The sequence below is a fragment of the Vibrio sinaloensis genome, assembly GCF_000808535.1.
In the GTDB taxonomy this organism is placed as follows: Bacteria; Pseudomonadota; Gammaproteobacteria; order Enterobacterales; family Vibrionaceae; genus Vibrio; species Vibrio sinaloensis_D.
This window is the reverse complement of the sequence record NZ_JWLV01000045.1, coordinates 1-230,686: the sequence shown is the minus strand read 5'-3', so window position 1 is coordinate 230,686 and position 230,686 is coordinate 1. Positions and strand designations below refer to the sequence as shown.

Here is a 230,686-nt window from a genome sequence, read left to right as displayed (position 1 = left end):
GAACCATTACGCGATCTTTTTCTACCGCCTCAATGAACACGCTCATGAAGTTCATTTTCGGAGAGCCAATAAAGCCAGCAACAAAACGGTTTTGCGGGTAGTGGTACAGTTCAAGAGGTTTACCCACCTGAGAAACAAAACCCGCGTCGAGAACCACGATCTTGTCAGCCATGGTCATCGCTTCCACTTGGTCGTGTGTTACGTAAATCATGGTGCAGCCCAGTTTACGCTGCAGTTTGGTGATTTCAGAGCGCATTTGAACACGTAGCGCGGCGTCTAGGTTAGAGAGAGGCTCATCCAGTAGGAAAACATTAGGCTGTGACACCAAGGTACGGCCGATCGCAACGCGTTGACGTTGACCACCAGAAAGGGCTTTAGGTTGACGCTCTAGTAGGTGGCTTAATTGCAGGATTTCAGCGGCATGCTCGACACGTTTGTCGATCTCTGTTTTGTCTGCCTTCGCAAGCTTTAGGCCAAACGACATGTTGTCGTAAAGGTTTAAGTGTGGATACAGTGCGTATGATTGGAATACCATGCCCACGCCGCGTTTTGACGGCTCAACATCGTTCATGTGTTGGTCGCCAATGTAAAGATCACCCGAAGTGATGTCTTCTAGACCAGCAATGCAGCGCAGTAGTGTTGATTTACCACAACCCGATGGGCCAACGAAGACAACAAACTCGCCTTCTTTGATCTCCAAATCAACATTCTTTGAAATTAGTACGTCACCGTAAGCTTTACATACATTTTTTAACGTGACACTCGCCATCTAGCTCGCCCTCGATCAATATTTTTATTTTGTACTGCTCATCATTATATGAATTATCGTGCGAGCAATAACAGTAGGAATTTGGTAAGGAATGGATTCTTTCAGTTAGTAAGAAAATTTGGGTGATGGATTTCTCTCATCACCCACCAAAGCCAATGTAGAGTTTGCTTCCCCCGTATAGCATAAGCATCTCCCCCGTTTTTGTGAAATCTTGCGATTACAACCCTACGAATGCTTACGTTATCACAGCAAACCCCTGCGGCGTTGCAAATCAGCGCGCTCTTGTAAAAGAACTGACTGTTAAGGGTTCTTACTATCCACTCTTGGATGTCTGTAGTCTGCGTCGATTCAGCACTGGGTACATCCTCCCGACTGAAATTTTTATGGGGGTAGTAGATAAGGAGGAGGGGTAGGAGGGGGAGAAAGGCGCAGTTAGATCAAGTTCAAATAATTTCTCGTCGTAACATTGAAATCGGTCACATAAAGAGTCGTTTTTGTGATTTTGCTCTCCAACCTCAAACGATGGGGATCACGAAAATAGTCCATAATACTGAGGGCGTAGGGAGTAGGAGGATGAGCTGTTAGTCAGTTTGGCTGAAAATATATGTCGAAATACGGTGAAGCCTCTCGGTTGACCCCTACAACACAAAAATTAAAAAGGATATGAACATGAAAAACGCCCTAAGCACAGTGGCACTAGGAACATTAGTTGCTCTTGGCTCATTTGGTGCAAACGCTGCTATCGAAGAAGGTCAATTAACCATTTGGATTAATGGCGATAAAGGTTACAACGGACTTGCTGAAGTAGGTAAACAGTTCGAAGAAGACACTGGCATTAAAGTGACCGTTGCTCACCCAGATGGTCTACAAGACAAGTTCCCTCAAACTGCAGCAACAGGCGACGGTCCTGATATTGTGTTCTGGGCGCACGACCGTTTTGGTGGTTACGCAGAATCTGGTCTTCTTGCTGAAATCAAACCATCAAAAGAGATCAAAGAAGGCATCGTTGATTTTGCATGGGATGCTGTGAAATATGATGGCAAGCTGATCGGCTACCCTGTAGCGGTAGAGTCATTGTCTCTAATTTACAACAAAGACCTAGTGCCAAACCCACCTAAGAGCTGGGAAGAAGTGGAAGCGTTAGACGCGAAACTTAAGAAAGAAGGCAAGTCTGCGATCATGTGGAACCTAAAAGAACCGTACTTCACATGGCCACTAATGGCTGCAGATGGCGGTTACGCGTTTAAATATGGCGCAGAGGGTTACAATGTTAAAGATGCGGGCATCGCGAAAGATGGCGTGAAAGACGCAATGAACTTCGTTAAAGGCTTGGTTGAGAAAGGCGTGATCTCTTCTGATATGGACTACTCTGTTTCTGAGTCAGCATTCAACCAAGGCACAACAGCGATGACCATTAACGGTCCTTGGGCGTGGGGCAACATCGAGAAATCTGGTATCAACTACGGTGTAACGACACTGCCTAAGTTCAACGGTCACTCTTCTAAACCGTTTGTTGGCGTATTGACTGCGGGTATCAGCACTGCTTCTCCAAACAAAGACCTAGCGGTTGAGTTTATCGAGAACTACCTACTGACTAACGACGGTCTGCGTAAAGTGAACGACGACAAACCACTAGGTGCGGTAGCGCTTAACTCTTTCCAACGTGAGCTAGATGCAGACAAGCGCATTGCCGCTACTATGGATAACGCGATGAACGGCGAAATCATGCCAAACATCCCTCAAATGAGTGCGTTCTGGGGCGCAGCGAAGAACGCTATCGTTAACGTTGTTGACGGTCGTCAAACTGTAGATGCAGCCCTTGCAGATGCAGAAAAGCAAATGACTAAATAATTTCAGTAATACCCTTTTGAGGAGAGGGTAACCTCTCCTCCTTTCTCAGTTTTATTATCGCTAGCAGGTTCTCTTATGCAGTCAGTTCAAGGTACAGATGCGATGACATCTACAACAACGAGCTTGCCATCAAGTAAAAACGTCTTTATTAAATGGGCAATTCTGGCTTCTGTCGGTATCGTTAATGGCTACGCCACTGTCTTAATGTATTCTCGTGGTGAGACAGCCTTCGCGCTGCTTACTCTCATTCTAACCGCACTGGCGTTGTATATCTTTGGTAGTAAAAAGACTTACGCGCACCGTTACATCTATCCAGGTATTGCAGGAATGATCCTGTTTATCCTGTTTCCTCTTGCGTACACGGTAAACCTCGCCTTCACCAACTACAGTGCCAAAAACCAGCTTTCCTTCGACCGAGCCCAATCCGTATTGCTTGATCGAACGTTCCAAAGTGGTGACAGCTATCCTTTCACCCTCTACAAGACAGACAACGGTCACCGAATCGCTGTAAAAAAAGGTGATCAACTGTTAGCGACTGACGAATTTAATATTGCAGCACCAAGTGCCGATATGGATTTGGCTCCAGTCGAGTCTGTGAGTGGTGAAAAAGAAAAGATCAAAACCATCATCAAGAACAAAACCAGCTTAGGCGAAGTCGATTTGCACCTGCCATCAGGTGAAGACATTCGTATGAGCGGTCTACGTAAGTTTGCGGCGGTTGTTCCTTTGTATACGCTGCAAGATGATGGCGAATCGCTATACAGTAATCGTACGGGTGAAACACTGCGTCCAAATATGGAAGTGGGTTTCTATCAACCTGTTGATGAAAACGGCCAGTTCACAGGCTCAACGGTATCTCCAGGTTTTGTCGTTGGTATCGGCGCGAAAAACTTTGAGCGTGTCTGGAAAGATGATGGCATTAAAGAACCATTTGTCAGCATCTTTATCTGGACGGTTGTGTTCTCTGCGCTGACGGTTGGTCTTACCGTTATCATTGGTTTGGTCCTAGCGAGCGTTGTTCAGTGGGAAGAAATCAAAGGCCGCGCGATTTATCGCGTACTACTTATCCTTCCATACGCGGTCCCTGCTTTCATCTCGATTCTGATTTTTAAAGGTCTCTTTAACCAAAGCTTTGGTGAGATCAACATGGTGTTAGAAGCGCTGTTTGGTTTAAGCCCGTCTTGGTTCTCTGACCCATTGATGGCGAAAGTGATGATTGTCTTTGTGAACACTTGGCTTGGTTTCCCTTATATGATGATTCTGTGTATGGGTCTGCTGAAAGCGATTCCTGATGATCTGTATGAGGCGTCAGCCATTGACGGTGCTAACTTTGTTGATAACTTCCGTCGTATTACCATGCCACTGATGATCAAGCCGCTTACGCCGCTACTGATTGCCAGCTTTGCATTTAACTTCAACAACTTCGTGTTAATCCAGTTATTGACTCAAGGTGGTCCGAACATGATCGGCACTTCAGAGCCTGCGGGCTACACAGACCTACTCGTTAGCTACACCTACCGCATCGCATTTGAAGGTGGCGGCGGTCAAGACTTCGGGCTAGCAAGTGCTATCGCGACACTTATCTTCCTATTGGTCGGTGGTCTCGCACTACTCAACCTACGTTTCACTAAGCTGTCTCAGGATTAAGGAGTACCGACAATGGCAATGGTACAAGGTAAATCTCTTAAATACCGTGTATGGGCAACACACGCTGCGCTTTGGATATTCCTGTCAGCGATTATTTTCCCACTGTTAATGATTGTGGCTATCTCATTCCGTGAAGGTAACTTCGCGACGGGTAGCCTAATTCCAGACAATCCATCGCTGGAACACTGGAAATTGGCGCTTGGCTTCTCTGTAACCAATGCAGATGGTTCTGTAACACCACCGCCATTCCCAGTTCTGTTATGGCTATGGAACTCAGTGAAAGTGGCGGGGATTACATCTATCCTGATTGTGGCACTGTCAACTACGTCTGCTTACGCGTTTGCTCGCATGCGTTTCAAAGGCAAAGATACGATCTTAAAGGCGATGATGATCTTCCAGATGTTCCCTGCGGTACTGGCTCTGGTAGCACTCTATGCGCTATTTGATAAGCTTGGACAGTACATTCCATTCCTTGGTTTGAACACGCATGGCGGTCTGATCTTCTCATACCTAGGTGGTATTGCTCTACACGTATGGACAATCAAAGGTTACTTTGAAACGATTGATAACTCGCTAGAAGAAGCAGCTGCTCTAGATGGCGCAACGCCTTGGCAAGCCTTTAGATTAGTGCTGCTACCACTTTCAGTGCCTATTCTTGCAGTGGTGTTTATTCTGTCTTTCATTGGGGTGGTTGGTGAAGTTCCAGTAGCATCTCTACTACTTTCTGATGTAAACTCATACACATTAGCGGTTGGTATGCAGCAGTATCTCTATCCTCAGAACTATCTGTGGGGTGATTTTGCAGCAGCAGCAGTATTGTCTGCACTACCAATTACCATCGTATTCTTACTTGCGCAGCGTTGGTTGGTCGGAGGATTAACCGCCGGCGGTGTGAAAGGTTAATAAGAACGATAAGGGCGACCGCGAGGTCGCCCATTTTGTATCTCGACTTAACAATTTTGGTTTGGCCGCCGATCAGTTAAGAAGAGTGCAATTCTGGCGTTACGCATAGCTGGCTGTTAGTGAGATTCCTTACTGTTTACTTCTAACAGTTTTTGTAACCAAAACCCGGTTTGTCCCGGGTTTTTTTATGCCTAATCGACAGTTGCAAGTATAAGAATTAAGACACGGAAAGATATGCAATTGGGGCTTGGATGCGACGCAGTGTTCAAATGAATATGCAACAAAGCACTTTGTTACATTGGTAAGTTGGGCTCAATAGTTGAAAATGAACTAAAATTCTCGGCTAGAAGGGGCACAACCCAGATAGCGCAGCAAAACGTAGACACTCTCTTGTGACAACGCCACTTTTCTAAACAGGTCGGCAAAGGTGTCATCCCCTCCGAAGCAGGTGCGAATGTAGTGATTGATCTCTTGCTCTGCATACCCTTCAACGTACATGGTGCGTACCCATTGATACTCAACCGCCTTTGGGTTTACTAATGTCGTCTCACTGAGTGTAATGTCAGTTAAGCTCACGAATGTTCCTTCCGACTTAAAGATAGTTAGCGGATTTAATCAAAGTTAGATGAAAGAAAAATGACAGTTTCATTGCCTTACAAACGGCTGACATAAAACAAGCCTATGAACCCAAAAAAGTGAAAAAATGAGAATTAGCCAAGCATGAATTACGTGACAGTGTGAGGTCGGGGGAAAATAGCGGAGACGTTGATAGTGAGCTAGGTGAAGAGCAAAAAGTGGCGCGCTTGGCCCCACTTTTGCTTTAGATGGTTATTTTAAATACTTAACATGCGCTTCCATCTCTTCACCGATCTGCTTACGCATGTTCATTAGGCGAATGGCGGAGTCTCTTAACTCAATGTCTTCTTCAGTGTGTGGAACCCACTCTGGTACATCGGTTGGTTTTCCATGTTCATCGACCGCTACCATGATCACGATGCAGTGTGTCGTGAGGCGGTTTTTCAATTCTTTAGGGTCACTGGCTTGCACATCAATCGCAATATGCATTGAGCTTCGTCCGGTATAAATGACCTTCGCGCTGACCTCGACCAAGTTGCCAACATGGATAGGTTGAACAAAGCGTATTCCCCCTGCATAGGCAGTAATGCAGTATTTGCCACTCCACGCTGCTGCATTGGCATAGGCAGCTAAATCGATCCATTTCATGACGGCGCCACCATGGACTTTGCCACCAAAGTTTACATCACCAGGTTCGGCTAAAAAACGTAGCGTAATATCTCGTTGACCGGTACTCATCTGTCAATCCTTCGTGCTTTCAGTGTTATTGTTATTGGCTGTCTTTCTTAAATAACAAAGCTGTTACTTACGTGCAACCTATATTCGAGTGTAGCTTGGATTTATTGAGATTTAGTGAGGGTATCGGTAGATAAACGAGTGTCGCGGTCTAAAACAAAGCCCAGCATCTTACTGGGCTTAAAAGCGCTAAGATTGGCGTTGGCCAGACATTACCTTGTCCATTATCGCCATACTCTGCTCGAAATAGGGGTTATAGGTGAGTCGAGCATGGGTTTTCCCGGGTTCAACGTATCCCCAAGCAGAAAACCAAATGTCTTCTCCTTGCGCGCATGAGTTTGACGTCTCTTCTGGTTGACCGTTACTGCAGATCAAGTTGCTCCCACCAACGCCATAATTTGGGTTTGTGGGTGAAAAGAGCAACCCCATGTGAGAGCCATTGGAGATGCGCTGTTCGGGTAGCCTCATACTGAACCGAGTCGAACGGGGCTCACTGAGATCGTGCTCGCCTTGCCACACAATATGGTTTGCTGCGTTTGGCATCTTTTCACTAAAGGTTGAGACCGCGTATTCGGTATCGATTACTTTGTCCCCCTCACTGAGTAACATGAAGACGGGGCGAGAGTAATTTGTAGCTTCCAGTTGTTCTCTGACGATGGCGGAAGTCTGGTAATAAATGGCCGCCGCGTTCATCGGCAGAGAGTTGTAACGTAGCGGATTATCCTCTGGGTCTTGGTCTGCCCACGTAATAAAGTGGCTAGCAAGTTCTGCAAATTTCACCACCCCTGAACCCGGTTCCAGAGCCGGAGAAAAGAGCAACAGCCCTTGGATAGATTCATCGGATAGCGCAGCAGAAGTTGCCAGGTTTGCCCCTGTGGAGTAACCACCTAGCCACAGTTGAGCCGTTTCTTGCTTGAGCAGTTCAATGTGATGATTGACGACTCCCTGCCAGTCTTGCAAGGTTGGAAGTTGTAAATCTCCCACTTTACTGGCGTGGCCAGGGAGGAGTATTGTTCGGACCAAGTACCCTTGCTCGGCAAGGTGTGTGGCGATATCGTGAAAAGAGTACGGAGAGTCACCCAGCCCGTGCACCAAAAGCACACCTTGACCGTTTGGTTGAGCGGGGCGATATTCGTGGGGCAATACACTTGCTAGCTCGGCTTGTTTGTCTTCGGTGATGAACAGGCGATGTTGCTCTAGCCAACTCTTTGTTTCGGCGACGTATTGGGCAAAGCTATCTTGGCTATAGTCTGGCAACGCAGCAGCCTTTTCATAGGCAGGGTCTTCGACTGGTGCACTGCAGCCGACAATCAATGCGGTCATTGTTGCGGCAAGGTAAAATGCGAAAGCAGACATCTTTCGCGTTGTGTATTCGGTTTGTTCTTGTTTACTTTGTGACTTCTTCATACTCGCCTTCAAGCACGCGTTCTTTGTCCTGTTTTACGTCTCTAAAATTAAAGTGGTTCGCTTTTAACGACTTCTCTAACTTTTTGCCCGTGATAAGCGCGGCAATCGTCAATGGGATGGCTAAGATTAGGCCAAACAGAATGGTAAATATGCCGATAAACAAGGCGAACATATTGGTGAGAATTCTATTCATATTGGATACCTCTTCTAATTCGATAACCAGAATAAGACGGCGTAAATGAATGAAACATGAACAAGGCGCAAAAAAGCCACCATCGTTAAACGAAGGTGGCAAATACGGGGGATTATTATACGTTATAGTGTTGTGGAGTTTTGCCCCGAGCAATGCGCGGGGCGATATCCATTTATAGGCAGATTATTTTGTTGGGAACGTTTTGTAACGAACGCCCATCATCTGCTCCATACAATGAACAACTTGGCAGCTGTAGCCAAATTCGTTGTCATACCAAATGTAAAGAACGCAGCGGTTGTCTTGAGCGATGGTCGCCGCACCGTCGACAACGCCTGCAAAGCGTGAACCTACAAGGTCAGTTGAAACGATCTCGGTAGACTCTGTGTAGTCGATTTGCGCTGATAGCTCAGACGTTAATGCCATTTCACGCAAGTAAGCGTTGAGCTCTTCTTTGTCGGTGCCTTTGTCTAGGTTTAGGTTAGCAATTGCCATAGACACGTTTGGCGTCGGGACGCGAATCGCGTTACCTGTCAGCTTACCTGCCAACTCTGGGAGTGCTTTTGCGACGGCTTTAGCAGCACCTGTCTCTGTAAGAACCATGTTCAGTGAAGCACTGCGTCCACGACGTTCGCCTGAGTGGAAGTTATCAATTAGGTTTTGGTCGTTGGTAAACGAGTGTACCGTTTCGATATGGCCTGAAAGCACGCCGTACTTGTCATTGACTGCTTTTAAGATTGGGGTAATCGCGTTTGTGGTGCAGCTCGCCGCAGAAACGATGGTATCTTCTGCTTGGATCACCTTGTCGTTCACACCAAATACAACGTTCTTGATGTCACCTTTACCTGGCGCGGTAAGAAGGACTTTCTCTGCACCGTTACAAGCTAGGTGCTGGCTTAAGCCTTCAGCATCACGCCATACACCCGTATTGTCTACAACAAGCGCATTTTTAATACCAAAAGTTGTGTAATCGACATCTTCTGGTTTGTTCGCGTAGATGAACTGAATGTAGTTGCCATTAGCGATGATCGCTTTGCGTTCTTCATCAACAACAATACTACCGTTGAACTGTCCGTGGACTGAGTCGCGGCGCAGTAAACTTGCACGTTTCTCTAGGTCACCTTTTTTACCACCACGTACTACAACAGCGCGCAATCTAAGTGGGTAACCTGGGCCACTTTTCTCTACCAACAGGCGAGTAAGAAGACGGCCAATACGACCAAAGCCATATAGCACAACATCACGAGGTTCTGAGACGGTTTTGCCGTCCATCGCACCCATCAAAGAGGTGTGTAAAAAGTCTTTCACACCATGAGCGTCGTCGCGGCCTTGCCAGAATTGGTGAGCCAGCTGCCCTACATCAATACGACATGGAGACAACTCCATTTCTGACAAGGCTTTGATTAGAGGAAGAGTCTGTTCTGGGGTGAGAGGCGTGCCGGTGTAACGGCGTGCGAGGCGGTGCGATTTAATAATATCAATGGTCGCTGCGTTGACGAGTGTTTTACCGAAAAGTAACACTTCTACGCCTTTTTGACGGTAAAGCTGACCAAGTAGGGGAGAAATTGATTCCGCAATCGTTTGGCTTGTTTGCCACTCTAAAAGATGTTTCTCTGGACTCATGTTTCGTTTGGACCTTTCACGTTTTGGGGGCTGACTCTACTTTGCTTGTAGGGGAGCGAGTAGAGATGGTTGCAGTGTTTGAATTTTGTAATTTTTATGCGGCAGGATTGTAATGCTTAACATCTTATTCTGCTAGCAAAATTAATGGCAGGCGATATTACTGTTTTTATGGGGTGTTTTGGTGAATTAACAGAAGATTTCTCAGTGGTTATGCTTATTGACAATTTCAAATCTTGATAGTTATTTCGTGAAGAAAAATACCAGTAGCACATAAATAGTGTAACGCTTAATCTTATGTTTATTTAATTCTGTGATCTTAAGTGTCTTATCAACGCTAAATGTAAACAAAACAGGCCAAATTGAGGGTTAGACTTTCGCGGTGCTGTGTCCTTGCATCAGTGGCTCGCGTCAAGGCTGGCAGAGATCACCTTTTCATATCCTAGATTTGCGATTGTATGGTTTGTCTACTCAGGTTAGTCAATAAGAGTGTGCTTGTTTTATTGGTTTATTACGCTGCGTATGCTCGCAATCGTATCGTCGACTCTAAGTTTTAAGCGTTTCGTTGCTTGTTTTCATTCAATACATTGAAAACTTAGCGCTATCTCGTCAGCAAATTCTCACAATAGTGTGAATACCATTGAATAACCTTCTACAATTGAATTTCTAGATTGCTCATTTGATTCAAGGATTGAAATCAAAATGCTTTTGACAAGAATGTCTATAAAAAGTCGACTGCTGATCCTGTGCTTACTTCCAACCATTGTGATTGTTTTACTCAGTGCTAATCAGGTTCATCAGATACAAGAGCGACTTGAAAGCTATCAGGTAATCAGTGAAAAAAATGCATCCATTAATCTCTTGATGGAGTATTCACATCATAGCTATGCAGCCTTGTCTAAGCAGTTGAGTGGCCAAGATGGGCAAACGTCGATTGCACTCGCACAGAGCTCTTTAGATCTGTTACTTGCCAAACAAAACAAGATGCTGTCGAATAAGGCGGAACGGGAGGTGTCGTCAAGCTATGTGGTGGAACTGCATCAGTTGATTACAGAGTTAAATCAAGCAAGTCCACAGCAAACCGTGGAACTTGGTCGCCTGATCTATGACATCTTATACGACCTCTATTCCAGCATTCTATTTACTGAAGGTGCTCATTTTAATAGTCGAGTACACCAGCTTGATATCATTCTCAGTGACCTCAGTTGGCTTCATTTCTGGATGGAGAGAGAGGCGTGGTTGGTTAAGGAAGTCGAAACAGAAGGCTGGCCTTACGCCGACTTTGCGCCTGAGTACTTTCGCATCAGCGAGCGCCAACAGTATTATTTAGATAAATTCATCAGCCTTGGCGCGGATACTCAACAGTTCCAAGGGCTGCTACAAAGCTTTACGAGCCCAGACTTTCAGCAAGGCGCGTTTGTCAAAGAGCAGCTCCTCTACAATCGCTTTTCGCAGCAAGAGGTTCAGCAGGCTGTTCTGATCGTAGAGAAACGAAACCAACTTCTTGAAAAGCAACTCATCACCTATTCTAGGCAACTTCAGCAAGAGCTCATTGATGAAATAGAGACTAATCAATACACCATGTGGGGGATCGCAAGCGCTGGATTAACGGTTTTCTTTCTCCTCTTTGCGTGGGGAGCCAGTACCTTATATCGGATCAATTCTAAACTCACCCGCATTTTAACGGTGATGAGCAATATGCGAGACAGCGGACATGTTGATCAAATACCCATCGATGGTATCGATGGTAATGATGAATTTACTCGTTTCGCCCATGAGTTGAATGACACCATTGCGCGGCAAAAAGCGTATCAAACCAAACTCGTTGAAGCCAAGGAACACGCAGAAGCGGCCAATCAGGCAAAAAGTGTGTTTTTGGCCAACATGTCCCATGAGATCCGAACTCCACTGAATGGCATTATCGGCATGACAGAAGTCCTTTCAGATAGCCAGTTAAACGGCAGTCAGAAAGAGATCCTTAATGATATTGATGCGTCGTCTCATGCCTTGTTGGTGTTGATCAACGACATTCTTGATCTTTCTAAAATTGAATCGGGTAATTTGGTGCTGTCACCACACACTGCAAATTTACGTGAGATCATTTTTGACACCATGAATATGGTTAACGCTCAGGCGCTCAAGCAGGAAGTCACGTTAGAAGTTGAGTTTGCTGATGATGTGCCTGTGTATGCGGAAATGGATGAATTTCGCGTCAAACAGATTCTGATGAATTTGTTGAGCAATGCGATCAAATTCAGTGCGAATGGTTCTGTTTTGGTTCGACACTCGGTTGATACGCAGCACCGCTTAAACATCGAGGTATTGGATACCGGTGTCGGCATTGCCGCAGATAAACTTAACGACATCTTCAAACCGTTCACGCAAGAAGATGGCACCATTACTCGTCGTTTTGGTGGCACGGGTCTTGGGCTGGCCATTTGTCGTCAATTGGTTGAATTGATGCGTGGTGAGCTGGTGGTTGAATCTCACGTTGGCGAGGGCAGTCGATTTACCGTTATTCTGCCGTTAGTGAAACCACAGCGATCGCCGGTTCCGGTTTGTTACGATCTTAAAGTCCTGTTTATTTCTAACCAAGCCACTCACCAGCAGCTTGCATATAAAGAATGTGTGCGCTTGTGTAGCAGTGTTACGCAGAGTGAAAATTGTCAGCAAGTGACGGATCTATCTGATGATTTTGACCTTGTGGTGTATTGTTTAGCGCGTCATTCAAAGTCCCGACAAGACTTAGCTAAGTTAAGAGCGCAGTTTACGTCTGCGGATATTATCGGCCTTCAGCATCATTTGTACATTGAGCCCGATCTCGAAGGGCTGCTTGTCGCGCAAGTGACACTACCGATTTTAGGTAAACGGTTTGAAAATGTACTGAGTCAATGTCAAAACGACTCTCGATTTCGCATCGCTCGGCAGGTCCCGCCGCCCATACCTGATACCGGGGATGTTAAGCGGGTACTGATTGTTGAAGACAACTTAATGAACCAGAAAATAGCCAGTTTTTTTCTTAGTAAGGTAGGGATTGAGTTTGCAATAGCCAGTAACGGTTTAGAGGCATTAAATCTCGTCAAAAGTGGCCAAGAGTATTGCGCGGTGTTAATGGACTGCATGATGCCGATTATGGATGGATTAACGGCCACGAAAGAAATTCGTAATTGGGAACGGGAAAATCAAAAAGCGCCGGTGCCAATTATCGCACTCACCGCCAGCGTATTGCCTGAGGAGATTCAGAGCTGCTTTGATGCGGGTATGGACGCTTATCTCCCTAAGCCCTATAAATCAAAGCAGCTTTTTGACATCTTTGAGAAACTAAGCGTCACCTTCTAGATCACTTAAAGGTAACCAGTTTACTTTAACCCCAGCTTGCAAAAACATCTCTTGGCTAACCTTGATTTTGTCGCCCCATCGAGAGAGGAAATCTGGGGTTTGCTCGGGGCAGTGGACCGCAGAGATGCCTGTTTGAATAATCTTAGCCGCACAGTTTGGACAAGGAAAATGGGTAACCCAAATCTCGCAGCCGTCCAAATCGCGCTTTGCAAATAGAATGGCGTTCTCTTCTGCATGGAGAGTCTTGAGGTATTTCATCTCTCTATCGTCTGTCATTGCACTGTCTGAAATGCCATGTGGATAGCCATTAAAGCCAACGGAAACAATACGATTTTGTTTAGTAATGACCGCGCCAACTTGTGTTGAGGGATCTTTACTCCAAGAGCCAACAAGTTCCGCCATTTGGTAAAAGCGTTGTGCCCATTTCGATATCATTAAGTTTGTCCTCTGGAGATGACCTCTTATCCAATCGAGGTTGAATAAGAAAAAGATTAATGTGATAGAGATCGGCTAATAATATCCTAATTTATTCCGCTTTAGTCCAGAAAATGCGTATTGATTCTCTCGACGGCGGGCGTTTGCAACGATATTAGACGATCTGGATCACACATAGCTAAGTGTGCTCAAACTTCAGAATATGACGTATTGCCCGCTTTCTTGTGCGAGATCTCTTACAAAGGCGTGAGCGTAAAGCGGAAGCTAGCCTGAGAAAATCTCTAAAACAATCCTTAAGTATCTGTTTTATATGTTTTTGTTTGGTTTTTGTTCAGTTTTGATAGGGGGATTTTCTCCAATATTTGATTGTTTAATTTGGTCGATTGCTTAATCTTAAGTTGTCAGCAGGGAGCAGACACGGAACAGGAAAGACCCAAGGATAGGTCATCTTCAGGACGAAGATTCGATTATTCAGGATGAATGGTCGGCAAGGAAAGCGAAGGACATTGGCTGGACGCTAGTAACTAGGATGGTTACACAAGGAAAGACAATGGACGCTTAACGGACTAAGGCAATGCTATCAGGATGATAGAACAGGGACACCGCTTAAGGATTAAGTGATGTGAGTTAACTAGGAAAGTTAACGGGCTGGATTGCCAAGGACACCGCTAGGATGGCGATGATAAGGAAAGTGCTGAAGGATTCAGCGTGCTATCAAGGAATAGATGCAGGGAGCACCTATTAGTAGCCGGATTGCTGCGAGTAAGATTAGACCCCACTAGGCGAAAGCTTAGTGGGGTTTTCTTTTTTCTGCTCTTCCCATCGAGATACCCCGCGTAACAATTCTTTGCCTACCATTGTTGAAGATAAAAAGTTGAAGATAAAAAAAAGCCAACCTCAATAAGTGAGATTGGCTGATATAAGTGTGAACAATTGAGTTCACTAACAACGTCAGTTGGCTAGGTGACCCTCGGCTTAAAAAGGGTCATGAATACTATTGCAGTATATGTGCCAACTTTTATAGCGCTTAATTGCGCTATTTTTAGCCAAAATAGGCGTTTTTTTCGTTTCCCTTTGCAATATGAAAATGCAAAATGCAAGTGACCATACATTTGCTAATGATATATTTAATAGCTATATGATTACAGCATGACCAAACTTGCGGTGCCTAAGAAGGCGAAAAAGCCCACAACATCCGTAACCGTCGTCAATACCACCGAGCCTGCGAGGGCAGGATCGAGTTTCAGCTTATCCAACGCAATAGGGATTAACACGCCAAATAGCGCTGCGGTAATGATATTGACGATTATCGCTAGTGCGATAGTGGCGCCGAGTATCGTCGATTGAAACCAAAGCCCAGCCATCGCACCAATAATTAGCGCCCACAGCAAGCCGTTTATCGAACCAATTCCAATCTCATTTTTAAGCAGCGCCCAGCGGTTACCCGGTGTAATTTGGTTTAATGCCATCGCACGAATCATCAGGGTCAGCGTTTGGCTACCCGCAATGCCTCCCATAGACGCGACAATCGGCATCAATACGGCTAACGCGACCACTTGGGCAATAACATCTTCAAAAAGTCCAATGGTCACAGAAGCCAAAATCGCGGTCATTAGGTTAATCCCCAACCACACGCCACGTTTTTGTGAGCTTTTCATCACTGGCGCAAACAGGTCATCGCCTTCGTCCATACCGGTACCCGCCATCAAGCGAGATTCGTAGATTTCTCTTTGGGTACTTAACGCAAACTGCCAATCAATTTCGCCAACCAGCATTTGAGTCTCATCCGTGACGGGCATGGCGGAAACCGACGAGTGCTCCAGCGCTTCAATGGTTTCTGCTAGCGAGAGTTTCGCATCCAGTGTAACCGCGTTTTCTATGGCGATGTTTTTAAGACGCTCGGTCGGCTCGGCGCGAAGTAGATCAATATAATTGACAACCCCACGGAACTGCTTACGTTTGTTGATTAAATAGATCTGTTGCGGCGCGTCGTAGCTGTATCGCTCCATCAAGATGTTGGCTTTCTCAACCGATATATTGAACGGTAGGGTGACGACTTTTCGCTCTGCCCATCGACCGAGTTCATCATCTTCGTACTCATTGGCTTGGTCGTAGAGCTCAAGCTCATCTTTTTCAATTAGAGATAAGGCTTCGTTGATGATCTCTTCTGGGAGAGAATCCGCCCACTCGATTAAGGAGAGGTTATCTAGCTTTGCAAGCGTTAGCTTTAGCTCGATTTCCGACAGCTCTTCAATGATCGAGTAGCGTACTTCCGCACGCGCTTCAGTAAGGACCTCAATATGCAGTTCTAAAGGCAGGCTTCGCCAAAGACGGACACGCTCGTCGATGGGAAAAGCTTCGAGAATGAGGGCGACTGCACCGGGTTCTAATCCGTCTTCGATAGAGTCATTTAAAATAGCAACTTGTTCACCGTCTTCCGCTTGAACAATTTGTTCGATCAGTACGGAGAGGTCTTGCAATTGGCTCACTGAGTACCTCGAATATCAATGTAATAGAAACTGATGATCAAGGTACTCTAAAGTGGAAGAAAAACAATCCCCTAACGTGGTTAAGTGCCTAGATAGGGCGTGACAAGTCGATGAATGTTGACTTTCGCGCCAATCCTTGCAGCAAGAAGGTACAAACCACCGATTTTTCGATGTAGGAACAGAGCATCTGCAGGTGGAGTGTGCCAGTAGTCTTGCTCCATACTCAACACCGAGCCAGCTTGCCGCAATCGCGTTGCTAAGTCACTGCGTTTAAAGTCGTACGCCTCGTCAACCAACATAGGTTCACACGCCATGTTGACCAAGTTGAGAATCGCACTGCGTTGCTCGGGCAAAATGCCTTGGCTGAAAAAGCCGATTTGTTCGAGTGCGCTGTTTAACCCTGTTTCATCTTGATTAAGGGCAGCACGAAACGCTTGCCGATAGCCGGAACTGAATCGCTCGCTATATTCACGTGTTGCGCCAAAATCCAGAAGCCCGATTTGCTCTGTTTCTCGCATGAAGAGATAGTTGGCAAAATTGGGATCGGTTTGAACCATTTTGAACTCGAACAGCTCTTTAAACAGAAGGTCGAGCAAGTTTGTCATGGCGCGGTCTCGCACTGCTTCAGGCTCGTTGACTAGAGTCTCAATGGGCTCGCCTTCAAGGTATTCCATTGCAAGGACAGATTCTGAGCTGATCTGCGAATATACTTTCGGCACGACAAAGTGGGGGGAGTCTTTCAATGCATCCCGATAGCGATGGGCAAACTCCGCCTCTCTGACATAGTTTGCTTCATCATGAAGTTGCCACTTTGCTTCTTCCAGCAATCCTTTGTAATCCACAGAGTCGGGGATCAGTCCAACCATTTTGAGCAGGGTTCCGGCGTTGTCTACATCGCTGTCGATGCTTTTGCGCACGCCAGGGTACTGAACTTTTATCGCAATGTTGTCGCCATCATCACTGTACGCTTGGTGGACCTGACCAATCGACGCACTCGCGATGGGCTTAAAATTGAAGGCGAGGAACTGAGATTTCCACTCTGCCCCTAGCGCGTCCGCGAGCGTTTGGCTCAGCTGCTTTGAAGGCATTGGGTCGGCGTCGGAACGCAATGTTGCCAAGATTTCGGCGAGTTCTGGCTCAAGAATATCACCCGCATCCATTGATAGCATTTGGCCCATTTTCATCGCAGCGCCGCGAAGATGCGCCAATTGTTGAGTTAGGCGGTGAATGTTTTTTGGCGTGAGCAGGAGATCGCGCACATTCGGTTTATTGCCTTGAGCGATTTGCTTGGTGCCTTCGGCAATCACGTTTCCGGTCACCCGTGTTGCCAATGAGGCAAATTTACTGAACCTAGAGATGCGATGAGTAGGAAGGCTGCGTTCCTTAGTCGACATGAACTTCTCCCGCTGAGTTAGTTGGTTAAATCTCCTTGTTTATACGGTAGAAAAACGCATTTGGACACAATAAGAATGAGAAACCGCTCATTTCTGAGCGGTTTTGGTGATCCTTAAATGGAATAGAAGAAGTACAGCTGCGATTTCATCCGGATGATGATTCCACGTATGGCATCAAGAAAAGCCATAAACCCAATGGGTTTTTCTCCACTTACCCATGCGAGCCCGACGGACCCGACGGGGATATCGTACCCCTCTGGTTCTTCGATTTTAAGCCTCACGAAATGGTGCTTGTTTTGGAGGTTTTGTCCGGTTGTTTTCCGCACCGATTGATCCAAACCTAGCAAGTTGCTTTGTGCTTCTCCTGTGCCTTCGACAATGCCTTCAACCTCTGCGGAAAAGATCTTTCCTGGGTAAACAGAAGAAGCAAATTCTGCGACTTGGCCTGGTTTCACGTTTCGAATCGCTTGATGGTTAACGCGCATCAGAACGTATTTTTCTTCGGTGTACATTTGCAGGCGAGGCATCATGGAAACGCGCTGCCCCTCACGTAGAATGAAGTTAGTCACAAACCCATCTGCTGGTGCGCGAACCAGAGTACTGTCGAGATCCCATTTCGCTTTCGCGAGTTGCTCTTGCGCTTTTTGCCAGTCGGCGTGTTTGGCTTTGACCGCGAGTGTCGCTTTGCTTATCGCCAGCTTCGCTTTATCCGTTTCCACTTGCTTGGTTTGCAGTTGAGATTCAATGGTTTCGATATTGAGCTTCGCTTTCGCAACTAAGGTTTCTTGTTTGTCGATGTCACTGGCGGTAATGGTGTTTTCGACGACGCGATTTTGCTCTTTGTAGCGTTTAAGCATCTTTTGTTGCAGTTCATAGTCGACTTTAGCCATTTCAAGCTGGCGCTCTGTGGTGGTTAAGTCTTGCTGCATTGAGGCGTAGGTCGCCTTGGCAATAGCTACATCTTCTTGAGCGACCTCTTTCGCCACGCTGGTGGCTTCTTCCGTTACCTTGGCTTGATTATAGGCGATTTGATACTGGGTATCATCAAGGCGGTAAATCGCTTGCCCTTTTTTAACTGATTGATTGGGTTTAATAAATATCTCTTCGACTTTTCCGGTAACGTTGGCAGAGTCAGGACGAAGCTGAATATGAGGTGATTGAACCACCGAACCACCGGATAAGTCCATCGGGGTGAAATTGATCAGTCCAACCCAGACAAACATTAGCCAAGACGCGCCCCCGAGGTAAGCGAACCCTTGAGTGAATTTGTTCCAAGGCATTCCCACTAGGCGAAGTAAGTAGATAAATAATGCCCAAACGGCCAAGCCTTCTAACATTATGCTTCCTCGTGTTGTGTTTCAGTTTTTGGGGCATGTCGCCACGTGTCGCGAAGGTTAACAATCGCTTTTTCCATATCGACAAAGGCAAGAATCACGGCGAGAACCCAAACCCAATGCCACAAGAAACCGATCCATGTGAGGGCGGTGATTAAGCCTATTTGATGGTGATCCTTACTGTGCGCTTTGTTGATGGGCAGTTCATGAAACTTCCAAAAGCCAACGATCGCGGCGCCAACGCTGGCGATAAGGACAAAAGCGGCAACAACATGAAGTGCAGTGTCTGCGCCTGTGCCGACAAAAGGAACGCTTAACAAACTCATTGAGGTCTCCAATCATTCTGAGAGCCGCCAGTGTGTTTGAGATTTGCCTACATCGATTTTTTGTGACAGATTAAATCACAACTTAGTGATTTATGATGTAATCAGTATGAATCAAGTTCGATTTATTCGTGCGCTTGGCATCAAGCAGCTCCACTTACTCGCGAAGCATCGCTATGGCATTAGGCAAGGTGGGCTTCATATTCCTGAAAGCGCGTTAGAGAACCCAATGACACTGCTCCCTTTGTCAGAGGTCAACCGTTGGTATGAAAAGCTCGAAGAGCAGAGTGAAAACAGCGATGTGATTTTGGAGTTAAGTCGAGAAATTGACCTCAGCAAACTTGGCGCTATCTCTCGTTGGTTTTTGTCCGGCTACGATCTTGCCTCAACCATTCGTCGCATCAACCACGGGCTTAGCTCACTTCAATCTGGTGCCTATCTGTCTGGGGCGCAAAGTGGTGCGATCTTAAAATGGATCTACCACAACCCATACATTGAGCCGCAGTGTAAGATTCACGACAGTATTCGAGTGGCGGTCTTTATGACGAAGATCTTACGTAGCTATCTTGGAGAGGACTTTACGCCAATGCGAGTCCTGGTGTCGGGAACGCGTAAAAACTGCGAAAAATATGAAGCATATTTTGGCTGTCCTGTGGAGTGGAGCCATTGTAAAACCGAGATGTGGTTTCACTCTGATTTACGCTTGGCGACACAACAGAAAAACTTGTTCCCTCAGCAACGTTTAGCGATGAACTTCTCTGATTTGGATGAGTTCCTGAATATGCCGGAACCGGACGATGAGGTGAAGGTGATCTATGAGGTCATTAATTACAGTCGTCATTACGGGCTGCCGACATTGGAACGAGTCTCGGGTTTACTGGGGCTTTCTACTCAGCAGTTTCAGCGTAAGCTGCATGGATTTGGAATGAACTTTACGACAGTGATGGGGTATGTGCTGAGTAATACCGCGGTGAAGTTGCTCAGCCGCGGTTTGTCGCCTGACGAAGTCGCGTCACATTTGGGCTATCAAAACAGCGCCAGTTTCAATCGCATGTTTAAAAAGCATCGCGGTTTGACGCCCAAACAATATGTGCAGCACTTTCAAGATCTTTTTTAGCCCGACGTGCCTTCTATGAACGGTGCCAGCGGTCTCCATAAGCCGCTCTGTAGTCGGGCTCTGGCAGGTCACCGAGCCCGTCTGCTGGCTCAAGCGGCCCGACGACGGTGCGATAGGGCAGGACGCCCGCCCAAACAGGTCGCTCCAAATCACTTTTGTCATCATTCACGCCTGAGCAACTTATTTTCACCGAGGCTTCCGTGAGAGGAATACGAAGCACCATGGTCGCCGCGAGTTCTTTATCGCTACTGAGTCGAACGTGATCGGTTCGACCAGGTGCGATGTGTTCGATAAAGTGGTTTAGCACCTGATCCTTTTCCTGCTTATCTTCAACGCGTTCGAAGGTGCCAAAAGCCACGGCTGAGCGATAGTGTGCGCTGTGGTGAAAAGCCGATCGAGCAAGCACCCATCCATCAAATAAGGTAAAAGTGAGACAACTGGGCTCTCCTTTGCTTAGATTACGCATCAGTCTGCTGTTGTTCGCCCCATGAACGTAGATGTGGCGGTCGACTCGCCATGCCAGCATGGGAATGATCACGGGACCGCTTTCCGTCGTAATGGCAATATGTGCGATCAACGACTCATCTATGATTGCGTCCAGTTGGTCTGGGTCAAAGACAGCTTTGTGCTGTCCTTTGTTGATTTCGGTTCTTTTCGTTGTCGATAGCATCGCAAAACTTCCTTTCTTATTGCTCCATAGGTGATAAGGTATCGTCGAAGTGGTACTTTGATTAGAGCCAGTTTTTTATAATGGATGGATCCAGTTTTGACGCCAATCGACAGTGGGGATTTAACCCTAAGTTGCAAAAATAGCTCATTGCAACAACAGCTTTTTCAAGCCATTCGCAGTAAAGTCGTTAGCCATTTGTGGCCGCTTGGAGGCAAGCTGCCATCAACGAGAAAGCTGGCACTCGAGCTCTCTATAAGCCGCAATACTGTGATCGCTGCCTATGAACAACTCGTCGCAGAAGGCTATCTTGAAAGCCGCCCAGGGTCAGGGTTCTTTGTTGCTGTAGAGCTTCCGGAACACTACTTAAATGTGAAGGATAGGAGTCCCAAATCGCCCGCACCTTCTGCGTGCAGAGAGCGGCCATTGTTGAATCAACCATTCTCCCCCGGTATTCCTGATTTGGCGCAGTTTCCAATCGAAAAGTGGCAGCGTTTCTTGCAGCGCCACTCGGGACGCTTGAGTTTGCTTGGTTGCCAAGACGTGCAAGGGAGTATGGCACTGCGCAGCGCGATTGCCGACTACTTAGCGACCAGTCGCAGCGTTTCGTGCTCGCCAAGCCAGATTGTGGTCACTTCGGGCGCTCAACAGGCGTTGTACATTGCAAGTCGAGTGATTTTGCAATCGGGCGATGCACTTTTAATGGAGCAGCCGGGTTATACGCAAATGAGTAAAATCCTCGACTTGAATCGAGTTCAGGTCGAGCCACTTTGCGTGCGTCAGCATCAAGGGTTTGACTTGCAGCAGGTCTTCTCTAGCCGTGCCAAAGCGCTCTATATCACTCCCAGTAATCAATACCCGATGGGAACGACGTTAAATACAGAGCAGCGTCTAGCGCTTATTCAATGGGCAGTGGCAAGCAAGAGCTGGATTATTGAAGACGACTACGACAGTGAGTTTCAGTTTGCTCATCGTCCCTATACAAGTTTGCAAGGTCTTGCCAGTGATGTGGGAGGCGCGAACCGTGTAATTTACATTGGTTCCTTTAGTAAAGTGATGTTCAATGGACTGAGGCTTGGCTATATGGTGGTCCCTGAATCGATGGTCGAGCAATGTCTAGTGGTCAAAGATGCAATGGGAGGGGATACGCCAACCCATACTCAAGAAGCGCTCGCAGATTTTATTCGTGAGGGTGATTTACTGCGCCACATTCGCAAGATGCGTCGTCTATATCAACATAAGCATGCGCTGACTTGTCAGTCGATTAACCGCCATTTTTCGCCACAGGTTGAGGTGATCAGCCAAGCGGCAGGGTTGCACGTGACGCTTAGCTGGTGCTGCTCTGTGGACGAAGCGGAGTTTGTCTCTCAGGCCGCGGAAAATGGGCTAGTCATTCGTGCGCTTAGTTACTACGAAGACAGCGCGGTTAAGCAGAGAAGAACCCGAGATTGGGGAGGTGTTGTGCTCGGGTTTGGTAACGTTGCATTGGACGACATAGAGTCAAATATCGCCAAGTTAGCGCGAATATTTGACTCACTAATGGCGCAGGCTTAGTTGGGCTCGATTTGGGTTTCTTTTTTGCCAGAATACTTTTGCCACGGTAACGAGAGAAGCCCGAATACGCACAAAGCGTAAAGCATGGACCAACCCAAACAAGCGAAGACCAGCACGCAAAGCATTAGCGAAACCGCAGCTAGCCAACGGCCAGCTCCAGTCAAAAGTTTGAACGCAGAGAGCATGGCCAGCAGATACACCAGAACGAAGATGCCATTAGCTAGCTTGAGGAAAAACTCCAAATCGAGTCCTGAGATTTCACCAATCACGCAGGAAATGAGCAGCACGACTGCAATCGCAATCGTCGCATTGGCTGGAACGCCACGAATGGAGAGTCTTGCCAGTGCACTATTTGGGCGATAATCCCTTGCTTGCGCCCAAACCATTCTCGACAAACTTTGTGTGTAGAGGTTGACGCTAGCGAAGCAGGCTGCGAATCCAAGTCCACTGATCAACAGTTTAAATTTCTCGCCAAACAGTTGCTCAGACAGCCAAGGAATCGAGGCGCTGTCAAAGCCCGCTGAACCATAGGCTTGGTATTTTAGAATCACGACCGAGCAAGCCCAGTACGTTGCGCCTGCGATAAAACACCCAATCAAGATCGCGATAGGGAAATCACGTTGTGGGTTTTTAAACTCTTCTCCCATATGCGCAAATGCTTCTATACCGACAAAGCACCAAAACATCACACCAAGCGCCGCGCCGATACTCCAGAGGGATTCTTGAGTAAGTTCTGGCATAACCATGTCTGATGTACCAATTGAACCTTGCCACCAAAAGCTCGCGATGAGAGCGAAAATACTCAGCGCGATGACCGTTTGTAACCTTCCAGAGGATTTGGTCCCCGCGAGGTTGACCGCGACAAGCAGACCGACGGTGATAATTTGTGCCACAAGAGAGCTATTGATTGGCTGTGGCAGAAGCTGTTGTAAAAAACCGGCTGCCAAGGCAATCGCAGCGGGAACGCCAACAGGAATGACGCTAACAAACAACCAAGCGACGCTTTTTTCTAACCGCTTATTGAACGCTTGTCTGACAAAGTAGGCTGTGCCGCCTGCATTTGGGTAACGTTTTCCAAGTTGGGCAAACGTTAGGGCGATTGGGCAAATGGCGACAAACAGAATCAACCAAGCCCAGAGAGAAAAGTGGCCAGCAATACCCGCGGCGATGGCAGGCACCATAAATAGACCTGTGCCGAGTAACGTGGTTGAGAGTTGGCCTATGCCAGAGATTAAGGTGATGTCCTTTCTGAGTTCGCTCATTGCATTGCTTCCTGTGCTAGTGGATTACAGCTTAATCAATTACTCACATGATGACAGCCATCAATTCGTCGTAGATAAAAGTCAATGTGACGGAAATTCCTGTTAGATAAGTCAAATTGAACACTTTCCCCTGTCGGGCGTTTGTGTCACATTACTTTTAATCAACAGGATAAGTTGGGTAATGAGCTGGAAGAATATGGACAAATTTGATCATCAAATCATAGAGATACTAAAACGCAACGCGAGATCCTCCGTCAGTGACATTGCTCGTCAGGTCAATCTGTCGCGTTCGGCTGTGACGGCACGCATTGCTAAGCTGGAGCAGGAAAAGGTTATTTTGGGCTATCACGCTCAACTTGCAGATAAACAAAGCGACGCTCCTAAAATTCAAGCCTATTTGGCGCTTAAGTTCGATATGTCCTCGACGACTCAGTACTGCGAGACTTACGCAGAAAAGATCTACCAGATTGACGGGGTGAAGTGGTGTCATGCGATCAGTGGCGAGACTGACATGATGCTCTTTGTGGAAGTGCCAACCATGCAGCGGTTGAATCAAGTCCGTGATGAACTGCAAACCATCCCTGAGTTACGACATTTAATGACCCATACCGTCTTAACGGAGTTTTTCAATACCCATGGCCATTGACCAGATCAACCTAAACCTGCTTCGCTCATTGCAAGTGCTGTTAGATGAGTGCCATGTGAGTCGCGCCGCCGAGAAGCTCAATCTAACTCAATCGGCAGTAAGCAGACAGCTGTCCCAACTGAGAGAGCTGTGCGGTGATTCCCTATTAGTTCGTGATGGCAATCAGTTGATCCCGACACCAAAGGCGATGGCTATGAGAGGAAAGCTGGCTCAGCTGCTGGGTGAGGTAGATCAATTGCTCAATGATAAACCGTTTGATCCTTTGCTGTGGCAACAAGAGTTTGTCATATCCTCGAGTGACTACGTGGCGCAGTATATTCTGCCCAATATTGTCGCCCTCGGTGCTGAGCATGCGCCGAAGGTGAATCTGGCGTATCGTCTATGGCAGCCTGACTATCTTTCCAAAATGAATGAGCAAGGCATACATTTAGCATCTACCATGTTGCCAGAGCCGCCCAAACATCTGAGCAGTGTTCAAATTGGCGAAGACAAATCCCTGTGCTTGATGCGAAAAAGCCACCCATTGGCGAGCATTGAATCGCTGAGCTGTGACCAGATAACGGCGTATTCACATCTCAAAGTGACGGGGGGAGGAGACAAAGACAGCCCTGCAGATATTGCCCTGAATGCATTAGGTTATCAGCGCAGAATTGCACTCAAAGTGCCGTTCTTTTCAGCTGCCATTAATGCCTTACTTGCCAGTGATTATTTGATGATTGTGCCTGAGCATATTGCGATTAATCTCTCACGTGAGTATCCACTTACTTACGCGACTCTCCCTTTTGATACTCAGGCACACCAATATTGGCTGATGTGGCACCCTAAATATGACCTCGATAGCGCGCATCAATGGATGAGAGAGCGGGTCCTCCATGTCATGCAAACATGCCCTTATTCGATAGGTATGATTTGAAATCATGATTGGTATGATTAATGACAATTTCAAATCATAACTTGTGTCATTTACCTTGATAAAAGGACACAACAATTAGGAAAAAAAGATGACTCTGACGGTTTGGCTTTCACTGTTTACTATTTGCCTATTAGGTGCGATGTCGCCTGGGCCAAGTCTGGCGCTCGTGGCGAAACACAGCTTGGCAGGAGGCCGTATGAATGGACTCGCGGCGGCATGGGCTCATGCGACAGGGATTGGTATCTATGCGTTTATTACCCTTATCGGCTTGGCTGTGGTGCTGCAGCAATCCCCACTATTGTTTAAGAGTATCAGTTACGCGGGCGCGGGCTACTTAGCCTACTTGGGATTCAATGCGCTGCGCTCGAAAGGTGGTGTTGCCGCTAAGCTGGAATCGGGTGAGCAAACTAGCCTTTGGCAGTCGGCGCGAGAAGGCTTTTTAATCTCACTGCTTAGCCCTAAGATTGCTCTTTTCTTTATCGCACTGTTTAGCCAGTTTGTTGCAGTTGGGGATGGCTATGCGGCCAAAACGGTGATCGTTGCAACGCCTTTGGTGGTCGATGGTTTGTGGTATACCTTGATTACTTTTTTACTATCCAGCCCGAAAATAATTGATAGAATTCGTTCCAAAGCACAGTTGATCGACAGATTGTCTGGCGCGGTACTCATATTGCTTGCTATCCGAGTCGTGCTTACAGTCTAGATAACAACCATGCCCACGTTAGAATGGGCAATCAGGGAGAAAATAATGATAAGACTTGCGGTCATTGGGACCAACTGGATCACAGACCAGTTTGTTGAAGCGGCATTGAAATCGGGGGAGTATCAACTTTCAGGGGTATATTCGCGTTCACTTGAAAGTGCAGAAAAATTTGCGGAAAAGTATGATAACCCTGCGCTGTTTGATGATCTTGATGCGCTAGCGACATCACCTTTGGTCGATGTCGTGTACATAGCGAGCCCCAATAGCCTACATGGCCCACAAGCGATTCAAATGATGGAAGCGGGTAAGCACGTTATCGTTGAAAAACCGATGGCCTCAAGTTTTGCACTCGCACAGCAGATGTTTGAGGTGGCAAAAGAACACAATGTGATTCTGTTTGAAGCCTTTATGTCTTGTCATATGCCTAACTTTAAGCGTTTAAAAGACGCCCTTTCGGGAATCGGCAAGATTCGCAAAGGTTTGATCACCTATTGTCAGTATTCGTCGCGTTATCAAAAATACCTCGCGGGCGAAAATCCCAATACGTTCAATCCAGCGTTTGCCAACGGTTCCATCATGGATATTGGTTTCTACTGTTTGAGTTCAGCAGTTGAGCTGTTTGGTGAGCCCTTGGCAGTGAATGCGCAAGCGCACCTTTTGGAGTCAGGAGTGGACGGCAGTGGCAGTGTCACTATGAGCTACGATGGCTTTGAAGTGGTCTTGCAACACTCGAAAATCAGCGATTCCTACTTACCGAGTGAAATACAAGGGGAAGAGGGGGTACTGTTGATTGATATGATCTCGACAGCGAAGAAGCTCACCAAATTCACTCGAGGCCGTGATTTAGGCGTGGATCTGAGCGTTAAGCAAGAGACCAACCCAATGTATTACGAAGCACAAGAGTTTGCTAGGCAGTTCAAGCAGAAATCAGCAGATGAAAAGTGCACGCAACGATCCTTGATTGTGGCAAAATTACTTGAGGAAATTCGCCGCCAAACCGGTGTGAAGTTCCCAACAGATACGATTAGCTCAACCAAATAAGAGAAAAACAGATGCAAGCTGAAGTGAAATGGATTGATGAGTTTAAGTTTTTAGGTCACTCCCAGTCGGGGCATTCCGTGGTAATGGATGGCAACGGCGGTGCGACCGCGCCAAGCCCGATGGAGATGGTACAGCATCCGAAATTTAACTGAATTTTAACATGTGGCTGTGAATATCGAGTAGGGAGCCACTTCATATAGTGGCTCAATCGAAGCATCAAGGTCCTTTATTTAGTTGCTTGTACCATACAAACGAGCGCCCATATCTTTTTTTCCAGTAGGTCGATCTTCTTTATTCGAAAATCCTAAACAATGGAATGTAACTTTGTTGCTAAGAGCTTGTAGCTTAGGGAGTGATTTAATATTGATGCATAGGCAGATAACATGAATCTGTTTGTTGTAGTTGTTTGGTAATCTTCTGACAATATCTTCGATTGTTGCACCTGTATCAATTACTGAGTCAATGATAACAACATCTTGATCCATAGAAACTAAGTCGATACTACTGCTTCCTTGATGGTATGTAGAATATTGTCCATCGAAGTTATGGACAAAACCATTTGCGATGAAGTTACCTGAGCGATCCATAGAAATGACTTGATAGTTATTTTTTTCGATATCGATCTTGGAATGAAAAGATTCTTCAATTAAACGTCCAATTTCAAGGTGTCGCTCCCTAAGAGCCGAAGGTTTAAGATCAAAATCGAATTGATCTTGATACTTGCTTCTTAACTCTTCATCCTGAGGTAAAAAGTAGTTATTCAAAAATATAACATCAGAGAATCGTTTGCTTGTAAATTCACCATTTTCATGAGTAGAGTTTAAAAAACCAAATTGAAGTTTGTTTTTAAGACAATAATCCTCAGCAGCCTGAAACTCGATTTCTGACAGTTCTTTAAGTTTGTTTCGGCTTTTCAAGTCTCGAAAACGAGTTTGAGCAAGATTGTCATTTGTAATGTTTTTATTGATTTGAACTGATGAGGCATTCAAAAATATCAATCCATCGCTAACAGAACGATTTTCATTAGCCATTGCACTGATTCTAATTCCTTGTTCAAGGTTATCTACATACATATGTCCATCGAAAAATGAGAATTTATTTATTTCTTTGTCATAATAAAGCTGATAATGAAACTTATTTATTATGACTTCCCGTTGCTCGATAGGAAGGTTGTTAATTTCTTTTAGAGATAGCCCCTCACTATCTAAAAATGCAAACAGTCGAGATGATGTTTGGGCAGCAACACCACCTTCAATACTGTCAGCAAGAAGCTTTGTTGCAGTGGTTTTACCTGAGCCTTCTAAGCCAACCACGAAGTAAAGTTTGTTATTCATTTATTATTATTCTCTTTTAAGTATTGAATAGACTTACCCGCTATTCTTTCTAAGTTCCCTGAGCTTTGAACAGCTACTTTTATGCTCGATTCTCTATTGACTGTGGCACATGAATAGCATGCCTCTTTCGGTTTTTTATCAGACAGGTAATTAATTACTTGTTCTAAGTTTGTTTTTTCATTGATAAGTAATCCTTGGTCATCCCAACCTTTTTTGGCGATTCGAGAGCAACTAAAAATGCGTCTACGCTCTAAACTGACATCAAACTTCCGGTAAAAGCATGTTTGCCAATGGTGTTCAGTTTCTTCTCTACTGTTATACACTTCGGAAAGAAGGTCATCCCAAGCATCTTTTCGTCTAAAATCGATGTTGCCTTTAAAATTATGTCCTTGAAGAAAATCAGTCCATGCAGATTCAAAAGTGTTTGTTTTGATATAGTCACTAATAACAATACTATCTAATATACAAAGTAACTCAGGTGGTAAACCTTTCGGGTATAGCCCATTTGTTACTAATTCAACTTCTTTTGATACATCTATATCTTTTATCTTCCTTACCGTGGTGTACAAATCTTTGAAAAGGGTTGCTTCACCGCCAGCAATTATGATTTTGTTGATTTTTACGCCACAGCGTTTTAAGTTTAATAAAGCATCTATATGTTCATCTATGCCCAATTTACTGTAAGGGGATAGTTGATTTGGGACGTTAAAGCCACAACCAATGCAGTTTAGATTACACTGTGAATTGACAGATATCTCTAACTCTCGAATGACACCCTCAGAGAATACATTAGCCAATTTTTTTGTTCTTGAAGAAGAGTTATTTGCCAAGCTATTTGTTTTTTTTTGTTGCTTCAAACTGGTTCCTTGTTTTGTTGAATATGTTTAATTGCATTGTGAAAAAACAGAGCGACTAAGTTATTTCGTGACCGCATCGGCTACATACTGTTAGTCTTCCTATCTTTCGTGGTTTTCCGATATTCATACACTTTCTACATATTAAGGCATCTCCCAACGATTTTTGAGAGGAGGGCGTATGAACGGGCTGTTTAGATCTGCGGGCTTTTTCTTTGTATTGCTTTGGCTTTGGGAAATGAGCGTAGGAGCGTGCTAACTTATCGAGACGCTTTCGTTCTTCTTGCTCTTGCCTTATCGCTTCATTCCTAAGACGTTCTTTTTCTTCTTTCTCTAACTTTAGCCTCAGCTTTTCGTCATTAATCTGTTCAATTACCTGCGATCTGAGCTGTTCGGTATCGATGAAGTATGTCTTCTTACTATCTTCATCGTATTTGAGCATTGAAAAGTCAACAATCTCAGAAACCCACTTGTATGAGATTGATAAATCTTCTGTCATATATGGTTGGCGGTAGTAGCATTTCAGAGCAAGTCGCTTATTGAGTTCAGATTCATGGTTTGCTTCTTGATTGAAAACAAATACATTTGCTTTGTTAGCATAGGCAATATCGAGAGTTGTGAATTTATCAGGGTCAAAATCAAGGAAAACCCAAGTTATATACGCCTCATTATTTTTGTAAAATTCTTCTCTACTAATAATAATATCAAGGAGAGTGGTTGATACTTGGAGCTCAAATACGATTTCTCGTTTGTCAGATAGCAATTGAGCTGAAATATCAGGTCTTCTCCAGCGTTTAGCAATCCCCACAGGATTCTTCTCCCTAAACGTTTTTTCAACATGTATTTCATCATTAAAGAGAGGATCTGACTTTAAAAATTCGGCTAACTTTTGTTTACCTTCTCTGTGCAGTCTGCCTTCTTTTTGACCGTTGTACTTCATTGCCTGAATCTCTTCCATCGTAAGATTCGTAGTTGTTTTGATGGGACAATCTTCGGAATCTTTTACATGAGCAAAGAAGGTTGTTCGCTGTGGCGTTGCTCGTAAAACTACAGGTTGAAAGCAAACATTGCATAGAGCGATAGGATTAGTTTTCCTATTTTTGGCAATTGCTGTCCTTAGTTCGAAAAACTCTTGTTCTTCGCAAGCATCTAAGAACTCATTTGCGTCAATTACCTTGTCTTCGTGTGCCATAAAAACCGAAGTCATATTTCTCATAACAGTTTCCCCAACCATTCCATCAAAATATATTGTGCATTTTATTGCTTCTGTACAAAAATACAGTTCAGAGGCGCGTGATCTATGTCAGGTTTTGCGTATAAGTGAATAAATTCAATCACCTACTATCAATATATGTCAGATATGTTTTACGCAAATACCCTTATACTAATATGCATCAAAGTTGTTAGAGGCGTAGTAAATGAAGGTAATTCTGGTTGATGCTGAAAATGTCGGGTTAAAAGGTGTTGAGAAGGTCAGTGCATCTATATCAGATAGAGTCTTTGTCTTCTCTAAATCTGAAAACATAGAGCAATACTGTGAAAAGTCTTTGTATCAACACATCTCTGATTACCCTTCAGGAGCAAATCAGGCTGATTTTTGTATCATTGCATACCTTATGAGGTTTTTAACTCTCTATGACATTAAAGCTCTCTCGAAGCTGGTATTTCAACTACGTAGCAACGACTCAAATCTAATTACTGCATTTCAATATCAATGCAGTAGGTTCAATGTTAAGTCAGAAATAGTAAGGACAAGAGATACATCAAAGGTCGTTGCGCTGCCTGTTGAGCAGGTTAAGTCTAAGGATGAAGCTGCCGAAGTGTTGCTGTATGATGCCTTGTCTAAGCCAAGAGCATTGGATGAAAAGCTTCAGGCAGAACTTGGTCTACCGAGGCAAGTTTTTACCAAGGCTGTTAATTCTCTTTCGTCAAGCAACAAGATTATTCGTTCTCCTGAAACAAAGAAGAAATGGGTTCAACGGTAGGCTTAATCAAATATGGTGGTAAACTAAGAACCATTAACGAAAGTAGCATAGATATAAAGAAGTCACTCGTTTGAGTGGCTTCTTTACGATTGGATAGGAAGTATGAATTATGAAAGCAGAAGTTAAGTGGATTGATGAGTTTAAGTTTTTAGGTCACTCCCAGTCGGGGCATTCCGTGGTAATGGATGGCAACGGCGGTGCGACCGCGCCAAGCCCGATGGAAATGGTATTGATGGCCGCTGGTGGTTGTAGCTCGGTAGACGTTGTCGATGGGCTCAAAGAAGCGGGTCAAGCTGTGACAGCATGTACTGCCAAGTTGACCACAGAGCGTCGTGAAACGGCACCACGTATTTTTACTAAGGTGAATATTCATTTTGAAGTGTCTGGAGAGAGCCTAGATGCAGAGGTTGTCGCGAAAGTCGCTGCCGATTCTCTGGAAAAGTATTGTTCAGTGTGTTTGATGCTTGGCCAAGGTGTGGAGATGACACACAGTTGGGAAATCATCTAGTTTCACGCTCACCTCATAACTAGCCGAGCAATTTGCTCGGCTTTTTTGACGAAGATAATCACTATGTTTCAAACCCATAAATTTACTATCGCCGGTATTGCGGCCATTCTGCTTTGGAGCAGTGTGATGGGCGTTGCCCGTGCGGTAACGGAAATGCTTGGTCCTGTTGGCGGAGCCGCGTCGATTTACACCGTTGCTGCCCTGTTTCTTGTCGCGGTGATGGGCGTGCCCAAATGGCGCCAATATTCTCTGCGTTACGTGCTGCTCGGCGGCGGGCTTTTTGTCGCTTATGAGATGTGTTTAGCTCTGGCTTTGGCAATGGCGAATGATCGCCAACAAGCCATTGAAATGTTGGTGATTAATTACTTATGGCCAGCGTTAACCGTGCTTTTAGCGGTGCTGGTGAGTGGCAAGAAAACCAATCTATTGGTGTATCCAAGTGTGGCACTGGCGTTTGTGGGCGTCGCATGGAGTATTTCTGGCGATCAAGGGCTCTCTTTAACCCAAATCAGTGCCAACATTGCCACTAACCCGACGACCTACGCGATGGCGTTTGTTGGCGCTTTCCTATGGGCAATCTACTGTAATTTGACCAAGCGAATTTCCAATGGGCAAAATGCTATCACGCTGTTTTTCATCATGACGGCGATTTCTCTCTGGATCAAATACGCCCTAAGCGCAGAAACCGGAATGAATGTGACGTTAGAGTCTGGCAGCTTACTTTTGGTAGCTGGCGTGTTTATGGGCAGTGGCTATGCGTTATGGAACTACGCCATCATTGGTGGGAACATGGTGCTACTGGCGACGTTGTCGTATTTTACCCCTGTCTTATCGACCATTATTTCGTCGATTATTTTAGGGATTGCACTGTCGTCTAGTTTTCTACAGGGCGTCGTGATGGTGACCTTGGGGTCGTTGATGTGCTGGTGGGTGACACGAGATAAACCGATCACCAAACAATCTCGATAGGCGTGCCAACAGTCACTAGGCTGAGTAACTCGTCCATTTCTTGATTAGTAATGGCGATACAGCCGTCTGTCCAGTCAAAGCTTTGCACATAATTGGCTGGACGACGCTCTCCGTTTTTCAAACCGTGTATCTTGATGTCTCCGCCTGGGTCGAGGTTGTGTACCCTTGCATACGTTCTATCCCGCAGGTTGGGGTAGCTAATATGGATCGACTTATAATATTGCGAGTCTTCGATAACAAAATCGAGATAGTAGCGACCTTCTGGGGTTTTTTGATCGCCTTCCTGTCTCTTATGTCCTTTTGGTGATTTCCCCAGAGCGACTCTATACTCCCGCACCACCTCTTTGCCTTCCATCAGGTACATTCTGCGTTTAGATTTATCCACTTTAACTAAGTCTACGCCTGCGATGGACACTGCTGAAAACAGAGTCAGTAACGTCATCAACAATAGTTTTTTCAATGGTCTCTCCAGAGGTGTTAGGGTTATGCGCCCTTGGTACTTTTATTTTATACCGATCCAAACTTAGGGATGATCCTCTTTCTTCGAGGTCTTATCGGATAAACAAATTACATATTGCTCACTAATGTAAGTTTTGGAAATAAGATCATAAAAAATGTAAGTCGTATCATATCTCGTAAACTTGCTTCATATGAAATGCGAGGCAGTTAACAATGGCCCTGAATAACATTTGATTGCACCTTGGTAACTGTTACTTTTTTAATCGAAAAAAGATAATAAAAAAGGTCCAGGCTAGGATTATGTTCCCACGAATGCTACTCAAAAACATCTTATCAGCTAGGAACCAACGGTTTCTCGCTAATTCGTTGTTCCAGTATATCGATGAACTCTTGGGTGTAGAGCACATCGGTGTGTTCAGCGAACCGAAAGGCGGCAACTCCGCTGAATTCCTTTACAAGAAAGGGGAACCCGCTGACTTAGAACTATACCCTAAAACCTTCTGGACTTGGGTATCGCAATTTGACACCTCTGATGGTCTTCTGCCTCTAAAAATGAACACGTGTCAATGGGCATACGAAGAGCACATGTCATCTGAGAGCTATGTGTTTATGCTCGACAATCATCCTGAAATGCGTACCTACCTTATTGCCGAGAATGTGGATCCTCAGCGTATCAGCCAGTCGAATGAGAGCAATCAACTGGAGGCGCTACAGATTATCGCCGCGCGCTGGCAATGTGTTCGCGCGGAAACCGAAGCCGCGAAAGAGTTCAAACAGCGAGACATCAAAGAAGCCAAATATTTAGATGTCATCAAACAGCGCGAACTGTTTATTGAGAATATGAAACTTGTCCAGCAAGTGGCGGTGGACATCTCTAACCCATCTAATCTTGATGAGTTGTATCGAATGGCGGTTGAGTCAGTGCGAGATAAACTAGGGTTCGACCGCGCTGTGTTTATGCTGCTCGACATTAAAAAGCGCTGCTTTAGTGGGACTTACGGTACCGACGAGTTCGGTAACACAGCCAGTGAGCACCATACCCAATATGATTTGCATCAGCTTGAAGAAACCTACATTAACGCCTTGTTTGAAGGGAAAGAAAACCTAGTGATTGTTGACGGTGCGCCATTGTACACCGCTGGCAACGTCATTGGTCAGGGCTGGAACGGTATGCTTATCCTCCGTGATGGCGAAGAGATCATTGGTTGGATTGCGCTCGACAACTATATTAATCGTAATCCTATTACCTCCTATCAACGCCAGATGCTTGAGTCATTTGGCTCACTCCTTTCCCAGATTTATATTCGTAAACGTCAAGAACAAAATGTGCGCATGTTACACGCCAGTATGGTTGAGTTGTCGCGCTGCATGACAGTGAGCGAAGTATGTAAATCTGCGGTCACCTTTGCTATTAACCGCTTGGGGATTGATCGTTTTGCGGTATTTTTGACCGACAAAGAGTGTACCCACATGCAAGGTACTTGGGGGACCGATATTCAGGGTAATGTGGTGGACGAATCCTACTACCGTTCAGATACTGTCGAGCGCTCAATCGTGAATGCGGCTAAAGTCAGCCCAAACGATGTGGTGTTTGAAGAGTCGGTTCCCATCTACCATGACTTCCATATTGTAGGTTTTGGTTGGACAGCGATGACGATGCTTGTCGACAATAACGGGGAGCCTATTGCGTTTATCGCAGCGGACAATCTGATTAAACGAACCCCTCTGACGCACCAACTGCGAGAGGTCATTCGCATGTTTGCGTCCAATCTGACGGAAGTTCTGTTGCGCACTCGGGCTCAAGAAGAAATCCACCAGATGAACGAGAATCTAGAGCAAGAAGTGAAAGCGCGTACTCGGGACCTACAGAAAGCGAATGAACAGCTTGAAATGATGGCAAAGATGGATCCGTTGACGCGATTGGGTAACCGTCGCATGCTCGAAACGACGTTAGAAGAGTTGTGTATGAGTTGCGAGGATGGGAGCCAACATTACGGTTTAATCTTGGTCGATATCGATCATTTTGGTTTGTACAACAATCATTACGGCCATATGCAAGGCGATATCGCGTTGATGCGAATTGGCAATATTTTGCAGCATCACACTCAGTCGGAAAACGAAGTGTTTTGCCGAATTGGTGGCGAGGAGTTTGCCTTGCTGGTGGTAAATCAATCCCCAGAACGTGTTGCCCATTTGGCGGAATGTATCCGAAAATGCATTGAGGATGAGCAAATTCCGCATCATCTCAATACGTGCAGCGAGTTTCTCACCGTCTCTGTGGGGTATGCGGTATTGGAGCTCAATCAAAGTGAGTTCAGCTTCGACCGCTTGTATGTCGAAGCGGATGACTCACTGTATCGGGCAAAAGAGCTAGGCAGAAATACGGTCAGTGGCAGCGTGAGCTTGATTGAAGTTGTTTGATGACTCAATCAGCTTAGTATTCCAATGAATACTTTCCTAAGATTCGATCGTAAGTACCAGACGTTATCACTCGCTCTAAAGCCGCATTGAACTGTTCAAGCAGCGCTTTTGAATTGGGATACGAAGGAGAGACCATAAGGTACGAATCCCAATCAGGGTTGCCTGACTGGCCAATGAGCTCTTGGAAGGTGATATCCAACGTATCAAACAGGTGTTCCTCGTTGGGATAAAGTTGCTCAATCAGGTACCAACCCAATACGGGGTCCATTTGAATAAAATCTGCTCTCTCTTTGTATAAACGTTGAATGTTGAATTCGTCACTGATGACGGATTCTATTTTAACGCCTGCTTCCTTAAATGCTTCTTCAGACGCTTCCCCTGCCAAGAGAGAAAGTCGATAAGGTTTGAAGTCAGACAAGGTTTTTATCTGTGGTTTTTCTGCTAGGTTACTCACTTTAAAAAAGAATTTTCCAGATGGGTTCTCTAGAAGTCGCTCAGAATATAAGAACGCCTCTTGCCGCTCGGGAGTGATTGCATAAGGGAAGGACGCAAAAGCGTCGCCACTTTTAAGCAACTTTTCTCCTCGTTCCCAAGGTACAAATTGGACTTGTGCTTCTATCCCCATTTCTTCAATGGTTGCGTTGACGATTTCCGTTATAAGACCGCCACCATATATCTTTTCCGATGTGTATGGAGGCCACTCGCCAGTTAAAAAGATGATCGACTGCTCTTTTGCTGCCGTTGAGAAAGAGGCCGCTTGGCAAATGAATAACACGAAAAGTAATCCAAGTTTACCCATGGTGACGCTCCTTCAAGTCGTGGTAGGCATAAGTCAAAAGTTTAGTGATGGCTTTAGTAGTATAGGTGCGATTGCAAAGAGGAGTAGAAAAAAGAAGGATTGAGTGGCGAGGATTACAGTAGGGGCGGATTAGTCACGAAGCGTGTGCTAATCCGCCTAACTGGGTTTAGAGTTTTGCCAATTTGTCAGTGTTATGCGTCGTCTTACTTCGAGACTTTTCCGCCTTTTTGATGAGTTGTACAAGTTGGCGACTGTCCCAAGTTACGCTGCTTGATGAGTATTGGCTTTGGTTCATTGCCTCAAGCTCTAAATCGATTTGGCGTTTTAAATCGTCATCTTTGATTTGAATTTCTGACCACCAAAGATTGAAGCGGTAACCGACCTGAACCAAGTCTTGAGCTTTAATCGCATCCATCAATGAGTCGAGGCTCGATTGCGCTTTTGGCGAGGTGCCTTGAGCTTGGCGCGGGGCTCGTTTCAGCTTCAATAACCATGCAATAGTCATCAGCCAAAGAGAGGCAAACAGCGCTGTCGCGTGAGGCCAATAGCCTCGGTCAACAATCGTTACTGTCTCTTGCGCCAATTGCGGTGTATTGAGTAAAACTGGTTCACCGGTATTGATTTGCTCTCCTGGACCAACATTTAGCGTGATACCTGGTATGTTTGCCGTTGCAGCGGCTTCTTTTTGGCTATCCCACCAGTTGAGTTGAATTGCGTTGAGATCAATGTTTCCTTGCTGCTGAGGGATCAACACCTGCTTGACTGTCATACGCGTGACGTCGTCACCCAAGGCGGAAAACTGCGGTTTTTCTTGATACAGACGCACAGAGCTTGGGTAGTTGACCTTGATGTCGGGGAAGCGCTCGCTAGAAAGCCCCTGAATATCAAGGGTAATCTCGCGGCTAATGGAGTCTCCTACTTTAGTGTCTAGAGTTGTGGAGGTGAGCTCGTTGCCTTCACTGTCCATCCAACGTTGGGTCATTGATAGTTTGGATGCAGGCAACCAGTGCCCTTGAAAGCTCTCTGGGATCGCGTGGACCTTGAGAGTGAAGGTTTTTGGCTCAGTGTTTGCTGACACTAGTTTGGTGGTGCCGCTACGACTGTCGCCAACAATCACGCTACCTGCAAAGCCAATCCCAGAGAGAACAAAGTCGCCGGGCTTATCCGCGGTGATACGGTAGCTTTGATCGAGAACCGTCACCTCAACACCGTCTAAAACGCTTTGGTACTGATTTGGTTCCCCGATTGCGTCCAACGTTAACCCTTCGCCTTTCGGAGGAAGCACGCTTGGGTTTTGCAGCCGTCTTGGATCCGCTTTAATGATCAATCGCGTTTTGAGCAGAGCGCTCTCACTTGGATAGAGAGTGTGTTTATTGAGGGTGTTCTGCAGTTCGACAAGATCGCTAGCCTTTGGCGCTTCACTGTCCATATTTACTTCAATGGCGATAGGATCAGATTGCGCACCTTCGACTGAAAATGACGGGATTTGGGTGATACCTAAGCGCTGAGCGGCGAGAGACACGTTCCACTCGCTCCTCGTTGTGCGGCTGCCGTTGATAATATTAAGTGAGGTGCCAAAACTAGGGCGACCGACATAAAAGTCTTGTTCTAATACGCTAAAGTCAATCTCATCTGAGTCGACTTTTTCGTCAACCACAATACGCAGTTGAAACACTTCGTTTTTAACCACTTTGTTTTTGCTGACCGTCACCCAAATGTTCGAGGCAGACGACGGAGCGCTCACCAACGCGAGTAAGGTGGCGAGTAAGCTGATAAAAATGCGTGTGTTGAGGTTCATCATTACCATTTCTTACCTGTTTGTTGTGGTGGTTGTTTTTGTTGTGCTTGTAGCAGCATTTGCGCTCGCAGCAAACGGCTGGGATCTCTAGCAGCTTCCACTTGCTGGAGTTTTCTCAACTCGGGATCAATCGGTTGTTGGTTATCTTGGCTGAGCTCGGCAGCAAGAGCGTCAGAGTCTGTTTGCGGCTCGTTGGTTGAGGGTTGAGCCTGCGATTGAGGGCTTTGCTCACTGTCCTCTTGTTGACCTTGTGGCTTATTTTCTTGTTGACCGCTTGGCTTGCTTTGTTGCATGCCATCTTGGCCATCTTGCGCTTGCTCACCTTGTTGAGGTTGGTTTTTTTCCCCTTGTGTCGATTGCTGTTGTGGCTCACCTGTGTCAGAGGCTTGCTCAGGATTCGACTGCTGCTCAGAAGGCGTTTGTTGACCTTCTTCCTGCTCTGAAGAGGAACGGTTTTGCTGAGCATTTTGATTGTTTTGTTCAGGTGACTGGCTAGAATCGCCTTGCTGTTGCTGTTGCTGTTGCTGTTGCTGTTGCTGTTGCTGTTGCTGTTGCTGTTGCTGTTGCTGTTGCTGTTGCTGTTGCAGGCGCTCTTTTACTCGCTCTAAATTGGTGCGTGCGTCTTGATTATCGGGCTCTTGTTTTAGAACCGATTCGTAGAGGTCAATCGCATCTTGATAGTTTCCAAGTTGAGCAAAGGCATTTGCTCGGTTGTACATTGCCTGTGGGCTAGAGAGTGGCGCGAGGGTTTCTGCTGCGCCTTGGTAGTCGCCCGACTCATATTGGGCAATGCCTTTCCAATTCGGATCCTCAAACAAGTCTGCGGCTTGTTGGTATTCTTTGTTTTCGAAATGCTGCATTGCTTGCTGATCTTTGGTTAACCATGGGCTCGCTTGGGCCGACGGTGAGTGAGCCAGTGGCAGAACTGCCAGAGCAACCGCAAAGAAGATTCCTCTTCGGAACATCATCAACGCTGGAATAATCAGCAGCGGAATCAACCAAAATCCTTGATTGATTCTCTCTTCAATCATTTGATCGCTTTTGGTTGCACTTGTTTCATCGACTTGGGATGTGGAGCGAGCAATTTGCAACACATCATTGTTGGTAACTTGCACGGGAACAAATTGACCACCCGTCTCGAAAGCCAGTGTTTGCATATTGGTAAAATTGGATTTCGCAACAACAGGTTGGCCGTTGTCTAGCGTCATTAGGCTGCCATTGTCCAGTTTGATTGGCGCGCCTGCACGAGACCCTATGCCCAGTATCGATAGGTGCCAGTTTGAGTTGCTCAGCAGGGATTCGATGGCGTTTCTCTCGGTATCATCAATATCGTCAGTAACCAATACGATATGACCAGTCGCGAGGCCAGTATTTTGCATCATCTCGATGGCGAGCTTTACGCCACTGGCGGCATTCGCACCAGGGTAGGGCATAAGTTCAGGTGATAAGTTAGGCACCAAGTTGGAGATGGTGTTGGCATCACTTGTCATTGGGCTGACCATATAGGCGTCGCCTGCATAAGCGACCAAACCCGTGCTCCCTTCTTGCCAGTGAGAGAGGAGATCGGTCACTTTGTAGCGTGCTTGAGTGAGTCGGTTGGGTTTAATGTCGGTGGCGTACATAGACATCGACATATCCATCACGACGACACGGGCACTGGTGTTGGCAAAGCTGGGACGCTCAAGGGCGTGAAAACTAGGGCCGGAGAGCGCAACTATTGCAACCACCCCACTCAATGCGATGAGCGCGAATCGGCGACGATTGAGCGTTGTGCTTTGAACTCCCATCGCTTTTGCTAGGTGGGGCGCGATTAAGGTTTGCGTTCGCGCTCTACTCTTTATCCAGAATATGAGGGCGAACCATGGTAGCAATGCGATTAACCACATCGGGTTAAGGAGAACGAAATTAGACATGATTTCTCCTCAATAAGATCAGAAAAACAAAGCCAAGCAAGGCAATGCTCAGCGGCAGTGGAAACCACTCTTTTTGTGGACGCCAAGTTTGTGTTGCCTGAGAAATTGGCTCCAAACTGTTGATGGTGTCGTAAATTGTCGCGAGCTCTTTGGCGTCACGGGCTCTGAAGTATTGCCCGCCAGTCACTTGCGCAATGTCCATCAGTGTTCTTTCGTCAAGGTCTTGGGCGGTGTTGACTTTGCGGGTCATAAAAAACTCTTTCACGACCATTTCTCCAGCGCCCACGCCGATGGTGTAGATCGTTGCGTTGTATTTTTTCGCGATCTTGGCGGCTTCTAGCGGATCCAGCACGCCTGACGTATTGCTACCATCGCTAAGCAACACCATTACGCGTTGGGGCGCATCGCTATCGACAAAGGTTTTGGTGGCAAGACCAATGCCCTCACCGATGGCCGTTTTTTCCCCAATTAAGCGCAATACCAACTGATTGACCTGCTCGGCGATGGTCTTTCTATCGAGAGTCAGAGGGGTTTGCAAATAGGCGTGATCGGCAAACAAGACCAATCCCAAGCGATCTCCCTCTCGTTTGCTTGCGAAGTCACTTACGACCTTTTTTACCGCGGTGAGGCGATCGACGTAGTCACCATCATCAAGCATATCTTCCTTGCTCATGGAGTAAGAAAGATCGAGGACCAACATCAAATCTCGATGCTTCGGTTGAGTAGTGACAGGCTCTCCATACCAGACGGGTCTTGCCATTGCTGCAAGCAGGGCAACCCAAACAATGGCGGCGATGATTTTTGCCAGCCCATTTTTCGGCGCGTTTCCTTGCCCGTGACTAGGAACGTACGGCAGATAAATGGGTGATTGATGTTTAGCCGCTGGCGCAAAGTAGTAAATGACCAGTGGCAAAGGCAGTAGCAATAAGCTCCACCACCAAACAAGATCAAAACTAGCCAACTATGTTCTCCTTCTTTTTGGTGGCAGTGCTTGCTCTACCCAATCTTTGCAATCTTGGAGCAGTTCATCGCCATTAGAGATCGGCTGCTTGCTGTACAGTGCCTGCTGCCATTGCATTTGATTGGGGGTAAAGCGCGGTGCCTTGAGTTGACTGTCTAAAAACTCATACCAAGTTGGTCCGGTTAACTGAGCGATCTCTTCACGAGGGTAGTAACAAAGAGCCGCTTGCCTAACGAGTTCAATCGCTTCTGACGGTTTAGTTCCTTGAGTTAACAGTCGCAAAGCCGTTTTCTTGGGCGCAAGGCGCTTTTTGTTCCAACGCAGCAGTAGCCACATAACGAGCAAGCATAAAAGGACTGCTGCAAAAACTGCCCACCATCCCCATGCGAGTGGAAACCAAGCTGGGGCCTCTGGTAAATGCAGAGGTTGGAGTGAGAGTGGTGAGGCTTGAGTATCTGTACTCATGATTGAAATCCATGTAGCTGGTGAATAAGCGCAGTGTCGCTAGAGAGCGTCGAAAAACTCATGCCCAAGCGATGGGCAAGGAGCTTGAGTTGCTGCTGCTGTTGATTGAAGGCAGACTCAATACCTTGGCGCGTTTTCTTTGATGAAAAGTCGAGCCAACGTGTTGTGTGTCTGTCTGATACTTGTTCTGTGCCACGAAAAGCCGTAATGCCTTGCTCAAGTGGATCACAGATTTGAATCAGACGAACCCGATTATGCTGACCCAAACGGCGAAGCAGGTTTTGATCTTCTTCACTGAGTCGAATGAAGTCGCTTAACAGGACAATCTCACTGCCTTTCGGACACATGCGCGCCAAGGCTTGAAGCCCTTTGGCCATGTTTTCATCAGCGCTGCTGGGGTCGGTAAGTTGAGCTTGATGATACGTCACTAGGGCTTGGGCAATCGCCAATGCCCCTTTGTTACGCGATGTCGGTTTTAGCTCAATAAGTTGGTTTCCCAAATCCAACAATGCGCCAACCCTGTCTTGCGCAGAGACACTCAGCCAAGCGATTAGGCTCGCCATGTGCGCCATCTGGACCGATTTAAGCATTAACTGAGAACCAAATAGCATACTTGCACTTAAATCAAGGTAGAGCACTATTGGCTTTTCTCGTTCTTCAGTAAACAGCTTGGTATGAGGTTTTCCGGTGCGAGCGGTTACTCGCCAATCAATCGCGCGGATGTCATCACCACTTTGGTATTGGCGAACCTCACTAAAATCCATGCCCCGACCCAGTTGTCGGCTTTGGTGTTGACCAAGCATCTGTGACCACAGACTTTTGGCGGGGGGCAACCATTGGACACATTGCTGCTTGTAGTAAAGCAACTCATCCAAGTTGAGGTTAACGCCATCACTGTAAGGCGCGAGTTCTGGTGTCATACTCACCTCTATGCGCTGCCGACTAACGATAAAATCTTGTTGATGACTTGATTCGGGTGTATCCCTTCCGCTTGTGCTTGGTAACTGAGTAGCAGACGGTGGCGCAAGACAGGGAATGCCATCGCTTGGACATCTTCAGGGGAGACGAAATCACGTCCGTTTAACCAAGCGTGAGCACGAGCGCAGCGGTCTAAGGCGATGGTCGCCCGCGGGCTGACACCCATTTCAAGCCATTGGTTCAATGTATCGTCATACTGCGACGGTTGGCGAGTCGCCATAACCAAGCGAATGATGTATTGCTCAATCGTGTCAGCCATATGAATATTCAGCACCTCTTGGCGCGCAGCAAAAATATCCTCTTGGCTCAATCTTGGCGGTTTAGCGCTACTGTCACCTTTCGCTTCGCCTCGATTTAGGCGCAATATAGCCAATTCACTTTCTGCGTCTGGGTAGTCGACATCAAGGTGAATCAAAAAGCGATCCAACTGAGCTTCTGGGAGTGGGTAGGTGCCTTCTTGCTCGATCGGGTTTTGAGTTGCCATCACCAAAAAGAGCGCTGGCAAGGTGTAGGTTTTGCGCCCAGCAGTGATCTGTTTTTCTGCCATCGCTTCGAGCATGGCTGCTTGTACTTTTGCAGGAGCACGGTTGATCTCATCAGCCAGAATGAGCGAATTGAAGATCGGACCCGCTTGAAAGGTGAACTCGCCAGTTTCAGGGCGATAAATATCCGTGCCTGTTAGGTCGGCGGGGAGGAGGTCTGGGGTAAACTGAATACGGTGAAAATCCCCTTCAATACAGTCGGCGAGTGATTTTACAGCGCGAGTTTTGGCTAAGCCAGGAGGCCCTTCAACTAAGATGTGGCCATCTGCCAACAGTGCGACCAACAATTGCTCGACCAATTCACTTTGACCAATAACTTGGCTGTTTAAGTACTCTCTTAGCTGTAAAAGTGCCTGTGATTGCATTCCATTTTCTCCTCATTTTTTCACTTAGTGATTTGCAACTTAGAAAAGTTCCGTCCCTTAAGGTGTTTTTACCTCACTTGGCGATAAAAGCATCAATAAGAACAAGCCATGTCGATAAAGCCTTATCGGTCAGCAGGTTAAGATATGGGGCTAAAATCTAGAGAAACAATATTTCATTAGTGAAATCACAAATCTCAAACTAGATAGCAAAGTTTTGCAGGAAAAATGTCCGGTTAACTACAAATTAGTAAAGGAATGTGTCAAAACGTCGATATACTTAGAAGATTGGACAGGCCTCACGTAGGGAGAGCATCGGCGAATGTCGTCAGTGTGAAGGCCAAACATTTACAACCATTGCTTTCAGAAGGCAGAGAACCAATGAAATTTAACTCCATTAGTATCAAGCAAAAGGTCGTTGCAGGGATTACCTTCGCTGTACTAGCGTCCACCATTATTGTTGGTGTTATGGCGCAACGACAAGCGCGAAGCGTTCTTGAACATCGTCTTATCGACATCGAACTCCCGTCAATGCTTGAGCAAATCAATGCACAGATTGACCGCGAAGTTATGCAGCTTTTGCTAGCGGCAGAACAAGTCGCGAACAACGAATTTATTAAGCAAGCGGTCAATACCACCTCCATTGATGCGCAAACCGAAGCCTTGTTGGTGAAAGAGCTCAATAACGTACGTAGTCAATATCAGTTGAATGATGCGTCTGTCGCGAACCGAAACACCGCATACTATTGGAATCAAAACGGCTTCTTACGCCAACTAAACCAACAACAAGATGGTTGGTTCTTTGGCTTTACGCAGTCAGGTAAACCAACGTCAGTCAGTATTTTCCAAGAGGCGAATGGCGATGTGAAAATGTTCGCCAACTTCCAGCTAACCAATGGGTTGACTATGTCCGGTTTGTCCAAATCGATGGACGATATGGTCTCTTTGCTAAACGGCTTTAAGATTGAGAAAACCGGTTATGTCTTTTTGACAGACGCGGAAGGTAAGGTGCAAATCCACCGTGACAGCAGCAAAGCAAAATCTTCTCTGTCTCAGCTGTTTGGTCGTGAATCGGCAGATCTATTAGGTAAATCAGGTTTTAACCTCATCGAGGCAGACTCAGATGGACAGCGCGTGTTCGTTGCTAGCACTTACATTCCTTCAATGAACTGGTTTGTCGTGGGTGTCGTACCTGTCGATGAAGTGTTCGCCGATCTAAACAGTGTTGCCAAGCAAATGATGGTAACCACGGTTGTGGTAGCTGGCTTGTTTATCTTTATGGGTATCTTCCTTGCCAACAGCATTGCGAGCCCAATTCGAGCGATTGCAGAACGTTTCAGTGACCTAGGAAAAGGCGACGGTGATTTATCTCAGCGTATCGAAGTGAAAGGCAGCGATGAAATTGGCCAGCTTTCGGAAGGTTTCAACGGCTTTATCGAGAAGATTCACGAATCGATGAAAGAAGTGGCATCGACCAGTGGTGCGCTTCAGTCGGCTGCGGATGGGGTTTCAAGCAAAGCCCACACTACGCACAACAACAGTCAGATGCAGCGCGATCAAACTATCCAAGTAGTGACAGCGATTAACCAAATGGGCGCAACGATCAGTGAGATTGCTTCGAATGCCGCGACCGCTGCTGAAACGGCTTCACAAGCATCAGACAACACTCAAGTGGGTCAAGATGTGGTCAACAAAGCCAAAGATGCCATCAGTCGACTTGCTTCCGACATTGAGAGTACCGGGCAAGTTGTAGAACAGCTAGCGTCTACCACGCAGGATATTGGCTCAATCTTAGACGTAATTCGTGACATTTCAGAGCAAACCAATCTGCTTGCACTTAACGCGGCTATCGAGGCTGCGCGTGCTGGTGAGCAAGGTCGAGGCTTTGCGGTGGTTGCGGATGAGGTTCGTAACCTTGCTAGCCGCACCGCAGACTCTACCGAAGAAATTCAGAAGATGATTAACCAGCTGCAAAGCGACGCAAAAGATGCGGTAACCGCGATGGAAGCAGGTAAAGCGGTAACGGGTGAGGGCGTTTCCTCTTCCGATGAAGCGGTGGAAGTATTGATCTCTATTTCTGAGCGTATTCATGATATTTCAGATCGAAACACGCAAGTGGCAACGGCGACCGAAGAGCAGTCAACGGTTGTTCATACCATCAACCAAAATATCGAAGAGATTAACGCAATCAACGAAGTGACCACGGGCACGGCAGAAGAACTGGCGGCAGCAAGTGCTGAGCTGAAAGATCTCTCGATGCGTCTTGATCGTATGGTTGGCAGTTTTAAACTGTAAACTGCACGCCAAGCTAGAAAAAATGGGGCTAAGTGGGTTACACTTAGCCCCATTATTTTTAGGTAAGTTTGAAATATAGGGTCGTTGAATCATGAGTGATTTCGAGAAAGAACTAGAGCAAATGTCTCAAGAAATGGGTGACCAGCCAGAAGTCGCGCTGCCAACAATTGACGAGCAAAAGGCGATTGCAGCAGAGCTAAAACAGCTTGAGGCAGAAGGCAAACTCACTCCAGAAGTACTTGAACAGTACTTTGGTAAGTTTTACGCGAAGAACGACAGACCTGTTCATTAATTCGTCGTGATTGCATTTCGAAAGCCGCCAATGGCGGCTTTTATTATTTGGACGACAGAAATGTTTATTGTTTATCGATTGATTAAGTTAGCCGTGATTTGTGCGGTATTTTTTACCCTATACGACCTTATCGCTTTCGGTGAAATTACTTGGGTAAGTCGGCTCATTGCCCAGTTTTAGGCTTGCGTACAAACTATCGACAAAAGTTTTGCTTCAAGACTAGAGATAACTCTTTGTAAAGACTAGGCTATCAGTATATCCCTCATCACAAAGAGACAGATAATGGAACAAAAGCTCTATTACTGGCTACATCGAGCCTACATGTTGGGTCTAAAAGTGGCAGCCAAAGTGCTTCCCATCTCCAAACCGACCCTTTTCTTGGGCAAAGAAGCGCTTAAACAGCTTTGCCACAGTGTCTCTATCATGGACATCAAAAAAGTGCTGATTGTGACAGACAAGGGGATCGTAAAACTCGGCTTAGCGAAAAAGCTCGCGTTTGAGTTTGAACGTGTCGGCGTGCACTGCGATATCTATGATGGTGTTGAGCCTGACCCGACATACAATCACGTGGAAGCCGGGCTGTCTCTGTATCGAAAGCATCGGTGCCAAGCTGTTGTGGCACTTGGTGGCGGCTCTCCCATCGATTGCGCGAAGGTGATTGCTGCTTGTGCAACCAACCATAAACCGATTCGACGTTTGGTCGGTTTGCTCAAGGTATGGAAGGCACCTGCTCCAATCTTTGTCATTCCTACAACGGCAGGCACAGGATCAGAAGTGACCGTTGCTGCCGTGGTGTCTAATCCTGATACTCACCAAAAAACACCCATCATGGACCCGAAACTTGTGCCAATTGCAGCAGCTCTGGACCCAAGTTTGATGCTCGCGTTACCAGCGCATATTACTGCGCAAACGGGCATGGATGCATTAACCCACGCTATTGAGTCTTATCTTTCAGGCAATGCCACTCAAGAAACCGATCGCTACGCGTTAGCGGCTATTACCTTGATTGATGAAAACCTCGAAAAAGCGGTCAAGTTTGGCCAAAACGCGACAGCTCGGCAGAACATGGCGCTGGCTTCTTACTATGCGGGTCTCGCGTTTACCAAAGCCAGTCTTGGGTATGTTCACGCGATTGCTCACACGCTCGGGGCGAAATACGGCATTCCTCATGGGTTAGCAAATGCGGTTGTACTGCCGCACGTACTCGCGTTTTCTCAGTGCGCGGCAAAAGAAAGAATGGCGAAGTTGGCCGATACGTTGGCGTTGACCGACAGCCATGTCTCAGACTCGTTAAAGGCGCAAGCGTTGGTTGAGTATGTTAAGCGTTTACAGAAGCAGCTTGATCTGCCGTCAAGTTTTGACCAAATCTTGCAAGAGCATGTTACGGAATTGGCGAAGCAATCTTTACATGAAGCGAGGTGGAATTACCCTGTGCCCAAGTATATGCAGCAAGAAGAGTGTGAGCAGTTGATTTTGGCGGTCGCCGTAAATAAATAAAAGCCCCAAGCATGGCTAAGGGGCTTTCAACTATTTACAAGATTGGTTTTCTATTTAACCACCCAACCGATGGTTTCGCCTGCGCGAATCGGCACAACGATGTCGCTGCCAAATGGCATAGATTCAGCCACTGGCCACTCTTGTTTGGTAAGCGTTACGGTATCTGTGTTGCGAGGCACGCCGTAGAAATCTGGGCCATTATGGCTAGCAAACGCTTCAAGATTCTCAAGTTTACCTTCCAACTCGAACACTTCTGCGTAAAGTTCTAACGCTGCATGCGCCGTGTAAGAACCCGCACAGCCACAAGCCGCTTCTTTCATGCCTTTCGCATGTGGCGCTGAATCAGTACCAAGGAAGAACTTTTTGCTGCCGCTCGTTGCGGCTTCAACTAGTGCTTTTTGGTGAGTATTGCGTTTTAGAATAGGGAGGCAGTAAAAGTGTGGCTTGATTCCGCCAACCAGCATGTGGTTGCGATTGAACAGCAGGTGATGAGCGGTGATCGTTGCTGCCACGTTGTCGTTCGCGTTTTTCACAAACGTTGCCGCATCTGCGGTCGTGATGTGCTCTAAAACAATTTTTAGATTTGGAAAATCATTGACGATCGGCGCTAAAACCGTATCAAGGAACTCTTTTTCACGGTCAAAGATGTCAACATCATGGTGAGTCACTTCGCCATGCACGAGCAGTAGCATGCCGACTTCTTGCATTGCCTCTAGCACGTGGTAGATATTTTTTGCGTTAGTCACACCAGAGTCGGAGTTGGTTGTTGCCCCCGCAGGGTAGAGCTTAGCCGCAACAACAGCGCCAGATTCTTTCGCTTTGCGTATTTCGTCTGGCGTTGTGTTATCCGTTAAGTAGAGCGCCATAAGAGGCTCAAACTGCGCACTTGGTTTTTCTGCCATGATACGTTCACGGTAAGCAAGCGCCATTTCAGTGTTGGTCACAGGTGGGATAGTGTTTGGCATGATTAGCGCGCGGCCATTGTAGCGGCTAATATCTCGCACGGTATCCTTTAGAACGTCGCCATCACGAAGATGAACATGCCAGTCGTCAGGACGTGTGATCGTAAGTGTTGTCATTATTGCTCCCACCATTAGTAAGTTGTCTGATTGGAGCCCAAGCCAGCGAAAACTGTGAAAGCAAACGCTTACGCTTAGGCGACAGGATGATAGAGCAATCAGCTTTGTATTTCATCCCTTTTTTTGCGGGCGCAAATAATCATTGGACTTTTACTCGATTATTTCATCGTAAGCCACAACGCGTGGATGCTGCCGGGCAGAAAGAAAAAGATCGTTAGCACGAGGTTGATAATGAAGTCTTTATTGAGTCCTTTGTCGAGAAATACCGCGAGTGGCGGCAAGAAGATACAAAGTAGAATCATGACCAGTTTGTTCATAGGAGTTTCCTTGTTGATAGAATAGATAACAACACTATAGAGTTTTTTAAATATTTGGTGTTTTTTGTTTAGAGAAAGCAATGCTGTCTCAAACTTAAGATAGATTGAAACGCAAACCTTATCTGTACAAAACAATGACGACAATCTAAGGGAATTATCTATTCCAAGACAGTCGAGTCGAGATGAGTATAATATAGCCAAATTATTACAAGCTCAGGATTAGCAATGTCAGCTTCAACTCTTTCTCAAATCAATGTTTTTCCGGTTAAATCTGTTGGTGGTATCTCACTCTCTTCTGCATGGGTGGAAAAGCAAGGTCTCGCCTTTGATCGCCGCTTTATGCTTGCCCTTTCTGATGGTTCTATGGTGACCGCGCGTAAATACCCTCAAATGGTGCTGGTTACCTCAACATTGACACCAGACGGGTTGATTTTTACCGCTGCAGGATACGAGCCGCTGCGCTTGCGTTATCAAGACTTTAAAATGCAAGAGGCGCCAGCTCAGGTCTGGAAAGACAATTTTATTGCTTACACAACGACGGATGACGCGGATGATTGGTTCAGTGAAGTGCTTGGCCAGCGTGTGGAGTTGCTGTTTACAGGTGAACAGTCGAACCGTGTCAGGGAAAAGCTCGGACATAACGTGAGCTTTGCGGATGGTTATCCGCTGTTGGTGATTAGCGAAGCGTCATTGGATGAGTTGAACCGACGCAGTTCAGAGACACATTCGATGGACCAATTTCGTACTAATTTGGTGGTCAGTGCCAGCGAACCTTTTGTTGAAGATAGCTGGAAGCGAATTCGCATTGGTGAAGTCGAGTTTGAAGCGGTAAAGCCTTGTGAGCGCTGCGTTTTGACGACGGTAGACGTTGAGAAAGGCGAGTTTCGTGCGTCCAAAGAGCCATTAAGTACCTTGTCACAGTTCAGAGCGAACGAACGGGGCGGCGTTTTCTTTGGTCAGAACTTAGTGGCGAAGAATGAAGGGATGATTCGCCAGGGCGATCAAGTCGAGGTTCTCGAGTATAAAGAGAAAGAGGTCTACGAAGACAATTCTCCGGCGCGCCACCTAATGACGTGTGTCGAGCGAGAAGACATCGCCCGAGATTTCACCACATTTTGGTTAGAGCCTCAGCATGGAGACATGCCGATTTATCAACCGGGTCAACATCTGCCGATTACGTTGGAGATTGACGGTGAGCAAATGGCGCGTCGCTATACGCTGTCATCTAGTCCATCAAGACCTGGTCGTTTGGCCATCTCTGTTAAGCGAGTTAACGGTGGTCGCGTGTCTAACTGGCTAGCCGACCACTTCCAAGTCGGCGATACATTGAGCTGCGAAGACCCTGATGGACGTTTTCATATTGGCAATAAGCAAGGTTTACCGATGTTGTTGCTGTCGGCTGGGAGTGGCGTCACACCGATGATGTCTATGCTTCGTTATCTTTCAGATCATGACCAAGTCAATGATGTCGTGTTCTACCATCAATGTCGCAGTGTGGAAGACATTCCGTATAAAGAAGAGCTGGATGAGTTAAAGCGCAAGCATCAAGGATTGACTGTGTTTATCTCGTTGACCCAAGCGCCGATAGACTGGTTTGGCTTGAAAGGAAGATTAAGCCTTTCTCACCTCAAGCAAATTAAAAATCCAGATCAGCGTCAGGTGTTTGTGTGTGGTCCTGATGGCTTCATGCAAAAAGCGAAGAACTTGCTGTTAAGACAGGGGCTGCCTGAGTCTTGTTATCACCAAGAAGCATTTGGCGTGGCGACTGTCGCCGTGAAAGAGCACAAGTCAGTCACGATTTCGTTAAATGGCAATGTGTTTACAGGGGACAACCAAAAAACGTTGCTTGAACAAGCGGAAGATGCTGGTTTACCCATCGCAAACAGTTGTCGTGCGGGTTTGTGCGGCGCTTGTAAGGTGACGGTAGAGTCAGGGAAAGTGCATCAACCTGATGTGCCAGCTATCACCGAGGAAGAGCGCAATATGGGGGTCGCGTTAGCTTGTTGCTGCGTCCCAGAAACGGACCTTGATATCGTTAACTAACGAAGGTTAGCGTCTCTTTTTTTGAGGCGCTTTTCGTTTTCATCTCGATAATCAGCGGATCGCACTCTTGTTGCGTCCGTTGTGTTTCGCATCATAAAGCGCTTGATCGGCGCGTCGGTACAACGCGAAAAAATCGCAGTCTTCGGGGGTGAGCTCAGTCACTCCGCATGAAATGGTAAACGGAGCAGTCATATGATTGAGCGGCGAGTTTTGAAAGTTCATCCGTAAGCGCTCAGCAATATCATGCGCACCTTGTGCAGATGTGTTACTTAATACAATCAAAAACTCTTCACCGCCAATTCGGCCACAGCAGTCAGTACTGCGCAAGTTACGACGAATAATATCAGCCAGCTCGACAATCACTTTATCGCCAAAATCGTGTCCGTGTGCGTCGTTTATTTTTTTGAAATGATCAATATCGATAACGATACAAGACAGCGGCGTATTTAACTCAGACGCTTGGTGGTAAGCGCTGGAAAAAAACTGCCACAGCTTACGCCGATTGCACAGTTTGGTAAGTTCATCGGTATTGGCGAGTTCGGCTAATTTCTCCCGCATGTTGACCAAATCGGTAATGTCAGTTGAGACGCCAATTAAGCCAATGACTTTCTTCGTGTTGATGCAAATAATGGGCTTTTTAATGGCTCGATAGATGCGAAGTTTGCCGTCGGGAATCGCTTTGGTGTGTTCTTCGCGAATGACCGTATTGGCTGTTTCGTACACGGTTCGGTCACTGGTTAGAATATCGTCGAGCAGCTCGGGATCGAAAAAGTCATGATCGGTTTTCCCTTTTAGCGCTTCGAGGTCAGTGTTGAATAACTCCAGAGTGAGTTGATTGGCGTATAGGTACTCTCCATGACGGTTCTTGACGAACACGTAAGAGCCTATTTCATTCAAGACCACTTCATGCAGTGTGAAGTGGTCATGGTTGTAGATGTCTTCAATGCGCTCCAGTTCTATCATAAAACCTCCCAACGTGAGTGAGGTCTAGCCCATTTTTACTGACGTTTGCGCAACTAACAATCTTATCTAATTATAAAGTACATTTTTAGCTCGCCCTTTAACCATATACTGAATTGTCAGTAACTACCTATATCTGGTTAACGTTTTGCAGCGTTTGTTGTGTCTTACGTTTGAGTTTTAACTGAGAAAGTAGTACGCCAGAGATCACCATCAACCCACCAAACAGGTGATAGTGTTGAATGGTTTCACCCAGTAACGTTGCTGCAAGGGTTATCGCCACGACCGGCATCAGGTTCATAAACATCGCGCTTGAATCTGCGCCTATGATGTCAATCGCTTTAACCCACATCCAAGGTGCAAGAACCGACGCCGCAACGCCCGCATACGCGATGAGTGGTAAAGATTCGGTGGCCGGCAGTAGTTGATCGCTGGTTAACCAGAGCGGGGTGAGCATCAACAATGCCAATACGCCTTGCATGTAAACCATAGTCCAATTCGAGATTGGCATTTTCCAGCGCTTAAGCAGGACACAGTAAGCGGCGTAGCATACTGCGGTGATCACCATCAGTCCGTCACCAAACGAAATAGAGTTATGCAAGAAGAAGGTGGCATCACCTTGACCTAACATCAGCGCTAACCCAGCGAGCGCCAAAACGCCCCCTATGATGCTTAAAGGTGAGATGGATTTACCCAATAATGGCACGCTTAGGAAAACGCTGAGTAAAGGGACTAGTGATGAAATCAGTGCCATGTTTGATGCGCTGGTGGTTAATCCGGCGTAGTACGCTAAGGTCTGGTTAAGTACCATGCCAAGCAATGCCAAAAACGCGATTTTTGCCAAGTAAGGCTTGATGACTCCCCACTGCTTGATCACTTTCGAGAGGCAAAAAGGGGTCAACAAGGCAATTGCCAGTAGCCAACGGTAAAAAGCCATTGAGCTTGGTTCAATGACCTCAGACGCCATCTTGTTAATGATTGCATTTCCGCCCCAAATGAAAACGGTAATGAGGGGTAACAGGTAAACCATGTGATTGCCATCGCGTTATTTTGATGGAAACTAGTGTGACAGGTCTATATGATTGCAAATATCTTTAAAAAGACATTAGGCGTTGTAGGAAGACAAGTTTGAGAAAGTCAGCGAAACATCTTCATCCGTCTTTATCAATCGATAAAGCACCATCCGATGTATTTATGAATTTTGAGGCGTTTTTGTCCAACACAGAAACCCGAATGCACAGCCATCCGTGGGGACAGGTGCAATTGATCAGTGGTGGCATTTTAGAGATGGAGGCGGAAGATACTCGATTTCTCGCGCCGCCTCATCTGGCGATTTGGGTACCCGCGGGGGTAAAACACACAAGTTATAACCGAAAACCCTTATCCTATTGTTCGTTGAACATCGATCATACCCTCACCACGAATTTTCCTGATTGTACAAGCTTGATCAAAGTGACGCCGATTGTGTCGGCGATTATTGACGATTTTCGTCAACGTGGGATCAATGTGGCGCAGACTGAGCAGGATAGGCGATTGGTTCAAGTGCTGCTTGATCAACTCGCTACTCGGGATACGCAGCATCACTTTCTTCCATCTACGGACAATAAGTATCTGGCGACGATATTGGCGGCGGTAGAAGAAAACCCCATCGACAACCGCAGCCTATCAGAGTGGGCCGAGCACGTTCACACCACGGAGCGTACGCTCGCGCGCCATTGCCAATCTGAACTCGGAATGAGCTTTACGGAGTGGCGGTTGCGTGTTCGTTATCTCTATTCGATGGATCTTTTGCGTAAAGGTCATTCGGTGAAAGAGGTGGCGCTCACCTTAGGCTATAACCAAGCGAGTCCGTTCATTGCCATGTTTAAAAAGTACTCTGGGCAGACACCAGAGCAGTACAAAAACAAACTGCTGTAATTGTTTGGTTAAAGCGCAGGCTAGGTACGTTCGTTAGAAACCAAAAAAGGCGCAATATTGTCTGCGCCTTTGTTGTAGTGAGTTGATCGCTAGAGCTGCTCTATTACAAAATCCAGTCCACCGACGATCGCAGCGACTTGCGCGCGGTTGCATTCGTCGTCGGTGACTTTGTCACTATCTGGATACACTTCGGTTGTGGTGCCAAAAGTGCAGGTCGTGACGCCTCCGCACAGACCAAGTTTCACCATCGGGTAATTGATCACGCCATGTTGCACAACCGGTGAACCGATGATCTCGCCTTGCTCATCGGCAGGTGCGATATGTGTGACCTTGCTCACCGATGCAATCACTGCAGCTTGGAACTCAGGTTGTGGATTTTCCGTATCGCCCACGGTGTAGAAGCCATCAGGAATCATGCCTTCGATGTATTCGATACCCTCTCTTGCGGCGAGCGCTGGTCGAAACTCACTCTCATCTGTATCCGTTGTTTCATGCAGGTCGATATGAACCAGCACATCGCCTTCAATTGTCGCAACAAGAGCCATTAGGTTTGCAGACTCTTCAGCAGGACTGTTTGCGTAGAAAGAACGGTTTGGATCGATGGCCAGTGGGTTCCAACGATTGATGGTCTCATATCCCCAAGGGCTAACACAGGGAGCGATGATGATGTTGAAATGCTGGCTATATTTCTCCATCTGTTCATCAGCAAACAGCAGAGCGCCATGTACGCCGCTGGTTTCGTAGCCGTGGACGCCGCCTGTGATCAAAACCGCCGGTTTCGCTGCGTCCCATTGTTTACTTTTGATGCACAAAAGAGGGTAGCGCTCAGGGTCATAAGAGAGCTCGCCATATTGCTCAACATTAAAGCGTTCAGCTAGCGCTTCAATTTTAGGCACGACTTCTTGCTGGTATTCGCGTTTGATGGTGGTTTGTTCACGCCAAGCGATTCGTTCCGCATCTCCCCATTTTTGTCCTGGGGTGCCGATAGGGTAGGTGTAAGAACTGCGCATTACCTTGCCTTTGAGTTTACTAAAATATCGCCACAGCATAGTGCGCAATGCGCAGTCTCGCAATCACTAGGCGGTAAGTATGGCCAGTTTTTCCCTGTCTTAGCGTCAATTTGATTTGTCCTTTCTAATTCTAGTGTTACATTTGCTTACATTGATTGATGGTCCTTATGAGAGTGGACTTATGGCAGGTGCAAGCCTTTTAACCTTGTTGGATGATATCGCAACCGTTCTTGATGACGTTGCATTAATGTCGAAAGTCGCGGCAAAGAAAACTGCCGGAGTACTCGGAGACGATCTCGCGCTAAACGCACAGCAAGTATCGGGCGTGACTGCAGAGCGTGAGATCCCCGTTGTTTGGAGTGTGGCGAAAGGATCATTTCGCAACAAGCTCGTGTTGGTTCCTGCGGCGCTATTGATTAGTGCTTTTGTCCCTTGGCTGATTATGCCGTTGCTATTGCTTGGCGGCTTGTTTCTGTGTTTTGAAGGTGCAGAGAAGATCATTGAGAAGCTGTTTCATAGTAAGCATCCCGATCAAGAGAGCGCTCAGCTGGACAATGAGTTATCCATTGAAGAGTATGAGAAGCGAAAGATCGCCGGTGCAATTCGAACCGATTTTATCCTTTCAGCGGAAATCATTGTGATTGCGTTAGGGACAGTGCAAGGTCAGTCCACACTTACCCAAGTGCTGGTGGTGAGCTTAATAGCGGTATTGATGACGATCGGTGTCTATGGTTTAGTTGCGGGTATCGTTAAGCTCGATGATCTTGGTTTTTACTTAGAGCGCCGAAGCCAAGGTAAAGGGGCGATGGCGAAAGTCGGACGAAGCTTGATTGCTTTTGCCCCTAAACTGATGAAGGTGCTGGCGGTCGTCGGTACAGCGGCCATGTTTCTTGTTGGTGGTGGGATTGTGGTCCACAACGTTCCGATGATTCACCACTGGATAGAGCCGATTATCATGGACATTCCCAATATATCTTTGGCAAAAGCGCTGTTTCCTAGCTTATTAAATGGCTTGATTGGCGTGGTCGCTGGCTTGGTCGTGGTCTCTGTTTGGTGGCTGATTGGGCGAGTTAAAAACCGATAAACTAAGGAGAGCCAATGCTCTCCTTGTTACTCTTGTGTGATTTGTCGTAACGCTGAAATCAAGAGTTCAGTTGTTTGCGCCCCTGAGATCAGATGCTTTTGATTAATGATAATCGCGGGCACGGCGTTGATTCCGGCTTCAAGCCATTGCTGCTCCGTGGTGGCGACACTCTCTGCCCAGCCTTCATCACGGATAACCTCTTCGGCCACACTTGGGTCTAGACCGACGCTTTGAGCGCATTGGATCAAGACATCTTCGTCTCCGATATCTTGATTGTCGGTGAAGTAGCAGTGGAAAAGTGCGAGTTGTAACTCCAACTGTTTCCCTTCGCTCGATGACCACATTAGCAACTGGTGTGCTTTGCGCGTGTTGTAGATGCGCATATCCGGAGTGAAATGGAATGGGAATCCGACTTCACTCCCAAGTTGGGTCAATGTTTGCCTAGCGGCGTCACTCGCTTCATCGTTGGTGCCATACTTTTCCTGTAAATGCTGTTTGAGATTTTGCCCCTCTACGCCCATTGCTGGGTTGAGTTCAAAAGGGTGCCAGTTAATATCGGCTTCCACTTTATCAGACAGTGTCATCAAGGCTTGCTCTAAACGTTTGTAGCCGATGATGCACCATGGGCAAACCACATCAGAGACGATATCAATACGAACTTTGTTCATTGTGCTTCCCTTACTTAACTTATCTATCAGTATAGCCTCGTCTTGGTGGCAATTTTATTGGAAAGGTCACTGTTTCGCTATCTCTACGCCTTATGGCTACTACGCAAAAAGTGCATCTTAGGGGGATAGGAAGGGTTATCCTGTTTGCTACTATGATGACAATGAAATGATTACGTTCAATAAAGAAGAACAACCAAAGGAACAGGTGATGTGTAACATTCACGCAACTGATGTCATTTTGCATGCGTTTGATTGGCCCTATGAACTGGTGACCAAGCGAGCGAAAGAAATTGCCCAAGCTGGGTATAAAACCGTATTGGTCTCGCCACCAGTGAAGTCACTAAAAACAAAGGCGGGAACTCAATGGTGGCAACGTTATCAACCGCAAGATTATCGCGTTATTGATAACCAGCTAGGGAATACCGACGACGTCAAGACAATGATTGCAGAGTTAAAGCAATACGACGTTCGCGTCTATGCCGATGTGGTGTTTAATCACATGGCCAATGAGTCGTCCGTGCGCACCGATTTACAATACCCAAGTGATAAAGAGTTAGCAGACTATCAAACAGCAGCAGATTACTTTGAACAACAGAAGCTGTTTGGCGATCTGACTGAGCCTTTATTTGACTATCCTGATTTTGTTGAAGCGTTCGGCATTAAGGATTGGGAAGATAAGTGGCAAGTCCAGAACGGTCGTATTACTGGAGGCCCGCAAGATCCAGGATTACCGACCTTACGAGTCTGCGACAACGTTGTGACCCAACAGCAAAACTACCTTTTAGCGCTCAAAAAGTTAGGGTTTAAAGGGTTTCGCATTGATGCGGCAAAGCACATGACTCTAGAGCACCTGCAACAAGTTTGGACCGAGGAGATTTGCCAAGACACGCATATTTTCGGCGAGATCATTACCAGTGGCGGCGCCACTAAGCCCGAGTACGAGCTATTCTTGGAGCCTTTTCTCGCTCATACCCGCTTCGGTGCTTACGATTTCCCATTGTTTCAGGTGACGTACGATGCGCTCGAAGCCGGCGGGAGTCTGAAAAGTTGGGTTGATCCATACTGTTTTGGGCAGGCGCTATCACAAAGACGAGCCATTACTTTTGCCATCACGCATGATATCCCCAATAACCAAGTTTTTGAAAACCTCGTGATGGACGAAGCGTTGGAGTGGCTAGCCTACAGCTATATTTTGGGGCGAGATGGTGGGGTGCCACTCATCTACACTGACCTAGATACCAGTGGCTACTTGGATAAACGCGGCAACCCGAGATGGTTAAACGCGTGGAAAGATCCGAAGATGGTCGCTGCGATCAGATTCCACAACTCTGTTCATGGTGAACCTATGAAGGTCATTGAAGCATCGGATGACGTTTTGGTCTTCTCTCGCGGGGAGAAGGGAGTTGTTATCATCAACAAATCGAAACGGGCGCAAACGGTAGAGTTGACCTCTGAGCGCAATTGGACAGATTTACTCTCCGGACGGGAGTACTCCTCCACGAAAGGACGTGTCGAAATGCGGGTTGCTGGCATAAGCAGCATAATGGCGATCAGCACTGAATAAATCAAAAAGGGCGTATAGATTGCGCCCTAACATAGGTTTGATTAGCTCGAGCCTAGACGGTGAACTTGTTCAGTATAGAGTCCTGCTCACGAATATTCTCCGTTTGGGCTTGCATCGCGATGTTAGCGTTTTCAGCCGCATCCGCCACTTGTGTAGAGAGATCTTTTATCTTCACAGTGTTGTTGTTGATTTCTTCTGCGACCAAACTTTGCTCCTCTGCCGCAGAGGCGATTTGGATATTCATATCGCTAATGCGTTGAATAGCATCGCGAATACTGTTGAGCGCGACATTGGCTTCTTGCGCACGTGCAACGGCATCGGTTGCAGTGGATTTACTCATGTTCATCGCGTTGGCAACTGAGCTTGCACCGGCTTGAAGTTGTTCAATCATATTGCGAATTTCAGTGGTCGACTCTTGAGTGCGCTGAGCCAAGGTTCGCACTTCATCGGCAACCACGGCAAAGCCGCGACCAGATTCGCCCGCTCGAGCTGCCTCAATCGCCGCGTTAAGGGCAAGCAAGTTGGTTTGATCGGCAATGTCATTGATCACTTTCAGAATGGTTTCAATGTTATCGGTCGCCGACTCTAACACCTTAACCTCTTCTACTGCCTCATCGATTTTCTGCGACAGGTTATTAATTGCGCCCGTCGTATCGCTGACAACTGAAGTCCCCAAGCTTGTCGCGTCGTCGGCTTCTTTTGCTGCTGCTGCGGCGCCTTGAGCATTGTTGGCGACTTCACCAGAGGTGGTGGCCATTTCGTGCATCGCGGTAGCAAGCTGTTCTAACTCATGAAGCTGATCTTGCATTGCAGCTGCTGACTCTTGCAGGCCCATTGATGTCATTTCCGAGCCACGCAAAATCTCAGAGCCGATGGCTTTCGACTGGGTGATGAGTTGTTGCAGGGTTCCTGTAAAATCATTAAAGCCAGACGCCAGCACTGAAAACTCTTTGTCTGTTTTAGTGTCTAGGCGCTTGGTCAAATCACCTTGCCCAGAGGCAACGTCTTGGATGGCGTCATTTAATGTATCTAGAGGTTTCATCAGAGCGCGAATCAGCAACAGTAGTAAAAACACACTGATGACAAGCGCGATAATCGAATAGATGATCGAGCTGTTTCGCAAGTCCACGAGGGATTGATACGCCACTTCTTCGTCAAGTATCACACCAATGTACCAGTCTTCACCGGGTACTTTAGAAAAGTCGAGGGTGAACTGCTTTCCATCCAACATGACTTGTTGGGGCTCTTCTTTAATTTGAGCGTCGCCGAGGAAATCTTTCATCGGAGCACCGTTTAGCTCCGTTTTAGGGTGGGCAATGGTCGTACCGTCTCCAGATACGATAAATACATAACCGGCGTTGAAAAGTTGGACTCGGTTAACCAACTCGGCAAGGGCGGCCAAGCTTACGTCATAGAAAATTGCACCAATGAACTGGCCGTTGTCACGAACAGGGGTTGCAATAGAGACCAGAATCTCTCCGGTAGCAGAATCGGCGTAAGGCGCGGTGATGATCAGTTTGCCGGAATTTTTGGCGTCAATGTACCAAGGGCGAACGCGTGGGTCCCACGTTGGTCCGGGGTTCCAAGAAGGGTCGTTATTGATGTTCGAACCATCTTTCTCAAAACCTAAACCAGCGAGCAAAAAGGTCTCTTTGACAACTGGCCTCGTTAACACCGCTTCGATGGATTTGGGCGATAAATCGACCTCAAGCATACTTGTTGCGTATGCGGCGATCGCCTTGCGGCTGTTGATTTCAGCTCCGGTCGTGTCCCTTACCCCATCAACGATTTCGTTGACACTGGAGGTGACTTGCGAGCGAATTTCACTTTTGACGGTGTAATATTGTTGGAGCGTGAGTAAAGTGACGGTGGCAAGCAAGAGAGCAGATGATGCTGCCACGATTTTATGGCTGAATTTCATTCGGACATCCCTATCTATAAAATTGAGCGGTTACTCATAGATCTATAGTTAGTAAATGATTATTCAGCCAGTAAATTGTTAAACTTTTCTACTAGTCACCTAGCGTGATGGATTCCAGTTGCGTGAATAGCGCTTCGTTTCCATCAAACATTTGATTGATGACTTGCGCTCGTTTGTTGCCCGACAAAAGCCTCTTTTTCGCTTCACGGATTTTCAATACCAACTGATGCTCATTTATTAGGTCAGACTCTGCGCAATCCCACGTCCATTGATTGACCTGTTGGGTCAATGGACTCTCTTGCAGAGTGGGTGCCAACTGTGCGATGTCGGCTTTCAGCACTGTGAGCAGATCGACATCGTTTTGGGTGTTTCGTGAGTCGTCCGATAAGCGATTGAATATCGCTTGAGCAAGTTCAGTTAGGGACACAAATCCACCTTGCTTAGGCAACGACACTTGGACTCGACTCGAGATTTCAATACATTGGACGTGAGTATTTGGGAAGTAGCTAACTGCACATAAAGTATCAAACGGCAACCAGAAGCTCTGGCCAGGTTCTACGGCATACTCTAACTTGCCTAACTTGACCAATACCAAACCTTCTTTGACCTGCAAAAGGGTGTGCTTTAACAGTTTTCGTCTTGCCGTGGAGTGGAGAAAGTCGTATCGCGAAGTCTGATGTGAGATGGCGTAGTGCATGGGAATACTCATTACAAATGGGGCGCTAAGAGTAACGTGTCTCGTCTCAAAATCCAATATCAAATCAAGTTAAGGTAAAAACGTGGTCTGACCTTTGCAAATCTGAGAGAAGTATAGCTGCTAAGATCGCCATCTATGCGTAGAATAGGCCAGCTTTTTGTTTGATGTAACTAGAAATGACTAAAACTAACGACCCATTTATTGATATCCGTCCTTACAATGATGACGAGATTCCAGCGGCGATTGATCGACTGGTAAACGACGAAGAATTTATTAGCGCTATTTTACAGCACCGTTTCTCTAACCACGCTGGCTGGTTTAAGGCACTGATGTCACCGTTGGTGAAAGTGTACTTAAGAATGAAATGGTCCAAGCTCAACTCCGTTGAAGCGATACAGTTTGAAGTAAAAAAATATCTTGAACAAACCCTTAGCACCACAACAAACGGGGTGACTTATAGCGGTTTGGAGAAGCTTGATAAGCAAGAATCCTATCTCTTTGTTTCCAATCACCGTGACATTGCGATGGATCCTGCCCTAGTTAACTATGGTTTGTACCAAAGCGAACACAAAACGGTCCGTATCGCGATTGGCGACAACTTACTGAAAAAACCGTGTGCAACAGAACTGATGCGTTTGAACAAGAGTTTTATCGTGAAACGCTCAGCGAAAGGCCCACGTGAAATGATGAAGGCGCTTGGGACATTATCTGCTTATATCAAGCACTCGTTGGATACGGGGCATTCGATCTGGATTGCGCAAAAAGAAGGACGCGCGAAAGATGGCAATGACTTTACCGATCCAGCGATTTTAAAGATGTTCCACGTTGAAGGTCGTAAACAGAAAGTTGAATTTTCTGAGTACATTAAATCGTTGAAGATTGTTCCGGTGTCTATTTCTTACGAAAATGATCCGTGTGACATCGCAAAAGCGTTAGAGCTATGGCAAAAAGCAGAGCACGGAAGCTACGAAAAAGGTGAGTTCGAAGACATCGAGAGCATCATTCAAGGCATCGTGGGAGAAAAGGGTCGTGTCCACGTTGCGTTTGGTGACGTTATCGACCAGACCTATGACACGCCAGAAGCGCTCGCAGAAGAAATTGATCGCCAAATTCATCTTCACTACAAGCTGTTTCCGATCAACCAACTGGCAGCAGGAAATGAGGACGTTGATCAAAGCGTCAAGCAGAGCCTGAAAGATAAGTTGGTCCAACTGCCAGAAGCTGCTCAGCCTTATTTGATTGCCAGCTACGCTAATCCGGTGAATAACCAAAATTAGTGATAAAAATGAATAAAGGGATGCCGTAGCGCATCCCTTTGTCGTTTAACCACTTCATTATGGAGCAACAGCACCACCAAGGTTGAGTTTGGTTGGCCATTTACTGATCCGGTTGCCACCTAAAAAGATGTTTCCCCGTACCGTCATTGTATTTGGGAACTCGGTAATTTTTGAGCCACCAATGTACAAATTACCCTCAACGACCAAGCCTTCCGGTAGCTTCGTCAATGGCGTGCGAATGACACTCAAATCGCCTTTTACTCTCAGTCTTGGTGGCAGAGAGGTGAGCGGCGTATCTGTTAGGTTGAGGTAACCCCCAAGTTGAATTCCGGGCGGCCAGCGTTTGATATTGGCGCCGAGTAAGTTGGCAAATCCTTTGATGTTCACCCCTTTCTCCAACCGACTCAGGGCGCTATTTGACGCATCAAGGCTGCCATGAATTTCCAATCCCTCAGGGAGCGTTTTAATACCGGTCTTCGCAATGTTTAAGTTTCCATCCACGACAAGACCTGGGGGGAGCTCATCATAAGGCTTATTTCGCAGATCAAGGTTGCCGTAGTTATCAAGATGATTGAGTATTCGAAACTGATCTAATGGAGCGGCGTAGCTAATGCCCGTCGTGAGGGTTAACAACATCGCCAGAGCTATTGTGCGCATACCTTGCCTTTACGAATCAAACTCTCTTAAGTATGGATTGACTCGTAACCTTGGGTCAATCTGAGAAGGCTGCAGACATAAAAAAACGGGCGTGATGCCCGTTTTATAGTCCACTTGGAAAGTTATCGTGCCAGTGAGCGAGTCTTCAATTCGAAGATCAGTTTTTCTGCGCTGACTTCAAATTTAAAACGTGCTGTTAGCTCGTTTGACTCTTCTTCGATAGGGGACACTTCATATTGCACTGCCGCGCAGACTTGTTGCGCCAGTTCAATGTATTTAGCCAGTTCACTCTCAAGCAGTGCTTTGCCTTGCGCATAGATTGTCACCTCAGCGACATCGTCGCCTTCTTTGATGATGAAACCCATTTCTCCAGCGCAACCGCAAGCTTCACAAACGTCTTGTTGTTCAGTGCTCATCTCAATATATCCTCTTACTTAAATTAGGGTCATTTTAGCGACTAATTATCGGTTTATCTATAAAAAGCAAAGGGTGTTGAATTTGTTTCAAGGCTGCGTTTTATGTTGTTTCCAGGTTACTAACTGGATGGAATTCGAACGGAGGAGCTACCGTCATGAGATCTAGATCACTAATTGGCGAAATTTAATGTCATTTACGCGTCAGAATGCCATTCAGTTAGTTGTCAGCTAAAGTAAATTATTAGACTATCGGCAATCAAATTATATCTAGAAAAGATGATGCCTTTTCATTTCATAAGTTCGTGGAATGCGTACTTGTGTTGGTTAGCTTACACCATAATTAGATTGCTTGTACGGTTTATCTGATGCAAGCGCAGTATAGGTAGGCGACAGAGAAGAGGTTTTTTTATGCATGACTCTTATTGAGTTAGACAGACGGATTTACAAAGAGAAGAGCCTGAACATGCCAAAGCGTAGTAAAGAAGATACTGAGATCACGATACAAAAGATCATGGACGCGGTTGTTGATCAACTGTTGCGTCTTGGTTATGACAAAATGTCTTACACCACTCTAAGCCAGCAGACTGGCGTTTCTAGAACGGGCATTAGCCACCACTTTCCAAAGAAAACGGACTTCACTGCCGCGTTAGACGGTCGCATTTTCAAGATGTTTGTTGAGCATGTTGATTTTGATAACGGTTTAGAAGCGTTTTCTTCAAGCTGGGTGAAAGCGCTAGACAATGAAGAGTTTCGCGCGATTTTGCGTTTGCTTTTCCACCATATCGTTACCTCTCAAAGCACTCACGAGTTTGCGACAAATGGGATTGAGCGTCTGTACAAAATGACTGAGACTCAGTTTGGTCAAGGCAGCGAGAAAGAGCTGGAATGGCTGATTGGTAAATCGCTGGTTCGTATGGTCTAGGTCGTACTATCGCTATGAAAAAGCCTTCACTTGAAGGCTTTTTTTGTATCTAGGCTAGAGCAAAGGTTTACTGCTTTACTGGCTCGTTCTAGTACGTGGTTTTGGGAATGGTTGCGCCCATTAGTCAATTTTCCTCTTCTCTCGCTGGATCAAATTGGCGCTGCAACTTGCTGAAATTCGATAGTTTTAAGCTACCCTTAAAATAGATAGCAGCGGCTAGGGCTAGTGAAGGTTTTTGGGTCAAAGTGGTCGGAGAGTAAACCGTTTGGCCAGCGTTTTTACGACCTTTAATAAAGTTAATAATTCAACAACTTCCCGTACCTGATGCGCTAACTATCTGTTAAACTGAATTTATTAATTGTACGAATGGCAGTAGGTGTACGAATGTCTTACCCAGTTTTAATATGTGATGACTCCGCCTTAGCAAGAAAACAGATGGCTCGTTCATTGCCCGCTTCGCTAAATGCCGATATCACCTTCGCTGTTCATGGTTTGGATGCACTTGAGCAGTTAGAACAACATCAATTTAAGCTGATGTTCCTCGATTTGACGATGCCAGAACTCGATGGCTTCGGTACCCTTGAAGAGATTGGTAAACGTGGCATTGATGTGCCAGTCGTTGTGGTCTCGGGCGATATTCAGCCGAAAGCCAAAGAGCGTGTAATGGGGCTTGGAGCAAAAGCCTTTATTCAAAAGCCGATCGATAAAGATGCGCTAAACGAAGTGCTTAGAAGCTTAGTTCAGCCTGCTGAGCGCCCTCAAGTCATCACGCCAGTCTCTATTGAGTTGCCGATTCTACGTCGCCGCGACATTTATATGGAAGTTGCCAACGTATCTATTGGTCGCGCTGCTGACGCTCTTGCTCGTCACTTTGATGTATTTGTTCACTTACCGCTTCCTAATGTAAACATCTTTGAAGTCAGTGAGCTTCACATGGCGCTGCGAGACTTAGCGGAAAACGATCAAGTGTCAGGAGTATGCCAAGGCTTTAGTGGTGAAGGTATCGCGGGGGAGGCGCTAGTCCTTTTAAGTGACTCCAGTGTCTCTGACCTTAAAAAGCTGATGAAAGTGCCAGCAGACAGCGAAGAGCTTGAAGAGCTTGAGCTGCTAATGGATGTCTCTAATATTCTCGTTGGTTCGTTTCTAAATGGCTTAGGACAACAGGCTGAGGTTCGTTTTTTCCAAAGCTCGCCAGTGTTGTTAGGGCAACATATTTCGATCGACTCTGTTATTCAGTCCACGACCGGTTCGTTTAAAAAGACAATGACATTTGAAGTCAGCTACAACATCGATGGAACGTCTATCCGCTGTGATCTTCTGTTTATGTTTGTCGATGAATCATTACCACTTCTCGATAACAAGCTGGCCTACCTCATGGAGGACTTTTAATGATATCTCTTCCTGCAGAATTCGAGCAATTCCACTGGATGGTGGACATGGTGCAAAATGTCGATTTGGGTCTGGTGGTGTTGGATCGCGATTACAAGGTTCAAGTTTGGAACGGGTTCATGACCCATCACAGCGGGATTCAAGCGCATGAAGCCATCGATAAGTCTATCTTTGAGCTGTTCCCTGAAATTCCGCAAGATTGGTTCAAGCTTAAAACCAAGCCAGTCTACGACTTAGGTTGCCGCAGTTTTATTACGTGGCAACAACGTCCGTACCTATTTAAATGTCGAAACGTACGACCTGTCACTCAACAAGCGGATTTCATGTACCAAAATATCACGCTGAACCCAATGCGAACCCCGACTGGTGAGGTGCGCTCTTTATTCCTATCAATACAAGACGCGACAGCAGAAGCACTCGTCTCCAAAAACAGCTAATTTGACCACAACGCCAAGGTTTTTCTTGGCGTTGTGGTTTATGCTCAATAGCGGTTCTCTTTTCATGGATGCTTGTTATGACACTTCCTCTTTATCTCTATACTGCAGAGCAGGTTAAACGTGGCGAAGTAGTCGCGGCTCAGCAAGCTGGAATCGAGTTATATCAATTGATGCTACGTGCGGGGGAAGCGACCTTTGCGCTGTTGCAAGAGCAGTATCCCAAGATTGCGCACATTACCGTAGTGTGCGGTGCTGGCAATAACGGCGGTGATGGCTTTGTGGTGGCGCGTTTGGCTAAGGAGGCGGGCCTTGATGTTGACCTCTTTCTCACAAGCGATGCGACCCGTTTATTGGGCGATGCCGCTCAAGCCTATCAGGCATGGCTAACTGCTGGTGGTAGGCTAACGTCTTTCGACGAGTTTGAGACGAGCCTTCAGAGCTGTGACGTGATTGTTGATGGTATTTTAGGAACGGGTCTAAAAGGAGACGTTCGGGCAAATTTGGCGTCTCTATTTCAAACCGTCAACCAAGCAAATAAACCAATCGTCGCGATTGATCTCCCTTCGGGACTATGTGCAGATACCGGGAGAATACTTGGGGCCGCCATCTGTGCGAATCACACCATTTCGTTTATTGGATTGAAGCAAGGGCTCGTCACGGGGGACGCTAGGTCGGTGACAGGTCAACTTCACTTTGCCGGCTTAGAAGTCGAAGAGCAATTTATCGAACTTTACTCTCCATCGGCGCAGCTGCTTGATTACCACAGCGTTGCCGAGCTGTTGCCACAGCGATCCCCGGTGGCCCATAAAGGAGATCACGGACGTGTCTCCTGTATTGGCGGTAACCTTGGCTATGCGGGCGCTATACGGCTTTGCGCTCAAGCCGTAGTGAGAAGCGGGGCAGGATTGACCAGTGCTTTGTGCCACTCAGGCTCGATTTTACCTCTCCAACTTGCGTGCCCAGAGGTGATGGCGCGAGATTGGGATGGGAGCAAGCGTATTCTCTTTGAGCGGCTAAAACGTCAAGATGTCGTTGCGATTGGCCCTGGTCTCGGCATGGACGATTGGGCCAAAACAGCAGTTCAATCCATCAATCAACTCCAGATAGCTAAGGTGGTTGATGCGGATGCCCTGAACCTTCTCGCACAAAGTCCAAACTGTGATGAAAATCGAGTGATCACGCCTCATCCTGGAGAAGCCGCAAGATTGCTAAATGCAAGTATCAACGATATCGAGAATGATCGTTACGCTGCGGTGAAAGCGCTCCATCAGAGGTACGGTGGTGTGGTTGTGCTAAAAGGCGCGGGTACGCTGATATTCGATGGTCAGACTGTTTTTGTTTGTGCCGCAGGCAATGCGGGTATGGCTTCTGGTGGTATGGGTGATGTATTAACGGGTGTCATAGCGGCGCTCATCGGACAAGGGCTATCTATCTCGCAAGCAGCTAGACTTGGGGTTCTCGTACATAGCCAAGCCGCAGATGATTTGGTTTCGACCCACGGCCAGATTGGTCTGACTGCAAGTGATCTAGTTCCTCAGATCCGGCGACTCCTCAATGGTATCCACAAGTTGTAGTACTGAATGACACATGATGCTTTTTTGTGACTTCGATTGTTATTTTATCTGATTCCGTTACAATGCTCGTTCGCTCCTGAGTTGTGCATCCGTATTTGCATATAAAAGGAGCCGATTCTGGTCTTTAATCGTTTGAATTTGATATTAAAGACATAATTTGAATTGCATGTGTTGCTTGGTGTGCAACACCACTGTAAAGGATATTTTAATGCCTATTATTACCCTTCCTGACGGCAGTCAGCGTCAATTTGACAACCCTGTTTCTACTCTTGAAGTTGCTCAATCTATCGGTCCAGGTCTTGCGAAAGCAACCATCGCAGGTCGTGTAGACGGCGAGCGTGTTGATGCATGTGATCTCATCGAAAAAGATGCAAGCCTTGAAATCATCACCGTAAAAGATGAAGTGGACGGTCTAGAAATCGTTCGTCACTCATGCGCTCACCTTCTTGGTCACGCAATTAAGCAGCTTTACCCTGAAGCGAAAATGGCGATCGGTCCAACCATCGACAACGGCTTCTACTACGATATCGACCTTGAGCAGTCTCTAACGCAAGAAGATCTTGAAAAGATTGAAAAGCGTATGAAAGAGCTTGCAAAGACCAAATACCAAGTTATCAAGAAAAAGGTTAGCTGGCAGGAAGCTCGCGATGCATTTGAAGCTCGCGGTGAAACGTACAAGATGGAAATCCTAGACGAAAACGTCTCTCGTGATGATCGTCCGGGTCTATACCATCATGAAGAATACTTAGATATGTGTCGTGGTCCACACGTACCGCATATGGGATTCTGTCAGCACTTCACGCTACTGAACGTAGCAGGTGCATACTGGCGTGGTAACAGCGACAACAAGATGCTGCAACGTATCTACGGTACGGCTTTCCATGATAAGAAAGCACTTAAAGCTCACCTTACTCGCCTTGAAGAAGCGGCGAAGCGTGACCACCGTAAAATTGGTAAGCAGCTAGACCTGTTCCACATGCAACAAGAAGCACCAGGTATGGTGTTCTGGCATCATAACGGTTGGTCTATCTTCCGCGATCTAGAAGTCTTTGTTCGTGAAAAACTGACGGAATACAACTACCAAGAAGTTAAAGGTCCTCTCATTATGGACCGCGTGCTTTGGGAACGCTCTGGTCACTGGGATAAATACGCAGATGCGATGTTTACAACTGCGTCTGAAAACCGTGATTACGCTCTGAAGCCAATGAACTGCCCTGGTCACGTTCAGATCTTTAACCAAGGTCTAAAATCGTACCGTGACTTACCGTTACGTATGGCTGAGTTCGGCTCATGTCACCGTAACGAACCATCAGGTGCACTACACGGCATCATGCGTGTACGTGGTTTTACTCAAGATGACGCTCATATTTTCTGTACAGAAAGTCAAATCCAAGAGGAAGTGACCGGTTGTATCAAGATGGTATACGATACGTACCAAACATTTGGTTTCGACAACATCGTAGTGAAACTATCGACTCGCCCTGAAAAGCGCGTTGGTTCTGATGAGATCTGGGATCAATCAGAAGAAGCGCTGAAGCACTCTCTTGAAGCGATGGATATTCCATACGAGATTCAAGAAGGTGAGGGTGCGTTCTACGGTCCTAAGATTGAGTTCACTCTCTATGACTGTCTCGATCGCGCATGGCAATGTGGTACGGTTCAGCTAGATTTCAACTTGCCTGGTCGCTTAGGCGCATCTTACGTTGATGAAAACAATGAACGCCAAGTTCCTGTTATGATTCACCGTGCGATTCTAGGTTCACTTGAGCGTTTCATCGGTATTCTTATCGAAGAATACTTTGGCTTCTTCCCTACGTGGTTGTCGCCAGAGCAGGCTGTTATCATGAATATCACTGATAAACAGGCTGATTACGCACAAGAAGTTGCTCAAAAACTACAAAAAGTTGGAATTAGAGCAAAAGCGGACTTGAGAAATGAGAAGATAGGCTTTAAAATCCGCGAACATACTTTGAAGCGTGTACCATATATGCTTGTTTGTGGTGACCAAGAAATGGAAGCCGGTGAAATCGCAGTACGTACACGTAAAGGTAAAGACCTCGGTAAGTTTAAAGTGGATGATTTTATTTCTTACATCCAAGACGAGATCTCTACCCGTAAGCTCAATCTGGAGGAATAAACTATTAAAGGCGGAAGACGCGGCCAAGTACCGGCCAAACAAAATGCTCATCGTTTAAACGGTGAAATTCGTGGCGTTCGTGAAGTTCGTTTAACTGGCGCTGATGGCGAATCAGTTGGTGTTGTTTCTATTCAAGAAGCAGTAGCCGCAGCTGAAGAAGCAGGTATGGATCTGGTAGAAATCAGTCCAAACGCTGAGCCACCAGTATGTCGTGTAATGGACTACGGTAAATTCCTCTTTGAGAAGAGCAAGTCTGCTAAAGAGCAGAAGAAAAAGCAAAAGCAGGTTCAGATTAAGGAAGTAAAATTCCGTCCTGGAACTGATATTGGAGACTATCAGGTAAAACTACGCAACCTGACGCGTTTCCTTGAAGAAGGCAACAAAGTGAAGGTAACAATTCGCTTCCGTGGCCGAGAAATGGCACACCAAGACATCGGTGTTGACGTTCTAAATCGTCTTAAGGAAGACACTGTTGAAATCGCAGTAGTGGAATCTTTCCCTAAGAAGATCGAAGGTCGTCAGATGATCATGGTTCTTGCCCCTAAAAAGAAGTAATTAACGGCTTTGCAAGTAATAAAACTCAGCTGCCGTAAGGTGGCTGAGTTTTATTCGCCCTAATTACTATTGTTTAATACAACTCAACAATGCGGAGTTATTCATCATGCCTAAGATGAAAACCAACAAAGGTGCTGCTAAGCGTTTCAAGAAAACTGCTGGTGGTATTAAGTTTAAGCACGCTACTAAACGTCACATCCTGACTAAGCGTACTACTAAGAACAAGCGTCAGCTTCGTCCAAATGCAATCCTTCCTAAGTGTGAAGTGGCTGCAGTTGCTCGTATGCTACCATACGCATAATTCTTTTTAGTTTATTAATCGTTTAGTTTAGGAGAAGCATAATGCCTCGCGTAAAACGTGGTGTACAAGCTCGTGCACGTCATAAGAAAGTTCTAAAACAAGCTAAAGGTTACTACGGTGCACGTTCACGTGTTTACCGCGTAGCTTTTCAAGCAGTTACTAAAGCTGGTCAATACGCTTACCGTGACCGTCGCAACAAGAAACGTCAATTCCGTCAACTATGGATTGCACGTATCAATGCGGCATCTCGTCAAAATGGTCTATCTTACAGCCGTTTCATCAACGGTCTTAAGAAAGCATCTATCGAGATCGACCGTAAGATCCTTGCTGACATCGCGGTATTCGACAAAGCTGCATTCGCAGTTCTAGTTGAAAAAGCGAAAGCTGCTCTTTAATTAGAGTCAGTTATTAGGATTAAGGAAAGGAGAGCTTAGGCTCTCCTTTTTTCTTATCTATTCAACTACAAATTTGAGAGCGGGCTTTTAACTCCTCCACCTCCTCGCTCTATCACGTGAGTGTATATCTGCGTCGTCTTTACATCACTATGACCGAGCTGCTCTTGAACCGTTCTAATATCTGCTCCTGACTCGAGCAAATGTGTCGCAAAACTATGCCTTAATGTGTGGCATGTCACTGCCTTAGCTATCCCAGCGTCCTTGGCGGAACGCTTGACCGCTCTTTGTAGAGATGTTTCATTTATATGGTGCCTCTTAAGCTCTCCAGTATTTGGTTCAACTGATAGCCGGTGGGAGGGAAATAAAAAGTGCCAGTTGAAATCTAACTCAGCTTCAGGGTATTTTCTTTGCAACGAAGGTCGTATGTGGACGCCAGCATAACCAGGCAAATTGATATCCTTTTTGTAGTATCTTAACGCGATGCCCTGCTGTTCTTTTAGTAGTGAAACAGCTTCACTTGCTAACGTCACAACACGATTTTTCCCTCCTTTTCCTTGCCACACGCGAAGCGCCTTATAGTCATAATCTATGTCTTGAACTCTCAAGCGGACACACTCCATAACACGTAAACCTGAGCCATAAAGCAGCATAATGTGTAACTTATACCTAGGATCTATATGCATCAGAAAACGGCGCATTTCTTCTTTGGTTAGCACAACAGGCAATTTTCTATCCAACTGTGATTTCTGAAATTTCATTTCCACTGAAAGGGGGGGTCGAAAATATTCCCTATAAAGAAAGCTAATTGAGTTGAGTGCCAGAGCTTGTGTTTTGGCAGCTACTTTGCAGTCAACCGCTAAATGAGTTAGAAAAGCTTCCACATGACTTTCATTCAATTTGGATGGATGAGCTTTGTCGTTAAATAAGATGAACTTTGTGATCCAGAGTAGATATGCTTGAATCGTTTTGGGAGCATAATGTCGAGCAATCATATGCTCTTTTACACTTAGTAAAAACTGGCTTTTCATTGGTAATTTTTTAGTCATTCAAGCTGTGTTTATATACAGTTGTCTTTGATTTGGCAGGAATCAATAATTAGTTGACACTTTGCCGTCTAATTGGGATCTCAGATACAATCTCTACTCCAACAAGCTGATTATTTTCATAGGCTTATGTGATAGTATTTTGTTCTATTAAATGAGTGGCGAATCGTAAGAGTGCTGGATTAGTTCGGCTTGTTGTTTGATAGAAAGCGTTATGCTTAATCACTAAAAATCAGTGGCTTATGTTTTTTCTTTGTTCCATCGGCTGGTTAGTTTTGAGTTTGTCGGCAAGTTGGCTTCAGTGGGCGCTGTTTTCCGGACACTTGTTCTTTGGCGCTGGAAATTCAGAGCGTTGCCTCAATCAGTTTTCAGGCAAGCGCGAGGTTAGGTCGGTTGGCTCAATCAGCAATTTGATCTCAGGTTTTTGAGTTTTAGCCGCCAAATTTCAAAGTCTGATTTTCAAGAATCATGAGTTATTTCAGCTTTTTAGGTTTTGCTTTTTGTTAGCTAATCCTAGTCGAGTTAATCTTGGTTTTGGTAAAAATGTGGGCGTTGAAGCTTAAGCATAACAAGGCGTTCAAGAGGGATTCATGCCGCATGGCATTTTTGGTATGCGGTGAGTTTTGGTGGTGAAAGTGGCCTGCGGGAAGTCGGTTTGTGCGGCATTCACCCCTTAACGCAGCGTTAGCAATCAGGGAGAAACTGGAGTTGAGTAGTTATCAATCTAATTTAGAAAGTCAGCTGAACATGCTCAATGAGACTTGGGATTCATTAATAAGTAACGGAGTCACCAACGAAACAGAGTTAGTTCTAGAATTTAGCTACTTATGTCCAAATAAAGCATCAGCCATTCAACTAAACGATGCTCTCGAAAACTATGAGTCACTGATCAGAAGTGAGGGGTTTATTAACCGCTCATGGTTTGTTGAAGGATACTCTCACCCGACAACGGTAACCAAAGACATCCTTGCTCAATGGTTAGACTTTATGGTTACAAAAGGTTGGGAGTTTCAATGTACCTTTGATGGTTTTGGGGCTTCGTTTAGTTAAATTGCTAACAAGGCGTTCAAGACGGATTCACAACGCTCGGCAATTTTGGTTTGCTTCGGCTTAAGTGTTTACGGCACAATGTTTTAGGCGTGGTGGTCTGCGTTGCTCACCACTTAACGCGGCGTTAGCCATTTTGAGTAAATTTGGAGTATCGATGGAAAATACTTGGGCTTCTGGAGCATTAGAATTGCTTCGTCATGCAGATTCTCATATTGAGCTAGGTTCAGCATTCGATTCGCGGATAGCTTTCATCAGTATTGATAACTCCGTTGAAACGTCTATACGAACGTTCTTGTCATTACCTGAAAAATTATCTGGCTTTAAGTTCCCTCGTAAGGAAAAAGATGAAGCAGGTAATAGTTTTCCTAAAATGGTCGAACTTCTGTTCAAATATGCTTCATCGAAGCTCATAGGCTTAGACGAGGGAGACATAGAGCATTACCACCGAATTAGGAATCAACTTTATCATGACGGTACAGGCTTATCTGTTGATAGTCGCTACTTAAAAGCGTATCGACAAATCGCAGCGGTACTACTGAATAATTTATTTGGTGTTGAAACCGAGAAAGTAAACAAAGCGGTAAGTATTGAAAACCTAATATTATTGTGGAACCAACTTGAATCAAATATCCATTCTAAGTTCAAAAAACACAATATATCTTCAGGTCACACGTTTAAATGGGAACAACTAGAGAAAACTGGTGAAATCAGTTGGGGGCAATTTGAACGGCTTACAAAACTGAGAATGATCCGAAATCATCAGGTGCATTCAACAACCGAAAACTTTAACTATGAGCAGTTAGAAACAGGCGTAGGTTTGGCTGAAGCACTACTCGTTGAGTTAAATGGCTAACAAACAATTTAAGAGTGATTCCTAACGCTTGGGATTTTTGGTTCTAGATTTGAGTTCAGTGTTTACGGTGGTATGGTTGAGTTCCGTGGTAGCGTTACTCACACCTTAATTGGGCGTTAGTGAGCTTCGATCGATTTGATATTAGAGATTTAAATGGAAACGTTAGAAAAGTGGGCTGAGCGTATATATTCCGAGAGCGATTTTGGTCGAGGGGTTGCCACATCAATTTCCGGTGCAATTGGCTTATCAACATACCTGTTCTTCAATGATTGGGTTATTGCATTGTTTAGCGTAATGATTGCTTTCCCGATCATACGAATAGCAGCTTCTAGTTCTTACAAATGGAATCAAGACCGAGCGAAGCAAAAGTCAATTGAGCGAGCGCTAGAGTGTACGTTTAACGGGCTCACTGAGCATGAAAAACTAGTGGTTGCCGCATTTGTTGAAGCAGGGGGAACAGCCCTTACGTTTTCGCAAATAAACCGGCTTGATCTCTCTAGTGCTGCCATCGAATCATTGGTTCAAAGAAAACTACTTTGGACCTCAGTTATGTCTGATGGTATGACAGAAAGTTTCGTATTAGATATGGCGCTGTTTGACAAAGCATTAAGTGCAATAAATGAGCCCGCTCACTAACAAACTGTTTAAGAGTGATTCGCAACGCGTGGCATTTTTACTATGCGTTGGTTGTAGTGTTTAAGGTGGTATGCGGCGGCTTTGGTATTGCGTTGCTCACACCTTAACAGGGCGTTATGTTTACTTGTAATTCAAAGGCTTAAAGTTCTTAGGCTCTAGTTCTTTGTCCCTCTGGCATTTTGTCCCTAGTAGACTCAGCAAATCAGCATTGTCGGTCTAAGTTATTGAATCTCTTAGGCCGTAAAACATGCCAATGTTCGCGGGTTGCTTCATTGTCAGGTCGTGGCGGTTGGTTTCTGGTGTAACCGGCTCAAAGTCGCTTCTAGGTTCTTAGCCAATTAGCATTTCGGTTTGGCAGTTGCCTCGGCAATTCGGCATTGTTTTGCGCTTTGGTTGGAAAGAAAGGGCGCTTGTTGGAGCTTTGTCGGGTTGCCTCATTGGGCAGGGAAGTGGAATTACATGTTTTAGGTTGGTCGCCTTTGTCGGTCAAGTTGGTTTCAGCCTTGTGGTTTGCTTCAGAAAACCAGCTAGAAATTTCAGTTCTTTCTCAAGTAAATCATGTATTTGTGGTAAAACATAACAAGCAATTCAAGCTGATTCGCAACGCTCGGCACTTTTAGTTTCAATCGGTTTGGTGATTACGGTGAAGTGCTTAGGTAATGTGGCAACGTTGCTCACAACTTAATTGGGCGTTAGGTATTTTAATAAAGTTTGAGGAAAGTTATTAAAGTGGCAATTGGTTCGGTTGATACAAAAATTTTATGGGGTAGAGCTGGTGGGCGTTGCTCAATGCCAGGTTGCAATGAAGACTTAACTTCTCTGGTTGAGTCTGGAAATTATGTTGTAGGAGAAATGGCGCATGTTATTGGGAGTAAACCTACTGCTGCTAGAGGAACACCAGAGGGCGGTGCTGATACATATGATAATTTAATTCTGTTATGTCCGACTCACCACACTCATATCGATAAAGCTCCTGAGGGTACTTATACGGTTGATATGCTTCATGAATGGAAGAGAAATCATGAAGCGGAAATTAGCAGCGCAGGTAAAGCTGCGAAGTTTGATAACTTCGCAAAACTACAAGTTGCAATAGCTCGATTACTCGCTAAGAATAAAGCGATATTTGATGCGGTAGGTCCTTTAAGTGACGTTGCTCAGTCAGATCCTAGTTCAAATGCATTTCTCGTATGGGAACTAAGAAGAATCGATAGAATCCTCCCCAATAATAGAGAGATATTAAATCTAATTGATGCGAACGAAGATCTCATCGAAGAAGTTACCATCATAAAAGCCGTAGAAAAATTTCGTGTGCATGTAGAGTCGTATGAAAAGCACGTTTATGAACGGCTAGATTCTTATCCACTTTTTCCAACTGAATTTGCAGAGGTGTTCTCATAATGTCAAACGGTTCTAATTCATGGGGTGTATCATACAGCCGAATTGCATGGCTAGAGTCTGCAATCCAATCTCATGGTAATGTTATTCGCTATTCTCGTCGTGATGACCTAATTATGGAATTCGACAGAAAAGACGGTAGTTCTATTACATTAATTTGCCTAGATGAGTATGCTCTTGGAGAGTCTTTAGTACACAGAGTTCTGCAAGAGTTTCCTGAGGTAAATTTCATATCGGTTGGTGGTAATTGGAATGGTTATACTCGAGAAGCAAAACAACTTTGCCTGTCGAAAAATATCGGACTTTTCAATTCAAGTGAATTAACAGGAGCTTTGTGGAAAAATGATTTTTGGCTGTATCACCAAAGAGATGATAAAGGAAATCCAATTTATCCATACAAAAAACAGCAACCTGCTTAGTGTATTTGGATTCGGTTCATTTTTTAGAGGTAATAATCCTAAAGATTGCGACTTGCTACTTGTTGTAAAAGATGACTCTCCAAATTTGGGTAAACTACATGCAGACTTATCAAAGGCGTTCTTTGCTTTAGGGAAAAAGCTTGAAATTGATTTTGATTTAACAGTCCTTACAGAGCGTGAACACAAAGCAGCTCCACTTAGGGAGCATGATAGGTTAGTGCCCATTGTTACCTATGAGCTAGTAAATACCTAACAATCTGTTTAAGAGTGATTCGCAACGCGTGGCATTTTCACTATGCGTTGCGTTTGGTGTTTAAGGTGGTCTGCGGCGGCTTAGGTATTGCGTTGCTCACACCTTAACAGGGCGTTAGGCATTTACTACAGCTTTAGCTAAAAGGAGGCAATATGGGCGACTGGGAACATTTACATGATATGTATAATGCAGGTTATAGTGCTGATCAAATAGCAGAAGCAGCAGCCTGCGGATATAACCCTTATGAGTTTGACCCTGATGAGTTTGGGTATTCTTCCGATGAGTGGGAAGTAGTAGATAGTAGTTTCAGTTCAGATATGCCTGAAATTAATCCTGAATTGGAGTCGATTTTCGAAGGGTTGGTTGATAGTGCTGAGGCTTTTTACAAGCTTACAAATCGTTATTTACAGATTTGGGGCGAGTTGGGTGAGTTATATGCTGAAATCGCGTATGGAATCAAGCGGCATAAACCACACACTAAAGGTTCTGACGGAAAACTAGGAAATGATTTCATCGAGATAAAAACTATTTCTCCAGAGAAGGGCAAAGATGAAGTTAGGGTTAAACGCGCAGGTAATTTCAACAAGCTTTTAATAGTAAAAATATCGGAAGACTTTACGTTTGAAGCGAAACTGATTGCTCGAAAGGACTTACCAAAAGGTGACGGCAAGCATGCGAGAGCTTCTTGGGATCGCAAGCAACAAAAATAAAAATGCCTAACAAGCAATTTAAGAGGGATTCACAACGCTTGGCACTTTTGCTTCTACTTCAGTTTTAGTGTTAATGGCACATGCCTTAGGTTTGGGTGGAGGCGTTGTTCACCCCTTAATTGGGCGTTATGTTTACTTGTATTTCAAAGGCTTAGATGTCTTAGGCTCTAGTTCTTTGTCCCTCTGGCAATTCGTCCCTAGTAGACTCAGCAAATCCGCATTATCGCCCCAAATTCTTGAATCTCTCAGCCTGTAAAACATGCCAATGTTCGTGGGTTGCTTCATTGTCAGGTCGTGGCGGTTGGCTTCTTGTTTAACTGGCTTAAAGTCGCTTTTGGATTCTTAGCCAATCAGCATTTCGGCTTGGCAGTTGCCTCGGCAATTTGCCATTGTCTTGCGCTTTGGTTGGAAAGAGAGGGTGCTTGTTGTTTGTTGGTCGGGTTGCCTCATTGGGCAGGGAAGTGGAATTACACGTTTTAGGTTGGTCGCCTTTGGCGGCCAAGTTGGGTTCAGCCTTGTGGTTTGCTTCAGAAAACCAGTTAGAAATATTAGTTCTTTCTCAAGTAAATCATGTGTTTGTGGTAAAACATAACAAGCAATTTAAGAGGGATTCACAACGCTTGGCATTTTTGCTTCTACTTCAAATTTAGTGTTTATGGCAAAATGCTTTAGGTTTGGGTGGAGGCGTTGTTCACCCCTTAATTGGGCGTTATGTTTATCCACGGAAAAGGAGGCTTGGTGAGAATTACATTAGTTAGACATGGGAGGCCTGTTGCGAGCTCAAACCCTAGAGTTACGGCTGTTGGTTTTGCAAAGTGGGTTCGAGCCTACAATCGATCGTTTGTTTGCCCAGACAGTCTTCCACCTCAAGAACTAAACGAAAAGCTCCATAACAGCTATACATTTTCTAGTGACCTGAATCGCTCCCTCCACTCGGCAGAAATATGTTTGGGGAAGGGAGCTGATTTAGTTTTAGGTGACTTGAGAGAAATGGATATTCCTAGACTAAAGCTACCGTTTTCGATGTCAGTTAATAGTTGGTTGGTTATTGCTAGGTTGTGTTGGTTTTTAGGTATATCGGGTAATAGTGAGTCTTATAAAGCCGGCCGCAAGCGTGCTATTACAGCAGTAGACCTAATTATAACCAAAGCCTGTGAACATGAAGACGTTGCTGTTTTTGGGCATGGTATTTCGAATAGACTTATTACTAAAGAGTTAAAGCGCCGAGGTTGGACTGTAGAATATGCGAGCAAAGGGTTTTGGGGACGCACGGAGCTCATAAACATAACAAAGCGTTCAAGGCGGATTCACAACGCTTAGCGATTTAAGTTTAAGTTAGCTTAAGTGTTTATGGCACAATGGTTTAAGTATGGTGGTTGGCGTTGCTCACCACTTAACGCGGCGTTAGCTCTAGGAGATGAAATTTGGACAGATACGAAGATATAAAAGAGTTACTCGACACTGTTGAGGGAAACATTTCCACCTTGCGTGCAAAATACGAAGAAGCAAGGAAATCAGAAAACGTTAAAGTAGTTCTTCGACCTTTGGTTAAATCAACATTAGAGCACCTTCGAAGTGCGTTGGAATACTCAGCCCAAGATATTTGGTCTCAATATAATACAAAGTCAAAAAAACTATACTTTCCTTATGGGCTTGAGGAGGCATTATTTCAGGCGAATGTTAAGAGAAATTTACCTAACTTAAAAACACAACTTCCACATGTTTATCAACTCCTTGAGTCTATTCAGCCCTTCAAAAGTGGTGATGACTGGCTTAAGCAATTGTGCGATCAGACTAACTTTAATAAACATAATCGCTTAACGGAACAAGTTCGGAAAAACTCAGAAGGCTCCACAACGAATGTAGGCAATTTAGTCTCAATGCGCGGAGGAGGCAGAGTAGTATTCGACAACTGTTCTTACAATGGTATGCCTCTTGGACAGGGCAAACCTGCTGTGATTTCTTCAGATATGAGCGTTGAAGAAATTGAGAAAAGCATTGCTATTCCAGTTAAAGTTAACCGAGAGTTTGACTGGGTTGAGTTCCACTTTGATGATTCTGCTCATGACACACTTGAGCTAATCGAAACATCGCATAGAAACATTTCTTTATATATCGAAGAATTACGTAAGTTAACGAGCTAACAAACTGTTTAAGAGTGATTCGCAACGCGTGGCATTTTTACCATGCGTTGATTTTAATGATTAAGGTGGTGTGCGGAGGCTTTTGTATTGCGTTGCTCACACCTTAACAGGGCGTTATACAACAAGATTACATTTGGAGGAATATATGATAAAAAAACTCAAGGTAGTATATATCGATCGAGATGTAAAAGATCATAAAAAAATCAAAGATAGGATGGAATTAAACGAAGATAAGGTCGTGCTTAGTTGCTTCGAGAATTATGATAACCACTTGGATGAAATAATATCCTTAAAGCCTGATATCATACTGGTTGATGCTTTTAGTTTAGAACATGACTCAAATAACTCTCAGGAAAAGTTAGATGAGTTGGAAATACTGTTGAAAGTATATGGGCAACTAAGACACTTAGTTATGCATGAAACTAAGCAATTTTGGAATTCTGACGGAATTGCAATAGCCAACTCTCTTCGGGGTGAGCTAGATAAAAAAGGCTGTAGTAGCATCCCTGTTGCTATTGCTAGTCGTTATGGACGCAGGTTGTTAGATGGTCCTGCCGTTACATCCCTAGCTCAGTCTGGAAACTATTGGGTGTGGAAGCGAAGGGACTTCCCTTTCGGTAGTGTTGATGCAAATGAGCTATTGAAACGCTGCAAGAGAATCCTGCTCAAGAAAATGAACAAGGACTTTCTTAAGTCTTGTTTCGAACTTTCTGATGCCGATGGTAATCAAAACCACATAATGCTTGAGAATGAAAGAACAAAAAAAGCATCTGATACAGAAATGAAATGCATTGATGAAGTTATAGCGATGCATAAAAAAAAGCAAAAGATAACCAAAAATAGCAATTTAAAAAATTGGTTGATTGCAATTCAATTCGTTATGATTCTTGCTCTTTTTTATATGCCAGCAAGCGAAATGGTTGATACGGTGTATAAATTCATTGATGACTATTTTAATAAAGAAACAATCGATAAGACTCTTTCTTTTATGGATAATACGATCATAACTTATGCTTTCTTTGGTGTCCTAATTGGTGGAGTTTACAAGTTGTATAACAAAGCGTTTAAGAGTGATTCGTAACGCGTAGCATTTTTAGTTTGCGTTGAGTGTAGTGTTTAAGGCGTAATGCGGACAGTTGGGCATTGCGTTACTCACACCTTAACGCGGCGTTAGGTGCTTGAAGGAAAAGGTAAGTATGGAAATTGCTTTTCAGCAGATAAACATTGATGATTTCGAATTGTGCGTAGCTGCGAGAAAAGATGCATACTTTTGTAGTTTTGGGCATTACGATGGTTTCGACGACTTCATCAGTGGTTATCGTGAACGAGTATTAGACCGGCTAGCAACATCAGGATGGTTCTATATCCATATATTTGTGGATGGTCAGTTTGCAGGGCAGTTAGAGTTTCGTAGCTTTTCACCCGAACCGGAGACTGGCTATGTTCATCTCATTTACTTAAAGCCGAATTTTCGTGGTTCAGGACTCGCTGCAAAATTGCACGATTATATTGTAAGCGCGTTGAGTACAGCGGGTTGTTTGCGTGCTGTACTTTCAGTAAGCCGAACTAACCATAGAGCTCTCACATTCTACAAGCGCCATGGTTGGGAGTTCGTGCGCAAGAATCCCAAGCACGATGAAACAGACTTTTACCAACTTTGGCTACGCACCTAACAAACTGTTCAAGAGGGATTCGCAACGCGTGGCATTTTCACTATGCGTTGGTTTTCGTGATTAAGGTGGTATGCGACTGCTTCGGTATTGCATTGCTCACCCCTTAACAGGGCGTTATACGCCTGAGTACATCACATTCATAAATTTGGATATATAAAATGACAAATAAAATAGTTCTGTTCCTTGGAAATGCTGATAGGGAGGGGGTTACAGCAAAGCTTAAAGCGGTTGGAGTTGAGTATAAAAGGAAAATGCTCGAGTCAAGCTTAAAGAACTGGGACACGATACTTGATGTTTTTAACGAATACGAAGTTACGTCTGTTATCGTGAAAATGACCAATTCAACATTCACTGTTTTAGGGAATGAATCATATTCAAGTAGAGTAGAAATGCTTTTGCAGAATATATCTTCTAAGCCTTGTTTGATTTTAGCACACGACTCATTGATAACAGGTAAGGTAGTTGATAAACATCGAACTTATAGTGAAAGTGTTTCTGGCTTGGAAGAGGACTACGATCAAGATTATGACTATTACTACTACGATATGTTTACACCTCCACCTAAGGAGGTAGTACGTACAGTCATAGACAAACTAGCAAACCATGGTTTATCTATAACTCCATATGAGAAAAACGTTGAATTAAGCGTACTCGCCTCGAGTTTTGTTGATCAGAACGAAAGTAATCTGATTTTCAGGATTTATGTTCCTTCGGAGCGAATGTGGGCTCATGAAGCAGAAAAACTTCTCCAGTTGTTCAGAGATTATCTACATAAAGTATCTGGTTTAAGCGTTAGACATGAACAGTACAAGACCAATCAAGGAGTTGTTTATGAGTTTCACGGTGAGGATTCTATAGACAATTTGGAGTTGGCGAGTAAATTTGATGAGTTTTCTTCTTTTATGGACTCATGTATATCTAACCCAGAAGGTGCAACCGCCCTCCTCGAGGCAAAGAGTATTAACAAAATAGAGGTGATGGACTTAATTGATCGCTATAGAAAAGAAGCACGACGGTTGCATGTGGATATAAAGCAAGAACGTGAGAAAAAGCTATTAACAATAAGGCACAGTTTAGAAAGTGAATTGGCAGAGCTTGTACAAACAAATCATGACTGGGCTGTGATTGATAGGCTTGTAGACAGCTGTATCCCTAGGTCTGTGGGGGTATCCTCTGCATTATCATTTGATAGATCTACTATTCCACAGCTCAACAATATGACGCTAAATATTAACCCTCAAATAATTGAAACGGTAAATGGTGTAGTAGCACAGAAAATTAATGGGAACCAACATCTTGGTACGGAAGCTCGTGAGCTACTTGAGTTAATAGAGTTGTATGGTGAGTCTAACAAATCAATATTGGCTTCAAGTGTTCATGAATTAGTTGATGATAGCGCAAGGTCTGAGGATAGAATCTTTGCAAAACATAGACTTAAAGGTTTCTTAATGTCTATTAGTGCTAAAGCTGGTGATGTTGCAACTGGTGTTTTACAGTCATTTATCGAAAATCAGATAGGATTATAGAAAAGGCGTATAACAATCTGTTTAAGAGTGATTCGCAACGCGTGGCATTTTCACTATGCGTTGCGTTTAGTGTTTAAGGCAGTTTGCGGCGGCTTTTGTATTGCGTTGCTCACACCTTAACAGGGCGTTAGCATTCAATGGAGAAATCGTGGAAAAGTTAATTGAGCATATTGCTAAAGAATGGAGCGTCGTTTCTCAGGCTCCTTTTTCATTTTTATTAATTGCAGCTATTATGTTTGGCTTGGCATATCTTGCTGCTAAGTGGCGTTTTACCGCCGTAATCGAACAGGTTAATTCATCGAATGATACTTTGCGCGAGCGTCTTCACCTAAAGTCTGAGCAAGCCGAGTCATATAAGGATCGTGCACTAAAATATGATGAAAAGGTCCAGTTTGTAGTGGATTCAGATGAGGTTGCACTAAAAGAAAGAACTATAGAAGTAGTTAAAAATCTACGAGAATTCATCGAGAGATACAAACGTGAAGATGAGCGAATGATGATGGGGCGAAGGTCTTTATCAAATGAAGAGTCCAATGAGGAGCGTCAGAAAGCTTGGGAGATCGAGACAAACAATATGATGCGTCTAAGCAACGAGCGTAACGCAGAGTATGACCGTAGATTCCGAGTGGATACCATTATGCTGCGTGATGAATTACGCTCTAGACTACCTAATTACAAACCAAAAGAATCTCACCTAGATCATATGTACGAACATCCAACCAACTATTTTGGTTTCAATGATGTCGCGTGTGATTTGGAGCATATGGCTAAACTATTAGTTACAGCAAAAGCTAGTTAAAACCTGTTTGGCATAAGTGGACTTTGTGAACAAGAATGCTAACAAACAATTTAAGAGTGATTCAGCACGCGTGGCATTTTTATTATGCGGTAGTTTAGGTGTTGAAGTGCAATGCGGAAGCTTCGTCGTTGCGTGCTTCACACCTTAATTGGGCGTTAGGCGACGAGCAGAAAAGTTCTTTGTTCTCATCTTCTTAGTTCTCTTTGAGCATTCGTTTTTCTAAGTCGGCAATTGAGCGTTGTCGGCTCAAATTCTTGAATATCTCCAACCGTAAAACATGCCAAAGTTCGTGGGTTGCCTCATTCATTTTTGGTGCTGGTTGGTAGCGAGTTTTACTGGCTCAAAGTGTGGCAAAGGCAAGTTAATCGAGGCTCTGGTTTTTGCTGTCATTTCGTAGCTTTAGGTTTATTAGGTTTAAAAGCTACTTTGTCGCTGAAAGGTCGCATTTCGAGGTTGTTAAAAGTGAGGCTGTAACATAGTGACTTTTGTGGTTCTTGAATCACAAAAAATCAGTGGGTGTTTGGTTGCTTATTTGGTTTCGGGTAATCTGCTTTCAAAACCACTTAAACATCGGTGGGAAACTTCGCCTAACAAGGCGTTTAAGGCGGATTCACAACGCTTGGCGACTTCAGTTCAAGTTGAATTTAGTGTTTAAGGTACAATGGTTTAGGTTCGGTGGTAGGCGTTGTTCACCACTTAACGCGGCGTTAGGCAAAGGGTAGAAAAGTTCTTTGTTCTAATTTTTTGTTTCATCTGGCAGTTCGCTTTTCTTAGTCGGCAATTCCGTATTGTCGGCTCAAATTCTTGAATCTCTTCAACCGTAAAACATGCCAAATTTCGCGGGTTGCCTCATTGGGTTTCAGTGTTGGTTGGAGGTGAATTTCACTGGCTTAAAGTGTGGGAAGGGAAAGGCTATTGAAGCTTTCGCTTTTGTTGTTAGTTCGCAGCTTTGAGTTTCACCGGTTCAAAAGCTACTTTGTCGCAAAAAGGCTATGTGTCGTGAAGGTTGAAAGTGAGGCTGTAACATAGTGACTTAAGTGGTTCTTGAATCACAAAAAGTTAGTGGGTAATTGGTTGCTTATCGTGTTTAAGGTATTCTGTTTTCAAACAAAGTTAGTGAGTACGCAGAAAATTTGCCTAACAAACAATTCAAGCTGATTCGCAACGCTCGGCGCTTTCGGTTTCAATTGGTTTTGTGATTACGGTGAAGTGTTTGGGTTATGTGGCAGCGTTGCTCACAACTTAATTGGGCGTTATGTTTACTTGTATTTCAAAGGCTTAAAGTTCTTAGGCTCTAGTTCTTTGTCCCTCAGGCAATTCGTCCCTAGTAGACTCAGCAAATCCGCATTGTCGGTCTAAGTTCTTGAATTTCTCAGCCCGTAAAACATGCCAATGTTCGCGGGTTGCTTCATTGTCAGGCCGTGGTGGTTGGTTTCTTGTTTAACTGGCTTAAAGTCGCTTTTGGATTCTTAGCCAATCAGCATTTCGGCTTGGTAGTTGCCTCGGCAATTTGCCATTATCTTTCGCTTTGGTTGGAAAGAAAGGGCGCTTGTTGGAGCTTTGTCGGGTTGCCTCATTGGGTAGGGAAGTGGAATTACACTTTTTAGGTTGGTCGCCTTTGTCGGTCAAGTTGGTTTCAGCCTTGTGGTTTGCTTCAGAAAACCAGTTAGAAATTGCAGTTCTTTCTCAAGTAAATCATGTGTTTGTGGTAAAACATAACAAACAATTCAACAGTGATTCGCAACGCTTGGTGCTCTCACTTCGGGTTGAGTTAAGTGTTTACGGCGCAGTGTTCAAGTTCAGTGTCTGCGCTGCTCACACGTTAATTGGGCGTTATGTACTTTTACGGAAAATCAGAAACTTATGGATGAAAATGCTGAAATTTGGCGTCAGTACTACGAAAAGGCACTATCTCGCCCACATTCAAAACGTACTGAATTTGCTGTCAGACTCAATGAATCAAACCTCAAAGTAGCCACTGACTGTGGTTGTGGAACCGGCAGTGATATCGAATACCTCGATCAACAGGGTTATCAAGTTCATGGCTTCGATATTAATCTTGATTCAGTCGCTATTTGTAGAGATAGGTTTGGGTCAAAGTCATTAGTTGATATTTCAGCGTCCTCGTTTGAGTCGTTCGACTATCCAAAATCTGGTGTAGTTATCGCAAACTCCAGTTTGTTCTTCGCTGACCCAAACCAATTTGCATCGACTTGGAGCAACATCAGATCTTCAATTGAAATCGGTGGGGTGTTTGCTGGTGACTTCATGGGTTTCAAAGACAGTTGGGCTAACAACTATCGTAGTCCTACAACATCGTTGTCGGAATCAGAAGTAAAGGCTCTGTTCTCGGGTTTTGAAATAGTCAGGTTCTTTGAACGTGATGAAACAGCGAAAACTTCGTTGGGTAGAATGAAGCATTGGCATACATATTCCGTGGTCGCAGTGAGACGTACATAACAAAGCGTTTAAGACAGATTCGCAACGCTCGGCATTTTTGGTTTGCTTTAATTTTAGTGTTTACGGCACAATAGTTTAGGCTCGGTGGTCTGCGTTGCTCACTACTTAACGCGGCGTTATGTTGCCCCGATAAATTTGAAAATCTAGAGTTCGAAAATGATAAGAAAGTACAATTCAAACGACTTAGATTCGGTTCTTGAAGTCTGGCTTGAAGCCTCTGTTAAAGCGCATGATTTCGTCCCAGCGGACTTCTGGGGATCTCAAGTTGAGAGCATGCGTAATATTTATATTCCTGCTTCAGAAGTTTTTGTTTATGAAATCGAGTCGAGAATAGTTGGTTTCTATGCACTTTATGAAAGTACTTTGGCTGCTATATTCGTGTTTCCTGAATTTCAGGGTAAAGGTATCGGTAAGCAATTATTAAGTCATGCCAAAGCTCAGAGAGCGATATTGAGCCTTTCGGTGTACAAAGAGAATCAGGCTAGTTACCAGTTCTATTTGTCTCAAGGTTTTGCTGTTGTCAGTGAGCAACTGGACGAGCATACGGGACAGCCAGAGTACACAATGAGTTCGGGCACATAACAAGGCGTTTAAGGCGGACTCACAACGCTTGGCGACCTCAGTTTAAGTTGAATTTAGTGTATAAGGTGTAATCGTTTAGGCGTGGTGGTTAGCGTTGTTCACCACTTAACGCGGCGTTAGGCGACGGGCAGAAAAGTTCTTTGTTCTCATCTTCTTAGTTTTCTTTGAGCACTCGCTTTTCTAAGTCGGCAGTTAAGCGTTATCGGCTCAAATTCTTGAATACCTCCAACCGTAATACAATCCAAAATTCGTGGGTTGCCTCATTCATTTTTGGTGCTGGTTGGTGGCGAGTTTTACTGGCTCAAAGTGTGGCAAAGGCAAATTAATCGAGGCTCTGGCTTTTGCTGTCATTTCGTAGCTTTAGGTTTATCAGGTTTAAATGCTACTTTGTCGCTGAAAGGTCGCATTTCGTGGTTGTTAAAAGTGAGGCTGTAACATAGTGACTTTTGTGGTTCTTGAATCACAAAAAATCAGTGGGTGTTTGGTTGCTTATTTGGTTTCGGGTAATCTGCTTTCAAAACAACTTAAACATTGGTGGGAAACTTCGCCTAACAAAGCGTTTAAGGCGGATTCACAACGCTTGGCGGTTTTAGTTTGAGTCAGCTTAAGTGTTTAGTGTGCAATGGTTTAGGTTTGGTGGTTGGCGTTGTTCACCACTTAACGCGGCGTTATGTGAATATGGAGAATTAAGTATGAATCGAGCTCAGAGAGCACAGCAGTTGTGGAGTCTTCTAGTTGTTTCAGCTACTAGTCGCCAAGTTTTAACATATGATCTAGTTGCAAAAGCAACAGGAGTTGTTCGTCCTAGCATCGGTGATTTTTTACGACCAATTCAGCAATATTGCACCGAAAATAAGCTTCCTCCACTGACTAGCTTAGTTGTAAGTGAGCTGACAGGTTTACCCGGTGAGGGTTTTATCGCAGCATCCGACGTTCCATTGACGCATGTTCGAGTTTTTCAATTTGATTGGCTAAATACAAGAGCGCCAACAGAGGAACAATTAGCTGACTCTTACACTAGAGCACCAGACGCGCGTTAATTCACATAACAAACTGTTCAAGAGGGATTCGCAACGCGTGGCATTTTCAATATGCGTTGGTTTAAGTGATTAAGGTGGTGTGCGGTGGCTTCGGTACTGCGTTGCTCACCCCTTAACAGGGCGTTAGGCTTACAGAGGAAACTATGAAAATATTGTATTCAGGCGGTCTACAGGTTCGCTCTCACGATGCACAAGAACGCTTGTTAAATGTTAATACCTTCTTAGAAGGTGAATTTGCTTTCCACAACTTGTATCGAGAAGTTAAAGCAAGCGATTTTCCTATTGCTCAGGATTGCTTTGGCGACCAATTCCTTATTCGAGATAATTTGGTAGTTAAGTTGAATGCTGAAACTGGTGAGGTTGATGAATTTGGTTGTACCTGGGAGCAATTTTTGGCTTGGGTAGACGAGGACCCAATTGAAAGATTGAATATTCCAAGCGATTTGGATCTAAAGGTTGGTCAGCTACTATTCGCTTATCCGCCTTTTTGTACTGTTGAAGGCAGCAATGCATCAATAAAAGCAATTGATGGTATTGAGCTAATCAGCTTTCACGCAGATTTTGCAAGGCAAATAAATGGTGAAAGTTAAGCCTAACAAGGCGTTTAAGGCAGATTCCCAACGCTTGGCATTGTTCATTCCATCGTTGGGTATTTTGTTTACGGTGGTATGTTTTAGTTTTGTGGTAGCGTTGCTCACTACTTAACGCGGCGTTATGTTTAGGAGTCATATGGACTGGAATCTTATCATTAGCACTACAAGTACATGTGTCATTATGTTCATTGTTTTGCAGCCAATTTATCATCACAAAAAAGCGCTTCAAGTGGTTGCAGGCTTACTATTTCTGTACTTCGGTTTAGGCGTCTGCAATTTCAATTATGGTTATACCCGTGGTGACATTACTTCTTTTGCTATGTTTTCAGCTGCGCAGTTGAGTTTTTTAGCTCAACTGCGCTATAGCCACCAAATCAAAGCTACACATGGCTTTTATCCACGATTGTACTATAGGCGCTTTCCCATAAAGGGAATCTACATAAAGCATCCAGATATCGACAGAGCTCATTCTGAACCAGATACAATAATGACAATTCTTGCCTTTCTAGGGTTCGTTTTAGGATTTTTAGTCGTACTGTTTATGGAAATAGCATCGAGGTCGTAAAAACATAACAAGCAATTTAAGAGGGATTCACAACGCTTGGCACTTTTGCTTCTACTTCAATTTTGGTGTTTATGGCACAATGTTTTAGGTTGGGTGGTTGCGTTGCTCACCCCTTAATTGGGCGTTAGCTGACTCTAAAGCCAGATATAATATTTCGCGTAATTTTAAGTTATATAAATGAAAGGGAGTTTTCAAAATGTCAAAGGCTACGATCGATAAAGAGTGTTTCGCTAAGCTTAAAGCGTTGGGCTTACCGATGACTGTAATCGTCAATGATAAACAGGGAAATAAATTAACAGAAGCTGAAATTAGAGACGATGGTTCGATTAAAGACTTACAGACCAGTAAGGTCTATTCGGCACCTAGTTTACTTCGTGATGAGCTGATTGGTTCAAACGAGTCAACTTATAAGTACCTAGTCTTGACACGAAATCTAAGTGATTTGGGTGTAAAACGTAATCGAGACAAGTAACCCCATCAGCTAACAAACTGTTCAAGAGGGATTCGCAACGCGTGGCATTTCTACTATGCGTTGGCTGTGGTGTTTAAGGTGGTATGCGACGGCTTTGGTATTGCGTTGCTCACCCCTTAACAGGGCGTTAGTTTGCTCCGAAAAACCTAGAATTCAGTATTAAAGGAGAGTGCATATGGAAGAGTCAGTTTTGGCATTTTTTCGAATGTTAGGTTCCTTGTTAAAGACAACTGTTCAGTTAATCATTATTGAGCGTATTGGTTACGGCGTAGGTTGGGTAGTATCGAAAGCGGTTACATTCGGGCGTTTCCCATCTTCAGAGGTAACGGAATCAGAACGTGGAAAAGTCAGCTATATTGGGCTTGCTAGTATTGCTTTAGTTCTTCTAGGAGTCGCTGTATTCAATGGTATGTAGCGCGAGTTTGGTTACGCAACTAACAATAAATTTAAGAGTGATTCACAACGCTTGGTGCTTTCACTTCAAGGCAGTTTAGTGTTTATGGCACAATGCTTTAGGTAGGGTGTTAGCGTTGTTCACACCTTAATTTGGCGTTATGTGCTTGGAGGTCGAATGATAAAAATTGGGCATACAGGAAAAATTGTTCAAGGCGATGATTTAGGTTGTGAAGTCCTAGTTATCGATGATTCTGAGAGTACAGGTGGCTATATCATTTCTGTATCTGAATCCTTTAGCCATAAGTCCAATAATTGCTACGATGACTGGGTGGAGGATTATCAGGCTTTAAACGGCTACTTTGAAGAGTCTGATTGGGAAGTTGATTGGTCTTGAATAAAACTACAAGCTCCAGTTAATTAAACTCTAGATTGCACACTTAGGTTTGAGGTCGTTGAAAGTACGCACATAACAAAGCGTTTAAGACGGATTCCCAACGCTTGGCATTCTCAGTTTGCTTTGAATTTAGTGTTTACTGCACAATAGTATAGTTGGGTAGCCTGCGTTGCTCACCACTTAACGCGGCGTTAAATTACTGAGGCAGTGATGAAGAAACTAATTTTTATATTGTTGGCAACCTTCCCATTGTTTGCATTATGTGGTGACTCCAAAAAGTACGAAGAGCTACTTAAAGGTTTCAAAGAGTTTCAAGTGTACTCAAATGTAGCTATTGGTGTTTGGGATTGCGTTTCCCTGTCTAACAAAGACGTTGTCTCAGTGTTAAGTTTACAGCCAGATCATGTGGTCTACTACAATGCACTAGATAAGTATTATTTCTCTCTGAAAGATAACAACGATGAAAAACGTGTAACGTTATTTGAAAGTGGTCTAAAGGCTATCAATCAAATAAAACACAGTACAATGACAGACGAATTGGAATTTGATTACTCTAGTCGTGTTGTTAGCTTTAAACCATTTGCTAGTACATATGGTAATTTTTCAAATTATCAGTGTACGAAAAGAAAGTAATTTAACAAACTGTTTAAGAGTGATTCGCAACGCGTGGCATTTTTACTATGCGTTGGTTTTAGTGTTTAAGGTGGTATGCGGTAGCTTCGGTATTGCGTTGCTCACACCTTAACAGGGCGTTAGGCGACGGGCAGAAAAGTTCTTTGTTCTCATCTTCTTATTCCTCTTTGGCCTTTCGCTTTTCTATGTCGGCAACTTAGCACTGTCGGCTTAAATTCTTGAATATCTCCAACCGTAAAACATGCCAACGTTCGTGGGTTGTCTCATTGGTTTTTGGTGCAGGTGGGTGGCGAGTTTCACTGGCTCAAAATGTGGCAAGGGCAAGTCAATTGAAGCTTTCGAATTTACTGTTAGTTTGCAGCTTTGGGTTTTTCGGGCTCAAAACCTACTTTGTTGCTAAAGGTCTGTATTTCGTGGTTGTTGGAGTCTTGGCTGAAACATAGTGACATTTGTGGTTCTTGAATCACAAAAATTCAGTAGGTGTTTGGTTGCTTATTTGGTTTCGGGTAACCTGCTTTCAAAAGAACTTAAACACTGGTGGGAAACTTCGCCTAACAAGGCGTTTAAGGCGGATTCACAACGCTTGGCGATTTCAGTTCAAGTTGAATTTAGTGTTTAAGGTACAATGGTTTAGGCTTGGTGGTTGGCGTTGTTCACCACTTAACGCGGCGTTATGTGCTCGGAGGAAATATGGAAATTCAGAAGGTTCTAAAAACGGATATAGACGCAGTAACAAGGCTTGTTTCAGAGGTCTCTGCCAAAGATGTGCTTCCATTGCTTAATGAACAAGGAAAGCAAGAATATAAGGATAGAGTATTACCAGATCTAGCGTCGACTCTTGATGATGAGAAGTTTTCATCAATTAAGGCGGTATCGGGTGGGGAAGTTCTAGGTTTTGCCGCTTTGCGTGGTGGAAATTATCTAACCCATTTGTTTGTTGCAAATTCACAGCAGGGGTCAGGTTTAGGTCGTACTTTATTGAATCATTTGCTTAATCAGACAGACGCTCGTGAAGTTAGCCTACGCTCATCAGTGAATGCGGTTGGCTTTTACAATCGTAATGGTTTCGTAGCAACAGGTGAAGAAGCAGAGTTCAACGGAATTCGGTTCGTGCCAATGTCTTTAGTGCGCACATAACAAGGCGTTTAAGGCGGATTCACAACGCTTTGCGGTTTTGCTTCAATTTAGCTTAAGTGTTTAAGGTACAATGGTTTAGGCTTGGTGGTTAGCGTTGCTCACCACTTAACGCGGCGTTAGCCCACAGGCGTCAGAACTAGCGAAGGATTATGATGAAAGGTCAAATAGTAGAATGGAACGATGCTAAAGGCTATGGGTTTATTTCGTCTGTTGATGGGAAGCTGAAGGTATTTGTTCATATTTCATCTATAACAAATCGAGGCTATCGCCCTAAAGTAAAAGATAGCGTTACTTTTGATGTCGCAGAAGATAAAAAGGGACGCTTCAATGCAGAAAATGTAGTAGTGCAAGGTGTAAACGGGTTCCCTTATACAGTGCTATTTGGTTTTAGCTTCTTGGTTGCGGCAACAGCATCGATAACAGTTTTTAACGGTGAAATACTCCTAATTCCTTTATATTTGTTTTTGAGCATATTTACATACTTTATGTTTGCTTGGGATAAGCAAGCGGCACAGGATGGTAGTTGGAGAACGTCAGAAAGTACATTGCATATGCTGTCTTTGGTCGGTGGTTGGCCGGGAGCATTATTAGCTCAGTTTCAATTACGACACAAATCAAGGAAGCAACCTTTTAAGTTCATCCTTTGGGTTACAATTTTTATCAACATTGGTGGTTTTGTCTGGTTGTTGAGTGAATCAGGGCGGCGTTTAATCCAGAGTGTTTTAGGGGCGTTTTAGTCAATAAACACTCGTGAATTAATGTGGGCTAACAAGGCGTTTAAGACGGATTCACAACGCTTGGCGATTTCAGTTCAAGTTAGCTTAAGTGTTTAAGGTAGAATGGTTTAGGTTTGGTGGTTGGCGTTGTTCACCACTTAACGCGGCGTTAGTTTGCAAGAGGAAAAACGCAGCTATATCGCAAGGTTTAGTAGTAAAAGCTCAAAGTTGAAATTGTCGTATCGGCGTTCAATTTCAGTGTTGATTAGCGTGGTGAAAATCCAAAATTGGCATCGTTTCAACGGTTGATTTGTTCTTTGGTGCGACGACTTTTGGGTTAATTGAGTCGTACTTTTTTTGCTGAAACTCTGCTCGTTAAGTTTGTTGGTACAAAAGCCGATTTACTCGCTGAAATGACGTTTTCTCTGGTGTGGTAAGTTCACGTGGTTTCAGTGGCTTTGTTGACAGTCCGCATTGTGAGATTGGTTTTCCAAAAGCGCTTTTTGGTGTTGTTAGCTCGTTTTCTGCGGCGTTGTTTGTTCCAAGTGGTTTCATTGACTAGCCGCTTTGAGACTACGCCTGACTTAAGTGCATCAAAGCACATAAAGTTTGTTGTTTGCAAAGTTTAAAATAACGTAAAATCAATCCATTGGGTTTAAAAACTAACAAACTGTTTAAGAGGGATTCGCAACGCTTGGCATTTTTACTATGCGTTAGTTTCAGTGGTTAAGGTGGTATGCGGAAGCTTTGGTATTGCGTTGCTCACCCCTTAACAGGGCGTTAGCACAAAATTTTGCGACGACAGTGGTGCAATTAGGTGAGTACGAATTTTGGCTTCAGGTTAATATAAAAGTCAGTTTTCTAGACGTTAAATGAACGGATGTTAAAAAAGTACCTACGTATTCTATTGATACTACTATTCTCGCCAATGTTTTTGCTTCTCGTGTATGTCGCTGTTGGAACGCCGATAAAGATCGGATTTGGTTGTTATGTTTCTCAGAACTGGAATGTGATTCCTGCAAAGATAATTAGCGCAGAAGTCGAATCTTTGAAATATGAAGATACGAATCGTCGCCGGAAAATTTCCTATGGTCCTAAGGTTTCATATGAATATAACTATGACGGTAAGATATATGTAAGTAATCGTTACTCATGGGTGAAATCATATGATAACGGTAAGCTACACGATGCAGCCAAAAGGCTCGTATATAGTAAGCAGAAAGGGAAAGAGATAAAAATATTCGTGAATCCAGCAAAGCCTAGTGAGTCTGTTGTAGAAAGAATGTGCGATAGTTACACTTCGAACGTGTATATATTTGGGGGTGTTTTTACACTTACCATCGTCAGTATGTTTATCGCTGCATTTGTGTTTTCAAGACGAAAAAAGGAATGAATAGTTAGGTGGTGAACTTTTGTGCTAACAAACTGTTTAAGAGTGATTCGCAACGCGTGGCATTTTCACTATGCGTTGCGTTTAGTGTTTAAGGTGGTATGCGGAAGCTTCGGCATTGCGTTGCTCACACCTTAACAGGGCGTTAGGCGACGGGCAGAAAAGTTCTTTGTTCTCATCTTCTTATATCTCTCTAGCTATTCGTCGTTTTAAGTCGGCAATTTGGTATTGTCGGCTCAAATCCTTGAACCTCTCCAGCCGTAAAACATGCCAAGGTTTGCGGGTTGCCTCATTGGTTTTCAGTGTAGGTTGGCGGTGAGTTTCACTGGCTTAAAGTGTGGACAGGGCAAGTCAATTGTAGCTTTCGTTTTTGTTATTAGCTCGTAGCTATTAGTTTATCAGGTTCAAAAGCTACTTAGTCGCTGCAAATTCGTATTTCGTGGTTGTTGGAATCTTGGCTGAAACATAGTGAGTTTTGTGATTCTTGAATCGCAAAAAGTACGTGTGCATTTTGTTGGCTATAGTGTTTCAGGTAATCTGCTTTCAAGCCACTTAAACACGGGTGAGAAACTTCGCCTAACAAGGCGTTTAAGGCGGATTCACAACGCTTGGCGATTTCAGTTCAAGTTGAATTTAGTGTTTAAGGTAAAATGGCTTAAGTTTAGTGGTTAGCGTTGTTCACCACTTAACGCGGCGTTAGGCGACGGGCAGGAAAGTTCTTTGCTCTCATCTTCTCAGTTCTCTTTGAGCATTCGTTTTTCTAAGTCGGCAACTTGGAATTGTCGGCTCAAATTCTTGAATCTCTCCAGCCGTAAAACATGCCAAAATTCGTGGGTTGCCTCATTGGTTTTCAGTGTTGTATGGCGGTGGGTTTAACTGGCTCAAAGTGTGGCAAGGGCAAGTTAATCGAGGTTTTCGTTCTCGCTTTAAGTTTGCAGCTTTGGGTTTCTCAGGTTCAAAAACTACGTAGTCGCTGCAAACTCGCATTTCGTGGCCGTTGGAATTTTGGCTGAAACATAGTGAGTTTTGTGGTTCTTGAATCACAAAAAATCAGTGGGTGTTTGGTTGCTTATTTTGTTTCGGGTAATCTGCTTTCAAAACAACTTAAACACTGGTGTGAAACTTCGCCTAACAAGGCGTTCAAGACGGATTCACAACGCTTAGCGATTTCAGTTCTAGTCAGGTTAAGTGTTTAAGGTACAATGGTTTAGGTTTGGTGGTTGGCGTTGTTCACCACTTAACGCGGCGTTATGTGTAATCATTGGAAACAGAGAAAAATGAAGCTTTCAAAGTCGTTAGAAGAATCTCTTAAAAAAGATGATCTGAGCAATTTAGCTGTAAATCTTGGTGAAGTTGGTATAGATGCAATTTTAGATAACGGAGTACTAAGAGACATACCGATTCTTTCTAGTCTTGTAGGTGGTATTAATGCGGTTAGTAGCGTGCGTGATGCTCTGTTTACGAAAAAGCTTATATCATTCCTTTCTGAGTTGTCTGATATTCCGGTAGAACAGCGCCGAAGTATGATCGATTCAATTGATAACTCGGATGACTACAAAGTAAAAGTTGGAGAGAAGCTTATCTATATCATAGAGAAAGCAGAAGACCACTATACGAGTAAAATCATAGCAATATTCTTCTCTGAGTTTCTTGTTGGAGAAATTACATACAATCAATTTTTAAAAATTAGTCGAATTATCGATAGTATGTTTATTGGTGATTTTTTAGAGTTTGCTAGTGAGTCGTCAGAACCGATTGATTTTAATTCTGAAAATACATTTATTAACACTGGCTTAGTCGATGTGTATTTTGAACCTGTGGTAGTTAAAGATAGCGATTGTTACGATGACTGTGAGAAATACGAAACGAGTGGAGGTGCGAGCCTGTACATCACTTCTATCGGTGAGATTGTAAGGTTAGTACTCAAGGGAAAAAATTACACATAACAAACTGTTTAAGAGTGATTCGCAACGCGTGGCATTTTTACTATGCGGTGGTTTTAGTGGTTAAGGTGGTATGCGGAAGCTTCGGTATTGCGTTGCTCACACCTTAACAGGGCGTTATGTTTACTTGTATTTCAAAGGTTTAAACGTCTTAGGCTCTAGTTCTTTGTCCCTTAAGCAATTCGTCCCTAGTAGACTCAGCAAATCCGCATTGTCGGTCTAAGTTCTTGAATCTCTCAGCCCGTAAAACATGCCAATGTTCGTGGGTTGCTTCATTGTCAGGTCGTGGCGGTTGGCTTGAGGTTTAACTGGCTCAAAGTCGCTTTTAGGTTCTTTGCCAATTAGCGTTTTAGCTTGGCAGTTGCCTCGGCAATTCAGCACTGTTTTGCGCTTTGGTTGGAAAGAAAGGGCGCTTGTTGCTTTTTAGTCGGGTTGCCTCATTGGGCAGGGAAGTGGAATTACTGGTTTTAGGTTAATCGCCTTTGGTGGCCAAGTTGGTTCTTGCCTTGTGGTTTAGCTCAGAAAACCAGTGAGAAATAGTAGTTCTTTCTCAATTAAGTCAGTAACTTGTGGTAAAACATAACAAGCAATTTAAGAGGGATTCACAACGCTCGGCATTTTGGCTTCTACTTCAAATTTAGTGTTTATGGCACAATGTTTTAGGTTAGGTGGAAGCGTTGTTCACCCCTTAATTGGGCGTTATGCATATAAGGTTAAAAATGGAATATTGCGTAAAAATAGAAAGAATTCCTTATGAAGAGCCATATCATCTGCAACTCTTATGGGACGTTTCAAATGGTATGCAGAGTACAAGGTTTGAACTATATAATAATGCCTCTGACCTACTGAAAATCGCGAAAGGTCTAGAGGTTTTCCCTAGTCATCCAAAAGACGTTTTTCTGTATGAAATAGGTTCGGAAAGGGAAGAGGATAACTTTGCGCATTATTTTCGTCTGAGGGCATTTATGGTGAGCCCACGAGGGCAATGTGCTCTTCAAATTAGGTTCTGCAATAATTCTCCTCTACCCTACAAACACATATCAGAGTTTTGTATACAACTGGAACCTAGAGATCTGAATCGGCTGGGCGGTTTGTTTAATGAGTTCTCTAAATTACAAAGTAATTTCCTTGCGTGGAATGCCAAGGGCGATTTTCTAGGTGATAAGTGGGAATATGCATAACAAAGCGTTTAAGACAGATTCCCAACGCTTGGCATTTTTAGTTCAAGGCAGTTTTGGTGTTTACAGTGCAATGGTTTAGGTTAGGTGGTAGCGTTGCTCACTACTTAACGCGGCGTTAAATTTCACTTGGCTATGGGAGTCACTAAATTGAAGACAAAAATATTTGAATCAAAAGATCAGCTTAAAAAGTGGGCAAAGAAAACTACTGGGGTAGTTTTAGCTTCAATTGCGCTTGTTAATTCAGTTCAAAGCATTGAATTTCAATTTCCTACTCCAAAAGCTTTGTCGCATGTAATGGAGCAAGCCTCATCTAATTTTCCTGAGGGGCAGTATGAAGTCAGTTACAGCAATTCAGACGAGCTTGATATTGACGACTTAGACTATTCAAAAATGGCTATGGTTATTGCTCTGGAAGCACAGTTAGCAAACCGCCCGATACGCATAGGTGGTTTACGACCATTAATTGAAAACTTAGCTGACTATACTTATTGCTGTACGATAAATAGAACGAATCCTGCGTATGTAACAGCTTCTATTTGGGTAATTGAACCTAGTGATCCTACAGAGTTAGAGTCTTTGGATAGTATCTTGGCTAAGTACTCAACGTTTTACGCGTTTAATGATGGGAGTGGTCATGTGACCCTAAATAATGGGCGTATGGGTAACGGAACTAGCCACATGTCTGAAATTTAACAAAGCGTTTAAGACGGATTCCCAACGCTCGGCATTTTCGGTTTGATTCGGCTTTCGTGTTTACGGCACAATGGTTTAGGTAAGGTGGTAGCGTTGCTCACCACTTAACGCGGCGTTATGAACTACAGGGTTAAGCAATGTATTCCATTGAGAAAGCATCTATAAATCACGTCGAAAGATTAGTAGAGATCCAAATATCTGCTTTTTCGAATGATCGCCAATTATGTGGTTCTGGTCCACCGGGTTACGATAGTACTGAGCATCAAAGAGCGTGCCTTGAAAACTACTTTTACTTTGTTATTAAAGATGCGGAAGAAGTAGTGGGTGGTTTTTACTATTCAGTCGACGAAGGGTGCTTGCAGCTTATTCGGCTATATGTTGAACCAAACTATCAGCATCAAGGGCTGGGTAAGATGGTTCTTGATTATCTAGTAAGACAGGTTTCATCTGGTGTCCATATTGAGTTAGAGACACCGACCTTTAACACCGATGCTCATAGGTTTTACGAAAGGAATGGCTTTCACAAGGTTAAAACTATTGACTATGTCTCAGGTAGTTCCATTTTGTATAGAATGCTGGTCTAATCAACCACGTTCATAACAAGGCGTTTAAGGCGGATTCACAACGCTTGGCGATTTCAGTTCAAGTCAGGTTAAGTGTTTAAGGTACAATGGTTTAGGTTTAGTGGTTAGCGTTGTTCACCACTTAACGCGGCGTTATGTGCTAAGGAAGGCGATGTTAAATAAACTGCGAAAAATGATTTTAGGTTGTACAGTTCTAACTCCATTTGAAGAGCAATCTATTAAATTGTGTATTGAGAATTTACCTGAAAACCTAAAGGGAATAGCTGCAGCGCAATTTAAAGAGTACAACCTTATTCAAAGGGAATATGACGGTCGCACTGTTAATTTCTATAAAGTGAAATGTTTGCGTAAAGTCGTCAATCCAAATCAATTGTTACCAATCAAAACTGATGATTGTGTATTAATTAAACTGGAATTGAAAACAATTTCAAATGAGAGAATTGGGGTAACTTTACATGCAACTGGGCATCGAATATTTAGTGTATCTTTTAGTAAAGATGTTTCTAATCTAGGTAAGATTGAAGGTATGCGGCTAGAAAAGCTCACTAAATCATGGCGTTCAGTCGTTTAGCACATAACAAACTGTTCAAGAGGGATTCGCAACGCGTGGCATTTTTACTATGCGTTGGTTTTAGTGTTTAAGATGGTATGCGGCGACTTCGGTATTGCGTTGCTCACCCCTTAACGGGGCGTTAGGCGACGGGCAGGAAAGTTCTTTGTTCTCATCTTCTTAGTTCTCTTTGAGCATTCGTTTTTCTAAGTCGGCAATTCAACATTGTCGACTCAAATTCTTTAATCTCTTCTGCCGTAAAACATGCCAAGGTTTGCGGGTTGCCTCATTGGTTTTCATAGTCGGTTGGTTGTGAGTTTTACTGGCTCAAAGTGTGGAAAGGGCAAGTTAATTGAGGCTTTTGTTCTCGCTTTAAACTTGTAGCTTTACGTTTCGTTTCCTCAAAAGCAACTTGATCGCTGAAAGTCTGCATTTCGTGGTTGTTGGAATCTTGTCTGAAACATAGTGACATTTGTGGTTCTTGAATCACAAAAAATCAGCGGGTGTTTGGTTGCTTATTTTGTTTCGGGTAACCTGTTTTCAAACCAACTTAAACACTGGTGGGAAACTTCGCCTAACAAGGCGTTTAAGGCGGATTCACAACGCTTGGCGATTTCAGTTCAAGTTGAATTTAGTGTTTAAGGTACAATGGTTTAAGTTTGGTGGTTAGCGTTGTTCACCACTTAACGCGGCGTTAGGCGACGGGCAGGAAAGTCCTTTGTTCTCATTTTCTTAGGTCTCTTTGAGCATTCGTTTTTCTAAGTCGGCAATTCAAGATTGTCTGTTCAAATTCTTGAATCTCTCTGGCCGTAAAACATGCCAAGGTTTGCGGGTTGCCTCATTGGTTTTCATAGCCGGTTGGTTGTGAGTTTCATTGGCTCAAAGTGTGGTAGGGGCAAGTTAATTGAGGCTTTTGTTCTCGCTTTAAGTTTGTAGCTTTACGTTTCGTTTCCTCAAAAGCAAATTGATCGCTGAAAGTCTGTATTTCGTGGTCGCTGGCATCTTAGCTGAAACATAGTGACATTTGTGGTTCTTGAATCACAAAAAGTCAGTGGGTGTTTGGTTGCTTATTTAGTTTCGGGTAACCTGCTTTCCAAATAACTTAAACACTGGTGGGAAACTTCGCCTAACAAGGCGTTTAAGGCGGATTCACAACGCTTGGCGCTCTCGGTTCAAGTTAGGTTAAGTGTTTAAGGTACAATGGTTTAGGTTTGGTGGTTGGCGTTGCTCACCACTTAACGCGGCGTTAGGCGACGGGCAGGAAAGTTCTTTGTTCTCATCTTCTTAGTTCTCTTTGAGCATTCGTTTTTCTAAGTCGGCAATTCAACATTGTCGGCTCAAAATCTTGAATCTCTCCAGCCGTAAAACATGTCAAAATTCGTGGGTTGCCTCATTGGTTTTCAGTGTTGGATGGCGGTGGGTTTAACTGGCTCAAAGTGTGGCAAGGGCAAGTTAATCGAGTTTTTCGTTCTCGCTTTAATTTTGCAGCTTTGGGTTTCTCAGGTTCAAAAACTACTTAGTCGCTGCAAACTCGCATTTCGTGGCCGTTGGAATTTTGGCTGAAACATAGTGAGTTTTGTGGTTCTTGAATCACAAAAAATCAGTGGGTGTTTGGTTGCTTATTTTGTTTCGGGTAATCTGCTTTCAAAACAACTTAAACACTGGTGTGAAACTTCGCCTAACAAGGCGTTCAAGACGGATTCACAACGCTTGGCGATTTCAGTTCAAGTTAGCTTAAGTGTTTAAGGTACAATGGTTTAGGTTTGGTGGTTGGCGTTGTTCACCACTTAACGCGGCGTTAGTTTGCAATCATTTTACGAAGGCGATTATTTTTGTTGATATTATTGTTGGTACAGTTTTGAATCAATTTCTTTAAGGTCTTTAATATGAACGAACGTTTTGAAGAGTTGTATGGCGATATTTACCGCTTAGAACAAATACGCAAGTTTGTTCAAACGCTCAATTACTCTCAAGAATCAGTTAAGCTTGCATCAACTTCAATCGAGCTTTTTGGGAAGTCGATCTCTAGAGGCTACTTTTATGAAGAAGGACTAACAGAGTCAGATATGAAGGAGGTTCGACCAACTTTAGATGAAATCAGTAAAGTCACTGCACTCATAGCAGAAGCCTTGAGCTACGCCGAGATAGATAAACAAAGTTTGGATGAGTTATTTGATAGGGCTGCAGACTTGGCTGAAAACTTAAAACCATATTTTTTTAGGAATACCCTTGTTCTTCAAGAGTTAGCGCAGAAAATGGGTATTAGACTATCGAGAGCCGAGCTAAAGTATAATGGGCACGCGGATAGAGAGATCGAATATTCCAAACAAGAAAATACTGATTCATTCTTGAGCAAGTTGGATCCAGATTTTAAGTTAGAAGTCCCTAGATTAGAGATCTGGTTTGAGCAAGTTGATAGTGAAGGCAACTGTGAAAATGAATCAGTTGTCGCTCATCTTGTTCTTAATGAGTTCACTGGTTATTGGCAGGCTTTTATAAATTACAATCGGCGCTTAAGTACAAAGTTCGTAGGAGACTTAAAATCCTTTAAAGACATGGCAAGTTTTTTTGGCAGAATGCGCCTTGAAATCGAGGATTGCGTTTTTCACGTTAAGCCTGAAGATATCTATAAGTAGCAAACTAACAATCTGTTTAAGAGTGATTCGCAACGCTTGGCATTTTTACCATGCGTTGATGCTAGTGATTAAGGTGATGTGCGGCAGCATCGGTGTTGCGTTGCTCACACCTTAACAGGGCGTTATACAAATAAAAGGAGTTAGTCAGATGCGTCTGTATGTACAAGATCGTCAGACAGGGAAGAAAACATATATTCAAAATACGGCTAAAACGCGCCAAGAGTTAGCTCAAAGCTTAGGTTCTAGCCGTTTAAAGGTTAATGATAAGGTTTACTCTGTCAATTCAGTTCTAGCTGAATCAGACAATAAAACAGCACCAGCAATGGCTTTAGGCGGTGTTATTGGAGTAATGGGTGGTGTGCCGGGAGTAGTGCTAGGTGGTTTAATCGGTGGCTTGCTCGGTAAAAGTAACGACGATGAAGACCAAAAAAAGGTAAACGAGTTTAATGGGAGTAAATATGCTTCCTAAATTTAACTATCGCCTAGTCTTTGTTCTCATTGTGCTTGTCGCGATAGCAGCTACTTATATTACTGATCAGAAGTATTACAATGAAGCTATCCGAAATGTACTTGAGTGGAAGCACCTTAATATAAGTATCTGGTTTGGCTCACTTATATGCTTTGTTTTACATTACCTTTCAGCCAAAGGGTCAAGTGCCGAGTATGCAGGGCTAATATATAAACAATTTGGTATTTTCGCTGACTCGGCTTTTGCTGCTATTACTTACGGGTTAGCAATGACTACCTCGGCATCCATCCTTAAAGGTGTTTATATCCAACAGTTTTTTGGTGATGTAATTTACTTCAACCACTTTGAGTCACTAGACATATATTCAATGCTAGTTGTGTGTTTGTTCTTACTAGGCTATTCACTATGGTCATGTACAAGAGCTGCCTGGGAAGCAATTGTGTTTAGTAGCGCAGAAAGAGCGGAAGCTGTATACGATTAACTATTTGTATAACAAAGCATTTAAGAGTGATTCGCAACGCTTGGCAGTTTCGCTTCGCTCAAGTGTAGCCAAGCGCCGCTCACACCTTAATGCGGCGTTAGGCAAAGGGCAGAAAAGTTCTTTGTTCTAATCTTCTAGCTCCCTCTGGCCACCTGCTTTTCTTGGTCGGCAATTCTGTATTGTCGGCTCAAATTCTTGAATCTCTCCAACCGTAAAACATGCCAAGATTCGTGGGTTGCCTCATTGGCTTTCAGTATCGGTTGGTGGTGAGTTTCACTGGCTTAAAGTGTGGAAAGGACAAGTTAATCGAAGCTTTCATTTTGCTGTCAGTTCGTAGCTTTAAGTTTCTCAGATTCAAAAGCTGCTTTGTCGTTGAAAGGTTGTGTTTCATGAACGTTGAAAGTGAGGCTGTAACATAGTGACTTCAGTGGTTCTTGAATCACAAAAAGCCCGTGGGTGATTGGTTGCTTATCGTGTTTAAGGTATCCTGTTTTCAAACCAAGTAAGTGAGTACACAGAAAATTTGCCTAACAAACAATTCAAGCTGATTCGCAACGCTCGGCGCTTTCGGTTTCAATTAGTTTGGTGATTACGGTGAAATGCTTAGGCAATGTGGCAGCGTTGCTCACAACTTAATTGGGCGTTAGAACTTATAAGGAATGTTTATGCTAGGGAAGCACCAAAAAGGGTACGAAGAGTTTTATCACTCAACTCATGAAAACGAGTATTTGGATACGAGAACTGAATTATTAGTTGGTTTGTCCGCAGCTATGGCGATGAATTGTTTACCATGCACTCGGTATTATTTGTTAGAAGCAAAAAAAGCCGGTATTTCAAAAGGTGAAATTTCAGATGTTACCGCAAAAGTTATGGCGGTAGCTGCAGGGCAAAAGAAACTCCAAATGCAAGAAGTCCTAAATAAATACAATATTGATCTCGATAGCTTTGAGTAACGTTCTAACAAGGCGTTTAAGGCGGATTCACAACGCGTGGCGATTTCAGTTTAAGTTGAGTTTAGTGTTTAAGGTACAATGGTTTAGGTTTGGTGGTTAGCGTTGTTCACCACTTAACGCGGCGTTATATTGTTTTTCAAGTTCAGGGATTAAAATGGGTGAGTTATTTAACACTCTAATGGTTTGTGCGGTGTTGGCTTCGTTGTTTCCGCTTATAAAATCCAGCAAGAGTTTTTATGATGAATGGAATGAAATGGAGAATGAGCATTGGCGCTCTAGAGGGGCTCCACCGTTCGTAGTGTTCCATTTTGGTATGTTCTTATTTGTCCCAATGCTTTTCGGCAAAGATCTGGATCAACTGAATAATAAGAGGTTGATAAAACTTAGGAATGATCTCAGGTACAGCTTTGCTATTTTTTCGCTACTGTTGCTCGCATCCCAGTTAAATCAATAAATTGGTTTTGGCAGCAGCAATATAACAAAGCGTTTAAGGCGGATTCACAACGCTTGGCGATTTTGGTTCATGTCAGCTTAAGTGTATACGGCACAATGATTTAGGTTTGGTGGTAGCGTTGTTCACCACTTAACGCGGCGTTAGGCGTACAAGGAACTTCCATGAATATTCGAACATTCAGAATGCTGGTTTTACTTTACATTGCCATATCGATTGGCGGTTCAATACTCAACCAAAAGTACCTTTTCTGGCTTATCCCAGATGAAATAATAGGCACATGGAATGCGTACAACACTTTTATCTTTGATCTTAGAGATTTGCCTTCCATGGTAAATATCGGCCAGATTCTTATAAATTTGTTACTCTCGATTTATGGTACATTCGGTCTTATCTTTTTTTGGAGATATTCACGAGAAGTGTTTTTTATATCAACTTTCCCTTTGTCTATAGTTATGATTTTTATGGCAACGTCTCATCTTACTCACGCTGGCGCTCTTGCGCTTGATTGCCTTGAATGGTCTTTGGCTGGAGCGATAATGTGTGCCAGTTATTTCACACCACTCAAAGAAAAGTTTTGAAAGCAAAAGCCGGTGACAAAGTATGCCTAACAAGGCGTTTAAGACGGATTCACAACGCTTGGCGATTTCAGTCCAAGTCAGTTTAAGTGTTTAAGGTACAATGGTTTAGGTTTGATGGTTGGCGTTGTTCACCACTTAACGCGGCGTTATGTATCCGAACAATATAAAAAATGGAGATAGTCAGTATGGAAAGATTCGCTTATTTTTCACCAGAGTTAATTTCTGGAGATGAGCTAAGAGCTGCATATACCTTCGCAGTAAAAATGGCTAAAGAAAAAGATGCACCACTAACAGTTTTGGTCAATAGCATAGGAACATGCAGCCAGTTTTTAGAGAAAATCTTTACCGAAGTGGAAAAGAATAAACTGAGGCGATACGAAACCATTACTAAAAACGGTGTAGACGTTCAGCTTAAGTCACCTGATGGTTTTAAGGATTATCAACCTTATGGGGTAATCCTTGCGTTACATTCTTCTCCAAAAGCCATCCAGAAAATTGAGTCTAATGACCAGACAATAGCAGTAATAGCGGTGGCTGAGATTAACCACTTAGCAGGGCATCTTACCAACTGGAAGACTGAAAAAGACGTTAAAGAACTTAAGCGACAAGATACATAACAAACTGTTTAAGAGTGATTCGCAACGCGTGGCATTTTCACTATGCGTTGTTTTCAGTGTTTAAGGTGTTCTGCGGAGGCTTGGGCATTGCGTTGCTCACACCTTAACAGGGCGTTATGTTTACCTGCATTTCAAGGGCTTAAAGGTCTTAGGCTCTAGTTCTTTGTCCCTTTGGCAATTCGTCCCTAGTAGACTCAGCAAATCCATATTGTCGGTCTAAGTTCTTGCACCTCTCAGCCCGTAAAACATGCCAATGTTCGTGGGGTGCTTCATTGTCAGGTCGTGGCGGTTGGTTTTTTTGTTTAGCTGACTTAAAGATGTCTATGGGCCCAGCGTCTAGGCAATTGATTCCAAAGTAAACCAAATGCTAACTTATTGATACAAAGAAGATACTCAATATCTGATGAAATATGGTTCAATCAGTATTGCAATAAGCCTTGGAAATGAGCCTTTGTCTCACTTCACCGAGTATTTCTCCCCCGAAATACTCGGTTTTTTCGTATCCTATATCTTTTGTTAGTGTCGCAATACTGACTTGATTAGAACAGGTTAATTTATTCACTTTCTTATTGCCCCTGTTTTGCGTCTTGATAGGATAAATCGAAGGTTGGTTAAGTTGATTCTGCTTTGTGGTTTGGCTCCGGAAATGAAGCTTAAATTACAGTTATTTATCCAAGTAAATCATGTAATTATGGTAAACATAACAAGCAATTTAAGAGGGATTCACAACGCTCGGCATTTTTGCTTCTACTTCAAATTTAGTGTTTATGGCACAATGCTTTAGGTTTGGGGAAGGCGTTGTTCACCCCTTAATTGGGCGTTAGGTTTTTCGAGGAAAAATATGAGTATTCAGGAAATATCAAAAGAAGAGTTTGATTCTCTCAATGTCGATAGTATGGGTTTTTTCCCTGAGAGAGCTTGGTTTCGTAGTTCTGAGATTGATCTTGCAGGTACAGTCATACGTGACCCATATGATAAAGACTGGTCATATGTTGTTTTAGCTAAAGATGAAGACCACATCTATAGATGTATAAAAGCTGATGTTAGTCTCCCAAATCAGGCTCATGCCGAGGATAAGATCCTTTCACTAATGAGTGAAATGGAAATAAAAGGTTCATTCGAAGAAAACTTTTACATTGAATCTAAAGAGATTATTACTGATGATGCAATTAATGTTGTAACGTCAATCGATGACCAAATCAAAATCTACCTCAAAAAGAACCCAGAAAAAATGTATGACTTAACTCCAAGAAAATTTGAAGAGTTAGTCGCCAGTATACTGAAAGATATGGGTTTCGACGTTGAGCTAACTAAAGCAACAAGAGATGGTGGGCGTGATATTATTGCTTATGTTCGTAATTCCGTAAGCAGTTACTTGACGCATATTGAGTGCAAAAAATATGCTCCAGACAATAAAGTTGGCGTTGGTATAATTCGTGAAGTTATGGGTGTTCATAACCTAAGGCAAGCAACAAAAAGCATTATTGTAACTACTGGCTTCTTCAGTCGAGATGCTATTAAAGAGGCTGAAATGGCAAAAAATCATCTTGATCTGAAAGACTTCAATGATCTCAAATCTTGGTTACAACGATACTGAAGGTAGACACAAACCTAACAAACTGTTTAAGAGGGACTTTAAATCTAGGTGTAAATATATGATTGTTAAGATATTTTCACTAACTAGATTCCGAGGGGGTAACAATTGGGGTGACAGCAGAATAAAGTGCGTAAATGTGATGCATGTCACGCAGCGCATCTATTTTATTCATTGTGACATACTGCTCGATTGTGTTTAGTTGAATATCAACTAACAACCTATTGATGTAAACTCCATTCCCATAAGTAAAAATAGTTACGGACGTCAAAATGGCAACTCTAATCAGTTGGCTTGGAAGAACAGATCTTGATCAAATGAAGCTGGATAAGCCTGCTTCAATTGCAACGATTGCTTTAAAAGGCAAAACCCTAGACAGCATAATTATCCTTGCCAGTACATGGGATGATGAATGGCACGACTATAAAGAGTGGTTGGAGAGAAAGCTCGCTTGCGTGGGGCGTTCTAAGATCTCAGTGACTATCCAACGTGTTCGATTGGCATCGCCGATAGATTATTCCGCTATAACTAAAGTGATGCAAAAACAGCTGAGTAAGATTTCTGCTGGCTCTGAACACATTTACATAAACCTCACGTCTGGAACGCCGGCAATGACAGTTGTTTCTGTCTTGCTCGGTAAGAGCATTGGGAAATGCCAGTTAATTCAAACATCACCCAAAGGTGAGTTAATTGAAGTGGATATACCTGTCGATTTCGCGACGGAATACACTAAATCCTCCACTAGTGCTATACAGTCACTGACATCAGATATCCCTCTACTAAGCTCGGCTTTTGAAGCTATAACAGCAAAATCGGAAATCATGCAGCTTCTAGTGAAAAAAGCTCACAGACTCGCATTATCTGATTTACCAGCACTTGTGCTTGGTGAAAGTGGATCAGGCAAAGAAGTCATGGCAACAGCCATCCACAACGCCAGCTCTCGCTCTGATAAACCATTCAGAGCCGTTAACTGCGGTGCATTACCAGAGAATTTGGTGGACTCAATTCTCTTTGGGCATGTCAAAGGGGCGTTTACTGGAGCGGATAAAGATCATTCAGGGTTATTTGAACAGGCAAATGGCGGCACCTTGTTCCTAGATGAAGTAGGCGAGCTGCCACTCAATGTCCAAGTTAAATTACTTAGAGCTTTGCAACAAAAAGAGATTACTCGAGTCGGTGACGTTAAATCCAAGGTTGTTGATGTGCGCATTATTGCGGCTACGCACCAAGATCTATTTCAGATGACATCGCAAGGAGCCTTTCGTGAAGATTTGTTCTACCGACTCGCCGTCGGAGTTATTGAAATGCCACCGCTTAGAGCGAGATCGGAAGACATTCCTGAACTCATATCAACACTAATGAGCGATATCAATCAACAGGCTGACAAACACCCGTTGTTCGAAAGTAAGAAAATTTCCACTGATGCAATAAAGTTTGCAAAATCTTATCCATGGCCCGGAAATATAAGGGAGCTTTGGAATACATTGAATCGAGCAGTTTTGTGGTCTGAGTCGAGCACGATATCTGCCGAAGACCTACGTTCGTCAGTGTTAAGTGCTGGAATCAATCAACATTCACGGGGTGAATTTTCAGTGCCAGGTGATATTCAGCAATACATTGATAACATTAAGAAAGATGCGGTCGAATCAGCTTTGGAGTATAGTCGTAACAATAAATCCAAAGCAGCTGAAGCACTAGGGCTCAAGAGTCACCAGACTCTAAGCGGCTGGATGAAAAAATTTGGTATTGAAGAATGATGAAGCAGGTTAGAACAGGATTGGCATAGCCATTGCTCATAGAGGTCAGGAGAATAAAAAGAGTGAAAACGTCAGTGAACTTTGAATATCTAAGAAAAGACTGGCCAGAGCTGGCTGAACTGGGCGCATTTGCTGAAGCTTATGCGGTGACTGATCCTCAAAGCTCGATGGTTAAGCTTCGTTGTTATGTCGAAAAAATCGTTGGTTATCTATACCGAGAACTACGTTTACCTGTATTGCCAAATGCGTCCGTTCACGACAAGCTGACCAGTGCCTCGTTTACTGCCATTATTCATAAAGATATTCTCGATAAATTTCATGCTGTGCGCAAAGGCGGTAACAAAGCCGCCCATGACGGATATGTCAATCAGCATGATGCGCTCTGGCTACTCAAAGAATCCTACCTTATTGGCTGCTGGCTTTTCATCGCCTATGGGGATGGCTCCCAAGAAGAATGCCCTCGCTATACTCAACCTGATAATGCTCCGTTAGAGGGGGAGTCTAAAGCGGATTTTAAGCGCAAAAACAAACAGCTACAGCAAAAGCTCGCCCAGAACAGTGAGCAGCTTACACAGGCGTTAAAAGAGCTTGAAGAGGCGAAAGAAGCCCAGTTGTTGGCCCAGCAGGCTGCCAGTATGCTCAAGTTGGAAGTTGATCAAACTAAAGCAGACAAGCTAAAACGCAACACCCTCGAGTTGAAGAACAGCTTTGACCTTAACGAAGCGGAAACTCGTAAACGTCTAATCGATTCTGAGCTAAGAAGTGAAGGCTGGGACGTGGCACTGGCAGAAGTCAGCACTGAACAAGTATCCAAAGAGTACGAAGTTGATGGTCAGCCAACTCAAACTGGCAAAGGTCGTTGTGACTACGTGCTTTGGGATGACAACGGCAAACCACTGGCGGTTATCGAAGCGAAGAAAACCAGAGTGGATGCGCGAGCAGGGCAAGAACAAGCCAAACTTTACGCTGATGCGTTAGAAAAACAAACAGGCCAACGACCAGTAATTTTCTACACCAATGGCTACGATATCTGGCTGTGGGATGACGCTCAGGGTTACGTACCACGTAAACTGTTCGGTTACTACTCTAAAGACAGCCTGCAATACCTTATCCAGCAGCGTGCTTTGAAAAAAGATCTCAACAACACACCGATTGATACCGACGTAGCAGGCCGACTCTATCAAATGGAGTCGATCACTCGTGTATGTGAACGATTTAGCGACAAGCATCGTAAAGCGCTGATTGTGCAAGCAACAGGTACGGGTAAAACGCGCGTTTCTATTGCATTGACCAAGCGTTTACTTGATGCAGGTTGGGCAAAGCGAGTGCTGTTTTTATGCGACCGTAAAGAGCTACGCAAGCAAGCGGCAAACGCATTTAATGAGTTCACTAAAGAGCCGTTATTCGTAAAAGGCAAAAGCAAAAAAGATCTCGCGAGTAAAGCGCGTATCGTGATCGCGACTTACCCCGGTATGATGCAAACCTTCGAAGAGTTCGATGTCGGTCACTTCGACCTTATTATTGCCGACGAATCACACCGTTCCATCTATAACAAGTATGGTGAGCTGTTTAAGTATTTTGATGCGCTGCAAGTGGGCTTGACCGCAACGCCTGTTGAGATGATCTCCCGCTCGACCAGCCAGTTGTTTGGTTGTGACTACAAAATGCCAACGGCCAACTATCCGCTAGAACAGGCAATTGAAGAGGGTAACCTTGTCCCTTTCAAAGTCGTTTCTCATACCACCAAATTCTTGCGTGATGGCATAAAAGGCAATGAGCTCACTGATGAGCAGATAGCTGAGCTTGAAGATCAAGGTATCGACCCGAATGAGCTCGATTTTGATTCAAAGCTAATCGATAAAGCGATCTTTAACAAAGACACTAACCGCCAGATCATCCGTAATCTGATGGAACGTGGTCTTAAAGATGTCGACAATCAATTGCCAGGTAAATCCATCATCTTTGCTCGCAGCATCAAACATGCAGAGCTTATCGCCGATCTGTTTGCTGAAATGTACCCCGATCTGGGGGGTAACTTCTGCCGAGTGATTCACTCGAAATATGAACGTGCCGATGAGCTGATCGACAGCTTCAAAAGTGCCGAAGGCAACAAAGACGAAATCACTATTGCGGTGTCTGTCGACATGCTCGATACCGGTATTGATGTGCCGGAATGTATCAACCTTGTGTTTGCTAAACCGATCAAATCGAAAGTGAAATTTTGGCAAATGGTAGGCCGTGGTACCCGTTTGTGTGAAAACTTGTTTGGCCCAGACGAACATAAAAAGCATTTCTTGATCTTCGATCACTGGAACAACTTTGAATACTTCAAAATGAACCCAGATGAAGATGAAGGTGCAAAAGGTAAGTCTCTTGCGCAAAAGGTGTTTGAAGCGCGGCTAAATTTGGCTGATGAAGCACTTAAACGTGCAGAGATGGATATTTTCGATGCAGTGATCCCACAGATTAAAGGCGATATCGACTCGCTTAACGACAAAACCATCGAAGTGCGAGAAAACTGGCAAATTAAAGCGCAGCTAAGTGATGAAAAAATCTTGCACCAAATGGCCCCTGACACCAAAGAACTACTGCGTTCTACGATGGCCCCGCTAATGCAATGGAAACCGATTACTGGTGAGAGCGAAGCGTTGCGCCTCGATCTCCAGTTCTTAGAGCTTGAGCTTACCAAACTCAAGCAACCCTCCAAGGTCGATATTGTTGCGATGCCGATTATGGACAAGGTCACCACACTTTCTATGCACCTTAACGAAGTGCGCAGTAAGGCCAGTACGATTAAGCAAGTGCAGCAACCGAACTTCTGGAATGATGCTGACCACCAAGAATTAGAAGCTTGCCGAAGCGAGCTTCGAACGGTAATCCATTTACGTGATAAAGGTGCGACTCCCCCACCGAAGCCAACACCCGTATTAGATGTTAAAGAGGATGCGGCAGAATATCGCACTGAAGAGGTGAAAACCGATATTGTGACGGTGGACTACCAGATCTATAAACAAGAGGTCGAAAAAACGCTGACACCATTGTTTGAATCTAATGAAGTGTTGCAGAAAATACGTGCCGGACAATCAGTAACAGAAGCCGATTTAGACACGCTCAACGCGCTTGTGCATACCCAAAACCCAAGTGTCGATCTTTCGATTTTGAAAGAGTTCTTTCCGGAATCAACCGCAGGACTTGACCAGATTTTACGTACCATCGTTGGCATGGATGCAAAGGCGATTGAAAATGAGTTTACGGCCTTTGTGCAGCAAGTACATACCCACCTTAACTCAAGACAACAACGCTTTATCGGCATGCTCAAAAATCACCTTTGTCGCTACGGTAGCGTTGATATTGAACAGTTGTACGACGCGCCATTCAATCAGATTGATGATGCTGGCTTAGATGGTGTATTCCCAATCCCTGCTCAAGCGGATGTGGTGGAACAGTTTGTTCGTCGCTTTAGTGTCCATTTGGGTGAGAAACAATCAAGTGTCGAGAAAGTGGTGAATTAATCCTTTGGAGATACCAACCTGCTCAGTACACTACTACCAATTACATTTGTCGCTGCTTTTTCAGGTAAATAGTGAAACTGCCAGCGTCAATTGCCATAAAAGAATATAGAGAATAGATAATGATTACATCAGGCGCATTGAAGAGCCAAATTGACAAACTATGGGAAGAATTTTGGACAGGTGGGATCACCAACCCGTTAACCGTAGTTGAGCAAATTACTTATTTGATGTACGCCCGCATGCTAGACATGAATGAGCGTAACGACGAAAAACGTAGCGCACGAACGGGCAAGCCATTTAATCGCCGTTTCCCTGAACACAAGCAACACATCCGTTGGGAAAACTTCCGTCATCTTGGCGCAGAAAAGTTATACCCACTGGTAAAAGACGAACTCTTTCCGTATTTCAAAGAACTCACGTCTGATGACACTCTGTTTGCGGAATTTATGAAAGATGCGCAGCTCATGATCCAAAAGCAATCGCTACTGGTGAAAGCGGTTGAGTTGGTGGGTGAACTGCCATTGGAAAACAAAGATGTAAAAGGTGATTTGTACGAGTACCTGCTGTCTAAACTCACCACGGCAGGCATCAATGGCCAGTTCCGTACGCCGCGCCATATTATTCGCGCCATGATTGAAATGCTCGATGTAGAAGAAACACACCGAGTGTGTGACCCTGCCTGTGGTACAGGCGGCTTCCTATCATCAACCTACGAATACCTGTTAGAGAAGTACTCCTCACCAGAGGGGACGGAGAAAGAGCAAGCCTTTGACTCTGAAGGTAAGCCTGTTTTAGATGTGTATGGAAAGCCAGTATTTAACTACCTTTACGCGGGTGACAAGTTAGAGAACCGCCACCACATCGATACCGACATGTTCCACGGCTTTGATTTTGACTCAACCATGCTTCGCGTGGCAGCAATGAACTTGGTGATGCACGGTGTAAAACAGCCAGATATTCACTACCAAGACACCTTAAGCCAAAGCTTCATTGAGCGTTATCCTGATGAAGCGAAAAACGGTTTTGATATCATCCTCGCCAACCCGCCGTTTAAGGGTAGCTTAGATGAAGAAGATGTCGATCCAGCAATTCTAAAAGTAGTCAAAACCAAAAAGACCGAACTACTGTTTGTGGCATTGATCCAACGTATGCTGAAAGTCGGCGGTCGCACGGCCACCATCGTCCCTGATGGCGTGTTATTTGGTAGCTCTAAAGCGCACCAAACTCTACGTAAACACCTAGTAGAAGATAACCAGTTGGAAGCGGTAATCTCACTACCAAGTGGTGTGTTTAAGCCCTATGCGGGCGTTTCAACTGCTATATTAATTTTCACCAAAGGTGGTAGCACCGATAACGTTTGGTTCTATGATGTGCAAGCCGATGGTAAATCGCTGGATGATAAGCGCACCCCAATCAAAGACAACGACTTGCCAGACTTGGTTAAGCAGTACAAAGCCTATCAAGCGGCAGTAGTTGAAGGCGGCTCTACTGAACAATGGGCAAACAAAACGCAAAAAGCCTTCTTGGTGGCAAAAGACGACATTAAGTCGAACAAATATGATCTGTCGATCAACCGCTATAAAGAAGTGGTGTACGAGCAAGAAAGCTACGAAGAACCAAAAGTGATTTTGGGTAAGCTCAAAGCACTAGAAAATGAGATTCTGGCTGACTTAAATGATCTGGAGTCGATGCTATGAGTTGGCCATTGGTAAAACTAGGAGAAATTGTTCAAAATTGTAATGCTAAAAGAGTTCCATTAAAACAAGCAGACCGCTTAAATAGACAAGGTTGCTATGATTATTATGGTGCTTCGGGCGTTATAGATCATGTAGATGATTATATATTTGACGGTGACTATCTTCTAATTGGTGAAGATGGTAATAACTTAATATCTCGCTCAAGCCCAATCGCTTTCCATGCTAGAGGTAAGTTTTGGGTCAATAATCATGCTCATATACTCGCATTTAATGGAAAAGCTGACTTAGGTTTTTTGGCTTATTACATAAATAGCATCAATCTAGAGCCTTATGTAACAGGTTCTGCTCAGCCGAAGTTAAATAAAAAAAACTTAGACTCTATTCTAATCCCACTCCCACCACTAGAAGAACAAAAACGTATCGCTGCCATTTTGGATAAAGCCGACGCGATTCGCCAGAAACGCAAACAAGCCATTGACCTTGCTGACGAGTTTTTACGCTGCGTGTTTTTGGATATGTTTGGTGATCCGGTTACGAATCCGAAGGGGTGGGATGTAAAGAGCTTATCCGAAATCGCTCGTATCCAAATAGGCCCATTCGGGACTCAGTTACATAAACAAGACTATATTGAAAACGGTATACCGCTCATAAACCCGACTCACATTGTTCGAGGCGACATTATTCCCAAGAATAACTTGACGATATCAAGTGAAAAACACCAGGAGCTCACAGAATATCATCTCAAAACTGGAGATATCGTAATGGGTAGAAGAGGTGAGATGGGACGATGTGCCATTGTTAATGAGCGAGAAGATGGATGGTTGTGTGGAACAGGAAGTCTATTTATCAGACCAAGTAAAACAGGAGTTTTCTCCGAATATTTAAACAAGCTACTTTCTAGTGAGGCAATTAAAAAGCACTTAGAGGGGGAATCTCAAGGTGCAACCATGCCGAACTTGAACAAAACGATTGTAGGTAATATTAAGGTCCCTGTCCCAAGTGATGAAGCTTTGAACCAATTTAGCTCAATAAAATCTCAGTTTCTTAGGTACTTGGATACTTTGCACAGTTTCAGCAGTGAGAAATATTTTGAGTCTTTGAGCCACCAATCTTTCTCAGACCAACTATAAATTTCAGAGGTATCTTCGGATGCCTTTTTTGATCAAAGATTAGGATTGTATGCAACTTCAACTCAGCGCTACCAACGCGCTAAACAAATGGCTAGAAGCCGACTTCCCGCGTTTGCCAGCGGGAGAGGGTAAACAAGCAGGTGTTAATAAACTGAGCTCGGATGACACTACTATGAGCTGGCAGTTGCACCTGATTGAAAACCGTTACCGTTCGCTAGAAAAAAGTCTCATCGTTTGTGAAGCCAATAGCCGCTTCACCTATTTTATTCCGCTCAATCGAATGATGTTCACGCCCGTCGAACTCGCTGAACGGTTAAAAATAGAATGGCAGTTTGCCTTTGTGGAAGCTTTGGAAACGAGCGGCTTAGTTAGCCATTATGACATTGCTACAATGCTATCACAGCTCAGCGACATTGAGTTCGCGCCGTACTGGATAAAGAACACCGACCTGAGTGTTAACGGCCATATTGCTGATGCAGCACAATGGGTCACGCAAACCTTAGAGGATAGAAACCTCGAGCGCTTAAGCCAGCCGCTAGCATTTGAGATTTCTAACTATATAAACTCTCAAACTAAAAGCATCAAGGTCAACAACAAGAAACAGCGCTTCATTCCAATTGAGCGGTTGTTTGAATACGTTAAACAAATCACTCAAAAAACGCCATCGTCTTATGACATGAGTAATGTTGTTCCTTTTAGACGCTAGCGCTGTCTTCATCCATGACATTACACCCCTCCAATGTAATATTAGTTACTATTAGTAATCTTTCTTGTGTTTTTTCTAGTTGGTCTTGCATTAATTTCAATAAATACAATGGGATAGATTTTTGCATGTAACTTGTTATAGCTTTCTAATCAAAAACTATCTATCGATACCGCACGCATTTAGATTTATTGGTTATTATGTGACAAGTAACATACAAATGCGGGATGTGGAGCGTTAGAGAACGCTGTTTTTATTGATATCATGTGAATACACAATAAAAACATGGAACTTCCACTTCAATACAAAGGCTGGGTAAAATGGATTTGAATATTCCTCCTGTGGAGGGGCGTATCAATACAACAAGCAATTCGATATCGCCTGTCACTATCGAAGATTGGTTGACGAGGCTTTTACATAGAAACGAGCTGTCATTACCAAATGGACAACCACTTTACCAATATCACGTTAAAGAATCGGAATTTATTGAGCTGCGAAACATTCTAATACGGATAGGCAAAGTTCAATCAAGCAAAACTTGGTGTGCTGCTTTCTCAATTTTTTGTTCAGAATGGTATCGTCGCTTTTACATGGGGGGCTGGACCTGGTTTGGGATTTGGGAGTCATTAGGCTATGAACTCGACGCTAACATTAGACAGAATGTCGTTGAGCGCGGGCTAAAAGCCTACTGGGGGCGTCCTATTAGCCAATATCAAGACGAAAGAAACAGCTATCTTGGTTCATTGTTTAAAGAGGGAGGGCTTCCTTATGGCCTGCTTGCCAGTGAGGATAGCCGCTTTCAGGCAATATTCAAACGCATATTAAAGTCTTATGAAGATGCAAAAGACTTTGGATATTCGCCAGTAGAATTGGTGACCGAGTGTATGGACTCTTTACCCGAGGCATTTAAACAAGAGACCACCGTTAACTTAATTACTCGAATGACTGAGTTGTTATTGCGTCTAACTGAAGACTACGATTTGGATGAACAGAACAATCCAGCTGCATATCTGGATGATAACGCTGGCGGTTGGCGTGAACTGTTTCCTATCCCATTGGACGGTAATGCTGGTAACGAATTTTTGTCTGGTTTGCTTTCATCTGCATCACAACAACATCGAAATAAAAAACATGCAGATAAGAGGATTACATGTCAGCAATGGCTCGCTAATACATCAGAGTTCCAGTTTGTCACCCAGATCAAGCTCGCCAAAATAGTAGATATGCCTTTTAGGCGCGAAGATACGGTCACTAGTCGTGTAGAGCTATTTATTTATGAAGGTAGTACGCCAATTGCGGAAATCGGCGTTGGTCATATTCATAGTGATACTGGCAAGTGTAGTGTCGTTTTAAGGTCCACGTCTTGTCGATTCAATCGAGTTGACCCAAAACAAGCGCTGTATCTAATTGTACTTCAGGCCGGTAAGTTACTTCATAGAGAAGAAATATCTAATTCGGAAATAATGATTGGTGAGGTACCGGTAGTACTAAGTTGCATTGATGAAAAAATGATGTTTGTTGGTACAGGTAGCATCAGTACTAGAGCGGAATCGTTGACTGTATTATGTCCATCAAATGCGGTAGTAGATGAATCAGAGGCTAAAGATGTAAAAATCACGACAGACTATGGTTATACCGTAGGTACATTTAGTGGTACGTTGAAAGTCTCTGTGAATAATGGGCTTGAAATAGATCGTTACCTGATAACGACCTCTGCGAACAACATGCAGTATGATGAGGTCAGAATAGATGGAAAAATACTTCCTTTTAGCACAGCTAAAGGCCAGCCCGTTTATCTGGGGTTACCCAAAATTACTACACAGGACATTTGCTCTCAGGTTGTAGTGGCAGGTGAACCCGTTGGTTTGGGGCATAAGGCAAGCATTTTTGGTTTACAAAGTATAAAAGTAAAGTCGAACAAAGGTCATACGCTTTTTCAAAAGAGACTGGCGATTTTGCCCAAGTCATTCGAGATCAGATTAAGCTCTTCCGAAGACGCAGACAGAGGGAGTATTGAACTCCATTGCGTAAACCGATTTACCGTTAAGGTATTGAATGCTGAAGTTGATGTGGTCGCTCGTTCAACAGAGTATGGTAAATGCCTAGAGATTAAATCAACTTTATGCATTCCTCCTCGTGAGCTTTTATTAGAAATCACGACCAATTTAATGGCGGCTCCGGTTGTGGTAAGTGTGCCTTTTCCTTCAACGGGTGTTTTAGCTTACGACAAGGATAACAATAAACTGCCTCAGTTGTTGACAGTGGCGGACTTGCTGGGTAGTCGGCTTATGTTGTTTCCAAGGCTTGGTAAGCAGTGCAGCTATAAGATCGAACTTAGCTCTCCTAACAGTTCTCGACAGGCTTACTACCTATGGGAATATAAGGTTCAGGGTCAGCCACTCGAAATTAGTTTGTATGAATTTAGACATAATGTACGAGAACTATTGGCTACAAATGGAAATTTGGATGATCTAGTCCGACTTGAGATAAGCGGGGCATGCAAAACTGTTCAGTTTCAGATTGGACGCTATTCTTCGATGACTCAATTTGAAAACTCATGCATCAAGTTTGAAGGTGAGATTAAGGATTTTGGTAAGATTAAGCCTGTGCTAATTGATCTTACGAATCCAACGGTTCACCCCAAACCATTGACCCAAAGAGAGTCTCAAGGTGTAGCTACTGGTATATTTGAACTTTCTTCGTTTCCTGAAAATCCATCTCTAATCGTACCATCACCTGATTCTCAAGTAGCATTTCGAGCTAGATTTGTTCCCGGAAGTAAAATTGCAGAGAACCCAATTGATGTCCGAAGTTTACAGAAAGCCGCGACAGTTTGTCATGTCAATCCTAGTGCTATAGATGAAGTGTTGGGTCAAATGGTTAAGGATTTTGACCATAGTGGCTGGACATTTCTTGCTGATCTTGAAACAAGATTTGGCTATTTGCCGCTAGCAACGTTTGAAATCTGGAAGTCAGTAGTAAAAAGGCAGGACGTATTGGCAGCACTGGCATTTCGCTTTGATAACCCTATTCCTTTGATGAGTAGGTTACAGTCTGAGTTCAACGTAATGTGGGAGCTAATACCGATCGCTGCTTGGAAGCGCATTTCTCAAAATTTCATTCAAGGAATTCGTGATGACGGTTACCCAGAAAGGATTGTCACGAAGCTAATTAACCAGAAGCTAGACAATATATCGCAAATATGCCCTGTTTTCGAATCTGATTGCAGACATTTGGTTCTTGATAAAGCAATTATCCCTCAAGAGAATCTCAGAGGCGTACTACAGTACTTCTCGGCTCATTCAGTATCGGAAGTTAGAAGCTTACACACTAGTGACCGACGCTGGCCGACGATGTTTTCAAACGATATAGAAGAGTGGTGTCTCGACCATTACCAAGACCTTGTGACATTTTCTATCCCCGATGGTAAAGGTTTTCAAAAGGCGGTGTTGTACTTTCCATTGTATGCATCAGCTCTGGTTTTACAAAAAACAACGCTTTCCGAAATTGGTATTAGCGATGAGCCTGCGAATGAGTTTTTTCTTCGCCAGCTCATTGAGTTTGACCGTCAGTGGTTTGTTCCTATGTATAAATTATTACTTTGTATTATGGCTGGTGAGAGAAAATGAAAGGCTATTTTTCAACATTAAAACAACAAGCAAACAATCGTGCGAAAGAGTCAACATTGAGTGTTCTCGGTATCAGCAACCCCTCATTGCGTAACCACCTAAGCGAACGATTTGAAACAGTTGAGCCCTTTGTTCATGGCCCTGTTTTTGAGCAAACCTTTGCCTGGGAAGAAAGTAAAGTTCAAATGAGCGATTTGGTCTCAGAAGGACTGCTTTCAAAGGAGCTAGTAACAGCATTAGACGATGATATTAACGGAAGGTATGCATTTAAAGCTAAGTGGTCTCCATTCAAGCACCAGCTGGCGGCATGGCGAGACTTACTCAACCCAGAGCCTAAATCTAGAATTATTACCAGTGGTACAGGTTCGGGGAAAACCGAGTGTTTTATGGTTCCTGTCCTTGAAGACTTGGTGCGGGAAGTAAAAACCGAGGGGAAAGCACTAAAAGGCGTAAGAGCGCTATTCCTTTACCCTTTAAATGCATTAATCAATTCACAGAAAGAGCGTCTAAACGCTTGGACGCAACATTTTGAAGGTGATATCCGCTTTTGCTTGTTTAATGGCAATACTCCCAATGACCCAAGCGCTAGCCAGAGTCAAATACAGACCAAGCAGCCGCAAGAAGTGTTGTCACGTAATCTAATGCGCGATAACCCAGCTCCAATTTTGGTCACGAATGGAACAATGCTTGAGTATATGTTGGTGAGACAAGCTGATGCTCCTATTATCGAACAATCGAAAGGAAAATTAAGGTGGATTGTTTTAGATGAAGCGCATACTTACGTGGGTTCTCAAGCTGCTGAACTTGCGTTGCAACTTCGTAGGGTAATGCAGGCGTTTGAAGTAGAACCGGAAAATGTACGTTTTGTGGCAACATCGGCAACAATCGCTGGCTTAGAGGCTGAATCACAACTTAGAACGTATTTAGCTGAGCTTGCTGGTGTAAGTGAAACACAAGTTGATGTTATTGGTGGCAAGCGAGCAGTACCGAAACTTCCTGATTACCCACTTAATAACAAAGATATCTCAGTCATAGAGAGCATTGACCCTGACGGAGAGTTGCCTGAAAACAAAAAAGATGTCCAAGACCCTTATGTATCGGCAAGTCGCTATCGAGCGTTATGTGAATCTGAAATAGCGAAAAGGATAAGATCTGCGTTTACTGCCAAAGACTCTAGTCCGTTACTCTTTTCTGAGTTAGCCAGTAGTTTAAGTCCAATCAATTTGACCGAGAATGAACTGTATCGTTGGTTAGATATATGCACTGGGACGAAAGAGTCATACGATAGAAATGCACAACCCTTCCTTAAATTGAGAGCTCATTACTTTCAACGAACTTTAAACGGACTTTGGGCTTGTATTGACCCCAATTGCTCTGAAAAGTCAGGCACCCATCTCAATCGAGATTGGCAGTTTGGTCAGGTGCTTAGTGAGCAAAGACAGAAATGTGACTGTGGTGCGCCGGTACTAGAGCTGTCATTTTGTAGCGAGTGTAATGAACCGCACTTGTTAGGTGTAGATAAGACCGGAGTACTTACTCAATGGACAGGTAAAGTAACTGATGAGTTTTCTCTCTTGGAAGAGGGGGAAAAATACATAGATGAGGAAAGAACAGACCAATATAGCGCCCTTAAAGCTAGCGATAGTATGCTGGTTCTCGCTGCTACTGAAAACCAAGAAAATATATTTTTTGAAACTATTTATGACCACGATGGTAAAGAAGCGAGTGTTAAGTCGGGCAGTATACGGTTAGCTAAATATCTCGATGACGGCGAGCAGTGTAGCAAATGTGGATTCTCCGGTAGAGGACAACATGCTAAAGCACTACGACGAGGCTTATTAGGAGCTCCATTTTATACAACAACCGCTGTACCAACCGTTTTGGAGTATTGCCCCGATATTGAAAAAGATAAAGAAACTGGCTACGGACCATTAGATGCTCCGGGGCGGGGGCGTCGCCTTATTACTTTTACTGACAGCCGCCAGGGCACTGCGAAAATGTCAGTTCAAATGCAGCAGGAAGCGGAACGTTCTCGACTACGCGGTTTAGTTTTCAAGGAGTTGAGGAAGCACGTTGAAGAGGAACTTGCGATCGATTCTGATTTATTAGATATCGTTCGTCCATATATCGAGGATTCAACGGTTGAGGATATCGAAGAATTTATCCTTATTGCAGGGAAGAGGAAACCACAAGTTGCTGAAGCGCTAATTCAATACCTTTCAGCACTCGAGAAAGGAGCATCAAGGTATTCTCCAAAAGCAATTTCTTGGAAGGAATTAGCCGATAGAATTAGCATGGATAAGGATTTACAGAACTCAATTTTGACAGAGAATAAGAGACTGTCTCCTGAGGTGTTTGACGTAACCACTGGCTCTTTAAAGCTCGCTAACATGTTATTGACAAGAGAACTTGCTAGGAGACCGAAGTTTAAAAACAACCTTGAAACACAAGGATTGATAAGGTTTGTTTATCCAGAAGTTGAAAAACTAAGTAAGGCTCCTGAGCAATGGAAAGAGAAAGGTGGTTTGACTCTGTCTGACTGGAAAGACTACCTAAAAGTCTGCCTTGACTTCTTTGTTCGTGAAAACACATACGTGAACATAGATAGGGAGTGGGGACGTTGGATCGGGATGCACTTTGCACCGAAAACCCTCATAGCTCCAGATTCAAAAGAAGAAGAAGAGAGTCGCATTAAGAAATGGCCTCAGATAAATAAAGGTAGAAAAATTCAACAAAGATTGATCACGCTGTTGCGTGTAGCAACGGGTATCGATATAGAAAAAACGGAAGGCGAGCAGCTAATTAACGGGTGGTTGCAGGATGCTTGGAAGACGTTAACCAAATTGCAAATTCTTAGAGATTCAACTTCAGACAAACAATATAGCCTTGATTTGAGAGAAGTTAGTTTTGCTTTGTTAAGTGAAGGGTATATTTGCCCAGTCACAAACAAGGTGTTGGATACAACCTTTAGAGGCTTAACACCATACATTCCAGCGAATGGTAACTATTCAGACTATCAGTGTACTCGCGTTAACCTTCCTCCAATTTGGAAGTTTGAAGGTAGCGATCGAGGGTATGACGAGTCGCTCCAATCAATACGTTCTGATATTGAGGAATCGCAGGAAATTCGTTCACTTAGAGAGCAGAATGTATGGACGGATATCAACGATAGAACCGTCGAAGGTGGTTTTTATTACGCAACTGCTGAACATTCGGCGCAGCAATCGGCAGAGCGCTTGGCAGACTACGAAGAGAAGTTCAAGAGTGGCAGGAAGAACGTCCTCAACTGTTCAACAACTATGGAAATGGGGGTTGATATTGGTGGTATTACTGCTGTTGTAATGAATAATGTGCCACCGCATCCGGCTAACTTTCTTCAACGAGCGGGGCGTGCTGGCCGTTCAAAAGAGTCTAGGGCTCTCAGCTATACGATATGCAAGAATAATCCTCATGACACATTAGTCTTTAATAACCCTAAATGGGCATTCACCACATCCATCCCTGCACCGCATGTTGAATTTAGTTCTAAGAAACTTGTGCAGCGTCATGTGAACTCCTACTTATTAGGACGCTATCTGGTCGATGTTATAGGCCCAACAGATAAAGAGAAGATTAACCTGAATCTTGAATGGTTTTATCTACCTGACATTGGGGGTAAGTCAGTTGCGGAACGTTTTTCTCTTTGGGTTATGAGTCTTGAAAACTCATATCTTGATGGTGTCAAAAAGTTAGTTAAAGGGACCGCTCTGTCGGGCGTGTCGCCTGATATTTTAGTAAAGCAGACTGCTAAAAAAATTCTAGAACTCAGTGAAAAGTGGGTTGGGGAATATAAATATATTCAGACAGAGCTTAATGATACGGCTCCAAATGGCCCATATGCTCATAAGCTCGACAACGAGAAGTCTCGCTTATGTAGAGAGTATCTGTTGAGGGACTTGGCAACAAAAGCATTTCTACCCGGTTATGGCTTCCCTACCGATGTTGTAAGTATAGATACGGACAACGTAGCTGATTATATTCGCGAGAAAAAATTCAAAAAGAACAAGAATCAGCTTGAGCGTGAAGACAACGTGTCAATTAACCGTGGCCTCCCTTCTCGAAACTTGTCTGTAGCTATTCGTGAATATGCACCAGGTTCGGAAATCGTCATTGACGGTAGAGTTCATCGCTCTGCTGGAATTTCTTTGAATTGGCAAAATGTTCATGTTGAAGGCTCAAGAGATGCCCAGAAATTTGATCTTGCATGGCGTTGTCCTCACTGTGGTCAGACAGGGTATGAGTCTAATCCGAATAAACAAGTTAACCTCGAGTCATTAACGTGCAGTAATGTAATGTGTGGAAAAGTTATTCCTATAGATAATGAGTACAGGAAAAAAGTTATCCAACCCACTGGTTTTGTGACTGATTATTATATTGAGCCTACTAACAACATTGCGCATCAAACCTATGTTCCAGTGCAACCTGCTTGGGTAAGTGCTAAGGGGGTTCCTGTACCTTTACCAGTCTCTGAATTAGGTTATATGATCACTGATCATCAAGGTAAAGTGTTTCATTATAGCTCGGGAATGAGTGGGACTGGATTTGCACTGTGCATGGCTTGTGGGCGGGCTGAATCTATGACATCAACGGGAGAGCTACCAAAAGCGCTAAACCTTGAACGTACACATAAGCCACCACGGCCAAGTAAGTTTGCCAAAGATGAAAATGATCGGCACGGGGATTGTGATGGCTCAGGAAGAATATTAGAAAGTATACATCTTGGAGTTCACTCACAAACTGATGTATTCGAGCTAGTTTTAAGGCACCCTGACACTGGAGAATATATCCCTGACAGTGATGAAGGTAGGGTCATTGCAACATCACTTGTTGTTGCGTTACGAAAAGCACTAGTAAAGACTTTAGGCATCTCAGTCAATGAAGTTGAATACAGTGTACGCCCAGCTGTTGTCGGTGAAAGTCAGCATGCGATGGTTTTACAGTTGTGTGATAGTGTAAGTGGTGGAGCTGGTTTCGCTACATCCACATCACATCACATTACTCAAGTATTGTGCCAAATGTTACGAGAGCTTGAATGCACCAAGGCTTGTGATGCATTTTGTCCGGATTGTTTACTAGAGTCTGATTCAAGACACGATACCGACAAATTGAACAGGCAGATTGCGCTCAAATGGTTAGGCGATAATTTTACTAACCATTTAAATTTACCTTCGAAGTATCAACGATTGCTAACTGAAGCTGAATATTGCCCTTTGAGCATTAAAGAGCAGCTTACATCAGTGGTTGCTGGCCAGGTTAGCGAAGTGAAGTTTGTTCTATCGAGCAATATAGAACGTTGGGATACGTCAGTAACCTTGCTCAAATCTCGAGTTTACGAAATGTTGAGTAATAATATTGATGTGTCATTTGTTGTTCCAGACGTCGATTATCCAGACGACATAAAATTATTCTTGAAGAACATCAGTAATATAGGCGCATCACTATACCTTACCAAGGACGATACTGGTCTGATGGTATTTCAAGCGAAAACTGATGTCGGCTGTTTTTCTTTAGCTAACCTAGAAGATAGTGCACGAATACCTGGTCTTGAATGGCTAATGTCGGACGATATCTCTGTCATCTCAACTGTTGAACCGGAACTTTCGGTAATTCCATACACTATCGAAGTGGAACCAGAGAGCGTGTCTCAAGTTGGGGCTATCCAGATAGAAGCTATCAAAGAGTTGAATGGAACGCTGACTCAATTAGGTGAGCAATTCAAGCAACTAGTGTGTGATAGTGATAGCCGTGTGAAGGAGCTCATATCGAGTAATATTATAAAAAAAGTCCACTATTCAGACCGTTACTTGCAAAGCCCATCAGCCGTAATGCTTGTATCCGAGGCCATAAAGGGTTTGGTTTGTGGACATAACGATTGTGAGGTTTTGGTAGATACCTGTTTTGATGAAAAGAACGGAAGACAGCCTGCATTTATCAGTCATGATTGGGACTACAAAGCAGACTTTAGGCAGATTTTTCAGGCTTGGTTAGAAAACGCTACTGGTAGAACAACTAAGATAAATATCGTTGAGGACAAAAAGACAATTCAACATAGAAGGGTATTAACTATTAGCTTTGAGTCAGGTCACACAGTTCAGATAACTTTAGATCAAGGCTTTGGGTACTGGTGGCTGGAGTTAACGCATGGCTTGCACCGATTCGACTTTGAAAGAGATAGTCTCGATCAAGTTAAAAGAATGCTTGAAGTGCAAGCAAAGGCAAGCGTTAAAAACAGTGCAGACTGGCCAACGTTAATAACGACAAGCTTGCTTTAGTTCGAAACTTCATGGCAATGGTAACTCGTCAAATAAGTGCTTCGATTTGGCAATATAGCGACTTGAAAGCGCCATTCATAGGATGGCGCTTTTATATGAATCAATAAGTGTCAGTAAAATAAATAACTAATGGTAAAATTATTTACCTTTCATCTTGGTGAGTTAAGTTTCATTTTCAATTAAAACAATAACTTAAGTTTTGGCATGCTCGTTGATTAGTAACTCATAACTTTCATAGAAAAAGGAAAAAGTTATGGGTTACGAAATTGATTTTTTGGGTGTCGGTGAAGAGTCGAAGAGCGGTGATGCGATCGCACTTCGCTATGGGAATCTACACGGTTCACGTGACGAGCAAACTGTTGTTGTGATTGATGGTGGCTTTCAAAGCACAGGTTCAAAGGTTATTGATCACATCACCTCTTGTTTCGGTACTTCCCAAGTGGATTTGGTCATTAATACTCACGCTGATCAAGACCATATTAACGGTTTGGAAACCGTCCTCAATGAACTCGAAGTAAAAGAACTTTGGATTCATCAGCCTTGGCTACATAATCAAGGACTTGCTGATAAATTCAAAGATGGACGAGTAACGGACAACAGCTTAGGGGAACGTCTTAAACAAAACCTCGAAAAAGCGTGGTCACTGGTTAAATTGGCTGAATCGAAAGGGGTCACTATACGTGAACCTTTTACTGGTTTAACGGACACTGGCGGTGGTATTAAGGTTCTCGGACCTTCTGTCGAATACTACGAATCCCTCATTCCTGATTTTGATGGCATGCCTGAAAAAGCCAACGCAACAAATGCATTAGAAAGCTTCTTTGAAAAAGCAGCTGCATCTATTCGTCGTTTCTTTGCCACTTGGGGTGAAGACCAGATTGATGATGAAGGGGTAACATCAGCAAAAAACAACTCGAGTGTGATCACCCAATTAGTCGTCGAAGGAAGACGCTCTGTTTTTACTGGGGACGCAGGCATTCAGGCTCTGGAACACGCGGCAGATCAAATAGAACAGTGTACAAGTGGAGCAGACCTTCGGTTTATGCAGATCCCCCATCATGGCAGTAAGCGCAATATTGGGACCACTGTTCTAAATCGTTTAGTTGGTGAGCCTATTAGCCAAGGTGTTTCACGAAACATCACGGCAATTGCTTCTACGGCTAAAAATGGTGAGCCTAAGCACCCACGGAAAGCTGTGATGAATGCTTTCACTCACCGAGGTGTCAAAGCACTAGCGACGCGAGGTTCCGGTATTTGTCACCATTACAATGCGCCTGGCCGTGATGGATGGAATAGTATGAACCCTGAGCCATATCACTTCGATTATGAAGAAGAGGTGGCATAATGATGGGGATCGCGATGAAAGCCAATAATATTGTCCCGCTCTCAGTATTGATGGTAGTTCAGTTTTCAGTGGTATCACTCGTAAATCAAAGTGCTTTTGATATCAGTTATGTCGATATATTAAAAGACACTAGTGGTGCGATGCTAGCTATAGGTGTGATTTCGGGGTGGCTTAGCCACCTCATGTCTCCTGAACTCAAGAGCGTCTTGGTATTTTGGCGATGGAACAATGTGCTACCAGGACATCGCTTTATTCGGTTATCAGAGAGAGATCGACGTATTGACACTGCGCTTCTAAAGACCCGAGTGTCCGAGTTTGAATTGTTGAAGCAAAATAATAGCGAGCAGAATAGTTATTGGTACAAAGAGTTTTATCGTCCATCCAATAAGCAGGACGAAGTGGTTTCAACTCACAGAGCTTATTTGCTGTATCGGGATGCAGCGGCTGTATCTTTTGTCAGTGCCTTTGCGTTGCTGGTCGCGAAGCAATTGTTGGGCGAATATTTTTCAGAAATAAGTTATCAATCTTTGTGGGTGTTTGGGGTAGCGATCGCAAGCTTTTCCATCGCAGCAAGAAATGCAGGGAACAGGCTGGTAACAACCGCTATTGCCGTGAGTTTATAACGTGTTTCATTTGGCAACAAAATTAAAAAGGAATTTATTGTGACAACGACAGTATGCGCAACAACGATTAACAGAAAAGACAAACTTCAAACGCTAATGGCTCAGATGAGTGATGGGTTATTAGAAAGGGAGCATCAAGTACGACTAATGATGCTAGCCGCTCTGTCCGGTGAGCATGTGTTACTCGTTGGGCCCCCAGGAACGGCTAAAAGTGAATTAGCGAAACGCTTGAAGAGTGTGTTTGTTGAGGCGAATTACTTTGAACGATTGGTGACGCGTTTTTCTGTTCCAGAAGAACTGTTTGGGCCGCTATCAATCAAAGCTCTAGAAGAAGATCGTTATAACCGACTCACCAGTGGTTATCTCCCTGAAGCATCAGTGGCTTTTATCGATGAAATCTTCAAAGCAAATAGCGCAATTTTGAATAGCCTTTTAACACTGTTAAATGAACGTCAGTTTGATAATGGAAATCGAAGAGTCAATGTTCCTTTAATCTCTGTTGTCGCAGCAAGCAACGAGTTACCGGAAGGGGAAGAACTGAGCGCTTTATACGATAGATTTATTTTGCGTTCTTATGTGTCGCCTGTGTCCGATGAGTCGTTTGAACAACTATTGACTGGCGCGTTGAAAGACTTTGAACCTGAACTCAATATACGCTTAAAGCTTGATGATCTCGAAGAGGTACAGATTCTGGCAGAAAAGGTGGAATTGACCGTAGCGACCATTGAAGCGTGTAAAGAGTTCAAGAACTATTTGAAGTCGCAAGAGATAGAGATATCTGATCGACGTTGGCGCAAGTTGATGAAGTTAATCAAGGTGTCTGCTTTCACTTCAGGCTTCACTGAAACCAGTATTTACGATACTTGGATTTTGCCTCATTGCTTATGGGAGCAGCCAGAACAATTTGAGGGCCTACAAGAGCTCTACAAGCGATTGGTGACCGTTGATGGGAAACAGCCTCCTATAAATCTGATCAAGTATTTAAGTGCTTTGGAAACTAAGCTACAAGAAGAGAAACAATCAGTTAAGCACAATGATGAAGGACAGTTACTCTACCTTGATCCTGATGGGAAAGAGACAACCCATAAGACCAGTACTAGACAGAAAAAAGACCATCGTGGCAGGCTTCTATTTATAGACCGAAATGGTAATGAAACGACTGATAAAAGTGACCCTTACGGATACAGTCGAAGAGAATATGAACCCGCAAAAGAAAAAATCACGCATAAGCAGATAATTTTAAAAAATGAATTTTCAAAAGCCCACATTGATAGCAGGGTGAACACAGTTTCAGATTTGATTAATAGTATTGAGATGTTTGCCAATAATGTTGAAGGTGAGTTGGAAAAGGTAGAAGCCTACTTTTCGCAAAGTTTATGGTTAGATTTAACTCTTTTACCTTGTGTTATCGAAGCACTTAATGAGTCTAAGGCAAAAGCTGACAAACTTCTAATAAGGGCTAAGAAACTAGCCGATGAGTTTTCTAATTTACCAGTGGAAAAAGCCCTTGCTACTGAAATTGACGAGGTGTCGTTAGAGTCTGATGCAATTGAAGGAGAACTTTTATGACATTTGAACCCTATCAGGTTCAGTCTCCGTTATTGAACTTGGATAGCCAATTTGCATGCCTCGATAATGTGCCGGAGAAATTTCTTCCGGCCGTTATTACAAATACCAATGGTGAGTTAGTAGAGCGATGCAAGTCATTAGTTAACTCCAGAAATGAGCTTCTAACGGGAGAGAATCCTACGAGTATTTCTCCCTTAGCGCCTCAACCACTGACGAATGCGATTTGCAAAGCGGTAGAAGAAACCGGATTAAGTCGGTACTGCGCTGAAAGTGAAGAGATCACAGATGCTCTGCTATCTGACATTCTGACGGCAATAGACGAGCTTCAATCTAAAGCATCTCTTCTTATAACTGACCTGATTAAGAAGTTGGAAGATGAAGCGTTAAGTCAAATCAAGCAAGCTTTAGAGAAGAGAAAGAACCAACGCAAACAAACTAAACCTATTTCTCTTACTAACGCCCAGCAATCAAGAATTGCGGCTACTGCCTCAGAGGAGGTTTGGCAGAAGCTGCTCTCTGAAAAGGATGGTGTTGGTATCTTGCCAGGTGTATGGCAAGAGAGGCTAGCGGTATGGGCTCAATTAGAAGAGGTATTTACTGAACTTGGGCTGATCACAGGTTTGGGCTTTGACTTATCAAAAGGCGTTTTCCAAAGCCATGGCTGGCTTGATATTGTTCGGTTAAACAAGCTTGTTAAAAAACTCCCGAAGTTACAAAACTTGATTCGAGACTTGGGGCGAGATGAGCAAACAGAAGGCTCAGTACTTGAAGAAATCGTAATCAAAATGAGTGTCGCTTCTAGGCGGGAGAGGTTTGTCACGACACCACTTGTTCCAATGGAGACTAAGGGCATTATTAGGTCAGATTCGATCTCCAGAATGTTGCCTCAGGAAGCCTCACTATTAACCAATCCGGTACTCAAAAAACTGTGGCACTCTAAGCGAGCTGAGCATGCTTTACTTTCTTACTCAGTGGAAGGGACAGAGGTTTTGGAAACAGAAGAGCAGCTAGAGCAAGAGTCCGTTAATGAAAAGCAGAGCGATAAAAGCAATAAGAATCGAGGCCCGATGGTGATTTGCTTGGATACTTCAGGCTCCATGAAAGGGTTACCTGAAAACATTGCCAAGGCGACGGTTTTGGAATGCTTGAAAGTGGCCTTCAAAGAAAAACGGCGTTGCTACGTTTATCTCTTTGGAAGTAAGAAGGAGGTTAGCGAACTTGACCTGACGTTAGATACTTCAGGGTTCAATGAATTGCTTAACTTCCTGACGATGTCTTTCAGTGGAGGCACAGATGCGGAAGGACCGCTTAACGAAGCACTGGAAAAGTGTGATTCAGAAGAGTGGTACAAAGCGGATATTTTGCTAGTGAGCGATGGTGAGTTTTCTGTGTCTTCAGGGTTGAGTAGGAAAATTGGTAATCGAAGAGAGAAGCAGGGACTACAAGTTCATGGTATTCAAATCGGGAATACTCACTACACATCAATGAGCAAAATTTGTGACCCAATGCACTACTTTTCAGAGTGGGTTGATTTAAAACGTTAGCCTCTTGCTGGAGGTGTGAACATGCTCTGAGCGTGAGCAGCTATCATGAGTCATTAGCTTATTGAAGTAACTCAACTTTATTGAACCTAGTTATCATGAATTAAGTATAAATATGGTAAATTCCACTTTATGCATATTGTCATGATAACTAGGACAAAGGATGTCAGAAGCAAAAGCCAATTTTGAGTACGCGATCTCCGACGCAGAGCAATTGCTAGAGTGTTACGATCAGTTAAACGGGTGCAACTCCAAATCTCAACCACCAGAGGTACTAAAGCGAGCGACATTAATAATGACTCTAACGGCATGGGAAACCTATATCGAAGATATAGCAGAAGAGCTAGTTGATGCGAAGTATGGAGTAGTAAAGGGTTCTCAACTCGGGAGCATTGTGGAGAATCGACTGAAAGAACATCTAAAGTATTTTCACAACCCTGGTTCAAAAAAGACCAAAGCACTTTTTGCTGAGTTCTTTGGAATTGATGTCACCGAAGCTTGGATTTGGAACAATTTTCAAACCGCCGATGAAGCTAGAGAACAGCTTAACAAATGGTTAAAAAAACGAGGAGAGGCAGTTCACCGCGCTCAAACTGATATAACTGAAGCTCACATCGTTAAGCGTGAAGAACTGGACAAATGTATTAGGTTTTTTCGAGAGTTAGTTACTGTTACCGATAAACGGTTGGCGGAACTGTAAACTTATCTACGGTTTTCCGATTACGAAAATGGGTCGTCAAAGCTTGAGCTACCACACCCAAAATTATCATCGAACAAATTAGAGTCATCGAAGCAACTGCTGGTGGACTCATCGAATATTGATGAGCTGAGTAAGGAATCTGATGAATCTATGCCATAAGGGTTACCTTCAGCGTCTAAGCCACCAATACCGCCAATCATCGGCAGTCCTGATACGGGGTTTATTGTGAAATCATCATCAATTGATGAAGATGCCCCTGGGGATGAAATGTCTAAGCCGTCTGCGCTTAAAACGTTGTATTCGTTTGAGAGCAAGTCTGGATCTTGACTTAATTGTTCATTTAGTACGTTTTTGGTTTCAAAATTATTCGATGTCTGAGCGCGTGATAGCATCACATAACTTGCTACACCTAATACAATGCCCAATGGTATGGCGAGAGAACCAACAATAAACCCAATAAAAGGAAAGAACAGTCCGACCATATATTTCATGCCTTCACTCCACGAGTAATGATTTGTTTAAGCTTAGCAGCGTAGTAACGAGCGCGACTAAATAGCATGCTAATTTTGATGATGCGTAGCAGTAATGAAGATCGAATAGTTCTTTAGTTTATATTTGTGACATCCATGCTGTAAACCTGCGTGACAAGGTGATATCACAGTATGTAAGTTGCTGATCTAATGAGTCACATCAATATCGAATACTACAGGCAGTAAAAGTTAAGTATGAAGATTACCAAATTATCTCTAACCAACTTTCGTTCTTTCAAGCAAACCCAAACGATTGATTTTGCACCTGTCACCTTACTATTTGGTCCGAATAGTGTGGGCAAAAGCACCGTGCTAATGGCTCTGTTCTATTTGCAACAGGTGCTAGAAAAAGGGCAGTGTAATCCGCAACGCCTAGAGGCCATGTCCAACAAGTATGTCGGTGGTTTTAAGAACCTAGTTCATGGTAAGGATCTATCAAATAATATTACCCTTAAAGTGGAATACCAGAAGCCCGAGGTAACGTCGGGACACAGTTATGATGATAGCCTGTTTTTTATCGATGATATCCAAGAGCGAGAAAACAAGCTTCAAGGCAACCTCAAGCGCCAACTATTGTCCATAAGCAGCCCAATTGAGTGGGCAAATACCATTGCTATTGAGCTAGAGATCAAATGGTCGCATGCCGCCAACACTGCATTCGTATGTCGTCAGGCAGTTTGGCTCGATGATGAGTTTATTGCTGAAACTGTCAACCCGGATTATTCGCCTAATGCCCAAGTTCATTTGGTGAACTATTTACATAAGTTGTTGATAACGGACCAGCAAGATGAATGGTTTGAATCATACTGTGCTGACGGTGAGCTGCATCCTTTGTTCGACTCGTCACTTTGCGAAATGACCAAGGGTGATTATGCTGAGACTGAACATTACCAAATTTTTAATGATGCAGGAGCATGCGGTGAGTTTCACGACTTAGTTTTGAACTCAGCAACCTCTGAAGCGGAGTTGACCGAAATTAGCTATCTTGGTCAAAAGCAGCAGCATGCATTGTTTCAATTTAGCTCGCTTGGAGGTGTGTTGCCTAAGTTGGGGCAAAGGTTAACGACGAGCATTGAAGCCGATGATGCCCTTAATACCAAACGCATAGAAGAAGTGTTCAGCGATATATTTGTTGCCAGCTTAGATAATCTACAAGAGCTACTCCAAGACAGCTTAACAATAGGGCCATTGCGCCACATTCCAGATTCAACCTTTGAAGCTGATGCGAGTATTAAGCAGCAAGATTGGTACAACGGCAAAGCCAGCTGGGATATGGTTTTCAACGCCGACCAAAACCTGCTTTCGAAGATCAACTATTGGTTGGCAGGAAAAGAACAGTTGGATCTAGGCTACGCACTAGTTAGAAAAACTGAACAAGGAAAAATAGAATACATTCATGATCCTGATGGCTTTAGTGAAGCCACTAGAGAGTTAATAGAGTCGGGAGGGAAGGACTCGTTACCTAAGCCATATATTTCGAAATTGGAATACAACAAAGACAATATTACGCTTTGGGACCTTCACAACGATATTGAAGTATCAGCCGCGGATGTCGGGGCTGGGGTATCTCAGGTTTTTCCTCTTGTGGTGGCTGCTTCACTGTCCAATAAAGGACTTATCTGTATTGAACAACCAGAGCTACATATTCATCCTAAAGCACAGGTAGGGCTTGGTGATTTATTAACCCAATCTAATGAAAAAAATCAGTTTTTGATAGAAACCCATAGTGAGCACTTAGTACTAAGGTTACTCAGACGAATAAGAGAAACGACCGAAGGAACTTTAGCTAGAGGGCTAAAACCCGTTAAAAAAGAAGATATTTCGATTATCTATCTTGAAACATCTGAATGTGGCGTTGTTTCCCATAGAACGTTGTTGACTGACGATGGTGACCTTGCAACCAATTGGCCTGACGGATTTTTTGATGAAAGGGATGAGGAGCTGTTCTGATGTACAAGGAGATAGCGCTCGATCCTCATTGCCTTTCAGAGTTTCACTATTACGCCTTATTAAAAAGCGCATTTGGATTCGAAAGTGGTCGCTATGTTGTTGCCCCAACTAAGCAATGGGTGAGAGAGGCTTATCAAAGCGTTAAAGCTTCAGGAATTTCTCCCAACAAACAGAAGTCCATAACAAATTTTCTTAATAAGATGCAAAGAGAAAAGGCACTGCCACGGATTATATTGCCCAGAGATCGAGCGAGTTTAACAGCGCAGAGTGGTTATGGTAATTGGATAGAATGGGTTGAAACACAGCATTCAATGAGACAATTCAATGCTGTTGTGACTGAAAAACATGGCGTAGCGCATACCAACTATGAACAAATAATTGAAGGTGATGAAGCGTGGGCAATCCCTCCTACACTCTGGATTGATAAAACTCATCGAGAGATCATGTCTGTGGTTAAACCGTTATTAATGGTAGGTAGGGAGCTTACAATCGCCGACCCTTACTTCAAGTTACCGGGAAATAAATTGCTCAAAGCGATTTTGAAAGAAGCAAAGGTGGGCAGCATAAAAAAAATCACTATTGCTACTTCGATGGAGTGCGGCAACCTCTCTGGCGTATTTGAGCGAGAATATAAACAACTGCTTGGTGGTCAAATAAAGCTCGTTTATGTCCGAGTGCCGAATCAGTTTATTCATGATAGGTACATGCTGACCGACATTGCTGCGATTAAAGCAGGGCAGGGTTTCGCTGTTGCGCCAGAGAAGGGGCTTCAATCAGATCATTTGAGCATTAGCTTATGTGGTTTGGAGGAATATAAAGATACAAGAACTCGTATCGAACAGTATCAACAGCAAAAACCAGAAAGTTGCCAACTTTTGGGTTAAAGAAAGATAATAAAGGCTTAACTAACACATGGAATTGCAGTTTAAAAATGTGTCCGGAAAAGACAACGTTGGGGATTTTACATGGATACATCAATCAGGGCGCCAGGCAGTAATTGCCGATATGGTGTCTGGGTGTGACGTCCATAAAGGTATCGATTTATTAAGTAACTGGCTAGCGGTTAATCAAATGCATGAGCTTTTTGATGCTGGCTATGTGATTGAGCAATTGCATGAGCTTTTTAAAGCAAATGATGTGCAATCAACACTAGGTGTTATAACTCAACGGCAACGTCAATTCGATCTTCATTTAGTAGGGAATCTTCGACTTTTTAAGGTAGAGCAAAACGTAGAACAGATGAAGGAGGTAGGAAACGAGATTCACCCCTTGTCTGTGGTCGGTAGCCCTGCAACACCAATTGTCCTACGTAAAACATTAACCACTGACCATACAACGAAGTTCATTTTGACTAGTGATGGGTTAGACAGCTCTATAATGGACTCTCTAGCGCTCACATCTGATGCATTAAACTGCGGGCAGTTATTTCAAAAGCTCTTACCAGCGGTATGTGATGATGACTGGTCTGCATTAATATTCCCAATGGCTAGTTCGCAGTCTTTTACAGATCATAATTGGCCATATAATCCTTTTGTAGGCCCTCAAGAAGAACGACTTCATGAGCGTAGAGGTTTAGCAGAAATCGCGACGGAGTTATTCAAACAGAAAGCGTTTGATGGGTTTAGAATTGTCTCTTGCCCGCCTATCTTAAGTGAAAACTCATCTCGCTTGTTTGATGGCCTGCTGGTCTATCCGTTCGGTGTGATCCCTCTTGAGTTAAAAGATCATCATGGAGCGATTATTATTGATATGGGAACCAATAAACGAAACAGCTTATTGGTTGATAACGACATGGGACGAAGTTTTCTCTCTAATCCTGCTACAAAATTAAGAGAGGCACTCAAACGCTTTGGCGATTTACCCCAGCTAAAAGCCTTGCCCCCTGAATTGAAGAATACTGGTCTCGTGATCTTTACCTCGCACAATGCAAATGTTGAGTGTTTGTATGACGGTCAATCTATTCCTTCTCCATTTATGAAGGCGGGAGAAGTTCTAGTATCAAAATCAGAACAGTTGAGTGATCTATTGTTCACGTTTTGTCGGTCACGATTTGGCAAAAAGCCAAAAAGAAGGTTAACCGATTCTGAAATTAATCACTTGGTCAAAGACCTAACCACATTTCAGTCGGAAACCGTCCAGGACTTAATAACAGTGGGTGATTACGATGTTGAACTAAAGCCGGTTGACGACGAATCTACCGATTACTTCACGGTTTACAATGCGAGTTTGTTTAAAGAACAGGTTTGGGCAAAGTGCTTCAATTTAGATCACTTGAGTGCTGTACATCGACAAAGTGAGCTAAAGAGCATAGGACGAGAGGCTCTTGTTTTAAAAAGGCTAAGCCGAGTCGACGGTGTACAGCGTTATCAAGATAAAGAGCTCGTTGACGATAGGTTTTTTGTATTCGTAGAGAAAGCGCCTGAGCAAAATCTTGCCAGCTGGCTAGAGAAAAATCCAAGTCGCGAGCAGCGGATTAGGTTACTCATTTCCTTAGCAGAAACTATTCAACAAATTCAGAATATTGGTGAGCCTGAAGTCATCCACCGTGCAATCAATCTGTCTAATGTTCGTATAGATGCAAATGGCAAACCTGTCTTGATTAACTTTGAGCTTTGTCAGCAAGAGATGGTAGCAACTCTGCCTTTAAATGCACGCAGAACATTTGAGCAAAAATACCAAGCTCCTGAAGTGAATGAACCCGGGCAATCGCTAACTTTTGCTGCTGATGTTTTTAGTTTTGGCCTTATTACGTTTTACTCGCTGGCTGGTGAACTCCCATTTGAGCAATCAGCAAAAGAATTGGTGACTAAAGGGCGGCGTCCTGCTTTTTGGAAGCAGCTATGTACGCAACTCGACATACCACAAGGTCACGTAGAGTTCTGGCAACGTATTTTACATATCACTCCCAAATACCGACCAAGCATTAGACAAGTTTTAGAGGTGCTAGAGACATGGAAATGACAACAAACGCATACGTAAAGCAGTACCCTATTGAAAAGACGATATATCAATGTGATGCGACCAAACGCTCTTTCTATCGAGTTAAGCTTCCGCAGCTTGGGTTGTATTATGGCCTGAAAGAAATAGAAGCGTCGGATAGTAGAGCCGTAAAAGAAATCAAAAATGAAATTATTGCTTTAAATCGTCTGCCATTCGGCATTGCAGCTAAATGTCATCAACACTGGCGAGAAGGGAACAAGCATTACTTGTTGATGGATTGGATCGAAGGCACTCCGCTCAATGAATACGTTCCATCAGCTCCCAAGAACCGACGTGAACTAGCTCAAGGCCTGAAAGTGGCTGAGAAGGTCGGATGGAAGCTCGTTGAACTACACCGTTACAATGTAATTCATAGAGATTTAAAGCCCGAAAACGTAATTGTGCACAGTGACAAGAATGGCAATGTAAGGGACGTTAGCCTTATTGACTTTGGTCTATCAAATCAGAAACGCCAACTAGAAGAAGGAACAGCTCACTACCGTTCTCCAGAACAAGAGTTCGTAAGGCATGCTAGCTTAACTCAAGCTTCGGATGTTTTTTCTTTTTCTCAATTGATTCATTATTTGATAATCGGCGCTCCAGTGTTGCTACAACCAAACTTCGAGGGTTCTGATTGGGATGAGTTGGTTTTAGTAGTACCAGATTTCACGCCACTAAAACTTAAAGATACCTTAAGTCAGGGTTTACAGTTTGACTCAAGAAAGCGGACTAAGCAGGTATTTTCAATCGTTAAAGCCTTGCAAGAGGCTTCAAAGAAACTTAATAGCAGAGGATAGATGTCATGTCGGCTCATAACCAAACGGTTCCTTTTTGGCCCGAGGAGAAAATGGCAAAGTATCAATCTGTCTTACCGTTACTCTACAGATTGGAAAACAACTACCTAGATAAAAACTGGCCTGACAATGGTGGCAGTCAAGATTCGGTGATAAGCCAACTTAAAACAGCGAGACGAGGGTGGATCTCTTCTTTTAAACCGAAAGATAAAGATTCCGTCATCGTTACGTTATTAATTGGGAAATATAAGGTCACTATCAACGTTGCAAAAAGTGAAAGTAACCCTCGACTTTGGCTGAGTCGACTGTATTTCGCAAACAATCAGGATCGTCAACGTATGTTGGAAAAAGGGACACTTTTGGAGTTTGAGGGTGTTGATTTCCTAACCGGACGAGAATTTGGCTCAGGGCTGGAAAACAGTTCTAGCTGGTTTAAGTCCGGAGAGTATGCCTCAGAGCTTCTTCGTGCTATTAATTCTCCATGGAATGTTGATGGTGACGAAATTGAACCAGCAGAAGAGCCAGAAGACACTCTCTCTTTTGAAGAGCAAGAGATGGTTGATGTGCTTCGCTGTTTCATTGATTCAGAATACGAATTGGAAAGAATCGCTGCGCAACAATGCATGCCCTTTGAAGCGACATCTATAACTGCCAGGAGTGAGAGGACGACCTATCGACTTCATTATGAAGTAACAATTGATGAGCTTGATTATGCGCGTTTACTTGAGACACAACCGACTTTACTCGAAATGCTCAATGAGATGCGTGAACCTACTGACGTGTTGATGGAAATCGCGGATCTGAATCCTATAGAGAATGAACCGATCATCCATGTCAGTATAGAGAAGCAAGCGCTGGACTCCCAGATCCCGGCTCAAGCTCTACTTACCATCGCCGCACTACCAACACTCAAGAAGGTAAGAAATGCGGTTGTTGATTCTTTGGAATCTGAAGGGTCAAAAAATCCGTGGTTATTGCCATTAGCCGCTGGTGTATATCAACATAAATCGCTGACACCGGTAAGTGTTCCCGTTCCACCTAGTAAATTTCCACCGACACCTTCGCAAGTTAAAGCTATAAATAGTGGAGCAGGCAGTGATGACTACGCACTGGTTCTAGGCCCTCCCGGTACGGGAAAAACAACTGTGATCCTTCAATGGGTCAAGTATTTTGCTGCGCAAGGAAAACGTGTATTGGTGACATCGCAAAATAACAAAGCGGTTGACAATGTTCTTGAGCGTCTGGCAGAGGAAGATGACTTTGAATGTTTAAGAATTGGCAATGAGAACAAGATCAGTTCTTGTCTGGAGGATATTACTTTAGACAACAAAGCTGCCGAACTTCAGGAACGTATGTTTGGAGCTGGGGATGAGACGCTAAGTAATCTCGAACAGCAGTTGGAATATATAAGAGAGCTACTTGCTAAAAGGAATGAAATCCTTGAGCACATGGCGCGATCTGAAAAGGCGCAAAGCGATCATATTCATTGTGCTAACTTACTGAAGACACTGAAAGAGCGATTAACAGAAACCGAGTCTGACATACTTTCTCAGGACAATGCTATACGTCGATTGAACATCCAGTTGACTGAAATAGAACAAAAAGAATGGCCAATATTCAAATCAGTGTCGCGTTGGTTAAACAATAAGAAGACCAACTTAGTCAAGAAAAAGATCGAAAAAGCAAATCAAACTTCTGGTGCACTGGTTAACGCCAGAATCGAGACAATCTCGTCAATTGCAAATACTGAAAAAGCGGTAGCAGAAACTGAAAGCTTGTTGCATATATGCAATGATACTGTTGATAGCTATTTTAAAAAGGTAGCTCCACTTATTGATGAAATTGAGCTTCCGGGCAACTCCGCCGAAAGGGTAACTAAACTAGATTTGGTTCAAATTGATGAGCTGTTAAGTAAGGTTTCCAGTATTCATAGTAATCTAACCCAATGGTTTAACAAGCTTAAAACGGAGCGGCAGCAAGCACTGTATAAGATCCTCATAGAGAACGTTAACGTGGTTGGTGCTACGTGTATTGGCATCAACACCAAAGCGCTGTTTAGAGAGTTAGATTTTGATGTTGTGATTGTTGATGAATCAGGTCAAATTCAACTACACAATTTAATCGTACCTTTATCTCGTGCTAATAAGGCTATTCTGGTTGGTGATCATAAACAACTACCTCCAGTGGTTAGCGATGAAGTTCTCGAAGAAATTGAAGCGAAAGACTTTGGAGATTATAAAGATCTCTATCGTCTAAGTTGGTTTGAACATCTGTGGAATGCCGCGCCAGATGATCGAAAAATCATGTTGGATACGCAATTCCGTTGCCCTTCAATGATTAGTGACTTTGTTTCTGATGCCTTTTATGAAGGTAAGTACTTTGCGGGCGTTGGTATGGATAAAAAGAAACCATTACTATCATATTGCCCGCAACCGATGATCTGGATAGATACTACATGGCTAGAGGAAAAAACTGAGAAGGCAACTTCAGAAGACGGTCGAGCTGTAGTTCAAGACAATGTTTGTGAAACAAAGCTAGTTATCGAGCTTCTTAAATCTTCTATCCGAGAAATGCCGGATCTAGCTGAAAACCGAGAAATTGGGGTGATCGTTCCTTATGCGAATCATGTTAAGGCAATTCAGAAAGCGATACGCAAAGAGCAAAAGCGTGGAAATCTAACAGAGCTTACCATGCCATTAAACGAACTCGTTGCGTCAGTGGACAGTTTCCAGGGACAAGAACGGGATCTCATCATATTCACGTTCACACGATCAAATCGTCAAGGAAAAGTCGGCTTTTTATCTGATTGGCGCAGATTAAACGTTGCTCAAACAAGAGCAAAAAAACAGCTGATAATGATAGGCGATTCTCAGACTTTAACCAAAGGTGCCGAACGAGAGGGAGCTCATGATGCTGGCTTTAAGCAGGCGATGGTCCTGCTGAAAAAACAATGTCATCAAAAAGGTGCTCTGCTACAAGCAGTGCGTTTCTTGCCAGATGCGAAAACTGTCAAACGTCCTCAAAACGGCAAATCTTCGACTAAACGAACTACCACAATTAATCACAGTACAAATAAAACGTTGGTGAGTGAAAATGGCTAGGAAGAATACGAATAGTAACCCTTATTTCAACGTATTAAAGAGTTATGGTGAGGTGCTGAGCTCTCACATTCAACCAGGTGAAACTCTCTTCTATGTGCGTGATAATCTCTTACCTATTTTAAACGTGAAGATCTTGGTTAAAGAGCGTAGTAGGGAAGAGCTTAGTGATATCGATTTGATGATATTTAAACTCATTGGACAGGGAATCAGTTCAGTCAAATCTATAGTTACTTTAACTGGACTTGCTGAAAAGTTGGTGATGAAACACCTAAGTGAAATGTCAGGAAGATCGTTCATCGCTTTCGAAGGTGAGCGGCTTAAGCTTACAGAGCTTGGTGAAGAAACGCTAGAGCATGGTGTTCCCATCAGAACCGTTCAGCGAGCATTTCGCTATTGCGCTGTATCAGAACAACTCCTTCCCAGAGAAGCGTATAAGCTGCCTTACACGGAGTTAGACAAAATCCGAAGCAATGATTTTACTCGTAAGGTTAAGTCGAATCATATCTTGGAAGAAAGTCAGCTTGTCAGTTTAAAAGGCTTGGATTTGTCTAAAGTCGAATCCAAACGTTCGCTCGGTATTACCGATGAAGCTATAGCGTTTGGTGACGTGGTCGGGTATTCATCCGGCTACCTTCAAACAAAGATATTTTTAATTGGCCGGCATTCGCCGGAAAGAGCCATTGTCGCGTTTGGTAAAACCTGTTTGGAATATAATCTCCAAGAAATATTGGAATCCATCACAGCATTAAATGACGGTGACATTGTTGCAAAGTTGAATGAACTTTTCCAAAGAGAAAAGCTCTCTTTTGGGGAAGGGCAAGTGATGTTAGACGAGTTTAGACTTCCTATTGTTAATATCACTAAAGCCAACCCAGAGTGGCTGTCAAAAAACTTAGAATCAGGTCAGAAAGCAATTCTCATGTGCGGCACAGATAACTTAGCTGCTAAGCCTGTTGGTATAAAGGGTTGGGGAAAATCCTCAAACCTATCGGGCTTAACTATCCGATACTATTTGCATGAAGGTTCTTTGCAAAACGATGCTCTTAAATTAAGACGCTACGTTGAAATGTGCGATGCGTATATGGCGACACCCAGAGACGAGAGGGATTATCCAACACTTACTAAGTATATTGAGAATACAATATCTCACGAGGATGTCGCGGAGCTTCATTTGCTGGCTGAACGATATTCAATTACAAGAGTAAGTAAAACGTTACCTCAACAAGAAGTGGTTACAGATTAATGACTGAATACAAGTGGCAAGGATGGGGATTGCTGCCCCTTTTCATTTCCAAAAAGGCGTTTTCTCAGATAATTAGTTCAGCAGGTTGGAGTCATTGGGCAAAAGGTCTTAGTACGAGCGAGATCAAAGATGTACGACGTTTTTATACACGTTCAAGTGCTGATTTACTTAGACCCTTGAAATCAGGGCGCTTTACATTAACAAACGGTGAAGAGCCGCTTTTTACACTTGCAAACAGTTCTTTATTAGATTGCGGTCATCAGGTCAATATCACCAAATTGCAACTTCTGGAGTTGGGGGAGATATATTTACTTTACATACACTATGAATCTCCTTTGACATTTAGTGCCGATAGCATATCTAAGCTAAACAGAAGCGTATTCCAATGGGAGCCAAAGACTGAGAAGCACAAAGTAAGTCAATGGATGAGATCTGGGCAGAAAACTAAGGGATTGAAACAGCATATTAGTGAGCTCTTAGATATTTCATTAGATCAAGATACCCACTATGGAGAAGATACATTTGGACATGAATTGGTGAATTGTACTTGGGTTAAGCAAGTCACCAACTTTGAATCAAAAGAAACGATTTGCGTTAGTGAGTTAAGTGCTGGAATAAACGTTAACGATCCAAGGTATAAACTTTCAGCGAGCGAGAAGCAAAGGCAGATAGAAACTCAATTTGATTACTGGGCTGATTGGAGATGCCAATTCAATTTAAATCGCTTGGTATTCGTTGATCAAACCCCAGAAGAATCATCATTACAATGGAATTTATCTAACAATAATTATTACTTAGACCTTTTTGCTGCTGTAGTATGCCAGAGAACGATCTTGAATCGATTTAAGGACGAAATGATGCTTTGTAGTCACAAGCGTCGAGGTGCGCTTTATGAGCGTATTTCCAATTTTAGAAGGCAGTATAAAATTGCCCATATATCTACATACCCCTTTGCAGAAAAGTTATACGAATATTTTTGTAGCCAAGCAAACCTGTCAGAGATAGAAGAAGGTACGTTTGTTGAGCTAGAACATAACCATTCGCTATGGAAGCAAGAGAGAGAAGAATCATCAAATACTGTGCTTTTGTTAGTGTCTCTTGTAGCAGCTTTACTTGTTCCTGCAAGTTCCATTGCGACGATTATGGCGTTAACAGACGAGCAGATGAACTCAGTGTTTTGGTCGTTATCTGGCTTGATTACTTTGGCGACAGTTTTTGTTATGGTTTGGCCACCATTCAAACGTTACTTGAAGAATCGAAATTCCTAATAATCTTAAAGCTTTTTTGTAGTTAAGTGGTTGATTTAAATTTATTTATAGTCTTTTGCCCTTAGCGGTTAGGGGGAGCGCGAGAACGTTATTTGCTTAATTGGAGTGTAAATGTTGAGCAATGAGTGAGTGGCATTTGAACGCCGAAACCTCGTTGAAAAGAAAGCCACTCTATTAGCTCAAATATTAAACATACGTGCGGTCGCCCTGTCTTAACAATAGAGGACATCGCCTCCAAATTTTGATAATAAGTGCGGTATTTCCATTGTTTTAATCAGGTGAACTTGGATAAAGCACTTTGGCACTGTATAGGGGCTTGATGGCTTATTGTGTTTGGAGCTATTGTTAGCCTACAACGGTTAATTAATGAGTATTCTAATAGGGTTATGATCACATGGTAGAACATTTTACTCATCGTTCCAGATGCGTGGTAAATCGCTTTTTCACACTCATATATAGCCCTCACCACCGCTCTGTCTCGGGTTGAGCGTATACGTTTGGCATACTCAAACCAGTATTCCACTTCAGCTTCCATTGCCGCTTCTTGGCTTCGAGCAAATGAAAAGAGGAGGTAACGGTATTGTTGATGCTCGTATGCTTCGATGTCCGCTTTTAGTTTTTCAGCGTGCTTAATTGCCAGACTGCGAATTTTGTTAAAATGAACCGTAGCTTGTTCCATATTTTCATCGTGCTTATTATAGTTGTCGATAAATAGAGCCTTGGCATCCATCACACCATTTTTAATGAGTTTGCCTAAGGTGTATTTGTTACCACTGCGTAGAGATGAGCCAGCAAGGCGATATTGATGAAATCGGTAGGCGATACCTTTAAATTGAGTGTTTGCGCTGTCGGGAATGAGTTCGATTTCAATGCCTTGGTTGAGAAGTGCCACTTCAAACTGAGCCAACGAGCAAGCAGAAGGGAGAGTGCGAATCGCCGAATCCACTTTTCTTCTCATCATACGAATCACCGTTTTCTCTTTTTCGCCTTGTACATCAGTATCGTAACTTGAGTGGAGCTCCCCTGTGCTTTGCACGGTTTGTAACCCTAGCGTAACTTCTTGCTCCCTCATAATTTCTTGAGCTTTGAGGTGCGATTGCCAGCTAGAAATGATTTTACCTGTCAGCAAATCGGTGGTTGAAACGATAATGTGAACATGCTCATTGTCTGTGTCTGAGTGTTTAAAAGCGATAAAACGAGCATGCTCATACCCTAAATGATTCATCAGCTTTTTGATCGCGTTTCGCCATTGGGCTAGGGGTAACTGTTCCCCCTCTGCGAGGGAGACAACAAAATGGCGGAAGGGTTGTTTCGTATTAGGGTTAGCTAGGTGAGCGCTTTGCAGTTCAGCAATCGCACGGCTCCAATCAATGTCTCGGGCATCTTGGTTTCTTGCATTCAGGGGAACCGAAGCGATTTCATTGGCGCAGATAAACTGCGATGTTCCCCCGAGTTTGTCACCCTTGGAGTGACTTGAAGAATACTCGATCAGCAGTGTGACATCGTCACTTTGCTTGGCACTATATCGAACTAATTGCGTGGCATCATGCACCGTTTGTTTATGATTCTTACATTGTAATTCCTCAAATATCATTACTGGCGTTCTCCACTTCTAGCTTGTTGCGGTAAAGCTCACGCAACGTACGGCTGTCCAAAAATTGCATGGCCAACAGCTCGGCGGTTTGAGAATTATGAGCGTCGATAGCTAGATTTCGGGTGAGTTGTAAATTCTGTTTTAGTTCATACAGAGCATCACCCAGTTGACGGGCTATTTCGTGGTCGTACGCAGGGTTACCTTCGTCAATGAGTGACTCCATCACTGTGGCGATGCGCTTTGTTTGCTTAAAGTACTCTGTGATTTCATCACTGCGTTGAGGTTTGACTGTGAGTTTTTGAGTTATGACCTCTCTCAGGAATCGACTCACTGATTTATAATTATAGCTGTGCATGACCTCAAGTAACTGCTGGTATTCGCTTTCAGTGAGATTGGTTTTCACTGCTTTGCAATACAGCTCTTTGTCACTTTTTCGTTGTTTTTTAAAATTCGCCTGAACGATACGAATTAACTTGCGTGCATTCATCAGCTCATTTTTATCGGCGTCATTGGGATGTTGGTGGAGATATAAAGCGTGAGAAAGCTCTGAAATAAAGGTTTGGTGTGAAGCGATGGCTACCCCAGATTCAATCGGCGAGGGTAACAGTCCTGCGAGTAGTGTAGTCAACTCATCTGCTGAATAGCTGTGACTTTCAATGAATGCCGATAGTATTTGTTTATGTTTTCTAGATGTGCAGCGAATGACAGTTGCTGCGACTGTGTTGATATTAATATCCATTTTTTAAATTCTCTATTTATTATTTTAATTATTTAGAGTGTTTTGTGTTTTCAAGCGATAACGCCGAAGGCTGTTAGCGCAACCTAGCATAGCGAGGCATGCTTTCGTGTGTTTTATTTGGAACAAATAATAACACGCGATACCAGCTTGTTACTATTTTTGTTCTATTGTGTTTTTATTATATTCATATATTTGTGCGAAATGGAAGTGTGGTGATTTAAATAAATAGTTGATGATTATATATATCGAGAAATAGTTCAATTGTCGCACGAGGCATTGCATTTGACGAATAAAGCAAAGGAAATGGTTTGTGACGCACAAGAACTGCCGTTTGACGCACTGCAAATGCGCCCCCCTATCATTACGTATCACTTGATATCATATGCTCTCGACATATTACACGCTCCAGTGCGAGTATTCATTACCATTTCGTTATGTATAACTAAATGGGGAAGATGGGGCATTGTCGTATCACGCACTGAATATGTCGAGTGACGCAGTTGAAGTGCGTACTACTATCACAAGGTCTCATACGTAATTATTGAGCTGTAATATGGGAAATTGGATTGGTATTTACTAGGTTTTGGTATTTGTGGGTGTTTTTATGTCTGATTAAATATATATGTTGTGAATATTTAATTTCGACAATATTGCATTTTTATGTTGATCTGAGTTTCGAGTTGTTGTTATTCTAAATTCAACGGCTCATAGAGTCCTATAATAAAAATAAACGGAGGCGTCCTATGGCGCTTAATCAAACTCAACCCATTTTAAAAATAGAAAGAAAGTCGGAAGTACTTGAACGCGTAGGTTTATCCAACGCGACACTTCACAGGCGTATCAAAGAGGGGACATTCCCGCCCGCGATTAAACTCGGAGGAGGTAAGGCTATCGGCTTTATGTCACACGAAATTGATGCGTTTCTCATTGCTTGTGCACTAGATAGAGATCATAAGCTTGTTGTAAAAGACTTGCTCAGACAACGTAACCAGTTAAAACAAACTTCGCCATTTTTACAGGCAATAGACTTTCACTAATCGAAAAATCTGACCTGTACAATACCGTATAAGGCAGACTCAGTTTAGTCAATGTGCAAGACATATTTTGAGAGCTAAGTCGTATCTTAGTTCTCAGATGCCGTGCACCTCTGGGCTGACAAATAAAACAATAATAAAAAGGAAAATATAACATGTCTTCAAGAACGACATCTATTTGCACCATCATTGGTGCGGACACCGAACGCAGCACACTCTACTCGACTATCGTTGATGATATGGGGTGCCTCGATTTTAACTACATCGTGCCTATGCCAGCTTCACTTCAAGGAGCAGATAATGAACAGCAGCGCCAGTGGATGATTAAGCATTGGGGCGCTGAGTCGAACGCATTTGGTCATTGGGTTCCATATCGTGCATACAATCAAAAAGTCGATAACTTTCCAGTTGAAATGGAAACATTTATCAACATTAGACGATTTGAAGCCGCTGGAGAAAGTCATGACCTCTCTTTAGAGCCGATTGAGTTTAAAACCATCAATGGTTTTCCCGCTGAGATATTTTTTAAACTCTCTGAGCAAAATCCAGCGCTGACTTTTGAGGTGTCATTTTTTGACGATCGGTTTAGTTGCTGGTGTGGAAAGTATTATCTGAAAGGTGGGGAGGTCATCCAGTCAAAAGTAGCATCTCATCCACTTCTGATGACGAAAGACCAATGTCAGTATTGGGAGAACTATGCGCAAGAGCTTGCAGGTTTGAGACCAGTGGCTTAGTGATATAGCTTTTAAAATCTGTTTATGTCGAGCCAGCTTATGCTGGCTCTGTTCGTCTATAGAAGGTAGGAGCCTTACATCACTGTTTTTGCAAAAAAACTCCTCAGCAATAGGTTAATTTTTTTGTCTTTTTTTAACCTATGACTCTGAATAGGTTAATTGAGACAACTTAATCAGAGCCATGGGTAAATGTGCAATGAGTTAGCAAACACGTTTTTGCCCCAAAACGTGTTAGCGATGTTTCCAATATTATTGATGTACCATCTTGTTAGAAACCTCTTCTTTCAACATTGAAATTTCGTTATTAACCCCAATTTATTAAAGAGTTAAGAGCGGAGGCAAGATGGCAACTAAAGACAATCATTACATTCCACAATGGCATCAAAAAGGTTTCATGAGTGAGCGTGATGACCAGATCTGTCATTTAACTCGCAGGGAGTTCCCGCTACCGAATGGCGAGCTGAAGGTGAAAACATTTCAAAAATGGCATACACCTGCTCAACGTTTCTATGGCGAACATCTCTACTCAACGTTCTTCGGTGAAGAAGTAAACGATGACATAGAGCGGAAGTTATTTGGTCCAATCGATGATAATGGTTCCAGAGCCGTTCGTGCATTTCTAACAGACGATCAGGCTCAGTGGCATAACAATTTTGAAGATTTCTTCACCTACTTAGACGCTCAGAAACTTCGTACACCTAAAGGTTTGGATTGGATTCGAAGCAAATATCCTGAACTAAACCAGTTGCAGTTAATGATTGAAATGCAGTCATTACGAACCATGCATTGTACGTTGTGGGCCGAAGGCGTTCGAGAGTTGGTCTCAGCTGAAGATTCGGACGTAAAATTCATAGTCTCAGATCACCCAATCACCGTTTACAATTATGCTTGTCCGCCTGATTCTGAGTTATGTGAATATCCAAATGACCCTGATATTTCGTTAAAGGGTTCTCAAACGATTTTCCCGTTAGATAAAAATCGCTGCCTGATTTTGACAAACCTTGAATACGCTCAAGACCCTGAAAATGCAAATCCAACTGAACAACGTACTAATGCGAATCGTATGCGTCGAAGTATGGTAAATACAATTGAGTTTATCAATACTCGTAAGCTAACTGCTGATGACGTCACAAAGATAAACCATATTATCAAGAGCAGATCCAAAGAATCAGTTGCAGCAGGTAAAGAGGAGTGGCTATATCCAGAACGCAGTATTACTGGTGATTGGGCAGAGTTGAGGCACGTATTGCAACCCCCTAAAAATGAGCTCTACCGATATGGCGGAGAAATGTATGCTCATTTTGAAGATGGCTCAGTTCACTATCAGGATGCTTTTGGCAGAACAACTCCACCAAACGAATTCCTGAATAAAGATATTGATGAAGCCCAATTAGGCCGTAACGATCTCTGTGGTTGTGGTAGCGGTAGAAAATACAAAAACTGTTGTCGAGATGTACCTCAGGAATTACGCACAACATGGAGTGTTGCCAGCATACGAGAGCGGCACTTGATGTTTTGCAATTGCATCCGTGATGTTTTGGGGCTCGATAGCGGGAAAACGTGGCTGGACGTCAGGAGAGAACTGTCGGATGACCAGATTAAGAGAATCTATGGGTTCTATGCAGCATTATGGCCTCGTGAAACCGACATTTACTCGCTACTGCCTAAATCTGATGGCAAGTATAGAGGTTTGTACACTGGTCCACTAGATGCTCGGACAATTGGTATTAGTGCATTGCCAATGGCATCCATGTTTGATGAGTTTTTGGTTGAGACTCCAGTGACCAATCCTAACAATGTTAGGCCAGAATTTAGTCCAATAGAGAATCCAGCTAGATACAAGTACCAAGCCTTAAAAGATTTCATGTTCATGCTCCAATTGGAGCCGTATATTGGTCTTGGGTTGGTTAATCTGATTCCTGACCCAAGCGAGTTCGATATGCCTCTCATGAGAGCAATGATGGAGATGGCTAGAGAACGTGGTGATCGGCAAGAGATTCTGAATGAGCAGGATCATCGGCTGCATTTCAGATTATTTACCGAAGACTTATTGAACTCAACAGCTATGATGCCCAAAGAAGCGAGAGTTCAGTTATTGATTAGCGAATTTGGCTTAGACGAAGATGCTGCTACTCAAACAATTGACACATTAGAGGGGGCAGCTGAGGCTTCACCACTTGTAATGCTTCAACAAGTCGAGTTGAGAGATAGTGGGCAGTTCCAGCAGTTCCGAATGGGGCCTAACTATGAAATGGCGTTGCTAATTGCTCAAGTAACGGGCTCTGTACTGGTTACAGACAGCGGCTCAAGATGGCAGGAATTGATGGCAGCTCAGCATAGAGCGCAAGGAATAGTGTCCTATCCATGGAATGATGCTCATACTCAGTTTAATGCGCTGCCGATTGACGAACCGTTCTTAGATACATTCCGAAAATCTCAAGGCATTTTTTCTACCGCTCGGAATTGGCTTAAGACCACGGACCGGATGGTACAGGGCAATAACCGTAATGCTGCTCAACTGACCCGGTTAGCTGGACAGGCTTCCGACTTTGCAAATCGACTAGAGCGGCAGACTGCTGAGCCTTTGCTACTGGATCGATTTAGAATTTCAAGTCCTGAAGGTGGATTTTATGATGCTACTGTACAGCGGTTGCTGGCTCGCTCTAGCTGTTTGAGGTATGACAGAAGTGTTCGGTCTGTTTATGGTGTTGGAATCCAAGATTAATTCATCAGAAGCTTTTTGAATGAAAGTAACTAGTAGAGCAAACCTCAGCTAAATTGTTTTTGTCCAGAAACGAGACAGTTTGACAATATGAGAACATTGACAATATGAGAACTACCGGGCTAGCTGCGACATCAGGATTGGTAGCTAGTAGCGCATCATAGGAAAAGGTCGCTCAATTTAGAGCGACCCTCTCTACAGCACTACTCATCGAGCGTATATCCGTTTCTTTTTATCAGAGAAGCAAAATCGAACACTCGTTGTTTGAATGGGTGGTGATGCATAGCGCTAATGTCATCAACAACACAAATGCCTTTGTCCGTTGCCTGGTTGAATTGGGAGGCTAAGCAACGAACTTCAATTTCTATTTCACGGTCTTGTCCAAATGGGTGCACCGTCAGGGTGGATTGATGCTTAGAAGAGGCAATGAGATTGTAATCTTTTGCGATTAATCCCATCGCTACCACGATGGCCTCAAAGTCAGTAGCGGGTACCACGGCTTTATATTTGCCATAGAGGATAGGAATCGCGTTGATAGCGCAATCAGAGCTAAGTTCGACTTGTAGCTCTGGAACTGGAATAGCGCACTCTTTATCAGCACGAAAGTGCTCACGAATGTCGTCAACAAAGGTTTGGTAGTGGTAGTACGACAGTATCACTCCTTTGTCCAAATCAAGTTCATATTGCTCAAGATAGTCGATAAAGCCGTATCCCTGAATATCAAGCAGTTCACGAATGTTATTCATACCACCGAGATATTTATCGATGAGAGTTTTACTTATCCCTCGATACATGAGTTCTTCCTTGGTTAAGTAAGGCTCCGCTCTTAAAGAGCAAACGGTGTGTTCGAGCATGGTTAACTCGCGCACACTGATACCGTGCTGCATGAGAACTGAGAAATCGTTGCTGCTTTGATAAAGCCACCCTTCATCAAAGGCCTGTATGAAATTTTTAATGAGTGTGTTCGGAAGCATAATAGTTATCCTTATAGAGAAGAGCGATAAAGCGAAGGGCTAAGCACTTTGCGAGTGTGAATAGCACTATTACGTGCTTGATTTAAATGACGAAAGAAGAAATGGAGTGAGTCTCTATGTTCTTTTCGCTCACCCTCTGGGAGCGTGACTAAATACTGTTGAATCAAGTTAGGTTTAATCGTTGGAAAACTGGTGTGTCCTGCGCGATGAAGCTCCGACTTTGCATAGTGGAAGAATGGCTGTAGACAGACATTGATAGTGATGAGCTGAAGTGGCGAGTAGTTCTTGCTTAGCTTGTCACTTAGCATATCTAGCCACCACTCAGAATAAGGAAATTCTTCATGGTCTTCGATGCTTGAGAGGTCTAAATTTCCAAATTCTGGAAAATCAAACAACTCTTCTTTTGGCTGTGCAAACTCGGGCTTAAAGTGATGACCAATTTTGTACATCGCAATTAAGATTCGATTAGTAAATGTCATTTTTTCCATCGTTGCTAACTCATCAATGATTAAGCGTTGCTCTCCAAAGAAACGCTTTGTGACCGCTTTGATTTGTTTCGCTCGCTCAATCGCCAACTCAGGAATGTCGGTTTTTAGTGCGATGTGGTAACAGTCTCTCGATAGCCCTTTCAGTTTAAACGTCAGTGGAACTGGCACTCGAAGTAAATAGGCACCAAACTCGTTGAGTGATAATCCGTAAGCGTTGAGCGCCTTCTGCTCCTTCATTGTCAATATTTTCGGAGCGCGGTTGTCGATAGTCGCCGCTTCAGCACGTTCAATGCATTGTTGAATGAGTGCGGGATAAGCCGTTCTTTCCATCGGTTTCACAGGGAAATGGACAGGGCGTTTAATAACATTTGCATCTCTTTTCATCATATAATCTCCGTTTTCCTGAATTTAGGGTGCAAAAATCCGCACCCTTAACTCGTTAAGGCTGTAAAAAATTGAGGGTTTTAGTTGAGTGTTAAGCGGGAAGCAGGGAAGTGCTTAGCTTAACGTTAAGTGACAAGTGAACTATGCGATGAGCTTGTTTGATTGACCATATTGCCCAGCAATTGAATAGTGCTTGCCCGTTGATTTAACAATGTATTCACTCCAGCATTTGTGGATTTTATACCGTTCTTCGAGGTATTTTGCGCTGTTGTACGAGGCACGAGTGGTATTGCTGTCCAGGTGAGCTAAGCACATTTCAATCGCATCTACTTTGAAATCCGTGGTCTCATTCAAATAGGTACTCGCTATTCCTCGAAACCCATGACTCACCAGTTTTCCTTTGAGCGAAGTCAGATTGAGTGATGAATTGACTGCATAAGGACTGATGTGCGGATATTTGGTATTGGGTTTGTCTGATGGGAACACATGCACCTCATCACCAGATATCGGCTTCATGAACTCTAAAATGCCGAGTGTGTATTCGTTTAACGGAACGAGGTGCTCACGCACACACTTTGTATAAAAATCAGGGATTGTCCAAAGCTTTTTGTCGAAATCAATGTCGCACCAACGCATCGATGCCAGTTCAAAGGCACGTGTCATTGTATGAAGCTGCATTTCAAACGCACATCGTGTTACGAGCTTCATGTTATTTTTGGACATGATACGCATCACTTCCGCTAGTTCATGAGGTTCAACCGCTGGCATATGAACAACTTTAGACTTTGCAAATTCATCTTTAATGTCAGCTAGGCAGTTGCTTGCAATGTAGCGGCGATTGACAGCAAAGCGCATGACTTGGTTGGCTAGTGTGCAAGCACGTTTTACGTTTTCAAGTTGGCCCACTTCTTGGAGTGGCTTAATTACTTCAATGACGCCAGTAGTCGTTATGTAATCCAGTGGTAAGTTACCAAGTCGAGGGTATAAGTGACGTTTAAAAAATAAGCGCTTGCGGTGGGAAGTTCGCACATGCTCTTTTATACGTTTTATTTCGTTTTCGCCAAAATTTGTACCATTGAGTTCAGCTTCTTTTCGGGATTCCTCAAGAAGGGCATTGCGATTTGCGGTTTCTTTCGCTTCATCTCGCTCAAGCATACGTTCAGCAACGGCTTTGAACGTCAACCCGCTCTCTAGATCACGCTCTAGTTTCTGTTTCTCTCGAAAGACTTTTGGATCAACGTTGTTTACAATTTGAACGCGAAGTTCTTGAGCAATCTTACGGACTTCTGCAAGTGCCATACTTGGATACGATCCAAGTCCAATTTTCTTTCGCTTTTTCGTGCTAGAGTCGGTGTAGATAAATAGCCAATTCTTTGAGCCGTTTTTGCGAACTCTAAGGTAGAGGTTTCCTCCGTCAGAAAGCGAGTATTCTTTATCGCTTGGTGCTGTGTTTTTTACTTGTGTGTTACTTAATCTATTGATACCAGCCATGCTGTTATCCTCCGTTTATTTGTGTGTTCCCCTTCAAGTTAACAACGGTTTTAGGGGTACGCAAGGGGGTGTCGGAGCTGTGAGATGTAGTGAGATGATGTGATGCTGAAAGATATTTAAATTATTTTAAATCAATGACTTAAGTTGAATCCTGATGCATGATGAGATGGTGTGAAACGTAATTGGTAATTCTTAAGAGTGATTCGCAACGCGTGGTATTTTTACCATGCGTTGATTTTAGTGATTAAGGTGGTATGCGGCAGCTCTGGTATTGCGTTGCTCACACCTTAACAGGGCGTTATGTTTACTTGTATTTCAAATGCTTAAATGTCTTAGGCTCTAGTTCTTTGTCCCTCTGGCAATCCGTTCCTAGTAGACTCAGCAAATCCGCATTGTCGGTCTAAGTTCTTGAATCTCTCAACCCGTAAAACATGCCAATGTTCGCGGGTTGCTTCATTGTCAGGTCGTGGTGGCTGGTTTCTGGTGTAACTGGCTCAAAGTCGCTTCTAGGTTCTTAGCCAATTAGCATTTCGGTTTAGCAGTTGCCTCGGCAATTCGGCATTGTTTTGCGCTTTGGTTGGAAAGAAAGGGTGCTTGTTGTTTGCTGGTCGGGTTGCCTCATTGGGCAGGGAAGTGGAATTACACGTTTTAGGTTGGTCGCCTTTGGCGGTCAAGTTGGTTTCAGCCTTGTGGTTTACTTCAGAAAACTCGTTAGAAATAGCAGTTCTTTCTCAATTAAATCATGTGTTTGTGGTAAAACATAACAAACAATTCAACAGTGATTCGCAACGCTTGGCGCTCTCACTTCGAGTTGAGTTAAGTGTTTACGGCTCAGTGGTTAAGTTCAGTGCTTGCGCTGCTCACACGTTAATTGGGCGTTATGTAGCCGCGAGAGGACGCTAAGTTAAAAGGATTTATATATGTTAAATATTCGCCAAGCTCGCATTGAAGATATCTGTGTTATCAAGAAACTACAGTTTCAGCTTAATGAGTATCATCAAGCAAATTTACCTGATGACTTTTTATCACCGGAAGAAATTGAACAAAAAATAGACCTACACAAGATAATCGAAAGTGAAAGGTCGATTTTTCTGGTAGCCGAAAGCAAAGGGGAGTTAGTAGGTTTTGTTTTTGGTGAGCTATGGGCTCGTAAGTCTTGGACACTCAAACAACGAAAGATCGCAAGCGTTGAACTGATTGTTGTGGATTCATGCTTTAGAAGTCAAGGTGTTGGACTGGCGCTCATAGAGGCGTTTGAGGAAAGGGCTATTTCTAACGGCGGAGAAGAGCTGTGGTTAGAAGTATATTCTTTCAATGAATCAGCTCTAGCTTTGTATCGCAAAGCTGGTATTGCACCCAAAATCCAAATTGGACAGAAGGCACTAACCTGAAAGTCGGCTACATAACAAATTGTTCAAGAGTGATTCGGCGCGCGTGGCATTTTTACTATGCGTTGGTTTTAGCGGTTAAGGTGGAATGCGGAAGCTTCGGTATTGCGTGCCTCACACCTTAACAAGGCGTTATGTGTAGGAGGCAGTATGGAACTAGCAACATATAAGAAAGATGGTTATTTTCTTGAGGATGGAGAGTTACTTAGCAAAGAATATCCTGACACGTTTTGGGTTTCTAGTTCTGACGCCCGATCTTCAATTAAGTTAGGGTCTATTGTTAAGCTTATCTTCAATATGCTTGACCCTGACTCCGAAGAAGGGGTTTCTGTTGAACGAATGTGGGTGGAAGTCAAAGAGCTAGAGAAAGGCTTATATGTAGGTACATTGGACAACGATCCATATGGGAACGTATTACTAAAATGCGGTGATGATGTCGTATTTGGTCCTGAGCATATTATTGATATCTACGAAGAATAAACACATAACAAGGCGTTTAAGACGGATTCACAACGCTTGGCGATTTCAGTTCCAGTCAGGTTAAGTGTATAAGGTACAATGGGTTAGGTTTGGTGGTTGGCGTTGTTCACCACTTAACGCGGCGTTAGCTATTCAAGGAAAAATGATAGTATGAATGGAACGGATCTTAAAAGTCTGCTAATTGGTATTTTAGGGACTGTAATAGTGATGTTTGTTGTTGCAGTATACAAAAAGTCGAGAGCTAAGAGTCTAAAAGATGACATTGACCTTATCGACTTTGAAATCGAACATCTTGGAAAAATTAGAAAATCTAGTGTTGAAATGAGCCGTTCCTCTTTCAAAGGAATATTTGCAATGTTCTTTCTTTTCGGCTTGGCTAACTTAATACCTCTTGCATTTGATCTTGCTGGTCTAGGAAACCTTTTTCGTATTCCCCAAATTGCTTCACTTATTCTTTGGTCTGCGTTTGTTGGCGTAGCATATCGTTGGTGGAAAAGGTATGACAACCTTAAAAACTATCAAGAGGCGATTGCTAAACTAGAAAGCAAAAGGCTAGTTAAAGAGGCTAAATTGAAAAAGTTGAGTACATAGCTAACAAGCAATTTAAGAGGGATTCACAACGCTTGGCATTTTTGCATCTACTTCAAATTTAGTGTTTATGGCACAATGCTTTAGGTTTGGGTGTAAGCGTTGTTCACCCCTTAATTGGGCGTTAGGCGACGGGCAGGAAAGTTCTTTGTTCTCATTTTCTTAGGTCTCTTTGAGCATTCGTTTTTCTAAGTCGGCAATTCAAGATTGTCGGTTCAAATTCTTGAATCTCTCTGGCCGTAAAACATGCCAAGGTTTGCGGGTTGCCTCATTGGCTTTCATAGTCGGTTGGTTGTGAGTTTCACTGGCCCAAAGTGTGGAAAGGGCAAGTCAATTGAGGCTTTCGATTTTGCTGCTAGTTTGTAGCTTTGGCATTTTCGGGTTCAAAACCTGCTTTGTTGCTGAAGGTCAGCATTTCGTGGTTGTTAAAATCTTGGCTGAAACATAGTGGCTTTTATGGTTCTTGAATCACAAAACGTCAGTGGGTGTTTGGTTGCTTATTGGGTTTAGGGTAATCTGCTTTCAAAACGACTTAAACACTGGTGGAAAACTTCGCCTAACAAGGCGTTTAAGGCGGATTCACAACGCTTGGCGACCTCAGCTTAAGTTGAATTTAGTGACTACGGTAGAATGGTTTAGGTTTGGTGGTTGGCGTTGTTCACCACTTAACGCGGCGTTATATTTTTTATCAAGTGTGGAGTACGAATTGAAAGTTAGTAATCCTTTAACAATTGTGGCGATTTTCGCAGGTGTAGCAGAAGCGTTTGCAACTGGTGCTTTGGTTCTACTGCCATTAGAAATTCAACAAAGCTTTGTTTATTTCGTGATGCTTTTCCCATTAGTCATAGTGGTGACATTTTTTGTTATTTTAGTTAAAAAGCCTCAGGTTCTATATGCTCCCAGTGATTATTCTGATGAAAAAAATTTCATCGTAGCCAATGGTATTGAGAAAGTGTTAAGCGCTAAAACCGAAGAGGTTGTCGAATCCATTAAGCGGGACGCTCCGGAACTAAACTCATCCACAATCAAATCACTAAGGCATAGTTTGAAAAATAGCTTTAAAACAGCTGCGGAAGACAGTTTTGAACAGCTCATTTTGGATTACCTAAAAGAGCATCCCAACAATGCTTACACGGCGACTGGTATTGGTCATATATTATCAATTAGTTTTAGGGTCGTAGCTGATATCCTGATTAAGTTAGAAAGTCAGGGGTTGGTAGTCAGGGGTGTTGAAAAGGATACAAACATCACTTTGTGGCAAATAAAAATATAACAAAGCATTTAAGAGTGATTCGCAACGCTTGGCATTTTCGCTTCGCTTAAGTATAGCCAAGCGTCGCTCACACCTTAATGCGGCGTTATGTGCTTTGGTGGAAATGAATATGGAAATCACAATCAGGCGTATCGAAACAGAAAGCATTGAGGACAAAAGTATATTCGAGACTCTGTTCAAAGAGTATCTGTCTGGATTCTCAGTTGAACTAGATCTCTCAGTAATTGCTCGGCTATTTGCGTTGCCTTATTTCCACGGATTTATCAGTTTTGTCGACAATAAGCCTGCTGGTTTTGCGGTTTGCTTTGAATCGTTCTCAACTTATCGTGCGCAAAGAGTTATGAATATCCATGATTTTATGGTGTCGGACAGCTTTCGCGGTAAAGGGGTTGGCAAGGCGCAATTGAATGGTATCGAACAGTATTGTCGTGATAATGATTACCTCAAAATCACACTAGAAGTTGGTGATGATAATGTTGCAGCTAAAAAGCTCTACAGTTCATTGGACTACAAAGATTACAGAGTAGTTTTGAAAGGGCAGCAACATTGGCAAAAGTACCTCAGTTAGCACGCACATAACAAACTGTTCAAGAGGGATTCGCAACGCGTGGCATTTTCACTATGCGTTGGTTTTGGTGTTTAAGGTGGTATGCGGCGGCTTTTGTATTGCGTTGCTCACCCCTTAACAGGGCGTTATGTTCTAGAGGGAATATGGGACTAAAAAGGATTAATCACTACGTTGAAGTTCTACCCAAAATGTTTGCCGGTTGGCGGATGGGGGAAGACCTCGAAACATTGTCTGAGCTGCCCAATGGTGTCTTGTGTATTAACTTGCTCGATGGAACAGTTTCACATTCGATTGTTGGTGAGCTAGAACTGTATATTTCCAATGAGCTATCAGCTTGGTTTAGAAGCGAAGCTATAAAGGAAAATATCGACTTATCAAAGTTATTGAAAGCTTGTTTAACAGTTGAAGTAGATACGGATAGAGTAAAAACCATTAAAAAACGTGTAGTGTTGTTTAATTTTGACTGCACAGCTCATGTAGCAACTGTGAATAAGGTCTATGAAAGTAGGCTTTCGGAAGTAACTAGGTGGCATACGAGGCTACGAACATAACAAGGCGTTTAAGGCGGATTCACAACGCTTGGCGCTTTCAGTTCCAGTCAGGTTTAGTGTTTAAGGTACAATGGTTTAGGTTTGGTGGTTGGCGTTGTTCACCACTTAACGCGGCGTTAGGCTTACGTATTGGCTCGCTCAGCATTTGATAAGGTATTAGGCTTGCGTTTGCATAAGCAGAATGTAAAATCAGCATCGAACGTACATTGGCAGAATGGAATAATGAGATTTCTAAATATAAGAATAGTTTACACACTCATATCAATAGGGATTGCTGTAAGTGCGTATTACTTCTGTGGGTACTTTGTTCCAGTAGGTGATGCTGGACCGCAGGGGTTGCTTTCATATATAGGCACTGTGGCTTCGATAATTGGATTGCTCATTGCTGTATGTGAGGTGATACACAGTGTCAATATCTCAAAATCTATTAGAGAAACGGCTTCTGACATATTAGATCAAGCAAAGAAGATCGAACAAGCTTCAGGAACTAGTGATTGTATTTCGTTACTAGATGATATTAATCATTCATTAATGTCAGCTGATTACAAATCGGCTTATAAATCATTTCAGCATTTTCGAAAACTGTGCATTAAACTAAAGCCTGAGTTAGATGAAGTAGATACTGGTAAGCTAAACACTTTAGGTACAATAGAGCAAGAGCTTATGGTATTTACCAAAGGTGTATCGAACTCTATACCCAATGCAAAAATTAAGAAAACAACAGACAAAATATTGCTACTAAAGCAAAAGATTGAAGAAGTTAATCCTGCTGGAGGAGATTTAGATGTTGCCACCCAAAATTCATGAAATGCTGGACAGTTTGATTGAACAGACTAAGTCTGGTCAACTGGTTTGGGATTATAATGATGACGAAAATTTCGTAAGTATTAACTTGGGTGGAAACCAAATTAGTATAGCTTACGATTTTGATGATATCGAAGGTGTATCTCAGTTCATTGTTAGGTATTTCGATGCTTCGTACAGCAAAGCGTACTCCTTTATGACCAACCAAACATATAGGGACTTTGATAAAGCTAGATATCTTTATGACCTAGCTCAATCTTCGGGTCTAAGCTTTAACTTCTGAGTGCTACAAGCCTAACAAGCTGTTTAAGAGTGATTCGCAACGCGTGGCATTTCTGCTATGCGTTGCGTTTAGTGTTTAAGGTGGTATGCGGGAACTTCAGTATTGCGTTGCTCACACCTTAACAGGGCGTTATGCAACTGTCCGAAGTTTGATCTTTTAGGCCCTCTTGAAAGCAAAAAATGCTCGTTCTACATAGGCTTTTCAGGTAGAAAAAATTTGAAAGTATTTGTGTTCGCTCTGGTAAACTCAGCCTTTGAATTTAGTATTGTAGGAATCGACAGAAATGAGCCAAGAGCAACCCAATAACCCACTGCACGGATTAACCTTAGAAAAGATCCTTGTGCGTCTACAAGAGCACTATGGTTGGGAAGGCTTAGATGCAGAAATTCAAATCAACTGTTTCTACAGCAACCCATCTATCAAATCATCATTAAAGTTTTTACGCAGAACTCAGTGGGCACGAGACAAGGTCGAAGCCTTGTATATTGAAACCTTCTGCAAGTAAAAAAGTTGCATAACAAAGCGTTCAAGAGGGACAGTCAACGCGTGGCGACTCCGGCTCAAATCTTGGCATCTGTGTTTTCGGTGGTAAATTGAAGTTTGGTGGCAGCGCGTTGCTGCCCCTTAACGCGGCGTTATGTTTATTCGTACAGTCATGATATCGATCATTAAATGCAGGTATGATATACCATATAATAATGGTTCATTACACATCGGACTAAATTATCATGAAAAAACTTTCTATTATTGCTCTAGCTCTTCTATCGTGCAGTGTTTCAGCTAACAATTTAAAGGACACAGTTCCTGCTGCAAAAACTAAACTAGAGCAGTTTAGTGCGAAAACTGGTGTTGTTCTAGTGCGCGGTTTCCATAAAATTGGTACAGCAAATGGCTTATACAACACTCTTGTTAACGTAGAAAGTAAAGAGTTTACTAACGTTACTAGCGGTCAGAAAGAGTATGGCATTACGATTGAAGCTTTCAAAGAAGACGGCCGTTACGATAAAAAGCATACAACTTATATCGACTTTGATGAAATTGATTCACTGATTGCAGGCATTGACTATATTTCTAAAATCAAGCCAGACGTAACAAAATTTGAAGATTTTCAAGCTGATTATTCGACAAAAGGTGATCTGAAAATTTCAACATTTAGCTCTGGTGATAAAGTTATGGCAGCAGTTTCTAGTGGTAAAATTGGTGGCGTAGCCGCATATTACAACTTAGAAGACTTATCTAAAGTTAAAGATCTAATTATTAAAGCCAAAGCTAAAATCCAAGAAGTAAAATAAACATAACAAAGCGTTTAAGACAGATTCCCAACGCATGGCATTTTTCATTCCATCGTTGGGTCTTGTGTTTAAGGTGGTATGGTTAGGTTCCGTGGTGGCGTTGCTCACTACTTAACGCGGCGTTATGCATCAGAGGGCTTCATGGACTTTATAGATAGACCTGTAGGCGCAAATCAGGAAGAAATATACAAGTTAGAAACTATATTTCAAATAACTCTTCCTGAAAGTATGTTGAATTGGTGGAGTGTTACCGATGGCCCCATAGTCTATTTTGGGTTCAAAGAGTTACAGTTCTTTTCTTTGTCGGAGATATACGGCGAAGATATTTATGGGGTAAAGCACGATATGTTTGGCGCAATGCCAATTTGCTTAGATGGTAATGGAAATATTTGCGTGGCCAGAATTGAAGGTGGTGTTATATCTGGCTTTTATGTCGTTGATTCTAGTGATTTAGGTTGGGAACAAGCGAAAATTATAAGCTGTGAATTCTTAAAGTTTGTGAACGATAGTTTTTCACCCGAAGAACGACTAAATGCATAACAAAGCATTTAAGAGTGATTCCCAACGCTTGGCATTTTTGGCGCAATCGTTGGGTTTTGTGTTTACGGTGGTATGGTTAGGTTTCGTGGTAGCGTTGCTCACACCTTAATGCGGCGTTATAACGCAGAATCAACTTCTTGCTCATAACTGTTAGTTGAACTATTATTTGTACGTTATTTTGTACCAATTGGGGTTCAATATGAGTCGTATTCATTTCGATCAAGACATTCAGCCGCTGTCTGAGTTTCGCGCAGGTGTAGCTTCTTACATCAAACAAATCAATGAGACTCGCCGTCCATTGGTAATTACTCAACGTGGCAAAGGTGTTGCTGTTATCCTTGACGTTGCTGAGTATGAAGCAATGCAAGAGAAAATCGAATTACTGGAAGAAATGCGGACAGCGGAAGCTCAATTAGCTTCAGGTCTTGGCGTTTCCAATGATGATGCGCGTGCTCAAGTTTTGGGGCGCATTAAAAAATGAAAGTAGTTTGGTCTCCATTAGCGCTTCAAAAGTTAGGCGATGCAGCGGAGTTCATTTCTTTGGATAACCCATCTGCGGCAGAAAAGTGGGTAAACGAAGTTTTTGATAAAACTGAACTACTTGGCAGTATGCCTGAGATGGGGCGCTTTGTTCCTGAAATGCCTCATACGAATTATCGTGAAATTATTTTTGGTCACTATCGTATTATCTACAGCTTAAGTCATGAAATCCGCGTACTAACGGTTCGTAATTGTCGTCAAATGTTGTCGGAAGACGATGTGTAAAACTGCGTTCTAACAAAGCATTTAAGAGTGATTCCCAACGCTTGGCATTTTTCATGCCATCGTTGGGTTTTGTGTTTACGGTGGCATGGTTTAGGTTAGGTGGTAGCGTTGCTCACACCTTAATGCGGCGTTATAACACAGAATCAACTTCTTGCTCAAAAGGATTAGTTGAACTATTATTTGTACGTTATTCTGTACTAATGGGAGTTCAATATGAGTCGTATTCATTTCGATCAAGATATTCAGCCTTTATCTGAGTTTCGTGCCGGTGTAGCTTCATACATCAAACAAATCAATGAGACTCGTCGTCCATTGGTTATTACGCAACGTGGCAAAGGTGTTGCTGTTGTTCTCGATGTTGCTGAGTATGAAGCAATGCAAGAGAAAATCGAATTACTGGAAGAAATGCGCACAGCAGAAGCTCAGTTAGCTTCTGGTCTCGGTGTTTCCAATGATGATGCGCGTGCTCAAGTACTTGGGCGCATTAAGAAATGAAAGTAGTCTGGTCTCCATTAGCACTTCAGAAACTAGGTGATGCAGCGGAGTTTATTTCTTTGGATAATCCACCTGCGGCAGAGAGGTGGGTAAACGAAGTTTTTGACAAAACTGAACTCCTTGGAAGTATGCCTGAAATGGGGCGGTTTGTTCCTGAAATGCCCCACACGAACTATCGCGAAATCATCTTTGGTCACTAACGTATTATCTACAGTTTAAGTCACGAAATTCGCGTACTAACAGTTCGTAATTGTCGTCAAATTTTATCGGAAGATGACGTGTAAAACTGTGTTATAACAAACTGTTTAAGAGTGATTCGCAACGCGTGGCATTTTTACTATGCGTTGGTTTTAGTGTTTAAGGTGGTATGCGGCGGCTTTTGTATAGCGTTGCTCACACCTTAACAGGGCGTTAGGCGACGGGCAGGAAAGTTCTTTGTTCTCATCTTCTTAGTTCTCTTTGAACATTCGTTTTTCTAAGTCGGCAACTTGGTATTGTCGGCTCAAATTCTTGAATCTCTCCAGCCGTTAAACATGCCAAATTTCGTGGGTTGCCTCATTGGTTTTCACAGTCGGCTGGTTGTGAGTTTAACTGGCTCAAAGTGTGGTAAGGGCAAGTTAATCGAGGTTTTCATTCTCGCTTTAAGTTTGCAGCTTTGGGTTTCTCAGGTTCAAAACCTACGTTGTTGCTGAAGGTCTGCATTTCGTAGTCGTTGGAATTTTGGCTGAAACATAGTGAGTTTTGTGGTTCTTGAATCACAAAAAATCAGTGGGTGTTTGGTTGCTTATTCTTTTTCGGGTAATCTGCTTTCAAAACAACTTAAACACTGGTGTGAAACTTCGCCTAACAAGGCGTTCAAGACGGATTCACAACGCTTAGCGATTTCAGTTCTAGTCGGGCTAAGTGTTTAAGGTACAATGGTTTAGGTTTAGTGGTTGGCGTTGCTCACCACTTAACGCGGCGTTATGAGCCCTTGCATAAATCTATCGATGGAGGTTGGCAATATGATTAGAAAATATAGAGAAAAAGATATCGAGTCTGTTCTTCATGTTTGGCTAAAAACATCAATCAAAGCTCACAACTTTATTCCTCCTGAGTTCTGGGAATCCGAACTTGAAAGCATGAGAAATATTTATATTCCAGCTTCAGAGCTATTTGTTTACGAACAAGACTCAAATGTAGTGGGTTTTTATGCGTTAAAGGACAATGAACTAGCTGCTATATTTCTGTTGCCTGAATGTCAAGGTCATGGCGTTGGCAAGCAACTCCTGAGTCATGCAAAAGAGCAAAGAGAGGAGTTGAGACTTACAGTATACAAGGAAAATAGGGCAAGTTATGACTTTTATCTATCTCAAGGTTTTAAGGTAGTTAATGAAGAAGTTGGCCAAAAAACGGGTCACTTGCAGTACGTAATGATTTCGGGCTCATAACAAAGCGTTTAAGACGGATTCACAACGCGTGGCGATTTCAGCTCAAGTTAGGTTAAGTGTTTAAGGTACAATGGCTTAGGCTTGGTGGTTAGCGTTGTTCACCACTTAACGCGGCGTTAGGTTTCTCCGCGGGAAACATCGAATTCGAGGATTTTGGGTCATGGATTATGAAACGAAGCTACAACTTGCGCACAAAGAATTAAGTGACAAAGGTGTTTGGAAGTCGAACTACAATCCTCCACTTGTAAGGTTGTTACGTAAATTTGGACTTTGTTTTCCGCCGCCTTATTATCAGAGCTTTTTTGCAAACCTTATGCTTTGTGTGGCTTTCTTTGCTCCTGTTTGGGGAATCTTCCAATGGTTTCTTGTGTGGGACGATCTAGGCAAACCAGTTTTAGAAGCAGTTTATATCTCGTTACTTACCGGCGCATTGTTTGGTTTAGTTATGGCAACCTTCTACTACATTAGGCGCAAGCAATTAAATCTAACAGATTGGGGTTCATTGGGAGAATAAGCCCAAAACCTAACAAACTGTTCAAGAGGGATTCGCAACGCGTGGCATTTTTACTATGCGTTGGTTTAAGTGTTTAGGGTGGTATGCGGCGGCTTCAGTATTGCGTTGCTCACCCCTTAACAGAGCGTTATATGCACGGGAGAGTTCAGTGGAAGAAAGAGTCCGGAAAAGGGAAGTAAAAGTCTGCCCTGTAGTGCTCAGAAAGTCAGGAAACTATCGTGAGTTAATGCTGTTTGAACATCCATTAGCTGATGTTCAACTTGTTAAAGGAACACTAGAGTCGTCGGACATTTCTATCGAAAGTGCAGCTTTGAGAGAGCTGGAAGAAGAATCTGGGTTATCTAGTGTATCGAGCACTCACTATCTCGGCTGCTGGGAAAGCGGTTTTCAAAATCAACTGTGGCATTTTGTGTTTTGCGAAATAGACCAAGAACTACCGAATAGCTGGAGTTTCTTTACTCAAGATGACGGTGGGCATGAGTTTAGTTTCTTCTGGCATAAAGTAGGAAGTAAGCCCGATTTTAAGTGCCATAAAGTATTCTTTGACGCCATAAAGCAAGTCGAAACTCTGTGCATATAACAAACAATTTAAGAGGGATTCCCAACGCTTGGCATTTTTGCTTCTACTTCAAGTTTAGTGTTTATGGCACAATGCTTTAGGTTAGGGTGGAGGCGTTGTTCACCCCTTAATTGGGCGTTATGTCTAATTTGTATTAATATAAGGAGTTTATAATGCATAATTTGAAAAAAATCCCAATGGGGTGTATCGGTAACATGGGTGTTATATCGTGCTTAAAAGGTAAGGATGAGTTTAATAAAGCGTGTATTGCCGCTCCTAAATTATTAGGGTTTGAAAATTCAGAACAAAATGAATGGCCGTTCTTTAATCAATCGTGGGGAGCTTATCTCTTATATTGTCTAATAGTAGTACCAAAGGAACTCTATGAGTTAGACCCAGAAGGTGACTTTTATAAAGAACTGAAAAGCAAAAATGTTATGAGGCATTTCGAGATCCATGCTGAGTCTAATAGTTTTAGTGACAAACCTGATTATCATTTTCGTTCGATGAGAAATTCTGTATCACATGTGAATTATTCCTTGGATAATTCAGATCTATTCGAAATGTGGGATCATAAACCTGGTCAACCTAATAATAGACATTGGCATGTATCAATTAAACATGATGATATGCAGAAGTTCTTTGTCGAGTTGGCTGAATGCTTAGTGCCTTACTTTAAATAACGACATAACAAACTGTTCAAGAGGGATTCGCAACGCGTGGCATTTTCACTGTGCGTTGGTTTTAGTGATTAAGGTGGTGTGCGGCAGCTTTTGTATTGAGTTGCTCACCCCTTAACAGGGCGTTATGGCGCAGGGCAAAAATCAGCTAAGGGATCTGTATGAGCGAGAAAGTTAAAGTAGCCTTGAATTGGCTGAAAGATCTTTTGGAATCGGAGAGTATCGAGTACCAAATTGTCGGAGGTTTAGCTGCAACGATTCATGGTGGCAGTCGTGAAATTGCAGATATCGATCTCTATATCCACAATGCAGATGCAAACAGAATACTAGCTCGCGTCGCCCCGTATATTTCTAAACCACTTACTCACTACTCGGAATATGGCTGGGATTTAGAATATTTTCAGCTAGTCTATCAAAATCAAAAAATTGAAATAGGCTTAGCTCAAAGTACCAAAATTCAATCATCATTGGACGGCTCGTGGTATCAACTGGAAATTGACTTTTCAAAGTCAGTTGTCAAAAGCTATCAAGGCATTGAATTACAGGTTATCCCAGTTCATCGGCTTATAGAGTACAAGCAGATATTGGGCAGGGAAGTAGACCTAATCGACATTCAGCAGTTAGCTTCAAGTTCAGCGCCATAACAATAAATTTAAGAGTGACTCACAACGCTTAGCGCTCTCACTTCAAGCAAGTTTAGTGTTTATGGCACAATGGTTTAGGTATGGTGTTAGCGTTGTTCACACCTTAATTTGGCGTTAGGCGACGGGCAGGAAAGTTCTTTGTTCTCATCTTCTTAGTTCCCTTTGGCAATTTGTTTTTCTAAGTCGGCAATTCAACATTGTCGGCTCAAATTCTTTAATCTCTTCTGCCGTAAAACATGCCAAAGTTCGCGGGTTGCCTCATTGGTTTTCACAGTCGGTTGGTTGTGAATTTCACTGGCTCAAAGTGCGGAAAGGGCAAGTTAATCGAGGTTTTCGTTCTCGCGTTAAGTTTGTAGCTTTCCGTTTCGCCTCCTCAAAAGCAACTTTATTGCTGAAAGTCTGTATTTTGTGGTTGTCGAAACTTCGGCTGAAACATAGTGGCTTTTATGGTTCTTGAATCACAAAAAGTCAGTGGGTGTTTGGTTGCTTATTTTGTTTCGGGTAACCTACTTTCAAACCAACTTAAACACTGGTGGGAAACTTCGCCTAACAAGGCGTTTAAGACGGATTCACAACGCTTGGCGAATTCAGTTCAAGTTAGCTTAAGTGTCTAAGGTACAATGGTTTAGGTTTGGTGGTTGGCGTTGTTCACCACTTAACGCGGCGTTAGCCGTCATGGAGCTTGCCATACTCAAAGTGATAGAATAGTATCACTTAAGTATTCCTTTGGAGCAGCTTTCATGAAAGTAGAACTAGTTACATCACTCAAACGTCAAGCAACTAAGATCCTCGCGGATCTCCACGACACCAAAGAGCCAGTGTTAATTACTGAGCATGGTAAGCCATCCGCTTATCTCGTTGATGTTGATGACTACGAGTTTATGCAAAATCGTTTAGCTATTCTTGAGGGTATTGCTCGAGGAGAGCGTGCACTAGCTGACGGTAAAGTGGTAAGCCATGATGAAGCTAAGGACAAAATGTCAAAATGGCTGAAATAATCTGGACTGAACCAGCGTTATCTGACCTCAACGATATCGCTGAATATATCGCACTTGAAAATATCGTAGCTGCAAAGCAGTTAGTGCAAACGATCTTCTCCAAAGTCGAACGCCTACAAACTTTCCCAGAGTCAGGTCGTATTCCACCCGAGCTAGAACATCTAAGTTATCGTGAAGTTGTCGTTAATCCATGTCGTGTTTTCTATAAACAAGACGGTGACAAAGTGTTTATTCTGTTTGTTATGCGTGCAGAGAGAGATTTGCGTAAGTTCTTGTTGAGTAAGCAATAACCTTTGGGAATGAGCGGCTAACAAATTGCTTAACAAAGACTCCTAACGCTTGGCGACTTCAGTCGCAATATCAGCTCCGTGTTTATGGCACAATATTCAAGTTGAGTGGCATCGCGTTGTCGCTTGTTAGCAAGGCGTTAGGCGACGGGCAGGAAAGTTCTTTGCTCTCATCTTCTCAGTTCTCTTTGAGCATTCGTTTTTTTAAGTCGGCAACTTGGAATTGTCGGCTCAAATTCTTGAATCTCTCCAGCCGTAAAACATGCCAAATTTCGTGGGTTGCCTCATTGGTTTTCAGTGTTGGATGGCGGTGGGTTTAACTGGCTCAAAGTGTGGCAAGGGCAAGTGAATTGAGGCTTTCGATTGCGCTGTTAGTTTGTCTCTTTGGCATTTTTGGGTTCAAAACCTGCGTTGTTGCTGAAGGCCTGTATTTCGTGGCCGTTGGAATTTTGGCTGAAACATAGTGAGTTTTGTGGTTCTTGAATCACAAAAAATCAGTGGGTGTTTGGTTGCTTATTTGGTTTCGGGTAATCTGCTTTCAAACAACCTTAAACATCGGTGGGAAACTTCGCCTAACAAGGCGTTCAAGACGGATTCACAACGCTTGGCGATTTCAGTTCAAGTTAGCTTAAGTGTTTAAGGTGCAATGGTTTAGGTTTGGTGGTTGGCGTTGTTCACCACTTAACGCGGCGTTAGGCGACGGGCAGGAAAGTTCTTTGTTCTCATCTTCTTAGTTCTCTTTGAGCATTCGTTTTTCTAAGTAGGCAATTCAATATTGTCGGCTCCAATTCTTGAATCTCTCTGGCCGTAAAATATGCAAAGGTTCGCGGGTTGTCTCATTGGTTTTCACAATCGGTTAGTTGTAAATCTCACTGGCTCAAAGTGTGATAAGGGCAGGTTAATCGAGGCTTTCGTCCTCGCTTTAAGTTTGCAGTTTTGGTTTTTTCGGGCTCAAAACCTACTTTGTTGCTAAAGGCCTGCATTCCGTGGTCTTTGGAATCTTGGCTGAAACATAGTGATATTTATGGTTCTTGAATCACAAAAAGTCAGTGGGTGTTTGGTTGCTTATTCGGTTTCGGGTAATCTGTTTTCAAACAGCCTTAAACCCTGGTGGGAAACTTCGCCTAACAAGGCGTTTAAGGCGGATTCACAACGCTTGGCGATCTCAGTTTAAATTGCATTTAGTGTTTAAGGTGCAATGGGTTAGGTTCGGTGGTTAGCGTTGTTCACCACTTAACGCGGCGTTATGCATCTTCATGAGATCAGGAGAAAGAGTTGATAGAAATCGAATTCAATATCTATTTGGCGAGCAAAAAGGAGTGGGTTCACTTACTAAAAAACATTCGCCTTGCCGCCATTCCAAGAGTTGGCGAATCTGTTAAATTCCGTAATCGTGTTGTAGGCGATTACTTCTCTTGGACAGTAAATCAGGTTACTTATCGTGAGAATGGTGTAATCGAAGTCACAACAGATTTACTCGACAATATAAATTGTCGAATGTATTCATTTGAAGAGCACGATGAATTTTTAGAATATTATCACTCTTACTTGAATGAGGGTTGGATTTCACCTAATGGCGTTAAAGTTAATAGCCAATACCTGAATCGTAAAAAAGAAGCATAACAAGGCGTTTAAGGCGGATTCACAACGCTTGGCGCTCTCGGTTTAAATCGGCTTTAGTGTTTAAGGTACAATGGTTTAGGTTTGACGGTGTGCGTTGTTCACCACTTAACGCGGCGTTAGCTCTAGGAGATGAAATTTGGACAGATACGAAGATATAATAGAGTTACTCGACACAGTTGATGGAAACATTTCCACCTTGCGTGCGAAATACGAGGAAGCATTATTTCAGGCTAATGTTAAGAGAAATTTACCAAACTTAAAAACACAGCTTCCACATGTGTATCAACTCATTGAGTCTATTCAGCCCTTCAAAAGTGGTGATGATTGGCTTAAGCAATTGTGCGATCAGACTAACTTTAATAAACATAATCGCTTAACTGGACAAGTTCGAAAAAACTCAGAAGGCTCCACAACGAATGTAGGCAATTTAGTCTCAATGCGTGGAGGCAGAGTAGTATTCGATAACTGTTCTTACAATGGTATGCCTCTTGGACAGGGCAAACCTGCTGTGATTTCTTCAGATATGAGCGTTGAAGAAATTGAGAAAAGCATTGCTATTCCAGTTAAAGTTAACCGAGAGTTTGACTGGGTTGAGTTCCACTTTGATGATTCTGCTCATGACACACTTGAGCTAATCGAAATATCGCATAGAAACATTTCTTTATATATCGAAGAATTACGTAAGTTAACGAGCTAACAAACTGTTTAAGAGTGATTCGCAACGCGTGGCATTTTTACTATGCGTTGCGTTGCGTTGCGTTGCGTTTAGTGTTTAAGGTGGTATGCGGGAGCTTCGGTATTGCGTTGCTCACACCTTAACAGGGCGTTATACAACATGAGGATATATTGTAGTAAATGAGTGAATTTTATGACGTTCTTGATCAAGATATTGAAGAGCAATCCCAGGATGACAAACGCCTAGCGTATATATCGAAATATAGAAGGGAATTTGTTCTTTGCCCTAGCTTTATTCGTAAAAAAGACGAATTGCCGGACTTAGTGTGGAATACAATCAAGTTTAATGATCCGTCCCCTAATCTACCAGATCATCAGGGTGTCTATGCATTCTCGATTAACGTTGAACATGGAAGTTTACCGAGTAATTCTTATATTCTTTACGTTGGTAAAGCGGGAGATACAACAAGCAATAATACAATTAAAAAGCGCTATAGAGATTATGTTAGAGAAGCGAGAGTTCAATCTAGACCTAAAATTCATAGAATGTTAAATCTTTGGGCTGGACATTTGACATATCACTATGCTGAGGTACCAAATGGTGTATCTACGGGTGACATTGAAGAACAGTTGACTACAATTTTCATACCACCATATAACACAAATGATTTTTTGGTAGAAGTAAGAGACTTGTTAAAAGGAGCAAGCATCCTATGAGTAAGAAGTTAGTAATCCCTTGCCTTCGGGGTAAAATGGGTACTTGGGACACTTACACTTGTCTAATGCAGCTAAAAGACATTAGTGAGCTAATAAACTTTGCAACAGATTTGCACACAAGTGAAAAGTTATCTGAGATGATTCAAAGGAACCTCGAAGATGAGCGAGCAGTCGAAATTGGAGATTATTTAATAAGTAATCCAGACCACTTTTTTAATTCTCTCGTTGTCGCAATATATGATGGTGATCCTCAATGGCATGACTTCACACGAATTGAGCCAAATAGCAAAGAAGCTGAGTTATTGGAAATGCCAGACTATGCTCGCGAATGCCTTGGTTTTCTTTCATTGACCAAAGAAGAAAAAATGTTTGCACTAGACGGTCAACACCGTTTGTCAGGCATAAAAAAAGCTGTAGAGAACAACGAAGATATTGGCTTTGAGCAGCTCAGTGTCATTATTGTTACACATAGAAATACGAAGTCAGGTATTAAGAAGTCTCGTAGATTATTCACAACCCTAAATAAAAAGGCCAAATTGGTTAAAAAAGATGCAATCATAGCATTGGATGAGGATGATATAGCGGCTTGCATCACTCGACGAATAGTAGAAGAAAGTAAATGCCTAAATGAAAACAATGTGGCGTTTAGTGTTGGACCATTAAGAGATAAAACTAATGTAACAACGTTAGGTAATATTTTTGATTGTGTACAAAAGCTCTTATCCTTCAAATTAGACTGTAAGATTAGTGAGATTGAAAAAGTAAAAATCACAGACGAACAAGAGAATGAATTGTTCGAATTTATTAAATTATTTTATGAAATTACTTTTTCTAATGTTAAAAGTTTATCCGACTATAAGGAAGGTCAAGACATAGAAAAATACAGAAACAATCATGATGGCGGTCATCTACTGTTTAGACCAATTGGTTGGGATATCTACACTGATACGGTAATTGAACTTTTATCCTCGGAGAAATCTTTGGAATGCGCAGTTTTGATTGTTAGTAAAAATGATTTATATATGTCAGGTAAGATTCTGAAGAATAACCTTTGGTCGGCTCAAAGAAAACGAATCCTAAAGGTGAGTGCAACCAAGCTAAAAAAAATAAAATCTAGACTAACAAAATCTGTTGTATAACAAAGCATTTAAGAGTGATTCCCAACGCATGGAATTTTTCATTCTATCGTTGGGTTTTGTGTTTAAGGTGGCTTGGCTAAGTTTCGTGGTAGCGTTGCTCACATCTTAATGCGGCGTTATAAGTTAAAGTGAGATAGTCATGAAAGTTCAACCATATCAGATTTATCAGTCTATGATGCTTGAAGTCAAAGTGAGGATTAGAGCTGTGGATGAATGCCTTTCTAAACAATCAGAAAAAAGCTCTTTACCTCCGCTGGATGCTGAGTTCTGCTTTCTTCAATTAAGAAAAATTGTCGAACAAATTTGCTTTAGCTCTGTTTTATGCGACAAAAATAGATATAAAGAATTTAGACGAATTGAAGGTGAAGAAAGTGACATCAATGGCGATTTTACAAAGGACTGGAATGCGAGAGTTATCCTACAGAAACTTAACTCTATTAGTCCTCACTTTATGCCAATTCCTTTAGGTCAGAGTCAATTTAGCGATGGCTTACATCAAATTCAGCGTAAAGACATTACAGTTACCCATGGTGAGTTGATTAAGATTTACAAAAAATGTGGTGACTTTATGCATATACCGAAACCATTTTCTGAAGATTATGACTCACATATTTCAAGGTATAAGCAAAAGTACGCAAGCTCAAAAAATACAATTGAATCGTATATTAGCTATTTAAAAGACCTTTTGTGGAATCACGCAGCAATAGGTTTGGAGTTTAATCCTGGCGAAAGTCCGCTTACTCAAGGTAATCCAAAGAATGCATGGCTAGTAGATTTTGGTGACTATAGTAGCGATGATATTTCAATTACTATAGCTATTGCGGATTAACTTATAACAAGCAATTTAAGAGGGATTCACAACGCTTGGCATTTTTGCTTCTACTTCAAATTTAGTGTTTATGGCACAATGCTTTAGGTTTGGGGGAGGCGTTGTTCACCCCTTAATTGGGCGTTATGGCGCACGAACAAGTCATATTCAATCAGTTGCTATAATTGATTTGTATCCAAGGATAGGACATGAATCATGAAAAAGTCAGAAGCAATGCAACGAGCGAGAAGTAGATATGGCGTTGACTTTCGAAGTCGGAATACGCATTTTTCGAAGATCAACAAGGCATTACCAGTTTGGTGGCTAGAGGTTTCATTAGACAAAATTGATGACAGCCGGCTCAAGCAAATCTATTTCTTACTCGAAGATGGCGCCAGCATACATTTGCTCGAGATTCCTACGAATTATTTACGTGAGAATAAATCTGGTTTCTACATACGACACGATAAGAATCACATTCGCTTTAAAATTGATGTGTCATCATATCAAGAGCTAATGGGCTCTAGAAGAGAGTCAATGAAGCGCTTTAGAGTCTCGCCATAACAATAAATTTAAGAGTGATTCACAACGCTTGGCGCCGTTACTTCAAGTTAGTTTAGTGTTTATGACACAATGCTTTAGGTAAGGTGTTAGCGTTGTTCACACCTTAATTTGGCGTTATACCGCAAAGGAGAAATCAATGATAAAGCAAATAAGTGGCACAGATCAGGCGCTCTTATCTCTATCAAAAACAAGCTTCTCCGAGCTACGAAAAATCTATCGTCCAACTTCCGAAGCTCAAAGAAACCAAGCTAGTTCAACAAATGAGTGGACTTGTTTGGGGTATTATTTAGATCACCAGCTAGTGGGTCTTATAAAGGTTAGGTTGTCCGGAAATACGCTTAATTTAAGTACACTTGCTGTCATGCCTGAATGTCGTAAAAAAGGTGTAGCTCGAAGCTTAATTTTAGAAGCAGAGCGTATGTTCTCAAATGCAGGCTTGCTCTCAGTTTGGTGCGTTGAGCAAACTGGTAATGTAGAGATCTTTGAGGCACTAGGTTTCAAGGTTACAGAGCGTATTGAGTCAGATATTTTTGAATTGGCTGATAGCTCAAACGTTAAAGCAATAGAAGTTCGTCTGGAGCGGCAGACAGCGGTATGACAAAGCGTTTAAGGCGGATTCACAACGCTTGGCGATTTCAGTTCAAGTCAGCTTAAGTGTTTAAGGTACAGTGGTTTAAGTTTGGTGGTTGCGTTGTTCACCACTTAACGCGGTGTTATAGCGCATAGACAAGAGAGGATAGATGTTAGATCTTACAAAGTTCAAGGAAGATTGTATTTCCAACAAAAACTACTTTAATCATGTAGTTGGCATTGTTTCGTTTTCGATATCACTGGCATGTCTTTCATTTGACAACCCTCAGAAAATGGCACTATTTTCATTGCCTATTATTATGTCGTTACTACTAGGGGCTCCCGAGTTTCAATCTACTAAGGAGTATCGAGAACTAGTTAGGTTTGCAGATAATGAAAAAGATAAAGAATTACTTATGAGGACCTTTAGTGAAAAGGTTGGTTCACCTTTCAAACTTAAAGACGTTTTTCAAATGGGAGTTTATCTCTACGGAGTGATGTTTTATTTTGTAGTTCTCACCTTGGAGGATGTATCGGTTTATTTAAAATCTGTAAATTGGTCGTTTTAATTGCGCTATAACAAAGCGTTTAAGGCAGATTCGCAACGCTGGGCATTTTAGGTTTTATTCAGTTTTAGTGTTTACAGCACAATGGTTTAGGTTGGGTGGTAGGCGTTGCTCACTACTTAACGTGGCGTTATGTTTACTTGTATTTCAAAGGCTTAAATGTCTTAGGCTCTAGTTCTTTGTCCCTCTGGCAATTTGTTCCGATTAGACTCAGCAAATCCGTATTGTTGGCCTAAATTCTTGAATCTCTCAGCCCGTAAAACATGCCAATGTTCGCGGGTTGCTTCATTGTCAGGTCGAGCAGGTTAGGTTTTAGTTTCTCTGGCTTAAAGTCGCTTTGAGGTTCTTTCCCCAGCAGCATCCTAGCTTGGCAGTTGCCTCGGCAAGTTAGCATTGTCTTGCGCTTTGGTTGGAAAGAGAGGGCGCTTGTTGGTGCTAAGTCGGGTTGCCTCATTGAGCAGGGAAGTGTTCATACCTGTTTTAGGTTGGGCGCCTTTGGTGGCCAAGCTTGTATCTGCCTTGCGGTTTGGTTCAGATAACTGTTCAGAAATAGCAGTTCTTTCTCAAGTAAGTCAGTAACTTGTGGTAAAACATAACAAACAATTTAAGCAGATTCACAACGCTTGTCGATCTGCATTCTAGGTTAAGTTTAGTGTTTTATGGCACAACGTTTTAGTTAGGTGGTCGCGTTGTTCACTACTTAATTGGGCGTTATGTTGTTTTCAGTCATGCGAAGGAGTTGTGGATGAAAATTGTCGAATATTCAAGAGCTTTACAATGGGTAGGTGACCTCAGATGCAATCAGTGTGATGGGCTCACACCGGCATGGCGGTCGAGTGGAATGAGTCAATGTTTTCCTCACTTCTACTGTGATACATGCTCCAATGTTATTCATAGAGCATCGGATCAACGTCTAGTTTGGTCTGATAAGTCTCAAGCTATTCTCGAACAAATAATGAATACATTGCCTAAATGCAGTTGTGGTGGTCAATTTGTGCCAAATCGTGGTCCCAACTGTAAGCATTGTCATGCTGAAATTCCAATTGTACGAGACTCAGTGGAATACTTACACAATCCCAATATGATAGTCGTAGACGGAGCATGCACTTATAGTGATGAACGAGAACCATATATGGTAAGAATCGTGGAATAGTTGAAACCACAACATAACAATAAATTTAAGAGTGATTCACAACGCTTGGCGATTTCACTTCAAGTCGGTTTAGTGTTTATGGCACAATGCTTTAGGCAAGGTGGTTAGCGTTGTTCACACCTTAATTTGGCGTTATGTTTCCGAGTACCCCACGTTTAGTAGACACTTTACTAAGTTAGATCTAGGGTCTAATTGAGAGGTGATTTATGGCTAAACATCGTAATCCAGCGTACACCGAAGAGTTCCGAAAAGAAGCAGTCCGCTTGGCCAGTCTTCCTGGCCGAACAGCCGTCTCCGTTGCCAAGGAGCTGGGCATCAGTGCCCAGCAGATCCGGAACTGGAAGCGCCAGTTCACACGCCTATCTGATAAACAGTTTAACACCTTAGATGGTGTCGATTATTCGAAGAAAGAGTCCGAAGAGCTTCGAGCGCTAAGGCGCGAAAACAAGCGACTCAAAGATGAAATGGAATTCCTAAAAAAGGTCTCGGCGTACTTCGCGAAGCAGCAAGAGTGAAGTACGAGTTTATTGAAAGCTATGTCGGCGAGTACTCCATCAGCTTAATGTGCCGTACGTTAGAGGTGAGTCGAGGCGGTTACTATAAGTGGTGTCATCATACGCCGAGTGAGCGTTCAAAGCGGCGGGAGCGCGTTGAACAGCTCGTCATGTGTACCTTTGCCCAATATCGGGCACGTTACGGTTCAGTGCGAATAGCCGAAGAGTTAAACGAAGCAGGCCATGCCTGCTGCGTGAATTATGTGGCTGATATCATGAAGGAAAAAGGTATCAGGGCACGGAATGGTAAAGGGTTTAAATACAGCAAGGATGTGGCTGCGATGACGAATGTTGCTGACAACTTACTGCGAAGAGACTTTGAGTCTGAGACGCCAAATCAGAAGTGGGTCACGGACATCACGTATATCTGGGTGAAGAGCCGTTGGCTCTTCTTAGCGACAGTGATGGACTTGCACTCGAGACGCATCGTGGGTTGGTCGCTAGGGACATCGATGACAGTTGAGCTCATAACCAATGCGCTAAAAATGGCATTTGAGTCACGTAAGCCGCCTAAGGGCGTCATCATCCATTCGGACCGTGGTGTACAATACAGAGCATATAAATATCAAGACTTCATGCGTAAGCATGGAGGTGTACCGAGAATGAGTCGGCAGGGTAACTGTTGGGATAATGCTGTGATGGAGTCGTTCTACAGTCGACTGAAAGTCGAACTGATATACGCAGAAGACTACCAAACCCTCGAAGAAGCCCGAATGGGTATCTTCGAATACATCGAGGTATTTTACAATCGCAGAAGAAGGCACTCAGCGTTGGGGCATGTCAGCCCGGTTGAGTACGAAAGTATGTAGTTATGTACTGTCTACTTTTTGTGGGGTACACCAGCGACGGGCAGGAAAGTTCTTTGTACTCATCTTCTTAGTTCTCTTTGAGCATTCGTTTTTCTATGTCGGAAACTCAACATTGTCGGCTCAAATTTTTGAGTCTCTCCAGCCGTAAAACATGCCAATATTCGTTGGTTGCCTCATTGGTTTTCACAGTCGATTGGTTGTGAATTTCACTGGCTCAAAGTGTGGAAAGGGCAAGTCAATTGAAGCTTTCGAATTTGCTGTTAGTTTGCAGCTTTGGGTTTATCGGGTTCAAAACCGTCTTTGTTGCTAGAGGTCTGCATTTCGTGCTCGTTAGAATCTTGGCTCAAACATAGCGGCTTTTATGGTTCTTGTATCACAAAAAGCCAGTGGGTGTTTGGTTGCTTATTTGGTTTCGGGTAATCTGCTTTCAAAACAACAACTTAAACACTGGCAGGAAACTTCAAATACATCGAGGTGTTTTACAATCGCAAAATTGTAGGACGAATTTGTGAACGTTAAAGATTCCTTTCGGCATGTAATACTGGATGAATTTATCGTTTAAGTGTTTATCGTGAAGTGAGGCTGAAAGGAGAGGGTAATGACAGCGAGTAAGATAAAAAATATTGTGTTTGATATCGGTAACGTTGTGGTGCGGTGGTCTCCGCTAGAAATAGTTAGGCTCACTTTTGGAAATATCGATTCGTTGGAAGAGAAAGCGAGGCTGATATTTCAATCGCCGACGTGGTTAGACTTGAATAAAGGCCTATTAACTGAGAGTGAGGCAAAGGCGCAGTATCAAGCATTATTGGGTTTTACTGAGTTAGAGTGTGAGAGATTATTCTATTATGTCAAGCGCACGCAAATACTGATTCATGGCTCGGTTGAGCTGATTCAATGTTGTAAATCCGCAGGTTACCGTGTGTTTGCTTTGACTGATAATGTCCACGAAATTGTTGCTCACCTCAAAGAAACGCACGATTTTTGGCCACTGTTTGATGGCGCTATCGTTTCAGCGGATTTTGGCTTATTAAAGCCTCAGCCTGAGATTTATCGGTCGCTGCTCTCTCACTATGATTTAGAAGCTTCTGAAACGGTGTTTATTGACGATATGGCACATAACGTTGAAGGAGCAGAGTCCGTTGGCATTCAGGGAATTCAGTTCGAAAATGCGCATCAATGTGAGCTGGCACTAATTTCAAAAGGTATTGAATTGTCACTGTAATTAGCATGTCATTTATACAGAGATTTGGGATTTGGCGCGTAATCTTTCACTAACAATCATCTATACAGACGGTAAGCCATGGAAGAGGCAAATAGAACCAAGAGCGTACTCATCGCTGGGGCAACGGGCTATATTGGTCGTCACGTCGGCGAGGGTTTTCTTTATAGCGGCTATAATGTGTTCACTTATAATCGACGCGGCCAGATAGCTTGCTATATAAGTGGTATGGAAGTAAATGCGTCTGAGCTTGTCAGTTATTTTGATGTCGTAGTCAATTGCGCACGTCCACATTGGTTAGAGTTTTCGCCAGAAGATATTGCACAGATAGAGTTCAAACTATTACAGACGTTGGACACGTTTGCTGCGAATAACGCGACAAAAATTCATACCTCAGGTGTCTGGTTATTTGGCCACGCAACAAGCGATGACCTACTGCACTTTCGGTTACAGCCACTTAAGGTAGTGGAACCGGACGTCCGAACGATAAACACTGCCATCGAACAAAAATGGCACATCGTTTACTGCCCGAGCGTGGTTTATGGTGGTGAAAACTGTCAACTGCAGCGTATTGTGCAATCATTGGCTAACCAATCCATCCAGGTTGCACTTCCCTCAGAGGGCCACAATCAATATGTCCACGTTGACGATATTGCACGATTCTATTTGTTGCTCGCTCAAGAACAGCCCACTGAAAGGCAACATTTTATTGCCGAACCACAGGGTTATAGTCCAGAAGAGTTCGCTCAGCTCCTATTAAAAGCTCAGGTCATCAAAAGCGTGGAAGAGGTCAACTGGGCGCAGTTTGAATCTAACAATGGGATCGCGGCAGTAGAAATTGAAAAACTAAATCTTGTTGTGCCCATCAGTCCTTTGTTTAAGACCAAAGAGTTGGTGTGTCGATATATTAAAAAGCAAGGTTCGATTCGAGCTTTTGACGAGAGTACATCAAGGTGACACACCGAAATGATGGATTAGCTAGCGTCTTGTTTAGTTAAAGCGCAAACGCAGGCAGTTTAAATAATTGGAGGGGATACTTATGGAAAAGCTAGGTGAAAATATTTGGATATGTGACGGCACGACCGTATCCTTCTTGGGTTTTCCTTTCAAAACAAGGATGACCGTTATTCGTTTGGCAACTGGCGAGCTCTGGATTCATAGTCCGATCAAAATGTCACCAGCGTTAAGCGAGCAAATAGCACAACTTGGGGAAGTAAAGTATCTGATTGCGCCCAACCATTTACATCATCTCTTTATCTCTGACTGGCTGAGTGCTTACCCTCAAGCGTTGTTATTTGGAACCGATGAGGCCATAAAAAAGCGCTCCGATCTTACCTTCGAAGGATCGCTGAACTCTTCGACAGAAGCGCTTTGGGCAGGGGAAATTGAACAAGAGTTGTTTTCTGGGTCGCCTGTTATGGAAGAGTGTGTGTTTTTCCATGTTACTTCGAGAACCTTGATTGTCACGGACTTGGTTGAAAATTTCTCAGGAGAGGATTTTAACTATTGGCAGAGACTGGTTGCGCGAGGTGTCGGCATATTGGCTCCAAACGGAAAAACGCCCTTAGACTGGCGTTTGAGTTTTATGTTTGGGAAAGAAGACGCTCGTATCCACCTTGAACGCCTGCTTGCGTGGAAGCCCCAAACTCTAGTCATGTCACATGGTGAAATAGTAAAACAAAACGTTGGGCAGTTTTTAAATCGATCATTTGACTGGCTTATCTAAATCATCACAACAGGTTAAAACGTAAGCGCCTGTAAGCCTATCCCACCTCCGTGGCTGTTCGATTATATAATCCCGGCATCAGTTAAATCGGGTGTCCAACGATGCGTGAAACTCACTTTTTGAATATTGACCTAGATATCGAGTCTTCTCGAGATATTCGACCTCTCGTGGAACATTGGGGAGATCAAGTGATGGTGTTTCGTGTGGAGAAGGTTGCCGATATGTGGTTTGGCAGTTTCGAAACCTGTGAAACCTCTGAGGACGCGATAGTCAATCAATACTACCAGCTCGTTAATCGCTTACCTCAGCACTTAAGAAAGCTATGGGATAGTGCGAGCAAACGTGTGTTTGATGTTGGTTTTGAAGCTGTAGGTAGCACGAAGGCTTTTCAATCAATTCTTACGCAAGAGTCTGTAACAAAGCTTGCTGAAATTGGCGGTTCGATAACCATATCAATTTACTCAAATGACGATGTGTAAACGATCTATTCAACGAGGAGCGCTATGTTAAAGCGATTGCTATTCTTAGTTTTATTATGTTCATCAATGTTATATGCGGCTGAGTTTGAAGGCTGCTACCTCGTCAAAGATGATATTGCCAGTGCAGTCACTGGTGAAACTGAAGAAAGAACCTCATACATGCACGTTACTCGAGTGGTAGAAGATTACTTCGTTGAAGGGACACTTTTTGGTGCCAACTTCCATGTGTGCTCGGTAGGCTCAACATCGGAAGACGCGGCTGGCCCGCTCAAAATGACACGTGAGGGGGACGTACTTGTCTACCGAGAAAGTGATGAAGAATACGATTTCTTTTGTGAGCTGAGCGTCTCGCGTAAAGGGAATATGCTCGTCTTCAAAGACGAGGGAGGGCAGTGCTCTGGTGGCGTATTTTTTTGTGGTGCTCGAATCGGCTTGAACGGCATTGAGATCCCGAAGGTTGACGGTGAGTGCCCAACCGAAAACCAATGAGTATTTGATTGAATACTGCAATTGAACGCTTTGTGGCCTGCTTCAGCGCGTAATTTTTAAATAAAGACATTGCGACTCCTAAGCAAGTGTGCAATTAGGGCGGCAATGAACGTTAGTTATTAGGTAAATGATGAACTTTTTCAAAACTATTTTCGTTGCGCTTTCTGCAGCACTTCTTTTTGGTTGTGCGTTACCGGCACAGGTAAAAAACATGAAAGTAGATGGTGCGGTGAATCACCAATATGATGAGAATTTAACGAACTCTGTCACGATAGATAAGGTTTCAGGGGGGAAATGGACCAATCCGTTGCTGCAATCAGAAATTGGTAACGATGATTTTGCTATCGCATTAAAGTCTTCGCTACAGTCTCAGCAGCTATTGGCTGAGAATGCGAACTCAATCTATGCGCTGTCTGCTGACATCGTTGAGGTCGATCAGCCACTCGCTGGGTTAGACATGACAGTTACGTCATCCATTCAATACCGCTTAATTGAAAAGAGCACGGGGAAAGTCCTATTTAATGAGCTCATTACCGCTGCATTTACAGCATCAACTGACGATGCCTTTGACGGTATGCAGCGTTTAAAAATTGCCAATGAAGGTTCAGCGAAGGCCAATATTACTCAGTTTTTGTCGCAGCTTTCTCGGCTTGATGTCGCCAATGCGTCTATCGAACTTCCCCAATAAAAATCTGACAGTTTGTGATTATTACTTAGGTGAGACGTTGGTGTTCTCATCTAAGTGACTGATTAACTGCATTTTACATACCAGTTATTTGCACTGACTCGCATTAGCTCTCCGTTTCAGGAAAGATAGTAAAGATAGCCGCCCTTCAACTGCCTTCACGTTTATTCTTCCATTATGATTGGTGAACTGTTAGTCACCGAATAACTTCTATTGTCATGGCATCACTGAAAAGACTGATTATTGAGTTCCTAAAATATTATCTCGCTGCGGTAGTGGTGATCGGCATTAAAGGGGAGCTGTTCAATATTGCTCTTAGGGTTTGGTCTAACAACCAGATGACGTTTTATCAAGATGGCTTATGGCAGATAACATTGTTCTTGGCCTTGGTTTTTTCGCTGCATACGATGGTGATGAAATATTGCCCAGAGTAGTCAGTTTTCCCACACCGTTAAATAACAGTTCGAACAACAATATTTACTTGTGTTTGAGAATAAGTGATTCTACACGGAAGTATTACAACACTGTTGGAGAAGAACTGGTGCAGTTCGAACTAGGATCCGTATTTCGCTTTTTGTCTTGGATCTTTTTTACCCTTATCATCGATGGAACAATTAAAACCACAGGTCGTATAGTCTGTGCTGTGTTTACAAAAAATAAAGGACTAAGTGAAAACTTGCTGATCGCGATAGGGTGTCTTTTTTGGGTGTTAGTATTGGTTTTAATCGCGCAAGCGAACCAGTTTATCGCCGTCGATGTGTGCCTAGATGCGGGTGGCTCCTACGATTATGATGCACAGGTTTGTATCAAGTAGACTTGAAAAATTAGAAGGGCAGAGAATATGGAAATTCGAATTGATGACTTGAGTGGTGGTGAAGTGTTACAACTTTTGCAGGAGCACCTCCAAGATATGTACGCGACGTCACCACCAGAAAGTGTTCATGCATTGGATGTGGATGCGCTTAAATCGCCTGAAATCACCTTTTATAGTGGGTGGGTCGGTGAAAAACTGCTCGGTTGTGTTGCGATAAAATCACTCGGCGACCAACACGTTGAACTGAAATCGATGAGAACATCGAATAACGCCCGAAATCAAGGCGTTGCCTCTGGCTTACTGGAACATGTGATACAGCAAGCGGGCGCGAAGGGATACAAGACCATCAGTTTAGAAACGGGTTCGCAGGCATTCTTTCAACCGGCTCGCTCTCTGTATGAGAAATATGGATTTGAGTATTGCGGGCCGTTTGGGGGGTATAAGGAAGATCCTCACAGTCGATTTATGACTCGCCCTCTATGATGGGTAAAACGCCAATTATTGATGGTGCCATCTATGTTTGCGGCTTAGTGAGTCACTAAGCCGCTATTTCGTTTTACTCTGGTTTTAGGGCAAGTACTTTGTCAATGTCAGCAGCGCTGTTGCGTTGCGGTACTTGTTCCCATGCTTCACCCCACGAACGGTTGACTACTCGGCCTCGCTGGACGGCTTCACGCTGTTCGATCTCTTTTGCCCAGCGTAAAACGTTGGTGTAGCCCTCAGCTTGCAAGAACTCTACAGCATCGTAGGCATGACCAAGTACAACGTTTCCGTACCACGGCCATGTTGCAATATCCGCAATGGTGTATTCGTCACCCGCAAGGTAGCGCGTTTTAGCGAGCTGTTTGTCTAGCACATCCAGTTGACGCTTTGCTTCCATGGTGAAGCGGTTGATTGGGTATTCAAACTTTTCTGGGGCGTAGACATAGAAGTGACCGAAACCGCCACCAAGATAAGGCGCAGAGCCTTGTAACCAAAATAGCCAGTTTAGCGCTCGGGTTCTTGCAGCGATCTCTTTTGGTAAAAAGTGACCAAATTTCTCTGCCAAGTAGAGCAAGATGTTCCCCGATTCAAACACGTTAATTGGCTCGTCACCTGAACGGTCCACCATGGCTGGGATCTTTGAGTTTGGGTTAATCGAAACAAAATCGGAACCAAACTGATCGCCATCGCCAATCTTGATTATATAAGCGTCGTACTCAGCTTGAGTCACGCCAAGTGCCAGCAGTTCCTCAAGCATGATCGTTACTTTCTGACCATTAGGAGTCGCGAGCGAATAGAGTTGAATCGGGTTATCGCCCACAGGCAATGCCTGTTCGTGACGGGCTCCAGAGTCTGGACGGTTAATACTGGCCCATTGGCCGCCGCTTTCGTCGTCCATAGTCCAAACTTTTGGTGGTTGATACTGAGTTGTCATTGTTATTCCTTATCCAAATTGATATCCGGCAATCACTATCATTGGGCTAAAAACAACAAATAAAAAGAGTGACACAGAGAAACTGATAGATCGGAAAGTTATTGAAAAGCGTTTGGAAGAATAATAAGGCGCTCTCAAGTTTGTAGGAGCGCCTTTGGGGTTACTTTTTCAGTTCGGCTAACGCATCGTGCAGGCTATTTACGATTTTGTGCCCAAGCGCTCGAACTTCGTCACATGGTTCAACTAAATCTGGGATCTGAAACGTGGTCATATTGGCGGACACCGCGCTGCGAACGCCATTGTTTGAATCCTCAAACGCCACACACTGATTTGCCTCGATACCTAAACGCTTGGCGGCAAGAAGATAGATCTCAGGATCGGGTTTGCCGTGAGTCACTTCACAGCCACAAGTGAGGCTTTTAAAGTACTTGTCCAATCCCGCAAGGCGCAGTTTGGCTTCGGCGACCTCTTTGTGAGTTGAGGTTGCGACTGCGGCGGGAATATTGTTTGCTTTTAACCATTCGAGTAGCTCGATCACGCCATCTTTAACTGGAATGGCCTGATGTTTAACAATGGCATCGTAGTTTACTCGCCATTCTGCGTGGAGAGCATCGTAATCTTCGCCATACGCATCGCGGAATATCTTCTCGATACCGGCAGAGTTGCGGCCAATAATGGAGAGGTAGACGGCTTCGTGAAACGGCAGTTGTAAAGTCTCGCATGCTTGTTTGAATACACGCATACAGACACGCTCTGTATCGAGCAGGAGACCATCCATATCGAAGATAGCGGCTTGAAATTTCATGGGATTACTTACTACAAACTAACAAATTGATGGTCGAGTGTGGCATATTTTGTTTTGCTGGAAAAGCCGATTTATGGCGTTCAATCGTTATGAAAGAGGATTGAATGATAAGAGGTTCCTATAGAGTATCAGGGACTTAGCGATAAGTAGTTAATTTGATAGATGTTGTTTAGTACACTGGCGTAACAAAAAACGAATAACCAGGAGAGGAAGTCATGGAGAAAGCAGTCGCTTTTATTGGGTTGGGCGTGATGGGATACCCAATGGCGGGTTATTTAAGTAAGGCTGGGTATTCAACAAAGGTATACAACCGTACGTTTGCCAAAGCTGAAAAGTGGGCAGGCGAATATGATGGCCAAGCGTGTGAGACGCCAAAACAAGCCGCTGAAGGTAGCGACATCGTCTTTGTTTGTGTCGGTAATGATGATGACGTTCGCAGCGTCGTTTACGGTGATGACGGCATTATTGCAGGTCTTAAGCCGGGTGCTGTGCTGGTGGATCACACCACGACATCGGCAGAGCTGGCCGTAGAGCTTGCAAAAGCGGCGCAGGATAGCGGTCATCAATTTATCGACGCTCCAGTGTCTGGTGGACAAGCTGGGGCTGAAAACGGTGTGCTAACCATTATGTGTGGCGGCGATCAGCAAGTGTTTGATCGTGTCTCACCGGTGATGGACGTTTATGCAAAGCAAATCAGCCTACTTGGGGAAAACGGACAGGGGCAACGCTGTAAAATGGTCAACCAAATCTGTATTGGCGGTATTTTACAAGGGTTGAGTGAAGCGTTGCTGTTGGCACAAAAATCAGGCTTAGATATTGAACAAGTGGTCGAAACGCTTAAACATGGTGCAGCAGGATCATGGCAGATGGAAAATCGCGCCGTGACAATGTCACAAGATAAGTTTGATTTTGGCTTCGCGATCGACTGGATGCGCAAAGATTTAGGATTCTGCCTAAAAGAAGCAGAGCGCGTTGGGTTGGATTTACCACTGACGCGCAAAGTTGACCAACAGTACGCAGCCCTACAAGAAGAGGGCTTGGGTCGAATGGATACGTCTGTTTTGATGAAAGCTGTCGCGAAAGGACAGTCTTCAAACTAGTAGAATATAAACAGTTCTTTGGTATCGAATAGTTTAAAAAAATCAAAAGTATTCATAGCCAACTCTCCTCAGTGTGGAGGTGCAATGCACCTCCTTTCTCATTGTTGCTATAGATTAACCCTAGAGCAAAAAGCGACAGTCTGCCAAATTAAAGGCGCTTGCTTGGCTCAAACAAGCGCCTATTGTCGTTACTTCACATCGAATCGGTCGGCATTCATCACTTTTGCCCACGCCGAGACAAAATCGCGAACGAACTTCTCTTTGTTGTCGTCTTGAGCGTAGACTTCTGCATAGGCGCGCAAGATAGAGTTCGAACCAAACACTAGATCAACGCGTGTTGCTGTCCAGGTTTCCTCATTTGTCGCGCGATCAACCAAGGCGTAAGAGTTACGTCCAGTTGGCTGCCAGCGGTAACGCATGTCGGTTAACGTCACGAAGAAATCGTTAGTTAGCGCGCCGACGTTATGGGTAAACACACCGTGCTGTGATCCACTATGGTTAGCGCCTAGTACGCGAAGGCCGCCGATCAGCACCGTCATCTCAGGTGCCGTTAATCCTAGAAGTTGCGCTTTATCGAGCATCAGCTCTTCTGGCGCGACGGCAAAGTGCTGCTTCTGCCAGTTTCTAAAGCCGTCAGCAACAGGCTCAAGTACCGCGAAAGAATCGACGTCAGTTTGCTCAGCAGAGGCGTCTCCTCGACCTGGTGAAAATGGCACTTCCACTTCAACGCCAGCAGCAAGAGCGGCTTGCTCAATGGCAAGGTTACCCGCCAGAACTAGGGTATCAGCGACACTTATTTGCGCGTCTTGGGCGATCTTCTCGAGTACGGCCAACACTTTCGCTAAACGTTCTGGTTCGTTGGCTGCCCATTGATTCTGTGGGGCGAGTCGAATACGCGCACCGTTAGCACCACCACGCTTATCGGAGTTGCGGTAGGTACGTGCGCTATCCCATGCCGTTGCGACCAAATCTTGGACGCTAAGTCCGCTTGCTGCGATTTTCATCTTAACTGCATTCACGTCGTAATCGTCTCGACCAGCCGGAATCGGGTCTTGCCAAATTAGCTCTTCAGCTGGAACATCTGGGCCAAAGTAACGGCTTTTTGGTCCCATATCGCGGTGAGTCAGCTTGAACCAAGCGCGAGCAAACGTCTCTGAGAAGTACTCTGGATCCTTGTAGAAACGCTCAGAAATCTTGCGATACTCAGGATCCATTTTGAGCGCCATATCAGCATCGGTCATCATAGGATTATGACGAATCGATGGATCCTCAACATCTACAGGTTTATCTTCTTCTTTGATATTGTCCGGTTGCCACTGCCATGCACCAGCAGGACTTTTAGTTAGTGACCAATCATAGCTAAACAGCAGGTGGAAGAAACCGTTGTCCCATTGAGTTGGATGCGTTGTCCAAGCACCTTCAATACCACTTGTCACTGTGTCACGGCCCACGCCTCTTGACTCGTGGTTGTTCCAGCCTAAACCTTGCTCATGAATGTCTGCGCTCTCAGGATCGTCACCCAGTTTGCTCGCATCACCATTGCCGTGCGCTTTGCCCACCGTGTGACCGCCTGCGGTTAAGGCGACGGTTTCCTCATCGTTCATACCCATACGTGCGAAAGTGGTTCGCATGTCTGCTGCCGTTTTAAGTGGATCTGGGTTGCCATCGACACCTTCTGGGTTCACATAGATTAGTCCCATCATGACCGCGGCTAATGGGTTTTCTAGATCTCTATCACCGGAGTAGCGGCTGTTTTTGGCTTGGCTGTCTGCTAGCCACTCTTGCTCTGAACCCCAGTAAATGTCTTTCTCTGGATGCCAAATATCTTCGCGGCCGAAAGCAAACCCGTAGGTTTTGAGTCCCATTGATTCATAGGCCATGTTGCCCGCAAGGATCATAAGGTCTGCCCAACTGATTTTGTTGCCGTATTTCTGCTTGATAGGCCAAAGTAAGCGTCGAGCTTTGTCAAGGTTGGCATTGTCTGGCCATGAATTAAGAGGAGCAAAACGTTGGTTACCGGTTTCAGCACCGCCGCGACCATCGCCAATACGATAAGAACCCGCAGAGTGCCACGCCATGCGAATCATAAGGCCGCCATAGTGACCCCAATCCGCTGGCCACCAATCTTGGCTGTCGGTCATTAGTGCTTTAAGGTCGTGCTTTAATGCGTCAACATCGAGCTGTTTTAGCGCTTCGCGGTAGCTAAAGTCGGCGTCCATTGGGTTCGACTTGTGATCGTGTTGGTGCAAGATATCTAGGTTGAGTGCGTTTGGCCACCAAGCGACATTGGAAGAGTTGGCTGACGTTGCAGCGCCATGCATGACAGGGCATTGGCCGCCGGATTGAGTATTTTTATGTTCCATGATTTGCTCCTAGTGTGTTGCACTGCTCAGTCTCTGACACTATTGGTCTCACCACGGAACAATGCTGAATAACAACCACGAATACACTGTGGTTTTGCTTTACTCAGAATAGGCGCAGAATCAGGATTGATAAATCTGGTTGTGTCTATGTTATTGATAGGTGGTTTCTATGCGTTTGCAGTTAACGCGTGACAGCCTGGTTGGGAGAGGGGGTAAGCACTTGATTGGTGCCGCTAACGCCGGCGGCACCTTGCTATTATTTAGCCATGTTGAGCTTCTAGTGCTTGAGCAGTGTGCCATGAGTCATGGCTTTCGAGTTGCTGAGCGTATCGAGCGATGTTGGGGTAGCGCTCAACCAATCCAAACTTACTTAAGATTTCAACAATGAATGACATCATAAAATCAGCGCCCGTAAGCTTGTCTGCCACTAGGTATCGTTTGCCATCAAGCGATTGATCTACGTAGCTCATTACCTTGTGCAACTCGACTTCCGCGTAATCTGCTAGGAAGTTTGTTGGCGCTCCATCTTTAGCGACAAAGGTCTTTAGTAGCAAAGGGAGTGCGGCAGAGCTTTCGGCAAAGTGTAACCATTGAAGGTATTCCACGTACTCTTCGCTGTCTTGACTTGGCGCGAATTTCTCAGGCGCGTATTTGCTGATTAAGTACTCGGTAATCGCGCCAGACTCTGTAATCACTCGACCTTGCTCTTCAATCACTGGCGATTTACCAAGCGGATGAATCAATTTAAGCTCCGGTGGGGCAAGAAAAGTCACACTGTCTCGGCGGTACGGGACGATTTTGTACTCTACGCCCAGCTCTTCCAACAACCAGATAATGCGTTTAGAACGTGATTGATTGAGGTGATGTAAAATGATCATGCTTGCTCCTAAACGGGTTCGTTTGTTTTGATGACAAGTTTGCCGAAGTTTTTCCCTTCAAGCAGGCCAATGAAGGCTTCTGGTGCATTTTCTAGCCCTTCAACCAAGTGCTCACGGTAGTGAATTTTGCCCTCTGATAACCACTGAGTCATTTGAGAGGCAAATTCACCATAGCGATGACCATAATCATCAAAGATGATGAAACCTTGCATCTTGATATGTTTAATCAGCAATTGCGCCATCAGCATTGACATGCGATCTGGACCTTCAGGAAGCGAAGTTGCATTGTATTGAGAGATAAGACCGCACAGTGGAACGCGAGCACCAGTATTGAGTAGCGGAAGTACGGCATCAAACACTTTGCCACCGACATTTTCGAAGTAGACATCAATACCTTGGTCACAGGCTGCGGCCAGTTGCTCTGCGAAGTCTTCCGCTTTGTGGTCGATACACGCATCAAAACCAAGTTGCTCGGTCGCGTAGCGGCACTTCTCTTCGCCACCTGCAACACCAATGACTCGACAACCTTTCAGCTTACCAATTTGGCCAACCATCGAACCAACAGCGCCAGTGGCCGCTGCAACGACCAGAGTATCACCTTCTTTTGGTTGGCCGATATCAAGCAGTCCCATATAGGCGGTAAAGCCAGGCATTCCCATTACGCCCAGCGCGTAGGAAGGGTGGCTTGGGTTCATTCCCATTTTAATAAGACCTTCGCCATCTGAAATGCCGTAATCTTGCCAGCCAGTGAATCCTAAAACCCATTCTCCTTTATCAAAATTTGGGTGGTTGGATTCTACAACTTGACACACGGTGCCACCGACTATGGTCTCGCCAATTGCAACAGGATCGGCGTAAGACTTAGCATCGCTCATTCGGCCGCGCATGTAAGGGTCAAGAGAGAGGTAGACACTGCGCAGCAAGACTTCGCCATCTTTTACGGTAGGAATCGAATTGTTTTCTAGTCGGAAGTTGTCTGGAGTTGGTGCACCTGTCGGGCGAGATGCAAGTACGATTTGTCGATTAGTAGGTTGAGACATAGCTGTTTTCCTTATTAGACCGGTCGTCTAGTTGTTATTTCAAAAAATCCCGTCATACAGTGTGACGGGAGATTTCTATGAGTTAGAGCGTAAACGTTGTTGAGTTGTAAGCAAGCACAGCTCAAGGTTGGTTTGATCTTGCATGAGCTTGTTGAGCAAACTTGCCCCCAGCCACTGTTGATAAAGCTGTCTAGCCACCATAGAGCTGTTCATTTCATCAATTGAACCATCCTCGATACCACGTTGAATGGTTGACGCTAACGCTCCAATAATTAACTCAGCGCCTTTTGCTAACGAAACGCGCATCGAATCAGAAAGATCAGACACTTCAGCGCTCAGTTTGACGATAAGGCACTTATTTGCGTTGCACACGCCATTTTCAACGTTGAGCCAACGTGAAAAGTAGTCGAGCAAGCAGTCGTAGCCACTCACGTCATTTTGATTAAGCACGGGATGAATACGTGACATATAGGTGTGCACATACTCTTCGATCAACGCTTCCCCAAACTGCTCTTTGGATTTGAAGTAATGATAAAACGAGCCTTTAGGGACATCTGCCGACTTCAAAAGCTGGGAGAGACCGACAGCGGTAAAGCCTTTGTTGACGATAAGCTCATAACCAACGTGCAAAATGTGTTGGCGAGTGTCTTGTGTTTTCGAGTTCATGGCGAGAGGATAATAGCAATTAGACCAGTCGTCTAGTGTTATTTTGATCGTCAATGATCCCTTCGCCAATATTTGCACCTATCTTGCTATTTTTGCTTGAGGGGATAAACGTCACTTTTCATAGGAATTGCCTATGTTCGTTTAACCAGTTCGAAGTGAATAACGAATAAATGATTGTTGTTTGGGTAGATCTCGCGGATAAGCTGTTTCAGTTTCGGTAGTTCAATGTACTCTTGCTCGGCGTGAAACTCGTTGATGTCGTCGAAGTGTAAAGGCTCTACCGAGAGGATTTTTACGTCACACACTTTGGTATCGGTTTCGAGTGTGTACACCTCGACAGTGGTGCCAGGGACATAATCGGCTTCCGATTCATCTCTGATGGTAATCGTCTTGTTACCTGCCGCGACTAGTGGAGTCAAAAACTCGAAAAACGTTATTTTAGTTGGGTAAGTCATGGGTGGTCCTACAAATACTCATATTTTTCGTGGCAGAGAATACTACGAACGAACCGAGAAAAGATACGTCGCAAGTGCACCGTGTGATAAAGGGATGGAATTTATCCCGATATAGAGAATAGATATATTCAACTGATTTACTATCCTTAAGGGTAATGAGTTCGAAGGGAGCGTCGAATGAAGATTGTGTCAGTTGTTGCCTTTTTGGTGGTATTGGCGGCTAGTAGTTGGTGGTTGATTGAGGAGCAACCATCGCCTCATGGGTTAGCAGAAACTTCGGTGAAAGTTGCTGTGTCACTTACGCCTCTCAGTACGCCGTTCTTTATTGCGCAAGAGCAGGGCTTTTTTGCCAAACACGGGCTGGATGTTGAAATCATGCCTTGTAAAGGCGGAGTGAAGTGCGCTCATTTGCTGCAAGAAGATAAGGTAGGTTACGCGACCGCTTCAGAAACTGTGGCACTGTTTAATCGCTATCATCATAGCAATGTCTCGATTTTGTCGAGTTTTGTCCGTTCAAGTAATGACCTCAAACTTTTAGCACTCGAGGCGAATAACATTAGCAAACTGTCGGATCTTGCTGGCAAAAAAGTGGGCATTGTTAAGTCCAGTTCGAGTGAATTCTACTTTGATCTCTTGTTAATTACCCATGCTCTACAGGATTTGCAGGTAGAGCGGGTGTACATTCAGCCAGATGAATTGGTTGCGGCTTTGCTCTCGTATCAGGTTGATGCGATTTCAATTTGGGAGCCGTATGGCTATAGAGCGACGCTCGTGTCTGCTTCTCCGTTGGTCAACTTGGGCACAGAAGGGGTGTATCAATTGTCCTTTAATCTGTTATCTAAATCCGCAAGAGGAGAGGGTAGAAAGGAGCAAGACCGATTGCTCTTGCTAGCGCTGTCTGATGCCATTGAATGGATAGAAGCGAATCCAGATGACAGCATCGATCTTATCAGCCAAGAGCTCGGCATATTGCCTCAGCAAGTGAACTGGGCTTGGAATGACTACGTTTTTGAGCTCACCAACGACTACAGCCTGCTATCCAATTTACAACTGCAAGCAAGGTGGGCGTCAGAGCGCAATATTCTTGAAGGTGATCCTGTCGATGTCAGAGCTTTGGTTGACTATCAACTTCTAGGGACAGTGGATTAGGAGTGACAATGAAAGGATCAATCACTTCTAAAATGTATACGCTACTTGGGATTGGTATTCTGATGACAGTGATATCCGCGTGGTCAATGTACAGTTTGTACAACCAACACGTTGAGGCAACACGCAACCAGATGAAACTGCTTGAAATCCAGACGGAAGTCAGTGCTCTGCAAGGTGAACTATGGCTCTACTTAGAATATAAAGATGACAAAAGCTTTTCTAATCTCGTTGAGCAGCAAAAACGATTGTCTGAACGATTGGCCATGTCCAACGTCAATGTTAGTAAAGTGACTAAACTCAACCGACTAAACAATCAACTTACCGCTCTTTTATCGGAAGACAAGCAGTTTCAGGCCGAGCTCAAGCAGCTGTCTGCAAGACGCGATTTCGTCGCGCAGCGACAAGCGGTATTGACGGGGCGTTACAATATGTTGATTCAAAACATGTACGAATACATTTCAAGCGAACATGAAACCGAACTTTCCCAGACCAACCTCAAAATTGAGGAGACCATGGTCTATCTTGCGGTTGTGCTGGTGATGTTCTCTGTTGGTATGAGCTTCGCTGCGTTTATGCTGCTTAAAAGTTTCCGTATTGGCGCACGCGCGATTTCAACGGCCATTAACAGTGTTAAAAAGCGTCGTTTTTCCCATCGAATTCACTGCGAACACTTAGACAATGAGTTCAGTACATTGGGAAAAACGTTTAACGCAATGAATGAAGAGTTAGAGCACAGTGTGTTTACTAAGTCTCAGTTGGAGAACGAGGTCAGTAAACAGACCCTTGAACTGGAAAAGAAAACGCATGCGCTCGAATATTTGTCAGAGCATGACTCTTTGACGGCATTGCTCAATCGACGCTCGATGGAAAAACGCTTGCAAACCGCGCTAGAGAAAGCAGAGAGAACGGGGCTATTGGTAGCGTTGCTTTTCCTCGACTTGGATAAGTTTAAAGAGATCAATGACACCTACGGCCATGATATTGGTGATGAAGTTTTGATTCGTCTTTCTGAGCGCCTTTTAACCGTCACGAGGAAGACGGATATCGTGAGCCGTTTCGGCGGGGATGAGTTTGTTGTGTGCCTAGACTTACTAACGGACAAGTCTTTCATTTCCGCTAAAGCGACTCAAATCATTCACGAAGTTGAGCGGCCCATTATCATCGGTAATAAAGGCCATTATGTTGGCGTCAGTATCGGTATTGCCGTCTACCCGAATTGTACTGACAATCATCGTGACTTAGTGAAATTGGCCGATCAGGCAATGTATATCGCGAAAGAGCGCAAAGGCAGCCACTTCGTATTCGCCAAAGAGAAACCCTCTAATGTACTTAAAGTGGTCGATGATTAAAGAAAAGAGGCCAACTTGGCCTCTTTACTCGATTGGGACTATTGATTGAGTCTTTTGTTCATCGGCACGACTTTGCGTGGTTCAAACCCTTCGATCACTCGGCGTTCAATCAGGTGACCTAAACGTGCTTCAATCATGCACAGATTTTTAAAGTTGTCCTTTGACACGAACGAAATTGCTTCGCCTTGCGCGTCGGCACGACCAGTTCGGCCAATGCGGTGAACGTATTCATCGGCAGGGAAAGGCAGGTCATAGTTGATTACACGAGTGAGCCCTTCGATATCGATACCACGAGCGCCGACACCGGTTGCAATCATGTACTTGATTTTGCCTGCTTTGAAGTCAGCCAGCAGTTTAGAGCGCACCGCTTGGCTGCGTCCACTGTGGAATGCCTCTGCCTCGATCCCGCGCTTTTCTAACTGCGATGCCAGTTTGGCTGCGCCGTGCTTCGTTTCGATAAAGATCAGGGCTTGGTCCCAGTTATTCTCTTTGATCATGTGGCTAAGTAGAGCCGATTTTTTGTCTTTATCAACAGTGATAAGCCATTGTTCGATGTTCTTTTTTGATGCTTGATTGGCGGCGATCGAAATCTCAAACGGGTCATGCACGGCGGTTTTCGCCAAGTCTCGTACTTTGTTAGAAAGCGTCGCGGAGAACAACAGGTGCTGAATATCGGTTGGCAGACGATCTAGAATCTTATTGATGTCATCGATGAAGCCCATGTCGAGCATGCGATCTGCTTCATCCATTACCAACACTTCGATTTCCTCAAAGTGAACCGCGCGCTTACCGTACATATCGAGCAATCGACCCGGTGTTGCGATAAGAATATCGACACCCTCGATAAGGGCTTGCTTTTGTGGCTTTTCATCCACGCCACCATACATTGCGAGAGACGTAAGTGATAAGTTCTGACCGTAGTCGCGCACTTTCTGTTCAATTTGTTGAGCCAGTTCGCGAGTCGGCGTAAGAATTAGCGCACGTACTCGTTTTTTTCGCTGAGTTTCACCCTTCGCCAATTTTTCCAGAATAGGCAAAACAAAACTTGCGGTTTTTCCCGTGCCGGTTTGAGCGGCCGCAATAAGGTCATCCCCTTGTAAAATGACAGGAATCGCTTTGCTTTGGATGGTTGTGGGTTTGCTGTAACCGAGAGATTGAATGGCTTGAGTTAACGGTTGGCTTAGGCCTAGTTTTGCGAACGGCATGGGTGACACTCTGTGTTAATAGTCTTGAGGAATCAAATCCCCTGAATTGACGCAGAGTGTACCATGAACTGGTGAGTGTGATTAGACTTGTTTTTCGAGATACCAGGTTCCTTTACATGGACCATTAGTCAGGAACCACTTGCCTTGAATTTTGTCTTTTCCAACACTTCCACTGAAGCGGTAATCCCATTGGCGGTTAGAAGCGTAGAGAGTGAGCTCGCCTTCGTCCGCGTTTATCCATCCTTTAAGAGAGGTTCCATTGTAGGTTAGGTTCAGCGTTGCAAATCCATCGACAACCTTGCCTGTGATGGTGGTGCGCTCACACATATTGTTGCCTGTCACATCGACACGGCGCCCTAACCAGACGCCATCGTGCTGCGTTGAAACCGCAAATTGGGGAGAGTCCGGCAATTTAGGGAAAGATTCCGGTTTGTTTGAGCCGAATAAGTTGGCTTGCTGGCCGACTAAAATGAACACGCCGAAAGCGATGAAAGTGGCTAATAACGCTTTGTTTTTCATGACTCTGCCTCGTGGGGGAGATTTAATCGAATGTCGGTTTTGACCGAGTTGGCGATAAAGCAGTGTCGGTGCGCTAAATGATGCATTTTCTCAATTTGCTGAAAGGATGGTTTCTTGTCGCCGGAAAAACAAATCGTAGGAGAGAGTGTCACCTCGGTAACAGAGGTATAGCCGTTTTCATCTTCGGCCATGGCACCTATCGCGTTATCAACGTAGGAATCCACAACATACCGCTGTTTTGCGGCGATCCCGAGAAATGTCAGCATATGGCAACTGGAAATAGCAGCAATGAAGGCTTCTTCTGGGTCAACGTTTTCTGCGACCGAGTAGGGGAGCGGAACCACATGAGGCGATGACGAGGCTGGGACACTGACACCGCCGTCGAACTCCCACAGATGCCCTCGGCTGTACTGATTGTCGCTAAAAGGTTCATTTTGCTGACGCTGCCAGCGAATCGTGGCTGAATAATCGGACACAGCTACCATACTCCAAACTTATGTGGTGGCTGTTGATGGTAACGCGTCATTGCTAGGACTTCGATAGAAGTTTTGTCTATCGGTCAGAAAGGCAGAGCTGGCTCACAGCCGGGATAGGAACTCGCACAATGTTGCACCTAACCCTTTGTTAACTATCATCACTTCTCAAGTGGAACTGATTTCTTCCTTGCTCTTTTGCTGTGTAGAGTGCGCTATCTGCAACATTGAACAAGTCGTTGAAATCTAATGGTTGCTCTTTGTAAAGACGATGATTGGACACGCCGATCGAGAGCGTGAGGTAATCACTGGCATAAGAACGTGGATGCGCAATTTTTAATGACAAAATAGCGCTTTGCAACTGATGGATTTTGCGGATGACCTGCTCGTCGGTTTGGCCATCGCACAGCACCAGAAACTCATCTCCGCCATAGCGAAAGATATGGTCGATGGATGTATCTGAAAACGCGTTGCTGATGTTGGCAGCGACGATCTTCAGCGCCTCATCACCGGCTTGATGACCAAACTGATCGTTGTAGCCTTTATAGAAGTCGATATCGATGATCACGATAGCGATTTGCGTGCCTTGATTGATTGCTTTTTGAATCAACGTCGGGGCAATCGTATCCAGTTGATAGCGATTGTATAGCTTGGTCAATGGATCGGTTTTCGACAAATTGTCTAACAAGTTGTTGGCTTGTTGCAGCTTATGACGCTGAACATGGTTTTCGAGTGCGATGGCAATAAAACTGGCGAGTTGTTCAAACAGCTGGCAGTGGTGGGGTTGATATTGCCCAGCCTCCGTATGCTGCGTAGACATAATACCCAGCACTTTGTTCCCCAACAGGATGGGGGTAAACATCAGTGATTGACTCGAAGGAGTGTCCGCTTTTCGATGAATGGCCGCATTGTCACTATCGACGCTTAAGCCAATCGCGGCCCTGACTCTGGTGGCATCCGCGTTGTTTAGGCGGACCATGGATTTAGTTTTGACCACATAAGAACCGATGCTGGTTTGTTTGTTGCAGTCGACATAGAAGCGCTCGATCGGACCTTTAGTGTTGTAAAAGTAGCGATAATCGAGAATGCCTTGTTGTTCATCATAAAGTGCAATACCGAACTCTTCGCTCGGAATGATGTTGGTGATCTTGCTAAAAATAGAGGGTAAATGAACCGAGATGTCTTGGCAGGTCGCTAACTCTTGGCCAATTTCTGTAATGGCTTCAATGTGCTCTTTGATTTTTTGCTGTAGACGACGTTCTTGGTCATCTGCGGCTTGCTTCACTTTACTGATGATGGAAGCGTATTCCTTCTGGCGGGTATCTGCGAGCGCGCGGTTGGCGGCTTCTATGTATGTCGCTTGCAGGGAAACCAGTTCAGCTTGATTGTGTTTTTTCGCCAGATTAATCGCCACTTGGCAGTAGAGTAGATGAAACTTGATGTTGCAGGTCGGGTCGATGAGCTTTTCTAGTTGTCGACACAACTGGATCGCTTCCGAGTCGATGTCATGCTTTTCCAGAAATTGCGCGTAATAGGTGTCGTTCTCCATTTGAATGTACTTATCTTTGAGAACAACACTGTACTTATTGGCGAGTTGAAAGTGTCTTTTTACCTCGTCTATCGAGTAATCATCAGACATCGACTGGATACGCGCAAGGTAGCCGTAGGCATAGGCGATGGTACGCGGGTTATCAATCTGCAAAGCGATCATCAAAGCGTGATTGGCACACTCGATCGCCTGATGGATTTGCTCTGCAAGCGCAAGGGCCAATGCTTTGTTTAGGTAGCTAATGGATTCAATCGACTTGTTCGCCACTTTTCTTGCGCTAGCGACCGCTTTACTCGCGAAATCGACGGTCATGTCATATTGCTGCAATTGAAGTAATAAGTTGCTGACATTGCAGTAAGCGAGTGACATGTAGTTATCATCGAGCTTTTCGCTGTTGTCGATCACGCGCTTATACATCAAATACGCGGAGTAGTAATTTTCTTGCTCAGTATAAAGGGTCGCTAGCAATATGTTGGCGTGAAGGGCGAGAATTTCATCCTCCCCAGTGACAAGCTCAAGGCACTTCAGGTAGTGATCAATTGCTTCTGCAATACGATCTGTTCGGTTACATTTTAATCCTTCAATAAAATGAAACTGAGCGAGAGGCAACTCAATGTCATATTTCGCACAGATCGCGTATACCTGTTGTTCCATGACGATTGCGCCATCAATACCGGGATAGCGTTGAAATTGTGAATAGATGGTTTGTATTTCATCCCGAGCTTGATTGTTCATTGAGCCTCCCTTGAGTAGCGCTATAGTATATACCGTGCTGTATGAGTTTTTAAACAAAGGTTGCGTCAAATGAGTGCTTGTAACAAAAATATCAACTCAACCACAGGATGAATCAGGGTTATTTATAAAACCATTACTAATCATTAAGCAACAAGTTGTTATCATCAAAACTCACACTTTGCACTGAAAGTCATTGGCTCATGGTTGTACGGATGGTGTAGTTCAAGGCGTTGAGCATGCAGATGCAAGCGATCACTTTTCGTTCCGTATAGCGCATCACCAACGATGGGCATATTGAGACCAAGGTGATGAGCACAATGGACACGGAGTTGATGCGTTCTTCCTGTCTTGGGATGCATATAGAGCTTTGATTGCCCGTTGGATGTCTCGATCAGTTCCCAGTACGTCTCAGCGGGTTTTCCGTGCTCGTAACAGACAAGCTGACGCGGTCGGTCATCTGGATCGCCTCGCATAGGTAAGTTAATGGTGCCATTTTGCGCTTGAACTTCACCTTCAATCTGTGCGATGTAGCGTTTTTGCACAGAGCGGGAGATAAACTGTTTCTGCAGGCTTTTGTTGGCGCGTCGGGTTAGAGCGAATACCAAGATTCCTGATGTGGCCATATCGAGTCGATGAATAACAAATGGCCCCTCAGCATCTGGGTAGCGCTTTTGCAATCTCGTGTAGGCGGAGTCGGTGATGGTTTTACCCGGGACAGAGAGCAGACCGGACGGCTTGTTGACGATCACCATTGCGTCATCTTCATATACGATCTCTAGCTCTTTGTCTTCTGCCCAACTTTTCTCTAGCGGATTGTCGTCAATACGCATACCTTCTAGCATATGGCCCAAAATCGGTTGGCATTTACTGTTGCAAGACGGGTAGTAGCTTTTGTGTTTGCGAATCTCCGACTTTGGCGACACGCCCCACCAAAATTCGGCCAGAGCGAGCGGTGTGTAACCGTGTTTAAACGCAAAATGAAGCAGCTTGGGTGCTGCGCATTCTCCCGCGCCCGCTGGTGGGGTTGGGCTTGTCGTTGGGGCAAATATCGCTTTAAGAGACTTTTCATCTTTACGGATGTTGTAAAAGCGATACTGCTCGAACAACTTGTTTTGCAGTTGATTGGAGCGTTGTTTACGCTGCTGTTTGATCGCATCGATTTGCTCGGTTAGCTCATTCAACTGAATGGAAACTTGATTGATTTTCTCTTCCCATTCCAGTTTGAGGTACTTAAGCACATTCTTTTCTGCCACGCTTTGCCTAGCCAGATCATCGAGCGCCAGTTTTAACGCATCGCCAGCCAGCGTTTGCTCTGCGAGTTTTCGCTGCTTCTTGCGCGCTGCGCGGCCTTGAATCATCAGTTCGCGCTGGGTTTGCTCCGCTTGCTGATAGTCATCCTGATACTGCGCTAACCGTTGTTGAAGCGCATGGAGTTCTGGATTGGCTTGCTGCTGTTTTACTTGTTGGTTAAGTTCCGTGATCTTAGCTAAATCTGATCGGAAAAAGCTCTCTTCTGCCAACATGTCGAACACTGGCGGCACAAAGCCGGGTAGCAGGTTTTGATCGGCGATTTTTCCAGAGAAAGCTGAAAAGTAGCCAAGTTCTCCTTCAGGGGAGTGCACCAAAAGCACACCAAACATCTTACCAATGCCGTCTTGATTTCCCGTCAGGCCAAAATCGTGCTGCCAGCCAGTTTGGTGAGTCAAATGCGTTTGCAATTGCTCGGCCGCGAGAACACACAGCGGATGAGGCTGGTAGTAGAACGGGAAGGTAAACTTTTCTGGAAGCGTTATTTCGTCGATTGGGGTGTCAAAACGGGTAAAGAGTTGTTCCGGTTGGTGCATGGACGGGTTCACTACAGGCAAAATCACAGGGGCGTGATTTTACCTGTTTGTGGTGGGATTGCTAGCCTAGCGCACGTAGTTAATGTTTGCGCTAATGTACCAGTGCTCAACCTTGCCATCGCCTTTTTCGACCCAGAGGTCGTTATCAAAGTGTTTTACGCGACCTTTAATACTCAAGCTCAGTTTGTTGTCGACGACGCTATCGACGGTTAAGAATGGGTCAGAGCTGATTAAGAAAGGTTCGGCATCTTCAATCGTGGCGTCTTTCGCGATCAGGAAGTAATGGTTCAGTTTACCGTCTTGCGGTTTGGTTGAGATTGCCTTGTAACCGACTAGACGATAGTTTTCGCCCACTTCTTGATTCGTTATTTCGCTACCCAAGCGCACATGCGTTGGGATAAACACGTAAGCAAGTAGCGCCGCTATGGTCACTAGAGCGCCGAGCAAAGACAGTTTCAATTTAGACATGGATTTAATTCAATAACCAATAAAGGAAAAAGTTTACCACAAGCGCGCCATTTTACAGCGATAAGCGTGTTGCGTTTATTATTACCTCAGTGCAACAATAAGACGTAGTTAAGCATGTATTTGATGGATAAATGTAATGGCAAATTGGGAAGGTGTCAGCGAGTTTGTTGGCGTGGCAGAGACGCAATCTTTCACCGCAGCAGCGAAAAAGCTCGATACTTCTGTCGCTCAGGTTAGCCGTAGGGTCTCGTCGTTGGAAGAGCGTTTGGCGGTGAAGTTGTTTAATCGAACCACGCGGCGAGTCTCGCTTACCGAAGCGGGGCAACTTTACTATCAGCAGTGTAAGCAGTTAGTCGAAGGGTTGGAGCTTGCGGAGCTAGCCGTTACTCAAATGCAATCCACGCCAAAAGGGTTGTTAAAAGTGACGGCCCCGGTCACCTATGGAGAGCAGCAGCTCGCTCCTTTGCTGCATCAGTTTTTGGAAAAGCACCCACAAGTAGATTTGGATTTGAATCTGACGAATCAAAAGCTCGATTTAATTGAGATGGGCGTTGATGTCGCGATTCGACTAGGAAGATTGCAAGATTCGAGTTTGGTCGCAAAGCGTTTGTCGAGTCGTCAACTTTATGTGTGCGCTAGTAAGGAGTATCTCGACCGTTTTGGTGAGCCTCATACATTGTCTGAACTCTCAAATCACCAATGTTTGGTGGGGTCGGTTGATTACTGGCGTTTTAAGGATAGCAAGGGTGAAAAGTCAATCCGCGTTTCTGGGCGCATTCACTGCAACTCGGGTTTTTCACTGCTTGACGCTGCGATACGCGGTTTAGGCTTGGTCCAATTGCCTGATTATTATGTCCAATCAGCGTTGGATACAGGCAGCTTGATTGAAGTCTTGAGTGATTATCGGGATGAGCGAGAAGGGATATGGGCTCTTTATCCACAAAACCGAAACCTATCTCCTAAAGTACGCTTACTGATTGATTTTTTGGCCGAAAAGTTGAAAGACTGAGCCTGAAGTTGTTCACTTCAAGCTCGTCTGGTGGAGTTTTCAAACCTCAATTAGGTTGGCGTTCGGCATCTTCGCGTTTGAGTACTTTGTGGCCATCTTCAGATACCCCCTGTTTCCAGTAGCTGCTGATGTATATGTATTCACGATCTACGTTGTGTTCATTACGGAAGTACTGACGCAGCGCACGCATCGAGTCAAATTCGCAAGCACACCAGACCGAGACTTGGCCATTGAGCCAAGGCTTGCGTTTAGCGGCATCTTCTAACGAGTCTTGAGTCACCCATTCAATCTTTATACCTACTGGTGCTTCTAGCGTTTGTATATCGTCTTCGGTCTGAACCTTGATTAAGGCATACCCTTGCGCATCTTGCGGTAAGCGTTGAATCTTCGCTGATAGCGCGGGTAAAGAGGTCATGTCGGCGGTCATAAAGTACCAATCGGCATCAAGGTTCATGTTTTGAATGATCCCAGGGCCGGCGATATGAATCGTATCCCCCTGTTTTGCTGCCATGGCCCAACGCGCGGCAAAGCCACACTGCTGATCTTCGGTGATGTGTTTTACAAAATCGATTTGGATTTGCGATTTATTCGGATCAAAGCGACGAATCGTATAAGTACGCATGACAGGGCGGCTATCTTCTGCTTGCTGAGACAAATCGGTTCCACCAACTTGATTGAACAGTAGCTTGATGTAGCCACCTTCACAGTCGAGAGGAAAATCAGCCAGCGCTTCACCTTGTAGAGTGATGCGCTGCATATTTGGGGTGACGGAAAAAGTATCGGTCACGGTGACAAGCTTAGCTGAAGGTTTTTTCATCTTTCTACTCAATAGTTATTCTTATTCTCATTTAGAGTAACAGGTAAAAAAACAGTTCAGAAGCCTCTTTAATTAAATTTACATTCACGCAGGCGGTTACAACATAGGTACTGTCGAACCAATCAATAGTGCCGCCATGGTGAGATTAAACACTCGTACGCGTTTGGTGGAGGTCAACCATCGCTGTAACTCACGCCCTGCAAGTACCCAAAAGCTGCATGACGGCATATTCACCAGCATAAACATGGCGGAAATGATCAACAGTTCATGCCAATTCCCAGAGCTGCTGTAGATCGCTACAGAACTGAGTGCCATCGACCAGCCTTTCGGGTTAACCCATTGGAAAGACGCAGCGCCAAGGAAGGTCATGGGTTTGTAGTCGTCACGGGTTTCCGCTTTCCCAGAACGGGCGATTTTGAGCGCGAGGTAAGCTAAGTAGGCAAGACTCAGCCATTTTAAAACGGTATGAGAGACCGGGTAGGCATTGAAGACGCCGATTAACCCCAATCCTACCAGCAGCACCATAAACCCGAACCCTAAGGTAATTCCCAGCATATGCGGCAAGGTTCTCTGGTAGCCAACATTGGCGCCAGAAGTCATCAACATGAGGTTGTTTGGCCCAGGGGTAAAAGTAGAAACAAAGGCAAACATCGCCAACGCACTGAGTTGTTGTAATTCCATAGTGTCTCCTCAACGTTTACAACAGATGAATGGATGTGTTTGACCGGTCAAGAAACAGTTTAAGTAGATCGAAGCGCAATTATGTGTTTTTATTCGAATGATTAGGGGTATGTTTGCAATAAAGGTGCGCAATGGATAGATATGAAGAAAGAATATTGCATGAGTTAAAGCTTGATGGACGATTATCAAATGTCGATCTCGCTCATCGGATTGGTTTGTCTCCATCGGCGACGCTGCGTCGCGTTCAAGATTTGGAAAAGCGAGGTGTAATCAAAGGTTATCGAGCGGTTCTTGACCGAGCTCAACGAGGGGTTGGCTTTGTTGCCTATGTGTCTATTGGGTTGGCAAGCCACCGCAAGCAAGCGCAATTAGAATTTGAGGAGCACGTTCGATTTGTTGACGAAGTGGTTGAATGCCACAACATTACTGGTGCTAACGAGTACTTGCTACGAGTAGAGACGCAGGATCTAGCCAGTTATAAAAAATTTCATGCGGATGTGCTTGGTGAGTGTGCTCAAGTTCAATCTATTACGACTATGGTCGTCATGGATTCACCAAAAGATGAGCGTTAGTCCCAATTGATAAGCGCCAAAGACCGTTATTTTAACCTAACTTTTTTTTTATCAATGTCATAGGTCATTATCAATCTTACAACTCTGTTGCATGTGCTTGTTAATGCATACTTACAAAGTCTCCGAGTCAACTGATGGATTATTCAACAATGATATGTGGCATTGATCACATATTATGATAGACTTCGCCCCACAAAATATATGGGAATATTCCCAGTTCACGGACGACTCAACCGATCTGATTGAGAACAATAATGCAATTATCCTTAAAAAATTTGTCTATTCGTACGCAGGTATTGTTACCTGTGCTATTCACAACCGTTGCTTTGTTTATCGCCCTTTGGGTGACCAAAAATAATTTGGAAGCAGAGCAAGATCGAATCAACGACAATATTGACTCACTCGTATTTTACAAAGATACACTGGCCAAGATTGACGACCAAGTATACCCACTTCGTATTAGTGCAGTGTATGCCATTTATGATGCGTCTCGCCGTGATGCGTTTCTTGGTGAACTAAAAAGTGCCATGCGTGAAATGGATCAAGATCTTGATTTGATGCTTGAACGCAAAAGTTTCCGTGACGATATTGCTTCGGTCCGTGCTGCCATTGAAAACTATGTTCAGTTCTCTAACCAAGGGGTTGCTCTTTTTCACCGTAAAGACGACGGGCTAGCGACTGAACTTGAGTACAGCAACTTTATTAGCCAGTATCGTACGTCTGGTATCGAGATGGTGCAGTCAATCAACGCACTCTCGAAAAAGGTTAATGACGCGGCAACGCAGGCAATGGCTCAAAGTGTTGAGCAAAACGCCAAAGTGAAGAACATGGCGATGTTCCTTGTATTGAGTGTTTTAGCGATCTCATTGTTGGTTGCGTGGGTCCTATCTGGAATGATTGTTACGCCAGTTCAAAAACTGCAAGAGGTGATGCGAGAGCTTGCGCAGGGCAATCTCTCGATTCGTGCCAATGCCGATGGTGAAAACGAAATCTCTCAGCTTAGTAAAGACGTGAATACGACAGCAGAGCAGCTCCATACAACGGTTGAGCAACTGATGCGTATCAGCGAAGAGGTGGCTTCAGCATCAACAGAACTTGCTGCTGTAATGACGCAATCTCAAGCGAATGCCCAGCAAGAGTTGGCGGAAATTGAGCAAGTTGCGTCTGCCGTAAATGAGCTGTCAAGTACCGCTGATAACGTGAGTGACAACGCGCAAGTGGCTGATTCTACCGCTCGTGAAGCAAATCAACTGGCTGCATCAGGCATGGAAATCTTCGAAGAGAGCAATCAGGCAAGTGCTCAAATGGGCGATGCGCTTAACGATGCGGCTCAAGTGGTTCTGTCACTAAAAGAGCAGTCGGAGCAAATCAGTGATGTGATCGAAGTGATTCGCGGTGTATCTGAGCAAACGAACCTATTGGCGTTGAATGCGGCTATTGAAGCGGCACGTGCGGGCGAATCTGGTCGTGGCTTCGCGGTTGTGGCAGACGAAGTACGTATGCTTGCGGCGCGCACTCAAGAGTCAACTGGTGAAATCCAAACCATCATCGAAGAGCTACAAAAGCAATCGGGTATGGCGAACGACAGCATGCAGCTTAGTTTGGAAATGTTGGCCAAGAACAATGAACTGGCACAACAAGCAAACAGTGCGCTGCAAGGGATCACTGAGTCAGTGACCAACATTAACGACGCTAATACACAGGTTGCAACCGCAGCAGAGCAGCAGTCACAAGTAACCCAAGACATTAACCGCAACGTGGTGAATATGTCTGAGCTGGTGAATCAAAATGTGTCTGGTATTTGCCAGAGTGCGAGTGCAAGCGAAGAATTATCTTCACTGGCAGAGAAGCAAAAAGCGCAACTGGCGTTCTTTAAGCTCTAATTAATTCAGCCATCGTTCAAAATGAAAGCAGAAGGCGCTCCGGCGTTTTCTGCTTTTTTGCGTTTTGTGAGTGTGAAATCATCAGTTAGCACTCAAAAGCAGAGGTTGTTTAATCGGGTAAAAACACCGGTTTGTGAACTGAACATAATGATCCTGCAACCGAATGCTTGAATAGTACTCACCGATGGTAAGAAAAGGATTGCGCAAACGTTTAGTTGATGGTTCTTTAAGTGTTTGTTTTTTTTGAGATTTTTTAAGGTTTGGCGAGGAGGGGAGTGTGCTTGGGTATGCAACTTAACCGAACTGTAGCATAAAAAAATTAGAAATATCAGTCTTGCGGGAAATAAATCGCGGCCTATAATGCTGAAAACCGGAGCGTCTGCCAACGCTCCGGTTTTTTTGTGTCCGAAACTCAGTAAAACGTCTGCCAACGTTTACCGAAAACGCACGACACGTAAATTTGCTTACAGGAAAATTTATCATGCGTATCGAACAAGAACTTAAGTTAGGCTTTAAAGATGTATTATTTCGCCCGAAGCGTTCTACTCTTAAAAGTCGTTCTCAAGTTGAGTTAACCCGCGAGTTTACATTCAAGCATAGCGGTCGTCAATGGTCTGGTACTCCAGTTATTGCTGCCAATATGGACTCGGTAGGTAGCTTTGCGATGGCAAAAGCACTGGCTGAGCACGGGGTTATGACAGCTGTTCACAAACACTACAGCGTTGAACAGTGGGCCGACTTCGTTAAATCGGCAGACAAAGCAACGCTTAACAACGTGTTTGTTTCTACCGGCACTTCAGACGCTGACTTTCAAAAAACCAAAGACATCATGGCGCTATCTGAAGAACTTATCTTCATCTGTATTGATATTGCCAACGGCTACTCAGAGCATTTGGTGGAGTACGTAGAGCGCGTTCGAGCGGCCTTCCCAGATAAAGTGATTTCTGCGGGTAACGTGGTAACGGGTGACATGTGTGAAGAGCTCATCCTAGCGGGTGCAGACATTGTTAAAGTGGGCATTGGCCCAGGATCAGTATGTACTACACGTGTAAAAACTGGTGTGGGTTACCCTCAGCTTTCAGCAATCATCGAGTGTGGTGACGCTGCTCATGGTCTTGGCGGCATGATCATCGGTGACGGTGGCTGTTCATGTGCAGGAGACGTGGCTAAAGCCTTCGGTGGCGGTGCGGATTTTGTCATGCTAGGCGGTATGCTTGCAGGTCACGAAGAGTCAGGCGGTGAAATCATTCAAAAAGACGGTGAAACTTTCATGAAGTTCTATGGCATGTCTTCACAGTCTGCGATGGACAAGCACTCAGGCGGTGTAGCTAAGTACCGCGCAGCTGAAGGTAAAACCGTACTATTGCCATTCCGAGGCAGCGTTCACGGCACTATCTCTGACATCCTTGGCGGTGTACGTTCAACGTGTACCTACGTAGGCGCAGCAAAGCTTAAAGAGCTAACTAAGCGTACGACTTTCATCCGCGTACAAGAGCAAGAGAACAACGTTTTCGGTAAAGAGAAATAGACGCTAACTGTAGATAAGTGTTTATCTGAATAATTAAGAGCCATCGTCCCCTAACTGGTTTGAAGCAGTAGGTTAATACGATGGCTTTTTAGTTTTTACTCAAGAGCTGCGGCGAATCTTATCCGTTAGGCTGCGGTGAGATCATCTAGGATACTGTGTGATTCGTGATGAACCTCGTCGGTAATCGAGATGGTCTCTATCGATGCAGAGCGATCAAAGTGGCAGTGCACTTGAACGCTGGCTCTTTCGAAAATGACATCATCAAAATCTGTCATGGCAATCTTATAACCTTCACTTGCAAACAAGCTTGTCACTTCCGTGCGACGTTTTGCATGAAATGCAGATGTGAGTAACTTATCCAAAAGGAATCCCTCCAACTTTGGTAAACATTGAGGTAAAGCTTAGACAGTGATAGCCAGTTTATCTATGTGCAAAAATCACCTAAACTTTCGTTTGATTGTTAAGACTGCACATTCAGTTGTCTAACTCTCTAATCTTCAAGCGATAAACCCAGCTTCTCTCGAAATGATGCATTCTATTGATGCGATCAATAATTGACTTTCCATTGATCTAAATCAATTTGAAGGCGGGTAAAGACCTCTTGTTGTAAGGCGACAAGAGGTCTGTGTTGTCACTTAGCGGAAAGAACGCCCCTTAAGAGGCAAACGCACCTGACGAAGTGAATTCTTAACACGCGCTTTGTGCAACTTCTGACTGGTTACCTTAGGGAATAGGTCGGGGTTGAACGCATCATCTTGCATCAAATCCTGACATAGATTATCAATCAGTTGCTCATCAACATCCCACATCGTAAAGAGGTGGACGTAATGACGCACTTCATCTTCGAGCTTGCCATCTCTCTCCACTTTTACCGTGGTGCTTTCTTTCGCCAGCGAGTATCTGAAGATGATCTCTTCGTTGGGTTGACAGAAAATCAGCGACAATGACAGCGGTGTTCTTTGTAACCAAAGTTTCTCAGGAAAAGAGACGCTTTTGTTGCCCTCAAACTTCGCGTCCCAGTAGTCGGCAACTTCAGTGAGCTTATTATGGGCATAGAGTGCCATCTCTTGGGCTCGCATCGTCATCTTCATTTGATCGGTAAAGCTGTTTCTAGCGAAATATTCCCATAGAACCAGCGGCGAAAGCCCATTTCGTGACCCCGCAAATGTTGTATCTGGAGAGCCGATGTACTCTGGATCATCCGGCGGTGAGACCATGTATTTTTGTTTGGTCATATAGACACCTGTTGGCCAAGGTGCGCCAGGCCATTTGTGCCCGCTGGTAACAATTGAGTGCACCATAGGGTTAGAAAAGTCGAAGTTTGGACCTGTGTAGCCGTTATTTTCCGCAAAGAAGGTTCGGTAACGGCCACTCTCTTTTGCCATTTTAATAAAGGGTACGTAGCTTCCGCCTAGTGCGCCATCGATGTGCAGCCAGTAACCTGTTCGTTTTTCATATCCGCTGGCTGGGTCGTCAGGGTCAACAAGTACCTCGCGCTCCCACAGGTCGTGTTCTTTCAAGATTGGCTCTAGCCGTTGAGTAACGGTGTCGACATCATCGTAAGCGCCCTTAAAGGTGGTCCCGCAGTTAAGAACAATCAAAATAGGATAGCCTTTGGAAGCGAAAAAGGAGACGTACGCGATGAGTTTATCCACATCGATTGCACCAGATCCCGCAGGTAGTGTTTCGGTTGGTCCTTCCGATTCCACTTCCATCGGCCAAGGTTGACCAGGGTTAACAGGGTTGTCATCGGGGTAGAGTCGATTGCCGAGATCGCCAAATGTTTCGATCTTCTCGACCGCCATCGCTTTTACGATCGAGTAGTGCGTATCTTCTGAGAAAAACGCCACGGGTGTATAGGCGTTGGGTTTGTGTAGTGGGGTTTTAGGGTAGTGAGCGTAGACCTGATTGTTGCAGATGGTTTCGCCTTTGTCTGTCTCTGCGCGGATTTCTTCTTCAAGTAACATCACGCCGCTTAGATAGTCTCGAGCGTTGAGCATTCCATACAGGTTTCCTTCGGTGCTTCCCATTGTGAGTACATAACCCCAATAGCTGTCCCCAACCCCTTTTTGAAAGTCTCCATTTTCGTCGATGTAAGGACCTTGTGAGGGCCAAGTAGCATTCCAAAGTGATGCGTAATAGTCAAGCACTGAGCGTTCAACACACTTAGAGTTGATGGTGTAGTTACCATTAACAAAGGGGTCGCCAACGTTGTTTAGACTTACGTTAAGAAAAGGGGCGAGGCGAGTTTTATAGCTGATATTCTCTTCGGTTTGATAGCCTAAGAAGCGCTCTTTTTGTGAGTCAACATAAGCAAGGATTTGTTCGTAAACACTGTTTTGCTCTTGGCAGCTTTGGCCAGAGGGAGGTAGCTCGACATCAAATCCATTGATGGCTTGCTCGGTGTAGTGAAAATCGTAGTTTCGCTCTGCGTAAACTTGAATGGGATCCGCCGATGGAGGCGAGATCCTCTCTTTGGCGAAGTCAGGGACTTGATGCTCCCAAGGGATTCGCTTAGGTCCGTACTCTATTTCTTTGTTGTCACTCATATTTTTGCTCCAAGATTGATTCTATTTTTGTCTCAGGAACAAGTGGCGAGAGCCGTTTTTCGCCACCTAGCCAACACGATCTGTCGTGTATAGGTGACTATAGACAGTGATCTGGATTCCAAATTGGTAAGATGTTAAATCGTGTCGCTGCGCGCAATTATTCGCTATTTAAATGAGTTTAAAGTTAGTAGTGAGAATTATTTCGCCAAATTATCGATTGAATGTTGAATATTTGCCAGATGGACACTAAACGTAGTTATAGGCATTGGGTTGCGTAATTTGTTTGGTGGCTCAGTGTTGGCTAGGGAAGGTTGACCGGTAAACACCGTGTACTGCGCGGTACTAATTAAAATGACTGGCAATCGTACCTAACTCTGAAACGGCTCATGAGGTGAGTGGAGTTGGCTATGAATTTAGGCTTTAAATCAAGAATATACCTAGGTGTAGGTAGTTTGCTGGCTGTGTCATTGATTGTTCTTGGAACGCTCAATATTTTAGCAATGCGCGACAAAATGGTCACAGGCTTGGTAGCTAAAACGTCAGACAAACTGAGTTTTCATGTCGCAGAACTTGAGCAAATGATGAAGCAAAAGATCACGGCGATAGAAAATGGATCAGACAGTTTTAATTCGCAGTTGAGTGATGAAGCCAATCAAAGGTTGGTGACTATTTTGGCGCAAAGTAGTCAATTGTCGAATGTGATCATGACGTACGAAGATGGCCGAGCTTACATGTCCATCGATGGCACTAAGTACGATTTCAGAACGCGAGATTGGTACAAAGCGGCTCGTGCCAAAGGTGGAGTGACGCTCACTGATATTTATCAAGATCAGGTTACCAATCAGAAAGTGATCAGCGTTACGATGCCAGTCATGGATGGCGGTCAGTTTGTCGGGGTATTGCTTGGCGACATCCAACTGGGAGAGATCATTACCGCCGTGAGTAATCTGCGTTTTGCTGGTGGGGCGGCGACCCTCACGGATAGAAATGCGGTCTTTTTTGCCAGTGACGACCCATCGGATATAGGCAGAACACCGTCGCAAATCAGCCCTAACTTTCAAGAAATGGAACGTATGTTCTTTTCACAAGAATCCGGTCATATGACGTTCCCTTATCTAGGTATTCAATTTGATGGTTACTTCGAGCGGGTCAACTTAGCGCCGGGCATGTATTGGACGTTGATGGTGTTTGTGGATCAGGCCACAGCACTGACCCCAGTTTACAGCGCGATGTACGAGTCATTGACGACAGGATTTATACTGCTATTCGCGAGTTGCGGCGCTATCTTCTTTATTTTGCGTTACGCTTATCGACCTTTACTCAAGCTGAAACGCGCTGTATTGGACCTTTCCCAGGGTAATGGCGACCTAACCCAACGACTCGCGGTTGAAGGGGATGATGATTTGGCGCAAATGAGTGCTGGGTTTAACCAGTTTGTTGCCAACCTGCAAGAGATGATGTTGCACATCTCCGATGCGAGTCAAAATATTTCGGTGAGTGTGAGTCAGCTTGGTTCAACGGCACGCGACAACGAAGCGAAGTTGTTATCTCATTCGCAGGAAACAGAGCAAGTGGTCACGGCAATTACTGAAATGAGCGAAAGTGCGCGCAACGTTGCTGAAAACGTGACTCAATCGAACCGTATTACCGAGGAAGCGAGCAAAGAGGCACAATCATCGTTGGCTATCGTCAACAACGCGGTAGATACGGTGAGTGCGCTAGTCACTGAAGTTGAAGAGATGTCCAACAGCATTATGACCATGAATCAAGATGCGAATAAGATCAGTAACGTTCTTAGTGTGATTGGCGAAATTTCTGAGCAAACAAACTTGCTTGCGCTCAATGCGGCGATTGAAGCAGCGCGAGCGGGAGAGCAGGGGCGCGGTTTCGCTGTTGTTGCGGATGAAGTGCGAGCACTGGCAGGAAGAACGCAAAACAGCACCATGGAAATCTCCGATATGCTGAGCCAACTATTGAGCGGGACAGAAACGGTGGTGACGGCGATGACGGCGACCAAGAATCAATGCCAAGAGACGGCGGATAAAACCTCTGAAGTCTCTCAAAGCCTGAAAGTGATGAGTAACTCGGTCAATGAGATCGATGATGTCAGCACTCAAATAGCGGCAGCAACCGAAGAGCAAAGTACGGTGGCAGAAGAGCTAAGCCGTAACATGCTGTCGATTCGAGATATCGTTGAAGCCTTAGTCAGCAGTGGTCAGCAAACGGTTCAAGCGGCTGAGCGGCTCAATGACACCAATGATGATTTGAAGCGTCAAGTTGCCAATTTTAAATTAAGGTAACCTAGAGTCTTAATCTTCCTAATCCAGCCCCTGCTCTAGGGGCTGGCAAAGTATTCCTGATGCCAACATACTGTTCTCTTCTTTTCTCTCGTTGTATTCTTTCAAACACACGTCTAATCGATTAAGAAAACAACACGTTACACAGAGTCATTAAAAGACAAGGAACACTATGATCACCTACCGAGAAATGGATATTTCCGATTACGCCCAAGTCGCAGCGCTATGGCGTGAAACCGAGCACATGCTACTCCGAGACGCTGACTCCAAGCAGAGTATTTCACAGTACCTAGTTCGAAATCCGGGGCTAAGTTATATCGCCCAAAAAGACAAAGTTATCGTTGGCTGCGTACTTGTGGGTACAGATGGCCGACGAGGTTACTTGCAACACCTCGCCGTGAGCAATGAAGAAAGGGGCAGCGGTATCGGTAAACATCTGGTTTCGTTATCAATCAACGCGCTTGCACAGATAGGGATTGCGAAAACCCATTTATTTGTCGCCAATGACAACCCAAAGGCGCAGGCATTTTATCAATCCCAAGGGTGGCAGCCCCGCGATGAAGTTAGGATGTTCTCTTTTAATTCATCATCAAATTCAGAGGTTTAAACTACATTAACAAACCTTAATCTTCCCTCAACCGAGGCTTAATCCTCACTTGGTTATTCTAGAGTTATAACAATTAACCAAGAGGACAAAAGGTGAATATACTCGGTTACTTACAAAAAATCGGCAAGGCGTTGATGGTGCCAATTGCCGTGCTACCTGCGGGTGGCTTAATGCTGGGTTTGGGCTACGCGATAGATCCAGCGGGCTGGGGGGCGAACAGTGCGCTTGCAACAATACTCGTATACGGCGGCAAGGGTATTATGGACAACCAAGCTTGGTTGTTTGCGGTTGGTGTCGCATACGGGCTTGCCAAGGATAACAATGGCGCGGCTGCTTTGTCGGGATTGCTTGGGTTACTGATTATCGAGATGATTGTAGGCAATGTCGCCGTGATATCGCAGATAACGGGTGTTCCTGTCGATCAGATGTCTTCATCCGAGGTCATTGCATCGAAAGCGGCGGTGAGTGCCTTTACTGGGATCATGATGGGTATCGTGGCTGCGACGCTGTATAACCGTTTTCATACAATCAAGCTTCCAGCTGCACTTGGCTTCTTTGGTGGTCGACGATTCGTCCCTATTGTTACCTCTCTTACTGCGATCACCATAAGTCTTGTCATGGTTTATGTCTGGCCTGTTGTCTACGGCGCACTGGTGGACTTCGGTATCGCGATTTCCGAGCTTGGCGCGACAGGGGCTGGTTTGTATGGTTTCTTCAACCGCCTTTTGATCCCGATTGGTTTGCATCATGCCCTTAACCAAGTCTTCATTTTTGACTTAGTGGGGATCAATGACATCAGTAAATTCTGGTCGGGAACCGGTGAACTCGGTGTAACGGGCATCTATCAAGGTGGCTTCTTCCCTGTGATGGGCTACGGTCTGCCAGCTGCGTGTTTGGCGATGTATCACTGCGCGAAGCCTGAAAACAAAAAGAAAGTTGGCGGCATTTTGGGCGCATCTGCACTAACTGCGATTCTGACTGGAGTCACAGAGCCGATTGAGTTTGCGTTTATGTTCGTTGCGCCTGTTTTGTACGTCATCCACGCTCTGCTAGCGGCGCTATCACTCTACATTGCTGCAAGTATGCAGTGGATCGCGGGCTTCACCTTCAGCGGCGGATTAATTGACTTTGTGTTGTCGTTCAATTTGCCGTTGGCCAACAAACCTTACATGCTGATCTTGCAAGGTCTTTGCTTCGGTGCGATGTATTACTTTGTGTTCCGCTTCGCCATCTTAAAATTTGACCTTAAAACACCGGGTCGTGAAGATGTGCAGGTCGAGCAAGGCAATGAAGCAACCAGCAATGAAAAAGCGTTGCAATACGTCAAAGCGCTGGGCGGACGAGCGAATCTGGCAACGATCGATTCTTGTATCACTCGTTTACGATTAACACTTAATGACATGTCAGTCGTGAACGAAGAGACGTTGAAATCGATTGGCGCGCTTGGTGTGGTGAAAATGGGCAACAATAATCTTCAGGTGATTGTAGGCACCGAAGCGGAAGACATCGCTCACGCAATGAGGCAAGTTTCAGAGTCGCAATCACTTACGCCTTCTATGAGCTCATAGTAAAGCGGGAGTAAGACGAAAAGACCGAGTCACAGTGACTCGGTCTTTCTCTATTTGATGGGAGAGCGGAACTGCTTGGACTTAAGGGCGACCAAAGAGCAGTTGACGCTCTGAACGATGTTCTCAGCAGTGTTGCCGATTACCACACCAGGGATGCCGGTTCGAGCGAGTGTCCCCATCACCAATACATCAATGTCGGTTTCCTCTACACAGTGAGGGATTTCCGCGTCGGGCGTACCATGTAAGCGATGCATCACTAAATCCCCTCCTATGTCAGAGGCTTCGATCAACGTTTGAAGGGCTTCGTAGTGTTGCTGTTTCGCCAGCTCAATCTGTTGCTGGAGCTCGTCTTGCGACACTTTAATCCAAATATGATCGTCTAGATAATGTTCGAGCACGTATTCCCAACAAGAGATAATGTGAAGGCGGCTGTCACAGCTATCGGCAATAGAACGACCAAGCTGAAGGAGTTGGATAGAGAGCATTTTCTCTTCGTCTGTGGTGGCATTTGGATTGACCGCTACCGCAACACGTTGTTTGCTTCGTGGTTTTTCTGACGGACGATTTAGCCAAACAGGGCAGGGGCATTTTCTTAGCAGGCTCATATCAATAGCACGTAGACCGCGACTGCGAGACTGATTTGGCTCCGCATCTTTAATCACCAAGTCGATCCCGTGTTCTTGAACGTACCGAATGGCTTGGACCGTCGGCTTATCTGCGACAATAAGCTCAACAGGAAACCGCAGATCTTCGCGCGACATGTCCTGCTCTACGAGGCTTTCTTGGACAAGACTTTGCATTGACTCCATTAGCCAAGTCTCGTACTGATCCTCATAGTCATTCATGTCGTTGGGTAGGTGAGGGCAAACAACAAGCCCTTTTAGTTTGGCTTTATTCCGCCATGCTAAACGAATTGATTGTGCAAGGGACTCTCGATTGTCCATCACTCCTTGACTGAGAAAGAGTATGTTGTTGAATTGTTGCATAGTCACCTCCTTTTACTTCAAGTCTTGACGCTAGGAGGTAAAATTTCCACTAATTTAGTAAGGTTTAATTGAATAAAATGCGTGCGCGCAAGCCAGGGTGATTGTCTTTGAATATTAGCTCGGCACCGTGCTGATGAACCACCGCATCAACCAACGAGAGCCCTAAGCCATTGCCATGCTCACTGCGACTTTTGTCAGCGCGATACATAGGTCGGCAAACGTAGGGTTTGTCTTTGTCAGCAATGCCGATTCCACTGTCGGCAACCACAACACCTAACTTATCAACAACCACATTGATTTGGCCATTTTCTGGGGTGTACTTAACGGCGTTTTCAACCAGATTAAAAATCGCTCGGAACAGAAGCGACGGATCCCCTTTGACTTGGCAGATTTGGTCTTGCCGAAAGGTGAGCGAAAGCTGTTTTTGTTCGGCAATAGGCGAGATAAATTCGATCGCATCTTGGCTGATTTTGGCTAGATCAACGGGCTCGGCTTGTAAGGTAACTTGACCACTGTTGATTTTCGCAATTTCTAGCATGCTATTGAACAAGGATAAGATGAGCTCCAACTCGTCATGACACGCAGAAATTTGAGCTTGCTGAGCGGGATTTAACTGCTGGTGTGACAGAACATCTTCTAGCCTCAGCTTAAGGCGCGCCATGGGTGTTCGCATATCATGGGCCATGCCGACCGTGAGCGATTTCAATGTTTGCTCTTTTTTCGCCATCTGTTCAATCATGTAATTGAGGTGAATGGCGAGGATGTCAAACTCATCGTCTTGTTGAGATACCTCTAACTTCACATCGCGCTCGCCGCACAGGACTCGGTTCATCGCTTTGTTGACGTTTTCGAGTCGGCGCAAGATCAAAATAGTGAAAAACAGAGCCGCGACCAACATAACCGCAATGGGTAACACAATACTAGAAAGGACGATGGGCACCAGCGCGTTTCGATACGCTTCGACTACTTGGGGATTGACGCCAATTTCGAGTTTAACGTTATCTCCAATCGCAATATTGGTCGTGTCATTGGGCAGTGAGCTAATCGGATAGAACTGAGTGGTGTAAGTCGGCTCTATGTGTTCAATTAAGCGATAATAGAAAGGGGTATTGGACGCTTTCTTCGCTTGGAGTAGTTTTTCAACCTCTTCCCGACTCTGTTCAGCGAGGTAACTGAATTCCATGATTTCGTCATTCAGTTGTTTGGTGAGTTGCTCGCGATGAAAGCTGTCAGAGTCGATGTAGACTTGCCGCACGACCATAATGTTAATGATAGCGATAACCAGAAAAAGCCCGATTAAGGTTTTAAAAACAGATGATCGCGTGAGGGTATAATCATCGACGAAGGACATAACCCGCTCCCCGAACCGTGTGCAGTAGATCACGACATCCCGCTTCTTCAAGTTTACGGCGCAGGTTGGCTACGTGAACATCAATGACATTGGTTTTTGGATCGAAGTGATAGCTCCAGATACTCTCAAATAAACGCATTCGTGAGACAACCTGTTCACTGTGCTCAATAAAGTGCTGAATCAACTGGAACTCTTTGGGTTGGAGTTGCAACTCGGTATTGTTGCAGGTAACCCGATGTGCACGGAGATCGACCGTTAAGCAGTCGTAGCTGAGAGTAGAATGCGGCTTAGTTTGACGTTGGTTACGGTGAATAATGATATCGACACGGGCAATAAGTTCTGCCAACGCGAAGGGTTTGATGAGGTAATCGTCGCTGCCTGCTTGAAGCCCATCGACGCGGTCTTCGACGCTGTCCATGGCACTCAGAATAAGGACGGGTAAATGCTCTAAAGTCGCCTTGATTGCAGATAGGACTTTCATGCCGTCCAAATAGGGCAACATTCTATCCAATACCACCAAGTCATACTCGCCACTTAGTGCCATCATCAGCCCACTATTGCCATCTTCTGCTTGATCAACCGTGTAGCCATGCTCTTGCAGTCCCTTAGCAACAAATTCTCGCGTTGTTTGGTCATCTTCTATAATCAGCAGTTTCACATTCACTCCTTGTTTACGCGCGTCATATCATATCCGATTCGCCAGCGATTGGGGGGAATAAAAAGAAGGCTCGCGTGACTAATGCGAGCCATAACGGTCTAGGGGGTAAACCGAAAAACTCTAATAATATTAGAGGCTTTTATTATCTGCTCCTTGCCATTGAGGTAGGATTTATGAAACATTAAGTTTTCTTAATCTTGGGCAGACAAGAAGGAACTTGGATGAAGTTAGAGTTTGTTACGGTCGAAACGAATGAATTTGAGCGACTATTTGATGTAGTGAAACAAGGGTTGTTTACTCACGTTGATAAGGTCTTTGGCTGGGATGATGATTTTCAGCGCGAACGATTGAAAAACAACTACCAATCATCTTGGTTTCATTGGGTAGTCAAAGGCAAAGAGCAAGTGGCTCTCGCCTGTTTTAAGCCATACGAAAACGCGGTTCACTTACACTTTTTGATTGTGTTTCCTGATAAGCAACGAAAAGGCATTGGTCAGCAAGTCATGGCACAGATCGAACAAATGGCGAAAGGTGCTGGCTGCGAGAAAGTGACCTTATCGAGCTTTGTAGTCAACAGTGGCGCGACGTCACTGTATCAAAAACTGGGTTATCAAGTGGTGGAGCAAGACGAAGCGTTTCTATCGATGGCTCTTAACCTAAAAGAGTAAAGCCGCATAGAGCGGCTTAACTAGCAATGTTCATCGTCAGATTAAGATCCAAAGAGAGCTTAGACAGTTTGTCTTTTAGCACTCGGCGGGTTTTCTCAAGCTCCGCCACAGGTACTTGTGAGCCTTTTGCGTGAACATCAAGATTGACACGAAGCTCTCGTCCTACTTTGGTCACAGCAGCGACTTCCAGATGTTGCTCAACCTGTTGGTCTAATGCTGAGACTTCGGCGTCGACAGTGGTAATGATATCGTCACTGGGTTTCATCATCAGCAGCTCACGCATCGCTTCTCTGAGCATATCAAACGGCACCTTAATGAAGTAGAAAGACATCAAAATCATCATCATTGGGTCTGCATATACGGCGTATTCTGCGTACGATGACAACGAGACGAGCCATGCTGCGATAAAGCCTAATGTAACCGCAACACTCAAGAGCGTATCCATTTGCCACTGGGTTGCTTCTGCTTCAATCAATCCTGAAGAGAAACGTTTTGATTTGTTGGCAATGTAGTACCAACCGTAACCACAGCCGATGACATTGACCAAACCAAAGAGGGTCGCGATTGAGGTGTCGACTTCACGGCCGCCTGTAAACATGGACTGAATAGCCGAGTAAAGTGAGTAACCCACAACCAACAGAATCACGCTGCCTTTAATGGCGATCACCACTGGTTCAAGAATGGCTTTACCAAACGGAAACTGGCTACGGGACGGACGCTCAATGTAGCGAGAAACAGCGAGTGACAATAAAGTTAACAGCAAACTCACTAAGGAATAGACGCCATCAAAAACAATCACTAGCGAGCCGACAAGCAAACCAAGCACTAAGCCACCACCCGCAAAGCCAGAGGCCAAAAGGGCTGAAAAGGTCAGTATTCGTTTTTCGTTTAAGCTTGTCCTAGCACACATAAAATTATCTCAATGGAAAGTACCTTTATAGTTTTCTGGATTTCTGACCATTTAACAAACCCAATCGGTATGAGCGCTCGTTATTGATAAAGATAGTTTCAACTAAGTGTTTACTTTTCAGTGGGTTAAGTGTTTTGCGTGGTGTCAAATATTTTGGCGGTCAGTGATTTTGACCGTCAAAATATCATTAAAAATGAAGAATGACCGTTTAGAAATCGAACAAATATTCGTTCAATTTGTCTGCAAGCCAACTCATTCCAGGGTGTTCAGTCATGCCTGCTGCGGTAAACATGCAGTAGTCTTCTTGGGTTAAACCGTAGGTGTGTTTGATCACCGCTAACTTTTGTTTTCTCAACAAATGACGAATCAAAGGTTCAGGTAACACGCCCCATGCTTCTTCTTCCAAGATCGTGTTGAGCATATAATCAAAGCTGGAAAAACCAATGTGTCTGAGAGAAAACGGCTGAAGTTCGGGGTTGTCTTTTTCATTCAGGTAAACCATGACAGCTTGCATGGCGTTACGCAGCTCGTCATCGGACACGCGGCGCATTTTACTCAGGGGATGATCGGCGCGACACACCGACATCATGCGGATTTTCCCTAGTGGCTGATAGGTGATGTGGGGATCATCGATTCGCTCGTAATCGACTCCGAATGCAAAGTCGACCTGTTGGGTGGCAACAAGGTTGGCAAGGTCGCCACTGGATGCGAGAACAATGTTGAATGCGGTTGCTGGGAAGCGGTTATTAAGCTTATGAGAGAGCTCATGCCACATTTCATCAGGCAGGGAATCATCACGCGCTATCCATACTTCGGCGTTGAACTCCCCTGATACTTGGGCGCAAGTTTGGCGAATACGTGCCGCGGTAACCAGTAGATTCTGACAGTCTTTGTAGATTGCTTTTCCTGCTTCGGACAGGGCCAAGTGATTACCGCTACGGACGAACAGTTCAATGCTCAAATCTTTCTCTAACGCTTTGATTGCCATACTGAGCTTGGTGCGATTGCACTCAAGTTGACGAGCGGCTTCCGATACGGAGCCTGTGTCCGCGACGCTACAAAATGCTTCGATTTGAGATAAGTTCATTGTTTAGTCGATATGAAAGATCTTTTGCCAGATAGTACAACAATAATCGCAGATTGTCCGTTTTGCGGAACGAAACGCTAGGAATTTCATGCAGTTTTGATACTCTTGGGCGATGCCAAATGAATGAAGTTATAGGGAGATCATGATGGCTACTAGTTGGGATGATATCGCGGCAGATTGGGATAAAGATAAATCGACCGGCGAATACGCAAATAAAGCGTTCGAATCGTTGTCAGATATCATTAGTATTCAAGGCGCTCGCGTTCTGGATTTTGGTTGTGGGACGGGATTGCTTTGCCAAAAGTTATCACCATTGGCGAAAGAGATTGTCGCGCTTGATAGCTCAGAAGCGATGATCGAGCAGCTTGATAGAAAAGAGCTAGAAAACGTCGAACCGGTGGTGGATATTCTTAGCCGTGGACTGGTTGCAATGCACCCTGCGTTTCGTGATCAGTTTGATCTTGTGGTGGCGTCTTCGGTGTGTAGCTTTCTTCCTAACTATGCAGACGTTGCGGATATCATCTATAGCTTGTTGGACCAAGGAAATCACTTTGTGCATTGGGATTGGTTGTCAGAGCAAGATGAAGTGGGCGGCATGACTTACGAACACGTCGAGCAAGTGCTGACCAGTGTCGGCTTTGAAGAAGTCACCGTAACGACTCCATTTGAGATAGAGACTCCGCAAGGTACACTCAAGGTGTTGATGGCTGTTGCCAAAAAATAAACCAGCATTTACTCACAAAGCCCGGCGTTTTCAGCCGGGCTTTTTGATCAATTGGCGTATTGAATGATTTCCTCCAGTACGGCTGGGTTGGCGATCGCGCCTTTGTTCTTAACCTCTTGACCATGCAGTACTTGCTTGACTGCAAGTTCCACCAGCTTCCCAGATTTTGTTTTAGGGATCTCGCTCAGCGGATAAATCTCACTGGGTACATGTCTTGGTGAGCATTTTTGTTTTAGCGTAGTACATATCTGCTCAACCAAACTGTCATCAAAAACGTGTGATGGCTCCATTTGGACAAATAACACGATCTTTTCATCGCCATCCACATGTCGTGACACGGCAATTGAATCTTTAATTTCGGTGAGGCCATTCACTTGCTGATAGATTTCTGCCGTCCCGATCCGCACGCCGCCGGGGTTTAGGGTGGTATCACTTCGACCGTAAAACACCATGCCACCGCTTTGGGTCAGTGCCACGTCATCCCCGTGATGCCATGTGTTGTCGAATTTGTTCCAGTACGCGTCGTGGTAACGTTTTCCGGTATCACCCCAAAAACCGAGCGGCTGATTTGGGAAGCTGTTTCTACAGACTAACTCTCCTCGTTTACCCGTAATTTCGATACCGTGTTCATCGTAGACTGCGACGTCCATACCTAAGCCCGGACCCTGGCACTCACCACGGTAGACAGCCGAAATGGGGTTACCCAAAACAAAACATCCGCAGATGTCGGTACCGCCTGAGATAGACGCCAAATGTACGTCGACTTTGATGTCGGAGTAGACGAAATCATATTGATTTGGGTAAAGCACCGAGCCGGTGGAGCAGAGGGTTTTAAGGCTCGACAGATCATAGCTCTCTGCGGGTCTAAATGCTGTTTTTTCTAGTGCTTCTAAGTATTTGGCAGAAGTTCCAAATAAGCTGACTTTAGCTTCATCCGCCAGTTGCCAAAGCACATCAGGGTTGGGGTACATCGGGCTGCCATCAAAGATCACTAAGGTTGCGCCACTCGCCAGCGCAGAGACATGCCAATTCCACATCATCCACCCACAGGTGGTGTAATAGAAAACCCTATCTTTTGGCTGAATATCGCAGTGAAGTTGATGCTCTTTCAAGTGGTTGAGTATGGTGCCGCCTACAGAGTGGACGATACATTTGGGTTTCCCTGTTGTGCCCGAAGAGTAGAGCACAAACAGAGGGTCGTTAAACCCGATGCGTTGATAATGGGTACCACGAGGGAGAAAGCTTGCCAGTATCGCTTCCCAATCAGAAAACGTCTCGTTACTCATGGAATCGGTGAAGCCTTGGCGAAGGTAATCAATTTGGCAGGTATTGGTGATGCTTGGCAATGAGGCGACAATTTCTCGGTTCTTGTGCTCCATATTGAAGGTTTTACCGTTGAACTGATAGCCGTTGCAGCAAAACAGAACCTTGGGCTGCACTTGACCGAAACGTTCTGTCACACTTTCGACGCCAAAATCGGGTGAGGTAGAGGTCCATATCGCCCCAAGGCTGGTGGTTGCCAACATAGCGATAACTGTTTCCGTCATGTGCGGCAGGTAACCCGCAACCACATCGCCTTGGCCAACGCCATTGTGAATAAGCCATTGCTGTAAAATCGACACTTGATCGCACAGTTCTTGCCACGTGGTTTTTTGCGATTCGCCCCGTTCGTTCTTAAACCAGATGGCGATATCGTCAGGTGCTTGGAAGGCTTGAGCAAGTAAATTTTCGGCGTAGTTTAGCTGCGCTTGAGGAAACCAAATGGTATCGCGACTCGGTTGAAACTCTCCCCAGCGGGCCAATCCTTCGCCATGAATGCAGTCGCCTTTAAAACCAATGACATCGCAAAACTGCCAAATTTCCAACCAAAAATCTTTCTTTTGTTTGACCGACCACTGATGTAAATCCCTGTAATTATTGATGTTGTGGCCTTGAATCTTAACGTGGTTGATGAATTGTTGAAGATTAGAAGACTCAATTCTTTGTGGGCTTGGAGCCCAGATCGGCTCGTTGTTACTGACTTCACACTGCGACATGACATCCTCGTCGATGATTTACTTGTTGTTGTTTAAGTCTTGTTGGAAATTTATACAAAGTCAAACAAATGGACCATATTCAGAGTGCTGATAAATAAGAGAAAAAATGTCAAATGTAAAATTATTGTTACACGCGATTTGACCCAGATGTAGCGGGTTAAATTGTCACCAATCACGCATCGCGATAGGCTTTATGTAACGAAATTGTTAAAGGAAATGGCAATGACGCAGTACGTATCTAAGCCAGTGAACGAGCAAGGATTTGTTGAATGGACGCAGGAAGAAGACGCCATTTGGCATGACCTCGTCACGCGGCAACTGGCGTTAATAGAACAGAGTGCGTGTAAAGCGTATTTGGATGGATTGCAAATGCTTGATTTACCGATCGAGCGTGTTCCTCAGCTGCCAGAAATTAACCAAGTGCTATTGAGGGAGACGGGTTGGCAAGTTGAACCTGTGCCTGCACTGATCAACTTTGACCGCTTTTTTGCGTTACTCGCGGATCGCAAGTTTCCTGTTGCGACGTTTTTGCGCAGCCGAGAAGAGTTCGACTACTTACAAGAGCCGGATTTTTTTCATGAAATCTTCGGTCATTGTGCCATGTTAACCAATCCGCAGTTTGCTGAGTTTACTCAGACTTACGGTATTTTGGGTAAAGAGGCCAGCGCTAAGGAGAGAGTCTATCTGGCTCGCTTGTACTGGTTTACGGTCGAGTTTGGTTTGGTGCGTGAAAATGGTCAACTTAAGATTTATGGCGGGGGCATCCTTTCTTCTCCGGGAGAAACCAATTACGCCCTGAGAGATTCTAAGCCGCTGCGAGAATCATTTGATATACACACGGTATTAAGAACGCCATATCGAATCGATATTATGCAGCCAGAATACTTTGTACTCGACGATATTGAACAGTTATACAAACTCAGCAAAATGGATTTGATGTTCCATGTTAAACAAGCGATGAAGGCAGGGCTTTTGCCGCCACTATTTGAACCAAAGGAAGTGACACATGCTTAATGAATTACGATGCGAAGCGTGCACAAGCAGTGCAGTAGCATTAGGTGAAGAAGAACGACGACTGCTCTTAACGGAACTCGATGGCTGGACGATGCTAGAACGTGATGGCATTCCACAACTCGAAAAAGTCTATACCTTTAAGAACTACAAGTTGGCGTGGGCATTTGCGAACTTAGTGTCTGAGCTGGCTGAAGAGGAGTTCCATCACCCATCCATTTTGCTTGAGTGGGGCAAAGTCACGGTAACTTGGTGGAGTCACTCGATTAAAGGCTTACACCAAAATGATTTTATCTGTGCAGCCAAATGTGACCGCTTAGGTTAAGTCACGGATTACCCTTTCCAAAGCCTGCTTCATGCAGGTTTTTTTATGCACTTTGTCGATTTTGTTGATTTAAGCATTGTTCAATCTTACAGACGCTCACTGGTTTAGATTTTAGGTAGCCCTGCACATAGTGACACTGATATTGAGTCAAGATAGCCAGTTGTTGTGGCGTCTCGACCCCTTCTGCGACCACTTTTAAATCTATGGTATGGGCGAGGTTGATGATGGCTTGGCAAAGGCTATCTGCGTTGGTTTGGCCAAGTGCGATGCGACTGACAAAGCTGCGGTCAACCTTGATCACATCGACCGGATAGTCATTGATGACTGAAAGTGAAGAATAACCCGTACCGAAATCATCGAGATAGAGGGTGATCCCTAGGTCCTTGATTCGCTGCAGTTGCTGTGCGCTGCAGTCGTCACTCAAAAGCATGGATTCTGTGATCTCAACGCCAATGAAGTGAGCGGGAAAGTCACAATGATTTAATAAGCGTGATAGCGTTTTATAGATGTGTTCTGACTCAAACTGCTTGGCGGAGACATTGATGTTAATCCGTGGCATCACTTTAATGGCTGGGTCGTGCCATAAGCGTTGCAGAGTTTTACAGCATTCCTTCGCTACCCAGTCCCCAATCGAGATGATGAGCCCTGTCTCTTCGGCGATCGGAATAAACTCATCAGGTGAGACGTGACCAAACTTAGGATGGTTCCAACGAAGCAGCGATTCAAAACCAACAATGTCATCCGATTGTGTTTCGTAGATAGGCTGGTAAACCAGCGAGAGCTGCTTCAAGGCCAGCGCGTTGGTCAGCTCTTGTTCGAGCGTGAATCTCTGCTTGGCTTTTTGAAACATGGTCTCGTGAAAGAAAACCACTTTGTCATGACTGGAGCTCTTTGCTTGATACATTGCGGTATCGGCTTCGCGCAGAATCTCCGTCAGGCTTCGATTGTAATCAGTGACGATCGAAATACCGATACTGGCACCTATGTAGCAGCGTTGACCGTCCAATATGTATGGTTGGCTGAGCAGTTGGGCGTAGCGTTTACAAATCTGACTCACTCTCTGCTTATCGGTCAACTCAGGTAAACAAATCACAAACTCATCCCCGCCAAATCGAAAACTCACATCGTGGTTGCGACAATTTGCGGTCAAGCGTTGAGCGACAAGTTGAAGCAACCTATCGCCATGCAGGTGGCCCATCGAGTCGTTGATGACTTTAAAACGATCTAGGTCGATAAATAGGATAGAAAACCCTTTGGTTTGCCCTAATTTGAGTTGAGCTAGCCGCAGTTCCACCTCTTGAGCGAGGGCACTTCGGTTGGATAAACCGGTTAAGCTATCCTTAACCGCTTGAATGGCAAGTGACTGGGTTTTTTCTGCGATGACTCGGTCGGAGACTTTCAGGCGCGTCGCATAAAAGTTGGCGGACAGTGTCGCGCTTACTGTTAGGGCAAGAATCAGTGCAACCAGAGTGGCACCATACATGGCGGTACTTCCGGTCCTATCGACCATTGACACCGACACTATCCAGTGTTGGTCAAAAAGCGCATTGTAGTAAGGTTTTTCAAGTGTGACGGTACGCTCGGACAGCTTCTGATCACTGAGTGAAGTATTGATATGTGATTGGAAAATGACTTTATCTGCGGCTTCTGAATAGACAGAAATGTGGCTGTCGGCTGAATTAATGTCCTCTTTCCAGGTTAGGCCTAAGAGTTCGTGTAGGACGATATTGGCAACCAAACATCCTTTGAGTTGCTGGTGGTCCGTATACAGCGGTAGAAACAATCGAATGCCCGTCTGGTTGTCGTGCTCATAGTGAGCAACGCCAATTCTGTTGTGGTTAAACGATTGTGTGATTGCATAGAGGTTTTCTGTTCGACTTTCGAGTCGCACTCCCAAGTCATCGCTGGCTTCGAATATCGACGAGACGTAGTAGATAGGGAGGGTAGAACCTTGCAAAAACGTCGGCAAGTGGGTTTGCGGATCAATCGGTGGCTCGACTCGATAACCAAGAAATCCATGCGTTGCGGCGGCTTTTTCTAACTGAGGAATCTCTTCGATGGCCGTTTTAGGCGCCCAAACAATCGAGTGAACACCGCGATCTGTTCCTGTTTGACCACTGAGAAATTGTTCAAATTGCCGTTGCGATGCCTGATTACTGTTTTCTAGAAAAGCACGAGTCAGAAACATCAAATGTCGCGTCGAATCGAGTGTTTGGCCAAGAGCATGAATCTTCGTCTCTAGGCGTCGTTCGAGTTGTGCTTCCATCTGTTTGGATTCGTAATAGTAAACGGTCGCGACACTTGTGATGGCAAGCAAGATGCCAGCTAGCCAAATGAAGGCAACGTGTTTAATAGACAGTGATAGTTTCAAAGCGATAGATATGGATGGTTGGCGTGCCATAAATGGTAATGATAAATGATATTTATGCAAATGATAATTAATATCATGTGAATTTTTTATAAACTATTGATGAAAATGACAATAAATAGAGGTTATTTGTCGGAAGCGTGGTTTTTTATCAAAAAAGACACAGAAAGTTACAAACTTTCCTGCGTATCTAACGGTCAGGTGGTGGATTAGAAATCGCCATCAACGTAGAGAGTTCTAGGCGGTATCGATGCTGGATGGTGGCTAATTTTGACAGTAATTCGCTTAAACTCGCGAGTAGGGCGTCATTGCTTTTAACGTAGTTATTACTAATAACGCTGTTTGTGGCGTAGCGTGCATCATGGCAGTGTGCACCAAGTTCGCGCCATTGAGTACGCGTCTCTTTCACGTTTTGCTCCAGTCGAGATATGAGTTGGCTCTCTTCGCTGATGGCCTGAATAAGATGTCGAGAAGACTCCATTTGCAGCTCAAATTTCTGTTTTGCACTTGGCGTTCCTGTGACCCAAAGTGTATTGAGCTCTTGTGAAGAGAATGCTTGGTGCAAAAAGGGCTGCTGACGATGGTATTGGAGAAGGCGGTTAAATCTCTCGGCATGTTGGTTGTAACTGGCATCAATCTTCTGCTGTATTTTGACAAGTTGATCCCACGCCTTTGCATCGCAGTGTGCCGCAGCGCCATGAAAGGGTAAAGTGCAGAGCCAAGCTGCCGTTATAGTAGAAGTAAACGAGAGCCATTTCATCTGAATGTGAGCGTAAGTTCGGATGTAATAAGTATAGGAAAAGAATCGGCATCACTATGAAAAAGATAATTATGATTGTTTTGCTGCTGGTCGGTATTGCGTGTGCGGGAGGGGGATATTACATCTTCTATCTTAAACCCAAACAAGATGCGGAACTGGCAAGTCAGATGGAAAATGCCGAGGAGCCAATAAAGCCGCTCAACATCGTTAAAGAAAAACCTCAACCGCCAAAGCCGCCTGTTACTGATTACTACGTCAGCCCTGAAAGATTGGGTGTGCGCGAGTCGCCAGACCATAGCGCGTTTGTTGAGAGTGTCGTTTACCGTGGTGACAAACTGCATGTGCTTGAAAAGAAAGATGGTTGGGGAAGAATCTCAGCGTACTATGTGTATGAAGAGGGCGGTCCAGAAGTGGCTGAGTGGGTTCCAATGGACGAACTACTCGAGGTAGCACCTACCATCACCAAAGACGAGCGCAGAGAAACAGTTAGCAGTTACATTGAAGACTCCGATGATTTCAAAGCGCATTTTGAAATGTTTGTGAAGAAAACCGATCAGTTACTCAAAGACAAAACGTGCACACCAGAAGACTTCGAAGAAACTAAAGGCTGGATGCGCTCACTCACCTTTAACGAGCGTGATGTCTACTTCGTTTATTGCGGAGGTCTAAAACAAGCAAATAAGATTTACTTGGACATACGCAGTGGTGAGATTTTCTACCGCTAGCAGGGTATACCAAAACTGAAAGCTTAAGTTTTAGATAATTTTAGTTGTCGCGGCGCTTTCGAGGGCCTACTATCCACGTAATTGATTTGATAGGTTACGTGAATGTACCAACGGGTGATAACACTTCTTTGGCTTGCTTTGTTTGCGATGGTTTTACCAGCGCATGCGGTGGCATATTTAAGCCAAACTGAAAGTGATATCGGCGCTCGACTTGACCCGTCTTCAAGCCAATTTGCACCGCTATCAAAAAATGATGCTCAGGCTCTTTTTGATGCATCTCGAAAAGCACAAGACTCCAGTTCAAGTCCTGTTTCTCAGTCGGAAGGGACGATTGATGTTGTTGCCATCATCAACCTCAACCGATGGGGGATGTCTGGCCGCATTGCTGACGAATCGGATTCAAATCAAGCAGAGTCTAGTCTCGCTGACCTCAATCCATCTTCACCTTATAAACCCTATTGTCACCCGTTACCAGCCAATGAGTACTGGGTTGATGATGCCTTGACATCCAGCCATCGCATTTCTGGTTGGAAAGAGTCTAACGCCCTCTACGTCGCGCTAAACAGCCAATTCGCTTAATCCATTCTAGCCAGTCGTTAATGTTATTAGCGACATTCCAAGTTTGTCGTTTTTGATGCTTCCGTGACGTTCTCACGCAGAAGTCAATGGCGACCTATTGCCGATTTTCGCCCTTTACGCAAGTTGGAGGGGCGAACACATACTAAGAAAAATTATGAAGCGAAATATGGCCAATAAGGCGAAAAGTGCGCGAGTGATGAATCGTTACTCGGCGTGGAAATATGTGGTGCTTGTCGTCACGATTGTACTGTTAGCACTGAGTGCTATACCTACGTGGTATGGCGAACAGCCCTCAATTCAGGTGACAACGTCACAAGGTGGTGGCGTGCTCAACAACCCTGCGGAGCTAAACCGCTATTTAGATCAGCACAATATCAAAGCCGATCGCATTGTGCAGCAGGGCAACAGCACGACCTTGGTGTTTGAAGATGAAACTCAGCAAACTCATGCACGTGAAGTGCTAAATACCTTGATTGGAAAAGAAGATTCGATCTCTTTCTCCTACGTTTCGGTGGCACCAGAGTGGTTGGGAGAGCTTGGCTTTAGTCCGATCAAACTGGGTTTGGATTTGCGCGGTGGTGTGCAATTTCTGCTGAATGTTGATATCGACAAAGCGTTTGAAGAGCAACGCAACGTTTTGATGGACGAAATGCGAGACATGCTTCGTCAAGAGCGTATTCGAGGGGTGAAATTTGCTCAGGTTGGCGTCGACGGTTTTGATGTCAAGAGTGAAGCTGGAGAGTCACTCTCTCGCGTGGCCACTTATCTGAAGCAGAATTATCCAGGCTGGGATGTTAAACGCCATTCCGACTATCTGGCGGTAAAACCAACCCAGCAGAACAAGACAGAATTCCAAACCATTACCATTACGCAAAACCTAAAAATCATGCGTGATCGTATTGAGGAGTTGGGTATCACAGAAGCTGCGGTGCAGCGTCAAGGTGAACACAGCATCCGAATTGAGCTACCCGGCGTTCAAGACCCGTCTCAAGCGAAGCACGTCATCGGTGCGACCGCGACCTTGGCGTTTCACGAAGCAAAATCGCCATCGGAAGGGGTAAGCTACGGAGACATTGTGCTGAAAGACAACGATGGTCGAGATGTGGTGCTTGCCAAGCGTGCCGTCTTAACGGGTGAACACATTGTGAACGCGCGTGCTGGTATCGATAAGATGGGCTTCTCAGAAGTTAACATCTCATTGGATCATGCTGGTGGCAAGATCATGAGTGATTTCTCTGGTAGCCATATTGGTAAACCGATGGCGACCGTCTACAGCGAGTACACGACCAATGCGAAAGGCGAGACCGAGCGCAGTGAGCGTGTTATCAGTGTTGCGACGATTCAATCGCAGCTAGGCAGCCAATTCCGAATTACTGGCGCCGGCTCGATGGAAGACGCACAGAATCTTGCTCTGCTACTTCGTGCAGGTTCATTGACTGCGCCAGTCACGATTGTTGAGGAAAGAACCATCGGCGCATCACTGGGTGCAGAAAACATTCAAAATGGTTTTGCTGCTCTAGGGCTCGGCCTTGTGATGACTTTAACCTTTATGGCGCTTTGGTATCGCCGTCTAGGTTGGGTGGCAAACGTCGCACTGTTGATCAATATGGTGAGTCTACTGGGGCTTATCGCTTTACTACCTGGCGCAGTGCTGACCTTGCCTGGTATCGCTGGCTTGGTATTGACAGTAGGTATGGCGGTAGACACCAACGTTTTGATCTTTGAGCGAATCAAAGACAAGCTCGCAGAAGGGCGTACATTTGCCCAATCCATAGACTTAGGATTTGGTAGTGCGTTAAGCACCATCTTAGATGCCAATATCACCACCATGATTACCGCGGTCGTACTTTATTCAATTGGTAATGGTCCGATTCAAGGCTTTGCGCTGACATTGGGGCTAGGTCTGTTGACCAGTATGTTTAGCGGTGTGTTCGCATCTCGCGCAATTATCAACTTAGTTTGGGGACGTGACAGTCGTCGCGATGTGAGGGTTTAATCATGGTCGAATTTCTAAAACAAAACATCCGTAAGATTCGTTACGTAACCAGTATTGTGTCTGTCGCCTTGATGATCGTATCGCTTGTCGCATTGGGCGCGCGTGGTCTCAATATGGGGTTGGATTTCACAGGCGGCATGGTGACAGAAGTCCAAGTGGACAAGAGCTTAACAAGCAATGATTTGTTGAACACGCTCAAACCAGAGCTTGGAGAATTCACGTCAGTGACTCACTCTGACGACGCAGGGCGCTGGGTTATCCGCTATCCAATCCCAGAAGCGGGGCAAACTATCCCTGATATCAATCAGGTGCTGAGTAAAGTATCTCATCAGGTGTCGGTGGTCAGCAGCAGTATGGTTGGCTCTCAAGTTGGCGATGATCTTGTTGATCAAGGTGGACTTGCGCTGCTTATCTCGATGATGTGTATTTTGGGTTACCTCTGCTTCCGCTTTGAGTGGCGATTAGCGAGTGGTTCACTATTGGCGTTGATTCATGATGTGGTTTTGGTGCTAGGCTTTTTCGCTGCGACTCAAATGGAGTTCAACTTGACGGTGTTCGCCGCCATACTCGCGATTTTAGGCTACTCACTGAATGACTCGATCATCATCGCTGACCGAATTCGCGAGCTGCTGGTAGCGAAACAGTCAACGCCAGCCGAAACCATCAATGACCAAGCGGTTATCGCCACCTTTTCCCGAACTATGGTGACGTCAGGCACGACCTTGATGACGGTCTCTGCATTGTGGTTAATGGGCGGCAATGCGTTGGAAGGGTTCGCTGTGGCGATGTTTATCGGTATCCTTTCGGGTACGTGGTCTTCCATTTCAATTGGCACTGTGCTGCCAGAATGGCTAAAACTGGAGCCAAAACATTATCTTCCGGTTGAAGTAGACTCTGCGCCTTAAGTAGGCGTTAAACAGGGTAAATTGCACTAAGCAAAGGCTAGAGAGCGATCTCTAGCCTTCTTTTTTATTGGGTGCTTTGCTGCAAAAACTCACCAAATCGCTGCCAAGATTTCTTATCCGCATCGGCACGATAGCGATCGCTACCAAACACGGTAAAGGCATGAGGGGCGCCACTGTAAGTGATCATTTCATGGGCGATTTTTTGTGTTTCCAGCTCGGTCGCGAGCTGTGCAAATTGCGACATTGGAATCGCTGAATCCGCAGTACCGTGTAGAACTAAGATAGGGGCGGTGGTTGATTGGTAATTTTGTCCTTCCGGCGTGCTTAAACCGCCATGAAAGGTGACAAAGCCTTTAGCCTTCATCCCCGCACGAGCAGACTCTAAAACAGCGGCTCCACCGAAGCAGTACCCCATAACAACCACATTATCAGCATTCCCGCCTAAAGACGCCGCATAATCCAAACTGCCTTGCATGAGAGCTCTGAGCTTCTCTCTATCTTTATAGAGTTCGCCAGTATGT

213 protein-coding genes and 2 pseudogenes (1 of these 215 cut by a window edge) are annotated in these 230,686 nt (G+C 44.1%); 148 read left to right on the top strand and 67 right to left on the bottom strand.

The window, feature by feature from the left end; translation table 11 throughout:
- Nucleotides 1–769, bottom strand: the 5' portion of a protein-coding gene (malK, locus tag RJ47_RS17575; protein WP_005469719.1) for a maltose/maltodextrin ABC transporter ATP-binding protein MalK. The gene continues 353 nt to the left of window position 1, outside the view; only the first 769 of its 1,122 coding nucleotides appear in the window; it begins with the start codon at nucleotides 767–769; the stop codon falls past the left edge of the window.
- A gap of 669 nt (nucleotides 770–1,438) precedes the next feature.
- Between malK and malE the strand changes: the two genes are divergently transcribed.
- The 3 genes from malE to malG all read left to right on the top strand — a co-directional run bounded on the left by malE (nucleotide 1,439) and on the right by malG (nucleotide 5,170).
- Nucleotides 1,439–2,620 (top strand): maltose/maltodextrin ABC transporter substrate-binding protein MalE, encoded by a 1,182-nt coding sequence (gene malE / locus RJ47_RS17570; RefSeq protein ID WP_038134944.1) that lies wholly within the window; start codon nucleotides 1,439–1,441, stop codon nucleotides 2,618–2,620.
- A gap of 75 nt (nucleotides 2,621–2,695) precedes the next feature.
- On the top strand, nucleotides 2,696–4,267 hold the full coding sequence (gene malF / locus RJ47_RS17565) for a maltose ABC transporter permease MalF (RefSeq protein WP_005469628.1): 1,572 nt from the start codon (nucleotides 2,696–2,698) through the stop codon (nucleotides 4,265–4,267).
- Between the two features lie 12 nt (nucleotides 4,268–4,279).
- Nucleotides 4,280–5,170: a maltose ABC transporter permease MalG gene (gene malG / locus RJ47_RS17560; RefSeq protein WP_005469620.1), complete on the top strand. Its 891-nt coding sequence runs from the start codon at nucleotides 4,280–4,282 to the stop codon at nucleotides 5,168–5,170.
- A 330-nt stretch (nucleotides 5,171–5,500) separates the two neighbouring features.
- On the opposite strand, the gene RJ47_RS17555 is transcribed toward malG, so the two are convergent.
- From RJ47_RS17555 to RJ47_RS17535, 5 genes are all read right to left on the bottom strand, one after another.
- Complete coding sequence (locus tag RJ47_RS17555; RefSeq protein WP_005469500.1) at nucleotides 5,501–5,746, bottom strand: hypothetical protein; 246 nt, start codon at nucleotides 5,744–5,746, stop codon at nucleotides 5,501–5,503.
- 252 nt (nucleotides 5,747–5,998) lie between these two features.
- Nucleotides 5,999–6,484, bottom strand: a complete 486-nt coding sequence (locus RJ47_RS17550) for an acyl-CoA thioesterase (protein WP_005469896.1) — start codon at nucleotides 6,482–6,484, stop codon at nucleotides 5,999–6,001.
- A gap of 186 nt (nucleotides 6,485–6,670) precedes the next feature.
- Nucleotides 6,671–7,888 carry an alpha/beta fold hydrolase gene (locus tag RJ47_RS17545; protein WP_052237982.1) on the bottom strand — a complete coding sequence of 406 codons (1,218 nt, stop codon included), beginning with the start codon at nucleotides 7,886–7,888 and terminating at the stop codon, nucleotides 6,671–6,673.
- Nucleotides 7,869–8,081 carry a hypothetical protein gene (locus RJ47_RS17540; protein WP_039477052.1) on the bottom strand — a complete coding sequence of 71 codons (213 nt, stop codon included), beginning with the start codon at nucleotides 8,079–8,081 and terminating at the stop codon, nucleotides 7,869–7,871. The genes RJ47_RS17545 and RJ47_RS17540 overlap by 20 nt, the downstream gene beginning before the upstream one ends.
- Before the next feature lie 183 nt (nucleotides 8,082–8,264).
- Nucleotides 8,265–9,701, bottom strand: a complete 1,437-nt coding sequence (locus RJ47_RS17535; protein WP_005469781.1) for a glyceraldehyde-3-phosphate dehydrogenase — start codon at nucleotides 9,699–9,701, stop codon at nucleotides 8,265–8,267.
- 699 nt (nucleotides 9,702–10,400) lie between these two features.
- On the opposite strand from RJ47_RS17535, the gene RJ47_RS17530 reads away from it, so the two are divergent.
- The gene (locus RJ47_RS17530; protein ID WP_039485738.1) at nucleotides 10,401–13,037 is read left to right on the top strand and encodes a hybrid sensor histidine kinase/response regulator; all 2,637 of its coding nucleotides are present in this window, start codon (nucleotides 10,401–10,403) and stop codon (nucleotides 13,035–13,037) included.
- On the opposite strand, the gene RJ47_RS17525 is transcribed toward RJ47_RS17530, so the two are convergent.
- The 5 genes from RJ47_RS17525 to RJ47_RS17505 form a co-directional block, all read right to left on the bottom strand.
- A complete protein-coding gene (locus RJ47_RS17525; protein WP_038134952.1) occupies nucleotides 13,020–13,472 on the bottom strand; it encodes a dCMP deaminase family protein in 453 nt (150 codons plus the stop codon). The two genes, RJ47_RS17530 and RJ47_RS17525, sit on opposite strands and share 18 nt — an antisense overlap.
- Nucleotides 13,473–14,614: 1,142 nt before the next feature.
- A complete protein-coding gene (locus RJ47_RS17520) occupies nucleotides 14,615–15,961 on the bottom strand; it encodes a magnesium transporter (RefSeq protein ID WP_005469595.1) in 1,347 nt (448 codons plus the stop codon).
- An 80-nt stretch (nucleotides 15,962–16,041) separates the two neighbouring features.
- A complete protein-coding gene (locus RJ47_RS17515; RefSeq protein WP_039485737.1) occupies nucleotides 16,042–17,355 on the bottom strand; it encodes an ABC1 kinase family protein in 1,314 nt (437 codons plus the stop codon).
- A 113-nt stretch (nucleotides 17,356–17,468) separates the two neighbouring features.
- Complete coding sequence (locus RJ47_RS17510) at nucleotides 17,469–18,692, bottom strand: HlyD family secretion protein (RefSeq protein ID WP_039485734.1); 1,224 nt, start codon at nucleotides 18,690–18,692, stop codon at nucleotides 17,469–17,471.
- Nucleotides 18,692–19,015 (bottom strand): hypothetical protein, encoded by a 324-nt coding sequence (locus tag RJ47_RS17505; RefSeq protein WP_039485731.1) that lies wholly within the window; start codon nucleotides 19,013–19,015, stop codon nucleotides 18,692–18,694. Before RJ47_RS17505 ends, RJ47_RS17510 begins: the two co-directional genes overlap by 1 nt.
- Before the next feature lie 106 nt (nucleotides 19,016–19,121).
- Here RJ47_RS17505 and RJ47_RS17500 point away from each other — a divergent pair, with 106 nt between their 5' ends.
- Entirely contained in the window at nucleotides 19,122–20,129 is a 1,008-nt protein-coding gene (locus RJ47_RS17500) for an AraC family transcriptional regulator (protein ID WP_082016360.1), read from the top strand.
- Between the two features lie 13 nt (nucleotides 20,130–20,142).
- On the opposite strand, the gene RJ47_RS17495 is transcribed toward RJ47_RS17500, so the two are convergent.
- Nucleotides 20,143–20,799 carry a pyridoxamine 5'-phosphate oxidase family protein gene (locus tag RJ47_RS17495; protein ID WP_039485729.1) on the bottom strand — a complete coding sequence of 219 codons (657 nt, stop codon included), beginning with the start codon at nucleotides 20,797–20,799 and terminating at the stop codon, nucleotides 20,143–20,145.
- 96 nt (nucleotides 20,800–20,895) lie between these two features.
- Here RJ47_RS17495 and RJ47_RS17490 point away from each other — a divergent pair, with 96 nt between their 5' ends.
- Nucleotides 20,896–22,350 (top strand): PLP-dependent aminotransferase family protein, encoded by a 1,455-nt coding sequence (locus tag RJ47_RS17490; RefSeq protein WP_419831551.1) that lies wholly within the window; start codon nucleotides 20,896–20,898, stop codon nucleotides 22,348–22,350.
- Here the strand turns inward: RJ47_RS17490 and yjeH are convergent.
- Nucleotides 22,347–23,612 carry an L-methionine/branched-chain amino acid transporter gene (gene yjeH, locus RJ47_RS17485; protein ID WP_039485724.1) on the bottom strand — a complete coding sequence of 422 codons (1,266 nt, stop codon included), beginning with the start codon at nucleotides 23,610–23,612 and terminating at the stop codon, nucleotides 22,347–22,349. The two genes, RJ47_RS17490 and yjeH, sit on opposite strands and share 4 nt — an antisense overlap.
- A gap of 196 nt (nucleotides 23,613–23,808) precedes the next feature.
- Here yjeH and RJ47_RS17480 point away from each other — a divergent pair, with 196 nt between their 5' ends.
- From RJ47_RS17480 to RJ47_RS21075, 5 genes and pseudogenes are all read left to right on the top strand, one after another.
- Entirely contained in the window at nucleotides 23,809–24,258 is a 450-nt protein-coding gene (locus RJ47_RS17480; protein ID WP_038134973.1) for an Lrp/AsnC family transcriptional regulator, read from the top strand.
- The gene (locus tag RJ47_RS17475) at nucleotides 24,248–25,171 is read left to right on the top strand and encodes a LysR family transcriptional regulator (RefSeq protein WP_039485721.1); all 924 of its coding nucleotides are present in this window, start codon (nucleotides 24,248–24,250) and stop codon (nucleotides 25,169–25,171) included. Before RJ47_RS17480 ends, RJ47_RS17475 begins: the two co-directional genes overlap by 11 nt.
- Before the next feature lie 88 nt (nucleotides 25,172–25,259).
- Nucleotides 25,260–25,874 carry a LysE family translocator gene (locus RJ47_RS17470; protein ID WP_039477035.1) on the top strand — a complete coding sequence of 205 codons (615 nt, stop codon included), beginning with the start codon at nucleotides 25,260–25,262 and terminating at the stop codon, nucleotides 25,872–25,874.
- A 45-nt stretch (nucleotides 25,875–25,919) separates the two neighbouring features.
- Nucleotides 25,920–26,915 (top strand): Gfo/Idh/MocA family protein, encoded by a 996-nt coding sequence (locus RJ47_RS17465; RefSeq protein WP_039485718.1) that lies wholly within the window; start codon nucleotides 25,920–25,922, stop codon nucleotides 26,913–26,915.
- Nucleotides 26,916–26,926: 11 nt separating this feature from the next.
- A pseudogene (locus RJ47_RS21075) lies at nucleotides 26,927–27,046 on the top strand (osmotically inducible protein OsmC); the annotation flags it as partial.
- A gap of 99 nt (nucleotides 27,047–27,145) precedes the next feature.
- Here RJ47_RS21075 and RJ47_RS17460 read toward each other — a convergent pair.
- From RJ47_RS17460 to RJ47_RS17450, 3 genes are read right to left on the bottom strand one after another with little or no spacing between them, the layout of a single operon-like run.
- On the bottom strand, nucleotides 27,146–28,249 hold the full coding sequence (locus RJ47_RS17460; protein WP_039485715.1) for a phosphoribosyltransferase: 1,104 nt from the start codon (nucleotides 28,247–28,249) through the stop codon (nucleotides 27,146–27,148).
- On the bottom strand, nucleotides 28,246–29,106 hold the full coding sequence (locus tag RJ47_RS17455; RefSeq protein ID WP_039485712.1) for a radical SAM protein: 861 nt from the start codon (nucleotides 29,104–29,106) through the stop codon (nucleotides 28,246–28,248). The genes RJ47_RS17460 and RJ47_RS17455 overlap by 4 nt, the downstream gene beginning before the upstream one ends.
- A gap of 55 nt (nucleotides 29,107–29,161) precedes the next feature.
- Nucleotides 29,162–30,319 carry a DUF6035 family protein gene (locus RJ47_RS17450; protein ID WP_197058154.1) on the bottom strand — a complete coding sequence of 386 codons (1,158 nt, stop codon included), beginning with the start codon at nucleotides 30,317–30,319 and terminating at the stop codon, nucleotides 29,162–29,164.
- 202 nt (nucleotides 30,320–30,521) lie between these two features.
- Here RJ47_RS17450 and RJ47_RS17445 point away from each other — a divergent pair, with 202 nt between their 5' ends.
- The 3 genes from RJ47_RS17445 to yddG all read left to right on the top strand — a co-directional run bounded on the left by RJ47_RS17445 (nucleotide 30,522) and on the right by yddG (nucleotide 32,565).
- Nucleotides 30,522–31,088: a hypothetical protein gene (locus tag RJ47_RS17445; protein WP_039485709.1), complete on the top strand. Its 567-nt coding sequence runs from the start codon at nucleotides 30,522–30,524 to the stop codon at nucleotides 31,086–31,088.
- A gap of 109 nt (nucleotides 31,089–31,197) precedes the next feature.
- The gene (locus tag RJ47_RS17440; RefSeq protein WP_039485707.1) at nucleotides 31,198–31,596 is read left to right on the top strand and encodes an OsmC family protein; all 399 of its coding nucleotides are present in this window, start codon (nucleotides 31,198–31,200) and stop codon (nucleotides 31,594–31,596) included.
- A 63-nt stretch (nucleotides 31,597–31,659) separates the two neighbouring features.
- Nucleotides 31,660–32,565, top strand: a complete 906-nt coding sequence (gene yddG, locus RJ47_RS17435; RefSeq protein ID WP_039485705.1) for an aromatic amino acid DMT transporter YddG — start codon at nucleotides 31,660–31,662, stop codon at nucleotides 32,563–32,565.
- On the opposite strand, the gene RJ47_RS17430 is transcribed toward yddG, so the two are convergent.
- Nucleotides 32,546–33,007, bottom strand: coding sequence for a L,D-transpeptidase family protein (locus RJ47_RS17430; RefSeq protein WP_038192209.1), 462 nt, complete (start codon nucleotides 33,005–33,007; stop codon nucleotides 32,546–32,548). The genes yddG and RJ47_RS17430 overlap by 20 nt on opposite strands.
- 317 nt (nucleotides 33,008–33,324) lie before the next feature.
- On the opposite strand from RJ47_RS17430, the gene RJ47_RS17425 reads away from it, so the two are divergent.
- Entirely contained in the window at nucleotides 33,325–35,445 is a 2,121-nt protein-coding gene (locus RJ47_RS17425) for a diguanylate cyclase domain-containing protein (protein ID WP_039485703.1), read from the top strand.
- 13 nt (nucleotides 35,446–35,458) lie between these two features.
- On the opposite strand, the gene RJ47_RS17420 is transcribed toward RJ47_RS17425, so the two are convergent.
- The 7 genes from RJ47_RS17420 to RJ47_RS17390 form a co-directional block, all read right to left on the bottom strand.
- The gene (locus RJ47_RS17420; RefSeq protein WP_039477026.1) at nucleotides 35,459–36,244 is read right to left on the bottom strand and encodes a substrate-binding periplasmic protein; all 786 of its coding nucleotides are present in this window, start codon (nucleotides 36,242–36,244) and stop codon (nucleotides 35,459–35,461) included.
- Between the two features lie 166 nt (nucleotides 36,245–36,410).
- Nucleotides 36,411–38,042: a BatD family protein gene (locus RJ47_RS17415; RefSeq protein WP_052237988.1), complete on the bottom strand. Its 1,632-nt coding sequence runs from the start codon at nucleotides 38,040–38,042 to the stop codon at nucleotides 36,411–36,413.
- A gap of 2 nt (nucleotides 38,043–38,044) precedes the next feature.
- Nucleotides 38,045–39,955: a VWA domain-containing protein gene (locus RJ47_RS17410; RefSeq protein ID WP_039485699.1), complete on the bottom strand. Its 1,911-nt coding sequence runs from the start codon at nucleotides 39,953–39,955 to the stop codon at nucleotides 38,045–38,047.
- Nucleotides 39,948–40,916, bottom strand: a complete 969-nt coding sequence (locus tag RJ47_RS17405; RefSeq protein ID WP_005469642.1) for a vWA domain-containing protein — start codon at nucleotides 40,914–40,916, stop codon at nucleotides 39,948–39,950. The genes RJ47_RS17410 and RJ47_RS17405 overlap by 8 nt, the downstream gene beginning before the upstream one ends.
- On the bottom strand, nucleotides 40,917–41,381 hold the full coding sequence (locus tag RJ47_RS17400; protein WP_038193107.1) for a DUF4381 domain-containing protein: 465 nt from the start codon (nucleotides 41,379–41,381) through the stop codon (nucleotides 40,917–40,919).
- Nucleotides 41,378–42,301 (bottom strand): DUF58 domain-containing protein, encoded by a 924-nt coding sequence (locus RJ47_RS17395; protein ID WP_039485697.1) that lies wholly within the window; start codon nucleotides 42,299–42,301, stop codon nucleotides 41,378–41,380. Before RJ47_RS17395 ends, RJ47_RS17400 begins: the two co-directional genes overlap by 4 nt.
- Nucleotides 42,302–42,309: 8 nt before the next feature.
- A complete protein-coding gene (locus RJ47_RS17390; protein WP_038141642.1) occupies nucleotides 42,310–43,266 on the bottom strand; it encodes an AAA family ATPase in 957 nt (318 codons plus the stop codon).
- Between the two features lie 378 nt (nucleotides 43,267–43,644).
- On the opposite strand from RJ47_RS17390, the gene RJ47_RS17385 reads away from it, so the two are divergent.
- The 4 genes from RJ47_RS17385 to RJ47_RS17375 all read left to right on the top strand — a co-directional run bounded on the left by RJ47_RS17385 (nucleotide 43,645) and on the right by RJ47_RS17375 (nucleotide 47,347).
- The gene (locus RJ47_RS17385; protein ID WP_039485694.1) at nucleotides 43,645–45,558 is read left to right on the top strand and encodes a methyl-accepting chemotaxis protein; all 1,914 of its coding nucleotides are present in this window, start codon (nucleotides 43,645–43,647) and stop codon (nucleotides 45,556–45,558) included.
- Between the two features lie 91 nt (nucleotides 45,559–45,649).
- Nucleotides 45,650–45,850, top strand: coding sequence for a hypothetical protein (locus tag RJ47_RS17380; RefSeq protein ID WP_005469882.1), 201 nt, complete (start codon nucleotides 45,650–45,652; stop codon nucleotides 45,848–45,850).
- A gap of 30 nt (nucleotides 45,851–45,880) precedes the next feature.
- Nucleotides 45,881–46,030 (top strand): hypothetical protein, encoded by a 150-nt coding sequence (locus RJ47_RS21345; protein ID WP_005469480.1) that lies wholly within the window; start codon nucleotides 45,881–45,883, stop codon nucleotides 46,028–46,030.
- A 102-nt stretch (nucleotides 46,031–46,132) separates the two neighbouring features.
- Entirely contained in the window at nucleotides 46,133–47,347 is a 1,215-nt protein-coding gene (locus tag RJ47_RS17375; RefSeq protein WP_039485691.1) for an iron-containing alcohol dehydrogenase, read from the top strand.
- A gap of 50 nt (nucleotides 47,348–47,397) precedes the next feature.
- Here the strand turns inward: RJ47_RS17375 and pyrC are convergent, their stop codons facing one another.
- Both pyrC and RJ47_RS21070 read right to left on the bottom strand, forming a co-directional pair.
- On the bottom strand, nucleotides 47,398–48,426 hold the full coding sequence (pyrC, locus tag RJ47_RS17370; RefSeq protein WP_039485688.1) for a dihydroorotase: 1,029 nt from the start codon (nucleotides 48,424–48,426) through the stop codon (nucleotides 47,398–47,400).
- A 158-nt stretch (nucleotides 48,427–48,584) separates the two neighbouring features.
- On the bottom strand, nucleotides 48,585–48,743 hold the full coding sequence (locus RJ47_RS21070; RefSeq protein ID WP_005469665.1) for a YqaE/Pmp3 family membrane protein: 159 nt from the start codon (nucleotides 48,741–48,743) through the stop codon (nucleotides 48,585–48,587).
- A 225-nt stretch (nucleotides 48,744–48,968) separates the two neighbouring features.
- Here RJ47_RS21070 and RJ47_RS17360 point away from each other — a divergent pair, with 225 nt between their 5' ends.
- The gene (locus tag RJ47_RS17360) at nucleotides 48,969–50,786 is read left to right on the top strand and encodes a hybrid-cluster NAD(P)-dependent oxidoreductase (protein WP_039485686.1); all 1,818 of its coding nucleotides are present in this window, start codon (nucleotides 48,969–48,971) and stop codon (nucleotides 50,784–50,786) included.
- 51 nt (nucleotides 50,787–50,837) lie between these two features.
- On the opposite strand, the gene RJ47_RS17355 is transcribed toward RJ47_RS17360, so the two are convergent.
- Nucleotides 50,838–51,749 (bottom strand): GGDEF domain-containing protein, encoded by a 912-nt coding sequence (locus tag RJ47_RS17355; RefSeq protein WP_039485683.1) that lies wholly within the window; start codon nucleotides 51,747–51,749, stop codon nucleotides 50,838–50,840.
- A 127-nt stretch (nucleotides 51,750–51,876) separates the two neighbouring features.
- Nucleotides 51,877–52,776: a DMT family transporter gene (locus tag RJ47_RS17350; protein ID WP_039477013.1), complete on the bottom strand. Its 900-nt coding sequence runs from the start codon at nucleotides 52,774–52,776 to the stop codon at nucleotides 51,877–51,879.
- Nucleotides 52,777–52,874: 98 nt separating this feature from the next.
- Between RJ47_RS17350 and RJ47_RS17345 the strand changes: the two genes are divergently transcribed.
- Nucleotides 52,875–53,663 (top strand): AraC family transcriptional regulator, encoded by a 789-nt coding sequence (locus tag RJ47_RS17345; protein WP_038141625.1) that lies wholly within the window; start codon nucleotides 52,875–52,877, stop codon nucleotides 53,661–53,663.
- Between the two features lie 89 nt (nucleotides 53,664–53,752).
- Here the strand turns inward: RJ47_RS17345 and RJ47_RS17340 are convergent, their stop codons facing one another.
- Nucleotides 53,753–54,673: a M14 family metallopeptidase gene (locus RJ47_RS17340; protein WP_039485680.1), complete on the bottom strand. Its 921-nt coding sequence runs from the start codon at nucleotides 54,671–54,673 to the stop codon at nucleotides 53,753–53,755.
- Between the two features lie 181 nt (nucleotides 54,674–54,854).
- Between RJ47_RS17340 and RJ47_RS17335 the strand changes: the two genes are divergently transcribed.
- Nucleotides 54,855–55,757, top strand: a complete 903-nt coding sequence (locus tag RJ47_RS17335; protein ID WP_039485678.1) for a DUF808 domain-containing protein — start codon at nucleotides 54,855–54,857, stop codon at nucleotides 55,755–55,757.
- A 26-nt stretch (nucleotides 55,758–55,783) separates the two neighbouring features.
- Here the strand turns inward: RJ47_RS17335 and RJ47_RS17330 are convergent, their stop codons facing one another.
- Nucleotides 55,784–56,425 (bottom strand): DsbA family oxidoreductase, encoded by a 642-nt coding sequence (locus RJ47_RS17330; RefSeq protein WP_039485675.1) that lies wholly within the window; start codon nucleotides 56,423–56,425, stop codon nucleotides 55,784–55,786.
- A gap of 208 nt (nucleotides 56,426–56,633) precedes the next feature.
- Between RJ47_RS17330 and RJ47_RS17325 the strand changes: the two genes are divergently transcribed.
- Complete coding sequence (locus RJ47_RS17325; protein ID WP_039485891.1) at nucleotides 56,634–57,989, top strand: alpha-amylase family glycosyl hydrolase; 1,356 nt, start codon at nucleotides 56,634–56,636, stop codon at nucleotides 57,987–57,989.
- Nucleotides 57,990–58,041: 52 nt separating this feature from the next.
- Here the strand turns inward: RJ47_RS17325 and RJ47_RS17320 are convergent, their stop codons facing one another.
- Together RJ47_RS17320 and RJ47_RS17315 are read right to left on the bottom strand one after the other, a co-directional pair.
- Complete coding sequence (locus tag RJ47_RS17320) at nucleotides 58,042–59,910, bottom strand: methyl-accepting chemotaxis protein (RefSeq protein WP_039485672.1); 1,869 nt, start codon at nucleotides 59,908–59,910, stop codon at nucleotides 58,042–58,044.
- Nucleotides 59,911–60,001: 91 nt separating this feature from the next.
- A complete protein-coding gene (locus RJ47_RS17315) occupies nucleotides 60,002–60,607 on the bottom strand; it encodes a hypothetical protein (RefSeq protein ID WP_039477007.1) in 606 nt (201 codons plus the stop codon).
- 176 nt (nucleotides 60,608–60,783) lie between these two features.
- Here RJ47_RS17315 and RJ47_RS17310 point away from each other — a divergent pair, with 176 nt between their 5' ends.
- The gene (locus tag RJ47_RS17310) at nucleotides 60,784–61,884 is read left to right on the top strand and encodes a 1-acyl-sn-glycerol-3-phosphate acyltransferase (RefSeq protein ID WP_038193078.1); all 1,101 of its coding nucleotides are present in this window, start codon (nucleotides 60,784–60,786) and stop codon (nucleotides 61,882–61,884) included.
- 57 nt (nucleotides 61,885–61,941) lie between these two features.
- On the opposite strand, the gene RJ47_RS17305 is transcribed toward RJ47_RS17310, so the two are convergent.
- Complete coding sequence (locus tag RJ47_RS17305) at nucleotides 61,942–62,541, bottom strand: hypothetical protein (protein ID WP_039485670.1); 600 nt, start codon at nucleotides 62,539–62,541, stop codon at nucleotides 61,942–61,944.
- A 122-nt stretch (nucleotides 62,542–62,663) separates the two neighbouring features.
- Nucleotides 62,664–62,957, bottom strand: a complete 294-nt coding sequence (locus tag RJ47_RS17300; protein ID WP_038141607.1) for a YfcZ/YiiS family protein — start codon at nucleotides 62,955–62,957, stop codon at nucleotides 62,664–62,666.
- A gap of 463 nt (nucleotides 62,958–63,420) precedes the next feature.
- Between RJ47_RS17300 and RJ47_RS17295 the strand changes: the two genes are divergently transcribed.
- The 8 genes from RJ47_RS17295 to rplT all read left to right on the top strand — a co-directional run bounded on the left by RJ47_RS17295 (nucleotide 63,421) and on the right by rplT (nucleotide 70,667).
- Nucleotides 63,421–63,879 (top strand): TetR/AcrR family transcriptional regulator, encoded by a 459-nt coding sequence (locus RJ47_RS17295; RefSeq protein WP_038141606.1) that lies wholly within the window; start codon nucleotides 63,421–63,423, stop codon nucleotides 63,877–63,879.
- Between the two features lie 384 nt (nucleotides 63,880–64,263).
- The gene (locus tag RJ47_RS17290; protein ID WP_038141605.1) at nucleotides 64,264–65,268 is read left to right on the top strand and encodes a response regulator; all 1,005 of its coding nucleotides are present in this window, start codon (nucleotides 64,264–64,266) and stop codon (nucleotides 65,266–65,268) included.
- Nucleotides 65,268–65,705 (top strand): PAS domain-containing protein, encoded by a 438-nt coding sequence (locus RJ47_RS17285; protein ID WP_038141603.1) that lies wholly within the window; start codon nucleotides 65,268–65,270, stop codon nucleotides 65,703–65,705. The genes RJ47_RS17290 and RJ47_RS17285 overlap by 1 nt, the downstream gene beginning before the upstream one ends.
- Nucleotides 65,706–65,782: 77 nt before the next feature.
- On the top strand, nucleotides 65,783–67,279 hold the full coding sequence (locus RJ47_RS17280; protein WP_039485667.1) for a bifunctional ADP-dependent NAD(P)H-hydrate dehydratase/NAD(P)H-hydrate epimerase: 1,497 nt from the start codon (nucleotides 65,783–65,785) through the stop codon (nucleotides 67,277–67,279).
- A gap of 208 nt (nucleotides 67,280–67,487) precedes the next feature.
- Entirely contained in the window at nucleotides 67,488–69,416 is a 1,929-nt protein-coding gene (gene thrS / locus RJ47_RS17275) for a threonine--tRNA ligase (protein WP_038141600.1), read from the top strand.
- Nucleotides 69,417–69,419: 3 nt separating this feature from the next.
- Nucleotides 69,420–69,971 (top strand): translation initiation factor IF-3, encoded by a 552-nt coding sequence (infC, locus tag RJ47_RS17270; RefSeq protein ID WP_071985915.1) that lies wholly within the window; start codon nucleotides 69,420–69,422, stop codon nucleotides 69,969–69,971.
- Nucleotides 69,972–70,077: 106 nt separating this feature from the next.
- Nucleotides 70,078–70,272 (top strand): 50S ribosomal protein L35, encoded by a 195-nt coding sequence (gene rpmI, locus RJ47_RS17265; protein WP_004411425.1) that lies wholly within the window; start codon nucleotides 70,078–70,080, stop codon nucleotides 70,270–70,272.
- A 41-nt stretch (nucleotides 70,273–70,313) separates the two neighbouring features.
- Nucleotides 70,314–70,667, top strand: coding sequence for a 50S ribosomal protein L20 (rplT, locus tag RJ47_RS17260; RefSeq protein WP_004401084.1), 354 nt, complete (start codon nucleotides 70,314–70,316; stop codon nucleotides 70,665–70,667).
- 65 nt (nucleotides 70,668–70,732) lie between these two features.
- On the opposite strand, the gene RJ47_RS17255 is transcribed toward rplT, so the two are convergent.
- Nucleotides 70,733–71,695 (bottom strand): integron integrase, encoded by a 963-nt coding sequence (locus tag RJ47_RS17255; protein WP_039485889.1) that lies wholly within the window; start codon nucleotides 71,693–71,695, stop codon nucleotides 70,733–70,735.
- A 723-nt stretch (nucleotides 71,696–72,418) separates the two neighbouring features.
- Here RJ47_RS17255 and RJ47_RS17250 point away from each other — a divergent pair.
- The 49 genes from RJ47_RS17250 to RJ47_RS16990 all read left to right on the top strand — a co-directional run bounded on the left by RJ47_RS17250 (nucleotide 72,419) and on the right by RJ47_RS16990 (nucleotide 130,796).
- Nucleotides 72,419–72,760 (top strand): hypothetical protein, encoded by a 342-nt coding sequence (locus RJ47_RS17250; RefSeq protein WP_039485664.1) that lies wholly within the window; start codon nucleotides 72,419–72,421, stop codon nucleotides 72,758–72,760.
- Between the two features lie 154 nt (nucleotides 72,761–72,914).
- Complete coding sequence (locus tag RJ47_RS17245; RefSeq protein WP_039485662.1) at nucleotides 72,915–73,613, top strand: hypothetical protein; 699 nt, start codon at nucleotides 72,915–72,917, stop codon at nucleotides 73,611–73,613.
- Nucleotides 73,614–73,766: 153 nt separating this feature from the next.
- On the top strand, nucleotides 73,767–74,249 hold the full coding sequence (locus RJ47_RS17240) for a super-infection exclusion protein B (protein ID WP_039485659.1): 483 nt from the start codon (nucleotides 73,767–73,769) through the stop codon (nucleotides 74,247–74,249).
- Between the two features lie 729 nt (nucleotides 74,250–74,978).
- Nucleotides 74,979–75,647 carry an HNH endonuclease signature motif containing protein gene (locus RJ47_RS17230; RefSeq protein WP_039485656.1) on the top strand — a complete coding sequence of 223 codons (669 nt, stop codon included), beginning with the start codon at nucleotides 74,979–74,981 and terminating at the stop codon, nucleotides 75,645–75,647.
- Nucleotides 75,647–76,063, top strand: a complete 417-nt coding sequence (locus RJ47_RS21335; protein WP_156143339.1) for a hypothetical protein — start codon at nucleotides 75,647–75,649, stop codon at nucleotides 76,061–76,063. Before RJ47_RS17230 ends, RJ47_RS21335 begins: the two co-directional genes overlap by 1 nt.
- The gene (locus tag RJ47_RS17225) at nucleotides 75,987–76,316 is read left to right on the top strand and encodes a hypothetical protein (protein WP_039485653.1); all 330 of its coding nucleotides are present in this window, start codon (nucleotides 75,987–75,989) and stop codon (nucleotides 76,314–76,316) included. The genes RJ47_RS21335 and RJ47_RS17225 overlap by 77 nt, the downstream gene beginning before the upstream one ends.
- 152 nt (nucleotides 76,317–76,468) lie before the next feature.
- Complete coding sequence (locus RJ47_RS17220) at nucleotides 76,469–77,026, top strand: hypothetical protein (protein WP_039485650.1); 558 nt, start codon at nucleotides 76,469–76,471, stop codon at nucleotides 77,024–77,026.
- A 711-nt stretch (nucleotides 77,027–77,737) separates the two neighbouring features.
- Nucleotides 77,738–78,346: a histidine phosphatase family protein gene (locus RJ47_RS21655; RefSeq protein ID WP_082016358.1), complete on the top strand. Its 609-nt coding sequence runs from the start codon at nucleotides 77,738–77,740 to the stop codon at nucleotides 78,344–78,346.
- A 104-nt stretch (nucleotides 78,347–78,450) separates the two neighbouring features.
- The gene (locus RJ47_RS17205) at nucleotides 78,451–79,170 is read left to right on the top strand and encodes a hypothetical protein (protein ID WP_025553706.1); all 720 of its coding nucleotides are present in this window, start codon (nucleotides 78,451–78,453) and stop codon (nucleotides 79,168–79,170) included.
- Nucleotides 79,171–79,315: 145 nt separating this feature from the next.
- Nucleotides 79,316–80,251, top strand: a complete 936-nt coding sequence (locus RJ47_RS17200; RefSeq protein ID WP_039485642.1) for a hypothetical protein — start codon at nucleotides 79,316–79,318, stop codon at nucleotides 80,249–80,251.
- A 115-nt stretch (nucleotides 80,252–80,366) separates the two neighbouring features.
- Nucleotides 80,367–80,843 (top strand): GNAT family N-acetyltransferase, encoded by a 477-nt coding sequence (locus RJ47_RS17195; protein WP_039485639.1) that lies wholly within the window; start codon nucleotides 80,367–80,369, stop codon nucleotides 80,841–80,843.
- A gap of 158 nt (nucleotides 80,844–81,001) precedes the next feature.
- Nucleotides 81,002–82,369, top strand: a complete 1,368-nt coding sequence (locus RJ47_RS17190; protein WP_039485635.1) for a hypothetical protein — start codon at nucleotides 81,002–81,004, stop codon at nucleotides 82,367–82,369.
- A 148-nt stretch (nucleotides 82,370–82,517) separates the two neighbouring features.
- Nucleotides 82,518–83,168, top strand: a complete 651-nt coding sequence (locus tag RJ47_RS17185) for a hypothetical protein (protein ID WP_039460265.1) — start codon at nucleotides 82,518–82,520, stop codon at nucleotides 83,166–83,168.
- A gap of 1,863 nt (nucleotides 83,169–85,031) precedes the next feature.
- A complete protein-coding gene (locus RJ47_RS17180; protein ID WP_039485632.1) occupies nucleotides 85,032–85,628 on the top strand; it encodes a class I SAM-dependent methyltransferase in 597 nt (198 codons plus the stop codon).
- A 156-nt stretch (nucleotides 85,629–85,784) separates the two neighbouring features.
- Nucleotides 85,785–86,210 carry an N-acetyltransferase gene (locus RJ47_RS17175; protein WP_039485629.1) on the top strand — a complete coding sequence of 142 codons (426 nt, stop codon included), beginning with the start codon at nucleotides 85,785–85,787 and terminating at the stop codon, nucleotides 86,208–86,210.
- 692 nt (nucleotides 86,211–86,902) lie between these two features.
- Complete coding sequence (locus tag RJ47_RS17170) at nucleotides 86,903–87,250, top strand: hypothetical protein (protein ID WP_039485626.1); 348 nt, start codon at nucleotides 86,903–86,905, stop codon at nucleotides 87,248–87,250.
- A gap of 143 nt (nucleotides 87,251–87,393) precedes the next feature.
- Nucleotides 87,394–87,840 carry a hypothetical protein gene (locus RJ47_RS17165; RefSeq protein WP_039485623.1) on the top strand — a complete coding sequence of 149 codons (447 nt, stop codon included), beginning with the start codon at nucleotides 87,394–87,396 and terminating at the stop codon, nucleotides 87,838–87,840.
- Between the two features lie 139 nt (nucleotides 87,841–87,979).
- Nucleotides 87,980–88,408, top strand: a complete 429-nt coding sequence (locus RJ47_RS21515; protein ID WP_039485620.1) for a hypothetical protein — start codon at nucleotides 87,980–87,982, stop codon at nucleotides 88,406–88,408.
- Nucleotides 88,409–88,604: 196 nt separating this feature from the next.
- Entirely contained in the window at nucleotides 88,605–88,880 is a 276-nt protein-coding gene (locus tag RJ47_RS17155; RefSeq protein ID WP_039485617.1) for a hypothetical protein, read from the top strand.
- Between the two features lie 175 nt (nucleotides 88,881–89,055).
- A complete protein-coding gene (locus RJ47_RS17150; protein WP_039485614.1) occupies nucleotides 89,056–89,295 on the top strand; it encodes a hypothetical protein in 240 nt (79 codons plus the stop codon).
- A gap of 156 nt (nucleotides 89,296–89,451) precedes the next feature.
- On the top strand, nucleotides 89,452–89,670 hold the full coding sequence (locus RJ47_RS17145; RefSeq protein WP_039485611.1) for a hypothetical protein: 219 nt from the start codon (nucleotides 89,452–89,454) through the stop codon (nucleotides 89,668–89,670).
- A gap of 210 nt (nucleotides 89,671–89,880) precedes the next feature.
- Entirely contained in the window at nucleotides 89,881–90,303 is a 423-nt protein-coding gene (locus RJ47_RS17140) for a hypothetical protein (protein ID WP_039485608.1), read from the top strand.
- A 690-nt stretch (nucleotides 90,304–90,993) separates the two neighbouring features.
- Nucleotides 90,994–91,440, top strand: coding sequence for a GNAT family N-acetyltransferase (locus RJ47_RS17135; RefSeq protein ID WP_039485605.1), 447 nt, complete (start codon nucleotides 90,994–90,996; stop codon nucleotides 91,438–91,440).
- A gap of 152 nt (nucleotides 91,441–91,592) precedes the next feature.
- Nucleotides 91,593–92,177 (top strand): DUF1294 domain-containing protein, encoded by a 585-nt coding sequence (locus RJ47_RS17130; RefSeq protein WP_039485601.1) that lies wholly within the window; start codon nucleotides 91,593–91,595, stop codon nucleotides 92,175–92,177.
- Between the two features lie 859 nt (nucleotides 92,178–93,036).
- Entirely contained in the window at nucleotides 93,037–93,549 is a 513-nt protein-coding gene (locus tag RJ47_RS17125) for a DUF3592 domain-containing protein (RefSeq protein WP_039485597.1), read from the top strand.
- A 1,274-nt stretch (nucleotides 93,550–94,823) separates the two neighbouring features.
- On the top strand, nucleotides 94,824–95,492 hold the full coding sequence (locus tag RJ47_RS17120) for a hypothetical protein (RefSeq protein ID WP_039485595.1): 669 nt from the start codon (nucleotides 94,824–94,826) through the stop codon (nucleotides 95,490–95,492).
- A 716-nt stretch (nucleotides 95,493–96,208) separates the two neighbouring features.
- Nucleotides 96,209–96,670: a hypothetical protein gene (locus tag RJ47_RS17115; protein WP_039485592.1), complete on the top strand. Its 462-nt coding sequence runs from the start codon at nucleotides 96,209–96,211 to the stop codon at nucleotides 96,668–96,670.
- 147 nt (nucleotides 96,671–96,817) lie between these two features.
- Nucleotides 96,818–97,363, top strand: coding sequence for a hypothetical protein (locus tag RJ47_RS17110; RefSeq protein ID WP_231565968.1), 546 nt, complete (start codon nucleotides 96,818–96,820; stop codon nucleotides 97,361–97,363).
- A 137-nt stretch (nucleotides 97,364–97,500) separates the two neighbouring features.
- The gene (locus RJ47_RS17105) at nucleotides 97,501–97,947 is read left to right on the top strand and encodes a GNAT family N-acetyltransferase (RefSeq protein WP_039485589.1); all 447 of its coding nucleotides are present in this window, start codon (nucleotides 97,501–97,503) and stop codon (nucleotides 97,945–97,947) included.
- Nucleotides 97,948–98,098: 151 nt separating this feature from the next.
- Complete coding sequence (locus tag RJ47_RS17100; RefSeq protein ID WP_025611512.1) at nucleotides 98,099–98,518, top strand: hypothetical protein; 420 nt, start codon at nucleotides 98,099–98,101, stop codon at nucleotides 98,516–98,518.
- A 1,865-nt stretch (nucleotides 98,519–100,383) separates the two neighbouring features.
- Nucleotides 100,384–101,133 (top strand): hypothetical protein, encoded by a 750-nt coding sequence (locus RJ47_RS17090; RefSeq protein WP_039485580.1) that lies wholly within the window; start codon nucleotides 100,384–100,386, stop codon nucleotides 101,131–101,133.
- A 148-nt stretch (nucleotides 101,134–101,281) separates the two neighbouring features.
- Entirely contained in the window at nucleotides 101,282–101,602 is a 321-nt protein-coding gene (locus RJ47_RS17085; RefSeq protein ID WP_039479238.1) for a hypothetical protein, read from the top strand.
- Nucleotides 101,592–102,083 (top strand): hypothetical protein, encoded by a 492-nt coding sequence (locus RJ47_RS17080; RefSeq protein WP_039485578.1) that lies wholly within the window; start codon nucleotides 101,592–101,594, stop codon nucleotides 102,081–102,083. Before RJ47_RS17085 ends, RJ47_RS17080 begins: the two co-directional genes overlap by 11 nt.
- Before the next feature lie 665 nt (nucleotides 102,084–102,748).
- On the top strand, nucleotides 102,749–103,036 hold the full coding sequence (locus RJ47_RS17075; protein WP_039485575.1) for a carboxymuconolactone decarboxylase family protein: 288 nt from the start codon (nucleotides 102,749–102,751) through the stop codon (nucleotides 103,034–103,036).
- A 615-nt stretch (nucleotides 103,037–103,651) separates the two neighbouring features.
- Nucleotides 103,652–104,068, top strand: a complete 417-nt coding sequence (locus RJ47_RS17065; protein WP_039485571.1) for a hypothetical protein — start codon at nucleotides 103,652–103,654, stop codon at nucleotides 104,066–104,068.
- Between the two features lie 185 nt (nucleotides 104,069–104,253).
- A complete protein-coding gene (locus RJ47_RS17060; RefSeq protein WP_039485569.1) occupies nucleotides 104,254–104,685 on the top strand; it encodes a hypothetical protein in 432 nt (143 codons plus the stop codon).
- Between the two features lie 841 nt (nucleotides 104,686–105,526).
- On the top strand, nucleotides 105,527–106,282 hold the full coding sequence (locus RJ47_RS20710; RefSeq protein ID WP_052237979.1) for a restriction endonuclease: 756 nt from the start codon (nucleotides 105,527–105,529) through the stop codon (nucleotides 106,280–106,282).
- A gap of 269 nt (nucleotides 106,283–106,551) precedes the next feature.
- The gene (locus RJ47_RS17050; RefSeq protein ID WP_039485566.1) at nucleotides 106,552–108,036 is read left to right on the top strand and encodes a sigma-54 interaction domain-containing protein; all 1,485 of its coding nucleotides are present in this window, start codon (nucleotides 106,552–106,554) and stop codon (nucleotides 108,034–108,036) included.
- A 62-nt stretch (nucleotides 108,037–108,098) separates the two neighbouring features.
- A complete protein-coding gene (locus tag RJ47_RS17045; RefSeq protein WP_039485564.1) occupies nucleotides 108,099–111,548 on the top strand; it encodes a DEAD/DEAH box helicase family protein in 3,450 nt (1,149 codons plus the stop codon).
- Between the two features lie 119 nt (nucleotides 111,549–111,667).
- Nucleotides 111,668–113,245 (top strand): type I restriction-modification system subunit M, encoded by a 1,578-nt coding sequence (locus RJ47_RS17040; protein ID WP_039485561.1) that lies wholly within the window; start codon nucleotides 111,668–111,670, stop codon nucleotides 113,243–113,245.
- Nucleotides 113,242–114,375, top strand: coding sequence for a restriction endonuclease subunit S (locus RJ47_RS17030; RefSeq protein WP_052237978.1), 1,134 nt, complete (start codon nucleotides 113,242–113,244; stop codon nucleotides 114,373–114,375). The genes RJ47_RS17040 and RJ47_RS17030 overlap by 4 nt, the downstream gene beginning before the upstream one ends.
- A gap of 49 nt (nucleotides 114,376–114,424) precedes the next feature.
- Nucleotides 114,425–115,081 (top strand): hypothetical protein, encoded by a 657-nt coding sequence (locus RJ47_RS17025; protein WP_039485558.1) that lies wholly within the window; start codon nucleotides 114,425–114,427, stop codon nucleotides 115,079–115,081.
- A gap of 317 nt (nucleotides 115,082–115,398) precedes the next feature.
- On the top strand, nucleotides 115,399–118,707 hold the full coding sequence (locus RJ47_RS17020) for an STY4851/ECs_5259 family protein (RefSeq protein ID WP_039485557.1): 3,309 nt from the start codon (nucleotides 115,399–115,401) through the stop codon (nucleotides 118,705–118,707).
- Nucleotides 118,704–125,018: a DEAD/DEAH box helicase gene (locus tag RJ47_RS17015; protein WP_039485554.1), complete on the top strand. Its 6,315-nt coding sequence runs from the start codon at nucleotides 118,704–118,706 to the stop codon at nucleotides 125,016–125,018. Before RJ47_RS17020 ends, RJ47_RS17015 begins: the two co-directional genes overlap by 4 nt.
- Before the next feature lie 253 nt (nucleotides 125,019–125,271).
- Nucleotides 125,272–126,363, top strand: coding sequence for a ComEC/Rec2 family competence protein (locus tag RJ47_RS17010; RefSeq protein WP_039485552.1), 1,092 nt, complete (start codon nucleotides 125,272–125,274; stop codon nucleotides 126,361–126,363).
- Nucleotides 126,363–126,986, top strand: coding sequence for a hypothetical protein (locus RJ47_RS17005; RefSeq protein ID WP_039485548.1), 624 nt, complete (start codon nucleotides 126,363–126,365; stop codon nucleotides 126,984–126,986). Before RJ47_RS17010 ends, RJ47_RS17005 begins: the two co-directional genes overlap by 1 nt.
- 39 nt (nucleotides 126,987–127,025) lie before the next feature.
- Nucleotides 127,026–128,555: an AAA family ATPase gene (locus RJ47_RS17000; protein WP_197058151.1), complete on the top strand. Its 1,530-nt coding sequence runs from the start codon at nucleotides 127,026–127,028 to the stop codon at nucleotides 128,553–128,555.
- Entirely contained in the window at nucleotides 128,552–130,099 is a 1,548-nt protein-coding gene (locus tag RJ47_RS16995; RefSeq protein ID WP_039485547.1) for a VWA domain-containing protein, read from the top strand. The genes RJ47_RS17000 and RJ47_RS16995 overlap by 4 nt, the downstream gene beginning before the upstream one ends.
- Before the next feature lie 160 nt (nucleotides 130,100–130,259).
- Nucleotides 130,260–130,796 carry a HEPN domain-containing protein gene (locus RJ47_RS16990; RefSeq protein WP_039485544.1) on the top strand — a complete coding sequence of 179 codons (537 nt, stop codon included), beginning with the start codon at nucleotides 130,260–130,262 and terminating at the stop codon, nucleotides 130,794–130,796.
- 20 nt (nucleotides 130,797–130,816) lie between these two features.
- On the opposite strand, the gene RJ47_RS16985 is transcribed toward RJ47_RS16990, so the two are convergent.
- Nucleotides 130,817–131,287 carry a hypothetical protein gene (locus tag RJ47_RS16985; RefSeq protein ID WP_156143338.1) on the bottom strand — a complete coding sequence of 157 codons (471 nt, stop codon included), beginning with the start codon at nucleotides 131,285–131,287 and terminating at the stop codon, nucleotides 130,817–130,819.
- Nucleotides 131,288–131,521: 234 nt separating this feature from the next.
- On the opposite strand from RJ47_RS16985, the gene RJ47_RS16980 reads away from it, so the two are divergent.
- The 7 genes from RJ47_RS16980 to RJ47_RS16950 are packed head-to-tail and all read left to right on the top strand — an operon-like array spanning nucleotide 131,522 to nucleotide 142,661.
- A complete protein-coding gene (locus tag RJ47_RS16980; protein WP_039485539.1) occupies nucleotides 131,522–133,276 on the top strand; it encodes a DUF3696 domain-containing protein in 1,755 nt (584 codons plus the stop codon).
- Entirely contained in the window at nucleotides 133,276–134,160 is an 885-nt protein-coding gene (locus RJ47_RS16975) for a hypothetical protein (RefSeq protein WP_039485536.1), read from the top strand. The genes RJ47_RS16980 and RJ47_RS16975 overlap by 1 nt, the downstream gene beginning before the upstream one ends.
- Before the next feature lie 28 nt (nucleotides 134,161–134,188).
- Nucleotides 134,189–136,237 (top strand): protein kinase family protein, encoded by a 2,049-nt coding sequence (locus RJ47_RS16970; protein WP_039485533.1) that lies wholly within the window; start codon nucleotides 134,189–134,191, stop codon nucleotides 136,235–136,237.
- A complete protein-coding gene (locus tag RJ47_RS16965; protein ID WP_039485531.1) occupies nucleotides 136,228–137,052 on the top strand; it encodes a serine/threonine protein kinase in 825 nt (274 codons plus the stop codon). The genes RJ47_RS16970 and RJ47_RS16965 overlap by 10 nt, the downstream gene beginning before the upstream one ends.
- A 5-nt stretch (nucleotides 137,053–137,057) precedes the next feature.
- Nucleotides 137,058–140,150: a DEAD/DEAH box helicase gene (locus RJ47_RS16960; RefSeq protein WP_039485528.1), complete on the top strand. Its 3,093-nt coding sequence runs from the start codon at nucleotides 137,058–137,060 to the stop codon at nucleotides 140,148–140,150.
- On the top strand, nucleotides 140,143–141,393 hold the full coding sequence (locus RJ47_RS16955) for a hypothetical protein (RefSeq protein ID WP_039485525.1): 1,251 nt from the start codon (nucleotides 140,143–140,145) through the stop codon (nucleotides 141,391–141,393). Before RJ47_RS16960 ends, RJ47_RS16955 begins: the two co-directional genes overlap by 8 nt.
- Entirely contained in the window at nucleotides 141,393–142,661 is a 1,269-nt protein-coding gene (locus RJ47_RS16950; protein WP_039485523.1) for a hypothetical protein, read from the top strand. Before RJ47_RS16955 ends, RJ47_RS16950 begins: the two co-directional genes overlap by 1 nt.
- 274 nt (nucleotides 142,662–142,935) lie before the next feature.
- Here the strand turns inward: RJ47_RS16950 and RJ47_RS16945 are convergent, their stop codons facing one another.
- On the bottom strand, nucleotides 142,936–144,255 hold the full coding sequence (locus RJ47_RS16945; RefSeq protein WP_052237977.1) for a relaxase/mobilization nuclease domain-containing protein: 1,320 nt from the start codon (nucleotides 144,253–144,255) through the stop codon (nucleotides 142,936–142,938).
- Entirely contained in the window at nucleotides 144,245–144,994 is a 750-nt protein-coding gene (locus RJ47_RS16940) for a hypothetical protein (RefSeq protein ID WP_039485521.1), read from the bottom strand. Before RJ47_RS16940 ends, RJ47_RS16945 begins: the two co-directional genes overlap by 11 nt.
- A 743-nt stretch (nucleotides 144,995–145,737) precedes the next feature.
- On the opposite strand from RJ47_RS16940, the gene RJ47_RS16935 reads away from it, so the two are divergent.
- The 3 genes from RJ47_RS16935 (at nucleotide 145,738) to RJ47_RS16925 (ending at nucleotide 149,487) form a co-directional block, all read left to right on the top strand.
- The gene (locus RJ47_RS16935) at nucleotides 145,738–146,031 is read left to right on the top strand and encodes a helix-turn-helix transcriptional regulator (RefSeq protein WP_039485519.1); all 294 of its coding nucleotides are present in this window, start codon (nucleotides 145,738–145,740) and stop codon (nucleotides 146,029–146,031) included.
- Between the two features lie 152 nt (nucleotides 146,032–146,183).
- Entirely contained in the window at nucleotides 146,184–146,762 is a 579-nt protein-coding gene (locus RJ47_RS16930) for a hypothetical protein (RefSeq protein WP_039485518.1), read from the top strand.
- Between the two features lie 343 nt (nucleotides 146,763–147,105).
- Nucleotides 147,106–149,487 carry a DUF4238 domain-containing protein gene (locus tag RJ47_RS16925; RefSeq protein ID WP_052237976.1) on the top strand — a complete coding sequence of 794 codons (2,382 nt, stop codon included), beginning with the start codon at nucleotides 147,106–147,108 and terminating at the stop codon, nucleotides 149,485–149,487.
- Between the two features lie 200 nt (nucleotides 149,488–149,687).
- Here the strand turns inward: RJ47_RS16925 and RJ47_RS16920 are convergent, their stop codons facing one another.
- From RJ47_RS16920 to RJ47_RS16910, 3 genes are all read right to left on the bottom strand, one after another.
- Complete coding sequence (locus RJ47_RS16920; protein ID WP_052237975.1) at nucleotides 149,688–150,458, bottom strand: hypothetical protein; 771 nt, start codon at nucleotides 150,456–150,458, stop codon at nucleotides 149,688–149,690.
- A gap of 11 nt (nucleotides 150,459–150,469) precedes the next feature.
- The gene (locus RJ47_RS16915) at nucleotides 150,470–151,333 is read right to left on the bottom strand and encodes a hypothetical protein (RefSeq protein WP_039485512.1); all 864 of its coding nucleotides are present in this window, start codon (nucleotides 151,331–151,333) and stop codon (nucleotides 150,470–150,472) included.
- Between the two features lie 138 nt (nucleotides 151,334–151,471).
- A complete protein-coding gene (locus RJ47_RS16910; RefSeq protein ID WP_039485509.1) occupies nucleotides 151,472–152,821 on the bottom strand; it encodes a tyrosine-type recombinase/integrase in 1,350 nt (449 codons plus the stop codon).
- A gap of 920 nt (nucleotides 152,822–153,741) precedes the next feature.
- On the opposite strand from RJ47_RS16910, the gene RJ47_RS16900 reads away from it, so the two are divergent.
- From RJ47_RS16900 to RJ47_RS16700, 39 genes and pseudogenes are all read left to right on the top strand, one after another.
- Nucleotides 153,742–154,212, top strand: a complete 471-nt coding sequence (locus tag RJ47_RS16900; RefSeq protein ID WP_039485506.1) for a GNAT family N-acetyltransferase — start codon at nucleotides 153,742–153,744, stop codon at nucleotides 154,210–154,212.
- Between the two features lie 147 nt (nucleotides 154,213–154,359).
- Nucleotides 154,360–154,689 carry a DUF2314 domain-containing protein gene (locus RJ47_RS16895; protein WP_039485504.1) on the top strand — a complete coding sequence of 110 codons (330 nt, stop codon included), beginning with the start codon at nucleotides 154,360–154,362 and terminating at the stop codon, nucleotides 154,687–154,689.
- A 150-nt stretch (nucleotides 154,690–154,839) separates the two neighbouring features.
- Nucleotides 154,840–155,280: a hypothetical protein gene (locus RJ47_RS16890; RefSeq protein WP_039485502.1), complete on the top strand. Its 441-nt coding sequence runs from the start codon at nucleotides 154,840–154,842 to the stop codon at nucleotides 155,278–155,280.
- Between the two features lie 613 nt (nucleotides 155,281–155,893).
- A complete protein-coding gene (locus tag RJ47_RS20705; RefSeq protein ID WP_156143336.1) occupies nucleotides 155,894–156,550 on the top strand; it encodes an ArsR family transcriptional regulator in 657 nt (218 codons plus the stop codon).
- 97 nt (nucleotides 156,551–156,647) lie between these two features.
- Nucleotides 156,648–157,118, top strand: a complete 471-nt coding sequence (locus tag RJ47_RS16880; protein WP_102949589.1) for a GNAT family N-acetyltransferase — start codon at nucleotides 156,648–156,650, stop codon at nucleotides 157,116–157,118.
- Between the two features lie 143 nt (nucleotides 157,119–157,261).
- A complete protein-coding gene (locus RJ47_RS16875; RefSeq protein ID WP_039485495.1) occupies nucleotides 157,262–157,669 on the top strand; it encodes a hypothetical protein in 408 nt (135 codons plus the stop codon).
- A 129-nt stretch (nucleotides 157,670–157,798) separates the two neighbouring features.
- The gene (locus tag RJ47_RS16870; protein WP_156143335.1) at nucleotides 157,799–158,476 is read left to right on the top strand and encodes a hypothetical protein; all 678 of its coding nucleotides are present in this window, start codon (nucleotides 157,799–157,801) and stop codon (nucleotides 158,474–158,476) included.
- Nucleotides 158,477–159,039: 563 nt separating this feature from the next.
- Nucleotides 159,040–159,261: a VF530 family DNA-binding protein gene (locus RJ47_RS16860; RefSeq protein ID WP_025625190.1), complete on the top strand. Its 222-nt coding sequence runs from the start codon at nucleotides 159,040–159,042 to the stop codon at nucleotides 159,259–159,261.
- Nucleotides 159,262–159,484: 223 nt separating this feature from the next.
- Nucleotides 159,485–160,048, top strand: a complete 564-nt coding sequence (locus RJ47_RS16855; RefSeq protein WP_039485484.1) for a hypothetical protein — start codon at nucleotides 159,485–159,487, stop codon at nucleotides 160,046–160,048.
- A gap of 141 nt (nucleotides 160,049–160,189) precedes the next feature.
- A complete protein-coding gene (locus RJ47_RS16850; protein ID WP_072036338.1) occupies nucleotides 160,190–160,588 on the top strand; it encodes an SMI1/KNR4 family protein in 399 nt (132 codons plus the stop codon).
- 199 nt (nucleotides 160,589–160,787) lie between these two features.
- On the top strand, nucleotides 160,788–161,069 hold the full coding sequence (locus tag RJ47_RS16845; RefSeq protein ID WP_039485479.1) for a type II toxin-antitoxin system Phd/YefM family antitoxin: 282 nt from the start codon (nucleotides 160,788–160,790) through the stop codon (nucleotides 161,067–161,069).
- A complete protein-coding gene (locus tag RJ47_RS16840; RefSeq protein ID WP_039485476.1) occupies nucleotides 161,066–161,353 on the top strand; it encodes a type II toxin-antitoxin system RelE/ParE family toxin in 288 nt (95 codons plus the stop codon). Before RJ47_RS16845 ends, RJ47_RS16840 begins: the two co-directional genes overlap by 4 nt.
- A gap of 213 nt (nucleotides 161,354–161,566) precedes the next feature.
- The gene (locus RJ47_RS16835) at nucleotides 161,567–161,848 is read left to right on the top strand and encodes a type II toxin-antitoxin system Phd/YefM family antitoxin (RefSeq protein WP_000086647.1); all 282 of its coding nucleotides are present in this window, start codon (nucleotides 161,567–161,569) and stop codon (nucleotides 161,846–161,848) included.
- A pseudogene (locus tag RJ47_RS16830) lies at nucleotides 161,845–162,132 on the top strand (type II toxin-antitoxin system RelE/ParE family toxin). Before RJ47_RS16835 ends, RJ47_RS16830 begins: the two are co-directional and overlap by 4 nt.
- Before the next feature lie 720 nt (nucleotides 162,133–162,852).
- Nucleotides 162,853–163,278, top strand: a complete 426-nt coding sequence (locus RJ47_RS16825) for a GNAT family N-acetyltransferase (RefSeq protein ID WP_039485473.1) — start codon at nucleotides 162,853–162,855, stop codon at nucleotides 163,276–163,278.
- A gap of 160 nt (nucleotides 163,279–163,438) precedes the next feature.
- Nucleotides 163,439–163,792 carry a DUF6404 family protein gene (locus RJ47_RS16820; protein ID WP_039485470.1) on the top strand — a complete coding sequence of 118 codons (354 nt, stop codon included), beginning with the start codon at nucleotides 163,439–163,441 and terminating at the stop codon, nucleotides 163,790–163,792.
- A 148-nt stretch (nucleotides 163,793–163,940) separates the two neighbouring features.
- Nucleotides 163,941–164,372 (top strand): NUDIX hydrolase, encoded by a 432-nt coding sequence (locus RJ47_RS16815; RefSeq protein WP_039485468.1) that lies wholly within the window; start codon nucleotides 163,941–163,943, stop codon nucleotides 164,370–164,372.
- 152 nt (nucleotides 164,373–164,524) lie between these two features.
- Nucleotides 164,525–165,034 carry a HEPN family nuclease gene (locus RJ47_RS16810; RefSeq protein ID WP_039485466.1) on the top strand — a complete coding sequence of 170 codons (510 nt, stop codon included), beginning with the start codon at nucleotides 164,525–164,527 and terminating at the stop codon, nucleotides 165,032–165,034.
- Between the two features lie 158 nt (nucleotides 165,035–165,192).
- The gene (locus RJ47_RS16805) at nucleotides 165,193–165,675 is read left to right on the top strand and encodes a MazG-related protein (protein ID WP_039485464.1); all 483 of its coding nucleotides are present in this window, start codon (nucleotides 165,193–165,195) and stop codon (nucleotides 165,673–165,675) included.
- Between the two features lie 740 nt (nucleotides 165,676–166,415).
- Nucleotides 166,416–166,673, top strand: a complete 258-nt coding sequence (locus RJ47_RS16800; protein ID WP_005448240.1) for a type II toxin-antitoxin system Phd/YefM family antitoxin — start codon at nucleotides 166,416–166,418, stop codon at nucleotides 166,671–166,673.
- Nucleotides 166,661–166,963 (top strand): type II toxin-antitoxin system RelE/ParE family toxin, encoded by a 303-nt coding sequence (locus RJ47_RS16795; RefSeq protein WP_025548916.1) that lies wholly within the window; start codon nucleotides 166,661–166,663, stop codon nucleotides 166,961–166,963. The genes RJ47_RS16800 and RJ47_RS16795 overlap by 13 nt, the downstream gene beginning before the upstream one ends.
- Nucleotides 166,964–168,235: 1,272 nt before the next feature.
- The gene (locus tag RJ47_RS16790) at nucleotides 168,236–168,583 is read left to right on the top strand and encodes a hypothetical protein (protein ID WP_039485459.1); all 348 of its coding nucleotides are present in this window, start codon (nucleotides 168,236–168,238) and stop codon (nucleotides 168,581–168,583) included.
- 136 nt (nucleotides 168,584–168,719) lie between these two features.
- Nucleotides 168,720–169,280 (top strand): hypothetical protein, encoded by a 561-nt coding sequence (locus RJ47_RS16785; protein ID WP_039485457.1) that lies wholly within the window; start codon nucleotides 168,720–168,722, stop codon nucleotides 169,278–169,280.
- Nucleotides 169,281–169,438: 158 nt separating this feature from the next.
- Entirely contained in the window at nucleotides 169,439–169,975 is a 537-nt protein-coding gene (locus RJ47_RS16780) for a hypothetical protein (RefSeq protein ID WP_052237972.1), read from the top strand.
- Nucleotides 169,972–171,114 carry a DGQHR domain-containing protein gene (locus RJ47_RS16775; protein ID WP_039485454.1) on the top strand — a complete coding sequence of 381 codons (1,143 nt, stop codon included), beginning with the start codon at nucleotides 169,972–169,974 and terminating at the stop codon, nucleotides 171,112–171,114. The genes RJ47_RS16780 and RJ47_RS16775 overlap by 4 nt, the downstream gene beginning before the upstream one ends.
- 139 nt (nucleotides 171,115–171,253) lie before the next feature.
- Nucleotides 171,254–171,943: a hypothetical protein gene (locus RJ47_RS16770; protein ID WP_039485453.1), complete on the top strand. Its 690-nt coding sequence runs from the start codon at nucleotides 171,254–171,256 to the stop codon at nucleotides 171,941–171,943.
- A 195-nt stretch (nucleotides 171,944–172,138) separates the two neighbouring features.
- A complete protein-coding gene (locus RJ47_RS16765; RefSeq protein ID WP_039485451.1) occupies nucleotides 172,139–172,486 on the top strand; it encodes a hypothetical protein in 348 nt (115 codons plus the stop codon).
- A 136-nt stretch (nucleotides 172,487–172,622) separates the two neighbouring features.
- Nucleotides 172,623–173,084: a GNAT family N-acetyltransferase gene (locus RJ47_RS16760; protein WP_039485448.1), complete on the top strand. Its 462-nt coding sequence runs from the start codon at nucleotides 172,623–172,625 to the stop codon at nucleotides 173,082–173,084.
- 142 nt (nucleotides 173,085–173,226) lie between these two features.
- The gene (locus tag RJ47_RS16755; RefSeq protein ID WP_039485446.1) at nucleotides 173,227–173,625 is read left to right on the top strand and encodes a hypothetical protein; all 399 of its coding nucleotides are present in this window, start codon (nucleotides 173,227–173,229) and stop codon (nucleotides 173,623–173,625) included.
- A 1,356-nt stretch (nucleotides 173,626–174,981) separates the two neighbouring features.
- The gene (locus RJ47_RS16750) at nucleotides 174,982–175,290 is read left to right on the top strand and encodes a transposase (RefSeq protein WP_004413754.1); all 309 of its coding nucleotides are present in this window, start codon (nucleotides 174,982–174,984) and stop codon (nucleotides 175,288–175,290) included.
- Nucleotides 175,287–176,138 (top strand): IS3 family transposase, encoded by an 852-nt coding sequence (locus RJ47_RS16745; protein ID WP_039485437.1) that lies wholly within the window; start codon nucleotides 175,287–175,289, stop codon nucleotides 176,136–176,138. The genes RJ47_RS16750 and RJ47_RS16745 overlap by 4 nt, the downstream gene beginning before the upstream one ends.
- Before the next feature lie 598 nt (nucleotides 176,139–176,736).
- On the top strand, nucleotides 176,737–177,360 hold the full coding sequence (locus RJ47_RS16740; RefSeq protein WP_039485434.1) for an HAD family hydrolase: 624 nt from the start codon (nucleotides 176,737–176,739) through the stop codon (nucleotides 177,358–177,360).
- Between the two features lie 78 nt (nucleotides 177,361–177,438).
- Nucleotides 177,439–178,314, top strand: coding sequence for an NAD-dependent epimerase/dehydratase family protein (locus tag RJ47_RS16735; protein ID WP_039485431.1), 876 nt, complete (start codon nucleotides 177,439–177,441; stop codon nucleotides 178,312–178,314).
- Between the two features lie 82 nt (nucleotides 178,315–178,396).
- Entirely contained in the window at nucleotides 178,397–179,083 is a 687-nt protein-coding gene (locus tag RJ47_RS16730; RefSeq protein ID WP_039485428.1) for a DUF4336 domain-containing protein, read from the top strand.
- Between the two features lie 101 nt (nucleotides 179,084–179,184).
- Nucleotides 179,185–179,562, top strand: coding sequence for a hypothetical protein (locus tag RJ47_RS16725; protein WP_039485426.1), 378 nt, complete (start codon nucleotides 179,185–179,187; stop codon nucleotides 179,560–179,562).
- 24 nt (nucleotides 179,563–179,586) lie between these two features.
- On the top strand, nucleotides 179,587–180,051 hold the full coding sequence (locus RJ47_RS16720; RefSeq protein ID WP_039485424.1) for a hypothetical protein: 465 nt from the start codon (nucleotides 179,587–179,589) through the stop codon (nucleotides 180,049–180,051).
- Between the two features lie 211 nt (nucleotides 180,052–180,262).
- The gene (locus tag RJ47_RS16715) at nucleotides 180,263–180,739 is read left to right on the top strand and encodes a hypothetical protein (protein WP_231565967.1); all 477 of its coding nucleotides are present in this window, start codon (nucleotides 180,263–180,265) and stop codon (nucleotides 180,737–180,739) included.
- 358 nt (nucleotides 180,740–181,097) lie between these two features.
- The gene (locus tag RJ47_RS21275; RefSeq protein WP_156143333.1) at nucleotides 181,098–181,550 is read left to right on the top strand and encodes a hypothetical protein; all 453 of its coding nucleotides are present in this window, start codon (nucleotides 181,098–181,100) and stop codon (nucleotides 181,548–181,550) included.
- Nucleotides 181,551–181,577: 27 nt separating this feature from the next.
- On the top strand, nucleotides 181,578–182,033 hold the full coding sequence (locus RJ47_RS16700; protein ID WP_039485418.1) for a GNAT family N-acetyltransferase: 456 nt from the start codon (nucleotides 181,578–181,580) through the stop codon (nucleotides 182,031–182,033).
- 73 nt (nucleotides 182,034–182,106) lie between these two features.
- Here RJ47_RS16700 and yghU read toward each other — a convergent pair whose 3' ends face one another.
- Nucleotides 182,107–182,967: a glutathione-dependent disulfide-bond oxidoreductase gene (yghU, locus tag RJ47_RS16695; protein ID WP_039485416.1), complete on the bottom strand. Its 861-nt coding sequence runs from the start codon at nucleotides 182,965–182,967 to the stop codon at nucleotides 182,107–182,109.
- 160 nt (nucleotides 182,968–183,127) lie between these two features.
- On the bottom strand, nucleotides 183,128–183,772 hold the full coding sequence (locus tag RJ47_RS16690; RefSeq protein ID WP_005472354.1) for an HAD family hydrolase: 645 nt from the start codon (nucleotides 183,770–183,772) through the stop codon (nucleotides 183,128–183,130).
- Between the two features lie 215 nt (nucleotides 183,773–183,987).
- Here RJ47_RS16690 and RJ47_RS16685 point away from each other — a divergent pair, with 215 nt between their 5' ends.
- Nucleotides 183,988–184,872 carry an NAD(P)-dependent oxidoreductase gene (locus tag RJ47_RS16685; protein WP_038214145.1) on the top strand — a complete coding sequence of 295 codons (885 nt, stop codon included), beginning with the start codon at nucleotides 183,988–183,990 and terminating at the stop codon, nucleotides 184,870–184,872.
- 188 nt (nucleotides 184,873–185,060) lie between these two features.
- On the opposite strand, the gene katG is transcribed toward RJ47_RS16685, so the two are convergent.
- The 5 genes from katG to yqfB form a co-directional block, all read right to left on the bottom strand.
- Nucleotides 185,061–187,235, bottom strand: coding sequence for a catalase/peroxidase HPI (katG, locus tag RJ47_RS16680; RefSeq protein WP_039485412.1), 2,175 nt, complete (start codon nucleotides 187,233–187,235; stop codon nucleotides 185,061–185,063).
- Nucleotides 187,236–187,495: 260 nt separating this feature from the next.
- Nucleotides 187,496–188,113: a glutathione S-transferase family protein gene (locus RJ47_RS16675; RefSeq protein WP_039485409.1), complete on the bottom strand. Its 618-nt coding sequence runs from the start codon at nucleotides 188,111–188,113 to the stop codon at nucleotides 187,496–187,498.
- 8 nt (nucleotides 188,114–188,121) lie between these two features.
- Nucleotides 188,122–189,153: an NADP-dependent oxidoreductase gene (locus RJ47_RS16670; RefSeq protein ID WP_039485407.1), complete on the bottom strand. Its 1,032-nt coding sequence runs from the start codon at nucleotides 189,151–189,153 to the stop codon at nucleotides 188,122–188,124.
- A 75-nt stretch (nucleotides 189,154–189,228) separates the two neighbouring features.
- Nucleotides 189,229–189,819 carry a TetR/AcrR family transcriptional regulator gene (locus tag RJ47_RS16665; RefSeq protein WP_039485860.1) on the bottom strand — a complete coding sequence of 197 codons (591 nt, stop codon included), beginning with the start codon at nucleotides 189,817–189,819 and terminating at the stop codon, nucleotides 189,229–189,231.
- A gap of 131 nt (nucleotides 189,820–189,950) precedes the next feature.
- Nucleotides 189,951–190,274, bottom strand: coding sequence for a N(4)-acetylcytidine aminohydrolase (gene yqfB / locus RJ47_RS16660; protein WP_039485404.1), 324 nt, complete (start codon nucleotides 190,272–190,274; stop codon nucleotides 189,951–189,953).
- Nucleotides 190,275–190,451: 177 nt separating this feature from the next.
- Here yqfB and RJ47_RS16655 point away from each other — a divergent pair, with 177 nt between their 5' ends.
- Nucleotides 190,452–191,423 carry an ABC transporter substrate-binding protein gene (locus tag RJ47_RS16655; RefSeq protein WP_039485402.1) on the top strand — a complete coding sequence of 324 codons (972 nt, stop codon included), beginning with the start codon at nucleotides 190,452–190,454 and terminating at the stop codon, nucleotides 191,421–191,423.
- A gap of 8 nt (nucleotides 191,424–191,431) precedes the next feature.
- Entirely contained in the window at nucleotides 191,432–192,772 is a 1,341-nt protein-coding gene (locus RJ47_RS16650) for a diguanylate cyclase domain-containing protein (RefSeq protein WP_039485400.1), read from the top strand.
- A 38-nt stretch (nucleotides 192,773–192,810) separates the two neighbouring features.
- Here the strand turns inward: RJ47_RS16650 and RJ47_RS16645 are convergent, their stop codons facing one another.
- The 6 genes from RJ47_RS16645 to RJ47_RS16620 all read right to left on the bottom strand — a co-directional run bounded on the left by RJ47_RS16645 (nucleotide 192,811) and on the right by RJ47_RS16620 (nucleotide 199,565).
- Complete coding sequence (locus RJ47_RS16645; RefSeq protein ID WP_039485398.1) at nucleotides 192,811–193,977, bottom strand: DEAD/DEAH box helicase; 1,167 nt, start codon at nucleotides 193,975–193,977, stop codon at nucleotides 192,811–192,813.
- Nucleotides 193,978–194,058: 81 nt separating this feature from the next.
- Complete coding sequence (locus RJ47_RS16640; protein ID WP_039485394.1) at nucleotides 194,059–194,496, bottom strand: hypothetical protein; 438 nt, start codon at nucleotides 194,494–194,496, stop codon at nucleotides 194,059–194,061.
- A complete protein-coding gene (locus RJ47_RS16635; protein WP_039485857.1) occupies nucleotides 194,493–194,972 on the bottom strand; it encodes an OsmC family protein in 480 nt (159 codons plus the stop codon). Before RJ47_RS16635 ends, RJ47_RS16640 begins: the two co-directional genes overlap by 4 nt.
- Before the next feature lie 148 nt (nucleotides 194,973–195,120).
- On the bottom strand, nucleotides 195,121–197,253 hold the full coding sequence (locus RJ47_RS16630; protein ID WP_039485392.1) for a diguanylate cyclase: 2,133 nt from the start codon (nucleotides 197,251–197,253) through the stop codon (nucleotides 195,121–195,123).
- Between the two features lie 164 nt (nucleotides 197,254–197,417).
- A complete protein-coding gene (locus RJ47_RS16625; protein ID WP_039485389.1) occupies nucleotides 197,418–199,097 on the bottom strand; it encodes an RluA family pseudouridine synthase in 1,680 nt (559 codons plus the stop codon).
- Between the two features lie 66 nt (nucleotides 199,098–199,163).
- Entirely contained in the window at nucleotides 199,164–199,565 is a 402-nt protein-coding gene (locus RJ47_RS16620) for a hypothetical protein (RefSeq protein ID WP_039485387.1), read from the bottom strand.
- A gap of 136 nt (nucleotides 199,566–199,701) precedes the next feature.
- On the opposite strand from RJ47_RS16620, the gene RJ47_RS16615 reads away from it, so the two are divergent.
- A complete protein-coding gene (locus RJ47_RS16615; RefSeq protein WP_039485384.1) occupies nucleotides 199,702–200,574 on the top strand; it encodes a LysR family transcriptional regulator in 873 nt (290 codons plus the stop codon).
- 46 nt (nucleotides 200,575–200,620) lie between these two features.
- Here the strand turns inward: RJ47_RS16615 and RJ47_RS16610 are convergent, their stop codons facing one another.
- Together RJ47_RS16610 and RJ47_RS16605 are read right to left on the bottom strand one after the other, a co-directional pair.
- A complete protein-coding gene (locus tag RJ47_RS16610; protein ID WP_039485383.1) occupies nucleotides 200,621–201,391 on the bottom strand; it encodes a siderophore-interacting protein in 771 nt (256 codons plus the stop codon).
- 96 nt (nucleotides 201,392–201,487) lie between these two features.
- Nucleotides 201,488–202,072, bottom strand: a complete 585-nt coding sequence (locus RJ47_RS16605; RefSeq protein WP_038141089.1) for a LysE family translocator — start codon at nucleotides 202,070–202,072, stop codon at nucleotides 201,488–201,490.
- Between the two features lie 131 nt (nucleotides 202,073–202,203).
- Between RJ47_RS16605 and RJ47_RS16600 the strand changes: the two genes are divergently transcribed.
- The 3 genes from RJ47_RS16600 (at nucleotide 202,204) to RJ47_RS16590 (ending at nucleotide 206,055) form a co-directional block, all read left to right on the top strand.
- Nucleotides 202,204–202,644, top strand: a complete 441-nt coding sequence (locus RJ47_RS16600) for an Lrp/AsnC family transcriptional regulator (RefSeq protein ID WP_039485380.1) — start codon at nucleotides 202,204–202,206, stop codon at nucleotides 202,642–202,644.
- A 254-nt stretch (nucleotides 202,645–202,898) separates the two neighbouring features.
- A complete protein-coding gene (locus RJ47_RS16595; protein ID WP_039485379.1) occupies nucleotides 202,899–204,527 on the top strand; it encodes a methyl-accepting chemotaxis protein in 1,629 nt (542 codons plus the stop codon).
- A 481-nt stretch (nucleotides 204,528–205,008) separates the two neighbouring features.
- Nucleotides 205,009–206,055, top strand: coding sequence for a GMP reductase (locus tag RJ47_RS16590; RefSeq protein ID WP_038214186.1), 1,047 nt, complete (start codon nucleotides 205,009–205,011; stop codon nucleotides 206,053–206,055).
- Between the two features lie 125 nt (nucleotides 206,056–206,180).
- Here the strand turns inward: RJ47_RS16590 and RJ47_RS16585 are convergent, their stop codons facing one another.
- Nucleotides 206,181–206,417: a hypothetical protein gene (locus RJ47_RS16585; RefSeq protein ID WP_005472369.1), complete on the bottom strand. Its 237-nt coding sequence runs from the start codon at nucleotides 206,415–206,417 to the stop codon at nucleotides 206,181–206,183.
- Nucleotides 206,418–206,690: 273 nt separating this feature from the next.
- A complete protein-coding gene (locus tag RJ47_RS16580) occupies nucleotides 206,691–208,604 on the bottom strand; it encodes a pyridoxal-dependent decarboxylase (RefSeq protein WP_039485376.1) in 1,914 nt (637 codons plus the stop codon).
- Between the two features lie 407 nt (nucleotides 208,605–209,011).
- Here RJ47_RS16580 and RJ47_RS16575 point away from each other — a divergent pair, with 407 nt between their 5' ends.
- The 3 genes from RJ47_RS16575 to nagE all read left to right on the top strand — a co-directional run bounded on the left by RJ47_RS16575 (nucleotide 209,012) and on the right by nagE (nucleotide 213,076).
- Nucleotides 209,012–210,904, top strand: a complete 1,893-nt coding sequence (locus tag RJ47_RS16575; protein WP_039485374.1) for a methyl-accepting chemotaxis protein — start codon at nucleotides 209,012–209,014, stop codon at nucleotides 210,902–210,904.
- Between the two features lie 169 nt (nucleotides 210,905–211,073).
- Complete coding sequence (locus RJ47_RS16570; RefSeq protein WP_038193234.1) at nucleotides 211,074–211,508, top strand: GNAT family N-acetyltransferase; 435 nt, start codon at nucleotides 211,074–211,076, stop codon at nucleotides 211,506–211,508.
- A gap of 92 nt (nucleotides 211,509–211,600) precedes the next feature.
- Nucleotides 211,601–213,076: an N-acetylglucosamine-specific PTS transporter subunit IIBC gene (gene nagE / locus RJ47_RS16565; RefSeq protein WP_038214242.1), complete on the top strand. Its 1,476-nt coding sequence runs from the start codon at nucleotides 211,601–211,603 to the stop codon at nucleotides 213,074–213,076.
- Between the two features lie 50 nt (nucleotides 213,077–213,126).
- Here nagE and RJ47_RS16560 read toward each other — a convergent pair whose 3' ends face one another.
- From RJ47_RS16560 to RJ47_RS16550, 3 genes are all read right to left on the bottom strand, one after another.
- A complete protein-coding gene (locus RJ47_RS16560; protein WP_039485371.1) occupies nucleotides 213,127–214,062 on the bottom strand; it encodes a universal stress protein in 936 nt (311 codons plus the stop codon).
- A gap of 64 nt (nucleotides 214,063–214,126) precedes the next feature.
- On the bottom strand, nucleotides 214,127–215,413 hold the full coding sequence (locus tag RJ47_RS16555; RefSeq protein WP_039485368.1) for a sensor histidine kinase: 1,287 nt from the start codon (nucleotides 215,411–215,413) through the stop codon (nucleotides 214,127–214,129).
- Nucleotides 215,397–216,071, bottom strand: coding sequence for a response regulator transcription factor (locus tag RJ47_RS16550; RefSeq protein ID WP_005472294.1), 675 nt, complete (start codon nucleotides 216,069–216,071; stop codon nucleotides 215,397–215,399). Before RJ47_RS16550 ends, RJ47_RS16555 begins: the two co-directional genes overlap by 17 nt.
- A gap of 221 nt (nucleotides 216,072–216,292) precedes the next feature.
- On the opposite strand from RJ47_RS16550, the gene RJ47_RS16545 reads away from it, so the two are divergent.
- Entirely contained in the window at nucleotides 216,293–216,739 is a 447-nt protein-coding gene (locus RJ47_RS16545; protein WP_039478047.1) for a GNAT family N-acetyltransferase, read from the top strand.
- A gap of 16 nt (nucleotides 216,740–216,755) precedes the next feature.
- On the opposite strand, the gene RJ47_RS16540 is transcribed toward RJ47_RS16545, so the two are convergent.
- Complete coding sequence (locus tag RJ47_RS16540; protein ID WP_038214247.1) at nucleotides 216,756–217,649, bottom strand: cation diffusion facilitator family transporter; 894 nt, start codon at nucleotides 217,647–217,649, stop codon at nucleotides 216,756–216,758.
- A 208-nt stretch (nucleotides 217,650–217,857) separates the two neighbouring features.
- Nucleotides 217,858–218,736, bottom strand: coding sequence for a LysR family transcriptional regulator (locus RJ47_RS16535; RefSeq protein ID WP_005472238.1), 879 nt, complete (start codon nucleotides 218,734–218,736; stop codon nucleotides 217,858–217,860).
- 145 nt (nucleotides 218,737–218,881) lie between these two features.
- On the opposite strand from RJ47_RS16535, the gene RJ47_RS16530 reads away from it, so the two are divergent.
- Nucleotides 218,882–219,460, top strand: a complete 579-nt coding sequence (locus tag RJ47_RS16530; protein WP_039485366.1) for a class I SAM-dependent DNA methyltransferase — start codon at nucleotides 218,882–218,884, stop codon at nucleotides 219,458–219,460.
- Nucleotides 219,461–219,507: 47 nt separating this feature from the next.
- Here the strand turns inward: RJ47_RS16530 and RJ47_RS16525 are convergent, their stop codons facing one another.
- Nucleotides 219,508–221,496: an acetoacetate--CoA ligase gene (locus RJ47_RS16525; RefSeq protein ID WP_039485364.1), complete on the bottom strand. Its 1,989-nt coding sequence runs from the start codon at nucleotides 221,494–221,496 to the stop codon at nucleotides 219,508–219,510.
- Nucleotides 221,497–221,712: 216 nt separating this feature from the next.
- Here RJ47_RS16525 and phhA point away from each other — a divergent pair, with 216 nt between their 5' ends.
- Nucleotides 221,713–222,510 carry a phenylalanine 4-monooxygenase gene (gene phhA, locus RJ47_RS16520; protein WP_269412646.1) on the top strand — a complete coding sequence of 266 codons (798 nt, stop codon included), beginning with the start codon at nucleotides 221,713–221,715 and terminating at the stop codon, nucleotides 222,508–222,510.
- Nucleotides 222,503–222,832: a 4a-hydroxytetrahydrobiopterin dehydratase gene (locus RJ47_RS16515; protein ID WP_005472312.1), complete on the top strand. Its 330-nt coding sequence runs from the start codon at nucleotides 222,503–222,505 to the stop codon at nucleotides 222,830–222,832. The genes phhA and RJ47_RS16515 overlap by 8 nt, the downstream gene beginning before the upstream one ends.
- A gap of 43 nt (nucleotides 222,833–222,875) precedes the next feature.
- Here RJ47_RS16515 and RJ47_RS16510 read toward each other — a convergent pair whose 3' ends face one another.
- Together RJ47_RS16510 and RJ47_RS16505 are read right to left on the bottom strand one after the other, a co-directional pair.
- Nucleotides 222,876–225,233 carry an EAL domain-containing protein gene (locus RJ47_RS16510; RefSeq protein ID WP_082016354.1) on the bottom strand — a complete coding sequence of 786 codons (2,358 nt, stop codon included), beginning with the start codon at nucleotides 225,231–225,233 and terminating at the stop codon, nucleotides 222,876–222,878.
- A gap of 157 nt (nucleotides 225,234–225,390) precedes the next feature.
- Nucleotides 225,391–225,960 carry a hypothetical protein gene (locus RJ47_RS16505; RefSeq protein ID WP_039485358.1) on the bottom strand — a complete coding sequence of 190 codons (570 nt, stop codon included), beginning with the start codon at nucleotides 225,958–225,960 and terminating at the stop codon, nucleotides 225,391–225,393.
- A 56-nt stretch (nucleotides 225,961–226,016) separates the two neighbouring features.
- Here RJ47_RS16505 and RJ47_RS16500 point away from each other — a divergent pair, with 56 nt between their 5' ends.
- From RJ47_RS16500 to secF, 4 genes are all read left to right on the top strand, one after another.
- A complete protein-coding gene (locus tag RJ47_RS16500) occupies nucleotides 226,017–226,685 on the top strand; it encodes a hypothetical protein (RefSeq protein ID WP_197058148.1) in 669 nt (222 codons plus the stop codon).
- Nucleotides 226,686–226,787: 102 nt separating this feature from the next.
- Complete coding sequence (locus tag RJ47_RS16495; RefSeq protein WP_005472267.1) at nucleotides 226,788–227,264, top strand: hypothetical protein; 477 nt, start codon at nucleotides 226,788–226,790, stop codon at nucleotides 227,262–227,264.
- Between the two features lie 166 nt (nucleotides 227,265–227,430).
- Nucleotides 227,431–229,260, top strand: a complete 1,830-nt coding sequence (gene secD, locus RJ47_RS16490) for a protein translocase subunit SecD (RefSeq protein ID WP_419831553.1) — start codon at nucleotides 227,431–227,433, stop codon at nucleotides 229,258–229,260.
- Nucleotides 229,261–229,262: 2 nt separating this feature from the next.
- Nucleotides 229,263–230,165, top strand: a complete 903-nt coding sequence (gene secF, locus RJ47_RS16485; RefSeq protein WP_039485350.1) for a protein translocase subunit SecF — start codon at nucleotides 229,263–229,265, stop codon at nucleotides 230,163–230,165.
- Between the two features lie 64 nt (nucleotides 230,166–230,229).
- Here secF and RJ47_RS16480 read toward each other — a convergent pair.
- Nucleotides 230,230–230,686 (bottom strand): dienelactone hydrolase family protein (locus tag RJ47_RS16480; RefSeq protein ID WP_039485348.1); only part of this gene is annotated, 457 nt, incomplete at its 5' end.

Coding starts and splice junctions, on each gene's coding strand:
- malE (WP_038134944.1), top strand. CDS start 1,439: ATGAAAAACGCCCTAAGCACAGTGGCACTAGGAACATTAGTTGCTCTT.
- malF (WP_005469628.1), top strand. CDS start 2,696: ATGCAGTCAGTTCAAGGTACAGATGCGATGACATCTACAACAACGAGC.
- malG (WP_005469620.1), top strand. CDS start 4,280: ATGGCAATGGTACAAGGTAAATCTCTTAAATACCGTGTATGGGCAACA.
- RJ47_RS17550 (WP_005469896.1), bottom strand. CDS start 6,484: ATGAGTACCGGTCAACGAGATATTACGCTACGTTTTTTAGCCGAACCT.
- RJ47_RS17545 (WP_052237982.1), bottom strand. CDS start 7,888: ATGAAGAAGTCACAAAGTAAACAAGAACAAACCGAATACACAACGCGA.
- RJ47_RS17540 (WP_039477052.1), bottom strand. CDS start 8,081: ATGAATAGAATTCTCACCAATATGTTCGCCTTGTTTATCGGCATATTT.
- RJ47_RS17535 (WP_005469781.1), bottom strand. CDS start 9,701: ATGAGTCCAGAGAAACATCTTTTAGAGTGGCAAACAAGCCAAACGATT.
- RJ47_RS17530 (WP_039485738.1), top strand. CDS start 10,401: ATGCTTTTGACAAGAATGTCTATAAAAAGTCGACTGCTGATCCTGTGC.
- RJ47_RS17525 (WP_038134952.1), bottom strand. CDS start 13,472: ATGATATCGAAATGGGCACAACGCTTTTACCAAATGGCGGAACTTGTT.
- RJ47_RS17515 (WP_039485737.1), bottom strand. CDS start 17,355: ATGTCGACTAAGGAACGCAGCCTTCCTACTCATCGCATCTCTAGGTTC.
- RJ47_RS17510 (WP_039485734.1), bottom strand. CDS start 18,692: ATGTTAGAAGGCTTGGCCGTTTGGGCATTATTTATCTACTTACTTCGC.
- RJ47_RS17505 (WP_039485731.1), bottom strand. CDS start 19,015: ATGAGTTTGTTAAGCGTTCCTTTTGTCGGCACAGGCGCAGACACTGCA.
- RJ47_RS17500 (WP_082016360.1), top strand. CDS start 19,122: ATGAATCAAGTTCGATTTATTCGTGCGCTTGGCATCAAGCAGCTCCAC.
- RJ47_RS17495 (WP_039485729.1), bottom strand. CDS start 20,799: ATGCTATCGACAACGAAAAGAACCGAAATCAACAAAGGACAGCACAAA.
- yjeH (WP_039485724.1), bottom strand. CDS start 23,612: ATGAGCGAACTCAGAAAGGACATCACCTTAATCTCTGGCATAGGCCAA.
- RJ47_RS17480 (WP_038134973.1), top strand. CDS start 23,809: ATGGACAAATTTGATCATCAAATCATAGAGATACTAAAACGCAACGCG.
- RJ47_RS17475 (WP_039485721.1), top strand. CDS start 24,248: ATGGCCATTGACCAGATCAACCTAAACCTGCTTCGCTCATTGCAAGTG.
- RJ47_RS17470 (WP_039477035.1), top strand. CDS start 25,260: ATGACTCTGACGGTTTGGCTTTCACTGTTTACTATTTGCCTATTAGGT.
- RJ47_RS17465 (WP_039485718.1), top strand. CDS start 25,920: ATGATAAGACTTGCGGTCATTGGGACCAACTGGATCACAGACCAGTTT.
- RJ47_RS17460 (WP_039485715.1), bottom strand. CDS start 28,249: ATGAATAACAAACTTTACTTCGTGGTTGGCTTAGAAGGCTCAGGTAAA.
- RJ47_RS17450 (WP_197058154.1), bottom strand. CDS start 30,319: ATGAGAAATATGACTTCGGTTTTTATGGCACACGAAGACAAGGTAATT.
- RJ47_RS17445 (WP_039485709.1), top strand. CDS start 30,522: ATGAAGGTAATTCTGGTTGATGCTGAAAATGTCGGGTTAAAAGGTGTT.
- RJ47_RS17440 (WP_039485707.1), top strand. CDS start 31,198: ATGAAAGCAGAAGTTAAGTGGATTGATGAGTTTAAGTTTTTAGGTCAC.
- yddG (WP_039485705.1), top strand. CDS start 31,660: ATGTTTCAAACCCATAAATTTACTATCGCCGGTATTGCGGCCATTCTG.
- RJ47_RS17430 (WP_038192209.1), bottom strand. CDS start 33,007: ATGACGTTACTGACTCTGTTTTCAGCAGTGTCCATCGCAGGCGTAGAC.
- RJ47_RS17425 (WP_039485703.1), top strand. CDS start 33,325: ATGTTCCCACGAATGCTACTCAAAAACATCTTATCAGCTAGGAACCAA.
- RJ47_RS17420 (WP_039477026.1), bottom strand. CDS start 36,244: ATGGGTAAACTTGGATTACTTTTCGTGTTATTCATTTGCCAAGCGGCC.
- RJ47_RS17415 (WP_052237988.1), bottom strand. CDS start 38,042: ATGAACCTCAACACACGCATTTTTATCAGCTTACTCGCCACCTTACTC.
- RJ47_RS17410 (WP_039485699.1), bottom strand. CDS start 39,955: ATGTCTAATTTCGTTCTCCTTAACCCGATGTGGTTAATCGCATTGCTA.
- RJ47_RS17400 (WP_038193107.1), bottom strand. CDS start 41,381: ATGAGTACAGATACTCAAGCCTCACCACTCTCACTCCAACCTCTGCAT.
- RJ47_RS17395 (WP_039485697.1), bottom strand. CDS start 42,301: ATGACACCAGAACTCGCGCCTTACAGTGATGGCGTTAACCTCAACTTG.
- RJ47_RS17390 (WP_038141642.1), bottom strand. CDS start 43,266: ATGCAATCACAGGCACTTTTACAGCTAAGAGAGTACTTAAACAGCCAA.
- RJ47_RS17385 (WP_039485694.1), top strand. CDS start 43,645: ATGAAATTTAACTCCATTAGTATCAAGCAAAAGGTCGTTGCAGGGATT.
- RJ47_RS17380 (WP_005469882.1), top strand. CDS start 45,650: ATGAGTGATTTCGAGAAAGAACTAGAGCAAATGTCTCAAGAAATGGGT.
- RJ47_RS21345 (WP_005469480.1), top strand. CDS start 45,881: ATGGCGGCTTTTATTATTTGGACGACAGAAATGTTTATTGTTTATCGA.
- RJ47_RS17375 (WP_039485691.1), top strand. CDS start 46,133: ATGGAACAAAAGCTCTATTACTGGCTACATCGAGCCTACATGTTGGGT.
- pyrC (WP_039485688.1), bottom strand. CDS start 48,426: ATGACAACACTTACGATCACACGTCCTGACGACTGGCATGTTCATCTT.
- RJ47_RS21070 (WP_005469665.1), bottom strand. CDS start 48,743: ATGAACAAACTGGTCATGATTCTACTTTGTATCTTCTTGCCGCCACTC.
- RJ47_RS17360 (WP_039485686.1), top strand. CDS start 48,969: ATGTCAGCTTCAACTCTTTCTCAAATCAATGTTTTTCCGGTTAAATCT.
- RJ47_RS17355 (WP_039485683.1), bottom strand. CDS start 51,749: ATGATAGAACTGGAGCGCATTGAAGACATCTACAACCATGACCACTTC.
- RJ47_RS17350 (WP_039477013.1), bottom strand. CDS start 52,776: ATGGTTTACCTGTTACCCCTCATTACCGTTTTCATTTGGGGCGGAAAT.
- RJ47_RS17340 (WP_039485680.1), bottom strand. CDS start 54,673: ATGCGCAGTTCTTACACCTACCCTATCGGCACCCCAGGACAAAAATGG.
- RJ47_RS17335 (WP_039485678.1), top strand. CDS start 54,855: ATGGCAGGTGCAAGCCTTTTAACCTTGTTGGATGATATCGCAACCGTT.
- RJ47_RS17330 (WP_039485675.1), bottom strand. CDS start 56,425: ATGAACAAAGTTCGTATTGATATCGTCTCTGATGTGGTTTGCCCATGG.
- RJ47_RS17325 (WP_039485891.1), top strand. CDS start 56,634: ATGTGTAACATTCACGCAACTGATGTCATTTTGCATGCGTTTGATTGG.
- RJ47_RS17320 (WP_039485672.1), bottom strand. CDS start 59,910: ATGAAATTCAGCCATAAAATCGTGGCAGCATCATCTGCTCTCTTGCTT.
- RJ47_RS17315 (WP_039477007.1), bottom strand. CDS start 60,607: ATGCACTACGCCATCTCACATCAGACTTCGCGATACGACTTTCTCCAC.
- RJ47_RS17310 (WP_038193078.1), top strand. CDS start 60,784: ATGACTAAAACTAACGACCCATTTATTGATATCCGTCCTTACAATGAT.
- RJ47_RS17305 (WP_039485670.1), bottom strand. CDS start 62,541: ATGCGCACAATAGCTCTGGCGATGTTGTTAACCCTCACGACGGGCATT.
- RJ47_RS17300 (WP_038141607.1), bottom strand. CDS start 62,957: ATGAGCACTGAACAACAAGACGTTTGTGAAGCTTGCGGTTGCGCTGGA.
- RJ47_RS17295 (WP_038141606.1), top strand. CDS start 63,421: ATGCCAAAGCGTAGTAAAGAAGATACTGAGATCACGATACAAAAGATC.
- RJ47_RS17290 (WP_038141605.1), top strand. CDS start 64,264: ATGTCTTACCCAGTTTTAATATGTGATGACTCCGCCTTAGCAAGAAAA.
- RJ47_RS17285 (WP_038141603.1), top strand. CDS start 65,268: ATGATATCTCTTCCTGCAGAATTCGAGCAATTCCACTGGATGGTGGAC.
- RJ47_RS17280 (WP_039485667.1), top strand. CDS start 65,783: ATGACACTTCCTCTTTATCTCTATACTGCAGAGCAGGTTAAACGTGGC.
- thrS (WP_038141600.1), top strand. CDS start 67,488: ATGCCTATTATTACCCTTCCTGACGGCAGTCAGCGTCAATTTGACAAC.
- rpmI (WP_004411425.1), top strand. CDS start 70,078: ATGCCTAAGATGAAAACCAACAAAGGTGCTGCTAAGCGTTTCAAGAAA.
- rplT (WP_004401084.1), top strand. CDS start 70,314: ATGCCTCGCGTAAAACGTGGTGTACAAGCTCGTGCACGTCATAAGAAA.
- RJ47_RS17255 (WP_039485889.1), bottom strand. CDS start 71,695: ATGAAAAGCCAGTTTTTACTAAGTGTAAAAGAGCATATGATTGCTCGA.
- RJ47_RS17245 (WP_039485662.1), top strand. CDS start 72,915: ATGGAAAATACTTGGGCTTCTGGAGCATTAGAATTGCTTCGTCATGCA.
- RJ47_RS17240 (WP_039485659.1), top strand. CDS start 73,767: ATGGAAACGTTAGAAAAGTGGGCTGAGCGTATATATTCCGAGAGCGAT.
- RJ47_RS21335 (WP_156143339.1), top strand. CDS start 75,647: ATGTCAAACGGTTCTAATTCATGGGGTGTATCATACAGCCGAATTGCA.
- RJ47_RS17225 (WP_039485653.1), top strand. CDS start 75,987: ATGATTTTTGGCTGTATCACCAAAGAGATGATAAAGGAAATCCAATTT.
- RJ47_RS17220 (WP_039485650.1), top strand. CDS start 76,469: ATGGGCGACTGGGAACATTTACATGATATGTATAATGCAGGTTATAGT.
- RJ47_RS21655 (WP_082016358.1), top strand. CDS start 77,738: ATGTTTATCCACGGAAAAGGAGGCTTGGTGAGAATTACATTAGTTAGA.
- RJ47_RS17200 (WP_039485642.1), top strand. CDS start 79,316: ATGATAAAAAAACTCAAGGTAGTATATATCGATCGAGATGTAAAAGAT.
- RJ47_RS17195 (WP_039485639.1), top strand. CDS start 80,367: ATGGAAATTGCTTTTCAGCAGATAAACATTGATGATTTCGAATTGTGC.
- RJ47_RS17190 (WP_039485635.1), top strand. CDS start 81,002: ATGACAAATAAAATAGTTCTGTTCCTTGGAAATGCTGATAGGGAGGGG.
- RJ47_RS17180 (WP_039485632.1), top strand. CDS start 85,032: ATGGATGAAAATGCTGAAATTTGGCGTCAGTACTACGAAAAGGCACTA.
- RJ47_RS17175 (WP_039485629.1), top strand. CDS start 85,785: ATGATAAGAAAGTACAATTCAAACGACTTAGATTCGGTTCTTGAAGTC.
- RJ47_RS17170 (WP_039485626.1), top strand. CDS start 86,903: ATGAATCGAGCTCAGAGAGCACAGCAGTTGTGGAGTCTTCTAGTTGTT.
- RJ47_RS17165 (WP_039485623.1), top strand. CDS start 87,394: ATGAAAATATTGTATTCAGGCGGTCTACAGGTTCGCTCTCACGATGCA.
- RJ47_RS21515 (WP_039485620.1), top strand. CDS start 87,980: ATGGACTGGAATCTTATCATTAGCACTACAAGTACATGTGTCATTATG.
- RJ47_RS17155 (WP_039485617.1), top strand. CDS start 88,605: ATGTCAAAGGCTACGATCGATAAAGAGTGTTTCGCTAAGCTTAAAGCG.
- RJ47_RS17150 (WP_039485614.1), top strand. CDS start 89,056: ATGGAAGAGTCAGTTTTGGCATTTTTTCGAATGTTAGGTTCCTTGTTA.
- RJ47_RS17145 (WP_039485611.1), top strand. CDS start 89,452: ATGATAAAAATTGGGCATACAGGAAAAATTGTTCAAGGCGATGATTTA.
- RJ47_RS17140 (WP_039485608.1), top strand. CDS start 89,881: ATGAAGAAACTAATTTTTATATTGTTGGCAACCTTCCCATTGTTTGCA.
- RJ47_RS17135 (WP_039485605.1), top strand. CDS start 90,994: ATGGAAATTCAGAAGGTTCTAAAAACGGATATAGACGCAGTAACAAGG.
- RJ47_RS17130 (WP_039485601.1), top strand. CDS start 91,593: ATGAAAGGTCAAATAGTAGAATGGAACGATGCTAAAGGCTATGGGTTT.
- RJ47_RS17125 (WP_039485597.1), top strand. CDS start 93,037: ATGTTAAAAAAGTACCTACGTATTCTATTGATACTACTATTCTCGCCA.
- RJ47_RS17120 (WP_039485595.1), top strand. CDS start 94,824: ATGAAGCTTTCAAAGTCGTTAGAAGAATCTCTTAAAAAAGATGATCTG.
- RJ47_RS17115 (WP_039485592.1), top strand. CDS start 96,209: ATGGAATATTGCGTAAAAATAGAAAGAATTCCTTATGAAGAGCCATAT.
- RJ47_RS17105 (WP_039485589.1), top strand. CDS start 97,501: ATGTATTCCATTGAGAAAGCATCTATAAATCACGTCGAAAGATTAGTA.
- RJ47_RS17100 (WP_025611512.1), top strand. CDS start 98,099: ATGTTAAATAAACTGCGAAAAATGATTTTAGGTTGTACAGTTCTAACT.
- RJ47_RS17090 (WP_039485580.1), top strand. CDS start 100,384: ATGAACGAACGTTTTGAAGAGTTGTATGGCGATATTTACCGCTTAGAA.
- RJ47_RS17085 (WP_039479238.1), top strand. CDS start 101,282: ATGCGTCTGTATGTACAAGATCGTCAGACAGGGAAGAAAACATATATT.
- RJ47_RS17080 (WP_039485578.1), top strand. CDS start 101,592: ATGCTTCCTAAATTTAACTATCGCCTAGTCTTTGTTCTCATTGTGCTT.
- RJ47_RS17075 (WP_039485575.1), top strand. CDS start 102,749: ATGCTAGGGAAGCACCAAAAAGGGTACGAAGAGTTTTATCACTCAACT.
- RJ47_RS17065 (WP_039485571.1), top strand. CDS start 103,652: ATGAATATTCGAACATTCAGAATGCTGGTTTTACTTTACATTGCCATA.
- RJ47_RS17060 (WP_039485569.1), top strand. CDS start 104,254: ATGGAAAGATTCGCTTATTTTTCACCAGAGTTAATTTCTGGAGATGAG.
- RJ47_RS20710 (WP_052237979.1), top strand. CDS start 105,527: ATGAGTATTCAGGAAATATCAAAAGAAGAGTTTGATTCTCTCAATGTC.
- RJ47_RS17050 (WP_039485566.1), top strand. CDS start 106,552: ATGGCAACTCTAATCAGTTGGCTTGGAAGAACAGATCTTGATCAAATG.
- RJ47_RS17040 (WP_039485561.1), top strand. CDS start 111,668: ATGATTACATCAGGCGCATTGAAGAGCCAAATTGACAAACTATGGGAA.
- RJ47_RS17030 (WP_052237978.1), top strand. CDS start 113,242: ATGAGTTGGCCATTGGTAAAACTAGGAGAAATTGTTCAAAATTGTAAT.
- RJ47_RS17025 (WP_039485558.1), top strand. CDS start 114,425: ATGCAACTTCAACTCAGCGCTACCAACGCGCTAAACAAATGGCTAGAA.
- RJ47_RS17020 (WP_039485557.1), top strand. CDS start 115,399: ATGGATTTGAATATTCCTCCTGTGGAGGGGCGTATCAATACAACAAGC.
- RJ47_RS17015 (WP_039485554.1), top strand. CDS start 118,704: ATGAAAGGCTATTTTTCAACATTAAAACAACAAGCAAACAATCGTGCG.
- RJ47_RS17010 (WP_039485552.1), top strand. CDS start 125,272: ATGGGTTACGAAATTGATTTTTTGGGTGTCGGTGAAGAGTCGAAGAGC.
- RJ47_RS17005 (WP_039485548.1), top strand. CDS start 126,363: ATGATGGGGATCGCGATGAAAGCCAATAATATTGTCCCGCTCTCAGTA.
- RJ47_RS16995 (WP_039485547.1), top strand. CDS start 128,552: ATGACATTTGAACCCTATCAGGTTCAGTCTCCGTTATTGAACTTGGAT.
- RJ47_RS16990 (WP_039485544.1), top strand. CDS start 130,260: ATGTCAGAAGCAAAAGCCAATTTTGAGTACGCGATCTCCGACGCAGAG.
- RJ47_RS16985 (WP_156143338.1), bottom strand. CDS start 131,287: ATGAAATATATGGTCGGACTGTTCTTTCCTTTTATTGGGTTTATTGTT.
- RJ47_RS16980 (WP_039485539.1), top strand. CDS start 131,522: ATGAAGATTACCAAATTATCTCTAACCAACTTTCGTTCTTTCAAGCAA.
- RJ47_RS16975 (WP_039485536.1), top strand. CDS start 133,276: ATGTACAAGGAGATAGCGCTCGATCCTCATTGCCTTTCAGAGTTTCAC.
- RJ47_RS16970 (WP_039485533.1), top strand. CDS start 134,189: ATGGAATTGCAGTTTAAAAATGTGTCCGGAAAAGACAACGTTGGGGAT.
- RJ47_RS16965 (WP_039485531.1), top strand. CDS start 136,228: ATGGAAATGACAACAAACGCATACGTAAAGCAGTACCCTATTGAAAAG.
- RJ47_RS16960 (WP_039485528.1), top strand. CDS start 137,058: ATGTCGGCTCATAACCAAACGGTTCCTTTTTGGCCCGAGGAGAAAATG.
- RJ47_RS16955 (WP_039485525.1), top strand. CDS start 140,143: ATGGCTAGGAAGAATACGAATAGTAACCCTTATTTCAACGTATTAAAG.
- RJ47_RS16950 (WP_039485523.1), top strand. CDS start 141,393: ATGACTGAATACAAGTGGCAAGGATGGGGATTGCTGCCCCTTTTCATT.
- RJ47_RS16945 (WP_052237977.1), bottom strand. CDS start 144,255: ATGATATTTGAGGAATTACAATGTAAGAATCATAAACAAACGGTGCAT.
- RJ47_RS16940 (WP_039485521.1), bottom strand. CDS start 144,994: ATGGATATTAATATCAACACAGTCGCAGCAACTGTCATTCGCTGCACA.
- RJ47_RS16935 (WP_039485519.1), top strand. CDS start 145,738: ATGGCGCTTAATCAAACTCAACCCATTTTAAAAATAGAAAGAAAGTCG.
- RJ47_RS16930 (WP_039485518.1), top strand. CDS start 146,184: ATGTCTTCAAGAACGACATCTATTTGCACCATCATTGGTGCGGACACC.
- RJ47_RS16925 (WP_052237976.1), top strand. CDS start 147,106: ATGGCAACTAAAGACAATCATTACATTCCACAATGGCATCAAAAAGGT.
- RJ47_RS16920 (WP_052237975.1), bottom strand. CDS start 150,458: ATGCTTCCGAACACACTCATTAAAAATTTCATACAGGCCTTTGATGAA.
- RJ47_RS16915 (WP_039485512.1), bottom strand. CDS start 151,333: ATGATGAAAAGAGATGCAAATGTTATTAAACGCCCTGTCCATTTCCCT.
- RJ47_RS16910 (WP_039485509.1), bottom strand. CDS start 152,821: ATGGCTGGTATCAATAGATTAAGTAACACACAAGTAAAAAACACAGCA.
- RJ47_RS16900 (WP_039485506.1), top strand. CDS start 153,742: ATGTTAAATATTCGCCAAGCTCGCATTGAAGATATCTGTGTTATCAAG.
- RJ47_RS16895 (WP_039485504.1), top strand. CDS start 154,360: ATGGAACTAGCAACATATAAGAAAGATGGTTATTTTCTTGAGGATGGA.
- RJ47_RS16890 (WP_039485502.1), top strand. CDS start 154,840: ATGAATGGAACGGATCTTAAAAGTCTGCTAATTGGTATTTTAGGGACT.
- RJ47_RS16875 (WP_039485495.1), top strand. CDS start 157,262: ATGGGACTAAAAAGGATTAATCACTACGTTGAAGTTCTACCCAAAATG.
- RJ47_RS16860 (WP_025625190.1), top strand. CDS start 159,040: ATGAGCCAAGAGCAACCCAATAACCCACTGCACGGATTAACCTTAGAA.
- RJ47_RS16855 (WP_039485484.1), top strand. CDS start 159,485: ATGAAAAAACTTTCTATTATTGCTCTAGCTCTTCTATCGTGCAGTGTT.
- RJ47_RS16850 (WP_072036338.1), top strand. CDS start 160,190: ATGGACTTTATAGATAGACCTGTAGGCGCAAATCAGGAAGAAATATAC.
- RJ47_RS16845 (WP_039485479.1), top strand. CDS start 160,788: ATGAGTCGTATTCATTTCGATCAAGACATTCAGCCGCTGTCTGAGTTT.
- RJ47_RS16840 (WP_039485476.1), top strand. CDS start 161,066: ATGAAAGTAGTTTGGTCTCCATTAGCGCTTCAAAAGTTAGGCGATGCA.
- RJ47_RS16835 (WP_000086647.1), top strand. CDS start 161,567: ATGAGTCGTATTCATTTCGATCAAGATATTCAGCCTTTATCTGAGTTT.
- RJ47_RS16825 (WP_039485473.1), top strand. CDS start 162,853: ATGATTAGAAAATATAGAGAAAAAGATATCGAGTCTGTTCTTCATGTT.
- RJ47_RS16820 (WP_039485470.1), top strand. CDS start 163,439: ATGGATTATGAAACGAAGCTACAACTTGCGCACAAAGAATTAAGTGAC.
- RJ47_RS16810 (WP_039485466.1), top strand. CDS start 164,525: ATGCATAATTTGAAAAAAATCCCAATGGGGTGTATCGGTAACATGGGT.
- RJ47_RS16805 (WP_039485464.1), top strand. CDS start 165,193: ATGAGCGAGAAAGTTAAAGTAGCCTTGAATTGGCTGAAAGATCTTTTG.
- RJ47_RS16800 (WP_005448240.1), top strand. CDS start 166,416: ATGAAAGTAGAACTAGTTACATCACTCAAACGTCAAGCAACTAAGATC.
- RJ47_RS16795 (WP_025548916.1), top strand. CDS start 166,661: ATGGCTGAAATAATCTGGACTGAACCAGCGTTATCTGACCTCAACGAT.
- RJ47_RS16780 (WP_052237972.1), top strand. CDS start 169,439: ATGAGTGAATTTTATGACGTTCTTGATCAAGATATTGAAGAGCAATCC.
- RJ47_RS16775 (WP_039485454.1), top strand. CDS start 169,972: ATGAGTAAGAAGTTAGTAATCCCTTGCCTTCGGGGTAAAATGGGTACT.
- RJ47_RS16770 (WP_039485453.1), top strand. CDS start 171,254: ATGAAAGTTCAACCATATCAGATTTATCAGTCTATGATGCTTGAAGTC.
- RJ47_RS16765 (WP_039485451.1), top strand. CDS start 172,139: ATGAAAAAGTCAGAAGCAATGCAACGAGCGAGAAGTAGATATGGCGTT.
- RJ47_RS16760 (WP_039485448.1), top strand. CDS start 172,623: ATGATAAAGCAAATAAGTGGCACAGATCAGGCGCTCTTATCTCTATCA.
- RJ47_RS16755 (WP_039485446.1), top strand. CDS start 173,227: ATGTTAGATCTTACAAAGTTCAAGGAAGATTGTATTTCCAACAAAAAC.
- RJ47_RS16750 (WP_004413754.1), top strand. CDS start 174,982: ATGGCTAAACATCGTAATCCAGCGTACACCGAAGAGTTCCGAAAAGAA.
- RJ47_RS16740 (WP_039485434.1), top strand. CDS start 176,737: ATGACAGCGAGTAAGATAAAAAATATTGTGTTTGATATCGGTAACGTT.
- RJ47_RS16735 (WP_039485431.1), top strand. CDS start 177,439: ATGGAAGAGGCAAATAGAACCAAGAGCGTACTCATCGCTGGGGCAACG.
- RJ47_RS16730 (WP_039485428.1), top strand. CDS start 178,397: ATGGAAAAGCTAGGTGAAAATATTTGGATATGTGACGGCACGACCGTA.
- RJ47_RS16725 (WP_039485426.1), top strand. CDS start 179,185: ATGCGTGAAACTCACTTTTTGAATATTGACCTAGATATCGAGTCTTCT.
- RJ47_RS16720 (WP_039485424.1), top strand. CDS start 179,587: ATGTTAAAGCGATTGCTATTCTTAGTTTTATTATGTTCATCAATGTTA.
- RJ47_RS16715 (WP_231565967.1), top strand. CDS start 180,263: ATGAAAGTAGATGGTGCGGTGAATCACCAATATGATGAGAATTTAACG.
- RJ47_RS21275 (WP_156143333.1), top strand. CDS start 181,098: ATGGCAGATAACATTGTTCTTGGCCTTGGTTTTTTCGCTGCATACGAT.
- RJ47_RS16700 (WP_039485418.1), top strand. CDS start 181,578: ATGGAAATTCGAATTGATGACTTGAGTGGTGGTGAAGTGTTACAACTT.
- yghU (WP_039485416.1), bottom strand. CDS start 182,967: ATGACAACTCAGTATCAACCACCAAAAGTTTGGACTATGGACGACGAA.
- RJ47_RS16690 (WP_005472354.1), bottom strand. CDS start 183,772: ATGAAATTTCAAGCCGCTATCTTCGATATGGATGGTCTCCTGCTCGAT.
- RJ47_RS16685 (WP_038214145.1), top strand. CDS start 183,988: ATGGAGAAAGCAGTCGCTTTTATTGGGTTGGGCGTGATGGGATACCCA.
- katG (WP_039485412.1), bottom strand. CDS start 187,235: ATGGAACATAAAAATACTCAATCCGGCGGCCAATGCCCTGTCATGCAT.
- RJ47_RS16675 (WP_039485409.1), bottom strand. CDS start 188,113: ATGATCATTTTACATCACCTCAATCAATCACGTTCTAAACGCATTATC.
- RJ47_RS16670 (WP_039485407.1), bottom strand. CDS start 189,153: ATGTCTCAACCTACTAATCGACAAATCGTACTTGCATCTCGCCCGACA.
- RJ47_RS16665 (WP_039485860.1), bottom strand. CDS start 189,819: ATGAACTCGAAAACACAAGACACTCGCCAACACATTTTGCACGTTGGT.
- yqfB (WP_039485404.1), bottom strand. CDS start 190,274: ATGACTTACCCAACTAAAATAACGTTTTTCGAGTTTTTGACTCCACTA.
- RJ47_RS16655 (WP_039485402.1), top strand. CDS start 190,452: ATGAAGATTGTGTCAGTTGTTGCCTTTTTGGTGGTATTGGCGGCTAGT.
- RJ47_RS16650 (WP_039485400.1), top strand. CDS start 191,432: ATGAAAGGATCAATCACTTCTAAAATGTATACGCTACTTGGGATTGGT.
- RJ47_RS16645 (WP_039485398.1), bottom strand. CDS start 193,977: ATGCCGTTCGCAAAACTAGGCCTAAGCCAACCGTTAACTCAAGCCATT.
- RJ47_RS16640 (WP_039485394.1), bottom strand. CDS start 194,496: ATGAAAAACAAAGCGTTATTAGCCACTTTCATCGCTTTCGGCGTGTTC.
- RJ47_RS16630 (WP_039485392.1), bottom strand. CDS start 197,253: ATGAACAATCAAGCTCGGGATGAAATACAAACCATCTATTCACAATTT.
- RJ47_RS16625 (WP_039485389.1), bottom strand. CDS start 199,097: ATGCACCAACCGGAACAACTCTTTACCCGTTTTGACACCCCAATCGAC.
- RJ47_RS16620 (WP_039485387.1), bottom strand. CDS start 199,565: ATGTCTAAATTGAAACTGTCTTTGCTCGGCGCTCTAGTGACCATAGCG.
- RJ47_RS16615 (WP_039485384.1), top strand. CDS start 199,702: ATGGCAAATTGGGAAGGTGTCAGCGAGTTTGTTGGCGTGGCAGAGACG.
- RJ47_RS16610 (WP_039485383.1), bottom strand. CDS start 201,391: ATGAAAAAACCTTCAGCTAAGCTTGTCACCGTGACCGATACTTTTTCC.
- RJ47_RS16605 (WP_038141089.1), bottom strand. CDS start 202,072: ATGGAATTACAACAACTCAGTGCGTTGGCGATGTTTGCCTTTGTTTCT.
- RJ47_RS16600 (WP_039485380.1), top strand. CDS start 202,204: ATGGATAGATATGAAGAAAGAATATTGCATGAGTTAAAGCTTGATGGA.
- RJ47_RS16595 (WP_039485379.1), top strand. CDS start 202,899: ATGCAATTATCCTTAAAAAATTTGTCTATTCGTACGCAGGTATTGTTA.
- RJ47_RS16590 (WP_038214186.1), top strand. CDS start 205,009: ATGCGTATCGAACAAGAACTTAAGTTAGGCTTTAAAGATGTATTATTT.
- RJ47_RS16580 (WP_039485376.1), bottom strand. CDS start 208,604: ATGAGTGACAACAAAGAAATAGAGTACGGACCTAAGCGAATCCCTTGG.
- RJ47_RS16575 (WP_039485374.1), top strand. CDS start 209,012: ATGAATTTAGGCTTTAAATCAAGAATATACCTAGGTGTAGGTAGTTTG.
- RJ47_RS16570 (WP_038193234.1), top strand. CDS start 211,074: ATGATCACCTACCGAGAAATGGATATTTCCGATTACGCCCAAGTCGCA.
- RJ47_RS16560 (WP_039485371.1), bottom strand. CDS start 214,062: ATGCAACAATTCAACAACATACTCTTTCTCAGTCAAGGAGTGATGGAC.
- RJ47_RS16555 (WP_039485368.1), bottom strand. CDS start 215,413: ATGTCCTTCGTCGATGATTATACCCTCACGCGATCATCTGTTTTTAAA.
- RJ47_RS16545 (WP_039478047.1), top strand. CDS start 216,293: ATGAAGTTAGAGTTTGTTACGGTCGAAACGAATGAATTTGAGCGACTA.
- RJ47_RS16540 (WP_038214247.1), bottom strand. CDS start 217,649: ATGTGTGCTAGGACAAGCTTAAACGAAAAACGAATACTGACCTTTTCA.
- RJ47_RS16535 (WP_005472238.1), bottom strand. CDS start 218,736: ATGAACTTATCTCAAATCGAAGCATTTTGTAGCGTCGCGGACACAGGC.
- RJ47_RS16530 (WP_039485366.1), top strand. CDS start 218,882: ATGGCTACTAGTTGGGATGATATCGCGGCAGATTGGGATAAAGATAAA.
- RJ47_RS16525 (WP_039485364.1), bottom strand. CDS start 221,496: ATGTCGCAGTGTGAAGTCAGTAACAACGAGCCGATCTGGGCTCCAAGC.
- phhA (WP_269412646.1), top strand. CDS start 221,713: ATGGCAATGACGCAGTACGTATCTAAGCCAGTGAACGAGCAAGGATTT.
- RJ47_RS16515 (WP_005472312.1), top strand. CDS start 222,503: ATGCTTAATGAATTACGATGCGAAGCGTGCACAAGCAGTGCAGTAGCA.
- RJ47_RS16510 (WP_082016354.1), bottom strand. CDS start 225,233: ATGGCACGCCAACCATCCATATCTATCGCTTTGAAACTATCACTGTCT.
- RJ47_RS16505 (WP_039485358.1), bottom strand. CDS start 225,960: ATGAAATGGCTCTCGTTTACTTCTACTATAACGGCAGCTTGGCTCTGC.
- RJ47_RS16500 (WP_197058148.1), top strand. CDS start 226,017: ATGAAAAAGATAATTATGATTGTTTTGCTGCTGGTCGGTATTGCGTGT.
- RJ47_RS16495 (WP_005472267.1), top strand. CDS start 226,788: ATGTACCAACGGGTGATAACACTTCTTTGGCTTGCTTTGTTTGCGATG.
- secD (WP_419831553.1), top strand. CDS start 227,431: ATGGCCAATAAGGCGAAAAGTGCGCGAGTGATGAATCGTTACTCGGCG.
- secF (WP_039485350.1), top strand. CDS start 229,263: ATGGTCGAATTTCTAAAACAAAACATCCGTAAGATTCGTTACGTAACC.